Source organism: Flagellimonas ulvae, assembly GCF_049333175.1.
Taxonomy (GTDB): Bacteria; Bacteroidota; Bacteroidia; order Flavobacteriales; family Flavobacteriaceae; genus Flagellimonas.
On record NZ_CP186325.1, the window covers coordinates 1,391,620 to 1,622,305 of the forward strand.

General features: G+C 38.3%; 228 protein-coding genes, 3 tRNA genes, 1 other RNA gene and 1 pseudogene (1 of these 233 cut by a window edge). 95 read left to right on the forward strand and 138 right to left on the reverse strand.

The genetic code is table 11. From position 1 onward, the window contains the following. The 8 genes in view from ACOKFD_RS06380 to ACOKFD_RS06415 are tightly spaced (at most 46 nt apart) and all read left to right on the forward strand, a layout consistent with a single transcriptional unit that may run on beyond the window. A protein-coding gene (locus ACOKFD_RS06380; RefSeq protein ID WP_422860475.1) for a glycosyltransferase family 4 protein crosses the window boundary here: on the forward strand, positions 1–800 show its 3' portion. It extends 310 nt beyond the left edge of the window; only the last 800 of its 1,110 coding nucleotides appear in the window; its start codon lies off the left edge, out of view; the stop codon is at positions 798–800. Further along, entirely contained in the window at positions 801–1,877 is a 1,077-nt protein-coding gene (locus tag ACOKFD_RS06385) for a glycosyltransferase (protein WP_422860476.1), read from the forward strand. It begins immediately after the preceding gene. Further along, positions 1,870–2,640 carry a glycosyltransferase family 2 protein gene (locus ACOKFD_RS06390; protein ID WP_422860477.1) on the forward strand — a complete coding sequence of 257 codons (771 nt, stop codon included), beginning with the start codon at positions 1,870–1,872 and terminating at the stop codon, positions 2,638–2,640. The genes ACOKFD_RS06385 and ACOKFD_RS06390 overlap by 8 nt, the downstream gene beginning before the upstream one ends. Then, complete coding sequence (locus ACOKFD_RS06395) at positions 2,641–3,210, forward strand: L-threonylcarbamoyladenylate synthase (RefSeq protein ID WP_422860478.1); 570 nt, start codon at positions 2,641–2,643, stop codon at positions 3,208–3,210. Beyond that, positions 3,211–4,641 carry a CCA tRNA nucleotidyltransferase gene (locus ACOKFD_RS06400; protein WP_422860479.1) on the forward strand — a complete coding sequence of 477 codons (1,431 nt, stop codon included), beginning with the start codon at positions 3,211–3,213 and terminating at the stop codon, positions 4,639–4,641. It begins immediately after the preceding gene. Then, positions 4,638–5,669, forward strand: coding sequence for a COX15/CtaA family protein (locus ACOKFD_RS06405; RefSeq protein WP_422860480.1), 1,032 nt, complete (start codon positions 4,638–4,640; stop codon positions 5,667–5,669). The genes ACOKFD_RS06400 and ACOKFD_RS06405 overlap by 4 nt, the downstream gene beginning before the upstream one ends. A gap of 26 nt (positions 5,670–5,695) precedes the next feature. Continuing rightward, positions 5,696–6,196: an IS1096 element passenger TnpR family protein gene (locus tag ACOKFD_RS06410; protein ID WP_422860481.1), complete on the forward strand. Its 501-nt coding sequence runs from the start codon at positions 5,696–5,698 to the stop codon at positions 6,194–6,196. Between the two features lie 46 nt (positions 6,197–6,242). Beyond that, on the forward strand, positions 6,243–7,301 hold the full coding sequence (locus ACOKFD_RS06415; RefSeq protein ID WP_298999533.1) for a nucleoid-associated protein: 1,059 nt from the start codon (positions 6,243–6,245) through the stop codon (positions 7,299–7,301). A 2-nt stretch (positions 7,302–7,303) separates the two neighbouring features. Here ACOKFD_RS06415 and ACOKFD_RS06420 read toward each other — a convergent pair whose 3' ends face one another. Then, entirely contained in the window at positions 7,304–8,371 is a 1,068-nt protein-coding gene (locus ACOKFD_RS06420; protein ID WP_422860482.1) for a hypothetical protein, read from the reverse strand. 74 nt (positions 8,372–8,445) lie between these two features. Here ACOKFD_RS06420 and ACOKFD_RS06425 point away from each other — a divergent pair, with 74 nt between their 5' ends. The 4 genes from ACOKFD_RS06425 to uvrB are packed head-to-tail and all read left to right on the forward strand — an operon-like array spanning position 8,446 to position 13,996. After that, positions 8,446–9,342 carry an ABC transporter ATP-binding protein gene (locus ACOKFD_RS06425; RefSeq protein WP_298999537.1) on the forward strand — a complete coding sequence of 299 codons (897 nt, stop codon included), beginning with the start codon at positions 8,446–8,448 and terminating at the stop codon, positions 9,340–9,342. Between the two features lie 11 nt (positions 9,343–9,353). Then, on the forward strand, positions 9,354–10,187 hold the full coding sequence (locus tag ACOKFD_RS06430; RefSeq protein ID WP_298999538.1) for an ABC transporter permease: 834 nt from the start codon (positions 9,354–9,356) through the stop codon (positions 10,185–10,187). Between the two features lie 27 nt (positions 10,188–10,214). Next, positions 10,215–11,960, forward strand: a complete 1,746-nt coding sequence (locus tag ACOKFD_RS06435) for a T9SS type B sorting domain-containing protein (RefSeq protein ID WP_422860483.1) — start codon at positions 10,215–10,217, stop codon at positions 11,958–11,960. Between the two features lie 47 nt (positions 11,961–12,007). After that, on the forward strand, positions 12,008–13,996 hold the full coding sequence (gene uvrB / locus ACOKFD_RS06440; protein ID WP_422860484.1) for an excinuclease ABC subunit UvrB: 1,989 nt from the start codon (positions 12,008–12,010) through the stop codon (positions 13,994–13,996). Positions 13,997–14,087: 91 nt separating this feature from the next. On the opposite strand, the gene ACOKFD_RS06445 is transcribed toward uvrB, so the two are convergent. From ACOKFD_RS06445 to ACOKFD_RS06465, 5 genes are all read right to left on the reverse strand, one after another. Next, a complete protein-coding gene (locus ACOKFD_RS06445; protein ID WP_422860485.1) occupies positions 14,088–14,513 on the reverse strand; it encodes an Hsp20/alpha crystallin family protein in 426 nt (141 codons plus the stop codon). A gap of 114 nt (positions 14,514–14,627) precedes the next feature. Continuing rightward, the gene (locus ACOKFD_RS06450; RefSeq protein WP_422860486.1) at positions 14,628–15,029 is read right to left on the reverse strand and encodes a TerB family tellurite resistance protein; all 402 of its coding nucleotides are present in this window, start codon (positions 15,027–15,029) and stop codon (positions 14,628–14,630) included. 138 nt (positions 15,030–15,167) lie between these two features. Further along, the gene (locus ACOKFD_RS06455) at positions 15,168–15,503 is read right to left on the reverse strand and encodes a hypothetical protein (protein WP_422860487.1); all 336 of its coding nucleotides are present in this window, start codon (positions 15,501–15,503) and stop codon (positions 15,168–15,170) included. A gap of 195 nt (positions 15,504–15,698) precedes the next feature. Then, the gene (gene sucC, locus ACOKFD_RS06460) at positions 15,699–16,892 is read right to left on the reverse strand and encodes an ADP-forming succinate--CoA ligase subunit beta (RefSeq protein ID WP_298999550.1); all 1,194 of its coding nucleotides are present in this window, start codon (positions 16,890–16,892) and stop codon (positions 15,699–15,701) included. 61 nt (positions 16,893–16,953) lie between these two features. Then, on the reverse strand, positions 16,954–17,592 hold the full coding sequence (locus ACOKFD_RS06465) for an LON peptidase substrate-binding domain-containing protein (RefSeq protein ID WP_422860488.1): 639 nt from the start codon (positions 17,590–17,592) through the stop codon (positions 16,954–16,956). A gap of 164 nt (positions 17,593–17,756) precedes the next feature. On the opposite strand from ACOKFD_RS06465, the gene lysA reads away from it, so the two are divergent. The 3 genes from lysA to ACOKFD_RS06480 all read left to right on the forward strand — a co-directional run bounded on the left by lysA (position 17,757) and on the right by ACOKFD_RS06480 (position 20,014). Then, positions 17,757–18,998, forward strand: a complete 1,242-nt coding sequence (lysA, locus tag ACOKFD_RS06470) for a diaminopimelate decarboxylase (protein ID WP_422860489.1) — start codon at positions 17,757–17,759, stop codon at positions 18,996–18,998. 3 nt (positions 18,999–19,001) lie between these two features. Next, entirely contained in the window at positions 19,002–19,415 is a 414-nt protein-coding gene (locus ACOKFD_RS06475; RefSeq protein ID WP_422860490.1) for a DUF3995 domain-containing protein, read from the forward strand. 68 nt (positions 19,416–19,483) lie between these two features. Next, a complete protein-coding gene (locus tag ACOKFD_RS06480; protein WP_422860491.1) occupies positions 19,484–20,014 on the forward strand; it encodes a thioredoxin family protein in 531 nt (176 codons plus the stop codon). A gap of 6 nt (positions 20,015–20,020) precedes the next feature. Here ACOKFD_RS06480 and guaB read toward each other — a convergent pair whose 3' ends face one another. After that, positions 20,021–21,493, reverse strand: a complete 1,473-nt coding sequence (gene guaB, locus ACOKFD_RS06485) for an IMP dehydrogenase (RefSeq protein ID WP_422860492.1) — start codon at positions 21,491–21,493, stop codon at positions 20,021–20,023. A gap of 148 nt (positions 21,494–21,641) precedes the next feature. Here guaB and ACOKFD_RS06490 point away from each other — a divergent pair, with 148 nt between their 5' ends. Then, the gene (locus ACOKFD_RS06490) at positions 21,642–21,992 is read left to right on the forward strand and encodes a DUF6686 family protein (protein ID WP_422860493.1); all 351 of its coding nucleotides are present in this window, start codon (positions 21,642–21,644) and stop codon (positions 21,990–21,992) included. 417 nt (positions 21,993–22,409) lie between these two features. Here ACOKFD_RS06490 and ACOKFD_RS06495 read toward each other — a convergent pair whose 3' ends face one another. The 8 genes from ACOKFD_RS06495 to ACOKFD_RS06530 all read right to left on the reverse strand — a co-directional run bounded on the left by ACOKFD_RS06495 (position 22,410) and on the right by ACOKFD_RS06530 (position 32,041). Continuing rightward, positions 22,410–24,881: a TonB-dependent receptor domain-containing protein gene (locus ACOKFD_RS06495; RefSeq protein ID WP_422860494.1), complete on the reverse strand. Its 2,472-nt coding sequence runs from the start codon at positions 24,879–24,881 to the stop codon at positions 22,410–22,412. Further along, the gene (locus ACOKFD_RS06500) at positions 24,862–26,229 is read right to left on the reverse strand and encodes an HTTM domain-containing protein (protein ID WP_422860495.1); all 1,368 of its coding nucleotides are present in this window, start codon (positions 26,227–26,229) and stop codon (positions 24,862–24,864) included. The genes ACOKFD_RS06495 and ACOKFD_RS06500 overlap by 20 nt, the downstream gene beginning before the upstream one ends. Further along, positions 26,229–27,395, reverse strand: coding sequence for an imelysin family protein (locus tag ACOKFD_RS06505; RefSeq protein WP_422860496.1), 1,167 nt, complete (start codon positions 27,393–27,395; stop codon positions 26,229–26,231). The genes ACOKFD_RS06500 and ACOKFD_RS06505 overlap by 1 nt, the downstream gene beginning before the upstream one ends. A gap of 122 nt (positions 27,396–27,517) precedes the next feature. Further along, positions 27,518–28,846, reverse strand: coding sequence for a DUF4856 domain-containing protein (locus ACOKFD_RS06510; RefSeq protein ID WP_422860497.1), 1,329 nt, complete (start codon positions 28,844–28,846; stop codon positions 27,518–27,520). A gap of 133 nt (positions 28,847–28,979) precedes the next feature. Further along, positions 28,980–29,843 carry a hydroxymethylglutaryl-CoA lyase gene (locus ACOKFD_RS06515; protein ID WP_422860498.1) on the reverse strand — a complete coding sequence of 288 codons (864 nt, stop codon included), beginning with the start codon at positions 29,841–29,843 and terminating at the stop codon, positions 28,980–28,982. A 24-nt stretch (positions 29,844–29,867) separates the two neighbouring features. Beyond that, positions 29,868–30,518, reverse strand: coding sequence for a LysE family translocator (locus tag ACOKFD_RS06520; RefSeq protein ID WP_422860499.1), 651 nt, complete (start codon positions 30,516–30,518; stop codon positions 29,868–29,870). Beyond that, on the reverse strand, positions 30,511–31,566 hold the full coding sequence (locus tag ACOKFD_RS06525; protein ID WP_422860500.1) for a quinone-dependent dihydroorotate dehydrogenase: 1,056 nt from the start codon (positions 31,564–31,566) through the stop codon (positions 30,511–30,513). Before ACOKFD_RS06525 ends, ACOKFD_RS06520 begins: the two co-directional genes overlap by 8 nt. Positions 31,567–31,621: 55 nt before the next feature. Further along, entirely contained in the window at positions 31,622–32,041 is a 420-nt protein-coding gene (locus ACOKFD_RS06530) for a hypothetical protein (protein ID WP_422860501.1), read from the reverse strand. Between the two features lie 96 nt (positions 32,042–32,137). Here ACOKFD_RS06530 and pepT point away from each other — a divergent pair, with 96 nt between their 5' ends. Beyond that, on the forward strand, positions 32,138–33,367 hold the full coding sequence (gene pepT, locus ACOKFD_RS06535) for a peptidase T (protein ID WP_422860502.1): 1,230 nt from the start codon (positions 32,138–32,140) through the stop codon (positions 33,365–33,367). Between the two features lies 1 nt (position 33,368). After that, a complete protein-coding gene (locus ACOKFD_RS06540) occupies positions 33,369–33,962 on the forward strand; it encodes a YdeI/OmpD-associated family protein (RefSeq protein ID WP_422860503.1) in 594 nt (197 codons plus the stop codon). Between the two features lie 22 nt (positions 33,963–33,984). On the opposite strand, the gene ACOKFD_RS06545 is transcribed toward ACOKFD_RS06540, so the two are convergent. The 4 genes from ACOKFD_RS06545 to nusB form a co-directional block, all read right to left on the reverse strand. Beyond that, positions 33,985–35,310, reverse strand: coding sequence for a Gfo/Idh/MocA family protein (locus tag ACOKFD_RS06545; RefSeq protein ID WP_422860504.1), 1,326 nt, complete (start codon positions 35,308–35,310; stop codon positions 33,985–33,987). Between the two features lie 117 nt (positions 35,311–35,427). Continuing rightward, positions 35,428–35,718: a preprotein translocase subunit YajC gene (yajC, locus tag ACOKFD_RS06550; protein ID WP_422860505.1), complete on the reverse strand. Its 291-nt coding sequence runs from the start codon at positions 35,716–35,718 to the stop codon at positions 35,428–35,430. Between the two features lie 14 nt (positions 35,719–35,732). Further along, positions 35,733–36,218, reverse strand: coding sequence for a DUF1573 domain-containing protein (locus tag ACOKFD_RS06555; RefSeq protein ID WP_422860506.1), 486 nt, complete (start codon positions 36,216–36,218; stop codon positions 35,733–35,735). 40 nt (positions 36,219–36,258) lie between these two features. Further along, on the reverse strand, positions 36,259–37,206 hold the full coding sequence (gene nusB, locus ACOKFD_RS06560; protein WP_422860507.1) for a transcription antitermination factor NusB: 948 nt from the start codon (positions 37,204–37,206) through the stop codon (positions 36,259–36,261). 169 nt (positions 37,207–37,375) lie between these two features. Here nusB and ACOKFD_RS06565 point away from each other — a divergent pair, with 169 nt between their 5' ends. The 5 genes from ACOKFD_RS06565 (at position 37,376) to ACOKFD_RS06585 (ending at position 41,125) form a co-directional block, all read left to right on the forward strand. After that, positions 37,376–39,127 carry an ABC transporter ATP-binding protein gene (locus tag ACOKFD_RS06565; protein WP_422860508.1) on the forward strand — a complete coding sequence of 584 codons (1,752 nt, stop codon included), beginning with the start codon at positions 37,376–37,378 and terminating at the stop codon, positions 39,125–39,127. 80 nt (positions 39,128–39,207) lie between these two features. Then, a complete protein-coding gene (locus ACOKFD_RS06570; protein WP_298999593.1) occupies positions 39,208–39,579 on the forward strand; it encodes a PUR family DNA/RNA-binding protein in 372 nt (123 codons plus the stop codon). Between the two features lie 129 nt (positions 39,580–39,708). After that, positions 39,709–40,266 (forward strand): thioredoxin family protein, encoded by a 558-nt coding sequence (locus ACOKFD_RS06575; protein WP_422860509.1) that lies wholly within the window; start codon positions 39,709–39,711, stop codon positions 40,264–40,266. A 16-nt stretch (positions 40,267–40,282) separates the two neighbouring features. Next, positions 40,283–40,603 carry a cupin domain-containing protein gene (locus ACOKFD_RS06580; RefSeq protein WP_422860510.1) on the forward strand — a complete coding sequence of 107 codons (321 nt, stop codon included), beginning with the start codon at positions 40,283–40,285 and terminating at the stop codon, positions 40,601–40,603. A 3-nt stretch (positions 40,604–40,606) separates the two neighbouring features. After that, positions 40,607–41,125 carry a GNAT family N-acetyltransferase gene (locus tag ACOKFD_RS06585; protein WP_422860511.1) on the forward strand — a complete coding sequence of 173 codons (519 nt, stop codon included), beginning with the start codon at positions 40,607–40,609 and terminating at the stop codon, positions 41,123–41,125. Position 41,126: 1 nt separating this feature from the next. Here ACOKFD_RS06585 and ACOKFD_RS06590 read toward each other — a convergent pair whose 3' ends face one another. Continuing rightward, positions 41,127–41,669 (reverse strand): YfiT family bacillithiol transferase, encoded by a 543-nt coding sequence (locus ACOKFD_RS06590; protein ID WP_422860512.1) that lies wholly within the window; start codon positions 41,667–41,669, stop codon positions 41,127–41,129. A 166-nt stretch (positions 41,670–41,835) separates the two neighbouring features. Between ACOKFD_RS06590 and ACOKFD_RS06595 the strand changes: the two genes are divergently transcribed. Then, on the forward strand, positions 41,836–42,474 hold the full coding sequence (locus ACOKFD_RS06595; protein ID WP_298999603.1) for a peroxiredoxin: 639 nt from the start codon (positions 41,836–41,838) through the stop codon (positions 42,472–42,474). Between the two features lie 530 nt (positions 42,475–43,004). Here ACOKFD_RS06595 and ACOKFD_RS06600 read toward each other — a convergent pair. Further along, positions 43,005–43,937, reverse strand: a complete 933-nt coding sequence (locus tag ACOKFD_RS06600) for a peptidylprolyl isomerase (protein ID WP_422860513.1) — start codon at positions 43,935–43,937, stop codon at positions 43,005–43,007. Between the two features lie 198 nt (positions 43,938–44,135). Between ACOKFD_RS06600 and ACOKFD_RS06605 the strand changes: the two genes are divergently transcribed. Next, on the forward strand, positions 44,136–44,558 hold the full coding sequence (locus tag ACOKFD_RS06605) for a VOC family protein (RefSeq protein ID WP_422860514.1): 423 nt from the start codon (positions 44,136–44,138) through the stop codon (positions 44,556–44,558). 62 nt (positions 44,559–44,620) lie between these two features. Here ACOKFD_RS06605 and ACOKFD_RS06610 read toward each other — a convergent pair whose 3' ends face one another. Both ACOKFD_RS06610 and ACOKFD_RS06615 read right to left on the reverse strand, forming a co-directional pair. Then, positions 44,621–46,015 carry a M20/M25/M40 family metallo-hydrolase gene (locus ACOKFD_RS06610; protein ID WP_422860515.1) on the reverse strand — a complete coding sequence of 465 codons (1,395 nt, stop codon included), beginning with the start codon at positions 46,013–46,015 and terminating at the stop codon, positions 44,621–44,623. Further along, positions 46,012–46,896: a PPK2 family polyphosphate kinase gene (locus tag ACOKFD_RS06615; protein WP_298999610.1), complete on the reverse strand. Its 885-nt coding sequence runs from the start codon at positions 46,894–46,896 to the stop codon at positions 46,012–46,014. The genes ACOKFD_RS06610 and ACOKFD_RS06615 overlap by 4 nt, the downstream gene beginning before the upstream one ends. 173 nt (positions 46,897–47,069) lie before the next feature. Here ACOKFD_RS06615 and ACOKFD_RS06620 point away from each other — a divergent pair, with 173 nt between their 5' ends. Continuing rightward, a complete protein-coding gene (locus tag ACOKFD_RS06620; protein ID WP_422860516.1) occupies positions 47,070–47,777 on the forward strand; it encodes a hypothetical protein in 708 nt (235 codons plus the stop codon). 5 nt (positions 47,778–47,782) lie between these two features. On the opposite strand, the gene ACOKFD_RS06625 is transcribed toward ACOKFD_RS06620, so the two are convergent. The 10 genes from ACOKFD_RS06625 to ACOKFD_RS06670 form a co-directional block, all read right to left on the reverse strand. Further along, positions 47,783–48,946 (reverse strand): sigma-54-dependent transcriptional regulator, encoded by a 1,164-nt coding sequence (locus ACOKFD_RS06625; RefSeq protein ID WP_298999613.1) that lies wholly within the window; start codon positions 48,944–48,946, stop codon positions 47,783–47,785. Between the two features lie 10 nt (positions 48,947–48,956). Then, the gene (locus ACOKFD_RS06630; RefSeq protein ID WP_422860517.1) at positions 48,957–49,847 is read right to left on the reverse strand and encodes a DUF6268 family outer membrane beta-barrel protein; all 891 of its coding nucleotides are present in this window, start codon (positions 49,845–49,847) and stop codon (positions 48,957–48,959) included. Then, the gene (locus ACOKFD_RS06635) at positions 49,831–50,748 is read right to left on the reverse strand and encodes a mechanosensitive ion channel family protein (RefSeq protein WP_422860518.1); all 918 of its coding nucleotides are present in this window, start codon (positions 50,746–50,748) and stop codon (positions 49,831–49,833) included. Before ACOKFD_RS06635 ends, ACOKFD_RS06630 begins: the two co-directional genes overlap by 17 nt. A gap of 7 nt (positions 50,749–50,755) precedes the next feature. Then, on the reverse strand, positions 50,756–52,099 hold the full coding sequence (locus ACOKFD_RS06640) for an ABC transporter permease (RefSeq protein ID WP_422861007.1): 1,344 nt from the start codon (positions 52,097–52,099) through the stop codon (positions 50,756–50,758). Continuing rightward, positions 52,092–53,030, reverse strand: coding sequence for an ABC transporter ATP-binding protein (locus ACOKFD_RS06645; RefSeq protein ID WP_422860519.1), 939 nt, complete (start codon positions 53,028–53,030; stop codon positions 52,092–52,094). Before ACOKFD_RS06645 ends, ACOKFD_RS06640 begins: the two co-directional genes overlap by 8 nt. A gap of 183 nt (positions 53,031–53,213) precedes the next feature. After that, complete coding sequence (gene dnaJ / locus ACOKFD_RS06650; RefSeq protein ID WP_422860520.1) at positions 53,214–54,329, reverse strand: molecular chaperone DnaJ; 1,116 nt, start codon at positions 54,327–54,329, stop codon at positions 53,214–53,216. Positions 54,330–54,338: 9 nt separating this feature from the next. Next, positions 54,339–54,896 carry a nucleotide exchange factor GrpE gene (locus ACOKFD_RS06655; protein WP_298999624.1) on the reverse strand — a complete coding sequence of 186 codons (558 nt, stop codon included), beginning with the start codon at positions 54,894–54,896 and terminating at the stop codon, positions 54,339–54,341. 130 nt (positions 54,897–55,026) lie between these two features. Further along, complete coding sequence (locus tag ACOKFD_RS06660; RefSeq protein ID WP_422860521.1) at positions 55,027–55,989, reverse strand: TIGR01777 family oxidoreductase; 963 nt, start codon at positions 55,987–55,989, stop codon at positions 55,027–55,029. A 121-nt stretch (positions 55,990–56,110) separates the two neighbouring features. Next, on the reverse strand, positions 56,111–56,788 hold the full coding sequence (gene mnmD / locus ACOKFD_RS06665; RefSeq protein WP_422860522.1) for a tRNA (5-methylaminomethyl-2-thiouridine)(34)-methyltransferase MnmD: 678 nt from the start codon (positions 56,786–56,788) through the stop codon (positions 56,111–56,113). A 3-nt stretch (positions 56,789–56,791) separates the two neighbouring features. Further along, positions 56,792–57,262: a DUF4920 domain-containing protein gene (locus ACOKFD_RS06670; protein ID WP_422860523.1), complete on the reverse strand. Its 471-nt coding sequence runs from the start codon at positions 57,260–57,262 to the stop codon at positions 56,792–56,794. A gap of 105 nt (positions 57,263–57,367) precedes the next feature. On the opposite strand from ACOKFD_RS06670, the gene ACOKFD_RS06675 reads away from it, so the two are divergent. Further along, on the forward strand, positions 57,368–58,432 hold the full coding sequence (locus tag ACOKFD_RS06675; RefSeq protein WP_422860524.1) for a branched-chain amino acid aminotransferase: 1,065 nt from the start codon (positions 57,368–57,370) through the stop codon (positions 58,430–58,432). A gap of 27 nt (positions 58,433–58,459) precedes the next feature. On the opposite strand, the gene ACOKFD_RS06680 is transcribed toward ACOKFD_RS06675, so the two are convergent. Continuing rightward, on the reverse strand, positions 58,460–58,846 hold the full coding sequence (locus ACOKFD_RS06680; RefSeq protein WP_298999633.1) for a nucleoside triphosphate pyrophosphohydrolase family protein: 387 nt from the start codon (positions 58,844–58,846) through the stop codon (positions 58,460–58,462). Between the two features lie 339 nt (positions 58,847–59,185). On the opposite strand from ACOKFD_RS06680, the gene ACOKFD_RS06685 reads away from it, so the two are divergent. The 5 genes from ACOKFD_RS06685 (at position 59,186) to ACOKFD_RS06705 (ending at position 62,937) form a co-directional block, all read left to right on the forward strand. After that, on the forward strand, positions 59,186–59,365 hold the full coding sequence (locus ACOKFD_RS06685) for a hypothetical protein (protein ID WP_298999637.1): 180 nt from the start codon (positions 59,186–59,188) through the stop codon (positions 59,363–59,365). 16 nt (positions 59,366–59,381) lie between these two features. Continuing rightward, positions 59,382–59,756, forward strand: a complete 375-nt coding sequence (crcB, locus tag ACOKFD_RS06690) for a fluoride efflux transporter CrcB (RefSeq protein WP_422860525.1) — start codon at positions 59,382–59,384, stop codon at positions 59,754–59,756. Positions 59,757–60,025: 269 nt separating this feature from the next. Beyond that, a complete protein-coding gene (locus ACOKFD_RS06695) occupies positions 60,026–60,364 on the forward strand; it encodes a P-II family nitrogen regulator (protein WP_422860526.1) in 339 nt (112 codons plus the stop codon). Between the two features lie 31 nt (positions 60,365–60,395). Further along, complete coding sequence (locus tag ACOKFD_RS06700) at positions 60,396–61,679, forward strand: ammonium transporter (protein WP_298999643.1); 1,284 nt, start codon at positions 60,396–60,398, stop codon at positions 61,677–61,679. Positions 61,680–61,797: 118 nt separating this feature from the next. Further along, positions 61,798–62,937: an outer membrane beta-barrel protein gene (locus ACOKFD_RS06705; RefSeq protein WP_298999645.1), complete on the forward strand. Its 1,140-nt coding sequence runs from the start codon at positions 61,798–61,800 to the stop codon at positions 62,935–62,937. 56 nt (positions 62,938–62,993) lie between these two features. Here ACOKFD_RS06705 and ACOKFD_RS06710 read toward each other — a convergent pair whose 3' ends face one another. Next, entirely contained in the window at positions 62,994–63,632 is a 639-nt protein-coding gene (locus ACOKFD_RS06710; protein ID WP_422860527.1) for a DUF1684 domain-containing protein, read from the reverse strand. Between the two features lie 72 nt (positions 63,633–63,704). Here ACOKFD_RS06710 and ACOKFD_RS06715 point away from each other — a divergent pair, with 72 nt between their 5' ends. Further along, positions 63,705–64,448 carry a DJ-1/PfpI family protein gene (locus ACOKFD_RS06715; RefSeq protein ID WP_422860528.1) on the forward strand — a complete coding sequence of 248 codons (744 nt, stop codon included), beginning with the start codon at positions 63,705–63,707 and terminating at the stop codon, positions 64,446–64,448. On the opposite strand, the gene ACOKFD_RS06720 is transcribed toward ACOKFD_RS06715, so the two are convergent. Continuing rightward, positions 64,435–65,847 carry an alpha/beta hydrolase gene (locus ACOKFD_RS06720; protein WP_422860529.1) on the reverse strand — a complete coding sequence of 471 codons (1,413 nt, stop codon included), beginning with the start codon at positions 65,845–65,847 and terminating at the stop codon, positions 64,435–64,437. The genes ACOKFD_RS06715 and ACOKFD_RS06720 overlap by 14 nt on opposite strands. An 81-nt stretch (positions 65,848–65,928) precedes the next feature. Further along, positions 65,929–66,369, reverse strand: a complete 441-nt coding sequence (locus ACOKFD_RS06725) for an Lrp/AsnC family transcriptional regulator (RefSeq protein ID WP_422860530.1) — start codon at positions 66,367–66,369, stop codon at positions 65,929–65,931. 123 nt (positions 66,370–66,492) lie between these two features. Here ACOKFD_RS06725 and ACOKFD_RS06730 point away from each other — a divergent pair, with 123 nt between their 5' ends. Next, entirely contained in the window at positions 66,493–66,894 is a 402-nt protein-coding gene (locus tag ACOKFD_RS06730) for a hypothetical protein (RefSeq protein WP_422860531.1), read from the forward strand. Between the two features lie 10 nt (positions 66,895–66,904). On the opposite strand, the gene ACOKFD_RS06735 is transcribed toward ACOKFD_RS06730, so the two are convergent. Beyond that, entirely contained in the window at positions 66,905–70,363 is a 3,459-nt protein-coding gene (locus ACOKFD_RS06735; protein WP_422860532.1) for a methylmalonyl-CoA mutase family protein, read from the reverse strand. A 142-nt stretch (positions 70,364–70,505) separates the two neighbouring features. Between ACOKFD_RS06735 and purU the strand changes: the two genes are divergently transcribed. From purU to ACOKFD_RS06750, 3 genes are all read left to right on the forward strand, one after another. Next, entirely contained in the window at positions 70,506–71,354 is an 849-nt protein-coding gene (purU, locus tag ACOKFD_RS06740) for a formyltetrahydrofolate deformylase (RefSeq protein WP_422860533.1), read from the forward strand. A gap of 70 nt (positions 71,355–71,424) precedes the next feature. Then, a complete protein-coding gene (locus ACOKFD_RS06745) occupies positions 71,425–72,138 on the forward strand; it encodes a DUF4197 domain-containing protein (RefSeq protein WP_422860534.1) in 714 nt (237 codons plus the stop codon). Positions 72,139–72,494: 356 nt separating this feature from the next. Next, on the forward strand, positions 72,495–74,021 hold the full coding sequence (locus ACOKFD_RS06750; protein WP_422860535.1) for a helix-turn-helix domain-containing protein: 1,527 nt from the start codon (positions 72,495–72,497) through the stop codon (positions 74,019–74,021). A gap of 166 nt (positions 74,022–74,187) precedes the next feature. Here ACOKFD_RS06750 and ACOKFD_RS06755 read toward each other — a convergent pair whose 3' ends face one another. Further along, positions 74,188–74,691, reverse strand: coding sequence for a hypothetical protein (locus ACOKFD_RS06755; RefSeq protein ID WP_422860536.1), 504 nt, complete (start codon positions 74,689–74,691; stop codon positions 74,188–74,190). A 7-nt stretch (positions 74,692–74,698) separates the two neighbouring features. Then, a complete protein-coding gene (locus tag ACOKFD_RS06760; RefSeq protein ID WP_298999665.1) occupies positions 74,699–75,481 on the reverse strand; it encodes an alpha/beta fold hydrolase in 783 nt (260 codons plus the stop codon). A 176-nt stretch (positions 75,482–75,657) separates the two neighbouring features. Here ACOKFD_RS06760 and ACOKFD_RS06765 point away from each other — a divergent pair, with 176 nt between their 5' ends. Next, a complete protein-coding gene (locus tag ACOKFD_RS06765) occupies positions 75,658–75,855 on the forward strand; it encodes a hypothetical protein (protein WP_298999667.1) in 198 nt (65 codons plus the stop codon). Positions 75,856–75,865: 10 nt separating this feature from the next. On the opposite strand, the gene pyrF is transcribed toward ACOKFD_RS06765, so the two are convergent. The 9 genes and pseudogenes from pyrF to ACOKFD_RS06810 form a co-directional block, all read right to left on the reverse strand. Further along, positions 75,866–76,681, reverse strand: coding sequence for an orotidine-5'-phosphate decarboxylase (gene pyrF, locus ACOKFD_RS06770; RefSeq protein WP_422860537.1), 816 nt, complete (start codon positions 76,679–76,681; stop codon positions 75,866–75,868). Continuing rightward, complete coding sequence (gene prfA / locus ACOKFD_RS06775) at positions 76,682–77,758, reverse strand: peptide chain release factor 1 (protein WP_422860538.1); 1,077 nt, start codon at positions 77,756–77,758, stop codon at positions 76,682–76,684. Between the two features lie 67 nt (positions 77,759–77,825). Then, on the reverse strand, positions 77,826–79,115 hold the full coding sequence (locus tag ACOKFD_RS06780) for a DUF3570 domain-containing protein (protein ID WP_422860539.1): 1,290 nt from the start codon (positions 79,113–79,115) through the stop codon (positions 77,826–77,828). A gap of 6 nt (positions 79,116–79,121) precedes the next feature. Further along, positions 79,122–79,332: pseudogene (locus ACOKFD_RS06785) on the reverse strand (DUF4266 domain-containing protein). 10 nt (positions 79,333–79,342) lie between these two features. After that, positions 79,343–80,344 carry an FAD:protein FMN transferase gene (locus tag ACOKFD_RS06790; protein WP_422860540.1) on the reverse strand — a complete coding sequence of 334 codons (1,002 nt, stop codon included), beginning with the start codon at positions 80,342–80,344 and terminating at the stop codon, positions 79,343–79,345. After that, entirely contained in the window at positions 80,341–80,778 is a 438-nt protein-coding gene (locus ACOKFD_RS06795) for a thioredoxin family protein (protein WP_422860541.1), read from the reverse strand. The genes ACOKFD_RS06790 and ACOKFD_RS06795 overlap by 4 nt, the downstream gene beginning before the upstream one ends. A gap of 1 nt (position 80,779) precedes the next feature. Continuing rightward, positions 80,780–81,247, reverse strand: coding sequence for a ubiquinol-cytochrome c reductase iron-sulfur subunit (locus tag ACOKFD_RS06800; RefSeq protein ID WP_422860542.1), 468 nt, complete (start codon positions 81,245–81,247; stop codon positions 80,780–80,782). Between the two features lie 54 nt (positions 81,248–81,301). Next, entirely contained in the window at positions 81,302–82,480 is a 1,179-nt protein-coding gene (locus ACOKFD_RS06805) for an AIR synthase related protein (protein ID WP_422860543.1), read from the reverse strand. Between the two features lie 55 nt (positions 82,481–82,535). Further along, complete coding sequence (locus tag ACOKFD_RS06810) at positions 82,536–84,713, reverse strand: glutamine synthetase III (protein ID WP_422860544.1); 2,178 nt, start codon at positions 84,711–84,713, stop codon at positions 82,536–82,538. Between the two features lie 214 nt (positions 84,714–84,927). Between ACOKFD_RS06810 and ACOKFD_RS06815 the strand changes: the two genes are divergently transcribed. After that, entirely contained in the window at positions 84,928–85,938 is a 1,011-nt protein-coding gene (locus ACOKFD_RS06815; RefSeq protein ID WP_422860545.1) for a glutamine synthetase beta-grasp domain-containing protein, read from the forward strand. Positions 85,939–85,997: 59 nt separating this feature from the next. Here the strand turns inward: ACOKFD_RS06815 and ACOKFD_RS06820 are convergent, their stop codons facing one another. Continuing rightward, complete coding sequence (locus ACOKFD_RS06820) at positions 85,998–87,596, reverse strand: carboxypeptidase-like regulatory domain-containing protein (RefSeq protein ID WP_422860546.1); 1,599 nt, start codon at positions 87,594–87,596, stop codon at positions 85,998–86,000. A 12-nt stretch (positions 87,597–87,608) separates the two neighbouring features. Continuing rightward, the gene (locus tag ACOKFD_RS06825; RefSeq protein WP_422860547.1) at positions 87,609–88,547 is read right to left on the reverse strand and encodes a calcium/sodium antiporter; all 939 of its coding nucleotides are present in this window, start codon (positions 88,545–88,547) and stop codon (positions 87,609–87,611) included. Between the two features lie 150 nt (positions 88,548–88,697). Here ACOKFD_RS06825 and ACOKFD_RS06830 point away from each other — a divergent pair, with 150 nt between their 5' ends. Next, positions 88,698–89,057 (forward strand): BlaI/MecI/CopY family transcriptional regulator, encoded by a 360-nt coding sequence (locus tag ACOKFD_RS06830; protein ID WP_422860548.1) that lies wholly within the window; start codon positions 88,698–88,700, stop codon positions 89,055–89,057. Then, entirely contained in the window at positions 89,054–91,003 is a 1,950-nt protein-coding gene (locus tag ACOKFD_RS06835; protein ID WP_422860549.1) for a peptidoglycan DD-metalloendopeptidase family protein, read from the forward strand. The genes ACOKFD_RS06830 and ACOKFD_RS06835 overlap by 4 nt, the downstream gene beginning before the upstream one ends. A gap of 67 nt (positions 91,004–91,070) precedes the next feature. On the opposite strand, the gene ACOKFD_RS06840 is transcribed toward ACOKFD_RS06835, so the two are convergent. Further along, positions 91,071–92,378 carry a hypothetical protein gene (locus ACOKFD_RS06840; protein WP_422860550.1) on the reverse strand — a complete coding sequence of 436 codons (1,308 nt, stop codon included), beginning with the start codon at positions 92,376–92,378 and terminating at the stop codon, positions 91,071–91,073. Positions 92,379–92,936: 558 nt separating this feature from the next. Then, the gene (locus ACOKFD_RS06845; protein WP_422860551.1) at positions 92,937–93,062 is read right to left on the reverse strand and encodes a hypothetical protein; all 126 of its coding nucleotides are present in this window, start codon (positions 93,060–93,062) and stop codon (positions 92,937–92,939) included. 188 nt (positions 93,063–93,250) lie between these two features. Between ACOKFD_RS06845 and ACOKFD_RS06850 the strand changes: the two genes are divergently transcribed. Then, the gene (locus tag ACOKFD_RS06850; protein ID WP_298999695.1) at positions 93,251–93,397 is read left to right on the forward strand and encodes an SsrA-binding protein; all 147 of its coding nucleotides are present in this window, start codon (positions 93,251–93,253) and stop codon (positions 93,395–93,397) included. Here the strand turns inward: ACOKFD_RS06850 and ACOKFD_RS06855 are convergent. Then, the gene (locus ACOKFD_RS06855; protein WP_298999696.1) at positions 93,394–93,906 is read right to left on the reverse strand and encodes an adenine phosphoribosyltransferase; all 513 of its coding nucleotides are present in this window, start codon (positions 93,904–93,906) and stop codon (positions 93,394–93,396) included. The two genes, ACOKFD_RS06850 and ACOKFD_RS06855, sit on opposite strands and share 4 nt — an antisense overlap. A 63-nt stretch (positions 93,907–93,969) precedes the next feature. On the opposite strand from ACOKFD_RS06855, the gene ACOKFD_RS06860 reads away from it, so the two are divergent. The 4 genes from ACOKFD_RS06860 (at position 93,970) to ACOKFD_RS06875 (ending at position 99,196) form a co-directional block, all read left to right on the forward strand. Next, a tRNA-Arg gene (locus ACOKFD_RS06860) sits at positions 93,970–94,043 on the forward strand. Between the two features lie 228 nt (positions 94,044–94,271). After that, positions 94,272–95,084, forward strand: a complete 813-nt coding sequence (locus ACOKFD_RS06865; RefSeq protein ID WP_422860552.1) for a phage integrase SAM-like domain and Arm DNA-binding domain-containing protein — start codon at positions 94,272–94,274, stop codon at positions 95,082–95,084. A gap of 8 nt (positions 95,085–95,092) precedes the next feature. Then, positions 95,093–95,479, forward strand: a complete 387-nt coding sequence (locus ACOKFD_RS06870) for a site-specific integrase (RefSeq protein ID WP_422860553.1) — start codon at positions 95,093–95,095, stop codon at positions 95,477–95,479. A 912-nt stretch (positions 95,480–96,391) separates the two neighbouring features. Further along, positions 96,392–99,196 (forward strand): CHAT domain-containing protein, encoded by a 2,805-nt coding sequence (locus tag ACOKFD_RS06875; RefSeq protein WP_422860554.1) that lies wholly within the window; start codon positions 96,392–96,394, stop codon positions 99,194–99,196. On the opposite strand, the gene ACOKFD_RS06880 is transcribed toward ACOKFD_RS06875, so the two are convergent. Then, positions 99,179–99,901, reverse strand: a complete 723-nt coding sequence (locus tag ACOKFD_RS06880; RefSeq protein ID WP_422860555.1) for a hypothetical protein — start codon at positions 99,899–99,901, stop codon at positions 99,179–99,181. The two genes, ACOKFD_RS06875 and ACOKFD_RS06880, sit on opposite strands and share 18 nt — an antisense overlap. A 3-nt stretch (positions 99,902–99,904) precedes the next feature. Next, positions 99,905–100,444, reverse strand: coding sequence for an RNA polymerase sigma factor (locus ACOKFD_RS06885; protein WP_422860556.1), 540 nt, complete (start codon positions 100,442–100,444; stop codon positions 99,905–99,907). Between the two features lie 77 nt (positions 100,445–100,521). Here ACOKFD_RS06885 and ACOKFD_RS06890 point away from each other — a divergent pair, with 77 nt between their 5' ends. The 5 genes from ACOKFD_RS06890 (at position 100,522) to ACOKFD_RS06910 (ending at position 105,779) form a co-directional block, all read left to right on the forward strand. Next, positions 100,522–101,877 (forward strand): OmpA family protein, encoded by a 1,356-nt coding sequence (locus tag ACOKFD_RS06890; protein WP_422860557.1) that lies wholly within the window; start codon positions 100,522–100,524, stop codon positions 101,875–101,877. A gap of 38 nt (positions 101,878–101,915) precedes the next feature. Further along, entirely contained in the window at positions 101,916–103,376 is a 1,461-nt protein-coding gene (locus ACOKFD_RS06895; protein ID WP_422860558.1) for a hypothetical protein, read from the forward strand. A 51-nt stretch (positions 103,377–103,427) separates the two neighbouring features. Further along, positions 103,428–104,441 (forward strand): hypothetical protein, encoded by a 1,014-nt coding sequence (locus tag ACOKFD_RS06900; RefSeq protein ID WP_422860559.1) that lies wholly within the window; start codon positions 103,428–103,430, stop codon positions 104,439–104,441. Positions 104,442–104,522: 81 nt separating this feature from the next. Further along, positions 104,523–105,053 (forward strand): hypothetical protein, encoded by a 531-nt coding sequence (locus ACOKFD_RS06905; RefSeq protein WP_422860560.1) that lies wholly within the window; start codon positions 104,523–104,525, stop codon positions 105,051–105,053. A 15-nt stretch (positions 105,054–105,068) separates the two neighbouring features. Further along, positions 105,069–105,779, forward strand: coding sequence for a hypothetical protein (locus ACOKFD_RS06910; RefSeq protein WP_422860561.1), 711 nt, complete (start codon positions 105,069–105,071; stop codon positions 105,777–105,779). 241 nt (positions 105,780–106,020) lie between these two features. Here the strand turns inward: ACOKFD_RS06910 and ACOKFD_RS06915 are convergent, their stop codons facing one another. The 11 genes from ACOKFD_RS06915 to ACOKFD_RS06965 form a co-directional block, all read right to left on the reverse strand. Continuing rightward, on the reverse strand, positions 106,021–107,526 hold the full coding sequence (locus ACOKFD_RS06915) for a leucine-rich repeat domain-containing protein (RefSeq protein ID WP_422860562.1): 1,506 nt from the start codon (positions 107,524–107,526) through the stop codon (positions 106,021–106,023). Positions 107,527–107,615: 89 nt separating this feature from the next. Continuing rightward, positions 107,616–109,085: a serine hydrolase gene (locus ACOKFD_RS06920; RefSeq protein WP_422860563.1), complete on the reverse strand. Its 1,470-nt coding sequence runs from the start codon at positions 109,083–109,085 to the stop codon at positions 107,616–107,618. A gap of 85 nt (positions 109,086–109,170) precedes the next feature. Further along, positions 109,171–110,271: a serine hydrolase domain-containing protein gene (locus ACOKFD_RS06925; protein ID WP_422860564.1), complete on the reverse strand. Its 1,101-nt coding sequence runs from the start codon at positions 110,269–110,271 to the stop codon at positions 109,171–109,173. 147 nt (positions 110,272–110,418) lie between these two features. Further along, positions 110,419–111,345, reverse strand: coding sequence for a helix-turn-helix transcriptional regulator (locus ACOKFD_RS06930; protein ID WP_422860565.1), 927 nt, complete (start codon positions 111,343–111,345; stop codon positions 110,419–110,421). 137 nt (positions 111,346–111,482) lie between these two features. Next, entirely contained in the window at positions 111,483–111,878 is a 396-nt protein-coding gene (locus ACOKFD_RS06935; protein ID WP_422860566.1) for a DoxX family protein, read from the reverse strand. A 175-nt stretch (positions 111,879–112,053) separates the two neighbouring features. Further along, positions 112,054–112,251, reverse strand: coding sequence for a hypothetical protein (locus ACOKFD_RS06940; RefSeq protein ID WP_422860567.1), 198 nt, complete (start codon positions 112,249–112,251; stop codon positions 112,054–112,056). Positions 112,252–112,404: 153 nt separating this feature from the next. Then, on the reverse strand, positions 112,405–112,638 hold the full coding sequence (locus tag ACOKFD_RS06945) for a hypothetical protein (protein WP_422860568.1): 234 nt from the start codon (positions 112,636–112,638) through the stop codon (positions 112,405–112,407). A gap of 194 nt (positions 112,639–112,832) precedes the next feature. Then, positions 112,833–113,468, reverse strand: a complete 636-nt coding sequence (locus ACOKFD_RS06950) for a hypothetical protein (RefSeq protein WP_422860569.1) — start codon at positions 113,466–113,468, stop codon at positions 112,833–112,835. A 120-nt stretch (positions 113,469–113,588) separates the two neighbouring features. Further along, positions 113,589–114,287 (reverse strand): SGNH/GDSL hydrolase family protein, encoded by a 699-nt coding sequence (locus tag ACOKFD_RS06955; protein WP_422860570.1) that lies wholly within the window; start codon positions 114,285–114,287, stop codon positions 113,589–113,591. Then, positions 114,284–115,090, reverse strand: a complete 807-nt coding sequence (locus ACOKFD_RS06960) for a DUF5694 domain-containing protein (RefSeq protein ID WP_422860571.1) — start codon at positions 115,088–115,090, stop codon at positions 114,284–114,286. The genes ACOKFD_RS06955 and ACOKFD_RS06960 overlap by 4 nt, the downstream gene beginning before the upstream one ends. 45 nt (positions 115,091–115,135) lie before the next feature. Then, positions 115,136–116,389, reverse strand: a complete 1,254-nt coding sequence (locus ACOKFD_RS06965; protein ID WP_422860572.1) for a YncE family protein — start codon at positions 116,387–116,389, stop codon at positions 115,136–115,138. A 235-nt stretch (positions 116,390–116,624) separates the two neighbouring features. Here ACOKFD_RS06965 and ACOKFD_RS06970 point away from each other — a divergent pair, with 235 nt between their 5' ends. Both ACOKFD_RS06970 and ACOKFD_RS06975 read left to right on the forward strand, forming a co-directional pair. Continuing rightward, positions 116,625–117,413 (forward strand): LytR/AlgR family response regulator transcription factor, encoded by a 789-nt coding sequence (locus tag ACOKFD_RS06970; protein WP_422860573.1) that lies wholly within the window; start codon positions 116,625–116,627, stop codon positions 117,411–117,413. Position 117,414: 1 nt separating this feature from the next. Further along, positions 117,415–118,530 (forward strand): sensor histidine kinase, encoded by a 1,116-nt coding sequence (locus ACOKFD_RS06975; protein WP_422860574.1) that lies wholly within the window; start codon positions 117,415–117,417, stop codon positions 118,528–118,530. Positions 118,531–118,611: 81 nt separating this feature from the next. Here the strand turns inward: ACOKFD_RS06975 and ACOKFD_RS06980 are convergent, their stop codons facing one another. From ACOKFD_RS06980 to ACOKFD_RS06990, 3 genes are read right to left on the reverse strand one after another with little or no spacing between them, the layout of a single operon-like run. Continuing rightward, on the reverse strand, positions 118,612–118,833 hold the full coding sequence (locus ACOKFD_RS06980) for an SUMF1/EgtB/PvdO family nonheme iron enzyme (protein ID WP_422860575.1): 222 nt from the start codon (positions 118,831–118,833) through the stop codon (positions 118,612–118,614). After that, positions 118,809–119,138, reverse strand: coding sequence for a formylglycine-generating enzyme family protein (locus ACOKFD_RS06985; protein WP_422860576.1), 330 nt, complete (start codon positions 119,136–119,138; stop codon positions 118,809–118,811). Before ACOKFD_RS06985 ends, ACOKFD_RS06980 begins: the two co-directional genes overlap by 25 nt. Further along, on the reverse strand, positions 119,092–119,292 hold the full coding sequence (locus ACOKFD_RS06990; RefSeq protein ID WP_422861008.1) for an SUMF1/EgtB/PvdO family nonheme iron enzyme: 201 nt from the start codon (positions 119,290–119,292) through the stop codon (positions 119,092–119,094). The genes ACOKFD_RS06985 and ACOKFD_RS06990 overlap by 47 nt, the downstream gene beginning before the upstream one ends. A gap of 118 nt (positions 119,293–119,410) precedes the next feature. On the opposite strand from ACOKFD_RS06990, the gene ACOKFD_RS06995 reads away from it, so the two are divergent. Beyond that, complete coding sequence (locus tag ACOKFD_RS06995; RefSeq protein ID WP_422860577.1) at positions 119,411–121,225, forward strand: sodium:solute symporter family protein; 1,815 nt, start codon at positions 119,411–119,413, stop codon at positions 121,223–121,225. Between the two features lie 9 nt (positions 121,226–121,234). Here the strand turns inward: ACOKFD_RS06995 and ACOKFD_RS07000 are convergent, their stop codons facing one another. Continuing rightward, the gene (locus ACOKFD_RS07000) at positions 121,235–121,876 is read right to left on the reverse strand and encodes a transglutaminase-like domain-containing protein (protein ID WP_422860578.1); all 642 of its coding nucleotides are present in this window, start codon (positions 121,874–121,876) and stop codon (positions 121,235–121,237) included. 82 nt (positions 121,877–121,958) lie between these two features. Between ACOKFD_RS07000 and ACOKFD_RS07005 the strand changes: the two genes are divergently transcribed. Further along, positions 121,959–122,825 carry an AraC family transcriptional regulator gene (locus tag ACOKFD_RS07005; RefSeq protein ID WP_422860579.1) on the forward strand — a complete coding sequence of 289 codons (867 nt, stop codon included), beginning with the start codon at positions 121,959–121,961 and terminating at the stop codon, positions 122,823–122,825. 33 nt (positions 122,826–122,858) lie between these two features. On the opposite strand, the gene ACOKFD_RS07010 is transcribed toward ACOKFD_RS07005, so the two are convergent. From ACOKFD_RS07010 to ACOKFD_RS07055, 10 genes are all read right to left on the reverse strand, one after another. Continuing rightward, complete coding sequence (locus tag ACOKFD_RS07010; RefSeq protein ID WP_422860580.1) at positions 122,859–124,118, reverse strand: NAD(P)/FAD-dependent oxidoreductase; 1,260 nt, start codon at positions 124,116–124,118, stop codon at positions 122,859–122,861. A 35-nt stretch (positions 124,119–124,153) separates the two neighbouring features. After that, positions 124,154–125,719 carry an aldehyde dehydrogenase (NADP(+)) gene (locus ACOKFD_RS07015; protein WP_422860581.1) on the reverse strand — a complete coding sequence of 522 codons (1,566 nt, stop codon included), beginning with the start codon at positions 125,717–125,719 and terminating at the stop codon, positions 124,154–124,156. A gap of 13 nt (positions 125,720–125,732) precedes the next feature. Then, the gene (locus tag ACOKFD_RS07020; RefSeq protein WP_422860582.1) at positions 125,733–126,650 is read right to left on the reverse strand and encodes a dihydrodipicolinate synthase family protein; all 918 of its coding nucleotides are present in this window, start codon (positions 126,648–126,650) and stop codon (positions 125,733–125,735) included. 120 nt (positions 126,651–126,770) lie between these two features. Beyond that, on the reverse strand, positions 126,771–127,283 hold the full coding sequence (locus ACOKFD_RS07025) for a hypothetical protein (RefSeq protein WP_422860583.1): 513 nt from the start codon (positions 127,281–127,283) through the stop codon (positions 126,771–126,773). 79 nt (positions 127,284–127,362) lie between these two features. Beyond that, a complete protein-coding gene (locus ACOKFD_RS07030) occupies positions 127,363–127,965 on the reverse strand; it encodes a hypothetical protein (RefSeq protein WP_422860584.1) in 603 nt (200 codons plus the stop codon). Between the two features lie 135 nt (positions 127,966–128,100). Then, a complete protein-coding gene (locus ACOKFD_RS07035; protein WP_298999721.1) occupies positions 128,101–128,376 on the reverse strand; it encodes an ATP-dependent Clp protease adaptor ClpS in 276 nt (91 codons plus the stop codon). Positions 128,377–128,413: 37 nt separating this feature from the next. Further along, positions 128,414–129,250, reverse strand: coding sequence for a 50S ribosomal protein L11 methyltransferase (gene prmA, locus ACOKFD_RS07040; protein WP_422861009.1), 837 nt, complete (start codon positions 129,248–129,250; stop codon positions 128,414–128,416). Between the two features lie 6 nt (positions 129,251–129,256). After that, a complete protein-coding gene (gene tpiA / locus ACOKFD_RS07045; RefSeq protein WP_422860585.1) occupies positions 129,257–130,006 on the reverse strand; it encodes a triose-phosphate isomerase in 750 nt (249 codons plus the stop codon). Between the two features lie 24 nt (positions 130,007–130,030). After that, entirely contained in the window at positions 130,031–131,125 is a 1,095-nt protein-coding gene (locus ACOKFD_RS07050; RefSeq protein ID WP_422860586.1) for a BT_3928 family protein, read from the reverse strand. Then, entirely contained in the window at positions 131,122–131,664 is a 543-nt protein-coding gene (locus ACOKFD_RS07055; protein ID WP_422860587.1) for a DUF1599 domain-containing protein, read from the reverse strand. The genes ACOKFD_RS07050 and ACOKFD_RS07055 overlap by 4 nt, the downstream gene beginning before the upstream one ends. A gap of 93 nt (positions 131,665–131,757) precedes the next feature. Between ACOKFD_RS07055 and folP the strand changes: the two genes are divergently transcribed. From folP to ACOKFD_RS07070, 3 genes are read left to right on the forward strand one after another with little or no spacing between them, the layout of a single operon-like run. Then, a complete protein-coding gene (gene folP / locus ACOKFD_RS07060) occupies positions 131,758–132,588 on the forward strand; it encodes a dihydropteroate synthase (protein WP_422860588.1) in 831 nt (276 codons plus the stop codon). 47 nt (positions 132,589–132,635) lie between these two features. Then, positions 132,636–133,421 carry a diadenylate cyclase gene (locus ACOKFD_RS07065; RefSeq protein ID WP_422860589.1) on the forward strand — a complete coding sequence of 262 codons (786 nt, stop codon included), beginning with the start codon at positions 132,636–132,638 and terminating at the stop codon, positions 133,419–133,421. Between the two features lie 3 nt (positions 133,422–133,424). Beyond that, a complete protein-coding gene (locus tag ACOKFD_RS07070; RefSeq protein ID WP_422860590.1) occupies positions 133,425–134,192 on the forward strand; it encodes a DUF3667 domain-containing protein in 768 nt (255 codons plus the stop codon). Between the two features lies 1 nt (position 134,193). On the opposite strand, the gene ACOKFD_RS07075 is transcribed toward ACOKFD_RS07070, so the two are convergent. Both ACOKFD_RS07075 and truA read right to left on the reverse strand, forming a co-directional pair. Continuing rightward, positions 134,194–135,966, reverse strand: a complete 1,773-nt coding sequence (locus tag ACOKFD_RS07075) for an ABC transporter ATP-binding protein (protein ID WP_422860591.1) — start codon at positions 135,964–135,966, stop codon at positions 134,194–134,196. Further along, the gene (gene truA / locus ACOKFD_RS07080; protein ID WP_422860592.1) at positions 135,963–136,706 is read right to left on the reverse strand and encodes a tRNA pseudouridine(38-40) synthase TruA; all 744 of its coding nucleotides are present in this window, start codon (positions 136,704–136,706) and stop codon (positions 135,963–135,965) included. The genes ACOKFD_RS07075 and truA overlap by 4 nt, the downstream gene beginning before the upstream one ends. A gap of 87 nt (positions 136,707–136,793) precedes the next feature. On the opposite strand from truA, the gene ACOKFD_RS07085 reads away from it, so the two are divergent. The 3 genes from ACOKFD_RS07085 (at position 136,794) to ACOKFD_RS07095 (ending at position 139,187) form a co-directional block, all read left to right on the forward strand. Continuing rightward, positions 136,794–137,288 (forward strand): metallophosphoesterase family protein, encoded by a 495-nt coding sequence (locus ACOKFD_RS07085; protein WP_422860593.1) that lies wholly within the window; start codon positions 136,794–136,796, stop codon positions 137,286–137,288. A gap of 4 nt (positions 137,289–137,292) precedes the next feature. Beyond that, positions 137,293–138,258 (forward strand): MBL fold metallo-hydrolase, encoded by a 966-nt coding sequence (locus ACOKFD_RS07090; protein WP_422860594.1) that lies wholly within the window; start codon positions 137,293–137,295, stop codon positions 138,256–138,258. Positions 138,259–138,326: 68 nt separating this feature from the next. Then, complete coding sequence (locus tag ACOKFD_RS07095) at positions 138,327–139,187, forward strand: DUF6503 family protein (protein ID WP_422860595.1); 861 nt, start codon at positions 138,327–138,329, stop codon at positions 139,185–139,187. 76 nt (positions 139,188–139,263) lie between these two features. Here the strand turns inward: ACOKFD_RS07095 and ACOKFD_RS07100 are convergent, their stop codons facing one another. Beyond that, the gene (locus ACOKFD_RS07100) at positions 139,264–139,674 is read right to left on the reverse strand and encodes a DUF4293 domain-containing protein (protein ID WP_298999741.1); all 411 of its coding nucleotides are present in this window, start codon (positions 139,672–139,674) and stop codon (positions 139,264–139,266) included. Between the two features lie 193 nt (positions 139,675–139,867). Between ACOKFD_RS07100 and rho the strand changes: the two genes are divergently transcribed. From rho to ACOKFD_RS07120, 4 genes are all read left to right on the forward strand, one after another. Beyond that, positions 139,868–141,445, forward strand: a complete 1,578-nt coding sequence (gene rho, locus ACOKFD_RS07105; protein ID WP_422860596.1) for a transcription termination factor Rho — start codon at positions 139,868–139,870, stop codon at positions 141,443–141,445. Positions 141,446–141,580: 135 nt separating this feature from the next. Continuing rightward, on the forward strand, positions 141,581–142,255 hold the full coding sequence (locus tag ACOKFD_RS07110) for a hypothetical protein (protein ID WP_422860597.1): 675 nt from the start codon (positions 141,581–141,583) through the stop codon (positions 142,253–142,255). A 13-nt stretch (positions 142,256–142,268) separates the two neighbouring features. Continuing rightward, positions 142,269–142,955 (forward strand): hypothetical protein, encoded by a 687-nt coding sequence (locus tag ACOKFD_RS07115; protein ID WP_422860598.1) that lies wholly within the window; start codon positions 142,269–142,271, stop codon positions 142,953–142,955. A gap of 241 nt (positions 142,956–143,196) precedes the next feature. After that, on the forward strand, positions 143,197–145,233 hold the full coding sequence (locus ACOKFD_RS07120) for an LruC domain-containing protein (RefSeq protein WP_422860599.1): 2,037 nt from the start codon (positions 143,197–143,199) through the stop codon (positions 145,231–145,233). 77 nt (positions 145,234–145,310) lie between these two features. Here ACOKFD_RS07120 and rpsT read toward each other — a convergent pair whose 3' ends face one another. From rpsT to proS, 4 genes are all read right to left on the reverse strand, one after another. After that, on the reverse strand, positions 145,311–145,562 hold the full coding sequence (gene rpsT, locus ACOKFD_RS07125; RefSeq protein ID WP_298999748.1) for a 30S ribosomal protein S20: 252 nt from the start codon (positions 145,560–145,562) through the stop codon (positions 145,311–145,313). An 18-nt stretch (positions 145,563–145,580) separates the two neighbouring features. Further along, positions 145,581–145,652: transfer RNA gene (locus ACOKFD_RS07130), tRNA-Glu, on the reverse strand. A gap of 58 nt (positions 145,653–145,710) precedes the next feature. Continuing rightward, positions 145,711–145,782: transfer RNA gene (locus ACOKFD_RS07135), tRNA-Glu, on the reverse strand. Between the two features lie 80 nt (positions 145,783–145,862). Next, positions 145,863–147,338 (reverse strand): proline--tRNA ligase, encoded by a 1,476-nt coding sequence (gene proS / locus ACOKFD_RS07140; RefSeq protein WP_422860600.1) that lies wholly within the window; start codon positions 147,336–147,338, stop codon positions 145,863–145,865. A gap of 96 nt (positions 147,339–147,434) precedes the next feature. Between proS and ACOKFD_RS07145 the strand changes: the two genes are divergently transcribed. Both ACOKFD_RS07145 and ACOKFD_RS07150 read left to right on the forward strand, forming a co-directional pair. Continuing rightward, positions 147,435–148,760, forward strand: coding sequence for a hypothetical protein (locus ACOKFD_RS07145; RefSeq protein WP_422860601.1), 1,326 nt, complete (start codon positions 147,435–147,437; stop codon positions 148,758–148,760). Between the two features lie 38 nt (positions 148,761–148,798). Beyond that, positions 148,799–150,298, forward strand: coding sequence for an OmpP1/FadL family transporter (locus ACOKFD_RS07150; RefSeq protein ID WP_422860602.1), 1,500 nt, complete (start codon positions 148,799–148,801; stop codon positions 150,296–150,298). 60 nt (positions 150,299–150,358) lie between these two features. Here ACOKFD_RS07150 and ACOKFD_RS07155 read toward each other — a convergent pair whose 3' ends face one another. After that, complete coding sequence (locus ACOKFD_RS07155; RefSeq protein WP_422860603.1) at positions 150,359–151,807, reverse strand: T9SS type B sorting domain-containing protein; 1,449 nt, start codon at positions 151,805–151,807, stop codon at positions 150,359–150,361. A gap of 301 nt (positions 151,808–152,108) precedes the next feature. Here ACOKFD_RS07155 and folE point away from each other — a divergent pair, with 301 nt between their 5' ends. The 10 genes from folE to ACOKFD_RS07205 all read left to right on the forward strand — a co-directional run bounded on the left by folE (position 152,109) and on the right by ACOKFD_RS07205 (position 161,338). After that, positions 152,109–152,789 (forward strand): GTP cyclohydrolase I FolE, encoded by a 681-nt coding sequence (folE, locus tag ACOKFD_RS07160; RefSeq protein ID WP_298999811.1) that lies wholly within the window; start codon positions 152,109–152,111, stop codon positions 152,787–152,789. A gap of 14 nt (positions 152,790–152,803) precedes the next feature. After that, positions 152,804–154,285, forward strand: a complete 1,482-nt coding sequence (gene cysS / locus ACOKFD_RS07165) for a cysteine--tRNA ligase (protein ID WP_422860604.1) — start codon at positions 152,804–152,806, stop codon at positions 154,283–154,285. Between the two features lie 41 nt (positions 154,286–154,326). Further along, positions 154,327–154,554 (forward strand): membrane protein insertion efficiency factor YidD, encoded by a 228-nt coding sequence (gene yidD, locus ACOKFD_RS07170; RefSeq protein ID WP_422860605.1) that lies wholly within the window; start codon positions 154,327–154,329, stop codon positions 154,552–154,554. Positions 154,555–154,656: 102 nt separating this feature from the next. Next, positions 154,657–155,619 carry a prolipoprotein diacylglyceryl transferase gene (lgt, locus tag ACOKFD_RS07175; RefSeq protein ID WP_422860606.1) on the forward strand — a complete coding sequence of 321 codons (963 nt, stop codon included), beginning with the start codon at positions 154,657–154,659 and terminating at the stop codon, positions 155,617–155,619. 10 nt (positions 155,620–155,629) lie between these two features. Beyond that, positions 155,630–156,112: a DUF192 domain-containing protein gene (locus ACOKFD_RS07180; RefSeq protein WP_422860607.1), complete on the forward strand. Its 483-nt coding sequence runs from the start codon at positions 155,630–155,632 to the stop codon at positions 156,110–156,112. Further along, entirely contained in the window at positions 156,113–156,637 is a 525-nt protein-coding gene (locus ACOKFD_RS07185) for a GNAT family N-acetyltransferase (protein WP_422860608.1), read from the forward strand. A gap of 38 nt (positions 156,638–156,675) precedes the next feature. Further along, complete coding sequence (locus ACOKFD_RS07190) at positions 156,676–157,923, forward strand: ATP-binding cassette domain-containing protein (protein ID WP_422860609.1); 1,248 nt, start codon at positions 156,676–156,678, stop codon at positions 157,921–157,923. Positions 157,924–157,997: 74 nt separating this feature from the next. Continuing rightward, positions 157,998–159,467, forward strand: a complete 1,470-nt coding sequence (locus ACOKFD_RS07195) for a glycosyltransferase (protein WP_422860610.1) — start codon at positions 157,998–158,000, stop codon at positions 159,465–159,467. Between the two features lie 72 nt (positions 159,468–159,539). Further along, positions 159,540–161,009 carry a pyridoxal phosphate-dependent decarboxylase family protein gene (locus ACOKFD_RS07200; RefSeq protein WP_422860611.1) on the forward strand — a complete coding sequence of 490 codons (1,470 nt, stop codon included), beginning with the start codon at positions 159,540–159,542 and terminating at the stop codon, positions 161,007–161,009. A 2-nt stretch (positions 161,010–161,011) separates the two neighbouring features. Continuing rightward, a complete protein-coding gene (locus ACOKFD_RS07205; protein WP_422860612.1) occupies positions 161,012–161,338 on the forward strand; it encodes a hypothetical protein in 327 nt (108 codons plus the stop codon). A 46-nt stretch (positions 161,339–161,384) separates the two neighbouring features. Here ACOKFD_RS07205 and secDF read toward each other — a convergent pair whose 3' ends face one another. Together secDF and mdh are read right to left on the reverse strand one after the other, a co-directional pair. Continuing rightward, positions 161,385–164,351, reverse strand: coding sequence for a protein translocase subunit SecDF (gene secDF / locus ACOKFD_RS07210; protein ID WP_422860613.1), 2,967 nt, complete (start codon positions 164,349–164,351; stop codon positions 161,385–161,387). Positions 164,352–164,565: 214 nt separating this feature from the next. Then, the gene (gene mdh / locus ACOKFD_RS07215) at positions 164,566–165,492 is read right to left on the reverse strand and encodes a malate dehydrogenase (RefSeq protein WP_422860614.1); all 927 of its coding nucleotides are present in this window, start codon (positions 165,490–165,492) and stop codon (positions 164,566–164,568) included. A gap of 248 nt (positions 165,493–165,740) precedes the next feature. Here mdh and ACOKFD_RS07220 point away from each other — a divergent pair, with 248 nt between their 5' ends. Next, positions 165,741–166,112, forward strand: coding sequence for a hypothetical protein (locus ACOKFD_RS07220; protein WP_422860615.1), 372 nt, complete (start codon positions 165,741–165,743; stop codon positions 166,110–166,112). 79 nt (positions 166,113–166,191) lie between these two features. Here ACOKFD_RS07220 and ACOKFD_RS07225 read toward each other — a convergent pair whose 3' ends face one another. Both ACOKFD_RS07225 and gyrB read right to left on the reverse strand, forming a co-directional pair. After that, positions 166,192–167,202, reverse strand: coding sequence for a DUF6588 family protein (locus tag ACOKFD_RS07225; RefSeq protein ID WP_422860616.1), 1,011 nt, complete (start codon positions 167,200–167,202; stop codon positions 166,192–166,194). A gap of 72 nt (positions 167,203–167,274) precedes the next feature. After that, positions 167,275–169,215 carry a DNA topoisomerase (ATP-hydrolyzing) subunit B gene (gene gyrB / locus ACOKFD_RS07230; RefSeq protein ID WP_422860617.1) on the reverse strand — a complete coding sequence of 647 codons (1,941 nt, stop codon included), beginning with the start codon at positions 169,213–169,215 and terminating at the stop codon, positions 167,275–167,277. A 314-nt stretch (positions 169,216–169,529) separates the two neighbouring features. On the opposite strand from gyrB, the gene ACOKFD_RS07235 reads away from it, so the two are divergent. Beyond that, the gene (locus ACOKFD_RS07235; RefSeq protein ID WP_422860618.1) at positions 169,530–170,060 is read left to right on the forward strand and encodes a hypothetical protein; all 531 of its coding nucleotides are present in this window, start codon (positions 169,530–169,532) and stop codon (positions 170,058–170,060) included. A 93-nt stretch (positions 170,061–170,153) separates the two neighbouring features. On the opposite strand, the gene asnB is transcribed toward ACOKFD_RS07235, so the two are convergent. Next, the gene (gene asnB, locus ACOKFD_RS07240) at positions 170,154–171,824 is read right to left on the reverse strand and encodes an asparagine synthase B (protein WP_422860619.1); all 1,671 of its coding nucleotides are present in this window, start codon (positions 171,822–171,824) and stop codon (positions 170,154–170,156) included. 241 nt (positions 171,825–172,065) lie between these two features. On the opposite strand from asnB, the gene ACOKFD_RS07245 reads away from it, so the two are divergent. After that, on the forward strand, positions 172,066–172,605 hold the full coding sequence (locus tag ACOKFD_RS07245) for a DUF2911 domain-containing protein (RefSeq protein WP_422860620.1): 540 nt from the start codon (positions 172,066–172,068) through the stop codon (positions 172,603–172,605). A 48-nt stretch (positions 172,606–172,653) separates the two neighbouring features. Here ACOKFD_RS07245 and ACOKFD_RS07250 read toward each other — a convergent pair whose 3' ends face one another. After that, positions 172,654–174,276, reverse strand: a complete 1,623-nt coding sequence (locus ACOKFD_RS07250) for an amidohydrolase (RefSeq protein WP_422860621.1) — start codon at positions 174,274–174,276, stop codon at positions 172,654–172,656. Between the two features lie 48 nt (positions 174,277–174,324). Beyond that, positions 174,325–175,407 (reverse strand): OmpA family protein, encoded by a 1,083-nt coding sequence (locus tag ACOKFD_RS07255; protein WP_422860622.1) that lies wholly within the window; start codon positions 175,405–175,407, stop codon positions 174,325–174,327. Between the two features lie 171 nt (positions 175,408–175,578). Here ACOKFD_RS07255 and ACOKFD_RS07260 point away from each other — a divergent pair, with 171 nt between their 5' ends. Next, positions 175,579–175,902 (forward strand): carboxypeptidase-like regulatory domain-containing protein, encoded by a 324-nt coding sequence (locus tag ACOKFD_RS07260; RefSeq protein WP_422860623.1) that lies wholly within the window; start codon positions 175,579–175,581, stop codon positions 175,900–175,902. Between the two features lie 2 nt (positions 175,903–175,904). Here ACOKFD_RS07260 and ACOKFD_RS07265 read toward each other — a convergent pair whose 3' ends face one another. The 3 genes from ACOKFD_RS07265 to ACOKFD_RS07275 form a co-directional block, all read right to left on the reverse strand. Further along, on the reverse strand, positions 175,905–176,993 hold the full coding sequence (locus tag ACOKFD_RS07265) for an OmpA family protein (protein WP_422860624.1): 1,089 nt from the start codon (positions 176,991–176,993) through the stop codon (positions 175,905–175,907). A gap of 92 nt (positions 176,994–177,085) precedes the next feature. Then, a complete protein-coding gene (locus tag ACOKFD_RS07270; RefSeq protein ID WP_422860625.1) occupies positions 177,086–178,837 on the reverse strand; it encodes a TonB-dependent receptor in 1,752 nt (583 codons plus the stop codon). Between the two features lie 10 nt (positions 178,838–178,847). Continuing rightward, complete coding sequence (locus tag ACOKFD_RS07275) at positions 178,848–181,868, reverse strand: tetratricopeptide repeat protein (protein WP_422860626.1); 3,021 nt, start codon at positions 181,866–181,868, stop codon at positions 178,848–178,850. A 147-nt stretch (positions 181,869–182,015) separates the two neighbouring features. Here ACOKFD_RS07275 and ACOKFD_RS07280 point away from each other — a divergent pair, with 147 nt between their 5' ends. From ACOKFD_RS07280 to ppgK, 3 genes are all read left to right on the forward strand, one after another. Continuing rightward, positions 182,016–182,699 carry a cell division ATP-binding protein FtsE gene (locus tag ACOKFD_RS07280; RefSeq protein ID WP_422860627.1) on the forward strand — a complete coding sequence of 228 codons (684 nt, stop codon included), beginning with the start codon at positions 182,016–182,018 and terminating at the stop codon, positions 182,697–182,699. A gap of 2 nt (positions 182,700–182,701) precedes the next feature. Next, positions 182,702–183,118 (forward strand): hypothetical protein, encoded by a 417-nt coding sequence (locus ACOKFD_RS07285; RefSeq protein WP_298999852.1) that lies wholly within the window; start codon positions 182,702–182,704, stop codon positions 183,116–183,118. 87 nt (positions 183,119–183,205) lie between these two features. Then, positions 183,206–183,964, forward strand: a complete 759-nt coding sequence (gene ppgK / locus ACOKFD_RS07290; RefSeq protein ID WP_298999853.1) for a polyphosphate--glucose phosphotransferase — start codon at positions 183,206–183,208, stop codon at positions 183,962–183,964. On the opposite strand, the gene typA is transcribed toward ppgK, so the two are convergent. The 3 genes from typA to ACOKFD_RS07305 all read right to left on the reverse strand — a co-directional run bounded on the left by typA (position 183,961) and on the right by ACOKFD_RS07305 (position 188,852). After that, positions 183,961–185,760, reverse strand: a complete 1,800-nt coding sequence (typA, locus tag ACOKFD_RS07295; RefSeq protein WP_422860628.1) for a translational GTPase TypA — start codon at positions 185,758–185,760, stop codon at positions 183,961–183,963. The genes ppgK and typA overlap by 4 nt on opposite strands. Before the next feature lie 101 nt (positions 185,761–185,861). Further along, positions 185,862–186,401: a hypothetical protein gene (locus ACOKFD_RS07300; protein WP_422860629.1), complete on the reverse strand. Its 540-nt coding sequence runs from the start codon at positions 186,399–186,401 to the stop codon at positions 185,862–185,864. A 51-nt stretch (positions 186,402–186,452) separates the two neighbouring features. Beyond that, a complete protein-coding gene (locus ACOKFD_RS07305; protein ID WP_422860630.1) occupies positions 186,453–188,852 on the reverse strand; it encodes a TonB-dependent receptor domain-containing protein in 2,400 nt (799 codons plus the stop codon). 186 nt (positions 188,853–189,038) lie between these two features. Between ACOKFD_RS07305 and ACOKFD_RS07310 the strand changes: the two genes are divergently transcribed. Both ACOKFD_RS07310 and ACOKFD_RS07315 read left to right on the forward strand, forming a co-directional pair. Further along, the gene (locus ACOKFD_RS07310) at positions 189,039–190,097 is read left to right on the forward strand and encodes a sensor histidine kinase (RefSeq protein ID WP_422860631.1); all 1,059 of its coding nucleotides are present in this window, start codon (positions 189,039–189,041) and stop codon (positions 190,095–190,097) included. Next, the gene (locus tag ACOKFD_RS07315) at positions 190,094–190,816 is read left to right on the forward strand and encodes a LytR/AlgR family response regulator transcription factor (protein ID WP_422860632.1); all 723 of its coding nucleotides are present in this window, start codon (positions 190,094–190,096) and stop codon (positions 190,814–190,816) included. Before ACOKFD_RS07310 ends, ACOKFD_RS07315 begins: the two co-directional genes overlap by 4 nt. Positions 190,817–190,819: 3 nt before the next feature. On the opposite strand, the gene ACOKFD_RS07320 is transcribed toward ACOKFD_RS07315, so the two are convergent. Further along, positions 190,820–191,377 (reverse strand): hypothetical protein, encoded by a 558-nt coding sequence (locus tag ACOKFD_RS07320; protein ID WP_422860633.1) that lies wholly within the window; start codon positions 191,375–191,377, stop codon positions 190,820–190,822. Positions 191,378–191,448: 71 nt separating this feature from the next. Here ACOKFD_RS07320 and kdsA point away from each other — a divergent pair, with 71 nt between their 5' ends. Then, positions 191,449–192,267, forward strand: a complete 819-nt coding sequence (gene kdsA / locus ACOKFD_RS07325; RefSeq protein ID WP_422860634.1) for a 3-deoxy-8-phosphooctulonate synthase — start codon at positions 191,449–191,451, stop codon at positions 192,265–192,267. Here the strand turns inward: kdsA and ACOKFD_RS07330 are convergent. After that, entirely contained in the window at positions 192,264–192,635 is a 372-nt protein-coding gene (locus ACOKFD_RS07330) for a DUF1801 domain-containing protein (protein WP_422860635.1), read from the reverse strand. The two genes, kdsA and ACOKFD_RS07330, sit on opposite strands and share 4 nt — an antisense overlap. A 93-nt stretch (positions 192,636–192,728) precedes the next feature. On the opposite strand from ACOKFD_RS07330, the gene ACOKFD_RS07335 reads away from it, so the two are divergent. The 4 genes from ACOKFD_RS07335 to ACOKFD_RS07350 all read left to right on the forward strand — a co-directional run bounded on the left by ACOKFD_RS07335 (position 192,729) and on the right by ACOKFD_RS07350 (position 195,735). Further along, complete coding sequence (locus tag ACOKFD_RS07335) at positions 192,729–193,334, forward strand: hypothetical protein (protein WP_422860636.1); 606 nt, start codon at positions 192,729–192,731, stop codon at positions 193,332–193,334. A 1-nt stretch (position 193,335) separates the two neighbouring features. Beyond that, positions 193,336–193,632: a winged helix-turn-helix domain-containing protein gene (locus ACOKFD_RS07340; protein ID WP_422860637.1), complete on the forward strand. Its 297-nt coding sequence runs from the start codon at positions 193,336–193,338 to the stop codon at positions 193,630–193,632. Between the two features lie 51 nt (positions 193,633–193,683). Then, entirely contained in the window at positions 193,684–195,045 is a 1,362-nt protein-coding gene (gene creD, locus ACOKFD_RS07345) for a cell envelope integrity protein CreD (protein ID WP_422860638.1), read from the forward strand. Between the two features lie 114 nt (positions 195,046–195,159). Further along, complete coding sequence (locus tag ACOKFD_RS07350) at positions 195,160–195,735, forward strand: DUF1361 domain-containing protein (protein WP_422860639.1); 576 nt, start codon at positions 195,160–195,162, stop codon at positions 195,733–195,735. Between the two features lie 8 nt (positions 195,736–195,743). Here ACOKFD_RS07350 and ACOKFD_RS07355 read toward each other — a convergent pair whose 3' ends face one another. Next, on the reverse strand, positions 195,744–196,019 hold the full coding sequence (locus ACOKFD_RS07355; RefSeq protein ID WP_422860640.1) for a hypothetical protein: 276 nt from the start codon (positions 196,017–196,019) through the stop codon (positions 195,744–195,746). Between the two features lie 86 nt (positions 196,020–196,105). Next, the gene (locus ACOKFD_RS07360; RefSeq protein WP_422860641.1) at positions 196,106–197,308 is read right to left on the reverse strand and encodes an NAD(P)-dependent oxidoreductase; all 1,203 of its coding nucleotides are present in this window, start codon (positions 197,306–197,308) and stop codon (positions 196,106–196,108) included. 345 nt (positions 197,309–197,653) lie between these two features. Between ACOKFD_RS07360 and ssrA the strand changes: the two genes are divergently transcribed. Then, positions 197,654–198,052: a transfer-messenger RNA gene (gene ssrA, locus ACOKFD_RS07365) on the forward strand. A gap of 236 nt (positions 198,053–198,288) precedes the next feature. Then, complete coding sequence (locus ACOKFD_RS07370; protein ID WP_422860642.1) at positions 198,289–199,512, forward strand: site-specific integrase; 1,224 nt, start codon at positions 198,289–198,291, stop codon at positions 199,510–199,512. On the opposite strand, the gene ACOKFD_RS07375 is transcribed toward ACOKFD_RS07370, so the two are convergent. From ACOKFD_RS07375 to ACOKFD_RS07410, 8 genes are read right to left on the reverse strand one after another with little or no spacing between them, the layout of a single operon-like run. After that, positions 199,507–200,295: a DUF4138 domain-containing protein gene (locus ACOKFD_RS07375; RefSeq protein WP_422860643.1), complete on the reverse strand. Its 789-nt coding sequence runs from the start codon at positions 200,293–200,295 to the stop codon at positions 199,507–199,509. The genes ACOKFD_RS07370 and ACOKFD_RS07375 overlap by 6 nt on opposite strands. Then, positions 200,292–201,221, reverse strand: a complete 930-nt coding sequence (gene traM, locus ACOKFD_RS07380) for a conjugative transposon protein TraM (RefSeq protein WP_422860644.1) — start codon at positions 201,219–201,221, stop codon at positions 200,292–200,294. Before traM ends, ACOKFD_RS07375 begins: the two co-directional genes overlap by 4 nt. Beyond that, positions 201,211–201,828, reverse strand: a complete 618-nt coding sequence (locus tag ACOKFD_RS07385; RefSeq protein ID WP_422860645.1) for a conjugal transfer protein TraK — start codon at positions 201,826–201,828, stop codon at positions 201,211–201,213. The genes traM and ACOKFD_RS07385 overlap by 11 nt, the downstream gene beginning before the upstream one ends. 4 nt (positions 201,829–201,832) lie before the next feature. After that, on the reverse strand, positions 201,833–202,672 hold the full coding sequence (locus ACOKFD_RS07390) for a hypothetical protein (RefSeq protein ID WP_422860646.1): 840 nt from the start codon (positions 202,670–202,672) through the stop codon (positions 201,833–201,835). Beyond that, positions 202,672–203,253, reverse strand: a complete 582-nt coding sequence (locus tag ACOKFD_RS07395) for a conjugal transfer protein (protein ID WP_422860647.1) — start codon at positions 203,251–203,253, stop codon at positions 202,672–202,674. Before ACOKFD_RS07395 ends, ACOKFD_RS07390 begins: the two co-directional genes overlap by 1 nt. A 10-nt stretch (positions 203,254–203,263) precedes the next feature. Then, complete coding sequence (locus tag ACOKFD_RS07400) at positions 203,264–205,663, reverse strand: TraG family conjugative transposon ATPase (protein WP_422860648.1); 2,400 nt, start codon at positions 205,661–205,663, stop codon at positions 203,264–203,266. After that, on the reverse strand, positions 205,650–205,934 hold the full coding sequence (locus ACOKFD_RS07405) for a hypothetical protein (RefSeq protein ID WP_422860649.1): 285 nt from the start codon (positions 205,932–205,934) through the stop codon (positions 205,650–205,652). Before ACOKFD_RS07405 ends, ACOKFD_RS07400 begins: the two co-directional genes overlap by 14 nt. Beyond that, on the reverse strand, positions 205,934–206,221 hold the full coding sequence (locus tag ACOKFD_RS07410) for a hypothetical protein (protein ID WP_097047315.1): 288 nt from the start codon (positions 206,219–206,221) through the stop codon (positions 205,934–205,936). Before ACOKFD_RS07410 ends, ACOKFD_RS07405 begins: the two co-directional genes overlap by 1 nt. Before the next feature lie 165 nt (positions 206,222–206,386). On the opposite strand from ACOKFD_RS07410, the gene ACOKFD_RS07415 reads away from it, so the two are divergent. Next, positions 206,387–207,031, forward strand: coding sequence for an N-acetylmuramoyl-L-alanine amidase family protein (locus ACOKFD_RS07415; RefSeq protein ID WP_422860650.1), 645 nt, complete (start codon positions 206,387–206,389; stop codon positions 207,029–207,031). Positions 207,032–207,094: 63 nt separating this feature from the next. On the opposite strand, the gene ACOKFD_RS07420 is transcribed toward ACOKFD_RS07415, so the two are convergent. The 18 genes from ACOKFD_RS07420 to ACOKFD_RS07505 form a co-directional block, all read right to left on the reverse strand. Then, positions 207,095–207,982, reverse strand: a complete 888-nt coding sequence (locus ACOKFD_RS07420) for a hypothetical protein (protein ID WP_422860651.1) — start codon at positions 207,980–207,982, stop codon at positions 207,095–207,097. A 5-nt stretch (positions 207,983–207,987) separates the two neighbouring features. Continuing rightward, a complete protein-coding gene (locus ACOKFD_RS07425; RefSeq protein WP_422860652.1) occupies positions 207,988–208,578 on the reverse strand; it encodes an HNH endonuclease in 591 nt (196 codons plus the stop codon). A 209-nt stretch (positions 208,579–208,787) separates the two neighbouring features. Continuing rightward, positions 208,788–209,744 carry a hypothetical protein gene (locus tag ACOKFD_RS07430; RefSeq protein ID WP_422860653.1) on the reverse strand — a complete coding sequence of 319 codons (957 nt, stop codon included), beginning with the start codon at positions 209,742–209,744 and terminating at the stop codon, positions 208,788–208,790. Further along, positions 209,737–211,869: an AAA family ATPase gene (locus tag ACOKFD_RS07435; protein WP_422860654.1), complete on the reverse strand. Its 2,133-nt coding sequence runs from the start codon at positions 211,867–211,869 to the stop codon at positions 209,737–209,739. The genes ACOKFD_RS07430 and ACOKFD_RS07435 overlap by 8 nt, the downstream gene beginning before the upstream one ends. After that, positions 211,866–213,212: a hypothetical protein gene (locus tag ACOKFD_RS07440; protein WP_422860655.1), complete on the reverse strand. Its 1,347-nt coding sequence runs from the start codon at positions 213,210–213,212 to the stop codon at positions 211,866–211,868. The genes ACOKFD_RS07435 and ACOKFD_RS07440 overlap by 4 nt, the downstream gene beginning before the upstream one ends. Before the next feature lie 4 nt (positions 213,213–213,216). After that, positions 213,217–215,238 (reverse strand): ATP-binding protein, encoded by a 2,022-nt coding sequence (locus ACOKFD_RS07445; RefSeq protein ID WP_422860656.1) that lies wholly within the window; start codon positions 215,236–215,238, stop codon positions 213,217–213,219. Next, positions 215,213–216,232 (reverse strand): DNA-methyltransferase, encoded by a 1,020-nt coding sequence (locus ACOKFD_RS07450; RefSeq protein WP_422860657.1) that lies wholly within the window; start codon positions 216,230–216,232, stop codon positions 215,213–215,215. Before ACOKFD_RS07450 ends, ACOKFD_RS07445 begins: the two co-directional genes overlap by 26 nt. A gap of 155 nt (positions 216,233–216,387) precedes the next feature. Further along, positions 216,388–217,062: an ATPase gene (locus ACOKFD_RS07455; protein WP_422860658.1), complete on the reverse strand. Its 675-nt coding sequence runs from the start codon at positions 217,060–217,062 to the stop codon at positions 216,388–216,390. Positions 217,063–217,092: 30 nt separating this feature from the next. Then, on the reverse strand, positions 217,093–217,623 hold the full coding sequence (locus ACOKFD_RS07460; protein ID WP_422860659.1) for a hypothetical protein: 531 nt from the start codon (positions 217,621–217,623) through the stop codon (positions 217,093–217,095). A gap of 8 nt (positions 217,624–217,631) precedes the next feature. Continuing rightward, on the reverse strand, positions 217,632–217,910 hold the full coding sequence (locus ACOKFD_RS07465; RefSeq protein WP_422860660.1) for a helix-turn-helix domain-containing protein: 279 nt from the start codon (positions 217,908–217,910) through the stop codon (positions 217,632–217,634). A 279-nt stretch (positions 217,911–218,189) separates the two neighbouring features. Next, positions 218,190–219,038 carry an RteC domain-containing protein gene (locus tag ACOKFD_RS07470; protein ID WP_422860661.1) on the reverse strand — a complete coding sequence of 283 codons (849 nt, stop codon included), beginning with the start codon at positions 219,036–219,038 and terminating at the stop codon, positions 218,190–218,192. Between the two features lie 12 nt (positions 219,039–219,050). Next, complete coding sequence (locus ACOKFD_RS07475; protein WP_422860662.1) at positions 219,051–219,986, reverse strand: ketopantoate reductase family protein; 936 nt, start codon at positions 219,984–219,986, stop codon at positions 219,051–219,053. Then, positions 219,973–220,494 (reverse strand): GNAT family N-acetyltransferase, encoded by a 522-nt coding sequence (locus ACOKFD_RS07480; protein WP_422860663.1) that lies wholly within the window; start codon positions 220,492–220,494, stop codon positions 219,973–219,975. Before ACOKFD_RS07480 ends, ACOKFD_RS07475 begins: the two co-directional genes overlap by 14 nt. Next, positions 220,487–221,152 carry a thiamine phosphate synthase gene (gene thiE / locus ACOKFD_RS07485; RefSeq protein WP_422860664.1) on the reverse strand — a complete coding sequence of 222 codons (666 nt, stop codon included), beginning with the start codon at positions 221,150–221,152 and terminating at the stop codon, positions 220,487–220,489. Before thiE ends, ACOKFD_RS07480 begins: the two co-directional genes overlap by 8 nt. Before the next feature lie 11 nt (positions 221,153–221,163). Next, on the reverse strand, positions 221,164–221,892 hold the full coding sequence (locus ACOKFD_RS07490; protein ID WP_422860665.1) for a hydroxymethylpyrimidine/phosphomethylpyrimidine kinase: 729 nt from the start codon (positions 221,890–221,892) through the stop codon (positions 221,164–221,166). Continuing rightward, positions 221,889–223,730: a phosphomethylpyrimidine synthase ThiC gene (gene thiC, locus ACOKFD_RS07495; protein WP_422860666.1), complete on the reverse strand. Its 1,842-nt coding sequence runs from the start codon at positions 223,728–223,730 to the stop codon at positions 221,889–221,891. The genes ACOKFD_RS07490 and thiC overlap by 4 nt, the downstream gene beginning before the upstream one ends. A 141-nt stretch (positions 223,731–223,871) precedes the next feature. Then, positions 223,872–224,297 carry a GNAT family N-acetyltransferase gene (locus ACOKFD_RS07500; protein ID WP_422860667.1) on the reverse strand — a complete coding sequence of 142 codons (426 nt, stop codon included), beginning with the start codon at positions 224,295–224,297 and terminating at the stop codon, positions 223,872–223,874. Positions 224,298–224,310: 13 nt separating this feature from the next. Continuing rightward, positions 224,311–225,000, reverse strand: a complete 690-nt coding sequence (locus ACOKFD_RS07505; RefSeq protein WP_422860668.1) for an aspartate/glutamate racemase family protein — start codon at positions 224,998–225,000, stop codon at positions 224,311–224,313. A gap of 272 nt (positions 225,001–225,272) precedes the next feature. Here ACOKFD_RS07505 and ACOKFD_RS07510 point away from each other — a divergent pair, with 272 nt between their 5' ends. After that, entirely contained in the window at positions 225,273–226,100 is an 828-nt protein-coding gene (locus ACOKFD_RS07510) for a DUF6597 domain-containing transcriptional factor (protein ID WP_422860669.1), read from the forward strand. On the opposite strand, the gene ACOKFD_RS07515 is transcribed toward ACOKFD_RS07510, so the two are convergent. The 6 genes from ACOKFD_RS07515 to ACOKFD_RS07540 all read right to left on the reverse strand — a co-directional run bounded on the left by ACOKFD_RS07515 (position 226,078) and on the right by ACOKFD_RS07540 (position 230,568). Further along, positions 226,078–227,520: a type IV secretory system conjugative DNA transfer family protein gene (locus ACOKFD_RS07515; RefSeq protein ID WP_422860670.1), complete on the reverse strand. Its 1,443-nt coding sequence runs from the start codon at positions 227,518–227,520 to the stop codon at positions 226,078–226,080. The two genes, ACOKFD_RS07510 and ACOKFD_RS07515, sit on opposite strands and share 23 nt — an antisense overlap. Positions 227,521–227,522: 2 nt before the next feature. Beyond that, positions 227,523–228,551 carry a MobB family relaxase gene (gene mobB / locus ACOKFD_RS07520; RefSeq protein WP_422860671.1) on the reverse strand — a complete coding sequence of 343 codons (1,029 nt, stop codon included), beginning with the start codon at positions 228,549–228,551 and terminating at the stop codon, positions 227,523–227,525. A gap of 1 nt (position 228,552) precedes the next feature. Further along, positions 228,553–229,149 (reverse strand): BfmA/BtgA family mobilization protein, encoded by a 597-nt coding sequence (locus ACOKFD_RS07525; RefSeq protein WP_422860672.1) that lies wholly within the window; start codon positions 229,147–229,149, stop codon positions 228,553–228,555. Positions 229,150–229,565: 416 nt separating this feature from the next. Then, positions 229,566–230,015 (reverse strand): JAB domain-containing protein, encoded by a 450-nt coding sequence (locus ACOKFD_RS07530; protein WP_422860673.1) that lies wholly within the window; start codon positions 230,013–230,015, stop codon positions 229,566–229,568. 74 nt (positions 230,016–230,089) lie between these two features. Beyond that, complete coding sequence (locus tag ACOKFD_RS07535; RefSeq protein ID WP_213831354.1) at positions 230,090–230,422, reverse strand: single-stranded DNA-binding protein; 333 nt, start codon at positions 230,420–230,422, stop codon at positions 230,090–230,092. A 17-nt stretch (positions 230,423–230,439) separates the two neighbouring features. After that, positions 230,440–230,568 carry a hypothetical protein gene (locus tag ACOKFD_RS07540; RefSeq protein WP_422860674.1) on the reverse strand — a complete coding sequence of 43 codons (129 nt, stop codon included), beginning with the start codon at positions 230,566–230,568 and terminating at the stop codon, positions 230,440–230,442. Positions 230,569–230,686 lie beyond the last annotated feature (118 nt).

The following is a 230,686-nucleotide window of genomic DNA, read 5'->3' on the forward strand; positions in this document are numbered from 1 at the left end:
GAATTGCTTCAGTTGTAAGCATTCATGATCTTATCTTTTTAAGTCATCCTCATTATTACAATCCTTTCGATAGGCTTATTTATAAGCTAAAATTTAAATATGCTGCCCATAGAGCTGATTTAGTAATTGCCATTAGCGAACAAACCAAAAAAGACATCATAAAATATCTGAAGGTAGGAGAAGAAAAAATAAAGGTAGCTTACCAAGGGTGTAATGGTGCATATAAAGTCCAATACACGGAGAAAGAAAAACAACAAATCGTAAAAAAGTATAGCCTTCCCTCAGAGTTCGTTCTAAATGTTGGCACCATTCAGGAACGCAAAAATGTATTGACCCTAGTAAAGGCCATACAACACACAAATTTACATTTGGTTATCATCGGGAGCGAAAAGAAATATGCAAAAAAGGTCCATAAATATGTGGATGATTATAATCTCGATGATAGAGTTCACTTTTTAAAAAACGTGCCCTTAGCAGATTTAGCCATAATCTATCAGATAGCCAGTGTTTTTTGTTACCCTTCAATTTGTGAAGGTTTTGGCATACCGATAATAGAAGCACTTTTTAGCAAGACCCCAGTGGTTACATCAAAAGGAGGGTGCTTTCCTGAGGCAGGAGGACCGCATACCGCATATATTGATCCTAATGATTGGGAACAATTAAGGGACAAGCTTCAAGAATTGATTGATGATGAATCACTTCGTAATTCTATGATTGAAAAAGGATATAACTATGCACAGCGATTTTCGGATGAAAATGTGGCAAATAATTTGATAGAACTTTACAAATCTGTTCTTTAAATGGAAAGGTTATGCTTTTTTAATACGGCAAAGGCATGGGGTGGTGGAGAAAAATGGCATTTTGAAGTAAGTGATTATTTACATAAAAACGGACATAATGTTCTGGTCATAGCGCATAGTCAAAGTGTACTTTATCAAAAATTGCTTAAAGCCGAAATTCCTTGTTTAGGAATAAAATTGACCAATCTCAGTTTCTTAAATCCTTTCAAACATCTCAAGATTAAGAACCTGCTTAAAAAAAATAATGTTAGGGCAATCATTATGAATCTTTCCCGAGATGTAAAGATTGCTGGTCCATCAGCTAAAAAAGCAAACATTGAACGTATAATTTATCGTCGGGGAAGTGCAATACCTATCCGGGATAGCTGGCTAAATCGCTTTTTGTTTAAAAATGTAATAACGGAAGTCCTAGCAAACTCAATAGCTACAAAAAAAACCGTTTTAGAGAACAATGGAAGTCTTTTCCCAGAGGATGATATTACAGTTCTTTACAATGGAATTGATGTTTTAGATACAGTAAGGAAAGAGAACAAAACCTCTAAAAAAGACTTCACTTTGGTCAACCTTGGCAGGTTGGAATATCAAAAAAATCAAAAATTTTTGATTCCCTTGGCCTTAGAGTTAAAAAAAAGAAGACTGGAGTTCAAGATAATAATCGGCGGCGAGGGTCGCTTAAGAAACGAGTTGGAAGCTATGATAGCAGAACACGGATTGGAGCAACAGGTCTTATTGGCCGGTTTCGTAGAAGACCCTATTTCCTTTCTCCTTCAAGCTGATGTTTTTGTTTTACCCTCATTATGGGAAGGGTTTGGATATGTTTTGGCAGAGGCCGCATTATGTAAAAAACCCATAATCGCATTTGACATTAGCAGCAATCCCGAACTGGTAGACCATGAGAAAACAGGATACCTTCTAAAATGTAATGATGTAGAAACTTTTGCTGATAAAGTTGTGGAACTACAAAAAAATGATGCATTACGAACCAAGATGGGCTTAAATGGTTTCTTAAAAATTCAAGAGAACTTTGACAGGAATAAACAACTAAAAAAAATTGAAGACTATTTGGTGAATGGATAAGGTAAAAAGTAGTATATCGGCTCTGTTAATCACCCTTAATGAGGAGAAAAATATCGATGCGGTACTTGAAAATCTGAGTTTCGCCGATGAAATCGTAGTAGTTGATTCCTACAGCTCGGACAATACCATTGAAAAAATTAAAAATCATAAAGGTGTCAAACTAATTCAAAGAGAATTCAAAAATTATACAGATCAGAAAGAGTTTGCTCTCTCTCAAGCTAAACATGATTGGATTTTATTTCTAGACGCCGATGAGCGAATTACTCCCGAATTGAGAGACGAAATTTTAGAAACCACCAATAGGGCGGATAATGATGTTTCAGCATATTATTTTCTAAGAAAATTCATGTTTGAAAATCAAGTATTGCGTTTTAGCGGATGGCAAACTGATAAAAACTATAGACTCTTCAAAAAGAGTCGGGTACATTTTGACAAAGAGAAGATTGTTCATGAAACACTAATAGTCAATGGAGATTCTGGAACCTTGAAGAACAAACTCATTCATTATTCCTATTCAAATTATGAAGATTATAAGGGGAAAATGATAAAATATGGCGAAATGAAGGCCCAGGAAGAATTCAAAAAAGGGAATAAAGCAAGGTTTTATCATTTCCTATTTCGGCCTTTTTATAAGTTTTTCAACAATTACATTCTGAGATTGGGTATTTTGGATGGCAAAAAGGGAATCATTATTTGTTATCTAAATGCTCTAGGTGTATATAGCAGATACAAAAAACTAAAACAACTGCACAACTCCAAATAGTTGGAAAATTATAAAGAATACATATCAAAGGCAACTGAGATTATTTCAAAGGGAGGCCTTATACTTTACCCGACAGATACTGTCTGGGGAATTGGTTGTGACGCTACCAATGAAAGTGCAGTACAGAGAGTATATGCCTTAAAAAATCGAGACGACAGCAAAGCTTTGGTATGTTTGGTAGCCCATCAAGCTATGTTGGAAAGATATGTAAAACAGATACCTGATGTCGCTTATGACATTATGGACTATGCCACAAAGCCTACTACCATTGTTTTTGATGAACCCATCGGCATTGCCAAAAACTTGATTGCCGAGGATAACACATTGGCCATTCGTGTAGCCTCTGATGTTTTCTGCCAACGCATGATTCAAAAATTTGGTAAACCCATCGTATCCACCTCTGCTAATATTTCCGGAGAACCTACCCCTATAAACTTCGAATCGATTAGTCCAAAAATTTTAAAAGGAGTGGACTATGTGGTAAATTTGCCTTTGGAGAACAAAAACGCACCTCCATCGTCCATCATTAAGCTAAGCAATGATGGTCAAGTAAAGGTAATCAGGGAGTAGATGACGAAGGAATTCCATAAAAAACCCATACAACATCCTATTTTTAAGCTTATCGGGAAAGCCTCGGAAGAATTGGATATGGATTCCTATGTAATCGGAGGTTTTGTTAGGGATTACCTCTTAAATCGAGGTACTCCCAAGGATATAGATATAGTTGCCATTGGCAGCGGAATCCAATTGGCGCAAAAGGTAGCCTCCAAATTAAAAGGAAATCCACAAGTATCCGTTTTCAAAAACTTTGGCACCGCTATGATCAAGCATGAAGACTTTGAAGTCGAGTTTGTAGGTGCCAGAAAAGAGAGTTATCAAAGGGACAGTCGTAAACCCATAGTTGAAAATGGCTCTTTGGAAGATGACCAAAACAGAAGGGATTTTACCATTAACGCTTTGGCCTTATCTCTTAATAAAGAAAATTATGGTCAACTCTTAGACCCTTTTGATGGTTTAGGCGATTTAAAAAGAAAACTAATCAAAACGCCACTTGAGCCTAGCATTACCTATTCGGATGATCCTCTTCGCATGATGCGCGCCATTCGATTTGCATCTCAATTGCACTTCAATATTCAATTGCAATCTTTACAAGCGATAACCGAAAATAAGGAGCGAATTAAAATCGTATCCAAAGAGCGGATAATAGACGAACTTCATAAAATATTGATGAGTCACAAACCTTCAATAGGTCTTAAGTTAATTCACGAAACGGGACTTATGCCTTACATCCTACCGGAGTTGATGGCTCTTCAAGGCATTGAAGAAGTGGAGGGACAAAAACATAAAGACAATTTTTGGCACACGTTAGAAGTTGTAGACAATATTGCAAAAACAACAGATAACCTATGGTTGCGGTGGGCCGCTCTTTTGCATGATATCGGAAAAGCACCTACAAAAAAGTTCAGCAAAAAAGTAGGCTGGACCTTTCATGGTCATGAGTTTGTAGGCTCCAAGATGGTTTATAAGTTGTTCAAAAGACTTCGCATGCCTTTGAATGATAAAATGAAGTTTGTTCAAAAAATGGTCTTGATGAGTTCCAGACCCATCATTCTTGCAGAAGAGAATGTAACGGATTCTGCTGTTCGTCGACTTGTTTTTGATGCGGGAGACCACGTTGATGATCTTATGACGCTTTGTGAGGCAGATATTACCACAAAGAATCCTAAAAAACAGCGAAAATACAAGAACAACTTTCAAATTGTACGAAAGAAAATAGTTGAAGTAGAAGAACGCGATCAAATTCGAAACTTTCAACCGCCGGTGACCGGGGAAGAAATCATGAAAACCTTCAATCTTAAACCTTCCAAAGAAATCGGAGTAATTAAGGAAGCTATAAAAGAAGCCATCCTCGAGGGGGAAATTCCCAATGAACATGAAGCAGCTTTCCAGTTCATGTTACAAAAGGGAGAATCACTTGGACTTAAACCTGTTTCATCATGATTATTTCGTTTCAAAAGCTGGCCAAAGTAAGTTTGGTGTTAGTATATCTGGTCATTGTTGCTGGTGCGGTAGTTCGAATGACCGGAAGTGGTATGGGTTGCCCAGACTGGCCCAAGTGTTTTGGATATTACATACCCCCTACGGAAGAAAAAACCCTTCAATGGGAACCAAACAAAACATTTAAAGAGGGTCAGGTAATTATAAAAGAAGAAAGCCTTCTCATTGCCAATGCGGATTTCAATACCAAAGACTCATTCAATGCTTCAAATTGGAGCACATACACCAAACACGATTATGCCATTTTCAATGTGTGGCATACGTGGATTGAATACATAAATAGATTACTTGGAGCCTTGGCTGGACTGGCTACTTTGTTACTTGCTTTATACTCATTTAAATTTTGGAGAACCCAAAAAGGAATAACTCTCTTTGCATGGATAGTGGTTTTTGGCATGGGTTTTCAAGCCTGGTTGGGCGCAACTGTAGTGTATTCTGTACTTGAACCGGTAAAAATCACATTGCATATGGTCATGGCTCTGGTCATTGTTGCCCTATTGATTTACCTCATTCATCTCACAAAATCAGTAAAGGACTCTTTGTATGTTCCCCAGCTTAGAATATTTTTAATTGGAGCACTCTTACTGACTTTGGTTCAAATTATATTGGGAACACAGGTACGTCAGTTTGTGGATGAACAAATTGATTTGGTCGGAGAAAATGCAAAAAATCTATGGCTACAAAACCCAACACTTCAGTTTTATGTGCATCGCTCGCTTTCCATTATCGTCCTACTCGTAAATGGATACATATGGTGGTTTATGAAGAAAAAACAAGCCAACCTTGTTCAAATCAATTGGGTTATGGTCATAATTGGATTGGAAGTGCTTACCGGAATTAGTATGTATTATATTGATTTCCCCTTTGGCAGTCAACCCGCCCACTTAGTTTTGGCCTCAGTACTCTTCGGATTTCAATTTAGTCTGGTTTTGAATGCACTCAGCTCAAAAACTACCGCTAAAACTTATTAACTTTGCATTCACTCAAAATTTTTGGGATGATATATAAAATCAGGATTATCCTTGATGCCGAGGAGGATATTTTTAGGGATATTGAAGTCGAGGATACCAATACTTTGGAGGATTTTCACAACGCTGTCACCCAAGCTTTTGGGTTTATGGGAAATGAAATGGCCTCTTTTTACACCTGTGATGAGGAATGGAATCAAGATGAGGAAATTGCGCTTTTTGATATGGGTGAAAATGGTTCCAATGTACGATTGATGTCTAATACCTTGCTCAGCGATGTGCTGACCGAGGAAAGCCCAAAGCTCATTTATGTCTATGATTTTCTAAGCATGTGGACCTTTTTTGTGGAATTGGCGGACGTTGTTGAAAAAGAGGATGGAAGTACGTATCCCAATCTGTTATTCAGCTTTGGGGAGTTACCTGACTCACCCCCTGAAAAGAGTTTTGAGTCCAATCCCAATCCCATGATGAATTTAGATGACGATATCGATAGCTATGAGGATTTGGATTTTGACGAAAACTGGAACTAGCTATATTTAGTAACTACACTTTAAAAACAATACCCAACAAACATTCATGCTTAACCTGTATTCTACTCAAATTGAAAGCATCTCCCTTCACCGGGTAGGGAACAAAAGTAAAAACGAACCTATTTTTTTGTCTAACTCTCCTTTCTCTCTTTCTGATGAAATGGCTGGGTTGCTCAAGGAGTATTTCTTTAAGCCTTTTCGAGAAAAGGAGGAAAACTACTTTCGGTTTTTCAATGAGGTTGACATAGAGTTCAATGAGGTTTTCAAGTTAGCATCGGAGCTTTTCTTGAACACTTCATCTTCTCACGAGATTTCAAAAAAAATAACACAACACCTGTATCAACAATCCAATCATCCCCATATAAAAAGTGGTGAGGTATACATTGCCCACTTTACCGACGTGGTTCTTGACAATCAAAAGACAGATGCAATAGGCATTTTTAAGAGTGAGTTAAAGCATGATTTTCTTGAGTTTGAAGAACGCACGGATAACCTTGAAATCTTAGTGCGACAAGGAATCAACATCAATAAGTTGGATAAAGGTTGTATTATCTTCAATACAGATAAAGAAGAGGGGTACAAAGTATTGTCCGTGGACAGCAATCGCTACGATGCCAAATATTGGCTGGAAAACTTCTTGGGACTTGTTCCACTAACGGATGAAAATTTCTACACCAAAAACTACTTGAAGTTCTGTCAAAACTTTGCCAAGGATGTAGTTCTACCAGCGGAGGACAAACAACAGGAAGTGCTTTTTATGAATCGTGCAGTGAACCACTTCGCAAAGAATGATGCCTTTGAGGAAAGCTCCTTCTTGAACGAGGTGATGGAAAACCCGGAATTAATTCCCGAGTTTAAGCACTACAAGGTCGAAAAAGGACCGAAGTATAGCATTGAAGACGTATCCAACTTCGACATTGCCAACAAGGCAGTTTCCGACGCACGAAAGAAAATGAAAAACGTGATTCAGCTGGATACGAATATTCAGATAAAAATGGATTTTATTAATCCAGAATCTGCAGAAAAATTCGTGGAAAAAGGTTGGGATGAAGAACGTCAGATGTATTATTACCTAGTCTATTTCAATAAAGAGCAGAAAAGCTAAATCTACCCTAAAATCTGGGTCATGTTTACATCCTGGTAGTTTCGTTTTACAAAATCAAGAGCAAGAGATAATACCTCTCCCATGGTATTGCATTTTTTGAAATTGAGGTCTTTGGTCAACTCATAAATCTCCATCTTCAGCCTTTCAATGTTTTCTTCAAGGGAAATATCATCTGTCTTGGAAATTCCTACCAGACGTTTAATCCGGTTTCCTGAACTGATAATTCGCTTGGCAACAATGGAACGTTCTTCAATTTTATATTGATCCACAGAATTTTTTTGGAGTTTGGAACGCACCAATTCCACCATTTGGAAGTTTTCCTTGAAGAATTGAGGGCGATATACCTTGAGTTTCCCTTCAAAGCACTGTTGGTCAAAATCAATGGCGCGTATTTTATAGACCACATGATCAAAATCATGTACGGGTACGATTACGTAATTATAGGACCTCATATCACCTAACAAGCGAATCATGCATCTTTCGTTAAATTTTACAAACTCTTTGGCCAATTGCGCTTTTTCTGCTTCCGTACATTTTGGCAACATATCCTGAATGAAAAGATCACCAGGAATTCCGGCAATGTGTTCTTCAATCAATGTATCCCCATAAACCAAAAAGTTCAGATTATATGGTGACAACATATGTTCAAGCTCCAATCCATAAACTCGTGAAGCATCCGTCTTTTTTACATAGAAATAGGTGTAGTTATCGTTCAGGATGTTTCTGATTTTTATCCGAAAAGGTTTGGAGTTGCCAAACGTACAGTAATCAACGGCATCAACGGTCAAGTAATCCAAAATGCGATCTGAGCCATCAGAATGTAATATGGAATAGACTTTCTTCAAACTGATATCTATTTCTTCCCGTTCAAAATCAGAATAGTATACCCTCACCCATAATGTGTCTTCTCCTTCCGAATCGTAAACAATAATAGATCCAGAAAAACGAAGTAGATCTTCATAAAAAATTGGAATCTCAATTTTACGACTGTACCGGCTCAGGTATCCATCCAATTTTTTGTTCACTGGATACGCCGGTTTTTTCTTAGACATCATTTTTTCTTCTGACATTCCTCCCCTATTTTGTAACAAAAACGAACATATCTCGTCAAGTTACTACAAACAAATCAAAAAACGACGTCATTTTGAGCACGATACTCACGGTTAACGACCTAACCAAAAAATTCGGATACCTCACAGCCGTAAAGAATCTTTCTTTTTCCATAGAGAAGGGTAATGTCTATGGTATTCTGGGACCTAACGGAAGTGGAAAATCCACCACTTTGGGAATAATCCTGAACGTAGTCAACCGAACTTCAGGGGATTTTAGCTGGTTTAATGGACAAACTTCTACTCACGAAGCATTAAAAAAAGTAGGAGCCATAATTGAGCGCCCCAACTTCTACCCATACATGACTGCCATTCAAAATCTAAAACTGGTCTGCAAAATAAAGGAAGTATCTGAAGACAAAATCCAAGAAAAACTGGAGTTGGTTGGACTTTGGGAACGCAGAAACAGCAAGTTCAAAACCTATTCTTTGGGTATGAAACAACGATTGGCTATTGCCTCAGCCCTATTGAACGACCCCGAAATCTTGATTTTGGATGAGCCAACCAATGGATTGGACCCACAAGGTATCCACCAGATTCGAGAAATCATCAAGAAAATTGCCAATCAGGGCACTACAATTCTTCTAGCATCACACCTATTGGATGAAGTGGAAAAAGTATGTTCCCATGTTGTCATCCTGCGAAAAGGTGAAAAACTATATTCAGGTCCAGTGGACGAAATGCTGGCCAGCCACGGTTTCTTTGAGCTTAGAACCAGTAATATGGAAAAACTTAAAGATATCCTTGACAAGCATGCCAGTTTTGGAAAAATCAACCAGGAAAATGGTACACTAACCGCATATTTAAAGGAAGAAATGAATGCCGAAGCCTTGAACAAGCTACTCTTCGAAGAGGGCATGGTACTTTCCCACTTGGTAAAACGTAAAGAGAGCTTGGAGGAACAATTCTTGGCCTTAACCAAAAACAACTAATCAAAAAACGAATGGTACGCTTATTACAAATAGAATTCATCAAGCTGTGGAACAATAGGGCCAGTAAAATCCTTATATCTTCCTATTTTGTGTTACTGACTTCCATTGCATTAATTGCAGCGATTAAATTTGATATTGGTCCCGTAAAATTTCATCTGGCGGACCAGGGAATCTTTAATTTCCCGTATATCTGGCATTTCAACACATTTATGACGGCCTTGTTCAAGCTTTTCCTTGCCATTGTCATTGTTTCTATGATGGCCAATGAATATAGCAACAAGACCATAAAACAGAATCTTATTGATGGTTTGTCTAAGAAAGAGTTTATACTATCCAAGTTTCTGACGGTCATTTCTTTCTCACTGATTTCTACAGTTTTCGTGTTTGTAGTGTCCTTGATTTTAGGATTGATTTACTCAGATTACAATGAAATCAGTATCATTTTTTCAGATTTGGAATTTCTACTGGCCTTTTTTGTGAAGCTGGTCGGATTCTTTTCTTTTTGCTTGTTCCTAGGTATTTTTGTAAAGCGCTCAGCTTTTGCACTTGGTTTTTTGATTCTATGGGCCATTTTGGAACAAATTGTTTTTGGTCTTCTAGGATGGAAGGTAATGAGTTGGGATGCAGCTAAAAGAATTAAAGACTTCTTTCCTTTGGAATCCATGACGAATCTAATCAAGGAACCTTTCACACGTTTATCCGCGGTACAGAACATCGGACAACAGATTGGAGAAAACATGAAGTTTGATTATCAGGTATATTGGTATGAATTTTTGGTCGTAATCTTTTGGACGGCCCTTTTCATCTATTTATCCTATGCATTATTAAAGAAACGGGATTTGTAGTATCTTGTAGTGTTTGATTTTGGTCAAATGCTAAAAAAATTGCTCCTCTTAGTTTGGGTTTTTTTACCCTTTTGGGCGTTTGCCCAAAGTTGTCCCCGGATTTTAAGTCCAGTTCCAGGTTCAACCGATGTTCCCGTTAATGCCACTATCAGATGGCAAGAGGTTATTAACGTTCCCAGTTATAATATTTCGATTGGAACTACGCCAGGTGGAAGAGATATTGTAAATGAAGCGGCAGTGGGCACCAGTACTTCGTATACCCCACCATTCGGTTTACCTGAAAACACAGAGATTTTTGTCACAATCACCCTGTTTTTTTTTAGTGATCCCAACCAGAACATTGTATGTCCAAGCATATCTTTTAGAACAGAGGATGTTACAACACCACCAAGCTGTACCCAGTTAAGTCTTCCTGAAAATGGGGATTTTGACGTTAATTTTAGAACAAATCTAAGATGGAATCTGGCACCCGGTGCAACATCTTATTTGCTGCGTATTGGCACCACCCTAAATGGAAGTGAGATTTTACCGGAAACCAATGTTGGCAACGTGTTGCGCTACAATCCACCAAACGACTTACCCATTAATTCAGATATATTTGTTCAAATCACACCGGTTAATGATAATGGGCAAGCCCAGAATTGTACTATTGAATCTTTTAGGACAGCGGTTGTAGCCCAGAGTCTGAATTGTACTCGACTGACATTCCCCATAGATGGAGCAACAAATGTACCTTTGACCCCTTTATTGCAATGGGAAGAAGTGCCTGGGGCGACTGGATATCGAGTTACTATTGGTACCACTCCTGGAGGAAATGAAATAGTACGGGAAAGGGTTTTTAGGACCAATTCAACATTTGTGATCAATTTTGACCCAAACACTCTTCTTTTCATGAAGATTGTACCTTTCAATGACTTTGTGGAAGCAACTGATTGTATTGAGGAGAGTTTTTCCACATCGGTTGGGTGTGGTCCCTTTTTTGATCCTTCCGTTGGAGACTTTGTATCTTTTTTTCCAGAACTGGATTTTCCTGAGAGTTTTACACTATGCGAAAATTCGGAGCCCTTAACGCTTTCCACAGACACATTGGCTGAAAGTTATCGCTGGGCAAGAGTTACCTCCCAAGGGTCGGAGATTGAATTGCTTTCTGAAACTACAGAAGTACAAATAAGTGAAGGTGGAATTTACAGATTGGATGTAACTGATTTTGTAGATGCCAATGGCAATAATATTCCCTGTACCTCTTCGCAAATCTTTACCGTGAATGTAGCACCGGGGCCTACAGTAAATTCTGTGGATGTAGAACGTATCGGTGATAATTTGACGCTAACGGTCAATGTTAGTGGTAATGGAGTATATGAGTATGCCATAAATGATATAAATGGTCCATATCAAAACAGCAATGTGTTTTCAAACATACCCCGGGGTAATAATATAGTCTACGTTCGGGATACCAGTCTAGATGGGTGTACATTGCCCGTAGATGTATCCCAAGATTTGGTGTCGGAAGGTTTTCCCAAATTTTTCACTCCGAACGGAGACGGAATAAATGATTTTTGGAGATTTGAACTTCCACCCAATGCGGAGGAAGTCCAATTTGCCTCCATATCTATTTTTGATAAATTTGGTCGACTTTTATTTCAAATGCTTCAAAATTCCGAAGGATGGAATGGCACTTTCAATGGGAGGCCACTACCATCTTCAGACTATTGGTTTAGGGCAATCGATACAGACAATCGAATCTTTCAAGGTCATTTTACCCTTAAAAGATAATGTTTCCCTTCCTTCATTTTAGTACAATGCTTTCGTAATTTTAGAGGATGAAATTTCAAGTAGTATCGGATTTTAAACCTACGGGAGATCAACCTCAGGCCATTAAGCAACTGGTAAGCGGAATCAATCAAGGAGAGCCCCATCAAACCCTTTTAGGAGTTACGGGTTCTGGAAAAACTTTTACGGTTGCCAACGTTGTTGAATCCGTTCAGAAACCCACATTGGTTTTGGCACACAACAAAACTTTGGCAGCTCAATTGTATTCTGAGTTTAAACAGTTTTTTCCAAATAACGCCATAGAGTATTTTGTTTCCTATTATGATTACTATCAACCCGAAGCCTACATCCCGACCAGTGGACTTTATATTGAAAAGGATTTATCAATAAACGAAGACATTGAAAAACTAAGATTGAGCACTACCTCTTCTCTGTTATCAGGTAGAAGGGATGTTCTCGTAGTAGCATCGGTTTCTTGTTTGTATGGCATTGGAAATCCAATCGAATTCCAAAAAAATGTGATTTCAATTCATAGAGATCAAGTTATTTCAAGAACTAAATTTTTAAAACAATTGGTTCAAAGTCTATATTCTAGGACAACTGCAGATTTCAGGAACGGTAATTTTAGGGTCAAAGGGGATGTGGTTGATGTCTTTCCTGGTTATGCGGACCATGCTTTCAGGATTCATTTTTTTGGGGGTGAGATTGAAGAAATTGAGGCATTAGACCCCTTTAACAACAATGTTATTGAAGTCTACGAAAACCTCAATATCTATCCAGCCAACATGTTTGTTACCTCTCCAGATATTCTTCAAAATGCAATCATCCAAATACAAGATGATTTGGTAAAACAAATCGATTACTTCAAGGAGATTGGAAGGCCATTGGAAGCCAAAAGGTTGGAAGAGCGTACCAATTTTGATTTGGAAATGATTCGGGAATTGGGATACTGCTCGGGAATAGAAAACTATTCAAGATATTTGGACGGTAGAGAACCTGGAACCCGTCCTTTCTGTCTTTTAGACTATTTTCCAGATGATTATCTAATGGTTATTGATGAGAGTCACGTTACCATTCCGCAAGTACATGCTATGTATGGAGGAGACCGCTCCAGAAAAGAAAATCTAGTGGAATACGGGTTTCGTCTTCCAGCAGCATTGGACAATCGCCCTCTTAAATTTGAAGAATTTGAAGCACTTCAGAACCAAGCCCTCTATGTGAGTGCTACTCCTGCAGATTATGAGCTTCAACTAAGTGAAGGGATTTACGTGGAACAGGTGATACGGCCCACAGGTTTACTAGATCCTGAAATTGAAGTAAGGTCAAGTAAAAACCAGATAGATGATTTGGTGGAAGAAATACAAAAGCGCGTTGAACTGGACGAACGTACTTTAGTGACCACTTTGACCAAGCGTATGGCAGAAGAATTGGCCAAATACCTTGCACGGATTGAAGTCCGTTGTCGCTACATTCACAGTGATGTGGATACCTTGGAACGTGTGGAGATAATGCAAGATTTGAGAAAAGGATTGTTTGATGTTTTGATTGGGGTCAATTTGCTACGTGAAGGATTGGATTTACCGGAAGTATCTTTGGTCGCTATTTTGGACGCGGATAAGGAAGGCTTTTTAAGGAGTAATAGATCATTGACTCAAACCGTGGGTAGGGCAGCAAGGAATCTCAATGGAAAAGCAATAATGTATGCGGACACCATAACGGACAGTATGCAAAAAACCATTGATGAGACCAATTACAGAAGGGATAAACAAATGGCCTACAACACCGAAAACAATATTGTTCCCAAGGCTCTAAACAAAAATTTAGACAATGCACTCGCCAAAAATTCGGTTTCCACATACCATTATCAGAAAGAGGAATTACGCGCAGCTGAACCAGAATTGGAGTATCTAACCCAAGACCAAAAAGAAAAATTGATTCGGGAAAAACGAAAGGCCATGGAAAAAGCCGCCAAAGAACTCAATTTTATGGAGGCGGCCAAATTGCGGGACGAAATCAAATTACTCCAAGAACAGGACTGAAAAGAAAGCGCGCCCATACATGGGCGCGCCTTCAAACTAACCAACTAAACCAATCATCATGAAACACCTACGTTGGTGTTTTTTATTTACCCTACCCTATTTCAATAAATCTTTTGGGTTTAGGCAAAGCTTCTTCTTTTTTGGGTAATGCCAGTTTCAGAATTCCATCTTCATAGGTTGCGTCAATTTTGGAACCATCAACGGTCTCTGGTAAAGTGAATGCTCTTTTAAATGCAGTATAAGCGAATTCCTTTCTTGTAAAGTTTTCTTTGGTCTCAACATTTTCAGTTTTTCCTTCGCTGGAAATGGTAAGTAATTCATTGTCCACTTCAACCTTAAAATCTTCTTTTTTAGCACCTGGAACGGCCAACTCCAATTCAAAGCCAGCTTCGTTTTCCCTAATATTTACGGCAGGAAGATTTGTATGTAACTTATCCACTCCTCCGAACCAATCCGGTCCAAAAACATCATTTACGATTGAAGGAAAAAACAGATTATTTCTTTTTACGATACTCATGGTAAATCAATTTTATTTAGAATTAAAATCGTAATACCATGTTCAAATGCCATACCAACACGTTTTTAATGTCATTTTGGCATTTTATTAATAAAACATAATGACACTATGTCATTAATTGTATTGTGCTTTAAAAATATCTATGAGGACTTCTGGGGGAACAATTTTGTTGGGGTACTTGTGCATCACCTTCAAAACCTGGGCGATTCCGGTTGGAGGCAATCCCATTTTAAGGCCCATGGTGTGCAGTGAATTGATTTCTTTTTCATGCTGCTCCTCATCAATGTTCATCAATAAGAGGAGTCTATGAAATTGAACGATACGTTCGGCTTGGGATTTTAGAACGGGCTTTGTCGTTTTCTTTTTCAACAATTCATCAAAGGTAGTTTTGTCAATACCAAGGTTGGATGCTACTTTTACCAAGAACTGGTATTCCGAATCCTTAATGGATTGGTCCACTCTTGCAAAAGCAATCATTTCGGATAAAATATTCAGTTTTTCTTGGTAAGAATCCATAATCTTCCTGAGTTGGAGGTCTACTATGGATAACTCAAGATATATGAATTTAGTGTGCTACACCTATTAAGTGAACATAAAAAGGGTAATGTTAACTCAACATTACCCTTCCTTGGATAAAACATCTAATACAACACACTATGAAGTCAATCTTACATCAACTACAAACTGTTCCCCAACTTCAAAATGAGCTATGTCCATTTTCTTTTTATCCAATCTTCTATTAAGAAACCCTTTTACATCCCAATAGTCCGTTTTGATAGCCAAAATGACAATGCGTTTGTCTTCGTTTAATGTGAACAGGACTCTTGCAGTCAAATCCTTGTTTTTCACATAAATGGAATTCTGGGCCAAAATTTGATGAATTTGTTCTGATAAGGTTTTTACCTCAACTTTTTCTTTCGGAGCGATAGACCAAACACTGCTTGACACTAACATAATAGCCGAAGCTATCGTTAAACTTAATTTTCCCATACTGTTTTTTGATTAATGATGAATATTAATTGATTTGAATTGTATCATCAATTTTCAAAATTGTTTCTAGAAAAAAGAGTGTTTAACACAAGTTTGGTATCGAATTGGGATTTCTTTTTGAGATTAAGAAAAAATTATCACAAAAAAAAGGGCTTGAAAAATCAAGCCCTTCTATACATGTTATGTTCTTCCTTTTTAGGCAAGCACTTCTTTTACCTTATCGGCAGCTTCTTGGAACTGCACCGCGGAGTGTACCGCTAAACCTGAATTATCAATAATTTCTTTGGCCAATTCTGCATTGGTACCTTGCAGTCTTACAATGATTGGCACTTTAATGGAGTCTCCCATATTTTTGTAAGCATCCACAACACCTTGGGCCACTCTGTCACAACGAACAATTCCTCCAAAGATGTTAATCAATATAGCCTTAACATTAGGGTCTTTTAAAATTATCCTGAAAGCCTCTTCCACTCGTTTGGCATCTGCAGTTCCGCCTACGTCCAAGAAATTGGCAGGTTCACCACCAGCCATTTTTATCAAGTCCATGGTTGCCATGGCCAAACCTGCACCATTTACCATACAACCCACATTACCATCAAGATCTACATAATTCAACCCAACCTCACGTGCTTCAACCTCAATCGGGTTCTCTTCACGCAAATCGCGCATTTCTGCGTACGTTTTTCTTCTGTACAACGCGTTATCATCGATAGAAACTTTGGCATCCACCGCCATAATCAAATCATCCGAGGTCTTCAAAACGGGGTTAATTTCAAACAAACTGGCATCACTTTGCTCGTATGCCTTGTATAAGGCCGAGACAAATTTGAGCATTTCTTTAAAGGACTGCCCAGAAAGCCCAAGATTAAAAGCTATTCTTCTCGCTTGAAAAGGAAGCAAACCTGTTGCCGGGTCAATTTCCTCCGTAAAAATCAAATGTGGTGTTTTCTCTGCAACCTCTTCAATGTCCATTCCTCCTTCGGTGGAGTACATAATCATATTTCTACCGGTACCTCTGTTCAAAAGAACAGACATATAAAACTCGTTGGTTTCGCTATCTCCAGGATAATAAACATCTTCTGCCACCAAAACTTGGTGCACTTTTTTCCCTTCTGCCGAAGTTTGGGGTGTAATCAAATTCATTCCAATGATACTTCCAGCCAGCTCTTCAACTTCTTTCAGGTTTTTGGCCAACTTAACTCCTCCTCCTTTACCACGGCCTCCAGCATGTACTTGGGCCTTGATAACGTGCCATCCTGTTCCGGTTTCTTGAGTCAATTGTTTGGCTGCATCCACAGCTTCTTTTGCATTTCTGGCTACAATGCCTCGTTGGATTCGCACACCAAAACTGGCCAAAATCTCTTTTCCTTGATATTCGTGAAGATTCATTTAGAAGTAACTTTTAATTGCTGACAAAAATAGAAAACGAAAGGTAATTACCCTAAAGAACTTATACTTTAAAATCTTTAAAATCGAGTGGGTCAAAATTCTTGAAGTGTCCATTCATTTCTATTGTGGATTTTGTACGGTTTATACTCTCCAGAACCGCTGAAGTTGTTTCCAAATGTCTTTGAATAAACAATAACCTATCCGTTTCTTTGGGTATTTGAAGTAACTGATATTCTTGTTGGAAAGACAAACCCATTTTATGGGCAAGTGAATAGCTGTTGAACTGCTTTGGTGAGGTCTTTGTAAAGGGCACTTCCATTAAGTCATATAGTTTTTCAATCTTGTCCAAAACGGTTTTCCGAAGGGTATCATTGGCATCATTTTCAACATCCAAAAACTCAACTTCCCCTCCAGCATATAGCTTTCCTTCCATTTGATTCTCAAAGGACAAAACCCGAAACACCTGACGTGCTATGCACACTACGTCCATTTCTCCTCCTTCATAAGTATTTACTACTTCAACCAACTGTACCTCTGTTCCGTACGCAATGGAGTTATTGATATAGACCGGGATTCCAAAAGTTATGGCCTCATTCCTGCAATCATTGATAAGTTGTTTATAGCGTTCTTCAAAAATATGGAGAGGTACCGTTTCTCCTGGAAAGAACACGGACTGCAACGGGAATAGGGGTAATGTCATGCTGAATATTTGTCCTAAATTTACAATGACCGCATAGAAGTGACAAGAATATATGTTGTATTGTTTTGTTATTTTTATAACAATTTGTTATATTAATATTAATTAAAAAATGCATTCTTGTAGAACTTCACTTCTTCTGTTAGATTTGTCAAAAGTTTATTTTTATGGATTCCAATACCCTGTTAGAAATCACCAAAGAATTTGATGCACCTTTATACGTATATGATGCGAATAAGATTGAATCACAGTTCAATCGCCTTAGCACCGCGTTCTCTGGAGTAGGCAAACTTCGCTTGAATTACGCCGCAAAGGCTCTTTCCAATATTGCCGTGCTCCGTTTGATGAACAAACTTGGCGCAGGTTTGGATACGGTTTCCATTCAAGAGGTTAAATTAGGCTTGATGGCCGGTTTTAAACCGGAATCCATAATTTATACTCCAAATGGTGTTTCCTTGGAAGAAATTGAGGAAGCAGCGGCTCTAGGAGTTCAAATCAATATCGATAATCTGTCCATTTTGGAACAATTTGGGAATAAGTTTCCAAATATTCCTGTATGTATCCGTATCAACCCACATGTAATGGCCGGTGGAAATTCCAATATTTCTGTGGGGCATATCGATTCCAAGTTCGGTATAAGTATTCATCAAATTCCACACTTGTTGCGTATTGTTGAGCTTACAAATATGAATATCAATGGAATTCATATGCACACAGGGAGCGATATTTTGGACATTGATGTTTTCCTCTATGCTTCTGAAATATTATTTGAAACCGCCAAAAATTTCAAAAACTTGGAATTCATAGATTTCGGGAGCGGATTCAAAGTGCCCTATAAAATGGGTGATATTGAAACCAATATTGAGGAATTGGGCAAGAAGCTTACCACCCGTTTCAACCAGTTTTGCGAAGAATACGGTAAAGAGCTAACCCTCGCTTTTGAACCTGGTAAATTCTTGGTCAGTGAAGCGGGATACTTTTTGGCCAAAGTAAATGTGGTAAAGCAAACCACATCCACAGTATTTGCCAGTATCGACTCTGGTTTCAACCATTTGATTCGTCCTATGTTATATGGTTCCAATCATGAAATCTCTAACATATCCAATCCTGAAGGAAGAGAGCGTTACTATTCCGTTGTAGGATATATTTGCGAAACGGATACTTTTGGCAGCAATAGAAGAATCAATGAGATTTCCGAAGGTGATATTCTATGTTTTAAGAATGCAGGGGCTTACTGCTTTACCATGGCCAGTAACTATAATTCAAGATATCGTCCTGCCGAAGTACTTTGGTATAATGGAAAAGCGCATTTGATTAGAAAAAGGGAGACTTTTGATGACATACTTCATAACCAAGTTGATATCCAAGAATTGTTTGAAAAGCCTACAGTTAAAGCTGTTATGAAGTAGGACATGGATGTATTGGCCATATTTATATCCATCACGTTTACTTTTTTGGCCGTGCTACATTTTTATTGGTCGCTATTTGGAATTAAAAACCCAGAAAAGGTGGTACCCGCTATTGGCTCTGAGCAAAAGGTAAAAACTCCGGGGAAATTTGCCGCGGCCCTGGTTGGTTTGGCGTTACTAGGTTTTGCACTTGTTTTTCTGAACAGGGTGGTAATGTACCTAGATTTCTATTGGCTTAAGTATGTTTCTATTGGCATAGGTGTCATTTTTCTTGTTAGAGCCCTTGGTGATTTCAAATACGTGGGTTTTTTCAAAACTTCCAAAGACAGTAAATTTTCCGCTCTGGATACTCGTTATTACTCACCACTATGTTTGCTAATGGGCACGCTTATCTTAATATTGGAACTATTTTCCTGAACACTATTTTGGCATAATTTTCGTTAGTTTTGATAGAGTCCAAGGACTAAACCCTCAAAATCATGCTTATGCGTTCTATTTTTACTCTTTTTTCCCAAACCAGCTTATTACTTTTATTGGTGTCTGGATTTCACGCTCAAGCCCAATCTGTTGAATGGATAAGTTGGGAAGAAGCTGTCCAGTTGACACAAAACGAAACAAATCCAAAGAAAATATTTGTAGATGTTTACACCGATTGGTGCGGATGGTGCAAAAAAATGGATAAAGATACTTTTCAAAACCCTGAGGTTGCGGCTTATATGCAAGACAACTTTTACATGGTAAAGTTTGATGCCGAAGGAAAAGACCCTATCGAATATCAAGGTAAAACTTTCAAATACGTGCCTTCTGGAAGAAGAGGATATCATGAATTGGCAGCAGCGCTGCTTCAAGGTAAGATGAGCTATCCAACGGTAGTATTTCTTGATGAAAAGCTAAATATGCTTTCTCCTGTTCCAGGATATCAAAAAGCCAAACCCTTCTTAAAAATCGCTCGATATTTTGGAGATAACATTTACAAAAACCAAGATTGGAAGGAGTACGATAAGGCGAGCAAATAACTCAAATTATCTACTGTAATTCGGACTCTCCTTAGTAATAGTCACATCATGCGGATGACTTTCATGGATACCGCTCGCTGTTATTTTAACAAATCGTCCGGTTTCCTTTAAAGTTTCAATATCTTTGGCGCCACAATAACCCATACCAGCACGAAGGCCACCAATAAATTGGTGGACACTTTCAAAAAGGTCTCCTTTATAAGGTACACGACCTACAATACCTTCCGGAACTAATTTCTTGATATCGTCTTCCACATCTTGGAAATAACGGTCTTTACTACCTTCTTTCATGGCTTCTACCGAACCCATTCCACGATAGGATTTAAACTTTCGTCCTTCATATATAATAGTCTCGCCTGGAGATTCTTTTGTCCCAGCCAGCAAAGAACCCAACATTACCGTATCGGCTCCAGCCGCAATGGCCTTTGGAATATCTCCAGTATATCGAATACCACCATCAGCAATTACGGGTACTCCAGTACCTTTAATAGCAGCAGCCACCTCCAACACTGCGGAAAATTGAGGGAATCCTACCCCTGCAACTACTCGAGTTGTACATATTGAACCAGGTCCAATACCCACCTTTACAGCATCGGCCCCTGCTTCTACCAAATATTTTGCTGCTTCACCAGTGGCTATGTTGCCCACAATAACATCGAGTTCAGGAAATTTCTGTTTTACCGCCTTTAAAGCTCTAACAACTCCTTTGGAGTGCCCATGTGCAGTATCTATTACAATGGCGTCTACACCTGCATTTACCAGTGCCTCTGCCCTATCTACTGAGTCTGGGGTTACCCCAATAGCGGCTGCTACTCTAAGTCTTCCATATTGGTCCTTATTGGCAATAGGTTTTTGAGTGAGCTTGGTAATATCCCTAAAGGTAATTAGCCCTACCAACTTATTGTCATCATTTACTACAGGAAGCTTTTCAATCTTATTTTCCTGTAGAATAACCTCGGCCTCAGTCAATGATGTACCTTCACTTACGGTAACCAGATTTTCGGAAGTCATTACTTCAGAAATAGACCTTTCTTCATTTTTCTCAAACCGTAAATCGCGATTGGTTACAATACCAATTAATTTTTGTTCATCATCAACTATTGGGATGCCACCAATACTATGTTCCTTCATACTGGCCTTGGCATCCTTAACATAAGAATCCAATGGTAAAGTAACGGGGTCCATAATCATACCACTTTCCGCCCTTTTTACCTTTCGCACTTTATTGGCCTGTTGTTCAATGGTCATGTTCTTGTGGAGCACACCGATACCTCCCTCTCTAGCCATAGCAATGGCCATTTGTGATTCGGTAACCGTGTCCATTGCCGCAGAGACAATAGGAACATTGATACTTATATTTTTTGTAAACTTGGTTTGAATGCTTACTTCTCTGGGAAGTATTTCTGAATAACCAGGCACTAAGAGGACATCGTCATAGGTCAATCCCTCGCCAACAATTTTTGAAAGATGGGCTTCCATTGCAATTACGGATTAATTGCGTGCAAATATACCATATTTTATATGAAGTCTCACCTACATCACAAATCGATGATTTGGTTTGAAATATCATTTATTTTTATTTAGACTTGTTTTAAATAATATTATATTTGAGTATCAATTCAAATCTATGTGCACTGCCCTTAAATTTTTGAACCAGACCAAAAATGGACACTTTACGTTTTGTGATAATTCTAAACTATTTCAAATTACATTTAACAACTTGTGTTTTGAGTTCTATGAGTGGGAATTGGAGAATTTTAAATCCTACATAGCAGCACTGATGAAAACTAAATGGGATTCTCCCCATAAAGATACATTTCGGTCCAAAAAGGTACCTATTTCGGTGGGCAATAAATATTTTGTTATACTTGTCTCGGAGGAAGAACTTTTTGAATTGGATGCATTATTGAATCTTGAGACAAAAAAGATACCTATACTACATGCCAAAGACATCAACTACAGGTTTATAGAAAACTAGCTTCCTAAGTGTTCTCAGGAGTTAGTAGGTTTGAAAGCGGCACTAGGATTCTGCCGCTTTCTTTTTTAATCAATCTAAATACAAATACCTGAAAAACAACTATTTAAATTGTTTCTAAGTCAAGGCAATTTTAATTTTATAGGGAATAAAAAAATTGATTGTTATGCCTATAAGATTAGCCACAAATTGTACGAATTGCACAAACTTTACAAACGGTAGTACTTGTGTTCAACACAATATTCCAGTATCTGAAAGACATACTTGTGATAGTTTTTCCATGAAGGATGCCCTAAAGGATGATATGAACTGCGGAACATGTTCCCGTTTTAGCACACCTACATGTCCTCACCCTGGAAAAGCATCAAAAGAAATGTTATGTTCCAAGTGGGCTCCACAGGCTGTTGCCTAAGTAAAAGTCTATAATTTCACTTGCAGGGTTGTATAAAAAGTTCTAGGCTCAGCGGGAATAATCCCTGGACCAGGATATCCGGTGGCCCTTCTGGTGAAATACGAATTATCCAAAACATTGTTGATTCCGGCTTCTAGCCGGAATTTTTTATAGGTATACGAAAAGGAGAGGTCCATGATATCATACGCTGGAATGGTTCCCTCAATGCCCCGTTGGTTGTCGTTGACATCTTGTGGTGCGTTGGTCGCGTCTGTAAATTGTTCAGATAAGTAAGTATACTGAAGGCTTCCCAAGAAATTTCCATAACCAAAACTAACACCTGTTTTCAGATTGATTTCCGGAATAAACTCTACTTGATTTCCTTCAACATTGTTTTGCTCAGACTGAGTGTATTCTGAATTTGTCCACGCTAAGTTGATGAAGTAGTTCAACTTGACCTTCTCCAAACCTGGAAACGCTATTTTTTTAATATTTAAGTCTGCAAATGATTCAAGACCATAAATAAATGCCGTACCTATATTTCCTCGAAAACGCACCACCCTTCCCGTTTCTACCTCTTCTCCAAGTGCATTCGTTCTTGTTTCATTGCGCAATACTTCTCCTAATCGCTCATCATACAATAGACCGTATCCACTTAAATCATAATTCAAAACTTCATTTAATCTTCCTCTTATTCCCAAATCAGCAGTGAATCCATCCTCGTCCGAAATATTAGGGTCTATTTGGAACGAAGGGTTTACCACGCGGATATCACTAAAGGTAACCGAGCGATAATTCTGCGAAAAATTACCATAAACTTCAACTGTATTTGACGGCTTAAAGGAAGCACCCAGACCTAACAACAAAAAGTTTCTCTCAAAAGTTCTGTTGTCTTGCACTTCTTCGTTCAAAAGTGGGTTGCCAGCTAAGTCCAAAACGATATTCTGAAAGCTGCCCTCACTCTCGGTCTTGATATATTCGAAACGAAACCCTGGGGTTAAGGAGAACTTTTTAGATAGATTGAAGATGTTTTCTCCAAATAGGGCGACATTCAAATTGGGAAATTCAAATTGAGATTGGCGTTCAAAGTTTGGAAATTCATCGTCTGCAAATTCAAAATTTGGATTGGCATCATTACTACCGGGGCCTTGTCTTTGATCATTTGAGGTTTGATAATACTTTGATTCCAAAAGCAAAACAGCATCGTTATTTTTCAACTTGTACCTTGTCAAAATACGGGCCTCCGCACCCCAATTATAAAAGTTATCAACCAGTAACTCCCTAGGTTCTTCCGGGTCATCAGGTTGTGAGACTCTATTAGTTCTGAATCCAAGTGCCTGTCTTGAAGCGTCTAAGGCAAAAAGATTAATACTAAAGTCGGTTTTTGGCGAAAATTGGTGTTCCAGTCTCAGGGAAAATAGCTTCCAATCAACATCGAACCAATTGCGGTCACGATTACTGAATTCAGGATTTTCCAAGAATTGTACATCTGTAAGTCCTCCAGGTTGCTTTGCCAGATAATTTAGGAGTGTAGTCTCCAAGGCCAGACTGGTTTTTCTTGACAATTGGTATTTAAAATGCCCAAAATAATTACGGCTACCAAATCTGGAATTAGGTCGAAATCCGTTACCTTCTTTATAGTTGAAATAGGTGTAATAACTGAAGTCCCCAATAGTTCCAGATAAACTATTAAAGCTAGTTTTTAAATCAAAAGAGCCTACGGTCTGTCTGGAAACCCATTCCAATTTTTTGTTGGGGTTTGGCTTGTTAAACTTAAAGTTTACCAAACCTCCAAACTGCGGACCATATTGGAGTGAAGCCGCTCCCCAAACTACTTGAATCTGATCCAAAGCTTCCGCAGGTGGGGTGTAATAGCTCTCTGGATATCCTAGTGCATCGGCACTTATGTCATAACCATTTTGACGTACATTGAAGTTGGCCGTACGATTCGGGTCCAATCCCCTACCCCCAATGTTTAACTGTAACCCTGCATCACCATAATCAAAAATATTGAGTCCTGCTACTTGACTATAAAGCTGCCTCGGGTTATTTGCTGCTAAATTACCTGGAATGTTTCCCACAAGGACTACCTCACTTTTCTTTCCAGCATAGATTGCGGTGCCTTCTACGGTTTTTAGTTTCTGAAGAGCAAAAACCTTTTCCCGTTCTTGGGTAAGAATAACTTCTGAAAGTTCTTGAACGGCCAATGCTTCAAGTTGAAACTGTAACTCTCTGGATGCCGTTAGCTCCAAGGTTTCCTCAATCACGCTGAATCCGTAAGCAAAAATGACAATGTCGTAAATACCAGGCTCAATGTTATCAATTGTAAATTGGCCATCTTCCTGGGTAATACTTAAGGTTTGGTTTTGTCTTAGGTAAGCTTCGGCACCCAGTATTGGAGCACCTTGTCCATCAGTTACTATACCGCTAACGGTAATTTGACTAAAAACCGAAGCGCTGAACAATAAAAAGCACGCAATATTAAATGCCTTTGATATCATCTTTAAAAGGGATTATCCATTTTTTGTGGTGAAACGATTCTTTTTCTTCCACTAAGTTTATTGTAGTGTCAATATAATCCGTACTCCGACGTCCATTGAGCGTGACATAGCTTTCCACATAAACTTCAATGTTCTTGTGACCTTGACTTTCGAAGTGATTTTTTAGGTAGTGGGCATATTCCAAAATGAAATCAGGTTGAAAAGACATTTGCTTCTCCTGAAAAGGGGTTAAGAAATCTGAATTATCTACATAAAACCACTTTCCCGACTTACCATCCACAATTTTGAATTGAGAATACCCAGCCTTTTCAACAAGCATAACCCGCCATGAAAACCGATAGCCTTCTTCAGTCCAAAACAATTCTCCCGGGTAAGCTAAATAACGCCATGGCAATAGTAATTGAATACTAAAAAATAGGGTCAACGTTCCGTATACTAGTCGTTTTCGCAGCTTTGGTTGCAAATTGAACTGAATTGCATTGTCGAATGTTGATTTATTGATTCTTAACAGTGTTGCAAAAAATTGTAGGATTCTATGGTGCGTACCACTACTGAAAAAAATAAGGGAAGAAACAATCATGATATAGGGAAACATTCCAATATTGAACAGAATCCGGGTCATTACATGAAAAACCACTACAAAGAAAAAAGCAACCCAACGTGTGGGTTTATAGAGCAAGAAAAAAGGAATGGTCAAATCGTAAAGAGCCCCAAACCAACTAAAACCATAGTGCACCCAACGGTATCCCATAAGTTCGCCAATCAGCGGTAAATCTGTTTTGGAGGGCAACCATATGCGCAATGGCGTAGCGTCCAACAACCAATCTGAATTTAATTTGGCCAAACCAGCATAAACATAAACTATCGCCAAAAGTAATTTGATGGCATCTACGTTCCACTTGGGGACAAACTGAAATCTTTTTTTAGGGTTCAACTTGGCATCTACCGAAAAGTAGGCATTTGCAGGAATAAAAATCAATAGAAACGATAAGATACTGATAAAGTAATAGTGGTTGAGATACGTGGTCTTATCCATCAGTTCGATGTAGGTAAAGCAGAGAAAAAAGGTAACTATGGCTACCCGATACTTATACCCAATAAGCACAAAAATTGAAGCAAGACCACATAAGATAAAAAGGAGATATGTCCAGTTTCCAAAAGGCTTTACCCATTCAAAGCCATAATAGGAAAAATGGAATTTGGGTTCCAGGTACAGGCTTTCAATCCAGCCATTGTACCAAAACCGAATGACACTCCAAACCATCATAATTCCAAAAAAAATGCGAAAGACCGCCAATGAGGCGGCCTCTGCATTTTTGGAAAGATATATCTCAATTCTTTTTTTCATTAGTCTCCATCGGCATCAACAAAATCGATGGCAATACTCATCGCAGATACCATATCTACCTTAAGGAGGGATACCGCACGTTGAACCTCATCGTAAGCGGCGAACATGTCTGTAGCCGGATTATTCGTTTCGATTTCGGTTCTGAACGGCTGTAAAGTCCCAACAGCAGTTCGTGCACTTTCAAACTGATTTAAAATATCATCACGAAGACTTTCTTCGCCGAGTGCCACTAAATAAGAAGCTAAGCTTTCACCAGTATTCTCCGTTCCAAATTCTACACCATTAAAAAAGTCTTGTACTGCATTCAGACCATCTTGGAATAATTGATTGGAAAGTTCTGGGTAAAAGAACGATTCAATCGTGTTTGGAGCTTGGTTCCCTGTAAATACTCCTAAAGGAATACCCATTTTACCGGCCCTTAAAAACTTTTCGTAGTAAAAAATAAAGTCATTTACGTATCTATCTACCGAGGCGGTGGCCGAAGAACCGTCGTTAGTTACAAAAGTATCTCTATAACCATCTTGCCAGGCATCACGAACGGCTGTAACACGTGTTTGGATGTCGTTTAGGACATCTTGCAAATAGGTCATATACGCATTACCCGTGTCTGCATCGGCAAAAATAGCTACGATTTCAGCATCTGTTGCGGCAACACCATTCAACAGATAATCAAGTGCCGGAAATCCTTTGGTATCTCGGTTTGATGGTAAATCTAAATTGTACGTTCCTGTTTCAATATGAGTTTCAATCAAATCAAAATCCGTAGGATACGTATTAATGTTAAGCCGAAGTCCATTATCCTCAGCTGGTCCAATTTCAAACATGGAGATAAACTGCCAGCTTCTGTAGGCATCAATCCAAGTGGCTCTTAAACGTCTTAGGTTATCTTCATTGATATCCCCTTGAAACCTTTCAAAATCTGATTCTAAAGCATCAAAGATGCCCAAAAAGGAGTTGTAAGACGGAAGAATAATATTATCCGCCCAATTGGTCAACATCTCACCACGGTCAAAAGTGACGGACGCACCATCATCATCTGAAACGCCATCATCATCAGTGACACCCATATCATCAGTTGGGTTCTCCGTATCATCTCCATCAGAAGAGCAGGCCCAAATAAGGAGGGCCATAAACACAGGCAGAATCCAATAAATACTTCTTTTCATAATTTTTTTTCAAAAATAAACATTAAAACACGATAGAAACAAAGGATGCAAAACGATAAATGTTTAGCATCCTTCATTATTTTAATTCATATAGCGTAACATGGTAATATGTTGCTTAAAGTTTAATCAACCTCTGCAGTAGTAAAACTAAATTTAGCTGCTATAGCGTCAGCAACTGTATTCAGATTTTCTTCTGTTACATTCCAAAAACCGTTGGTAGGGTCATTGTAAATTGTATCTAAATACCCGAGAACTTCGTCTCTAGTGAAATAGAAACTCAAATCCGTACCTGGAGATCTTAAAAATTGTAAACTATAAATAAAACCATACGCCTCAGATAAATCATGGAAAGTAGTTCCTGGTTGAGCACCACCTAAACCAGCAATACCTGCCTTCAGATAGTGCACAGCTCTAACTGCTACTACCGTGGCAATTTGTTCTCTTAGAATATCAGCTTGGGCATCACGCTCAGCATAGTCTTTGTTGATAATGGCTGTTCTACCTGCTTTGTATGCATCAAAAATAGCGGCGGCAGTACCATCAAAATTAGCCTCTACATTGTCAACGTATTTATATAAGAATTCATCAGAACCTGAACTGAAAGCACTTGGATCCGCTCCTTCAAGTAAAGCAGCTACCGGATTTTCACCATCTGCAGCCACACCAAAGAAGTACCCATAAGCTTCATCCCAGTCATGCTCCATATCGGTATAGTTTTTACCATCCACGATAACCTCATTGTCATTGTCATCTTCAAATTGGGCTAACTGACCAGGATCAGTATAATTATTAAGAATCTGGTCCGATACAAAAGCACCCGTAAGACCCTTGATAAAAGCTTGGTCTAGCTCTAATCCTCTTCCATTTACGTAGCGTGTTGAAGAGCCATCGGGCAATTGGCCCGCATTGCCTTCCGTGGCTACTTGGTTCCAAAAAGGAAATACATCCTCAACCTGCTCGGTGACGTATCCATCAAAATCAGCTTTAACGGTAGATGATGCTATAGATGGTAAAAGTTGGGTAAAGACAAAAGAACCCGCGGTTTTATTTCGTATCTGCTTATCCGAAGCATTTAAATCCGCATCGCTAAAATCGGCAGCTCCTTCCATATGAGCAAACGCCGCATCTATTTCATCTTCTGTTGAGGTATTGTCTCTTAATAATGCAAGGATTTCACTGGCCATCAACAGACGGGTAGTTTGTCCGCTAAAGCTAACCGTGGATTCCCCATCTCGTTCAAAAACATAGGTTGAAGGAATTTCAACAGCGGTGGTACAAGGAGTACATGCACTTCCTCCGCAGTCTACACCAGTTTCATCACCATTTTGGATACCATCATCACATGTGGCAACTACCATATCATCATCATCTATATCCATATCATCGTCATCCGAACATGAGGCAAAGAGTAGAGAAAATATGGCTATCAAAAGAAGATTTCTTGAATACATTCTTGTTTATTTAGATTAAATATTAATTGAGCAGCGAAAGTAGAGCACCTATTGCATTTAAACAAGAGTTATCTAGAATAAGTTTAAATAAATTTAAGATTTAACAATATGGAAATATTTATACGCCAGAAGCTCAATGATATACAGAAAACAGCTCCGTAGCTTTGTTGTAAGCTGCTTCAAAAACCATCCAGTTCACTCCGGTATCCACTTTTTGAGATGTGAAATAAGAAAGCATTTTCTCAGTAGGCATATTCCCTGTCAATTCATCTTTGGCCATAGGACATCCGCCGAAGCCTTGAACGGCTCCATCAAACCTTCTACAACCCGCCTGATAAGCAGCCTCCACTTTTTCGTGCCACCTTGTCGGTGTGGTATGTAAATGAGCGCCAAACTCGATTTCTGGGTATTTTGGAATCAAATTGGAGAACAAATAATCAATTACTTCTGGGGTAGAACTTCCTATGGTATCGGACAAGGATAAAATCCCAACACCCATAGCTGCTAGCTTTTCTGTCCATTCCCCTACAATTTCAACATTCCAAGGGTCTCCATACGGATTGCCAAAACCCATGGAAATATAGGTTACAACTTCTTTGTTTGTGTTAGTGGCAATTTCCAAAATGCCCTTCAGCGTTTCTACGGATTGCGCTATGGTCTTATGGGTATTCCGCATTTGGAAGTTTTCGGAAATGGAGAAAGGATACCCTAAATAATTTATTTCTTCATGTTTAGAAGCATCAGAGGCTCCTCTTACATTGGCCACAATAGCCAAAAGTTTACTTCGAGTCTTTGATAGGTCCAACGCATGTAAAACCTCAGCTGTGTCCACCATCTGCGGGATAGCCTTTGGAGAGACAAAGCTCCCAAAATCTATGGTGTCGAAACCACATCCTAGAAGAGATTGTATGTATTTGACTTTTTCCTTGGTAGGAATAAAAGTTTTGATGCCTTGCATGGCATCTCGGGGACATTCAATCAGTTTTACTTCAGACATAATGGGCTATAAAAATACCACTATTTATGATAGTAGCAGATAGACTGCGATACCCACAAAAACAAAAATCTGGGTCCATTTTAGTACTATTCCCGCTTTGACATTTTTTGTAACAAACTTGGAAATACTGCCTGAAAGCATGGCTATACTTCCAAAAATAATTAAGGTTACCACAATAAAAAGAAAACCTAGAACATAAAATTGAACCACATGGTTCATATCTGTACTAAATAAAAAACCAGGAAAAAAAGCCAAGAAGAATATGGTCACCTTCGGATTGAGCACATTCATGGTAAACCCTGTCCAAAACAATTTACGCGGAGCTTGTTTGGATGTTTTTGATGCCGATATCTCTATTTTTGCTTCACTACGAAAAACCTTGAAAGCCAAATACAACAAATATGCAACTCCAAACAGTTTTATCAACCAAAAGAGGGTATCACTTCTTTTTATAATCTCTGATACGCCAAATGCCAACAAGGTGGTATGCACCAAACATCCTGAGGCTAATCCCAAAACAACAGCAAGACCCGATTTGACCCCATTCGCTAAACTTTGAGTCAATACAAAAATATTATCAGGTCCCGGAGAAATTCCCAAAATGGCAGTAGATAGAACAAATCCTCCCAATACGGGATAACTAATAGTTAAGCCAATGAGCAATGTCTCAAGCATGGACTGCCTTTCTGGCCCGTTCCAAGATAGCCTGATTGATTCTTTTTACCAAACTTGGGCCTTCGTACACAAAACCAGTGTACAGTTGAATCAAATCTGCACCTGCATCCAACTTTTCAAGTGCATCCTCTGGGGAATGTATACCCCCTACTCCAATGATTGGAAAAGATTTATTACTGTTCTCTGCCAAAAAGCGAATAACCTCGGTGCTTCGTTTTGTAAGGGGTTTTCCACTTAACCCGCCTTTTTCTTCGGTTAAAATCAGGAGAGATTTTAAGTCTTTTCGAGCAATAGTGGTATTCGTTGCTATTACCCCATCAATTCCCGTAGTGGTAACTATTTCAATGATGTCCAACAATTGGTCGTCAGTCAAATCCGGTGCAATTTTAAGTAGAATAGGTTTTTGTTTAGCAGCCTGTTTCTTGGCCATTTTAGTATTTTGTTGCTTCAATTTGTTCAACATATAGGTCAAAGGCCCTCTATCCTGTAATTCACGCAATCCTGGAGTGTTTGGAGAGCTTACGTTCACTACAAAGTAGTCCACATGTTCAAATAAAGCTTCATGGCATATAAGATAGTCCCTTACCGCATCCTCGTTTGGTGTAGCTTTATTTTTTCCAATGTTTCCACCCACTAAAACACGATGCTTTTTCTTCAACTGATCCACCGCTTCAAACACACCCTTGTTATTGAATCCCATTCTATTGATAATGGCTTGGTCTTCTATCAATCTAAAAAGTCGTTTTTTAGGATTGCCAGATTGCGGTTTTGGGGTCAAAGTGCCTATCTCAACAAAACCAAAACCATAATCGGAGAACTCATTGTATAATTTGGCATCTTTATCAAATCCGGCGGCCAAACCTACGGGATTTTTAAACTTGAGTCCGAAAACTTCTCGTTCCAACAGGGAATCTTCAACCACAAACTTTTTGCGCATAAGCCCTCCCATTCCCAATTTGGAAAGTAGTTTAATCATGGTAAATGAAAAATGATGGGCGTTTTCTGCATCCAACAGAAAAAGCAAGGGGCGTATCAGAAGCTTGTACATTCAGAAAAACTTTATACAAAAATAGAAACTCTAAAAACCCAACGTAAGGAATCTGCTATTTTTCATTAACTGAATTGTCAACCTGCATTGGACTCATGGAAATCATACCACAAAGTTCAACATACAAATCATACTGTTTCTGGTTGAATGTACCCAACAAACGTCTATCAATACTTCTGGAATTACTTTTCATACTGTCCAAAAGCTGCCGATACTCATAAGACATTTCCATCAAAACTGAAGGTGGACTTTCTTGATGCTTATTGAGAAGGGATTTAGCCTTATCTTTTAAATAGGTGTTTCTTACTTCAAGTTCAGCACTCCAGTTTTTTAAGCTCTCTCTTTGTTCTTCGTTCAATTGGAAAACTTCAATGATAGTCTCGTTGTCCTTTCCTCCAACACCTAAGGTGCAATCCATCTGGGCGGAAGAAAAAAAGAAAGAGAATAAAAGTGCAAATAGTAGTAGTTTTTTCAAATAGCTGTTGTTTAATTATCAGAAAGATAGGAGCTACCTTCAAGGTTTAATCAAAATCACGATTGAATAAGCATTATTTTTGTTGAAAAGCACTTTATGGAGCAATTATTACCCCGTTTTTTGGAATATGTAGCTATAGATACCCAAAGCGATCCCTATTCCAAAACCACCCCTAGTACTCAAAAACAGCTTAATCTTGCCAAAAAATTAGTTACGGAACTACATTCCATAGGAATGGAAGAAGTTTCGATTGATGCTAATGGATATATTATGGCTACGCTTCCCAGTAACATTGAAAAAAATGTACCCGTAATTGGCTTTATAGCGCATATGGACACTACTCCAGATTTTACAGGTAAAAACGTTTCCCCCCAAATAGTGAAAGAGTATGACGGGGGGGATATTGTGCTCAACAAAGGAAAAAGAATTGTGCTTTCTCCAGATTATTTTCCTGAACTGTTGCAGTACACGGGTCAAACTTTAATTACTACAGACGGTACTACGCTTCTAGGGGCTGATGACAAAGCGGGGGTGGCCGAAATTGTAACGGCCATGGAGTATTTACGTGAACATCCAGAAATTAAGCACGGTAAGATTAGAGTAGCCTTTACTCCTGATGAAGAAATTGGAAGAGGCGCCCACAAGTTTGATGTCAAGAAGTTTGGTGCAGAATGGGCCTATACCATGGATGGTAGCCAAATAGGGGAATTGGAGTTTGAAAATTTCAATGCGGCTGGTGCAACTATAAAAATAAAGGGCAAAAGTGTACACCCAGGTTATGCCAAAGATAAAATGGTCAATGCCATACACATTGCCAATCAATTTTTAAGTCTGCTACCCCAGCATGAAGTTCCGGAAAAAACCGAAGGACGTGATGGCTTTTTTCATGTCCATAAAATTAAAGGAGGTGTTGAGGAAGCAGAGATAGAACTTATTGTACGCGATCATGATGCCCAACATTTTGAAGCCAGAAAACAGCTATTGAAAGATATTGTTGAAAAGCTATCCCTCAAATTTGGTGATTCTATTGATTTAAATATTGAAAATCAGTATTTTAATATGCGAGAAAAGGTAGAACCTGTTTTTCACATTGTTGAGATTGCAGAGGAGGCGATAAAATCCCTGAATATTGAACCTATCATAAAACCCATTAGAGGCGGGACCGACGGTTCACAATTAAGCTTTATGGGATTGCCTTGCCCCAACATATTTGCAGGAGGGCACAATTTTCATGGAAAATATGAATATGTTCCCTTGGAAAGCATGCAAAAAGCAGTAGAAGTCATTGTAAAAATCTGTGAGCTTACTGCAATTCAAATCAAATAATATGACCACATCTGAAAAAATAGAAGCATACTACGAAAAGGAACATCCTTTTAAGGAAGGGATTGCAATCCTAAGAGGTATAGCAAAGCAAACCGAAGCCAAAGAGGATTATAAATGGAATTTTCCGGTGTATACCATAGGAAACAAAAATGTTTTGGGTATTTGCAGGTTTAAGCATCATTTTGGAATTTGGTTCTTCAATGGTTCTTTTTTGAAAGACCCAAGAAAGGTGCTGGAGAATGCTCAAGAAGGGAAAACCAAGGCAATGCGTCATTGGAAATTTAGTGCAATTTCCGAGATTGATTCTGAGAATGTGTTAGCTTATATGATGGAGGCCATAGAAAACCAAAAAAATGGTCTTGAATTAAAAACTGAAAAGAATAGCAAGGATTTGGTGATTCCAGAAATGCTAAAAGAATATCTAGACGAACAAGAAGCTTTGAAAAAAGCATTTCAACATTTTTCCATGTACAAACAAAAGGAGTTCTGTGAATTTTTGATGGAGGCCAAACAAGAGACCACCAAAAAGAAAAGATTGGAAAAAATTGTCCCCCTGATCAAGCAAGGCGTAGGATTAAATGATAAGTATCGGTAATAGTGTTTTGCTCTGAAAACTGTTATTCAGGTAACTTCCATCCATTATGGTAGGTTGCCGTGAGAAATTGGTTTGCGTTTTCCTCCGTAAACTTGTTTTTTTCTTCATCCCAATAAATACGATTCCCTGTTTTATAGGCCACATTGCCCATGTGAGAAACAATTGTCGTGTCATAGCCCACCTGTATTGGTGCATTTAGTACAGATGAATCTCGGGTTTTTACCGCTTCAATAAAGTTTTGGGTATGCAAATCCAATCCGTTTGTGCCATCACTTATTTTTAAGGGTATCTTTTCCATTCTATCTATTCCCTCTTTTCCCCAGCCTTGAAATTCTTTTTCCGGAATGACCTCCCACCCATCTCTATCCAAAACCAAAGTTCCCATATTTCCTATAAAGGCTATTCCATGATTTCTACCATAGTTACCACCATCTATCCCGGTAGCATGTTCCCATAGAATAGAGAACTGGTCAAATTCAAAAACCGTTTGTAAGGTATCAGGAGTCTCAGAAGCATCGTTTGGATAGGCAAACTTACCTCCTAGGGCCATAACCGAATTTGGACGGGATGCTTTCATTCCATAAAGCGCATAATCCATTAAATGTACGCCCCAGTCAGTCATGAGTCCTCCTGCATAATCCCAAAACCATCGAAAGTTAAAATGAAATCTATTTTGGTTAAAGGCCCTTTTCGGAGCAGGCCCTAACCACATATCATAATCAACACCTGATGGCACCGTACTATCTGGAACGACAGTTACTGGCTTCATCCATCCCTGATACGCCCACGCTTTTGCCAATCGTATTTGACCCAATTTACCAGAATGGACAAAATCAATGGCATCCTTAAAATGGGGTTGACTCCGCTGCCATTGACCAATCTGCACCATGCGATCACTAGCCTTTACGTGCTTGAGCATTACATCACACTCTTGTACCGAATTGGCAATAGGCTTTTCGCAATACGCATCTTTGCCAGCCATAATAGTATCCGTCAATTGTAGGCAATGCCAATGATCGGGTGTACCAATAATGACTATATCAACATCTTTATCTTCAAGCATTTTTCGGTAATCTCCATATAATTTTGGCTTCTTAATATTTGCCTTTTTAAGTTCATCCACTCTGGACTCAAGTACATTTTTATCTACATCGCATAGCGCAACCACCTGTACATCGCTAATTTTTAACATGGAGAGCAAATTGGCAAAGCCCATTCCTTTACAACCAATAAGACCTACTTGTATTTGATCGTTTGGACTTACCCTTTTTCTGAGGGTAGCTAATAATTCAACAGGAAAAAAGAAAGATGCTCCTACGCCAGTAGCGAGCAAAGTACTTTTCTTCATGAAGTTTCTTCGGGTAACCATGGTTAACTTATTTGTTGTAACAAGTTACCATTTTACCAATGAACAAAAAAAACGCTGACAGTTGCCAGCGTTTTCAAGTTTTACGGATAAACCAAATCATTTCTTTGGTGGTGGAGCATTTAACTTTTTGCTCATTTCCATGGAAATGGCAGAGCGGTCAAACTTAAGTCGACCTGCCATGGTCTCAATCACGCAAGAAAAATCTTTGTCATTCAACTCTACTATTTTCCCGTGAAGTCCACTTTTAGTTATGATTTTATCTCCTTTTTTTAGTTCCGAAGCAAACTTTTTCTCATCCTTCTGACGTTTGACTTGCGGGCGAATCATAAAAAAATACGCCACTACAAAAATCAGTATCAGTGGTAAAAATTGTCCTATATTTTCCATGTATGGGAAGGGTCTTATTTAACCGGACCAGCTTGTACTGGGGCCGCATTTTTTGGGTTTACAAATGCTTTGATTCTAAGAATCTCAGAGCCTTTTTGTGTGTTTGCCGTAACGGTAATTGTCTTTGTCACTTGGTTTTGACCAGACCCATTGAACTTCACCAATAGCTCACCACTTTCTCCTGGTGCGATAGGTGTATTTTTAGGATACTCGGGCACTGTACACCCACAGCTACTCTTTGCATCTGTAATAATCAACGGCGCATTACCAGTGTTGGTAAATTTAAAAAGCGTTTCTTGAGGGGTACCTTGCGTAATGGTACCAAAATCATGTTCAGATACATCAAAAGTCATTACAGGTAAGTTTTTCTGGGCTGCATCCCTTGTTGAAGCATTGTCCACATTATCAGCCACAATTTTGCTGGAAGCCTTGTCCTTGCAAGAAAGACCAACAAATGCCACTACCATAACCAAGCTAAAGATTGTTGTTATTCTTTTCATTCTTAAGATTTTGTTTTTTCAAAAATAATCAATTAAAAAATTATTGAAGGCCCCTTCCCATTTTTTGCAATCGACCTTCTTTCTTATACTCTTTGGCCAACTTGTCCAATACACCATTAATGAAGATGCTGCTTTTGGGAGTGGAATACTCTTTGGCAATTTCAAGATATTCGTTCAGAGTTACTTTTTCTGGTATTGAAGAAAAATTAAGCAACTCACATATTGCCATTTTAAGGATAATGGAATCTATTTCAGCAATCCTATCATTATCCCAATTTGGGGTTTTCCCTTCTATCTCCTTTTCCCATTGAGCATCATTTAAAAGAGTTTTAGTGAGCAGCTTCTTCGCAAAATCCAAATCCTGCTCATCCTTTAACAACCGTGGTAGAAAATAATTGTCCCCTACCGTAGAATCTGCTTTTTTAAGACGTTTTAAAAGAAAGGTGTTCACAATGGGGAAATCATCAATCCAAGTCAGCTTATCATCCTCAAAATACTCATAGATTTTCTCATTGGGTGCTATCACATTCTTGAACAAATCCAATACCAACTGTTTGTCTTCGTCATAACTGCTCTTACCACTTGTCATGTAAGACTTGTAAAAAGAACTGGCTAAAACATCTTTGAGAATAATTTTCACATAATCCTCATTTAAGTACCAATTGTTAAGTTTTCGCTTGGAAGTATATTCTTTAAGAAGAGGATTCTGGGTAATTTGAACCAAAAGTTGATTTTTGACAAACTTTTCAGGAGTGGGATAGCTATCCTCCTCGGTAGCCAGATACTTTTTTGAAGACAGCTCTACATGTTTTTCAGCCAAGGTATGTAACTCCTTTATTAGACTGAGCATCAAAACATAGAGCACGTACATATTGTCTATGCTCATCTTCAGGAACTTTTGTTGTTTTTCCAAAGATTCGTCTTTGGATTGAATCAATGCGTAGATGCATTGCATCACTTTTACACGGATGTGCCTTCTTGTTAGCATTTAAAAGAACTTTAAAGTCGTTTTTTGGCTTTTACAGCGCAAAAGTAATCTTATATTTTAATCCCTCCCACTCAAGTTCCTTTCTTATCAGTTTTATAACATTTATTTCAATATTGATCATCTATATTTGCCCGGCTATTGTTTAAAACTCTGACCACCTTTTCTCCTGATGAAGGAACTAAAACACCTTACTAAGTATTTTAAAAAATATCGGCTCAAGTTGTTGCTGGGTATAGTAATTACGATTATTGCCAGATTATTTTCATTGGTAGTCCCAAATTATGTCAACCAATCCATAGGAGTTATTGAAAACTATTTGGGAGATACCATTTCTTTATCTCAGGCCAAATCCACATTGTTTCAATACATTTTAATCATTGTTGGGACTGCCTTGCTTTCAGCTCTGTTCACTTTCTTGATGAGACAAACTATTATAAACGTTTCACGTTACATTGAATATGACTTAAAGAATGAGGTTTTTGACCACTATCAGATACTTACGCTCGATTTTTATAAAAAGAACCGGATTGGGGATTTGATGAATCGTATAAGCGAGGATATCAATCAGGTTCGGTTATATGCGGGTCCGGTTATCATGTATGGCATGAATACGGTCACCATTTTCATCTGTGTGATAACTATAATGTTTATTAAGGCTCCTACCTTGGCAGCTTATACACTTATCCCTCTGCCGGTTCTTTCTGTTCTGATTTATCAAATCAGCAAAATAATCCACCTAAGAAGCACCAAAGTACAGGAGTTTCTATCATCACTATCCACATTTGCACAAGAGTCTTTTTCAGGGGTGGCAGTGATAAAGGCGTACGGTATAGAACCACAAGTAAATCAAGAACTGCAAGGTCTGGCCATTGAAGGAAAGGATACCAGTATGGATTTGGCCAAAGTAAACGCTTGGTTTTTTCCACTTATGATTTTGCTCATAGGTATCAGCAACATCATCGTTATCTACTTTGGTGGACAAATGTATATTGATGGAAAAATAGCATCATTTGGGCTAATTGCTGAATTCATTTTATACGTAAACATGCTTACATGGCCTGTAGCCGTAGTGGGTTGGCTCACATCCATTGTACAAAGGGCCGAAGCTTCTCAAAAACGCATCAATGAGTTTTTATTGGTAGAACCTGATATTATTAATGAAGTAAGTACAGATACACCCATTGAAGGGAATATCGAATTTAGAAATGTGACCTTTACTTATGAGGATACAGAAATAACTGCCCTTAAAAATGTTTCGTTTTTCATAAAGGCCGGACAGACCGTGGCCATTCTAGGTAAAATAGGTTCTGGAAAATCTACCATTTTAGATTTAATAGCCAGACTTTACGATACTTCGTCAGGCGATATTTTAATTGACGGCAAACCAATTAGAAAATTAAATCTGAATGATTTACGACTGGCAATCGGTGCAGTTCCGCAAGACGCTTTCCTTTTTTCAGATACCATAGAGAACAACATACGGTTTGGGAACGAACATGCAAGTTTTGATGAAATTGTTGAAGTGGCTAAAAAAGCAGTAGTCCATAATAATATTGAGGGGTTTGCCCAAAAGTATGATACCATTTTGGGCGAAAGGGGAATAACGCTGAGCGGAGGTCAAAAACAACGGGTTTCCATTGCCCGTGCTCTTTTAAAAGACCCAAAAATATATTTGTTTGATGATTGCCTATCTGCTGTTGACACAGAAACAGAAGAAGAAATCTTGAACAATTTAAAACAGGCTTCCAAGAACAAAACCACATTAATTGTAAGTCACCGGGTCTCTTCTGCCAAGAATGCAGACCACATAATTATTTTGGACCAAGGTGAGATTATTCAAGAGGGAACCCATGAGGAATTGAATAGCAAAGATGGCTACTACAAGGAACTTTACCAAACCCAACTCTCCGAGAAAGAATGACAAAAAAGTTGCTGAATTAGCATTTTTTTTACATTTTTGGTAGAAATATTCGCCAAAGCGTTAAAACATACCTATACTTTATGAGTGACAAAGAAATTATGGACCAGGAGGAAATATACTCCAAAGTCCTACGGGCAGGAAGGAGAACCTACTTTTTTGATGTTAGAAGTACAAAAGCTGGTGATTATTATTTGACCATAACCGAGAGCAAAAAATTTACCCATGATGATGGGTCTTTCCACTACAAAAAACATAAAATTTATCTCTACAAAGAAGATTTTACTGCTTTTAAAGAAATAATGGAAGAAATGATGGACTACATCATTGACGAAAAAGGTCTCGAGGTAATTTCCGAAAGACATAAGAAAGATTACAAGAAGGAGGATAATAACATTGAAAGCAATGGCACTGCATCAGGAAACTTTACCGACGTCAGCTTTGATGATATTTAATCGAACCTTAAAAAAGCTTTAAAAAACGGCCTGCTATGCAGGCCGTTTTTTATTTTTAGACAGGACTAATCGATATGAAATGTAAAGCGTTAGCTTTGCTATAGCCCAACGTAATAATCAATAGTAAAGATGGCAAGAACACCAAGCAATATGCTCCCTTTAGGAACCAAAGCCCCTGATTTTGAACTGATGGACACGATTACCGATACCCTGGTCTCTCTGGAAACTGCAAAGGGTGAAAAAGGAACTGTAGTTATGTTTATCTGCAATCATTGCCCTTTTGTAATTCACGTAAACCCTGAGATTTCACGTTTGGGACTGGAGTATCAAAAAAAGGGAATACGATTTGTGGCCATTTCCAGTAACGATGTTGAAAATTATCCCCAAGATGCTCCTGATTTAATGAAGATAAAAGCAAAAGAAGAACATTATTCTTTCCCATATTTGTATGATAAGACCCAAGAAATAGCCAAAGCCTACCACGCGGCCTGCACTCCAGATTTTTATCTTTTTGATAACACCTTGCAACTTGTTTACAGAGGACAATTGGATGATTCAAGACCCGGAAATGGACTTCCTGTCACGGGAAGGGACTTGCGAAAGGCAATGGATGATTTACTGAAAGGAAATCCCATTGATGAACTTCAAAAGCCAAGTATAGGTTGTAATATCAAATGGAAACCATAAGAAAAACAAAATTCCAATGAAAATCAGTACTTCAGAAGCCTTAAAAAAACTGGGGGAAAACAAATCTCTTTTTCTAAATATATTCGAGCACGGAACGCTTCAAGTTGAAGTGTACAAACCGAATCAAGTGGACCTCCAAGAACCCCATACTCGAGATGAGGTATATGTGGTCATTTCTGGAACTGGAGAATTCTTAAACGGTGATGAACGCCATACTTTTTCACCAGGAGATTTTTTGTTCGTACCCGCTGGTGTTGAACATCGATTTGAGAACTTTACGGAAGACTTTGCCACTTGGGTTCTTTTCTATGGCCCAGAAGGAGGAGAAAAATCGTAAACCATGGTCATTCTGCAATCGGTTACTCCAGATTTAATGGATGTATACATAGCTGTGGGTCTAGAATCCTATAAACAGCATTATCTGCATTTGTGGGAAGGACAAGACCCAACACCATATGTATCCAAAAGTTTTACCTCAGAAGTTTTAAAACTGGAATTGGATGATGATAATGTCGAGAACTTTTTGGTAAAAGTAAACAGGAACCTTATTGGCATTGTTAAACTAATTAAGGACAAAGAATTGGATAGTTATGATGCCCGTACTTCTTTACTCATCCAAAAAATCTATTTGTTGCGTCAGTTTTCAGGAAAAGGTTATGGGCAAGAATTGGTCTCACTACTTGAAGCCCATGCTAAAAAACTTGGAAAAAAAGTAATTTGGCTGGACACCATGCAGAAAGGGAACGCCCTAAATTTTTATTTAAAAAATGGTTTCAATATACATAAGGCGTCAAAACTGGAGTTACCCAATGCGGTGGAAGAAGAAAGGCCTATGTGGGTTTTGACCAAAACTCTATAGTTCACCAACCTTCTCTATCAATTAAATTTTGAATGTGGGCAAAATGGTGACTGCCATGCCATGCGTACCGACCAATATTTTCGGCCAAGGTACTTTGTACATTTCCTTCAGGGTGGACGAAGGTTCTTTCCAACTGCTCACTGGACAATCCCTTTAAAAGATAGACCAATTTGGCATGAACCGCCTTAAGATGATTCAAAGACAATTGAATTGGAGCGGAATTGGCATCAAACAACTTTGACCATTCTTTTTCAAGATATGGTTTAATAACAGGATTATCTTCAGTAAGTCCCCATTTAAATCGGATGTAACTGTGATGATGACTATCCGAAATATGATGAATTAATTGCCTTACCGTCCAACCTCCGGGGCGATAGGGCGTTTCCAATTGTTCTTCAGACAAGGTAGAAACCATATTTTCCAGACGTGTAGGGAGTTCCTCCAAAATATTTATCCACTTTTTCAAATGCTCATTGTTAATCCCTTCAGGAACTTCATATTTTCCTATGGGGTAGCGTAGTTTTTCCAATTGTTCGTTTTCCATGCTTTAAAAATACTAAAGAATTACCGATAAAGATTGATCTCAAACAAAGAACCAATATCGGTGAACCCCAAATTTTAATACACTTTTAACTGCACAAAAATGGGTAGGAAATCTCATCAACTAACTTTGTAATGCATGAATTATAAATCAATAAAAAACAAATACTATGGCAACAATTCGATTGGGAGATACCGCTCCCGACTTTACCGTGGAGACTTCTCAAGGAACACTGAATTTTTATGATTATTTAGGCGATGGATGGGGAATTTTGTTTTCACATCCAGCAGATTTTACTCCCGTTTGTACCACAGAATTGGGTACTGCAGCTAAATTCAAAGATGAGTTTGACAAACGTAATGTGAAGATGATAGCCCTTAGCGTAGACGGGGTTGAATCGCATGGTGAATGGATTAAGGATATTAACGAAACCCAGAACACCACGGTCAATTTTCCAATAATCGCTGATGTGGACCGAAAAGTATCCGATTTGTATGACATGATTCATCCCAAAGCGGATGATACACTTACGGTACGTTCAGTCTTTATCATAGCTCCTGATAAAACGGTAAAACTCATTTTGACCTACCCAGCTTCAACGGGTCGTAACTTCTATGAATTGTTACGTGTAATTGATTCGCTTCAATTGACTGCATATCACAAAGTGGCCACACCAGCAAATTGGGAGCACGGTGATAAGGTAGTAGTGAGTCCTTCAATACCTACGGAAGAAGCAAAGGAAATGTTTTCAGCAGGGGTTGATGAAGTAAAACCTTATCTACGTCTTACACCAGACCCTACGGCTTAGCGCATTTAATGTTTACAGTTTAAAAAACTCTCCAATAGGGGAGTTTTTTTTGTTTAGCAAAGAGATTAAATAGTAAAAAGACATTTTTTTCCTACACACGCAACCTATGCTACTTTTCATATCTAATCAATAAACAACCTCAGCAACAATAACCTTTAAATCGACAACACTAATGAATACTTTCTTTTTAGTACTCCTATTACTGTTACTTGTTAATATTGTTTTATTGATTCTAAGTGTAAATCGCGCCAAAAAGTGATTTTCTTACCTGGATTAGGTTTCCAGAAAACTAAAAATCAACAAACTACAAACAATAAGTAGGGTTTAATATCGTTCAGTTGTTATACTGAACAAAGCAACCCCATATCATTAACAAATAAGTACTCATGCAAACTTTTTTTACCGTATTACTGTTTCTGCTTATCATCAATGCTTGTCTGTTATTGGTAAGTGTAAACCGGTCCAAATAACAAAAAGCTCCCATATGGGAGCTTTTTTGTTTTATCTATACTATGGAATAGATTGTTCTACTATTTCACATCCATAAGCTCTACATCAAAAATAAGGGTCGCATCAGGTGGAATAACCCCGCCAGCACCAGCACTACCATAAGCCAAGTGTGATGGAATCACAAATCTTGCCTTATCTCCGACTTTCAAAAGTGCTATTCCTTCATCCCAACCTGGTATTACTTGACCAACTCCTAAAGAAAAGTCGATAGGTTGATTACGGCTGTACGAAGAATCAAATACTTGGCCATTGGTAAGACTTCCCTCATAATGAACAGATACGGTCTTTCCCTTTTGAGCTTGAACTCCACTACCTTTTTGAATGATTTGATAACGTAGTCCACTTTCCGTTTTTTCAAACCCGGCAGCCAATTTTTCCATTTCAGCTTCAGCTTGTGCCTTGGCTTCTGCAATTCTTTTTTCTCTAGCGCCCTCAAAAACGCGAAAAGCTTCAACGGCGTTCCAACCTTCGGCTTCGGCTCCAACACGCACAATTTCCAAAGAATCAATGGAATCTCCCTGTGCAATCGTGTCTACAACTTCCTGTCCGGCTTCAACATAACCAAAAACCGTGTGTTTGTTATCCAACCATGGGGTTGGCCCATGTGTAATGAAGAATTGGCTTCCATTCGTTCCCGGTCCTGCATTTGCCATGGAAAGTATTCCAGGGGCATCGTGCTTAAGTTCTGGATGGAACTCATCATCGAATTTATAACCGGGATCACCAGTGCCAGTTCCTTGTGGGCAACCTCCCTGAATCATAAAATCAGCGATTACTCTATGAAATTTGAGGCCGTCATAATATGGTTTTCCTTGAGGTTTGGCAGAGTTTTCCATATTTCCTTCTGCCAAGGCCACAAAATTTCCAACCGTACCGGGTGTTTTATCATGAGTCAATTTTACTAAAATCTCTCCTTTACCGGTATTGAACTTTGCATAAATTCCGTCTTGCATATCTATGTTTCTTAACTATTTTTTTCTATTTCTTCTTGTGTTAAAGGCTGCAAAGATACAAGTTTTTGAAGCTTTAAATACTCAAATAAAACTTTGAAAAAGTGGTAGGTAGGTTACTTTTTGGTTCAGAAACACTACCTTTTAATTCCGTATACAGATTCTCCTTCCTCAAAGATTAGGAGACAAACAGTTTTGAAAATGGAGCAACGCTTAACCATCATTACATTAGGTGTTTCGGATTTAAAAAAATCGACACACTTTTATGAAACCCAATTCGGTTGGGAAAAATCAGATTCAAGCAATGAAAATATTTCCTTTTTCACATTAAATGGGATTCTACTTTCCCTGTACGAGAACAACGCATTGGCCAAAGATGCCGAAGTGGATGCAAAGGGAAGTGGTTTCAAAGGATTCACTCTCGCTTACAATACCAAGTCTGAACATGAGGTAGACTCAATCATAAAGGATTTAAAAGAGAAAGAGGTGAAAATCGTCAAGGAACCTCAAAAAGCACATTGGGGTGGGTATAGTAGTTATGTTTCGGACTTGGATGGCAACCTCTGGGAAATTGCATTTAATCCATACCTCAAAATGGATGCCTATGGCAACGTATTAGGATAAAGCCAAAATCTGGGTTTCAGCTCAATTAAAAGCAACAAACAAATCCTTTAGAGACGGTGCAATTAACCCTTTACCTTTTTTGAAGGTAAAGGCCCATACTTATCCATCAAGTATACCAAACTGGCCATGGTGGCGGCACCTAATTCCAGTTCACGTTTGTTTACATGCTCAAAGGTGTCGTTTTCCGCATGGTGATGGTCAAAATATCGTTGGGAATCTGGTCGCAATCCAGCTAAAACAATACCTTCATCTTTTAAGGGACCAATGTCTGCGCCACTGCCACCTTTCACAAACAAATGGATTAAATAGGGTTCAAAGAGTTCCCTCCAGCCCAAAATCCTTTCAAAATCTTCTTCGGAACAATCAAATGAAAAACCTCTTGGAGTGAAGCCACCTGCATCGCTTTCTAAAGCAAAAACATGCTTTTCGTTCTTTCGCTTAGCTACCTCCGCATACTTTTTTCCACCCCTCAATCCGTTTTCCTCATTCATAAAAAGTACTACACGAAGAGTTCGTTTGGGCTTGTATCCTGTTTCCTTCAACAATCTGAGTACATCCATACTTTGCACACAGCCTGCCCCATCATCATGGGAGCCATCTCCCAAATCCCAAGAATCCAAATGCCCTCCAACAATCATCACCTCATTGGGATATTCAGAACCCCTGATTTCTCCAATTACATTGTACGACTCCACATCAGGTAGTTGTTTGCAATTTTGTTTGAAGTAGAATTTTATATCAGGGTTCAAGGCCAAGGTGGTACTTAATAATTCGGCTCCTTTGGTACTTATGGCAGCAGCGGGTATACGATCACTGACCGCGGTTTCCCCGTAACTCATGGAACCGGTATGGGGAAAATCGTCCAACCTAAGATTCACAGACCTAACAATTACCCCTAGAGCTCCGTATTTTCCAGCTTCGGCTGCTCCGGAATAGCGTTGGTCCACACAACTTGAATATGCACTGAATGTACTTATTTGGGTCGGGTCCATGGGCCGATTGTAAAACACAATCTTTCCTTCAATTTTATCCTTCCCCAGTTTTTCCAAATCTTCTATACCCTGTACCTCCACAACATTTGCTTTGATTCCTACATCTGGTGTTGCTACAGAACCTCCCAAAGCACAAATCCGAACATTGGTCGTTAACCCAGGTTTAGTTTCAAAGTAGGCAAATTCTGGTGTTCCTCTTACCCACTTTGGTACCATCACGGGCTGCAACCATACCCTATCCAAGCCTAAAGAATCCAATTGATTTTTGGTGTATTCAACGGCTTGCTGCGCCTCGACTGAACCTGATAAACGGCCTCCAATTTGATTGGAAAGATAATTCAGCCAATCGTAGGCTTTTCCATCGGTCAGAGCAGTGTCATAAATGGCCTTGAGTTGTTTTTCATCCTCGGATTGCGCAAAGGCAACAGTACTTATCAAAAGGCATAAGAGTATTGTTCTTTTCATTTGCTTTCCTTTTCCAATTCTTGCTTAAAAGACTCTAAGTTAGCCTTTATTTCATCCTCCAACTCAGGTTCTTCTATATCTTTAAACTTTTTTAACGCTTCTAACAAAATGGAGGTAACAATAACACGTGCCGCTTTTTTATTGTCGGCTGGAACAATATACCAAGGTGCATTTGGTTTTGAAGTTTTATTAATTGCTTCCTCATAACATTCTTGATAGGTATCCCAAAGTTTTCTTTCCTTTAGGTCCCCTGGTGAAAACTTCCAATTCTTCTCCTTCAGGCGCAATCGCCTCAACAATCTTTGGCGTTGTTCTTCTTTGGATAGATGTAAAAAGAATTTAAAGATAAGGGTTCCATTTTCCGCAACGTGTCTTTCAAAATCATTAATTTGACGATACCGTTTTTCCCAAAACTCTGAATCAATATCATTTACAGAATCCACACCCGGAATATTCTCAGAAAGAATATAACTAGGGTGCACTTTTGTCACCAGAACATTTTCGTAATGGGTCCTATTGAAAACACTAAACTTTCCACGTTCTGGAAGTGCAATGTAATGCCTCCACAAATAGTCATGTTTAAGTTCCAAATCCGTGGGTACCTTAAAACTGTGAACTTCCACGCCCCTAACATTGAAATCTTTAAAAACTTCTCGTATCAAACTATCCTTACCAGCCGTATCCATTCCCTGCAAACAGATTAACACACCATATTTGCCGTGGGCATAGAGGGTATCCTGAAATTTTCCCAGTTCTCTCCGAAGATCTCTTAAGTCTTTCTTTAATTCCTTATCCGATTTTCCAAAATCCTCAAACGTGGCTTCTTCAGAAAGGTTTTTTTTGCTCGTTACCTTGTAAATCTCTGATTTCATGTATTCCATAAAATGAATATACTGCTTTTTATATATTCCTTTTTAGAGCCTCTAAAATGTAATTCATCGATGGGAATTACATTTGATAGTTTTACTCCGTTTTTTATCGATTTTATTCAATCTCAGTTGAATTCTGCCGTAATTTAGTAAATAACTATACGTGTGGTCCCAAATCTGCCGTTATGAAATCTAGGAAAACAAACCTTTTTATCATCTTCCTTTTGGGTATTCAAAGCCTTTTCCCAATGTTTTTGGAGAAAACAGCCAATGCTTGCGAATATGCCAACTCCAATATGGAATACATTAAGGACCAAACCGAAACGGCTATTTCCTCAACAGAACTTCAAATAACAAAGTACTACGCCTATAAGGCCATAAATGGTATTGAAAAAACCCGTTCCAATTTTGATGCCTGTGGTTGTAAAGAAGCTATTACGACCTTAGACGATGTTTTAATACATCTTAAAGATGCAACTACAGCCGATACCCACTCTTCATCAAAGACAGCTTTACAAAAAGCATTGGAAAACACCTTAAAGGGTATAAAAGAACTCCAAAATTTTGGACTTAGCGCCAGTGAGGTTTATGGAGATAATATGCTTGTATTGAATACGAAAGAGGTTCTGGATGCGCAAGGTGGAATTCTTTTACCTGAAGGCAAATTATTACAGCAGCAAATTCACAATGGACTAAAGGACTTTGAAATTTCCATAGACAATATTGTAAAACAGCTTGATTGTGATGAAGCTAGAAAATTCATCAAAAAGACCTACGACAATGCCAGCATTGCGTTGTTGAATACCGATTTGACCAAACCAAAGAAAATTTACCATCAGCGGGTAAAGACGATTACCCAAAACGCGCTAGCCAAGATTCAGGGTTGTCAGTAAACTGGTTACTTACTCGCAAACAATTTTACGTCTTCTTCGGAAACTTCTTGACCTCCTAGAATGATAAGACGCTCCACTACATTTCTTAATTCCCGCACATTTCCAGTCCAATCGTAACCCTTAAGAAGTTCTGTAGCCTTTTTAGAAAATGATTTTACCGCTGTTCCTTGCTCTTCTGCTATTTTCTTGGCAAAGTGCTCAATGAGCATGGCAATGTCATCCCGTCTATCGTTCAAGGCCGGAACCTTAATCAAAATTACAGCCAAACGGTGATAGAGGTCTTCCCTAAAATTACCTTCCGCTATTTCTTTTTTAAGGTCCTTATTTGTTGCTGCCAAAACGCGAACATTCACCTTAATATCCTTATCTGTTCCAACTCTGGAAATCTTGTTTTCCTGGAGCGCCCTTAACACTTTGGCTTGTGCAGAAAGGCTCATGTCCCCAACCTCATCCAGAAAAATAGTCCCTTTGTTGGCAGCTTCAAATTTTCCGGCCCTGTCCTTAACCGCAGAAGTAAAAGCTCCTTTAACATGCCCAAACAGTTCACTTTCTATAAGTTCCGATGGTATGGCCGCACAGTTGACTTCTATAAAAGGTGCAGAGGAACGTGCGCTTTTTTGGTGTAACCAGTGCGCTACCAATTCCTTTCCAGTTCCATTCGGGCCGGTAATCAGGACTCTAGCATCCGTAGGAGCTACTTTTTCTATCATGTCTTTGATAGTGTCTATTTCCTTACTTTCCCCAACCATTTCGTAATTCTTGGAGACTTTCTTTTTCAGGATTTTGTTTTCAACAACCAATTCCTTTCTATCCAAGGCGTTGCGCACCGTGGTCAAAAGCCTGTTAAGGTCGGGGGGTTTGGAGATATAATCGAAGGCACCTAATCTCATGGTGTTCACAGCCGTATCCAAATCGCCGTGACCGGATATCATTATAAAAGGTATTTCTGGTTTTATTTGCCTCGCCGCCTCCAAAACTTCCACACCATCCATTTTGGGCATTTTTATATCGCACAAAACCAAATCGAAGTCTTCTTTTTTTATTATCTCCATCCCCTTTAATCCGTCTTCCGCTTCGAAAACTTGATAGGCATCATTCTCTTCACTCAATATTTTTATCAGCACCCGACGTATTGCGGATTCATCTTCTATTACCAATATTCTGGACATATTTTTCTATTTAAAAGATTCCGATTTTGAAACCTGTCCTAATATAAAGATTTGCTTCATCATTCAATAAAAAAACAGCGTTTCTATCATCATTTCGAAGTTCGCCTATCTGTTCAATGGAACGGCCCACCAAGGCAAATAGCGAGGTGCGCTTAGATATATGATACTGATACCCAAAAGCTCCAACCAAGGCGGATAGTGAAATCTTGGAACCTACCTGATTATCGGGTAGTTCAATGTCATTTTGCACATTGATGAAATAACCATCCAAAAGCATGGTGAACCCAAAAGTATGTTTTGGTGAAGGATGGTACTCAAATCTTGACCTCGGAATACCTAAGGTATAGGACCATTTGGGATGGAACCTACGATAATAACTTACCAACGGAAGTGGAAATGGCAAACCCGTGGTACTATTAAAGGATAACCCTAAAACCAATCGAAACGGCTTGCTAACATTCATTTTTTCCTTCCATAAGGTGGCTGTGGCATTAATGAAAAAATCGTCTGTTTGGGCACCGTTGGTAAAGTTAGATGCCAATCTAGGGGTAAGGATGCCCACAAAATTCCAATTTTCGTTCCACTTTGTGATAAATCCCAAGTTTAAGTCAACTACATGAAACCTGTTCAGTTCGGTTTGATTAAAAGGAAAATTTTGGGAATACCCTACATCAAATCGATTATACTCCAGTCCAGTGACCAAATAATCTTTCTTCTCATTAAGTTTCAAGGGAAGATTAAAAAGAAACTTGTAGCGCTGGGTTTTGATTCCCGTATCGTTCTCAGGTATGTTTAGGTATTCCAAACGAAGAATGTCCGTACTCTGCCCCAATGAGACATGCGAAAGAAAAAAACCAAAAAGGCTTAAAAATCCTAAAAGCCATTTATGGGTTATTTGCACCTGTATTGTTTTGAGGTTTTTGATTTTGAAAAATATGGATATCCCTCTGAGGGAAAGGGATGGTTACACTATTCTCTTTAAACTTCTGGTTTATGCTGTATCGGATATCACTTTTAATTCGAGGGTCTGCAAAACTATCGTTGATAAAGTAGTTAACTGAGAACATCAGTGCTGAGTCACCAAAATCATTGAAAAGCACAAAAGGAACCGGTTTTTTTAGCACTTTTTTGTGTTCCTGAACCGACTCCACCAACAATTGGGTCACCAGTTCCACATCACTCCCATAGGCTACTCCCACATGTACACTTTCTCTAGTTGTCCGATGATTTTGGGTATAGTTAAAAACAATATCACTTATGAATTTATGGTTGGGTATTACCACTACCTTATCATCTCGGGTAAGTGCTCGGGTGGTTCGTAATTTAATTTCAAATACCTTACCTACTTTACCATCAACTTCCACAATGTCCCCTACTTGAAGCGATTTATCTATAATAATGAAAATACCTCCCAAAATATCCTTGAAAAACTCTTGGAGGGCCAATCCCAATCCTACGAAAAGCGCTGCAGAGGCAGTAATGATAAGTGTAATATCTATACCTGCCCCACTCAATGTGAGCAGTACCACAATAAGATAAATAACGTAGTTTGCGAACTTAAAAACGCTTGAAAACTTTTGCTTGTCCTCTGGTTCCATTTTTCGGGTGACAAGATGGCGAGACCACTTTAATAAGAGCTTTGTGGCTACTATGGAGACTGTGAGCAGTAATAATAGGCCCAAAGTAAGATGAATGGATTTCTCACCTTCGCCAAAATGAATTCCCCAACTGAGGAATTCCTTTAGGGTACCCCAAATATCTTCTTGAATGATTTCCTTTATTTCTTCAGTACCGTCTTGCATAGTTCTTCTAGTACTTCAACCATTTAAACAGTTCTTTATATGTAGGGCGTTTGCCGTACATTAATATTCCCACCCTATAAATCTTGGATGCCAACCATACTATACCTAAAAATGCCCCTATCAGTAATGCTATGGAGAGCAATAACTGCCATAAGGGGACTCCGCCCTCCCCTATACCTCCAGGGAGTCGCATGAGCATTACTATAGGTGAAGTTAAGGGAAACAATGAAAAACCTACGGCAATAGGGCCATGCGGATTGCTAAAAACCGAGAAAAAGCCCACATAAATGGCCAACATTAAGGGTAAAATAATGGGGAATATAAATTGTTGGGTGTCCGTCTCATTGTCCACTGCGGCACCAATGGCCGCATAGATGGAGCTGTAGATAAGATATCCAAGGATGAAATATATCAAAAACGAGACTATGAGAAGTCCCCAAGGAATATTGACAATTTCCCTAGCGTACAGCAACATGTCTCCATCAAGACCTGACGTTTGCAATTCAGCAACCCCATTTATTCCCGAGGTCGGCAAAGTGCTTTCTGCGGTCAAAACAGATAAATCTATTCCTAAAATCAATACGGACAAAAAGAGCAAGACAGATGCCGATACTATCCATATAATGAACTGGGTAAGACCTGCAAATGAAGTTCCGATAATCTTGCCCAACATAAGCTGAAAGGGTTTTACCGATGAGATTATGACCTCGATGATTCGACTTGTCTTTTCTTCAATCACACTGCGCATTACAAATCCACCATAGATAATGATGAACATCATAATAGCATAGCCAAAAGCACCTCCTATAAATGCCTTGATTTCCGTAATACCTTTGATGCTTCTCTCACCATCGAAAGTGGAAAGGTTCATTACAAAGGGTTTCTCTATTCCGGTAAATTCATCGGATGATACTCCAAGTTCTTGCAGTCGTTTTAATCGTAATTTTTTTTGAAATAAACGTTCCAAACCCTCCGTCACGGTAGTGTTCGGATTTTCTTTGGTGAATAGATATGTAGCTTGGGCCACATCTTCCATATCATCTCCTCCAGGAATATGCAATAGACCAAAATAGCCTAAAGCTATGGTTGAGTCTTTTGCCTGATTCAATGAAATGTTTTTTAGATGAACATAGGAAACATTTTGGCCAGGTTTAAACTCATTGCTAAAAAAAGAACTTTCATTTAATACAGTTATAATTCTTTTCTCCCCATCATTCAATTTGGTGAGATAGGCTATTAAAAGAATCATTCCCACAATTAGAATTGGGCTCAAAATCGTCATAATGATGAACGATTTGTTTCTTACTTTGGCCAAATACTCCCGTTTTACAATCAATCCCAGCTTACCCATTTCGCTCCTTTCCATTGACGGTTTTGATAAAAATATCATTGGCAGAAGGAATTACCTCCTCAAACCTGCTTACATTTCCATATTTAGACAGTTCAGCTAAAACACCTTTTGTATCGGCTGAAGGAAGCTGAATGGATATGGCCCAATTACCTTCTTCCATATTGGTTTTTGAGGAAATTACATTGAACTTCTCTTTGATATCCTGCTGTAATCCGTTCACAGAGTCACCTATTTGAAGTAATACATTAAAAATGTTGTTCTTATAGGCATTTTTAATCTCGGATAGTTTGCCGTCCAAGATTTTTTCGGATTTATGAATCAGGGCAATATACTCACAAAGCTCTTCAACAGATTCCATTCGGTGTGTTGAAAAAATGATAGAGGTACCTTCTTCTTTTAATCTTAATATTTCATCTTTAATAATATTGGCGTTGATGGGGTCGAAACCACTAAAAGGTTCATCAAAAATCAAAAGCTTAGGTCTGTGCAATACCGTTACTATAAATTGGATTTTTTGGGCCATCCCCTTAGAAAGCTCCTGAATTTTCTTATCCCACCATTCACCAATTTCAAAACGTTCAAACCATTCTTTCAACCTTTTCTTGGCATCGGCCTTGGATAGTCCTTTGAGCTGGGCCAGATATAAGGCTTGCTCACCTACCTTCATACTTTTATAAAGCCCGCGTTCTTCCGGCAAGTACCCTATAGTTGCAATATGTTCTGGGGCCAGAGGTTTTCCATCAAAAACCAACTGCCCTCTATCTGGATAAATAATTTGGTTGATGATTCTAATAAAGGTTGTTTTCCCAGCTCCGTTAGGACCTAGAAGTCCATAAATTTTGTTTTCTGGAATTTCTAAGGATATGTTGCTCAACGCTTTAAAGTCTCCGTAGGATTTTGAGACATTTTGGGCAACTAAAATGTGATGCATCCAAACAATTTTTCCAAAGATATGTATTTGTCCATAAAGAAGAAATGCTCTTAAAAACAAAACCCACCCTTAAAAAAATCTAAGGATGGGAAAAAAATTGCTATGAAAAAGAAAATTAGATATTGGTTTCCCAACATCAGATTCAAATATACGTTTTTTATTTAAACGGAAAACTTTTAATCGCTACGAGAACATATCTTTAACCTTTTCAAAGAAAGATTTATCAGATTTTTGAGGTTTTGGAACAAAATTTTCATCGCTCTGCATACGTTCAAAAAATTCTCGCTGTTCTTTGTTCAGTTCTTTTGGAGTCCAAACATTTACATGCACCAATAAATCACCGCTTCCGTAACCGTTGATATTGGATATACCTTTTCCTCGCAATCTCAATATTTTACCCGATTGAATGCCAGGTTCCAATTTAATGCGCACTTTCCCCCCTACAGCATCAATTTCTTTGGAGCTTCCTAAAACGGCTTCAGAGAAACTAATATATAGGTCATAGTGAAGGTTGTCTCCTTCTCTTTTTAGTGTTCCATGCTCTTCCGTTTCAATGGCTACCAGTAAGTCTCCAGGGACTCCATTTCCTGGAGCGCCGTTTCCTTTTCCGGAGACTTTTAATTGCATACCCTCTTCAACACCTGGCGGTATTTTAATAGATACGGTCTCTTCAACGGTTTTCAGTCCTTGGGCATCCGCTCCACTAGGACGATTATCAATAATCTGTCCAGAGCCTCCGCATGTACTACATGTAGTTGCTGTCTGCATGCGTCCTAAGATGGTATTCGCAATTTTGGTTACCTGACCACTTCCATTACAAGTGGCGCAGGTTTTATAGGTGACCCCATCCGCTTGGACCTTTCTTCTAACTTTGACTTTTTTCTCAACGCCATTCGCCACTTCTTCCAAGGTCAACTTTACGCGAATGCGCAGGTTGCTGCCCTTTACACGACGCTGACCTCCTCCAAATCCACCAAAACCGCTAAAGCCACCACCGAAAGCACTACCAAAGATATCGCCAAACTGGCTGAAAATATCATCCATGTTCATGCCACCACCGCCAAATCCCGCTCCACCTTCAAAAGCTGCATGACCAAACTGGTCGTACTTGGCACGTTTGTCAGGGTCGCTCAATACCTCGTAGGCTTCCGCTGCTTTTTTAAACATTTCTTCAGCCTTTGTATCTCCAGGGTTTTTATCAGGATGATATTCTATGGCCTTTTTGCGATATGCTTTTTTTATCTCAGCAGCAGACGCTCCTTTGGAAACGCCCAATATTTCGTAAAAATCCTCCTTCATAGGTTTTGTTTAGTTTCCAACAACCACTTTTGGATGTCTTATAACGCGTTCACCCATTTTGAATCCCTTCTCAATTACATCAATGATTTTGCCTTTCATCTTTTTGTTAGGAGCGGGTATTTGGGTAATCGCTTCATGTACTTCGGCATCAAAAGCATCTCCTTCTTGAACTTTTATTTGCTCTAGCCCCTTGTTCTTTAAAGTTTCCTTGAACTTAGTGCTTATAAGCTCTACTCCCTTGTACATTTCCTTGTCTTCTGATTTCGAAAGTTCCTTCAAAGCCCTATCAAAATCATCCATAACAGGTAGTAAAGCAACCATTACTTCTTGCCCCGCTGTTTTAAAGAGTTCCATTCGCTCTTTGGAAGTGCGCTTTTTGAAATTTTCGAACTCGGCGAAAAGACGCAAAAACTTGTCTTTTTCTTTAGCAAGTTCTTCTTTGAGCTTTTCCTCTTCGGAAAGTTCCATGCCCTCGTCCTTAATATCATCGTTCAGTTCAGGGGTTTCAACAGATTGAGAATCCTTTGTTTCTCCTTCCATTTCCTCAACTTTACTTTTCTTATCCATATTTAGGGTTTCATTTATCGTTTTTGAAGTGGCAAAAGTACTGCCATTTGTCTGAAAATGTCAAAATGTCACAGGAAAACAAGAAAAAACCGCCAAAAGGCGGTCTTTATATAAAAGGAAATATTTTTTACTAGACGTATTCCTTATCCAAAGAGACTAAGGCATCTTCTTCTTTTGGACGACTTGACCCCAAAAGGTGTTCTAAAGCTGGACCAATATTAGAATATTGAAAGATAAAACCTTGTTTTTCGATACGTTTGCTACAAACGCGTTGACTTGCAAAAAGCAAATAAGACATTTCGCCTAACAGCAGTTTCATGGCCCACCTTGGCACATTGGGCAATATTAATGGTCTCTTAAGTACTTTTGCCAGCTCTTTTGTCATTTTTGCATTGGTTACCGGATTGGGCGCAACGGCATTAAAGACCCCACTGATATTGTTAGTAATGGTAAAAACAAACATTTCGGCCAAATCATCTATATGAATCCAAGACTGCCATTGTTCACCACTACCCATGGCAGCTCCCGCAAAGTTCTTTATAGGTTTCGCCATTTTGGGCAGAGCCCCGCCCTCATTGGACAGCACAATACCAATTCTCAAGGTCGTCACATTAAAAGGATACTTTTTGAATTCATTTATCTTATCCTCCCATTTTTCAACCACTCGTCCTAAGAAACTATCATCTACGCCCACATCTTTCTCATCGCATAAATCTATTTGGGAACTGGGATAAATTCCAATGGCTGAAGCGGAGACAAAATGCTCTATCTGGGAAGTATCTATTTTGTGCAGGCCAGTATTTAAAGTAGAGAGGCTATCCAGTCTACTGGAAAGCACCTTTTCTTTGTAAGACGTGGTCCATTTTTTTGCGATTGTAGCCCCAGCAAGATTAATGATTGAGGTGACCCCATCAAAACATGCCATATCAATTTTGCCATTGGAAGGATTCCAATAAAAGCCTTTGTAGTTTTCGGAAGAAACAATCTTTTTCTTACTTGTAGTGAGATAATGGACTGGAATATCATGTTGGTGCAAAACTTTGGTAATCGCTTTGCCAACCAATCCAGTTGCTCCAGTTATCAATACTTTCATAGCCTGCTTTTGAACAAAAGTAGATGTTTAATTCGCTGTTTTTGAGGGATTAATTCAGCTTTAACACAAATGTTTAAACTTTAAGTAAAATTATGATAAGCACTGTATTGCACTTTAACAATCATTTGGCAATACTTGATATTTTGTTAGCACGCAACATTTCTCTTTTTCCAGGTGGCCCTTCCAATCGCTCCACAGAAAAACCCACCTCTTGCATGGCCCGTCTTACACTACCTTTTGCTGAATATGTAACCAGAACCCCTCCCATTCTCAATGCATCGTACATGATTTGAAAAACATCCTTTGCCCAAAGTTCCGGTTGTACCCTAGGGCCAAATGCATCAAAATAAATAAGGTTGAACAAATCTAAGTTCTTAACCGCCCTAAAATCCTTTTTTTGCTTGGTCAATAAGAAATTATTCGTCAAAACAACCTCTTTCTCCCACTCACATTTGTGCATTTTGTCAAACTCATTTTCAAAAGCTTGAGCAGATAAACTTGTTATGTAGTCCAACTGATGAACTTCTTCCCATGTGACTGGATATTGCTCAACACCTGTATAATGCACTGCAATACTCTTTTTTTGAGCTTCAATTAAAGTGATTAAGGCATTGAGTCCCGTTCCAAAACCAATTTCAAGAATATTCAGTTCATTCAAGTTCAGTTGGTCCAATCCATATTTAATAAAAACATGATAGGCTTCTTGAACAGCCCCATGTTTTGAGTGATACTGTTCCTGCCATTCCTCAAGTTGAATGGTTTTGGAACCATCGGCTGTTTCGATAATGCTGCGTTTCACTGCTTAGTTTTGTATTAAAACGCCATTCGCTTCAAAACGCAGTTGCTTTTTTGGTGTGGTTATTTTGGCAATCTCGGCAGGTGAATCGCCTCTATCTTTCGCATAGTGTTTTTGGTCTTCCACAGACATTTCCGAAGCAAAAACAACTCCGTTCATAACAACATTTTTATCGGATGAATCAGTGGGAACGAAAAATCCATAATCCTTGAACCTTACAAAAACTTCTTCATCATTCTCAAGAACAACTTTCATCCAACACCCCTTAGCTTGGCATACTTCTTTTATTTTTCCGGACAATCGTGTTTGGACAGTATCGTTGGAAATCAGTTTTTTGGTTATAGCATCAAAAGATTCAACTTTTTTTTCTGAGCTGAACTCTGCTCCGTAAAAACGACCTCCTTTACTCTCTTGGCTATGGACCGAGCAAACAAAAAAGATTAAAAAAGTAACAGCAAAAATGTTAAAATACCTCATAATTGATAAGTTTTGATTATATCCTGAACAAGGATAACAATTAGAATTAGGGCTTACATCAAAACTAACAATAAATAGCTAATTTTATGGTCTAATTTATAAGTTATGGATGCAACGGTAAACAATATTTCAGTGCAAAAAGCGCCTACTTCCAAGATTCATAATGTGGATTTTGAGAACCTTTCATTCGGAAACACCTTCACTGACCATATGTTGTTCTGTGATTATGAAAATGGCTCTTGGAGCCCACCAAAAATTGTTCCGTACGGTCCTTTAGAATTGGAGCCATCGTCCAAAATCTTTCACTACGGTCAATCTATTTTTGAAGGAATGAAGGCTTACAAGGACGAAACTGACCAAGTTTGGCTTTTCAGACCCTTGGAAAACTGGAAAAGATTGAACAAGTCTGCCAAAAGACTTGCTATTCCAGAATTACCTGAAAGTCATTTTATGGATGGCCTTACTTCCTTATTACAACTGGAAAAGGATTGGATTCCAAAAACTCCAGGCAGCTCACTTTATGTTAGGCCTTTTATGTTTGCTTCTGGAACCGGGTTTCACGCCTCTCCAGCGGACAAGTACAAGTTTATCATTGCCTTGGCACCTTCTGGAGCTTATTTTTCTGGTAAGGTGAGGGTGAAAATTGAAGAAACATATTCTCGTGCGGCCAATGGAGGCGTTGGGTATGCCAAGGCAGGCGGCAACTATGCAGGACAGTTCTACCCTACTCAACTTGCCGTGGAAGAAGGGTATCATCAAGTTATCTGGACCGATGACAATAGTCATGAGTTTATTGAAGAGGCTGGCGCGATGAACGTTTTTATCCGTATTAATAACACCCTGATTACGGCTCCTACCAATGACCGAATTTTGGACGGTATTACCAGAAAGAGTATTCTGGATATAGCCGAGGCCGAAGGAATTTCAGCGGAAGTACGAAAAATATCAGTTAAAGAAGTTGTGGAAGCTGCCCAAAATGGTTCTCTAAAAGAAATGTTCGGAGCAGGCACTGCTGCAGTTGTTTCTCCCATTGCTGCGTTTGGCTATAAAGGAGTTGATTATGAACTTCCTGAAATACAGGACAGTTATGCTTCACTGCTAAAAAAACGCATAACCGACATACAGTACAACAGGGCCGAAGATAATTTTGGATGGCGTTTTAAGGTATAATAAAAAGGAGCACCTAGGTGCTCCTTTTTATTTATCCAACACCGCTTGAATATTAGGTTTAAAGTAGTTAGGGCCTTTAAGCACCTTTCCGTCCTCTCTATAAATAGGTTTTCCGTCGTGCCCAAGTTTACTCATATTGCTTTTCTGAATTTCCTCAAACACTTCTTCAATTTTATACTGCATGCCGTGCTCCAAAATAGTACCACAAAGAATGTATAGCATATCTCCCAAAGCATCCGCTACTTCAACTAAATCACCATCATTTGCCGCTTCTAAATATTCCTCATTTTCTTCACGCATCAGTTTGTAGCGCAACATATTTTTTTCCAGGCCCAAGTTGGCTTTTGGGTTATACAACACACCTAATCCAAATGCATTGTGAAATTCTTCAACAGCTTCTATCTTTCTTTTCATTGTTCTATAATTGACTTAATTTTGCTAAAAATAGGAAATATGTTCAGCTCAGGGCAACTGATTTTTGCTAGTTTATTTATTGTTGCTTTTATAGGAGTTATGGTATTCTCCTATAGGAAAGACAAAAAACTCCATACAAAAAACTACAAAGGTGTTGTCTGGGTTTTGATTTCCTTTATGATATTCGTGATTTTTCTTTTCCTGATTAAGCATTTCCTGAAAAATTAACAGATATATTGATTTCCCTACAAAAATTAACGTTTTTACAACTTATATAAGAAGTTGAAGCGCAGACATTAAGAAAACACGTACTTTTGTATTGGAACAACCTCTGGATAAATGATAGCTTTTTTTTCCATACTATCTGTTTTATTACTTGTTAACGCTGTATTGCTGATTTTCAGCGTAAATGGCGCTAAAGAAAGTTTTAAGAAGCCCGTTAAAAAGATTACGGAGACATCCATTCCCAAACTGTTTCCTAAGGAATCTTCCGAAGCCAAATACAAAAAGGCCGTTTAGTTTGTACCTTTAAGGTATGAAACAGGCTCTTCTTGTTTTTTTGGGTGGTGGCTTGGGCAGTATGTTACGCTATCTCATTTCAAAACCTCTTAACGATTTTCACAATAATTTTTACCTAGGCACTTTCACTGTAAACATTGTAGGATGCTTGCTTATAGGTATTATTATGGGCATGGCTTCTAAAAATCAAGCTTTATCCCAACAAAGTGTACTTTTCTTCGCGACCGGACTCTGCGGAGGTTTTACTACATTTTCTGCCTTTGCTTTTGAAAAACATTCTTTTATAAAAGAAGGTGCTTTTTTACCATTTCTCATATACCTCGCTTCGAGTGTTATTTTGGGAATTCTTGCCGTAGCTCTAGGAACCTGGTTGGTTCGTTCTCTTGATTAGTTATAAAATTACTTTTTTCTGTTAATTTTTGTTAATTACTACACATTTAATATCAAAAGCATGTTTTATCGATAAAAAACACATCGTTATGGAATGTCTTATTAAGAAAAAATCATCAAATCTTTAAAAAAAGTATTTTTAAAATCATTTACCCCTAAAAAAATAGGGGTATTTTTTTTATACAGATAAAAATACTCTCCATAACCTGTAATTTTTCATGGTCTAGACTCAATTCATATATATTTGAGCCATCAATTAACTACTTAAATATGAAAAAAGTCGAGGCAATTATCAGAAAATCCAAATTTGATGAGGTGAAAAAATCGCTTCATGAAATTGAGGTAAACTTCTTCAGTTACTGGGATGTAACTGGAGTGGGCAATGAGAAACAAGGCCACGTGTATCGTGGCATTTCTTACAGTACCACAGACATCCAAAGAAGGTATTTGGTCATCGTGGTTTCTGATGACTTTTTGGAACGTACCGTCAACACGCTGCTGGAAGCCGCAGGCACAGGAAACGTAGGTGATGGTAAAATCTTCGTTTCAGATGTCATGGAAGCTTATCGCATAAGAACCAAGGAAAGCGGTAGTGCAGGTATTAACTAAAGATAAAAACTAACTAACAATATTTTAGATTATGATTGTTGAACAACAAGAAGCAATAGATAAAGCCATTGAAGCAATCAATGGTGATATGGGAGCCTTGTGGATCACTTTGGCTGCCGTTTTGGTATTTTTCATGCAGGCGGGTTTCACCCTATTGGAAATTGGATTCACAAGAAGTAAGAATTCCGGTAACATAATAATGAAGAACGTAATGGACCTTGCCATAGGTTCCTTAATGTTTTGGGCAATAGGTTATGGCCTTATGTACGGAAGCGAGCTAATAGCTGGAGGATGGTTGGGAAGGACCAGTCCATCTGACCAAGGTTATTTCTTTTTTAGTGCCTCGGATTGGTACAACCTGTTTTTTCAAACGGTTTTCTGCGCTACTGCAGCTACCATCGTATCTGGTGCAATAGCTGGTAGAACTAAGTTTTCTACATATTTAATTTTTTCCGCAGTGCTTACCACAATAATCTATCCTATTTCTGGAAGCTGGTATTGGCCTTTTGACGATGATGCCTGGTTGAATACAGCTGGCTTTGTGGATTTTGCAGGTTCTTCCGTAGTGCATGCTGTGGGTGGTTCTGCTGCTTTGGTAGCAGCCATTTTGGTTGGCCCTAGAATTGGAAAATACGTAGATGGCAAAGCACAAGTAATTCCAGGTCATAACATGGCGTTTGGTGCCTTGGGTGTATTCATCCTCTGGTTAGGATGGTTCGGATTTAATGGAGGTTCTCAATTAGCATGGGGAGGAGATGACACTGTTGGTGCAACCAGTGTAATCATAAACACGAACCTAGCTGCTGCAATTGGAGCCATAGCTGCTTTATTCTTTACATGGGTTAAATACGGAAAAGCAGATATCTCAATGACCCTGAACGGTGCCTTGGCTGGTTTGGTAGGTATTACCGCGGGTTGCGGAGCCGTTAGCGCTTGGGGCGCTTTGGCAATTGGCCTAATTTGCGGGATTGTCGTAGTTCTTTCCATTGAGTTCATAGACAAAAAACTAAAGATAGACGATCCTGTAGGTGCTATTTCAGTTCATGGTGTATGCGGTTTCTTGGGTACTGTATTAATTGGGCTTTTCGCTCTTGACGGAGGCCTTCTTTATGGGGGTGGCGCCAAATTGCTTTGGGTACAGACCTACGGCTCACTTGCCTATATCATCTGGGCCGCAGTCTTTACGTTCATCATCCTTTTCATATTGAAAAAGACCATAGGTCTTCGAGTTTCGGAAAAAGAAGAATTGGAAGGCTTGGATATTCATGAACATGGAATGGAAGCCTATCCTGAACACATTACAACACAGAATTAATCTATGGAAAAGGAAACGGAGCGTTTGGCAGAACGCTCCGTAGTATAACCTTTTCACAAAGTAAACTCAAACAAAACAATTAAATGTTCCATAAAAGGAGCACCTAAAAGATGTAATTATGAAAACGATTATAAATACAAATTACGTAAAAAAAATAGCTTTTGCCGTTTTGGCTCTAGTATCCGTATTCGCTGTAGCACAAGAAGAAGAGGAAAAGAAAAAGTTTGAATTTAGCGGTACGGTAGATGCCTATTACCGAGCAAACTTTAATGGCCTGAACAAAGAAATTCCTGATGTTGACGCAGGAGAACAAGTAGGGACTTTTCTTCCTACTGCTCCTGGAACCTCATTTGCCAACGACCCAGGTTTTGCTTTGGGTATGGTTAACTTAATCGCTTCTTATGAAGGTGAAAAAGTTGGGTTTGTTGCAGATTTGGTTTTTGGACCTAGAGGTGAAGATGCGGTCTTTGGCTCTCCAAATGGTTCACCTAATATTGTTAACCAATTATATGTATACTGGAATGTAAGTGAAAGTACCACGCTTACCTTTGGTAATTTCAATACGTTTTTAGGTTACGAAGTGATTTCCCCAGCATCAAATTTCAATTATAGTACATCCTACATGTTCTCCTACGGACCATTCTCCCATGCTGGATTGAAGGCCGATTTTGATTTAGGGAATGATTGGAGCGCTATGCTAGCTATCTTGAACCCAACAGATTTTACAGATATCAACCCTTTTGGTGAATTGTCTTTTGGAGCTCAGTTAGGCTATTCAGGTCAATACTTAAACTTCTTGTATGGAAAACAGGGTTTCAATGAAGTTCTTGATGGGGAAAGTCTTGTCGATACCGATGTGGAGGCTCTATTTCAAGTGGATTTTACAGGAGGATTCAATTTGTCCGAAGATTTCTTTCTTGGCATCAATGCCACGTATCAAGATACGGATGGTGTAGGATTTTATGGAGCGGCTTTATACCCACAATTGACCACTTCAGAAAATTTTGCTATTGGATTGAGAGGTGAATACTTTGCTACTATGGATGGATTTGGAAATGTTGCTGGTATCGGTGCTGATGCAGATGGAGATGCCAACGTTTTTGCGGTTACCCTGACCGGTAATGCCAAAGTTGGAGATTTGACCATAATTCCCGAACTAAGATTAGACAGCGCTTCTGAAGAAGTATTTTTGAATGGTGATTTAGAATTCAATGAAAGCCTAGCTTCCTTCTTGCTAGCAGCTGTTTACTCATTCTAAGTTATATTGAATAAAATCTGAAAAAGGCCTTATTCCAAAAAAGGAGTAAGGCTTTTTTATTCCTTAATAAAGTCTTTCACTCCTGCTCTCACTTTAGTTCTCAAATAATTTTGCCTTGGCACTAGAGGGCAGGAGTACTTTTTATTATACACACAATACGGATTGTAAGCTTTGTTAAAATCAATTAGAATGGTATCTCCCTTCGGAATGGTCAAATCAATATAACGACCTCCACCATAAGTCTCATCTCCATTCGTATCATCCAAAAAGGGCAAAAACAGATAGTCTTCATATCCTTTTTGCGAAATAAGCTCAGGAGTCTGATAAATCTCCAATTGATGCTGCTTTCCATTGAGTTCAAAATGTGCAACTCCATATATCACTTCAATTGTTTTCTCATCGGTTGTTGAGGGCATTAAAAAAGGAACGGCATCGGGTGTTCTTTCAAATCGGGCCCTAATTCTGTATGAAGTATCCGCTTCAAAAAATGACAATGATTCAAAGTTCTTACGTAATCTATCTGGCAATGGAGAAGTTTCAGGATTCCGGAAAGATTCGTTCAAATCTTCTTGAAATTCAACAATATCCACGAGTTCCGCTGTTGCAACCTCTATCTTTTTTTGCTCATCATGATATTTTTTTCGTCCGTTACATGAAACAAGTACCATGAATATCAAAGACCAATATCTAACCATCTTATTTTTAAATAGAACTATTCAAAGGTAATGCTATCTTAGCAACAAGCATTCAAACACAAACTATAGACTATGTTCAAAAAATGGTTTTTCCCGGTTTTATTTTTTTCTATAATGGGTTTGGGTTGCACCCCAAATAAGCAAGCACCCAAAATCGAAGAGGAAACATTGAGAACGTTTCCAGATTTAAAACCAAATCGATATAACGTGGCCTTTTTAATTATGGATGGAGTATATAATACTGAGTTTACGGCCCCTTACGATATTTTTCAACATACCCAATATCGTGAGAATATAAAGGCCATGAATACCTTTACTGTGGCAAATACCTTGGAACCCATAACCTCTTTTGAAGGGGTTCGAATATTGCCAGATTATGATTACACAAAAGATTCTATTCCACAAATTGACATCTTGGTAGTGCCCAGCGCGGAACATCATTTGGACAGCGACTTGAAAGATTCTGTTATGTTGAATTTTGTAAAAAAGGTGGATAGAAATGCCATATACATGACCTCGCATTGCGATGGGGCTTTTGTGTTGGCGAAAGCTGGGCTTTTGGATAGCGTTCTGTCTACAACCTTTCCTAGTGATATTGATACCTATCGAAAGATATTTCCACAACTAAAGGTAAAAGACAGCGTACTCTTTGTTCACGATGGAAAATATATTACTTCAGCTGGTGGCGCAAAAAGTTTTGAGGCCGCCCTTTATTTATGTGAACATCTTTACGGAAAAGAAATTGCAGAATCTTTGGCAGGCGGGTTGGTTATCGATTGGGATTTAAAATCTGTGCCAAAGGTTATTCCTCAATAATTTTATAACGGGCATCTTTCAAATACTTGGATACCAATGTATTGAATTTTGGGTTTATCCTGAGTAAGGCTGTGTTTTCCAAAGCGTATAACTTTTCAGCATCCTTAAACCCTGCTTTCAAAGCCTCTTCCAAATAGAAAAGAGAAGTTCCAAAATCTTCATTTTTTGCACTTAAAGAGATAATCTTCATATAAAAATCAAAATTATCCGCGTCAGTGATGGTCTTCAACATGTATAAGAAGGCCAAGGCATCCTCATCTATTAGTTTGTCAGATTTAACCAATTCGATGTTGTCGTCTGCAAGGGCATTGACAAAACCTTTGAGTCGGTTTCCCATTTGTCTTTCATACACCGAATTTCCGTTAATGAATTTGTCCAACTCTTCCATCTGATACTTCCACCAGCCTAAATTGTTGAAGTTATGGGTCTGGACATCCTCATCCATGTCATAACCATATTCGTCTTTCAAAAGAGTCTCTTTAAAGAAAGTGGCATTTTCAGCTCTTCGCATTGCTTTGAACATCTTGTTTTTTCGCACTTCTTTCAAAATCAATCGAAGGGAATCCAAATTCTTATGGGCGCCATACATAGAAAGCATTTGACTCAAGTATTGCTCTGCCAACAGCATCTTCTGTTGGCTTCTTAACCCATTCACTTTTTGAATATCCTGCACATAAGCTTTCTCTACATACATTGAATCTTTAGGTATTAGCTTTCTGCCCATTGCCTTGAGGGTAAAAGCTTGAAGTGCTTTTTCCACTAACGCATTATCAGGTAATTTCTGATTTTCATTGTATACCAATAATTGACTTGGAAACTTTAGACGATTCAATACCTTTTCGGTTGCTAATAAATCAGTGTAAGCGTAGTCATTTTTCCCAACAATTCCGATGAAATGAAAAGGTCTTTTCAGGTTTAAAGCATCAGTATTGGAAACCGAACTACCAATTGAAATCACACCGTTTACTACATTCAAAAATAATGGGGTCAATGAAGCATATCTAGCTCCAGATTCGTTTCCTGCAACATAAATTCTACTTTTTTGTATTGGCAATATGCTGTTGACCCGCTTTAAAACCTGGCCGGTTTTTACCATGTTCTTCGTTAGGCTAAGGGAATCCTCAATTCCGACCGCAGCAACTACATAGCCTTCTTTTTCCGCAGCTTTTGCAAACCAGTTGGCTACTTGTTTTTCTCTCTTTTCCAAATCAATGACCAAAAGCAAGGGCCAGTTTTTACTGGTATCAAATTTTTGTGGTAGGTAAAGTGAGTACGTATCGGGAATGGAATCATTGATTTTTAGCGAATCGATAAGCTTGCCTTTTTTTAGCACAAGCTGTTGGCCAGCCACCAATTGAAAAAAAAGACAGGCCAAAAGGAACAGAAGATTTTTTTTCATAGCATTTTCATAACAAAAATCCGGCCAAAATCCCGAATCCTAGAAAACAATATAAAGTTACATTAAATATGTATAGCAAACCTAGCTGGCCTTAATTGGCGAATTGGAAATCACATTGGACAATACAATATGGGTGCGGCATTCCCCATAGATAATAAGCTCATCAATAAACTTTTCTAAATGACCTTGGTCTTTTAAGATAACTTCCATAATAATATTTTCATTTCCAGTTATCCGATAGCAATTTATTACTTCATCAAAAGACTTTACTTTTTCCAAAAATGGTTTTAGTTTGCCTAAAAATGCCTTCAGCATAATGATGGCCCTTAGCTGATGCCCTAAATGCACATGGGATGTTTTCGCAAAATATCCTTCAATAATTCCAGCATCTTCCATTTTCTTTACCCGTTCTGAAACGGCTGGTGGCGTGAGGCCCACTTTTCTGCCAATACTCGTGTGAGAAGCACGTGCATCTTCTTGTAAATAGTTAAGGATTTCCCAATTTAATTTATCAACTTTCATAATTAAGCAAAATCACATAATATATTTAGTATTAAAAGTAAACATACTATTTGGCTTTAAAAACAAAATTCATTTTTATCTATTCATTTTTAATTTTATAGTTACAAAATTGCTATTTTTTACATGGAATCTGCTTCCTTTAATTCTCAAAAGATTTATAGAAAGTCATTGGCGCTCCAAGACTTGAGTGAGGCCATTGCTGCTTACTTTTCCTCCAATAGGGATGCATTGTCTATAAAGCGCTATGGTAGTTTCCGTGATGATATTTCCAAATGCTTGGTTACCGATGCCAACTTAATAACAAAGCAAATACATCTTGCCTCTTCAAGTAGTTCGCATAACACAAGAATGAAAAGTTTGGCGTTCATCAACGTCATGACTCAAAACATATTGGCATACTGCAACGGTCTGGAAAAAGATGGTGTTAAAGAAAAGGAGTATTTGAACCTTTTGCGAAAGGAAATTAGAAGTTTTCGGGTTTCCTTTAAGAAATGGAGAAAGTCTTTCCAAAGCGGAACGGACTAAAATCTAAAAACTACATATTTCTTCTGTACTGACCCCCCACTTCAAAAAGTGCCTTGGTAATCTGGCCCAAGGAACAATACTTGGAAACCTCCATGAGCATATTGAACATGTTTCCGTTTTCTATTGCAACTTGTTGCAGCTCGTTAAGCAGTGTCTCGGATTCATCACTATTTCTTTGATGAAGATTTTCCAAGGTTTCAATTTGATTCATTTTCTCTTCCTCAGTAGCACGAATTACTTCATCTGGAAGGATGGTGGGTGAGCCTTTGGAACTTAAAAAGGTGTTCACTCCAATAATGGGATACTCTCCAGAATGTTTCAACGTTTCGTAATGTAGACTTTCCTCCTGGATTTTAGAACGCTGGTACATGGTCTCCATTGCGCCAAGTACCCCACCTCGTTCCGTTATTCTATCAAATTCCAATAACACAGCTTCCTCTACCAAATCGGTAAGTTCTTCAATAATGAAAGACCCCTGAATAGGATTCTCGTTTTTAGCAAGGCCCAATTCTTTATTGATTATCAATTGAATGGCCATAGCCCTACGTACCGACTCTTCCGTTGGTGTGGTTATTGCTTCATCATATGCATTGGTATGAAGTGAGTTACAATTATCATATATGGCATACAATGCTTGAAGCGTTGTTCTGATATCATTAAAATCAATTTCCTGGGCGTGCAGACTTCTTCCAGAGGTTTGAATATGGTATTTGAGCATCTGTGCCCTTGGGTCGGCGCCATATTTGTCTCGCAATGCCTTAGCCCAAATCCTTCTGGCCACACGACCAATTACTGCATACTCCGGATCTACTCCATTGGAAAAGAAAAAGGATAGGTTGGGACCAAATTTATTGATATCCATCCCTCTACTTAAATAGTATTCTACATAGGTAAAACCATTACTTAACGTGAAGGCCAATTGAGTAATAGGATTTGCTCCCGCTTCCGCTATATGGTATCCTGATATGGAAACCGAATAGAAGTTACGCACCTGGCTATCAATAAAATACTCTTGCACATCGCCCATTAAACGTAGTGCGAATTCGGTTGAAAAAATACAGGTATTCTGTGCTTGGTCCTCCTTTAAAATATCTGCTTGCACAGTTCCCCTTACTTGGGAGAGTGTGTTCTTTTTAATCTCTGCGTACACATTTTCCGGTAACACCATGTCTCCGGTAACCCCAAGTAACATTAGGCCCAGTCCATTGTTTCCTTCTGGCAATTCCCCATTGTACTTTGGGCGGGCCACTCCCTTTTTCTTATAAATAGAGGCAATCTTAGCTTCCACCTCTTTTTCCAGTCCATTTTCTGAAATGTACTTTTCACAGTTCTGGTCAATGGCGGCATTCAGGAAAAAAGCCAATAACATAGGTGCTGGACCATTAATGGTCATACTTACGGAAGTCATCGGATTACTCAAATCAAATCCAGAATACAGCTTTTTTGCATCATCCAAGCAACAAATGGATACTCCGGCATTTCCAATTTTTCCATAAATGTCTGGTCTATGATCAGGGTCGCTCCCATAAAGGGTTACCGAATCAAAAGCGGTAGAAAGTCTTTTTGCCGGCATGTCCAAACTAACATAGTGGAACCTTTTATTAGTTCGCTCCGGGCCTCCTTCTCCTGCAAACATTCTGGTAGGGTCCTCTCCTACTCTTTTAAAGGGATAAAGACCGGAGGTATACGGAAATTCCCCTGGAACATTTTCCTGTAACATCCAGCGAAGCAAATCGCCCCACGCTTTGTATTTGGGCAATGCCACTTTTGGAATCTGGCTATGCGACAACGATTCCGTATGTGTATCTACATGCACTTCTTTGCCCCTTACCTTAAAGGTATACACAGGAGATTTATATCTGGCAACCTGCTCCTCCCATCTCAGTATTAAATCCCAATTATAGGGGTCCAAGTCCATTCTTACCTTATCGAACTCTTTAAGAAGGATTGTCAATATTTCTTTACCATTGTCTTCCGCGCACAATTCAAGCAATGCATCATCCTGCAGGCCTGATTTTGAAAGAAACTCAGTTTGTCCTTTTGTCAAATCAAGTCCAACTACGGAAGCTATCGTCATAAAAATGCCGTACAATTTTTGCGCAGTCTGTACCTGCGAATCGGCTTTAACATCATAGGCCCTATTGCTCTCTGCTATTTCGGATAAATAACGGGTGCGTGCGGGAGGAATAACAAACACCTTCTCCATCATTTCGGTAGAGACTTCAAAATTGGAAACCAAGCTTGAGTTTGCCTTATTCACAAGTGTTTCCATAATGGCCTTGTACAGTTTATTCATTCCTGGGTCATTAAACTGAGAGGCAATTGTTCCGAAGATAGGAAGGTCGTCCATATTGGTATCCCACAGTCCATGATTTCGCATGTACTGTTTTTTTACATCTCGAATTGCATCCAATGCACCTCTTTTATCGAACTTGTTAATAGCAACCAAATCAGCAAAATCGAGCATGTCAATTTTTTCCAACTGGGTCGCAGCACCAAATTCGGGCGTCATTACATATAAGGAGATATCACTATGTTCCAGAATTTCAGTATCAGATTGTCCAATACCCGAAGTTTCCAAAATAATCAAATCATAATGGGCGGCCTTAAGTATTTCAACAGCTTCCGAAACATGTTTGGAAAGTGCCAAATTGGACTGCCTTGTAGCCAAAGAACGCATGTAAACCCTATCGCTATTAATAGCATTCATGCGAATTCGGTCTCCCAAAAGGGCTCCACCCGTTTTTCGCTTGGATGGGTCCACAGAGATGATTCCAATATGCTTATCTGGAAAATCCATCAGAAATCTTCGCACCAACTCATCGACCAAACTAGATTTTCCAGCCCCACCGGTGCCCGTGATTCCCAAAACAGGCACAGTTGCTTTTGATTCCTCTATCTGGGCTTGATAGGTTGCATATACTTCAGGCTTATTTTCTGCCAACGAGATTAATCTAGCTATGGCATTGGTCTGCTTCTCTTGAAGAAGTTGCGACAAACCTTTGTCTTCAGGAATGCAAATGCTCGGTACTCCCGAATCGCTTCTTTGCACTAAATCGTTAATCATTCCTTGAAGTCCCATCTCTCTCCCATCATCGGGTGAATAAATGCGTTCCACCCCATGTTCCATCAAATCTTCAATCTCTTTGGGAAGGATAACACCGCCACCGCCACCAAAAATCTTAATCTGACCAGCGTTTCGTTCTTGGAGCAAATCGTACATGTATTTAAAGTACTCATTATGCCCCCCTTGATAGGAAGTCATCGCAATGGCATTAGCATCTTCTTGTATTGCACAATCCACTACTTCAGCTACGCTCCTATCATGCCCCAAATGGATAACCTCAACCCCTGTGGATTGTATTATTCTTCGCATTATATTGATGGCGGCATCATGTCCATCAAAAAGTGAAGCTGCGGTTACAATTCGTATTTTGTTTTTAGGCTGATAGGGCTTCGATTGCTCCATTGTCAATTTAAGGTCAAAAATTCTCTTGCAATTTACGGAAAGTGCAACAAAATTTTGATTTTAATTCATATTTTATAAAAATATTAGATATAACCCATTACTTTTTTTTGATATCATAATTTTGGGATATAAAAATCAACCAATGAAGCTCACCATACTTATCCATTGTCCAGATCAATCTGGTATTATTCATTCCACTACTGGTTTTATTGCAAATATTGGAGGAAACGTAGTCTATTTGGATCAACATGTGGATAAGCAGGCGGGCGTATTCTTTATGCGTTTGGAATGTGAGTTTTTGAAAACATTGAATCTATTGGATGTTAAGAATGATTTTGAGCAGAAAGTAGCCAGTCGATACCAAATGCAATGGAATGTATTTACGGATACGGAAAAACCCAAAATGGGTCTTTTTGTATCAAAATACAATCATTGCCTTTATGATTTATTGAGTCGATATCAATCTGGTGAACTTATGGTTGACATTCCCTTTATTTTAAGCAATCACCAAGATCTGGAATATATCGGTAAGCAATTCAATATTCCCTACTATCATGTCCCAGTTACTAAAGAAACCAAGGAAGATGCGGAAAACAAGCAACTCTCTTTTTTACAGAAACACGAAGTTGATTTTATAGTTCTAGCCCGTTATATGCAAATTGTTTCACCAAAAATTATCGATAAGTTTCCTAACAGGATTATTAATATACACCATTCTTTTTTACCTGCATTTGCCGGTGCAAAACCGTATCATGCGGCATTTGAACGCGGTGTAAAAATCATTGGGGCCACAAGCCATTATGTAACCGAAGAGCTGGACGCGGGACCAATCATTGAACAGGATGTAGTAGCGGTATCCCACACCCATTCCATAAAAGATTTTGTTGCCAAAGGAAGGGATTTGGAAAAAATTGTTTTGGCGAGAGCAGTTAAGTTGCACCTAAGCCGCAAAACCATGGTATACAACAATAAAACCGTTATTTTTTCTTGATTTTCTTTTTGAAAAAGAAAGTTTCTTCCTTAGAAGATGTACTTTGAGGAAAATTTTAAAAATTGTCTCCATGAAACGTATAGTTCTATGTTTACTCTTAATTTTTGTAACATCTGCCTGCACAGAACTTCAACAGGTCGTAAATCAACTACCACAGGGAACAACGGGAATTGGCAATGCGGAAATTGCTCAGGGATTGCGAGCTGCTCTTGATCAGGGCATAGACAAACAGGTAAAAAAGCTGTCGTTAAAGGACGGTTTCTTCAAAAATGAATTGGTTAGAATCTTATTGCCAGATGAGTTGAAGAAAGTGGATAAAACTTTACGGGACGTAGGCTTAGGCAACTTAGCTGATGAAGGTTTACGTATTCTCAATAGAGCTGCTGAAGATGCTGTTGGTGAAGCAACACCGATATTTGTAGATGCTGTAAAAGGAATCACCTTTGGTGATGCCAAACAGATACTCCTGGGGTCCGATAATGCAGCAACCCAATATTTGGAACAATCTACGAGTTCCCAACTTTATAACAAATTCGAACCAAAGATTGAAGCATCCTTTAAAAAAGTTGGTGCGGATAAGATTTGGAATTCATTGATAACCAAATATAATGCCCTTCCCTTAACATCAGATGTAAATCCTAACCTTACAGAATACGTTACCCAAGAAGCCTTGGAAGGAGTATACACCATGATAGCGGTTGAAGAAAAAGAAATTCGCACTAAGCTGTCTTCCCGAACCACCGATTTATTGAAGAAAGTCTTTGCCTTGCAAGACAGTCAATAATTATTCTTATACACACAATATCAACGAAATACCTCCGTTATAGTTATATCAGAGCAAAGGAATTATAACAAAATCCTAAAGTTAAATTAACCTTTGCAAGCTGGTTAAAAAGGAATTTTGTAACCAATTATCTGAGTTAGCATTTTTTTGAGTTAGTTAGTTTTAACCGGTGTTCGCACCGGTTTTTTATTTCAAGTATTTGTTTTTCAACAGATTGCATTCAGTCTAAAAATTCTTTCCAAGCACTTTTTCAAGAAGTAAATTATTATCGGCAATTACGGTATTTAGGACATTTTTAACATTTTCAGCTTGTTAAATAAGTAACTTGAAGACAAGCTAATTCAATCAATCAAAAAATGGGGAGGCCAATAATCATATTTGTCCTGTCGTTGTCTGCAATTTTCGGATATGCCAATCATACTCCTTTAAAGGAGAAAACCTTGGCATCATCCATTCTCTCCTATCAAGATTCTATAAAATGGGCCGATTATTTTTACAATATACAACGGTATAAGAAAGCAATACATCTTTACAGGAAGAATTTAGAGAATCCAAACGTTCCGAAAACTCGAATTCTTAAACGTCTGGCATTGAGTCAAGCCGGAATGGGAAATTCTTCGAAATCCGTCGAGAACATCAATAAGTACTTGCAATTGGAGTTCCATCCAAATTTCTTATTGAACGAAGGGTTTGACCCAATTCGGGAATCAAATGAGTTTAAACGAATAGAACAGCGTGTTATTCCCAGAGTCACAACATGGTCTGTAATTTATCTTTTTGTAGCGATTATCGGATTTTACGTGGTACTTCTCATCACTCTGAATAAACAGATTCATTCTGTATCAAGAATACTCATTGGGAGCTTCATTTTCATCCACTCCTTTTTTATACTTCATATTAGTATTAATGCCGCTCATTATTTCTTTGAATATCCCCACACGTATTTAATGTCTACGTGGGGTACTTTTTTGTATGGCCCTTTGCTCTATTTCTACATTAAGAGAACCTCTCAAAAATATGTTTTCAAACTACAGGACATGCTGCATTTGGTTCCAACAATTATTCTTTTTGTTTACCTGATTACGGAGGTTTACTATATGCCCGCTCAGAGCAAAATTGTTTTGATGCTTTCCCGAATGCAAAATGGATTAGGGCCTCAAGATTCCAATCGACTTATCGTAATTGTAGTATTGAAAATCATATCATTGACCGTGTATGGTCTATTTATAGCAAAGGCCTATAATAAAGGTAAAAAAGAAAAGTTACTGAATTCAAAAAGTCTCAAATGGCAGAAAAACCTTTATGTAATCCATATTCTGTACGTATTGACCTATACCGCCTACGGTATTGTAATAATAAATGGGTATGCCAATGGTTGGTTATACGATGTTTCTACCGCCAGCATGGCCCTTATGGTGCTTTATGTGGGGTATTCCGCTAACATTCAACCTGACGTTTTCAACGGCGCCTATTCTTATAATACCAATAAACTCTTTCCCAAGTATGAAAAATCTGGATTGACTCCCAGTTTGTCTCTGGAATTAAAGGAGAGCCTTGTGCATCTTTTCGCAGTAGAAAAGGTTTATAAGGAAAATACCATTAATCTTGATATGGTAGCCGATAGACTGAACACAACACGACATAATGCCTCTCAGGTTATCAATGAGCACTTTCATGTTAGTTTTCATGAATTTGTTAATATCTACAGGATAAAGGAGGCAAAAGAACTTCTTACCTGTGATGACAACAAAAGATTGAACATTATAAACGTAGCTTATGAAGTTGGCTACAACAACAAAGTTACATTCAATAAAGCCTTTAAGAAAGATACCAACCTAACACCCTCGCAATATCAAAAAACAGTTGCTGAATCTACTTCGTAAAGGTAAGTATTGTACGGGTATGGTAATGGTTTATAAGGATTGGTGCAACGCTTGGAGCAATGGGTTATTTTTATTTCAAGAAAAACAGCCCACCATATTCTTCACAAACTGCTTTGTCTCAAGAATGGGGTTTTTGAATTAGTCAGCAAAATATCCTTGGGCTGTTTTATCTTCTTCGGTACAATCCATCAAAAAGAACAGATATTACTTTATCTCCTTCGAGTAATTCCCAAAGTTGCCGAACCGTACCATCTTCATTCTTGAACCATGTAACCTTATTTTTCAACATTTTCCCATCCCTTAAGAACTTTTCGGAAGACATAACCATTTTATCGCCTTCCCTATTTCCCCTTAGTTTTAAAAACACACCCGAGTTATCCACCCATGTTTGTTCCCATTGCTGACTGGTCTGGTTATAAAAATTGATACTTGTACCGGTGTATCCTTGTTTAGCGCTTGTCCAATTTTCACGAAGCACACAGCCATTTTCTTCTTTTACTATACTATTCTCACCAGCAGGAGAACCATTGGCATTGGTCACTGTCCATTCTCCTATCCAAAAATCAAAGGCAGAATGATTTTCGGAACAACAAGCACAGGAATCCGAATTTTGAGCAATTGCACACTGAAAAAGTAACAGGGCAAGAATAAAAAAGAAAGTTTTCATCATAAAAGGCTTATGATGCAGTATATAAATAATCAATTACTCTTTGGTTAAATATCAACGGCTGTTCCACGTTTACCACATGTCCGCAATTTTCAACCACGAACAAACTGGATTCTTTATGGGTTTTGACCACTTTTTCTATGGTGGGCAAAAAGAGATAATCTTCCCCTCCCATAATATAAAAAGTAGGTATCCGAATATCAGCTCCCCTAAAAAACCGAAGCAAGGGGTTAATCTCTGATGTCAACTTGAACCACCTTATAAATTCCTTTTGGTATAATTTTTTGGCCTCTCTTACAAAAAGCGAACGTGATTCCCTATGATTTTTGTTGGGCATAATAATAAAAGCAAAAAACTTATATAACCATAGGTAGGGTACCACTGATTTAAAAATGACACCCAGACGCATAAGTACTTGAGACCTAAAATTCAATTTCATTATTGCTCCGCCCATCACCATGCTTTTAACCCTGTCAGGGTAGTTTTCAGCTAGATTCCGAATCAATATTGTACCTAAGGAAATTCCTATGAAGTGGGACTTTTCTATTTTTTCATAATCAATGACCTCAACAATGTCCTCAGTAATCGAATCAAAAGTATATCGGTCATTGAAAGCATCCTTTAGATTGGGTTTTGAATTGCCATGGCCACGTAAATCCAATAGAAGCACATTGAAGTGTTTTTTAAAATCCCTTACCTGCTTATACCATATAGTAGAACTACCACCAGCGCCATGCACGAAGGTCACCCATTCTTTGGAAGTTTCATGAATATATTTAGTGTAGTGTAGCACAGCTGTTTTGCTTAAAAGTACGTTAATTTTTTTCGAAGAAAATGCAAATACTTCTCAATCTAGGGCATTTGTTGTTAAATATTAGATAAAGTACCTGATTTATAGGTGTATACACTATAGAGCACTCATCCAAAAAAGCAATTTCAACGTATCTTTGATATAACAAATCTTTAGTCATGCATAATCAGTATTGTAAAGTTGGTACGGTAACTCCAATAACAAGTGGAAACCACGCTGTCAATGTTTTAAGGTTCAGATATCAAAGCTTTTTAGAAAAGGCTTCAGATGCCTCTTACATTAACACCAACTTAGGTGAATTCTTTAATCGCAAAGCCCAAGAACTCAAAAAGGTACTTGAGAATCTGTCTTCTTAATCCAAGGGTATTATCCCTTTAAATATTTTTCCATCTCCTTTTGAAGCTTCAAGGCTTCTTTTCGCGCACTTTGGTCAAATACTTCATCTTTAGATGCGTAAAGTATACCTCTTGATGAATTAATCAACAATCCAATTTGGTCGTTCATTCCATATTTACAGACCTCTTCCAAACTTCCCCCCTGTGCACCAACACCTGGAACAAGAAAAAAGCTGTTGGGCACTATTTCTCTAATTTCCGCTAAATATGAAGATTTTGTAGCTCCAATAACGTACATGAGGTTTTGCGAATTCCTGTATTTGCTCGATGTCAAAATAACTTCTTTATAAAGCTCTTTGTTTTCAAATGTTCTAGTTTGAAAATCAAAAGCTCCTTCATTGGAAGTTAAAGCCAGAAGAATGGTGTGTTTATCTTCAAACATCAAAAAAGGCTCTACAGAATCCTTGCCCATATATGGAGCAACGGTAATGGAATCAAAGTTTAAGGTTTCAAAAAAAGCTTTGGCATATCGTGTAGAAGTATTCCCTATATCTCCTCTTTTGGCATCAGCAATGGTAAATATCTCTGGGTAGTTTTCATTGAGATAGGCCATTGTTTTTTCCAATGCTTGCCAACCTTGCAGTCCGTAAGCCTCATAAAAGGCAATATTGGGCTTATAGGCAACACATAAATCATGTGTAGCATCAATAATGGCTTTGTTGAATGAAAAAATAGGGTCTTCCTCTTCCAATAAATGCGGAGGAATCTTGTCCAAATCCGTATCCAGTCCGATACAGAGGAAAGATTTTTTCTGTTTGATTTGATCTACTAAAAATTCCGTGGTCATTTAGAATATCTCTGAGGCCTCTTTCAGTTTTTCAGTGTTTTCTACCAACATCAACTCATCTATTATCTTCTGTACATCACCGTTGATGATGTTTTGTAAATCGTAGAGTGTAAGCCCTATTCTATGGTCAGTAACCCTGCCTTGAGGGTAGTTGTATGTTCTAATCTTGGCAGAACGGTCTCCACTGCTTACCTGTGAATTACGCTTGGCAGCATCTTCTTCCTGTTTTTTGGCCAATTCCAAATCGTACAGCCTGGAACGCAACACTTTAAAAGCCTTCTCCTTGTTTTTATGTTGTGATTTTTGGTCCTGACATTGCGCCACCAATCCTGTGGGAACGTGAGTAAGTCGTACTGCGGAGTAGGTTGTATTCACGGATTGCCCTCCCGGCCCTGAAGAACAGAAATAATCAATCCGGACATCTTTGGGGTCTATTTGCACATCAAAGTCCTCTGCTTCTGGAATGACCATTACCGTAGCGGCACTGGTATGCACCCTACCTTGGGTTTCCGTTTGAGGTACACGCTGTACACGGTGCACTCCTGCTTCGAACTTTAAGGTACCGTACACATCTTCACCAGAAACTTCAAAGTGGATTTCTTTATATCCCCCGCTGGTTCCCTCATTCAAATCTATAATATTGGTTTTCCAACCTTTGGATTCACAATATTTTGAATACATGCGGTACAAATCTCCGGCAAAAATACTGGCTTCATCCCCTCCAGTCCCCGCTCGTATTTCCATCACCACGTCCTTTTCATCCTCTGGGTCTTTTGGAATTAAGAGAAACTTTATATCCTCTTCAAGTTTGGGTAAAGCCGACTTTGCTTCATCCATCTGCATTTTGGCCATTTCAACCATTTCTGCATCGCTACCATCGGCAATAATTTCTTCGGCCTCTGTTATATTGTTGGTCAACTCCACATACTGTTTGCGTTTATCCACCAATATTTTGAGGTCTTTGTATTCTTTGTTGAGCTTTACATATCTCTTTTGGTCAGATATGATATCTGGTTGAATAATCAAATCCGAAACCTCATCAAAACGTTGCTTAACAATATTCAGTTTATCGAGCATAAATCAATCTTCGTTGAAGGCACGAAGTTACAATTTTTGATGGGATTGTTTTCTGCTGAAGTAACGCTTAGTTCCCTACAAAAGTGGTCCCCAAGGTAATGATGGATGCGGTAAGACCATTACTTCTATCGTATTGGTTAAATCGTACATCTATACTTTTCAATCCAAAACTAAGAATCTGGGCGTTACCCAATATGTCCTTGTACTGAACTCCTATTCCATATTGATGTGCGTCGTAATCCGACAAATCAAAATCCGAAGTATAAAACTCAAAGGTGGACTGTGCCACTTCTTTGGGAAAGAAATAATCTGCTGAAGTTTGCGTGTAGTACCGATAGTTGGGATATATCGTAAACTTATCAGACAACTTAATCGGTGTTTCAACACTAGCTGTATGCGAAACTATGCCCCAATCATCCCAATAAAAGCGATAATACGAACGAAGCACGATAAAATCATTCAAATAATAATTGAGCCTCCCTCCCAAAGGTAATTTCAATCTGTTACCGGGAAGTTGTTCGACATCATCTGCCAGTTGGAAGTCATCAATGAAAAAATCTTCAATATCACCAAAATACACCCGTTGAAAAGGCGTACTCAAAAGACCGTTTTGAGAAACCACATCAGCAAAAAGAGCCCCTTGCAAACGTTTGCCCAATATTTGCGAAAAATTGAATGAAACTGAATACGAATTTCGGTTTTCACTATCAAATTCAGTAAATGATGGATTGTATGTTCCATTCCCTTCTATCCTATCATCAAAAAAGCCGCTGCGAAGTTCAATTGGGTAAATGGCTTGCCATTTATCCAGAAATACCCTGGCCGAAACTGTTAACTCAGTATTCTTTTGATTAAACAATCGGGTATAACTGCCTCCAAAACCAACCGAAACATAGTCGTATTCATTGGAAAAATATCCATTGATACTCCAAATTGAATTTCTATCGGCTGAGCTATGTTGATAGGTTGGATTGATATAAACGAGCTGGTCTCTTCTTGACTCTCCAGATGAAGCATCGAAAGGGGTTACATTCAAATTAGTGCCATCCAAGGGGTTCACATTGCTTGATGAAGCTGATGTGTACGCAGAAAGTCCAACATCTACAGTTAAAATATCATTTTCGTTCATGGGTAGGCGCAATACCACAGTTGATGTAGCATCGGTGAGCTCTTCCGTTCCTTCACCACCGGTTACCGCTGCGTTGTTTCCGTCTTGGGAATAATAACTGAAGAGAAAATCAATCTCACTGCTTTCCAGAACTCTTTTGGTATAGGTAGCGTCAGTCTGTTGAGCCGAAACCCATCCCGAACACAGGAATAGTAGAACCCAGATTACAGTTTTTGGAGTCAATTCCATGTTTGTTTAGTTACACCCGCAACCGCCGCCGGTTTTACCTCCATTGGCACCAGCCGATGCTTCCCGAATATATTTGAAAATTGGTTTCAAAACGCTCCATCGCTTTAGCGCCCAGTTGCATTTCTGCATCATTCACGTAAATCATGTCATACTCCCTTACAGCAACGCAAGAGCTTGAGAGAACAAAAGCCACCAATAATACAAATAGAAATCGCATATTCTTAAAGTTATTGATTTTGTTCGAAAACTACTCCAGAACTTTTGTGGATTTTATTTTCGGAATCGACCACAACTGCCTCCACGCCGTCCAGTTGATTAATCATATGCAGGCCCGTATCCCTCCCCATTACAAAAACCGCTGTAGCTAATGCATCACAGAGTTCGACCTTTTTTGCAAAAATGGAAACACTATTTACTCCAGAAGTAGGATATCCCGTTCTTGGGTCTATAATGTGCGAGTATTTTTTACCTTGAAAGACAACATATTTCTCATAATTGCCCGATGTAGCCACCGAAGATTCCACTACAGGTAACCAACTAAACACTTTTGATTTATCCAAAGGATTGGAAATGCCTACCATCCAATTTCCACCATCTGCTTTGGTCCCCCAAGTAGTTAAATCACCTGAAGCATTAATAATGCCCGCTTTTACTTGTTTGGAAACAAGAAGTTCCTTGGCTTTATCGGCAGCATATCCTTTACCTATTGCTCCAAAACCAATTTTCATACCCACTTGGGTAAGAAAAACCGTTTGGTTTTCGTTATCCAGCTTAATTCTATCATATCCAATCTTGGCAACAGACCGTGTAATTTCCTCATGGCTTGGCATCCTGTTCATGCTTCCATCAAACCGCCATACTTTATCCGCAGAAGCATAGGTAATGTCGAAGGCACCATCCGTTATTTCGGATACTCGAACAGCACGGTCTACTAAACTAAAAAGCTCTTTTGATACCTTAACCGGTTTAATTCCTGCGTTTCGATTGATAAGGGAAGTTTCTGAATTCTCATCCCAGGAGGAAATCAACTTCTCAACACGTTTGATTTCTGAGACGGCTTCATCAATATTAATGTAGCCAATATCCTCGTTTGGGGCCACCACGGTTATTTCAAAACGGGTACCCATCAATTCCAAGGTCTTTTTTACAGAAACATCAGTATTCTCTTGGGCCATACCCCCGAAAAGCGACAGAAAAAAACTGACTAGGAGTATGTTGGAAAGTTTCATTTTAGGTAACCATTAAAAAGGTCTAAGTATTTTTCCGGGGATTTTCTCTTATCAAATCCAGTCTTTCCCAAGATAGATTCATTTTTGTCCAATACCACTACCAGCGGAAAATAACCCTTTGGGTTATACTTTTCTGCAAGACCCTTATTGGCATTTAACTTCTCTTCGGTAAGCAGGTTTTTCTTTTTTCTTGGAAAATCTGCGTTGTACAACACGTAGTTATTAGCTGCAAAACCAGCAAAAGTTTCAGATTCCAAGATTTTCTTCTTGAAGCGAATACAAGGTCCACACCAATCCGAACCTGAAAAAACAAGAACTATGGGCTTATCTTCAGTATTGGCTTTGTTCAATGCATTCGTATAACTATCCTCCCATACCTGGGCTTTGGCAGCAAGTCCTAGAAGTAAGCATATCAAGAAAACTACTTTTTTCATTTTAGGCCATTAACGTTTCAAATACTCGTAACGTGTTGTCATCCACCTGTTCCGTATTGAACACTCTTAGTGGATTGGATGTAACGGAATTTAGAGGTGTCCCATCTTGGTCAAATCGAGAACCGTGGGTAGAACATCTGAAGATGCCCCCGTCTTCAGAGATAAAACGTACCTCCTCGGTCTGTTGATGACTACATATTTGACTAGCTGCAATCAATTCACCTTGAAGGTTGCGAGCCACCACAATATCGGTATAGCCCAAACTTGGGTTCGAACTGACTAAAATGAAACCTCCGTTAGTAGTCAAAGGGGTAGCTTCTGCTGAAGTTAAATCAACCGTAAAATCAACACCATCTGGTTCGGGAAATTGCTCTAAATCTTCTGAATTGGAACATCCATTTAAGCAGGGAAAAGTCAAGGCAAAGGCCGCACCCGCACCAAGACTTCGTAAAAAATCTTTTCTTTCCATAGCGTAATTAAAGGGGTTACTGTTAAAGAACGTGGAATTTGGGCAAATCGTATGCTAATATTCAAACCTACCAAAAGGACTTTCAATCGTCAACTTTTTACTATCCGATCCTTCTACCCTACCAATAATTTGTGCTTCCACGCTGAATTCTTTGGAAATTGTTATTATGTGCTCTGCAACTGCAGGTTCGACATATAATTCCATGCGGTGTCCACAATTAAAAACTTGGTACATTTCTTTCCAATCTGTGCCTGATTGCTCCTGAATTAGTTTGAACAAAGGAGGAATTGGAAACAGGTTGTCCTTAACCACATGTAAATCATCAATAAAATGAAGGATTTTGGTTTGTGCTCCCCCACTGCAGTGCACCATCCCGTGAATTTGGGTATTGGAGTACTGGTCCAGTATTTTTTTGATAATAGGCGCATAGGTTCGGGTTGGTGAAAGCACCAATTTACCTGCATCCAAAGGTGAATCAGGAACTGCATCCGTCAAACTTGTTTTTCCAGAGTACACGAGCTCTTCTGGGACTTTGGCATCAAAACTCTCAGGATATTCTTTAGCCAAATATTTTGAAAAAACATCGTGTCGTGCTGATGTGAGACCATTGCTCCCCATTCCACCATTATATTCAGTCTCGTAGCTTGCTTTTCCATAAGAGGCCAATCCAACTATAACATCCCCAGCTTGAATGTTGGCATTGTCAATGACATCTTCTCGTTTCATTCTAGCAACTACGGTAGAATCCACTATTATGGTCCTTACCAAATCACCTACATCCGCTGTTTCACCACCTGTGGAATGAATAGAAATTCCATGTTCGCCCAAATCGAATATTAATTCTTCTGTGCCATTTATAATTGCTGAAATGACTTCGCCTGGAATCAAATTCTTGTTTCTTCCAATGGTTGAGGAAAGCATAATATTGCCAGTAGCACCCACACATAGTAAATCATCAATATTCATGATTAGGGCATCCTGTGCAATTCCTTTCCAAACGGAAATATCCCCCGTCTCCTTCCAATACATATAGGCCAAAGAAGACTTCGTTCCCGCACCATCTGCATGCATGACCATACAATATTCTGAATCACCTGTTAGATAATCAGGAACTATTTTACAAAATGCCTTGGGAAACAATCCCTTGTCAATATTTTTTATGGCGTTGTGCACATCTTCTTTGGATGCAGAAACACCACGTAGATTGTATCGCTTGCTATTTTCTGAAGACATAAATCAGGTTTGGGCAAAAATAAATGAAACGGAAGTAAATGCTGACTTAATTCCGTTATTTGGTAAACAATAATTCTGAGTATTTCGCGAAGGGCCATAAATCATCGGCTATCAACTTTTCAAGCATATCCGATTGTTCTCTAATAGACTCGAAATACGGTTTAACGTTGATACAATAGGCTTGCGCTTTTCGACCAATTGTTGAAAGCGAATTAGCTCTTTTTCTGGCAGTGGTCATGTCTTCGGTTATTTTTCGAATATCGGCGATATGGTTACCCATTTGTTCTAATATATTCAATTGGGTCTCGGCCACTTTTTTATGAGCGGCTCCATAGACTTCCTTAAGCCCCTTAATATTTTCCAACAATTCATTTTGATATCGGATGGCCGCTGGTATTATATAATTGTACACCATTTCTCCCAAGACCCTACCTTCTATTTGCAGCTGAAGAACATAAGTCTCCAATTCCACTTCCTGATGGGCCTTGAGCTCAACTTCGCTCATCACATCCATGTCTTTGAACAAGGTAATACTGGTCTTGTCCGTAAGAATCTGTACCGCTTCGGGGGTGTTCTGATTGTTGCTCAATTTTCTTCGTTTGGCCTCTTCCTGCCACTCTCTTCCATAACCGTCACCATCAAAACGAATGCGCTTGGAAGTTTTGATATACTCTCGAAGCACATTGAAGACAGCTTCATCTTTTTTCAGGTTCTTCTTATTGATCAATGCATCAACTTCCTTCTTAAAATCAGTGAGCTGTTTGGCGACAATGGTATTCAAAATGGTCATGGGCTTGGCACAATTGGTCTTAGCCCCTACGCCACGCATCTCAAATTTATTACCCGTAAAGGCAAAAGGTGATGTACGGTTTCTATCTGTGTTGTCCAACAGGATTTCTGGAATCTTTCCTACCACATTCAGTTTAAGCTCCGTTTTTTCTTGGGGTGAGAGTTTTCCTTTGGAAACACCTTCCAGTTCATCCAGAACATCAGTTAATTGTTTTCCGACAAATATGGATAAAATGGATGGTGGCGCTTCGTTACCTCCCAATCGGTAGTCATTGCTTGCCGAAGCAATTGAGGAACACAACAGCTCTTCATAAGTATTTACAGCCTTGATGGTATTCACGAAAAAGGTTAAAAACTGAAGATTCTTCATTGGCGTGGTGCCCGGACTCAGTAGATTAACCCCCGTATCCGTGGCCAAAGACCAGTTATTGTGCTTTCCAGAACCATTGACTCCTGCAAAGGGTTTTTCATGAAAAAGAACCATGAAACCATGGCGGTCCGCCATTTCTTCCATAACATCCATCAAAAGTAGATTGTGGTCTACAGATAAATTGGCTTCTTCATGAACAGGTGCCAACTCAAATTGATTTGGCGCCACTTCGTTGTGTCTTGTTTTTACGGGTATGCCTAGTTTGGTACATTCCTTTTCCAAATCGCTCATAAAACCCAAAGCTCTGTTTGGAATCACCCCAAAATAGTGGTCATCCAATTGTTGGCCTTTAGGAGCTCTACTTCCCACCAATGTTCTCCCCGCCATTACAATGTCTAGTCGGGACTGCCCCAAAGCTTTGTCCAACAAAAAATACTCCTGCTCCCAACCCAGGGTAGCGTAGACCTTTCTCACGTTTTTATCAAAATATTGTGCAACTGCTGTAGCCGCTTCATCTACTGCATGCAATGCTCTTAACAAAGGCGCCTTATTGTCCAAAGCTTCACCTGTATATGCCACAAAAATGGTGGGTATACATAGAGTCGTTTTATAAATAAACGCGGGTGAAGTTGGATCCCAAGCAGTATACCCTCTAGCTTCAAAAGTATTTCGTATCCCGCCGCTAGGAAAGCTTGAGGCATCTGGTTCTTGTTGCACCAATTGTCTTCCTCCAAACTTTTCCATGGCTCGTCCATCATCCATAATATCGAAAAACGCATCGTGCTTTTCAGCAGTTGAACCTGTTAAGGGTTGAAACCAATGCGTATAATGTGTAGCGCCCATGGACATGGCCCAAGCCTTCATCCCTTCTGCGACTTGGTCGGCTATTTTACGATCTATTTTTGTTCCTTGAAAAATTGCAGACTCCACCTTTCCCATAGCTTCCGATGTCAAAAACTGACGCATTTTTTCCTCGTTGAACACATTCTTGCCAAAAAGTTCAGAACGTTTACCAGTTTCTTCTACTGATTTATAGTGTCGTTGACGGCTCTCTGCCAAAGCATCAAATCTCATTATGGTCTAAATTGTTTAAACAGCAAAGCTACAATTAACAATTTAATAATAAATGGCAAAAAAATTACTTTTTTCTCAATCAACCCTTTACAAAACAGGGGTAACATAAAATATTTGTCTCACTTTGTTAATTTACCCCTTTAAAAGAAATATTATTCAAGGAAAAATATATTTTTGTCAATCATAAATTTGAGAACAAATAACTACCGGAATTATGAGCAAATCTAAATTAGAGTACATCTGGTTGGACGGTTATACCCCCACAGCCAATATGAGAAGTAAAACAAAAATTGAAAAAGACTTCAGTGGAAAACTAGAAGACTGCCCGATGTGGTCTTTTGATGGGAGTTCAACACAACAAGCCGAAGGTGGTTCTTCTGACTGCCTGCTAAAACCCGTGGCGATTTATCCTGATCCAGCACGTATCAATGGCTATTTGGTCATGTCAGAGGTTTTAAATTCTGACGGTACTCCGCATGTCTCCAATTCCAGAGCAACTATCGACGATGAAAACGATGATTTCTGGTTTGGGTTTGAACAGGAGTATTTCATTATGGATACGGAAACGGATTTACCACTAGGATTCCCGAGAGGTGGCTTCCCTGGTCCACAAGGTATGTATTACTGTTCTGTTGGAGGAAGATTTACCCATGGAAGGGATTTGGTGGAACGTCATGCTGATATGTGCTTGGAAGCTGGTTTGAACTTTGAGGGAATTAATCAAGAAGTAGCTTCTGGACAGTGGGAATTTCAAATCTTTGCCAAAGGTGCGAAAAGTGCTGGAGATCAAATTTGGGCAGCACGTTATATGCTTGATAGATTGACCGAAGAGTATGGGTTTTATATTGATTATCATCCTAAACCTATCAAAGGGGATTGGAATGGTTCCGGCATGCACGCCAACTTCTCCAACTCCGTTTTGAGAACTGCCGGAAACAAAGAAACTTATGAGAAGATTTGTGAAGCATTTAGACCAGTAACCAAGGAACATATTGCTGTGTATGGTGAGTTCAACGATGAACGTTTGACCGGGGACCACGAAACCCAATCCATCAATGAATTCAGTTACGGAGTTTCTGATAGAGGAGCATCTATCCGTATTCCAATTGCAACAGTGGAGAGTGGATGGAAGGGATGGTTGGAAGATCGAAGGCCAGCCTCTAACGCTGATCCTTACAAGGTCGCTGCCAGAATCATCAAGACTGTAAAGTCGGCAGACATATAGAAATAGATAGATTAGTTGTTGATTATAATTAATTACCGCCTCAACCATTGAGGCGGTTTTTATTGTCTTGATTTTAAGGGGGTATTCATCCAATAGTTGTCAAAGTCGGTGGGCTTTGTAACGGGTTGGTCTTCAAAAATTGGTTTAGTCTTATTCATAAAGGTATTCTTGTCTTTTGGAGGCTCTTTGCTAGCATTTATCCGCTGAACAAAAAACTCTCTGAATTGCTGAAAGTCGCGATGCTTATTTTTCCCCAGTTCATACTTAAGACCTCTATCCCTTATATTTAAAACTTTAGTTTTCAAATGTTTATTAGACCCATCTGGATTTTTCTTCTTGCTGGAAAGCAAAACCGACATATTTTTAAGGGTTTCAGCATCAAAATCAGGAAAAAGACGAACCGCGTTATCAAACACGACCACTTCATTGAATTTGACTTTTTTCCCTTTAAAAGTCCAATCATAGTTATTTAAATCACCGGCAGAGGATGTATCTATATATTTATTGAATCTTACCTCAAAACATTGACAAGTACCTAACCATCTAATCGCATCCACTTCAAATTCCGGTGGTTCAATAAGCATAAAATCGTTGTGGAAAGAAATATAATTCAGATACATTTTTCCATCATCTGCTCTTTGATACTCTGTTATGATTTCAAAAAAAAGTTTCTGGTCCTTTTCTTTTTTATTTCTTCTTTTTGAGCGCAAACCAAAATTCTCATATACGGTATACTTCAATTTATGTATGGCAAAATCTTGCTTCGAAATGTATAAAAGCCCCGAAACCTTATACCCAAAGAACGTTTTGTTCATACGAATTGTATAAAGTTCTTCCTCATCTATGTAGGTATCCTCAAGCTTTCTAAAGAAGTGGTTTTTGATTAAATCGGTTTCGAGTTGGTTCACAAAATCATAAGAGTCTATTTTGTAGTTCCGAATAGCATCATGCACCCTTAGTATTACAAATTCGTTTCCTCCATAATCAAATAAGTAGGCATTGTTTATAATTTTCATGTAATTCTCGTCGTCACCATATTTGTTATCGGATATAGTATCCCTCTTAAAATCGAAATTTTGCTTCTTATCATAAATCTGAACCTTAGTATTGAGATTGTCCAATTTTTGAAAACCTAAATCGAAAACTTCAAGAATCGCTTCATTTAAATTGACATATTTTCGTTCGCTAAATTGGTAATCACGATAATACCCTATAACCGAAGAAGGGTGTCGAGGAAATTTTTTTGGTATTGCCTGAATAGCTTTTCTAACTATACTTTTAGCACTCAAAGGACCTCTTCTTTTCTGCTTTTTGCTAAGAACGACTTCTTTTAATTTAATTACGCCTGGCGTTAGCTTTATGATGTTAAGTTCATCTTGGGACAGGTCAAGCATTGCAATGCGTTTTCTTTCATATCCCATACTTGAGACAATCAAAGTATCACCTTCATCCTTGAACTTCAATGGTAATCTGAATCCGCCGTCTTGATTTGAAATAACCCCCAGTGCTTTTCCCTCAATCCGAATGGTTGCAAATACTACAGGTTTACTTGTATTTGAGTCCAGTAATTGACCTTGGATAAAATCATTTTGCCCCCAAATGGCATGTACACAAAAGAAGGTAAAACTTAGAAAAAAATGTTTGACAGAGATGGGCAATTGTCATGCGTTTTAACTTACTGTAAGATAAACAAATAACACGTAACAAAGCAAGAGTATAACGCCATCTCGCCAACCTAAACGAAGACCTTTTGGAAAAAAGACCAAGGGTAGGATTAAAAAGGAAATTCCCAACATCCAGAAAATATCATTGGTCACTAAACCTTGGTCCAAAACAGTAATAGGAGTGATTATGGAAGTAATTCCCAAAACTGCCAATAGATTAAAAATATTGGAACCCAATAAATTGCCCAACGAAATGGCCTTTTCTTTTTTGATTACCGCAATAACTGAAGCAGCTAATTCTGGAATGCTTGTCCCAATGGATACGACTGTAATTCCAATCACCCTATCACTTACCCCCAAAGTGGAAGCCATGCCCACTGCACCATCAATCAATAATTCCGAACCACCCCACAAGGCCGTACCACCCAAACCTAAGAACAATGCTATCTTGTATAAGGGCAAAGGAATGTCATCTTCAGGCATTTCATCCACGACGGCACTCTTTTGAAATCGGAGTAGATAAACCAAAAACAAGAATAGGAATACCACCATTATGATTCCTTCGTAACGTTGTAGTTGTCCATCGAAATAGATAAAACCTACAAAAAGTACCGATGCTACCATCATTACCGGCCAATCTGTGGTATAGAAGCTCTTCCGGACGTTAATACTTCCTAAAATTACCGTAATAGCAAGGACCAGTCCTAAATTGGCAATATTTGAACCTACAACATTTCCTAAAGCCAAATCTGGAAAACCATCAAGGGCCGCCTTAATACTCACTATCAACTCAGGAGCGGAAGTTGCGAAAGATACCACCGTCATCCCGATAACAATTTTTGGAATGGATAACCGCAGTGAAAGAGCCACTGCAGCTTTTAGCAACCAGTTGCCCCCCAAAATCAGTAAAAAAAGTCCCAGTAGTATAAAAAGTAGGTTTCCCAAATCCTGAATTTGATACAAAGATAGACCAAGTATTCATCAAAAAATACAGCCCAAAGGAAAAAGAAAAACTATCAGTATAGTTAAATAACTATAAAAATAGTTGTGCAACTAAAAAAATAGGAGTATGTTTGAATATCAATTTCAAAGGATATGCAAAAATTGACCAATAAGGAAGAGGAAATCATGAAAATCCTCTGGAAATTAAAGAAAGCTTTTGTCAAGGAGGTAATGGCAGATATGAAAGACAGCAAACCTCATTACAACACGCTTTCAACAATTATTAGAAACCTTGAGGAAAAAGGTTTTGTTGGCCATGAGGTTTTTGGTAACACACATAGGTACTATCCCATTATTAGTAAGGAAGATTACAGAAAGACTTTTGTAAACGCCACAATTGCCGATTATTATGGAAACTCGTACAAAAGCTTGGTCTCCTTTTTCGCTAAAGAAGAAAAAATATCGGTAGAAGAATTGAAAGAAATCATAAAATTTATTGAAAACGAAAAATGATGGAAAGCTTTTTTACACTCCTTCTTAAATCATCTTTGATTCTTCTGTTGTTTTTGATTTCCTACCGTTTCTTTTTGAGAAGAGAGACCTTTTTTACCAGTAACCGGATGTTCCTAATTATTGGATTGACCGCATCATTAATAGTACCTTTTATCACAATTACCAAAACCACTTATGTTCCAAGAGCGACCATGTCATATGGTAGCAATATTGCCCCATCCGAAATTGTTGCCCAACTTGATACTGAAACATCATTCAACTGGCTCTTTCCGGTATTGGTGATTTATCTTATGGGAGTGCTGTATTTTAGTTTGAAGTTGCTATTTCAAATTCGAACCATTCAAAAAATCAAAAAAAATGGAAATATCCACACAGAAGATAGTTGCTATCATGTAAAAACCTATTCCAACATATCTCCATTCTCATTTTTTAAACACATTTTTTACAATCCAAGACAATATGACCAGAAAGAATTGAATACTATTATCAATCATGAAAAGGTACATGTTCATCAATTACACTCCTTGGATATTCTTTTTACCGAAATTATTCTGATTCTTCAATGGTTTAATCCAGTGATATGGTTCTACAAAAATGCATTGAAACAAAACCTGGAGTACATAGCCGATTTGAAAGCTTGTAATTCTCTTCAAAACAAAAAGGAGTATCAATATTTAATGCTAAAGCAGGCAACTGGAAATCAAGATATAACTATCGCAAATCCCTTTTTTAATTCAATCATCAAAAAACGAATAGTCATGTTAAATCAAAGTAAATCGAAACGAATCAATCTTCTAAAACTACTTCTTGTTCTACCGCTACTTGGTCTCTTTTTAGTAGGTTTCAATACTAAAGAAACCGTTGAGTTCAGTGATACCACTACCAATGGCGTGTCCATCTACGAACCGCCTATCTCATTTATAAGTCCCATTAAAGCCAAGGATATCAAAAAGGTATCATCCAGTTTTGGCCCTGCCCGAAATCCGTTTACAAAAGATATGGATTTTCATAATGGAATCGATTTAGTCGCAGAAAGCGGAAAAAACGTTTTAGCAAGCGCTGATGGAAAGGTTGAACTAAGTGCCACAGGTTCAAAAAATGGAAATTATATTGTAATCAAACACAAAGATTCTTACAGCACCAAATACCTTCATTTAAAAGACAGGACGGTAGAAGCCGGTGACAAGGTCTCCAAAGGACAGATTATCGGTCATGTAGGCAGTACCGGAAAGTCCACAGGAACACATCTACATTTTGAAGTACTTCAGTTTAAAAAGCCGCTGAACCCGGAAAGTTTAATCCCTTTTAAAACAGCTGCAAGTCAAAGTAACATCAAAAAAACAGGTTCCAATCAGCTTTCTCAAATCGAAAAGGATTTTGAGTTTATTATTGATAAAAAAACTTCGAATGCAGAGTTTTCCGAAAAGAAAGCATATTTGGCTAAAAACGGTATTGATTTCTCTTACACCTTAGTTCGCAATGAATCCGAAGAAATTATTGACTTATCTTTTCATATTTCTGGAGAAGGAATACAGGGTAAAACCTTCAATAATCATTATAGCACGTCAGATGATAAGGGAATATCTCCCTTAACGGTCTTTATTAATAAAGAACGTAACAAAGTTTTTATTGGATCAAAGAATTATCAAAGTTCAAAAAATACATCCATCGGCTCTAATAGCAACCGAGTTTGGCTTAGTTCTGACGATAGCAATGATATTAAAGTAATTACTGAAGATGATGGTTTTTTCTTCATAGATACAGATGGAGATAAAGCTCCCCTATACATTATTGATGAAAAAGAATCAACTCAAAAAGCTGTAAGAAACCTTTCTCCTAATGAAATTGAATCCATTAACGTGCTAAAAGACGAAGCTGCGAGAAAAAAATATGGTAAAGCGGCTAAGAATGGCGTGGTAGAAATCACTACGAAAGATGAAAAATAGTTGAATTTAGATTTGTCTTAATGAAGTAACCCGGCCAATGACCGGGTTATTTTATGTGTTGAGCATTTTATTTTGACTCTTCCTCCCCTATTTTCTGTAAAAACTCAATATCTTCTTCCACAGTAAGTAAAAGTAAACTTGTAGCCGTACAAAAGACGGGGCTGGTAATACAATGATGTCCATTCCAGCTTCCATCTTCATTTTGGATTTTTAAAATTCGTCCGCTCATATTATCATACCAGTTTTTCCAGTCCTCATCCTTGCTCACCAGTAAAGATTCTCCAGTTTGTAAATAACTTAAGAACTCTTCTCCCCCATTGTTTCCAAAACCACTTAGCACCTCATCCTTTTGCGCTACTTCTTTAGCAGATTCGTATACTTTATAGGCAGTGCCATATTTTTGAGCTTCTCCTTCTGCATAACCTATTTCCGAAAGGGTCTCAGCATTTATTTCTGCATCCTCCGCTATTTTACCTTCCGCTTTTGCTTTGTTAACATCTGCTCTGACCTTACGTGCTTCCTTAGCACTTGCCCTAACGCTACCGCTCACGGAATACAGCATAATCCCTGCGCCGTCATCCGTCTTTACAGACCCATCTTCCTCATTGTAATTGTCTTTCTGGTATTTTTTGGATTTTTCCAAAACCTCCTTATCCACTTGTACACCGGCCGCTTGAGCAGATTCCAAAGCGCTATTGGCCATTCCACTTTGTAATACACCTGCCCAACCTGCACCTCTTTGTCTTCCATTTTCATCTGTTCCTTCCTCAATTCTGCCAATACAAACATCCAGACAACGTACAACTCTTTTACGGTCCATGCCTTCTAAATCTCTTTCCAGAAGATTGGAAAGGAATTGGGCAGCCAAAACAGCATCTATGTTTTGGCCTAGCTTGGTCTGTATCTGGGTATTTCTCACCTCAGTAATATATTTACCGTCTGCTTTGTTGCTTTCAATGGTTTCCAGTAAAAAATACATCGCCTTTTTTAAGTTATCTGCATGGATTCCCCTATTTAAAGTAGTACCACTGCGAAGTAAAGCCATTCCCACCATCGCAGTGGTTGCAGGGTCTGCTTTTACAGCATGGGGGTCCCTAACATGTTGTGCAGCGTGACTTCCTGCACCATAACCCCCATTGGGCAATTGCGCTTTTGAAAGCCAGTCTAAGCCGTCACGAACAGCCAGTTGTGTGTTCTCATCTGATTTATACCGATTAAATCCATTGGATGATTGTTCACCCATAACCGTCATAAATACACAACCTTTCTCAGGTTGTATAGTTCTTTTAGGCTTTGAAGCCGTCAATGTTGCGTAAAGTAAAATCCCAATCCCCGCAATAACAGGAAAGAATAGGAAATGCATTTTAGATTTCATCTTGAGTAGATTTTAAATTTTAGCTGAAAGTAAATCGCTAAACCCTCTTTTAAAACAGGCATTGAGTTAAGCCTGTTTATGGGTTAGTGAAAACATATTTTCATCAAGTAAAGGCTTAAAATCTGAACTGTTTTTTTTTAACTCCAGAAACAAAAACACCTAAAAACGCCTTTTTTTAAACGAATGTGCCCTTGGTTTTCAAAAACTGACTCAAAAACCCCCTACAATTATTACAATAATCATCATTTTAAAGCCCTTAATATTACATATGATAACTTTATACAAGGAAGTCACATAAATATTGTAAAATAATTCATTTTTTTTACTACAATCTCGTATTCAATTTCATAGATTTTACTATAATTCCTTGGAAACATGATGATTGTCATTATATATTCGAATCCGTAACCGGTTAACAACACTAGTATCAACCCTTAAAACCATCAAAAAGAATGATTGCCATTGCAAAATTTTTAGTCAATTTATTGGTAACCCTTATTCAAGTCATATTGTTTTAACTGCACTCATCATGCAGTAAAGAATTAGTCAAAAAATCGGTTATAAGCATATATCATCAATCAAGAAATCATCAATCAAAAAACCATCAATCAAGTTTGACCAGTCAAAAACGAAAACACCGTAATGGAATTCATAGAATTTTATGCGGTGTTTTTTTATTTCCATACTTACCGATTTGAAAACACCTTGAAAAGAATAATCATTGATTTATTTACCTGAAGAAATCCTAAAATCCAAAAGATAGCTTGGAAAACAACTAATTCACTTTTGGCTCTGCTTTCTTCTTAGGGTTTCTTTGAATGCCTATTATTTTTTTGATACCTATATTTGTAGAACCCAACCATATAGACACAATGATTTATAAGTTTTTGGCTAAATTGAATAAAGTTCTTTTGCCTTCTTTCACCAAAAAAGGACTAGACCCTGCAAAAGCTTCCAAATTTCAGCTTGCCATTATAGGTTGGCGATATTACGTTACTACCAGAGCACTGGGTGATTAGTACTTCAACAAGGACGCAATTTCAAGGCCTGGTAGCTTGTTGCGACCATTTAGAAAATCCAATGTGAGAAGAAAATTGCATTGAACTATCTCTCCACCTAGTTTTTCAATCAGTTTTCGAACCGCAGCAGCGGTTCCTCCAGTGGCTAGTACATCATCATGAATCAGTACTTTTTCACCTGGAGATATGGCATCAATATGAATTTCCAATTCATCTGTTCCGTATTCCAATCCGTAACGTTCACCTATGGTTTCATAAGGAAGCTTCCCTTTCTTACGGACCGGAACAAAACCGGCGTTTAACTCTGAAGCCAAAATTGGAGCAAAAATAAAGCCCCTGCTTTCCATGCCAACCACTTTATCAACTTGTTTGTTGTTGACCATCTGAACAAGTCCTTCTGAGGCTTTTTTTAAGGCTATTGGATCATTAAAGAGAGGTGTAATGTCTTTGAAAATAATTCCAGGCTTGGGAAAGTCGTTAATATCGCGAACAAAGGATTTTAGATTCATCTATTTTAAAGACTAGGTTTTGTAGTAAAGTTAAAAAGAAATATATTTGCACCCCATTAAAAAGGCCTCGTGGCGCAACTGAATAGCGCATCTGATTACGGCTCAGAAGGTTGCAGGTTTGAATCCTGCCGAGGTCACTTATACTTATCAAGTAAATTCAAAAAGTCTGTAAATCAATGATTTATGGACTTTTTAATTTTAAGAAATATCGTTTGATATCATATAAAATCACCCTGTTCGGTGAGTAATTCGGTGCGTACTTTTTAGTATTCACAAAAATGGTGTTGGTGGTATGTTAAAAAATTGAGGTTCAGTTTTTTAAGCAAAAAGTTGGTTGAAATTGTATAACTAAAAAGCTTACGAAAATGAACGATTCCTTCTCCATTTTGTTCTATATTAGGAAAAACCATCCCGATAAAATAGGTAAATGTACCATCTATCTAAGGATTACCGTAAACGGAAAACGCGCTGAGACAAGTGTTCACCGCAAGGTTAAAATCGAGGACTGGAACACGGGTTCAGGACGCGCCAAAAACTCAAAAGCATCCCATCGTGAACTGAACAGGTTCCTAGAAGATGTCCGTGCAAGGCTTTTCCAGATACAGGGAAAGTTTGTCGCCGATGGTCGACTATATGACGCACAAATGCTAAAGGACAATTTTCTTGGCAAAAATACACGACTCAAAACTCTCCTTAATATCTACGACGACCACAACAAAGAGATTTCTGAACTGGTGGGTAGGGAGTTCTCGTCTGGCGCGTATCAAAGACACCTCAGAACCGCAAGACATCTAAAATCATTTATTATAAAAGAGTTTGGTTATGAGGATATCAATGTTAAAGAAGTAGACCTGAATTTCATCAAACGTTTTGAGCACTTTCTAAAGACCTACCTGAAATCCTGCGGACAGAACACGGTCACCAAATATGTCACCAATCTTAAGAAAATCATGCGCATCTGCTACGCTAACGATTGGATAAGCAAAGACCCGTTTTATCATTGGAAGGCAAAATGGAAGAAAGTAGAAAGGGACATACTAAATGAAAGGGAACTCAAAACACTCATGGAGACCGAAATGCCAAACCAAAGGTTGGAACAAGTAAGGATGTTTTTATTTTCTGCTGCTTTGCCGGGTTGTCCTATATCGACGTGGAAAAGTTGTCTAACGACCATATAGTGCTGGATATGAAAGGGGATAAATGGATAAAGATCCTTCGTTCGAAAACTGATGTCAAAAGTAGTGTTCCCCTTCTTAGAGCTGCCGAAAGGATAATTGAGAAATATAGTATTAATAACAATAGAATATCAGATAGGTTATTGCCTGTTATAAGCAACCAAAAAATGAACCTGTATCTCAAGGAGGTTGCAACCATTGGTAATATCCATAAGAAACTTACCTTTCATCTTTCCCGACATACCCTTGCAACCACTGTCACTTTGGCCAATGGGGTACCCATAGAATCGGTGAGCAAGATGCTTGGGCATTCCTCTTTGAAGACAACTCAAATCTATGCCAAAGTGATTGACAGAAAGTTGAGCGAAGACATGAGATTTGTGATAGGGAAATATTGAAACGGAGTAGGCTTTATATCATATCGTATCCCAAGTCTTACCACAAAACTTTGCGCATGGATCCTGTCGGGTTTTTGTAGTGTTTCGAAAGATAAGCGTAAAGCAAAAACACGATAGGGCGCAATCTATTTTTTGCAAGGCCGATGGTATACCGAACAACAATTTTAAAGAGTTGGGTGGTATAGCGAGAGGGTAGCGCGCTAAAGCGATGCTACGAATCATAAAACACAGTAAAATCAGGGCATAAAAGAAGTTTTTCAAACCCCAAATTGTGACAAAACCTCTCGAAACCCTTATGAACGCCGAAAAATATTATGACAACTTTGTTATCCTTGGCCATTAATTCCCATAAACTCTTGAAAGATATGTTTGAGGACTTTTATAGGCCAATATACTGTAAACCGCTCCGTGACCCTTGAAAACATTGAAAAAGTTTACACTAAACTTGAATCGATTTATTGTGAAACTCTTCTTTTTATCCTATTGTGTTGGTTTGTGTCAAATTAGCTCTGCAGTATGATAAATGCAGAAATTATTTGTAAATATCTAACTAAACAGGAAATTTTGCCTCGCTCAGCAGTATTAGTTTGTGTAAGGCTTTGGGGACTCTTGCAGCATGAAACTTCGTTTCACTCGCCTCTTTATTTTATGTCAATAGGTACTTTCCCAAAATTTGGTTTTCTTTTGCGACCACGGGGAGCAAAACGAGATGTTTTTGTGCCCACAAAGACACACTTTGTTTTGACACCCAACTTCAAAGTATCTGTAAAGTCAAAAAAAAGTTGACAGGTTTATAACTAAAAGGAAATAGCTCTTTTGAAAAACTCATGAAATATGAGTAATTATGATGTTTATATCTAAATTGTAAAAGCATCTTAAAAAACATTCTTGTTTCATATTCAAAACCAATCTATGCCTTTAAAATACTTTCTTCTTTTTTTACTTCTTCTTTTTACAATCAACTGTTTTTCACAACAAACTGATAATCAAAATACCCATAAAAAAGACTCTTTGGCTTACGTGGAATATATGGGTAAGGCAGAAACACTATATCGTCAAAACAAAAAAAAAGAAGCTAAAAAATATATTAGGTTGGCTATAGAAGCCGCCAAACACTCTCAAATTCATCAATTAAGTGTTAGAGCAGCCACAACACTTGCCAGTTATGAGAGCTATGAGGGTAATTTTCTAAGGACTTTTGCAATTTTGGATTCTTTAGAATCTTTGATACCTGAGGGTAATTTTGATGCTTTTACACAAGCGATAATTTATGACATGAAATCAATCCAATTGGGGGAAAACGGTGCACTAGCGCAATCCTTGTCATATTCTCAGAAAACAGGGGAAGCTATGCGCCGGGCTAACAGACTTAAACCAGTGGTTGAGGCAATTTTGATGGGGAATGATGCAGACAACTATTACCAACTTGGATTATACCAGAAATCGCTTTTTCTAGTGCTGGAATCAGAAATAATACTAAAGAAGGAGGAGAACCTAGGCAATCTAAGAAATCCGGATTTTTCATTTTGTATCACATACAACAACATTTCGGAAGTTTACCTTGCGTTGGATAATGTTGATAAGGCTTTGGCCTATGCCTTAAAAGGTAAAGAACGCTATGATAAAATAGGATATGACATCTATGAATTAAAGCAAAGAAACCTTCAGGTTACCTATAAAGCCTTACTTGCAAAAGGGGATAAGACAGCAGCCTTGAAGCTTCTCAATGAACGATATGAGACCATATTAAAGGATGATAGAAAGAATATAAAAGAGCGGTTAAAGGCCATAATGGATTTGGCAGACTACTATGGCCAAAACGGAAATATTAGTAAAGCGGAGTCATATTATACAATGGCAGAAGCCACTGTAGATAGTATAAGCGTCAATAAGGAAAATCTTTTTTTTTCCTACGCCCCTATAACAAAATCATATTTGGACCGAGGTCAGTTAGAAAAAGTAGACACCTATCTGGGAATTGCACTAGGAAATTTTAGCCCCTCAGCCGTAACCGATCCTAAAATAGCACTTTCCAGAGACTATGATTTTTTTGTAAAGCTATTGAGCTATAAAGGGAAGTATTTTTTAGAAAAGTATAAGAAAGATAGAAAACAAGAAGACTTTAATGCTAGTATAGATTGGTACAAGGCGGTGTATTATTACATCAGCTTTGTTTCCCAAAGACTGGGTAGCCAACTAAATCCAAAAGTTTCTTATGAACTGGAAACCATAACATCGGATTTTCTTTCCCTACTTATAGAAAACGAGACAGGTTTTCAAAACAAGGAAGAACGGTTTTCCCTTGCGGGAAATGTTATGGATTTTATAAAATCCTTTAATCTGCAAAACAATTTAAACCGGCTTAGAAATGTGAATTTAGCGGGAATCCCTGAGAACTTGTATAAACATGAGGAAATTCTAAAAAACAGGATAAACGTATTGAGCAACAAAATAAAAAAAAGAGGTGCCGATAATGAAACCCTTACCCATCTCAATAAAAGTTTGGCCAGTTTGGATTCCCTCTCCAAGAAAATAGCTCAAGAATATCCTAGCTATTCTAGCTTGAATTATTTTGAACCCTTTAAGGAAAGTATAACGACAATTACTAATACGCTTGATGCAGAACAACATAAAGTTTCCTACTATTACGATGCCAGAAACCTTTATACGCTTGTTATCGGTAAGAAGCAAAAGAAATTTTTAAAGACTAAGGTTCCTGTAGATTTTGAAACGGCAATAACTAGGTATATTAACGCTTTAAAGGAACCTAAAAAAGTAAAAAGTGCTGATGGTCTAAGGAAAGAACTCAACGAGATATTGCTTAAACCGATTGAAGGAACAGATGCAGAAAAAATTGTGATCATTCCCTACAGAAGCTTATATCAACTATCCTTCGAAACACTGCTGGACATAGAATCACTAAGAAACAAGACCATTAGCTACGATTTTTCACTTTTTAAAAATGACAAAGGATTATCCAAACCCAACAACAATGAATTTTTGATTATCGCCCCCGTTTTCTCTGGAGATACGATAAAAAAAGGAAATGGGAACCGGAAATCTTACTCGGAACTGATGTACTCCTTGCGAGAAGCGCAGGAGATAGGCAACGTATTTGATGTAAAATCTTTGGTTCATAATCAGGCTACACGAGAATCGTTTAAAGCGTCTTTGGATTACAAGGTCATTCATCTTGCCACCCATGTTGATATGGATGCAGAAGAACCATTAAATACTAAGATTATTTTTTCAAAGAATGGCCTTCAAGACAGGGATGTCTCATTAGGGGAGATTTACAACTCCCAAATCTTATCTGAAATGGTGGTTCTGAGTGCATGTGAAACGGGTTTGGGAAAAAGAGAGAAAGGATTTGGCATCAAGAGTCTAGCTAACGGTTTTTTCCACGCCGGCGCAAAAAGTGTGGTGATGAGTTTGTGGCAAGTTGATGATTTTTCAACTAGTGTTTTAATGAAGTACTTTTATGAAAACCTAAAAAAGGGGGAACGCAAAGACGTTGCCTTACAGCATGCCAAACTGGATTACTTGGCTAGTATAGAGGACGATATATTAAAACACCCCTATTACTGGGCTGGGTTTGTAGTTTCTGGGGATACTTCCCCTATTGTGGCCCAAAACTATTGGCCATGGCTTTTGGGAGCGTTAGCAATTTTGCTATTGATTTTTCTATTCCGAAAAATACTAGTCAAGCGTTCGTAATAGGTTTTTAGCCTTTTTCACATTATACGTATTATCAAGTAACACCTTTTCCAGGTTTTTCTTGGCATTCACCACATCATCCAACTTTAGGTAAGCCATAGCCAAATACCAATGTGATTTTTGGGTAAGGGTATCCTTGGTTTTCAGATGGGCTTCCAAGGCCACAATAGCTTCTTTTGGCCGGTTTAATTGTAATAAGGCATTGGCCTGGTAAAACAGATAATGTGGGGTATTTGTTGTTTCGTATAGTTTTTGGAACAGTTCCAAAGCCTCTGAGTATTCGCCTTTTTCGTAGTGGGTGAAAGCACGGCTGGTGAGTTCTTCTTGTTGGGTAGCGCGGGTAATGGGGTGAACCACATTACGATAGGGTTCGAAATTTTCAGCAAATAGGGTTTGTGTATCCGGTGGGCCTTGTTGTGCGGCAAAATAGCCAATACTAAAAAGCAAGGCCAACGAAGCGGCCACCCACCAGATTTTTAATGGACTTCCCGCTTTTTTATTGCGGTGTTCCGCTTCAAAAGCACCCACCATTTCTTTGGCCATAGTATCATCTTCAGCTTCGGCCACCTTTTGGAGGTCTTGGAGCAAAGCCACTTCATCCCTAAAAGAAGGATCTTCAGATAATAAGGTATCAAAGTGAAGCTGTTCCTCTTTTGAGAGTGTCTTTGTCAAGAATTTAGCGATAAGTTGGTCGTTATCCAGCATTCTTTACGGCATCATTTGTTTTAAGGTTTTTAGGCAGCGCGACTTTTGGGCTTTTACCGTATTGGCGTTGCTGTAATCCGTCTTTGCCACAATCTCCTCAATAGTTAGTCCTCTATAATAATACAAGGTTAACACCTGTTGGCACTTTTTACCAAGTTTCACAAAAAAAGTGCGTAACAGTTGTTGTTCTTTGGTCAACTCATGGCTTGTGGCCACTGGAATTTCTTCTACAGCTTCGTCAACGAGCTGGAGTGGGCGCTCCATGCTGATGGTTTTCCCCTCTTTTTTTAAGGCATCAAAGAGCATGTACTTCCCGATACCAAAAAGATAGGTTTTCAAACTGCTTTTCACCTTGTCCAATTTGCCTTGAATCGCTTTTTTCCGAAGCGCTAAAAAAGCATCTTGGTAGACTTCCAAAACCAAAGCTTCCGAAGCGCCCAAGCTCTTTCCAAAATATAGAAAACCCGTTCTGTAATCGTTGTACAGGGCCTTCAATTTTAGGCGATCGTCAGATTTTAAATGTTCGATTTGAACAATGTCCACTCAAAAATTTTTCAACTAAATGTTAACCTCTTGTTTGGGGAATAGGACTAAAGGTAAATAGAACTAAATAAATAACAATGAAAACACCATGTAGTACAAAGATGATCTGTGTCTTGGGATTCTTCCTGTTGATAGGAAGTGTTGGCAACGCACAGTTCTTTAAAAAACTGAAGAAACGTGCAGAGGAGAGTGTCAATAGAACGGTAGAGCGGAAAGTTGAAGAAAAAGCAGAGCAGAAAACGGAACAGGCTATTGATAGTCTTTTTCAAATTGGAAAGGGAAAGAAAAGAAAAAAGAACAGAAAGAGCGGTCAAGGCGACGAGGCTGATGGAAACGAAATGTCCATGGAAGATGGGATGGATGATTCTGAAATGATGGGCGGTCCAGCCGAAGAAACATCTTTTGCCGCGTATTCCAAATTTGACTTTACGCCAGGAGAAACCATCCTAGGATTTGAAGACTTCTCTAAAGACGAAATAGGCGACTTACCTGCTAGATGGAATACCAATACTTCTGCTGAGGTGGTGAGCCTAAGTACCCTTGAGGGGAAATGGATGCGCATAGGGCAGGGAAAAAGTGCTTTTGTAGCAGATTTCATTTCTGAAATACCTGAAAATTTCACTTTAGAATTCGATGTAGTCTTTGATTATGAGCCTACGGCGTGGGCATATAGCAGGAGTCTTGGCTTTATCCTTTCAGATTTGGAAGACCCCAATTACAGCTTGGATAAGCCGCAAGCGGGGAAGAATTTCTTTCGAATGAATTTGAAGGGCGATGTAGGGGCGCGCTACTTTAAAGTGGCCCAAAACACCCAACTCAATTCGGACGCGAAAGCGGGCTTAGATCAGTTTTCCAAGAACTCCACGTATAGAGGTCTTCCTGTGCATGTTTCCATATGGCGCCAAAAAACCAGGGTTCGTGTTTATGTAGATGAAAAAAAGGTTTTCGATGTGCCTAGGGCGCTGGAAAAGGGCGTTTTGGCCAAAACACTTCGATTGCAAAGCCACGTCTCTGAAGAAAACGAGTATTTCTACGTCAGCAACATTCGCTACGCCGTGGGAAAACCGGACATGCGCAACAAATTACTAACGGAAGGTAAATTGGTCACCTATGGTATCACCTTTGATTCCGGATCAGCCATTCTTCGGCCGGAATCCCATGGCACGTTGAAAAAGGTGGCTGCCATTCTTAACGAAAACCCCGAATTACAGGTGGAAATCGTTGGCCATACCGATGCGGATGGGGATGCCGATTTTAATATGGACCTCTCCATGATGCGAGCTTCAGCGGTAGCCCAAGCCCTGGAAGAGCAATTTGGAGTTGCAGCAGAACAATTGTCTTCCAATGGTAAAGGGGAAACCGAACTTTTGGATGAAGGGAATTCCCTGGAAAGCAAGGCTAAAAACCGACGCGTGGAATTTATAAAACAATAATCGTCCAATTCTTGGACCAATCAGAAAATATAGATCAAATGAAAACACAGTACATCACCATATGGTGCCTGCTCATTAATTGTTTGATGCAAGCACAAAGTTTCAATAGGGCTCAGGGCCAAGCAAAAGAAATCTCCCTGGATAAAAAAGGCCGGGTATATATCATAGATACTCGTAACAACCCGCTCATTTTCAATACAGGGCAAAAGCGATTTTTTGCTTTTAACGGTACCCCAACGGAAGTTGTTAACGGTCAAGCAACAGTTTATAACCCAAATTACACCCGCTACACAACAAATAGAAACGGTGCCTCGGTTATCCAAAACCAGCACGACCTTGTTTTGGATTTGCTGCAAACCCAAAAACATGTTGATGTGTGCCTCACTTCAAAAGATGGCGTTTGGGCGGTAAAATCTGATGGTAAAATCTATTACTACCAGAACGGAAGTTTACGTGCATTAAACAAAGGAGGCACAAATAATTGGAGAATTGCAGGCATTGATAGCAATACATTCTATACAGTTAAAAGGGATAAGTCCATATGGTTGTACAAGTATGGCAAGGGCACAAAATTATCCGGTGCTGCACTGGATATCAGCTTTGATCATTTAAAAAACAAATTGTACGTCATAGGCACATCCAAACGGGTTTTCGTGAGAAATACAGCACAGAACAAATGGGAGTTGATCAGAAATACCCGAAACGATTTTATAAAGTTATCGGTCCACAATACCATGATATGGGCAATTACCACCAATGGGAGCATGTATAGCAATGATATCAATGGCGCAGTATACGATTACTTTAAGAATACGGGCAACAGGGATTACAAGCTCAAAGTTACACTGCTTAACATATCGTGCAGCAAAGCCTGGGACAACGATAAGAAAGATGATTATATGGTTTCCTTTAAAGCCAACGTAAAGGGTACCAAGAACTTCACTATGGAGCGCAGGGACCTTAAGCGTATTTCTGGTATTGTAAAGGGTTATGGTTCACCAAACTCACTATATATAAGGCGGAATAAAGGGATTAAGGACCATGCCGCGGTACAGCTACACGTACCTGAAAAAAGAGCTGTGACCATCGACAATTCAGGAGTTTTTGAAATACCGAAATTTTATATCAACAAAGGGAATGTTTGGCTGGAGACCGTTATGAGTACTGAAGAAGTCTCGGAAAGGGTAACCCCTATTTTCAATAGGACCCAAAAGCTTAATTTAAAGGAAATTGTTAAGTATTTGTCACATACTAAACCATTAGATGACTATAAAATAGCTAAAAGGGTACATACCTCTTCTTCCACTGGAAGTTCTTCCGTTAAGACAACTATGGTTTATTACGATATGGGTTCTGGTTTTGAAAGCGTGCACCTTGGCACGCTGGGCAACCGTAGAGTAGCCAATGTAACCGTATCAGGAAGTAAATCAAAATCCGTTTGGGGAAGCACAAAAACCACCAGCCCCAACATCACCTATCGCGTAGAGCTTGTTGATTGAAAACAAGGATTCCCAAAAAGCAAAAACGAATAAACTTTAAATAACCATAAAATGAAAACAAGTATAAAAACCATCTTATTGTTCTTTTTAACCGCAGCAATTGGTTTGCAGCTGACAGCACAATCAAAATGTAAAGACCGCGCCTACTCAGGACGTGAATGGACCGGCGAATGGGATACGAATTTTGGCAAATTGGTACTCGACCAGAAAGGGAGTAGAGTAACCGGCACCTATAGGAATTTGGGAACCATAAATGGATATTACAGTTCCTCAACAGGTAAATTAAAGGGCACTTTTACCAATAAAGGCAACAAAGGTAGTTTTGAATTTACACTTACTTCTTGTGAGGCATTCAATGGCAAATGGGGTTGGGGAACTGCCCTTAACAAAGGAAGGTGGAGCGGTAAATGTGTAAGACGTAGGAGTGCCACCAATGCTGACGATATCAACAAACTGAAGATTACATTGGTCTCTGTAAAGTCTAACAAAACTTGGGACAACGATGGCAAGGATGATTATATGCTCCATTTTGTGCCCACTTTAAAATTGGACCGTAAGGAACAACAGATGAAGTACAAAAAGTATGCACGGATCAAAAATCAAATAGAAGCGTTAGGTCCTAAGAATGCACTTCACATTCGCAGAACAAAAGGCCAATCTAGCCATGCAAGCGTACAGTTGCATTTACACAAAGGAGGTAGAATAAATATCCAAAACTCAGGAATTTTTGAAATACCAAAGAACTATCGAATCACGAATTCTGGTACCGATTTCAATCTAACTATTGTAGCCGATGAGGTCTCTTCTACTACCCAACGGATTATGACCAAAAACCTAAAATTGGACTTCAAAAGTATCATGGAATTTTTAACCGGGAAAAAATATCCTGGAAACCGCAGGGATTTTGTGGACGTGATACCGGCAAGTTCCTCTGGGCTAGCTGTTACACAGATACAAATGAAAAATGGCAAAAGGTATGTATACGATACGGCACGCGGTTACACAAAGCGAAATGGAAAGGAAACGGGTGTTGAAATAAGCTACGTCTTAGAACTTGTGGATTGATAGCCCTGAAATTTCAAAGAACAAAACCTGTTGAGAATTAGCACATCGAAGAAAAACACCCAACAATTCAATAAAATCAGTATGAAAACAATACAAAAAACAATTTTCCTTGCAGTATTTGTGCTTGGTGCGCATGGTAGTATACAAGCGCAATCCGTAGATGGTGCCCTAACACTAAATGGCAAAAGCAAGGTGCAACTTGAACTGGAAACCAATTCCGTAACGGCACTGTTTAAGGACTTTAAGGCCAAAAAATATGAAATGTATTTTCAATTTGAAGCTGACGAAATTCCAGAAAATAGCTATGGGGAGACCCTAGTATTCTTTGACTTTATAACTCAAGTAAAAAAAGATGGCAAAGTAATGAAAGAGGTAAAACGCGAAGCTCCATTCAACTATTTCGCTGGGGATATGTTTTTAGCACCAGAAACCTTTGATTTTATACCCATTCTTAGTGAATTAGCGGGCAACGATGTTAAAAACCCCAAGCACAGCGGAATTCTGCCCGAAGGTGAATATAGAATTGCGCTTCAGGCCGTCCCAAAAGGATGTAAAGGCGCTATTGACCCACTGGACATCTATTTTGTCCTGCGGAGAAGACCCACACGTTAATTTAAATGCAGCAAAATGAATAAGATAACAATAATATTGGCCCTATGTTTTGTAGGAATGCTTTCTTGCAAGGCTCAGACACCTGTAGCGGAAGATAAAGCTCAGGAAATTTGGTATACGTATACCATGAGCGGTGATTTGGGCAGTTGCACTATTTATGAAGACAAAATGGTGTTCAATTCCCCAGTCGGTTCCGATAGTAAAAAAGGCATTTCCTTGGTCATCTTGGAAAAACGCTTGGATAGCTTACATCTGGTCATACGAAACGACAAGAAAACACCGCCATATGCGGTAATGTCATTGCGAAAACAGCAGGATGTGCTAAAGATGGCACCGGTGCTCACAGGAACTTCTGTAGCCGATGTTGAAAAAAAGTTTTTGGAAGGTCAAATGCCCAATTGGATATCACTTACAGAACAATATTGGTATACCAAGGAGAAAATAGCCCAAATGGAAGAAGCTCCCGGATTGGATGAATTAAAACGGGAGGATTTATTGACCGCTATGATGTGGCGTAATGCCCTTTCCGAAAAATTACAGCAGTATTTAGAAGAAACTGGCGGGGAACGCTCCTTTATGATCTATCGATTTGTAGAGGCGTATCGCAATCAAAAACTAATAGAATTGGGGTACAATCCCTACAAACGGGTCGTGTACAACCTGCGCAAAACATTTGCCAATGATCAAGAGATTATGAAGTTGTTGAATGAAGAGATTAAGTTTTAAAAAATTGAACTTTTCATTCTTTCGATTTAGACAATAGAGCTGTCTTAAAATATCTATTAATTTTAATAAATTTGATACTATTCATAATTAAATTTGAATTGAGTGTATAATTCGGTTCTTATTTTAAGTTTAAATATTACAACTTTTTGAATATCAAGTGATTAAAATATAAGTTATGACCCTGCCGAGGTCACTTAAAAAGTTAACCCTGTATGAAAATGCAAGGTTTTAGCTTTTTAAATTATGGACAGACCGCACCTGAGTCTTTGTTCAATGAAATATCATTTATTACAATAAGATTACAAAGTTCCTGTGGTAAATCTGTAATTTGATTTTCTTGTATAAATAATACCAACAAGCTACTTAAATCACCCATTTCTGGAGGTAATTGAGTTAAACTGTTTTTTTGAAGTTGCAAGGTTTTAAGGTTAACCAGGTTTCCAATTTCTTTAGGCACTTCTTGTAGTCCATTTTCATCAATACGCAGGTCTACCAGTTTGGTCAAGTTTCCTAGTTCACTTGGTACGTTTGAAAGGTGGCACCAACCCAAATTCAGGTTTATCAACTCGGTCAGTCCTCCTATGGTACTGGGTATGGCTGTCAATTGTCTGCTCCCATATACGGACAGGTTTTGAAGTTGCGCAAGTTGCCCTACCTCATTGGGCAAACTGGTTAAATCGTTGAAGGTAAGGTCCAATTGAATCAGGCTTCCAAGGTTTCCTATCGCTGTGGGCAATGTACTGACACTGTTGTTATGTAGCACCAAGGACTGCAAGCTTGTGAGGGTTCCTATTTCGGATGGAAGTGTCGCCAAGTTATTTCCTGTCAAGTCCAATACTACCAACTTTTGCAATCCTTCTATTTGGGGCAATAGAGTTGCTACGTCATTGTTTATCAATCGCAAGGAGTTGAGTTCGGTAAGAAACTCGACCAAAGGCGTCATCATGGATAGTCCCTTGTCCCGTATATCCATTTGTACAACTCGGCCATCTACAACGGTAATCCCCTCCCATTCATCAATTTCTTTGGAAAAATCCCAGTCCAAAGTATTGTTGGGGTTTAGGTTGTACCATGCAATGAGTACATCTCTATCGGTCAACGCAGCATTGGTAACCGTAATAGTATACGTTTCCGTACTCTCATCCTCTGCTTGTATAGTGTAGCTCACACTAGTGCTAAAATCAGTAGCTGTTTTACTTTTTGGGCTCCCTTCAGCACCCTCTGAAATTTCTAAAGTAGGTACCAAGGCATCTAATGCAACCCCGAAAGGCACCTCAGCTGTGACCGTTTTATTCGTTTCATCAATGATGGCCTCAATATCCGTTGAAAGGGCCTCATTATCAGACGCCAAAAAAAAGTAGGACAATAGTTGCTTGTTACTCGACTTGGGCAACACAACCATTACCTCATAGTCTTGAATGGAACCGTCTTCAGCCTTAACCTCATAGATAACTGGATTTGAAAAGTCGGTTGCTACTTGATTGTTTGGACTTATTGAAGCATTCTCTGAAATAGTAATTTCAGGCGTCAGCCCATTAATGTCAATCCTTTCCGCCAGATTAACAAGCACGGTTTTGGTTTCTTGGTCAATGGTACCAGCAATGTCTTCAGCAATCTCATTGTTATCTTTTGGCAAAAAAGAGAAGGTCAGCATTCTATTTTCTTGGCTGAGTTCAACCTGATTATCATCATCACATGACACTAAACCAAAAAACACCACAATTGTAAGAAAGATTGTTTTTTTCATGATTTGGGTTTATAGATTTTATCTAAAGTGAGGCAAAACTATATAAGAATATAGGCTTGAAGTTTGTCAAAAAACTGATTTTTTATGTTCTAAGGAATTCCATCAAGGACCAATGTGATGTTATTGTGTCTTTTTGAATAGGTTCTGTTTGGAATGTTCTGAGGCACCGTGAGCCAGCTATTCTCATTAATAACAAATCTGAATTCATGTGTGTCTCCCTGTTGAAAGTGCGCCAACGGAACCGATAACTCATATGTACTATTTCCCAAAAAGTTCATTTGGTACATATCGTTATTGGGGTTCCAATCATTGAAGGTTCCGGCAACAGATATGCTGTTAATCAAGTCATGATTCAGTTTTTCAAGATGGATATATCGGAAAACAATGGTTTCATTTTCAATACGATAACCATAGGTTTCACCATGGTCTTGTTCTAGGTCACTCAAATCAGCAACAATCGAATTGATGGTATTCATAAGTTTTTCATGAGTATTGGGTGCACTTTGGTTAATTACCATGGTTATGCCCAAATTCTGCTCTGGGTAGACCACAAACATGTTTTGCACCCCATAACCACCACCATGTTTAAGGCAACGAAGACCGTTTCGCGTCACACTGATATCATCCCACAGATACCCCTTCCAATTTGATATTGAATTTTCAATATTCTTTTGGGATTCCATGACTACTTTGTTATCGGATTTTAGATGATATCTCAAGAATATGTTCAAATCACCAATAGTAGATTTTAACATTCCTCCTGCCCCCCAAATACGATATGCAAAATTCGGCATCAACTTTTCGTTTATGTTGTAGCCATTTAGAAGGCTTTTAGAATCTGGTGTTGTAAAAAAAGTTGAGTTCATTTCAAGTTCATCAAAGAGTTCATTCTTCATAATTTTCCGGAAGTCTTTTTGATACACTTTTTCGAGAATATATCCGGTTAGTTCAGGACAAAGCTCGTTGTAGTAGGAGGTTGTGCCTGGAAAAGTATCCAATTTCACTTTTTCCAAATCCTCAAAAAAGTGGGATTTGTTGTAACTAGCTCCAAATTCTTCAAGTCTAAAAGCGGTACTATCATCCTCAATTGCTCTTAGGTGACTCACATCTGGAAACTTCTGGTTTATCCCGGATTTGAATCCCAATAAATCCTTAACCTTAATCGGTTGCCCCTGAAACTCAAGATTGGGATAACTCCCCGGTAAAAACTTCCTAATGTCATCGTCCAAGTTTATTTTTCCGTCAACCACTGCTCTCGCCATTAAGGTACCCGTAAAAACCTTGGTCACTGAAGCAATTTCGAAAAGTGTGGTATCTGTAATCTTATTGGCTTTTCCTTTATCTATTTGGCCAAAGTGTGTGGTATATGTTTTTCCATTTTTGGTAATGGATATTGATGTGGCAAAAGCATTGGTGTCGTCTAAAAGGTTTTGAGCATGGGTGCCAATTATATCTTTGATGTTCATTTCTTTCACTTCTTCCCTTGGGCCGCATGAACCAAGCATGAGAACCAGATAAACTAAAGTCTGTAATAAATTGGCTTTCGTTAAATTCTTCATTTTAGTCATAGGTATTTTACTGCTGTTTCATAGAAACAACCTTGGTTAAACAATTAAGATTTCGTGGTTGGTGTTATTTTTTTGACTATAATTCTTCCATTATAGTGGGAACAAGCTCTTGAAAAAACACATTGTTATAGTATCTGCCGCTACAGTTTGTAATAATGTTTATACTTGTTTTCTCCTCTTCGTTCACAAATAGAAAAGATTGATATTTTAGCGTTCCCCCCGAATGCCCAACATATTCTTTACCATCATACATAAGCTTCATTAATCCGTTCCCATAAGCCAAGATTTTACCCTTTCTCCCAATTGGAATGATGTTTGGATGCATGGAGACCCATTCCTTCAATCGCTCCATTGACTTTGGATTTAGTATGGTGCCATCAATAAAAAGCGCTTTGGAAAACCTGTGGAGCCCTTTTGAAGTGGTGTATACTTCGCCGGCATAACCATAATATTCGCGCCAGTTAGAAACCTGTGATACTGCCTCTAATTTATCGGCAAAAAAACCTTGGATCTCCTTGTCCGGTCGACCAATTTGTATGTCAGATAGGTCATGTTCGGCATAAAAATCATTGAATGCCTTTTTGTATGTTTTACCCGTAAGGGATTCCACAACTTGCTCCAAAACCAGATAATTGGTGTTGCTGTACTCGAAAAGAGGATTTTGACTTAGCTTGTTGCCTACAAGTCTTATTTTTTCTGCGAATGTTTTAGGGGTATTATTGTTCATAACCTGTTGTATCCACACGGGATGCTTGGTAAAATCCTCTAGCCCACTGGTGTGTGACAAAACATTACCAATAGTTAGATTTTCAATACCCTCTATATTTTCTAAACCCTTAACATAATCAGTTAGTTTATCATTTAAAGAGACTTTGCCCTCTTCAATCAGTTTTTGGACAAGTACGGCCACAAGTAATTTGGTCGTACTGCCAATACCGTAGATTTCTTGTTGTTCAAGTTCTTCACTGGTATACTGAAAATCCAGAAGACTTTTTTGATGCAAAATGGTTAGGGTAAGCGACGGTAGTTTTTGCTTCTCAACTATTTTCAGAACCTTTCGTTCGATTTTGTTTCCATAGGACTGAGACATGGCTTCGCTTGAGGTACACGAAACAAATCCAGCTACAAGGAGCAAAAAAACTATTGACGCATTAGTATTCATGAGTGTTTTAACCATTGAGTTCCTTCATTTTAACTTTCACAGAGTATATCAACAGTCCTCTAATAGGCGCTATTGAATTCATCTATTTTCTGAATCAAATAAAGCACTTAATAATCAGCGGCAATTGTCAAAAACTTATAATTGGGAATGGTCTGGTAAGCCTTATTGCATAAAATGTGTTGGAGATTTTCCAAAAGTTTTTTTGAATAGCTTGCTAAAGGTAGGCACGTCTGGAAAATTCAGTAGAGTACTTACTTCTGATACGGATAACGAATCTTTTTGAAGCATCTCTCTCGCCTTGGTCATTTTCTGTGCATTCATATATTGGTGCGGGGTACTACCAAAAACATTCTTAAATGAATTGAATAAATGAAACTCTGAAAGGCTAGATGAAACTGCCAATTCCTTTATAGTAATTTTTTTTGTTACGTTATCGTGTATATACTCAAAAGCTACCAAGAGTCTTTTCATGATTTCTTGTTGGGTTGAATTCTTTACAGCAGTAATGCTTTTTGACTTCTCATAAAAGTGGACCTGATCATTTAGTATACTTTCCAAGACCTCCATACAAACCTCATCTGAATTAATTAATGAGGGGCTCTGTATATTGGAAAGATTATGTATTCTTGACAATAGCTTACCGGAATGGTAACAGTTAACACTAAAGTTTTGTTCAAAGAAAAAATTATCTGAATCCATTGATTCAAAAGGTGAGTTCAAGAGCTTATGGTGGCTTGCCTTTTTGAAATACCGTTGTTTGGATAGCATTTCTTGAGATAATGCAAAACTTAGGACGTCAATATCCTCATCCCTGGTATTGATGTATTCCCAATGACTGGTTGGGTTTAAAATGATAAACTTTTGGTTTGAAACTTTTAGCCTTTTTCCATCGACGATTAAACTACCTTGGCCTTTTTTAAAAAAAATGACTATCAAACTCTGGCCATTATACGCATAATAAGGCAGTTTGGTGTGGAATCTCATAATATAGTTTTCTTCCTCCTGGAATTGGGGAGGTAGAACACTCTGCTGCTTATTGTAAAGATTATAATACGTATTTGTATAATTCATTTGTTTATTTATCAGCATAAACTGAGAGGTTTCAATATATACCAAGAAAAATATAAAAGGTTACATTTATTAAATAGTAAAGAAAAAAGTTCCCTTTTATTGTCCAATCTTTCAAACCTGAAATTCTTTTTTCTTTATTACTGTCACATCTCCAATCAGCGTTTCTTTTTTCCAAGTAATTTTATCGTAAAATACCCATCACCATTTAGAAGTATAAAAATTGATGCGCTTAGCATCATGATAGCAGGAAACTTATTCTGGTATGGGTCTGTTAGATGCACCAATCCAATGGCAACGATAAAATTGATAATCATAGTGATTGATGCCCATTTGGTTTTCCATCCAATAATAAACAAAACTCCACATATAAACTGGGCATAGACAGATAGATGGGCAGCTGCCAAAGACATAGGGACACCAAAGCCTTTTAAAAAGGTTTCGAACTCAAGCATCCGTTCCCAAAAAAACATATTATCGGCCACTCCATAAATCAAGTGAAAACCAACAGGAAACCTAATGAACAAATCGCCGTATTTTCTTAAGGTTTTCATTTGACGAAACAACTGGACTTTATATGTTTAGGTTCTAATTTAATTCTGATTTTAACACTTGAAAGGTATCTGCGATTTCCTTAAACTTATCCGAACTCTTATGCAGATTATATTCTCCTCGGAAAGATTTAATACTCAAATCGCCCAAAATCCTTGCCTGTTGACACCAGTTGTTCTATGATTTTTTTTCTGACAACTCCCCTTCATAATAAGCATTAAACTCATCGATAATATAATGTTTACTCCTATCCATAAATTCTCCGCTTTCAGGATTTATCGCATAAGTACCTATTGGAAAAATCATATCTTTTGAATACGGACTAATAGTCTTTGCCCTATCAAAAGCCAATCGAGCCTCGATCCACTGTCGCATTCCAAAAATGTTCATAGTAGAGTCAACTGGTATCCACTTATCATAATCATATATTTAAATCCAAACATGATCATTATGCATATATCCAAATACAGAGGCCGTATTTCCTTTTTTGGCTATTCTTTCTTCCGCATCCTTTTGTCGTTTTTTACTCTAGGTGTGCAAGTTGATTTCTGTTACCTTTCTTCGCTTAATATTGGCTTTTTCAAAAAAATGCATGGTTACCATTGCAAGTTCATGACAAATGCCCCCTTGCCGTTCCAAAATTTCATGTATTGTACGCCGTTGATAATCTGTAGCCAACCAATCAAGAAGCATCTTAGCTTTTTGCCTGTTAGCAGTTTCAACACTTGTCACTTCAGAAATAAATATATCTTGATTAACCATTATCAGGTTCTTTAAGTAGTCATTATCAATCCAATTTGTATTGGTTTCTTTAGTTGCCCCGTTACCCACATGATTGCACTATAGTACCCCGCCTAAAATTGTAAGGATCAATATTCCTACTGCTCTAGCTATTCTATTTATTGTATAACAACATTAATATTGCAAACATTTGTGAAAGTATTGACTATGTCATTTCAATACTTCAAATACCATTGGTTGTTTTTGGTCACACTAAAAGTTTTTGGACTAATGGTGTCCTTAAGTTTAATATCATAATAGAATTCTTCCAGCCTTTTTTTCCCTTCATAATAGAAGGTAACCTTTTGTTCTACCCAACCTTTTCCAATAGGTTTGAAATCATCGTAGATAACATCCATTTTTTTACCTCTACTATCGGTTGAAATTCTTCGTACACAATAAAAATCTTCTTGATGCAGCCAAAACTGATTGGCCTCTTCCCCTATTACGTATACCAGTTCTTCCTTGAACTTATCTTTTCGAAAAACGGCTGTATCAAAACCATACTCATCTAGCTTTGTCATCGCTTCTTCTAAAGAGATGAAATACAATCCCCCTTTAAAGACTAAATGCACCGCAGGGCGATTTGTGGCCATTATCAAACTATTGTTTTTAAATTGGTACGTTGAATCATTTCTATAAATAGTGTAGTCCTTTTCCGCTAGATTTCTATCAATTCTAAATAGATAAGGATAGCTTACCGCTTCATACCATATCGCCGAATCAGTTTGCACACCTTTTTTATCAAAAAAGAAGGTTCTTTGTTTGAAAGTAAAATTTCGAAACCAATTGCTATCATTTTTAGTTTTCATAGCTTTCAAAAGCTCCTTGGTAGAGTTGTATTCTATTGGTTTACGACACGCGGTTGTCAACAAGAAACACGTCAAAATGAAAGAAAGGTTTCGTTTGCACATTAGGTCCAGCTTAACTTTTTAGTCGATATTGAATAGACTACTTAGAATTACTTCTGCAGCGATTTGACTTCCCTTTAATGACGGATGAAACCCATCTGGTCCGTAATACGAAAAATCACCTGTATCCTCAAAGTGGTTTTTCCAAACTAAACCGACTGGGCATAAAATTGCCTTATTAGCTCGGGCTCCTGCAGAATAGTTTCCAATAACCCCATCAAACGTATGGTAATAGTTCATGGATGGCCATACCATAAAGTAGGCCAATTCACTTCCGTTCGCTTCACAGATTTCTGCATATTTTTTTCCTTCATTGACCAACATATCATAACCATCTTCTTGCGATGAAGGTCCTTGCTGAATAATCACATAGTCATACTTACCCGTATTAATCAGCCCTTGTACTTCTCCTTCTGACCAATGGTCTACTATGGCATAGTTGGGTTTTGCAATGGAATGGACGCCCAAGGAGATCCCATTCTTTGCTCCCTCCATTCCGACCAGTTCGGGCAAGTTATTGGTATAGGTTAGACTATTTCCGATAAACAAAATATGATACTCCGAGGGTAAATCCTGTTGTTGCGTTTCTGATATTTCTTGATAGTTGTTCTCCATTTCAGACGGGAGAGGTAACTTATCTGCACCACAACCAATACATAAAATGTACATCCAACCTATTAGTTGGGGCCAACGTACTATTTTGAACTTATATTCATTCATTTCAGATAATTTGCTATTTCTATATAATTGACATCATTTCTATCTTGATAAAAATCCTTTAGCACAGCACGATGTGCTCCACCGATCAAAACCAATACTCTATCTGTATCACCAATATGTCTGTCAATATTTGACATGATATAGAAATTCCGCTCCCACCAGACAGAGACAAACTTGATTCCAATATAAGTAGAGTCAGAAACAAACTTTGCCGTTTCTTGAATATATTGCCTCTTGTTTTTTAGGTCCTCCTCGTTACTATTTTTGAAAGCATAGTATTCTTTAAGTGACTTGGCAGCTAAAATTTTTGAATCATCCTCATCATTCTTTTCAATACTGGCTAAAAAACGTAAGAACTCAGATTTCATATTCCTTTCTGCAAAATTTGAAAGAGAATCCAAAGGCACGGGCAGTTTGTAATCAATACAATGAATGGTACTATGATTTAGTTCTGATGCCAAACGAAACCCTATCTGTTCTCTTTCGTCCATTTTTAGTTGCGTTTCATTTTTCACATAATTGGCATAGGCTTTCTGAAAAAGGGCTTCATCTTTTAGGGTGCATTCCAAGAGTATTTTTGTCGGTTTAAATTCCTTTAAAGCTTGTACAAGTTCTTCTATCTCACTTTGTCTTTTCTCAGAGTTGAAGTTGTCCATATCCATGGAAGAATAATCTGTGGTCGCTCCAAAGTGAAAAGTTCCCAATAGAGCAATTGAAGGATTGGAAGTCTCCCTGGTTTCTTTTTTATTGGTTTTGCAAGAAATCAAGAAAATCAAGAAGAAGATAAGCGTCAAGCGTTTCATAGGTCTAATTAAAAATGATAAAAGGATGGGCTCTTTCATACTATACTATAGGCCAAGAAATGTATCCGGGTGTATCTGAAGTACTTTTTGTTCTTCCCACTTGTCAAGAATCGCATCACCGTTTTTATCATAGTGGGGCCATGAACTGTTTGCCAAATAAAGAAACCCAAGCTTTTCGTAGTATTTGCCATTGGTAGGCTCGCTAGTAGTATTAAGGCTGTTGTCTAGCAACCTTACTGTTTCAATAGCCAAACCATTCACTATTAATTGAATTACTCTTTTCGGGCTTGAATTGTTCTGTATTGCCAGTAATTGATTTTCTTTAACATGCGCCAATCCATCAATCCCTTTCAACAAAAAGTTATCCGATTGCAACCATGTAATTTGGTAATCCTTCGTAATATCAACCTTTGCTACCCCTTTTATATAATCTGCAACGTACAAGATATTCCTGTCCAAATCAATGGTTATTCCTTGTAGATTAAAACCATCATCCACAGGTAGCTTTTGCCTTATAGTATTCGTTTTGGTATCTATAATGATGATTTCGGGTTTAGTGGAGTTCGATATATATAAATTATCATCTTTATCAAATACCATACTGCCGCCCACAAAATCATCGTCCAGAGGAATTCTTGATTTTATTTTTCCCTTAAAAACATCGATTTCAATAATTTCCGGGACACTTGAAGGAAGTCCTTTTTTCTTGGATTGAAGTATTTTGACGGTGCTTACCCAAACCGAATTTGAATTGGGTTTGGAAGCTAGAGCCAAAACAGGTAAGTCAAACGCTTTTACAACGGCAACTTCGTTTTTCTTTGTGTTGTACCTGAGCAATTCGCCATGATAAACATCAGTAACGAACAAAAGGGAATCCAACAATACTAAATCTTCCAAATGCCTTTTGTCTTTGAAAAGGGCATAATCTTTTCCAACCTCCTTTACCCGTCCATAATAGTTGACCAAGGAGTCCAAAGACCTGGTATACCTGTTCGATATCAAGAAATTGTTGAAGTCAGCATCTTTTTGGTAGTCTATTTTGTTATTCCAGCTCAGTAGCCTTTTTAAGGTTTGATATACGTTTTCCAAACTGTCCACTAGGCTGTATCCAGCGGCTAGATTATAAAGAAAAGTAGGCTGTGATGGATGCAACTTAAGCGCTTCTTTGTTAAGGGCCACAAATTTGGTATAATCTTTATTTTTGTGGGCTTCCATGCTTTCCTTATAAATTGAATTTAAATCCTGCCCGTGGGAAAAAAAGGAAAGAATAGCTAAAGCTATCAAAAAACAATATCTCATTAATAAGTGATTTATCACAATGTATTGAATTCGCTACTTCTCCAGTTAAATATGATATGTATGGCCTATTTTTAGATAAATATGGCATGATTACTCTATGGATTATTGAATATCTTGCTTTGTAATAAGTGATGGAGAATAGCAATCATCTCTTGACTCCTTTTCGGAGTTTGCCTTTAAAGGATTAGCCTATCGATTTTTTTTAAGACAAGTTCAATCTAATGGAACATGATATATGAAAGTTTTAATTGTTGATGATGAAAATCTGGCGCGAAAAAGAATTCTGAAAATTCTTCAAAACCGCAATGGCATATCATTAATTGAGGCAAGTTCTGGATCTGAAGCGGTTTCTAAGATTAAGTCTGAACTGCCGGATATTGTGTTTTTGGATATTAAAATGACTGATTTTTCAGGATTTGAAGTGCTAAAAAAAATAGACCCACCCATATTACCGATAACCGTTTTTGTTACTGCTTTTGATGATTATGCAATTGAAGCTTTTGAAATCCAAGCTATTGACTATGTATTAAAACCTTACAAGGAAAGTAGAGTGTTGGATGCTTTGGAGAATGCGGTCCTAAAAGCAGAAACAAATCAAAAAAGCAACAATTATGATGAAATGCATTCAAGGTTTGACCAACTCTTGAATCATCTACAAGATGTAAAAAAGCCTTCAAAAGGGTTTTTAGAAAAAATTGTTCTCAAAGTGGGCAGAAAGTACTTGTTCGCCTACACTAAGGATATTAAATACATAACATCTTCAGCGTACTATGCAGAACTGTTCATGATAGATGGTAAAAAGCATGTCTATAGAACTTCTATGACCACTTTGATGGAAAAGCTCGATCCCAATTCATTTTTAAGGCTAAATCGTTCAACCATAATACAAATTCACCGAATCAAGGAAGTTGTCAGCGAAGGATACGGTGATTACTGCGTAGTAATGATGGATGATCAGAAATTCAATGTTTCCAAAGGGTATAAAACTGCTTTTGTAAATCAATTGAATCTTAGGAAATCATAAAATGAACACTAAGGCATATAGATTTCTCGACCGCAAATTGTTTCAAGTACTTCTTGTATACTATTTGGTGGCCTATGTAATTGATTTTTTGGCAACTGTGCTTATCTACAATCAAGATGAGACCTCAACCATTGTCTTGGGCCAGTTAGCCATTCAATATGTGATTTTTTTTGTTGCGAAGTTGTCCTACGTCCTTGTAGCACTACTGTTAACTAAGAAGTTTTTCGAAAAAAGGACACTGCATTGGAGGATAATTGTAATCCATTTGGCATTAGCTGCATTACTTTCATTTTATACTGCTTTTGTAGGACTTTGGGTAGAGATTAAATTGTTCTCAAAAGCAATCTCGCTGACGGCAGAGAGTATTTACATAAGGGGCTTGGGTGGGCTAAGCTTCAACTTCTTCTTGTATTTTTCAATGATAGCTATCGTCTACGCCTATAATTATTTCCAAAGAAAAAAGGCCGATGATTTAAGAACTTCAAAACTAAAAGCTGAACTTCTTGATTCAAAAATTCAGGCTTTGCAGGCACAATTGAATCCACATTTTCTTTTTAACTCTTTGAACGATATTTCTTCATTGATAGATGAAAATCAAATTAAAGCTCAAAATGCAATTGCTGACTTGAGCGACCTACTAAGAAAAACGTTGAGTCTAAAAGATTCCAAATTAATCTTACTAAAGGATGAGCTTCTGCTTTTGAAAACCTATGCAAAAATGGAAAAATTAAGATATGATGATAAGTGGGAGCTGATAAAAGTAATTCCAGAAGGCCTTGAAGGGTTCCTTATCCCTCCTCTTCTTTTTCAACCCCTTTTAGAGAACACCATTAAGCACAGCTTTTCAGAAAGACATCAAAAAATCAAAGTCCTGTTGCGAATACGAGAAACTAATGATTTTCTTGAAATAGATGTAATTAACAATGGGAAACCCTTGCAATCCGAAACACCCATCATAGGAAACGGTATTGGAAACGTTTTGGAAAGGCTGGACTCTTTGTTTCCAGGAAATTTTGAGTTTAACCTCTCCAATTACACTATTGATGATGAGTATTTTTGCGGTCCTATTGTTGGTGTTAAACTTAAATTACCAGCTTTAAAAGAGTATCCCAATTAGTTCATGTCTAAAGTTGTTTACATATCCTCACTAGTGAATCTATACCTATTTTACCTCATGCCCATATTTTCAAAAGGCCTCTCAATCAAACATATCCAATGAAAGGACCGTTCGAAACTCTAAATGTTCCAATGAAGAGTCTTCTGTAGAAGCCATTCTAGAGGATATACGATAGTTGGCGCAATAGGTAACGCTACACAAAAAAGACCCTCCTTTTATCACTCGCTCCTTAGCTCTTGGGTTTGATGGATTAAAAGCAGATTCAGCTCCCTTCGGATTTAAAACCTGTCCTTTTTCATGCAATGTTTGATAATACTTTGCATGATACCAATCGTTGGTCCATTCCCATACATTACCTGACCTGAAACGTCATAAAGTCCAAAGGAATTGGGTTTAAACGAACCCACCGGAGCTCTAAGTGCAAAACCATCTTGTTGCGTATTGGATATTGGAAACCTACCTTCCCAAGTGTTTGCATTCGAGTTTAGTTCATTTATATCATCTCCCCAATAGTAGATTGAAGCAGGCTTCTTTCCCCTAGCTGCATATTCCCATTCAGCCTCAGTAGGCAATCTCTTTTCCAGCCCATTGACAATAGGCCAATGCATCTTCAAAAGCTACATGCACTACGGGATGATTTTCCTTCCCATCAATATCGCTTCCGGGACCATTGGGATGTTTCCAATTTGCACTATTCTTCTGGGTTTGGTTCAGAAATAAATTACAACATTTGATTGTATTGAAGTGCTGTTCAGGTGTAATGCTTTTCTATTTTAAAGTACTTCAATTCAATCCAAGAAAAGAAAATAGACTTTGATGTTGAAATACTTGTATATTGACATTGCCAAAGTATGGTAAACCAATCTGTAAATAACTAACCATGGAGCTGAGCAATCTGGACTACGGAATTATTATTGTCTTTTTTCTGGCAACCTTAATAATTGGACTTGTAGTTGCCAAGAAATCAGGAAAAAACACTTCAGAATATTTTCTATCCGGACGTAATATGCCATGGTGGTTATTAGGTTTTTCTATGGTCGCCACCACATTCTCCACCGACACTCCAAATTTAGTAACCGACCTTGTCAGACAGAACGGTGTGGCAGGAAATTGGGTATGGTGGGCCTTTTTGCTCACTGGCTTACTGACTGTTTTTGTTTATGCGCGCTTATGGAGAAAATCCAATGTCAAAACCGACATGGAATTCTACGAAATTCGCTATTCAGGAAAACCAGCTCGATTTCTTAGGGTTTTCCGTTCCTTTTATTTGGGATTTCTATTCAATATTCTGGCAATGTCCGGAGTCACCTTGGCCGCAATTAAAATAGGCCAGGTTATGCTTGGGATTTCTGCTTGGGAAACGGTTGGCTATGCTGCATCTGTTACCCTGCTATTTAGTGCAGTTGGAGGATTTAAAGGTGTAGTGTATTCTGATTTCCTATTGTTTTTTGTGGCTATGGCAGGTGCTATTGGAGCCGCGTATTATTGTGTAAACCTCCCACAGATTGGAGGGCTTGAAAACCTAATTCAACATCCAAATGTCCAAGATAAATTGGCGTTGGTCCCAGAGAAGAACGATACAAATGCCATTATTACCTTATTGGCCATACCTCTTGCGGTACAATGGTGGAGTTCGTGGTATCCTGGCTCTGAACCTGGTGGTGGAGGTTACATTGCCCAGCGAATGTTGGCCGCTAAAAATGAGAACCATGCCATTGGTGCCACCTTCTTTTTTAATATTATGCACTATGCACTACGTCCTTGGCCTTGGATAATTGTAGCACTATGCTCGTTGATTATATTCCCAGAACTCTCAAATCTTTCGGATGCTTTCCCCAGTATAACTGACGATAAACTGGGACATGACTTGGCATATCCCGCAATGCTCACCTTTTTGCCCTCAGGTTTATTGGGTTTAGTAGTTGCATCTATGGTAGCTGCGTATATGTCCACCATATCCACACACCTTAATTGGGGTGCCTCGTATTTGGTAAATGACATTTACAAAGAAGTTATTGACAAGAACGCTTCTGAGAAAAAACTAGTGGCAGTTGGTAGAATCTGTACAGTTATTCTAATGGTGGCAAGTACCGCAATTGCCATGATATTGACCAACGCTGTTCAGCTTTTTAAATATATTTTGATGTTTGGCGCAGGTACCGGACTAATATTCATCCTAAGATGGTTTTGGTGGCGAATAAATGCATGGAGCGAGATTTCTGCCATGTTTGCTTCGGGACTCATTTCCATCATTATTAGTATCCCAGCAGTAAACTCAGCTATGTTTTCAGGAGAGGAAGGAATTTTTCCTAGTTGGTTTGAATTTCCTTTTGTGGTCTTGACATCTTCCATAGTTTGGTTGACGGTCACTTTCCTCACAAAACCGGATGATGAACAAAAGCTTTTTGATTTTTATAGGCACATCCAGCCCGGTGGGAGAGGTTGGAACAAAATTGTTAAACTTGCTAAACAGAAGAATGTTTCCATTGTCTCTGATTCAGGTAAGTGGATGGTTCCAAAAGGTCTCTTGGCCATGGTTCTAGGTTGGTTGCTTGTGTACTGCATTCTTTTTACCACCGGAATGTTTATTTATGGAAAAACAAGCACAGCTTTTGTTATGTTGGCAGTGGCGTTGATTCTTGGATTTCTCCTATTCAAAGTCTGGCGACAGATTGGAAATAAAATACTGATTTAAATTCTTCAATCAAGAAATCTTAATCTCTTCTTTTCCTTTATATGATTCGTATAAATTGGGGTAATTCTCTTTGAAAATCTCTTTTATAAAATCTAGGGGAACATCAGCAAAGCTGCCATAATCCTCAAGATATTCCATAAATTTTTCGCTTTTTTTGTTGTATTCCTGAAAAATAGAGTCCTTTTTACCATTAAATTCCAATGGTTCCACATTATACATTTCGCACAGTTCTTTATTAAAGGCGGGAGAACACTTTGCCCATTGACCGTTATGAAAGACCTCTGCTAAACCGTGAGGTGCTATTTCATTTGACCCTAACTTCGCTTCCAGTCTTTCCGTAGCAATATGGTTAGATACTTTCGCCAAACGTAACCGAGCGGGAATGCTTAAACCTCTAAGTGCTGAAATATATAAGATGGCTTTGTCCACACAATGCGCCTGCTCTTTTGAATAGATATGACTAGATCTATAATGTTTATCCGTAAAACCAATATGATACGGATTATATCGCCAAGAATCCCTTACCTTGATGTACAGACCCGAAATCTTTTCTTTTTCAGATGAAAGGGATTCAAGCTCTGAAATCAAATCCTGAATTTGAGGACTGTTAAAATCGAAGAAGTAAGTTTCTTTTAAATATTCTATTTGCATGGGTAAAAGATATCTTTTTAAATTGTTTCAAATTATTCTCATACACCTTTGATATTCTAAATTAAGATATGAATTCTTAAAAATGAAGAACCCCATTCCGTTTAAAATACCAAAGTCTGCCAACCATGCTCTCCTTGTTCAACTTGATTCTGGTCCGCATTTTTATGATCGTTTGCATTATCATGAAGATTATCAAATTATAGCGATCATCCGTGGAGAAGGTGTTCTTTATTTAGGAAACAGCACTTCACCATTCAATGCTGGAGACGTTTTTATGATAGGAAGCAATGTTCCACATTTGTTAAAAAGCGATAACAAATATTTTACCAAAAACTCTCCAAATATTCAAGGAATATCCCTTTTCTTTAATGAAGGCTCGTTTGGTCAGAGTTTTTTCGGCCTTAAAGAGATGAAGGGTGTAAAGGCGCTTCTTAAAGATTCCTTGAAGGGAATTCGCGTTATTGGCACATCCCAAAACCCTATTTTCAATCGTATTACCTCAATTACCAAACAACAAAACGAGAAAAGAATCATCACTTTTCTCAAAATACTTTCCCAATTAAATTCTTGTAAAAAAGAATATTTAAATAGTACTCCTTGTAACCAAATATCAAATTCTGAGCTTGGAGGAAGATTAAAAAAAGTATTAGACTACACGTTCGAAAACTATAAACAAGAAATAACCATTGAAAAAATTGCCAGCCTAGCTCACCTTAGTAGGGCTCAATTTAGCCACTTCTTCAAATTGCATACAGGGAAGACCTATATACAGTTTCTAAATGAGCTAAGAATTGAAAATGCCTGCGTTTTGCTTAAAAACGATACATACTCTATCGAGCATATTTGTTATGGTGTGGGATTTAAGAACATGTCCAATTTTTTGAGACATTTTAAAAAGCTTAAGAATACAACTCCTTCTCAATTCAAAAAACTTTGGACCCATGGCTGATGATAGGTTTGTTGTGCTTAAGATGTTCCGATTCTACGTGTCAAACCTATCCAATCGAAATGGGAACAAATTCATTGATGGTTTTTTTTTGGTCATCAACTCACTTAACAACTTTCCTGTTATAGCTCCTAGGCTCAATCCCATCATTCCGTGCCCTGTACCTACATACAAATTATTTAGTGTCCCCGATTTTCCAATATAAGGCATGCCATCTGGCGTGCAGGGTCGATATCCCTTCCATATATCTTTGCTTTCTGTATGGGGCAAATCCATATTCTTGTAATAGTTTGGAATACTCTCCTTGATGCCTTGAATTCGCTTAAGATTGATTTTTGGTGATATGCCACTTATTTCTAAAGTGCCCCCAATCCTCAAATCATCTCCCATTGGAGTGATGGCCACTTTAGCTTCGGAAAGAATTGTTGGTATCCGAGGTTTAACTTTGGGTTGGTCTAGTGTAATGCTATACCCTTTACCATCCTGAATATGAAGCTTAATGTTTGCCTTTTTCAATAGATTGGCTGTCCAGGTTCCCGAGGCCACAATCACATTTTTTACAGGGATCAAATTCCCCTTATCATCGATTAATGTATCAATTTTTGATCCTCTCAAACCAAAATCCGAAATGGAAGTGTTTGTTCTGAACTGAACCCCTTCCCGCTTAAGAACTTCAACAAGTTGAAACATTAATTTGTTGGAATAGAGATGTGCATCACCAGGAAAATAAAGACCGCCCAATATATCCAAATCCATATCAGGTTCCAACTTGCTCAATTCTTTCGCATCCAAAATCTCTGCCTCCACTCCCAATTTTCTGGCTTGCTCAGCCATTTTGACCTCTTTTTCTTCTTGTTTCCCAGATTTGTAAAGCATCAACAAGCCTTTCTCTTCAAAACAGAAATCAAAACTCTCTAGACTTGTGAATTCGCGATATAATCCTTTGCTGTGTTCATTCAGTTCATATAAGATGGGCATCGCTTGCTTAACATGCTGATGATTGGAAGAGCGGTAAAAATGCCATAGCCATTGTATTAAATCCTGATTTAGCCTAGGCTTTATATAAAATGGACTTTTACTATTGAGCATCCATTTTAAACCTTGGGCAACAACTCCCGGATTTGCCATGGGAACAAAATGGCTCGGAACAATCATTCCTGCATTGCCAAAGGAAGTTCCTTCTTTTAAATCACCTTTATCGATTACGGTAACGGTACATCCCGCCTTTTTTAAATACCATGCAGCACAAAGTCCAATAATACCCCCACCAATAATATGTACTGTATCATTTTCCATTTAAAAAACTGCTTCAACAGAAGAATACAAAACCATTATGATTTGGTTAATTCCCCATTTACCGTTCGCCATATCCCTAATGGATTTTCATTTTGCAACTCACTCGGCAATAGATTGTTGGGCATATTCTGAAAAGCCACGGGTCTTACAAATCTTTTTATGGCATCCGTGCCCACTGAAGTAAAAAGGGAATTTGAAGTTGAAGGAAAGGGCCCTCCGTGATGCATGGCAGAGCATACCTCAACGCCTGTAGGAACACCATTAAAAATTAATCTCCCAACTTTTTCCATCAACACTTCTGCTAGGTCCTTTGATTCTTCCAAATCATTGCTTGTCCCCATCAAACTGGCTGTTAGTTGTCCATTCAACATACTGGCCACTTTCAACATTTCTTTCTTATTGTTGCACACTACCGCTATAGTAAAAGGTCCAAAGACCTCATCTTGTAAATGCCCATTGTTCATAAAAGTTGAAGCGGATACCATGGCAACGGCAGGTCCGGCTTTCCAAGATTCTGAGGTACTGTCAAAAAGCACAGATACTCCGTTTGAGTTTAGGAACTCATTTTTAGTTTTAATGTATTTGGAATGTATTCCACCATTCAACATGGTATCTGACGGTAACTTTTCAAATGCCTTGGTTAAATCCCCCAAAAAGGTCTGGGCAATTTCGCTCTGTTCAAGTACCAGAATACCTGGATTGGTGCAAAACTGACCAGCTCCTAGATTCACTGAGTTGGCAATAGTTTCGGCCATTTGTTGACCGTGATTCTTCAGTTTTTCACTTAATACAAATACAGGATTGTTGCTGCCCATTTCGGCATAAACCGGAATTGGCTCTGGTCGATTATTAGCCAAATCGAACAGTGCCTTGCCTCCCGCATATGAACCCGTAAAACCAACAGCTTTTATCAAAGGATGCTGTACCAACTGCTGCCCAGTTTCTATCTCACCATTTAGGGATGAAAACACTCCATTGGGCATATCACATTTTTGAATAGCATTGGTAATTGCTTTGGCCACTAAGGCATTGGTGCCCAAATGCGATGGATGAGATTTTACAATGACGGGACAACCAGCAGCCAAAACAGAGGCGGTATCTCCTCCCGCGGTAGAAAAAGCTAAGGGAAAATTACTTGCTGTAAAAACTGCAATTGGCCCCAAAGGAACCAACATCTTTCGGATGTCTACTCTGGGCAAAGGTTTACGCTCCGGCAGTGCTTCATCAATAATGGCGCTGACCCAGCTTCCTTCTTCCACCAAATCTGCAAAAAGACGCAATTGATTGCACGTTCTGCCGCGTTCCCCAACAATCCTTCCTTGAGGCAATCCTGTTTCGGCCATTGCCCTATTCACCAAAACATCTCCAAGATGCTCTATTTCGTCAGCAATTGTTCTTAGAAAAACAGCCTTTTTCTTTCCTGACTTGTTTCTGTATATTTTATGAGCCTTACTGGCTTCCAAACATGCCTTGTTGATTTCTTCAGGAGTTGCTACAACAAATCTTTCAGGCAATATTTGTTGAGTAATAGGATTTGTAGATTGTAAGGTTGTCTTTCCTTCAGAACTTGGAATACCGGCTATTAGGTTTTCAGTTATCATAATTCAAGGCTAATCAAATGTTTAAATAGTCTGGTAATTGAGGTCTGGTAGCAAGTCCCTGCTCCAATATGGATTGAACCCTCAATCTTTCGTCTCCCTTCAGCACCTGCCGAGGCGCTCTTACATGTTCGGTCCCAATTCCGGTCATAACTTCTGCCAATTTTATGTTCTGCACCAATTGTGGACTTATATCCAATTCCAATATCGGTAAAAACCAACGATAGATTTTGAGCGCTTCATCGATTCGGCCTGCTTTTACCAATCGATAGATGGCTACAGTCTCGGCAGGAAATGCATCTACCAAACCAGCCACCCAGCCATCGGCGCCCATCAGCAGTTCTTCCATAGCCAAAGTATCTACACCACAAAGTATCTTGAATCTATCTCCGAAATGGTTCTTCATCCGGGTCACGTTGGAGATATCCCGTGTACTCTCTTTAATTGCATTGATGTTTTCAATTTTTTTGAGCTGCTCTAACATTTCAATAGATACCTCAATTTTATAATCTACCGGATTGTTGTAAATCATTATAGGTAGTTGGGTACTCTGGGCAATTGAGATAAAATAATCCAAAACCTCTTCATCGGTCGGCTTGTACATCATGGGAGGTAGTAACATGATACCATGAATTCCTAGTTCAGCGGCTTTTTGAACCAACTCAATTGCTTTATGGGTTGCTCCCTCAGCAACGTTCAAAATCACATCTATTTTATCTCCTACACTATCCAAAGCCGCTTTGGCCAATTCCAGTCTTTCCTTATGTGTAATGGTGCTGCTCTCACCCAAGGAGCCACCAATGACGACTCCATCAATTCCCGCATTTACCTGAAATTCTATGTTTTTCAAAAACGCAGGGATATCGAGTTCTCCGCTTTCCTTGAATTTCGTAGTGACCGCAGGATATACACCGTTCCATTTTACTTGTTTCATAATTCGATTTGTTGAAATGTAAAATTATTGCCTAAGACTATACCTTTTTTATAGAATTGTCTTGTTTTTTAATACTATTGAAGCCTATTTTGGAGGGAAATACGGTATTCTAAGCTTACATCACTTTTTCCATAAGGGTATAGCATTTTTGCTTTGCCCATTTCCTTTTTTAACAAACCATGAAACATTCATGTTTCTTTGATTTTGACTTAGAATCGTGTCTTTATTCAAACTCATGGTCAAGCGGTCTGAAAAGCCATTAGTACCCACTATGATATTCCATTGGGTGTCCCTAAAACGAACATTTGTGGTATCCTTTTCAATCAACGGGTTTTGTCCAATTATGGGTGCCATTTGGGCATATACTTCTGAATCATTCAAAATTGTAAAAAATTGAGCCTCAAAAACGTGTTCGATGGTAAGGGTGGTATCCCTTCGTAATTGGCCCCCATACCCTACTTTTACAAGATTTCCATTACGAATAGCATTCAACAAATCCTGTTTTTTGCCAAAAAGTGTTTTTCCGTTGGAGTCGTTTCTGTAAATCAATTGCCATTCGCTTTCATTTGTTGACGTGGAAGGCCCGCAAGACAAAAAAATAACCAAAACCAGTAGTAAACCATTGTGCTTCATGATAGTTCATTTGGAAACACCAAAAGGTAGTACTTTTTGAACATCCAAACTAAAGAAAAACATTTGCAATTAGTATGATTCAGTTCTTTAAGGAATCTATCGTGGCTTTGGCTTTTTCCAGTTCCTTAATCAGTTTTTCGTTTTCAAGTATATATTGGGATTGAACTTTCTCCAGCCTTCGCTCAAACTCATCCTTGGGGACATATTGAGGTTCTAAAAGGACGTTGTTCAAAATACTGTATAGCGTAAAAACAAAACTTATGACCACTGCGGCAATTAGAAAGGTGAGTAAGTTCTTTTCCCGTTTTATTGAAGGTGAATTTTTTTTGAGCAACTCCTTTTCATCCTTTGAAAGCTTTCTACTCCCTGAAACCTGATTTAGAAACACATCCCATTTTTCCTCTTCCTTTACATGCATGTCCAAAAACCCTCCCCCACTTAAAAATTCTTTTGTTTTTGGCGTAGAGGCCAACATAAATATCTCAGAACCATTACCACTCATAATGTCCAACAGGCTGGGATTGTAATCCCGAATCTCTTTAATCAGCTTTTTAGCAAAATCCAAATTATAATTGGGACGAAGAAACTCATCATAAAGCACTCTTACTTCAAAGTAGTCTCGCCGTTCAAGAGCATATTGAAGAAAGCGGTCTTTAAGCTCTGATTTGAAAAATTCGCCCATGTGAGTAGTTTGCTTCTTTGAAAAGACCTAAATTTAAAGTAAAACTTGGATTGAAGTCTATTCTTCCAATAATTTCACGAAGAAATAATGTTTGCCAAAGGACCTTATGTTCTTAACCTTCTGGCAAAGTAGTATTTACACAATTTCGGCACTTAACCCTGCTTGAAGTAGTTTGGAGCATCTGGGTTTTAAATCATCATAATCACCGGTCTTAACTGTGCATTTCCCATTATAATGGACAATTAAGGAGCATTGTTCTGCTTGTTCTGGAGTATGTTCGCAGACATCTATTAATGTAGAGATTACATGGTCAAAGGTATTTACATCATCATTAAAGAGAATGATTTCCGATTGTTTCAGAACCTCTTCTTCCAACAATAACTCTTCCGATATTTTTTCCTTATTGCCCAAATTCGATAATTTGTAAATCTAATATACTAATTTTCAGTTATGAAAGTTGAAAAAGAGCAGCCACCCAGTTGTTTTTTTCGAGATTGTCAATAAAATCCATTTTTATTGAGGCACAAGCATTTTTGATGCTTTTTAAATCCTCAATGTAAAATCCACTTAACAATAAAAAGCCTTTGGCTTTAAGTGATTTACTATACTCCGGAATGTCTTTGAGCAGGATGTTTCTATTGATATTGGCCAGAATTACATCATATTCTTTGCCTTCCAAAAGTCCAACATCGCCTTGAAAAGCCTGAATTCCATGACATTGGTTCCGTTCAATGTTTTCTTTGGTATTGATATAGCACCATTCATCAATGTCTATGGCGTCTATATTGTTTGCGCCTTTCATTTGAGCTAAAATGGCCAAAACACCTGTCCCGCATCCCATGTCCAGAACAGACTTTCCATCAAAATCCAAAGTGAGCATTCGTTTCAACATCATGTATGTGGTTTCATGATGACCGGTCCCAAAACTCATTTTAGGTTCAATTATGATATCATACTCAACATTTTCAGGAGAATGGAAGGGAGCTCGAACTGAACAAACCCCATCCACATGAATGGGATGAAAGTTTTTTTCCCATTCCACATTCCAGTTTTGCTGTGGAATTTCCTTTTGGGTCCATGAAATGGATACTTCTGGATTCTTAGTTACCAACAATTCGTCCAATACACCCTTTTTCCAATGCGATTCCAAAACGTAGGCTAGAACACCAGAATCGGTTTCCACAAAACTTTCAAAACCTAATTCACCCAATTCCGCAATTAGTATATCGGAAAAGGGCTCAAGAGGAGAAACACTAAAATTAAACTCAATATAAATCAATACGATTCAATGTTATATGGCTTTGATAATGGCAATGAAATCGTCAGCTTTTAGCGAAGCACCTCCAATAAGACCTCCATCTACATCTGGTTTAGAGAAGATATCCGCCGCGTTGTCTGGCTTAACACTGCCACCATATAAAATAGACACATTGTTAGCAATACCATCATTATAGGCTTCAGCAATGGTTTTTCTAATAAAGGCATGCATTTCTTGAGCCTGTTCTGGGCTAGCCGTTTCTCCTGTTCCAATGGCCCAAACAGGCTCATAGGCCAGTACTATTTTACTCCATACCTTTTCTTCTAAATGAAATAAGGCTTCTTTTAACTGGTTTTCCACAACTGAAAAGTGATTCCCTGATTTTCTATCATCCAATTCTTCTCCAAAACAAAAAATAGCGGTCATTCCTTTTGCCATTGCCGTATTCATTTTTTTAGCCAAAAGAGCATCATCTTCTCCAAAGAGTGACCTTCTTTCAGAATGTCCCAGAATTACGGTATCCAATCCAATATTCAACAACATATCTGCAGATATTTCACCAGTAAAAGCACCATTATCTGCAAAGTGCATATTTTGTGCGGCGACCTGGATTGTAGAAGACTCTAGACTGTTTTTTGCAGCAACCAAATTAACAAAGGTAGGTGCTACAATTACTTGTGCATGTGTATCTGGAACTTTTGCGGAAAGTTCAGAAAGCAAGGCTTCGGTCTCATTTAAAGTCTTGTTCATTTTCCAGTTTCCGGCAACTATTTGAGTTCTCATAGTAGTATCGTTTGAAATAGTGTTTTATAGTTTAAGCTTATCTATGTCGTTATAATGTACTTTTTGTTGAATGGTTCCTCGTTCCAAGACCAAAATAGCTGGATTGGAACGGACAATGGTTTTTAACGCGGTTTCATCCGTAAAGTAAAAATCGAAATCCAAACTATGCTCCTTCTTGACCAAATTAGCTCTATCGCTACCGGAAGCAGACATTCCTATCACCTTGTATCCGTTTGAAGCCGCTTTTTTGGTTATTGAAGCTACCCCTTGAAAAGCCTCTGTGTTACTCTTAGCTAAATCGTAAGCAATAACCATGACCAATTTTTCTTCTTCCAACAATTCTGCACTTAAGTCTTCACCATTTTGCTCTATAGTAAAGTCATGAATTGGGGGCTCATACCCTTTTTGAATCTCCGTGGTTTCAACCCCAACAAACTCCCCGTCAACTGAAGGGTATTCACCATTGGTCACCACTATTTTGTCTTCTCCATCGACCTTAAACTGCCATGCGTACTCATAAATCGGTTTTGGCGCATCTTCTGGAACAGACATGCTTTCTTGAATGTTAGCCCCTATTTTATAAGGTCTAAAATCAACAGAGGGTAAGTGATTCAACACATGATTTGCAAAAATTGCACATGCCAAGATGGTAATTCCAGCCAAAATCCAACTGGTTCTAGTTTGAAAGAGAGGCTTAATAAATCTTTGTCCATAGAAGAGAATCAAGACAAAAACCAACAGAATAATATCCTTGGTAAAAGATTCCCATGGAGTCAATTTTATAGCATCACCGAAACACCCGCAATCGGTGACTTTGTTGAAATAGGCAGAATAAAAGGTCAGGAATGTAAAAAAGATAATCATCAACAGAAGGCTCCACACTGTTACCTTAGGTTTGAATCCCAGTAAAAGAAAAACACCTAGGACTACTTCCAAAATCACCACAAAAATGGAAATCCCCAAAGCCAAAGGCATCAAAAAGGGCAAATCCAATACCCCTTGACTAAAGTATTCCTCTAATTTGAATGAAAACCCAACTGGGTCATTCAATTTTATCAATCCACTAATAATAAATAGGATACCAACAAATATTCTAGAAAACCATACCAGATATCTCATATCGCTGTGTTTAAATGAATCAAGGCAAATACTGCATAATTCACCATGTCTTGATAATTGGCATCAATACCTTCACTCACCAAGGTCTCGCCTTGGTTGTCCTCTATTTGTTTTACTCGCAGTAATTTTTGAAGAATTAAATCCGTTAAGGAACTTACCCGCATATCCCTCCATGCTTCACCATAGTCGTGGTTCTTGTTCTCCATTAAGTTTTTTGTAATGTTAACCTGCTCATCATACAGCGCTATGGCTTCTTCCGCACTCAAGTCGGGCTGTTCGGAAACACCTTTGTCCAATTGAATGAGTGCCATAATAGAATAGTTGATAATTCCTATGAACTCTGAATGCTCCCCTTCGTCCACTTTACGGGTATCATTTTCCTGTAGGCCTCGGATACGTTGGGCCTTTATAAAAATTTGGTCGGTCAAGGAAGGAAGACGTAAAATCCGCCATGCCGTTCCATAATCCTTGGTCTTCTTGATGAAAAGCTCCCGGCATTGTTGTATGACCTTGTCATACTGTTGGGAAGTCTGCTGCATCTATTCTTCTTAATTTATGTAAATTTCGTTCAAAGTCTGGCTGCAAAAGCAGTTTGCCAAAGATAATCAAACCCATAAAAGCACCTCTTTTTTATGACGATAAACTGTAAGGGAAAACTTGTAGACCTAAGCATCCCCAAAGTAATGGGAATCCTTAACCTTACTCCAGATTCATTTTATGACGGAGGAAAATACAAGGATGAAGATGTTATTTTAAATCAAGTGGAAAAAATGTTTAAAGATGGTGCTACATTTATTGATTTGGGTGCCTATAGTTCCCGTCCTGGGGCAAATCATGTTCCAGAAGATGAAGAAAAGAAGCGAATTTTGCCTGTATTGGAGTTATTGCTAAAGCATTTTCCTGAATCGTTTTTTTCAATTGACACTTTTAGAAGTAGTGTTGCCAGTCAATGCTTGGATATTGGAGCGGCTCTGATCAATGACATTTCTGCGGGAAACTTGGACCCAAAAATGTTTGATGTTGTTGCACGCTATCGAGTACCTTATATCCTCATGCATCTGAAAGGTACTCCTCAATCCATGCAGGAAAAGGCAATTTACAATAACGTAATCAAAGATTTGCTCTTATACTTTTCGGAAAAAATTGAGAAGTCGCATGAAAAGAAAATCAACGACATACTTATCGACCCTGGGTTTGGCTTTGCCAAAACTTTGGAACAAAACTATCATATGTTACACCACTTGGATTTATTTCAAAATCTGAATAAACCTATATTAATTGGGCTGAGCAGAAAATCTATGATCTACAGGGTTTTAAAATCCTCACCAAAAGAAGCGCTTAACGGCTCATCCATTTTGCATGGTATTGCCTTGTTGAAAGGTGCCAATATTTTAAGGGTACACGATGTGCAAGAAGCCGTGGAATGTGTTACTTTAATTGAAACCTTGAAGAGCAATGGCTAGCTTATTTCGATTCTTCTAATTTTGTTAATTTTACAAAAACGCCACTATTGGATTTCCTCAATTTTCTTGAATTCAAAATCACGGATTTTATTGACATTATCCTTGTAGCTGCCCTTCTCTATTACATCTATAAGCTTGTTAAAGGTACCGTAGCCATAAATATATTTATAGGCATAGTCATTATTTGGGCTCTCTGGAAGTTGACCGAACTACTTCAAATGAAAATGATTAGCAGTATGGTGGGTGGATTTATGAATATTGGGTTGATTGCCTTAATCATTGTATTTCAACAGGAAATACGAAAGTTTTTGTTGATGATCGGTTCTACAAACTTTGCCACCAAACGGAATTTTATAAGGCACTTTAAATTCCTAAAACAAGAAGCGCTTCCTTCGGCCACCAATGTAACGGGCATTATTGCCGCATGCGAAAAGATGGGAAGTTCCAAAACCGGAGCCTTAATTGTTATTGAAAGAAATAGTCCGTTGGATTTTGTTAAATCGACCGGAGACCAGATGAACATAAAAATAACACAGCCTATTTTGGAAAGTATTTTTTTTAAAAATAGCCCTTTGCATGATGGGGCAGCTATAATCCAAGATAATTATATAACAGCAACACGGGTAATTTTACCCGTATCGAATGACCGCAATATTCCTTTGAGATTTGGTTTAAGGCATAGAGCTGCTGTGGGCATTACTGAAAAAACGGATGCTGTTTGCCTAGTAGTAAGTGAAGAAACCGGGGCCATTTCATACATAAAAAATGGTGAGTTTGTTCCTTTTAAAGGTTCAGCAGAACTGGCATCGCTAATTGAAAAAGATTTGGAGTAACCTATGGTTTGTAAAAATTGTGATTCGAGTTTACGTTCAGATTTCAGTTTTTGTCCTTCATGTGGCGCTAAGATCATAAGAAACCGACTGACCTTAAAGAACATTTGGCAAGACCTCAGTTTCCAAGTTTTCAATTTAGACAATACCTTATTCAAAACCTTTAAACACCTTTTTACCCAACCGGAAGTTGTTGTGGAAAGTTATATCTCGGGTATCAGAAAAAAGTACATGAATCCCATAAGTTATTTTGCCATTGCAATTACCCTATCAGGAGTTTTGTTCTTTGTTCTAAGAAATGTGTATGAAATTACACTGACTCAAAACAATGCTATTAATCCCGATGCTCCCAACTTGGATTTCATTTTTGACTATCAAGGGTTGATGTCTTATCTTTTTATGCCCCTATACGCATTAATAACATGGGTTTTGTTTTTGGATAAGGGAAAAATGAACTACACGGAACACTTGGTTGCAAATGCCTATGTTACCGCTCAAATGTCGTTTGTCCAAGTAATGGTATGCCTACCTCTTTTTGGTATTTTTGATATCCGCTATGAAGTTTTCAATTGGATTTACCTGCTTTTTATAACCGCCTATTTGTTTTTCGTGTTTGGCAGAATGCACAAAATTGGATTTTTAAGCACTTTTATAAGGTCTCTTGGATATTTGGTACTTTTCGTAATCATTATGCTTATAGCTGGTATAGCAATAGCTGCAATACTTTTTATAACGGGGCAACTGAATATTGAAGATTTTGCCCCAAAAAAATAGTTTAGGCTACTTCTTCGGCCATGAATTGGGCTTCATACAAATCGCTGTAGTATCCACCTTTTTGAAGCAATTCTTTGTGGGTACCCATCTCAACAATCTTTCCGGCCTCCATAACAATGATTTTGTCCGCCTTTTTGATCGTAGCCAAACGGTGTGCTATGATGATTGAAGTTCTCCCCTCGGTTATCTTCTCCGTTGCCCTTTGAATAAGCTGCTCAGAATATGTATCTACTGAAGAAGTGGCCTCATCCAAAATAAGAATACTAGGATTGCTGACAAAGGCTCTCAAAAACGCAATCAGTTGACGCTGTCCACTGGACAACATGCTTCCCCTCTCTTTCACATTATATTGATAGCCCCCTGGCAAGCTTTGAATAAACTCATCCACCCCAATTTCTTTTGCAGCTTCGTCTATCGTGTCTTGAGAAATGGTCTCATCCTTCAGCGAAATGTTGTTCGCAATGGTATCTGCAAACAAAAAGACATCTTGAAGCACAATGGCTATATGCGAACGAAGTGATTTAAGGGTATAGTCCTGAATATCTTGACCATCAATATAAATGTGGCCTGCATCAATTTCATAGAATCGATTCAACAAATTGATGATTGTTGATTTTCCAGCGCCAGTTGCGCCCACTATTGCTACGGTTTCTCCGGCATCTACCTTGAATGATATCCCATGAAGCACTTCCTCATTTTCAACATAGGAGAAACGTACATCGGAAAACTCAATATCTCCCTTGACATCCAATTTTTCTAAAGTACCGGTATCCGGAATATGGCTTTCGGTATCCAAAATTCGAAATACCCGATTGGCCGCTACCATACCCATTTGAAGGGTATTGAACTTATCCGCAATTTGACGGAGAGGTCGGAACAACAAATCCATTAGGAAGAAAAACGCGAATATGGAACCTGTATCATTCAACCCCGTATTTTCAATGTTTTGGACGACCCCAAAATATACCACTAAACCGATACCCACAGAATAGGAAATCTCAGCAATAGGAAAAAAGATGGAATTATACCAAACTGTTTTCAACCAGGCGTTTTGATGTTTCTCGTTAATGGCTCTGAATTTTTCCTTTTCAATTTCCTCCCGGTTAAAAAGCTGTACAATTTTCATCCCGGCAATACGCTCCTGTACAAAAGAATTCAAATTTGAAACTTGGGCCCTTACTTCAATAAAAGCTATTTTCATAGCTTGCTGAAAAAGTCTGGTGGCCACAAGGATAATTGGTAATATGGCAAAAACAATAAGAGCTAACTTCCAGTTGGTAATGGTCATAATGGCTGCCGCAGATATCATTTTCAACAAATCTGCCACAATCACAAAAAATCCTTGACTAAAGATTTCTCCAATCCGCTGCATATCGGCAACCGCTCTAGTAACCAAAACTCCAATGGAGGAATTATCGAAATAGGTCATCTTAAAGCCCATCATCCGCTTAAATAGCTTAATGCGAATATCCTTGATGACGGATTCACCTAAAAGATTGGCAAAATAGTTGAAAAGCAGTTGGGTAATTACTTGCCCGAATAAAACCCCAAGCATGGCCAGCACCAGAAAAAGCAGTAAATCACTATCCTTCAATGACAACGCTTTGTTGATAATATCTCGGACAAGAACGGGCGTGAGTATGGCAAAACCTGCAGATAAGATAGCCGCCAAAGCCACGACCCAAAAAATTGCTTGATAAGGTTTAGTGAATGCAAAAACACGTCTAAAAAGACTAAAATCAAACGCTTTGCCTATCTCTTCTTTCTGGCTCATGAAAAAATATTTTCTGGATACACAACTCGGGTCAAATATAGGCCTTTTGCGGGCACCGAAACCCCAGCTTTGGACCGACTTTTACTTTTGAGAATTTCCTTCATTTCAGCTGGTTTGCGCTTTCCCATACCTACTTCCAACAAGGTACCAACAATTGCGCGTACCATATTACGTAAAAAGCGGTCTGCCGTAATCGTAAAAACAAGCTTGTCCGCCTCAATTGACCATTGGGCCTTACGAACATCACAAATGAAAGTCTTTACATCTGTATTGGATTTGGAAAAGCATTCAAAATCCGAATGCTCCAATAAAATCGAAGCTGCCTCGTTCATTGCCACTATATCTAACTTTTGTTTTACAAAATGGGCAAAATCGCTATAAAAAGGGACTTTTTCTTGAACCACCCAATATTCATAAGTGCGTTCCTCAGCATCGAATCTAGCATGGGCATCCAGCACTACCTGGGAGATATCTTGAATCGCAATGTCTTCAGGTAAGAACGCATTCATTCTATGGGTCAGTTCATCCAAATCCTGAATGGATTCAACATCAAAGTGTGCAAACATTTCTTTGGCATGTACTCCGGTATCCGTTCTTCCTGCACCTACTACTTCAATAGGTCTCCGTAGAAGGGTGGACATACAATCTTCCAATACCTCCTGCGCGGTAATCGCATTGGGTTGACGCTGCCAACCATGATAGTTTTTTCCAAAATAAGAGAACATGATAAAATATCTCAAGGGAATCCAGTACTTTTAAGAGGTTAAATATAGTTGAATCCTGCGCAGTGGTAGTTGTTGGTAAACTTTTTAGCAAATTTTTAGCGTATGACCAAAATTCTTTTGCTTTCCGATACCCATGGCCATATGGATGAAGCCATTTTAAAGTACGCTAAACAAGCTGACGAAATATGGCATGCAGGAGATATAGGAAGTCTTGAAGTAACGGATGCTCTAGAGAAAATTACTCCTTTACGTGCTGTTTTTGGTAATATTGACGACCATCAAATCCAAAGGGAATTTCCCGAACATAATCGTTTTTATTGTGAAGAAGTAGATGTTTGGATAACCCATATTGGCGGTTATCCCACGAAATATAATGTAAGGGTAAGGGAAGACATCAAAAAGAACCCCCCAAAACTTTTTATCTGTGGGCATTCGCATATTTTGAAAGTAATGAATGATAAGAAGCTGGGATTGTTACATATGAACCCTGGGGCTTGCGGAAAACATGGTTTTCATGCTACTCGAACCATGCTTCGGTTTAGTATTGATAAGGATAAAATATTCAACCTTGAGGTGATTGAATTAGGAAAAAGATAATAGTATGAATCGGGTTACTTTTCTTTTCATCTTCTTCATTCTATCGGGATGTCATAACGCTCATAAAACCAAGGAAGTTTTATCTAGCACACCCATCTATACTTCAAAAGGCATAACACTTCATGTTCTTGGCACTGTTCAAGATGGAGGCAGCCCCCATATAGGGTGCAAAAGAGCTTGCTGCCAATTGCTTTTTGAAAATCCAGATAAAACTCGAAAAGTTGTCAGTTTAGGGTTGATTGACCATGATAATAACAAAACATATCTTTTTGAAGCTACACCTGATATTTCCAGTCAATTAAGGCTACTCAGCGAAGCAGGTGACAAAACCAACGATGCTCCTGATGGCATTTTTCTGACCCATGCCCATATGGGTCATTATACAGGTTTGATGTATTTAGGAAGGGAAGCCTTGGGCGCTCAGGGCATTCCTATATTCACCATGCCTAAAATGGCTTCGTTTTTAAAGAACAATGGACCTTGGGACCAATTAATTGAACTGAAAAATATTGTTTTGGAACCCCTTCAAGATAAAAATACGGTTAAGCTTTCGGAAGAACTGACCGTAGTTCCTTTTTTAGTTCCACATCGTGATGAATATTCTGAAACCGTTGGTTTTAAAATAATGGGGCCTGATAAATCAGTATTGTTTATTCCTGATATCAATAAATGGAGTGTTTGGAATACAAGTATTGTTGAAGAAATAAGAAAAGTGGATTTTGCTTTTTTAGACGCTACCTTTTATAGTGGTAAAGAGTTGAACCATAGGGATATTTCTGAGATTCCGCATCCATTTGCAATAGAAAGCATAGGGTTATTTAAAGATTTGCCGGCGAGTGAAAAAAAGAAAATTCATTTCATCCATTTTAACCATACCAATCCTTTATTGGACAACACTAGTGAAGCCCATCAGACTGTTATCGAAAACGGTTTTCATATAGCTTCCTTTATGGATTCTTTCACCCTTTAGTTTTAGATAGCTAAACGTAAGCACCATATAATTTTTTCGTCTAATTGCGCAAACAACAGCATAAAAACATGAAAACACAAAGTTTAGGATTACTACTTTTTGCATCCATAGTTTTATTGACCGCATGTGTGCAAAAAACAAAGGAAACACAGAGCAAAGCTGAACAACCTGAAAAAATAGTTGAAAAAGCTCCTGTTTATGACACTAATAAACCTGAAACCATATTAAAAGCAGTGGCTTATGCCCATGGAGGTTGGGGAAATCTCTGGAAGAAGCAGGATGTACAATATACCTATGATTATCGCACAGCTGACGGAAAGGCTGATGTCTCCGTAGAACGATATGTTTTTAATAATGAAGCTTCTCTTGGAAAATACGTTCAACACGATATTAATGTAATGCCAGGTGAAGACGGGGAAGTCATACAATACTTCAATGGCGAAGAAACCATAGTGATGGTGGATGGCAAAAAAGCAGAAAATCCGCAATTATTAGGAGTCAGTGATTTCTTAAGGAGAGCCAACTACTTTTGGTTTACTATGCCGTACAAATTAACTGACAAGGGAACCATAATCACCTATCAAGGTCAAGAAGAGTATAATGGGCAAACGTATGACAAAGTACATGTTACATACGACCCGGAGATAACAGGTAAAGAACAAAATGATATCTACGTACTCTATGTTAATCCAGACACCAAGTTGATTGACCGTTTCTATTTTTCGTTGCCATTTTTAGGAGTCAATGAACCTGTAATAATTGCAAACTATGAATATGAGAATGTAGATGGTCAATTGATTGCTACAAAACGAACGTACTTTTTACCTAGTGAGCAAGGATATTCTGAAGAACCAAACATTGTACAGACCCTTAAAAACATAAAGTTCAACAATGGGTTTACTACCGAAAGTATAATGGAGAATTTATAGTCTTTAGAGATTATAAAAAAACAAAACCCCGGCCAAGGCCGGGGTTTTTCGCACTAATACTACTAAGATGTTAGGTTCAACGTAAGCGATCCACAGATTTTACAAGATCTTCATCCTTTTTGATAGCCCTGTTGGCCAGGACCAGAAAAACGATAGAAAATACAGGAATCAGCATCCCAATACCCTTCTCAGAAACCTCAGTTTCTCCGGATAAGTTTAGCGATCGGTAAACGAAAAATCCTAGTAAAAAAAGATTTAATATCATATTCAACCTGTTCAACACAAATTGATTTTGTCGTTTTTTGTACATAAAAATGGTAATCAGAGCTAGACCAGCCGATGCCATAAAACCGGAAATCACGGCAATGCTCTGTAAAGCAAAAACTTCACCTCCGTTAGCATCCTTCCAGAGACTTAAGAAATACGGCAAAGTCCCCGCGAGCAATGCGACTACCACTAAGAAGAACGTTTGAATCCGTTGAATCATTGTGCAATTTGGATTTCGGACTGCAAAAATAAAGGTCTTTTTTACAAATAACCCAGAATGTTGAAAAATTATTTGTATACTTGTTGCGTTATTTGAGTAAAGCTCACCCAGGGATTCTTTTCCCCCACGCAGTACCCCAATAATTTTTCACTTCGATAAAGTATACAACTACGTTTAACTTATTTATACCTTAATGTTTGAGATTTCAGACCTAAAAGCTAAAAAGCTTCCAGAGCTTCAAGAAATTGCCAAAGATCTAAAAGTTCCCAAGTTCAAATCCCTAAAAAAACTGGATTTGGTTTACCAAATTTTAGACCTTCAAGCTTCCAACCCTAAAGTGGTTACAGAAAGTGCGCCCAAATCTGAAGAAAAAGCCGAAGCCAAACCCAGAAGAGCTCGGGTTTCTCGAGAGAAAAAAGAAGAGAAACCAACCCCAGCACCAGATTCCTCGGCAGCACCAGAAAACAAAGAGAAAAAGGATGAAAAAGCGCCCGTTCATCAAAATCAAAATAAGCGTGATCACAAACAAGGTGGTCAACAAAAAAATCAGAATAGCCGAAGGAACAACCAACACAATCGGGGCAGTCAACAAGAGAAAAAGAGTAGCAACTTTGATAAGGATTTAAAAAACCGGTACAAAGAGCCTGAATTCGAATTTGACAGCATCATTGAAAGTGAGGGCGTATTGGATATCATGCAAGACGGTTATGGTTTCCTTCGTTCTTCAGATTACAATTATTTGTCGTCACCTGACGATATCTATGTTTCCCAATCCCAAATTAGACTATTTGGACTCAAAACTGGTGACACTGTTTTAGGAAACGTTAGACCTCCAAAAGAAGGTGAAAAGTATTTTCCTTTAATCAAAGTGACGAAAATTAATGGTCTAGACCCTCAGGTAGTTCGTGATCGTGTTTCTTTTGAGCATTTAACTCCACTTTTCCCTAAGGAAAAATTTAGATTGGCCGAAAAACAGAGTACGCTATCAACTCGAATCATCGATTTGTTCTCTCCTATTGGAAAAGGTCAAAGAGGTATGATCGTATCACAGCCCAAAACGGGTAAAACCATGCTTCTTAAAGATGTGGCCAATGCAATTGCCGCCAACCATCCAGAGGTATACCAAATTATTTTGCTTATCGATGAACGTCCAGAGGAGGTTACTGATATGCAACGAAACGTTCGCGGTGAAGTAGTAGCTTCAACTTTTGATAAAGAAGCAACAGAACACGTAAGAGTTGCAAATATTGTAATTGAAAAAGCCAAAAGGTTGGTCGAATGTGGCCATGATGTGGTTATTCTTTTGGATTCCATTACACGTTTGGCCAGGGCATATAATACGGTACAGCCTGCATCTGGAAAAGTATTGAGTGGTGGTGTGGATGCCAACGCGCTGCACAAGCCAAAACGTTTCTTTGGAGCGGCACGGAACATTGAGAACGGTGGTTCATTGTCTATTATAGCCACTGCCCTTACTGAAACAGGTTCCAAAATGGATGAGGTTATTTTTGAGGAGTTTAAAGGAACCGGTAATATGGAGCTTCAGTTGGATAGAAGAATCTCCAACCGAAGAATTTTCCCAGCCATCGATCTTATTTCTTCCTCTACAAGAAGGGACGACCTTCTTTTGGATGAAAACACCATTCAACGGATGTGGATTATGCGCAAGTATTTAGCAGATATGAACCCGGTTGAGGCTATGGAGTTTATGGAACAAAGAATAAAACAGACTCGAAACAACGAAGAATTCTTGCTTACCATGAACGAGTAGGCATTTACTATTGTTTTGACTAAAAGATTTGAAAACCCTCCAACGTATTTGGAGGGTTTTTACATATTGGTATTAAAGAAAAGACATATCTTTAGTACAGTTTTCCCACACACTAAACTCTAAATTTATACCACTATGAAAAACACCAAGAAAAATGGTCTCTTGCTAGTTTTGGGAGGCATGCTGCTTATCGGAACATCTTGTCAAGAAAAGCCTAAACCTCCACAAGAACCAGAGCAGGAAGAAAAAGAAACAGTAAAACCACCTTCTGATATTATCTCTATTAGAGAGTCCAAATCCCTTTACGATAACTACACAAAAAATCGTATTACCCCAATAATGGCCTATGAAAAAGAAATGAATGATGATGAGGATTTTGAAGCAGCCCGTTTTGTGGATTTTGACTACAAAACCATGAAACAGTACATTGCCTATGTAGAACAAGAAGCTAAAAAAGCAAAAGTGGATGTTTCTACATTTCGTTTATATTTTGCTAATTATCCCAACAAAGAAAAATTCCGTGATGGAAAAAAAGTGGTACATCCCAGACAGAATTCAATCTTTGTACTGCCTACTCTAATGAAGGATGGGCAAAATATGGGATTCTACATTGGAGCCGATGGGCAAGCCAAGCTAATACGCAATACAATTAAAGGTAAAGAACAAGGTTATGGAAGCTTAGAGAACAAAACACAAAAATCCCAGGCTAGTTTTGTTCCTAATTTTTCAAGTCCAACTTTGTTACAAGGGGACCAAAGTCTAATAATGAACCATGGAAACTCTGGACCTCCCCCAGAAACGGATTTCTAATCTCTTTTATTAAATGACCACCCAAGAGCTTTTAATATTATTAAAGGACTTTTTCTTTATTCCGGTTTACTTGGTCACACTAATTGTGAGCATGTTCAACTACAGGAAGTTCTTTGATACTGCGTTAAGGCACTTTCCTTTATTGATTGCCTACACCTTTTTCAATGAACTCTTGGGCGGTTTCATACGATATAATGAAAGCTTTGCCTTTTTTCCTAAATTGACTAGCACCAACCAGATTATCTATAACATTTATATCCTCATTTTCTTCCTTTATTTTTATTCCGTATTTCGAAAGGTTATCAAAAACGAGAAAATCAAACAGCTCATTAAATGGGGAAGCATTTTAGTAGTAATTTGTTATTTGGGGAACAGTTTTTTCCAGAATCCTTTTAATGTAGATTTAATTTATGCCAATGCAATAGGATCATGGCTTTTAGTGGCTTGCGGTATTTATTATCTGAAAAATCTAAATCCTCCATTTGCATGGAAACTAGATAAGCGAAACCTTATGTTTTGGACTACAATAAGTCTGGTTATTTTTTATTTATTCTTCCCAATCCTTTTCCTAATAGGTTATCTGCACTTTGAGACCTGGGTTATGTATGAGTTGAAAATGGTACTTAAAATCTTGATTACGCTTATGTATTTACTTTTCTGTATAGGATTCATTGTATCCCGTAGAAATGCATTCCGCTAACAAGAACCCTATTGGGTAAACCACTTCTCAACTCTCTTTCACAACAAACTATACGTATTTCATCGATAAAATATATGTTTTTGTAGGTTTTTTCGTTCAATTATTTGTTTAAATACTTTCATCGATGAATAAATGCGGTTTGTCGACAGTAAATAGTTCATAAACCTTAAACAAAGAAGATTGTAAAATGCTAAACCTAGTTTTATACCAATTCTGAATAGAACTCACAAAATCTACAAAAATGAAAACGTCCCAAATTGCTCAATACATTGCTGTAGTTCTTCTTACATTAATGTTTACCTCCTGCGTAAAGGATGAGTTGGACAACCCTGTTGAGCCCAACTCCCAAGAAGAACCCGAAACGCCCACTCCGGTTGAAGAATTAGGCATAACCGAACTTCAAATTCCCTCCGGTTTTGAGTTTAAAACAGAAAAATCAGTGGAATTGATAATCAGTGACAATTCGAATAACGTTAAGTACGACGTTTATGCCTATCAAGAGACCTCAACTAGTGGACAAGTATCCTATATTAATGAAGACGATGAAGAAGTTACCGGTTCAGAATATGTAGTAGACAACTTGAACCACTTAATTTTCAGTGGAGCCCCTTCAGGAGGAAGAATTGAACACAAATTTGTAGTTCCTGACTATTTTGAGCAATTATACATTCGAAGAAAAGAAGGTTTTGCATATTCTTCAGAAATAGTAGACATCTCTTCAGAGCAGGTAAATTATACCTATTCGCCATCTAGTGCTAAAGGAGCTTCTTCAGCAAAAACGATGGTCGAAGATTTTCTTTACTGCGTAAATGGTAGTGCAGAATTGTTTCAGGTAGATCCTATTACAGGTGAATATACTTTTATTTCGACCATGCCCATGGGAAGTTATACCGCGGCAATAGACCAGCAAAACAAGGTTTTATACTCTATTGGAAGGTCCAATCCCAATCCATTAATGAAATACGATATAGTCAACGATTCCTGGACTACCGTAGCCAATTTGGGCATTGGTGGACCCAGACTTGACTTTAACAGCCAAGACGGATTACTATATTTTTCAACTAGGGACAAGCTTTATTCCATTGATCCAACAAACGGGTCCATTCTTTCGCAATGGGATATCAACGGTCTAGATAGAATACAGGGAGGCGATTTGGCATTTGCCGAAGATGGAATATTGTTCTTATGTACTTTTTCAGGATTGTACAGACTTGAATTGAACAATGAGGGTGATTATGATTCAACAAGAATTAGTGGTGAAGACTTGCCATTTAACCCAACATCCATGACATTCGATTCCAATAACGAATTATGGCTGGCCAATAATGGCAGCAATAGCAATCTGATAGTGATGGACACCCAAACCGGTGGTTGGGAATACAGATATGGCCCAAATTCCAATTCAGGTATCTCTTTTGACAGAACCATAAATGATTTAACCACCTTCCGTGTTTTAGATGAAGAAGCAGTAGACCCAGACACTGATGGAGATGGAATTACCGATAGTAATGATGATTTTCCAGAAGATGCCGACAAAGCCTTTGAGCAGTTTACACCCAGTAAGTATGGTTGGGGAACCGTAGCTTTTGAAGATCTATGGCCTTTCTTGGGAGATTATGATTTTAACGATACCACAATCAACTATAGGTTTGTGGCCGTTCTTAACTCGGATAACATGGCTGTGCAATTGGACATTTACTTTGAGGTAAGTTCCGATGGGGCAGGTTTTGTAAATGCTTTTGGAATAGAATTGGAAAGCATTGCCCCAAGTTTAATAGAATCCGTAACCGGTACGGTCTTGACCGAAGGTTACATCAACGTGGCTTCCAATGGTGTTGAACAAAACCAGAATAGAGCGGTAATAATCTTATTTGATAACCATGAGACCATGTTGGGCATACCCTCTAAAATAGAGGTCAAATTCACAACGCCCATTACCACCAATCAATTGGGACTTGCTCCTTTCAATCCATTTTTGATTGTTGATAGAGATAGAGGAAACGAAATCCATTTGCCTAATAGATTTAGAACCAGCTTAGGGGCCAATAACCCCACAACCGAAGGTGTTAACCGAGATGAAGATGGTAACTATCAAACTGAATCAGGATTGCCATGGGCCATAAACATTGTACATAACTTTAAACCCCCTAAAGAAAATGTACCAGTAAACCAAGCCTATAACTTTTTTAATGAGTGGGCCACATCAGGAGGTACTGCCTTTCCTGACTGGTACAAAGATTCCAATGGCTATAGGAATGAATCTGTTTTGCAAGATTGAAATAGTACAACGCAAAATAGAAAGCGCCCCATTTTTCAATGGGGCGCTTTTCTTTAAATATCTCTATCAGGCAAAAATTACATAGTAGCAACTTTGCTTGCCAATTTACTCTTTAAGTTAGCGGCCTTATTCTTATGAATAATGTTTCGCTTAGCTAATTTATCTATCATCCCAACTACGTTGGGCAAAAGCTCCTCAGCAGCCTTTTTATCCTCTTCGTTACGCAATTTTTTAATTGCATTACGAACAGTTTTATGCTGATACTTGTTACGAAGACGTACGGCTTCGTTTCTTCTGATTCTTTTTAATGCTGACTTATGATTCGCCATTGTATCTAATTGTTTTCGTAGCCCGTAGGGGAATCGAACCCCTGTTACCAGGATGAAAACCTGGCGTCCTAACCCCTAGACGAACGGGCCATTATTTAACTAATTCGCCTAAAACCCAACATTTCTGTTGACATTTAAAGCATTTTAGTAGCCCGTAGGGGAATCGAACCCCTGTTACCAGGATGAAAACCTGGCGTCCTAACCCCTAGACGAACGGGCCATTAAGGTCGCATAATTGCGGATGCAAAAATACAACTATTTTTAAGTATTGCAACAGTTACGGTTATTTTTTAGACCGTTTTAGTATGCCTTGGCAAATAGCACTCTTTGTACCGATGGATTCCCTGTTACCATACAACTTCCTTCCTCCTTTTCAGCAGGGAAAGGAATACAGCGAATAGTAGCTTTTGTTTCGTTCTTTATTCGTTCTTCGGTTTCACCAGTTCCATCCCAATGGGCAGAGATGAATCCACCTTTCCCCTCCAAAACTTTTTTGAATTCTTCATAGGTATCCACCTTGGTAATATGTTCACTTCTAAAGTCCAACGCTTTTTGGTAGATATTCTTTTGAATATCCTCTAGAAGCACAGTAATTCTATCAACAATTTCTCCAGCATTTACCGATTCTTTTTCTAAAGTATCCCTTCTTGCCACCTCGAAGGTACCGTTTTCCAAATCGCGTTGCCCTACTGCCAATCGCACGGGAACCCCTTTCAATTCATACTCATTAAACTTGAATCCTGGCTTATGTGTATCACGTTTATCAAACTTCACTGAAATTCCTTTGTCTCGCAACGATTTAATTAGAGGGTCCACACGTTCGGCAATTGCATCCAATTGCTCCATACCCTTATATATAGGTATTATGACAACCTGAATAGGTGCCAATTTTGGCGGCAAAACCAGGCCATTGTCGTCACTATGGGTCATAATAAGGGCCCCCATCAATCGAGTTGAAACCCCCCATGAGGTAGCCCACACAAAATCTTGCTTCCCTTCTTTGGTAGCAAACTTGACATCAAAAGCCTTGGCAAAGTTTTGACCCAAAAAGTGTGAAGTTCCAGCCTGAAGCGCCTTACCATCCTGCATAAGAGCCTCAATACAAAATGTCTCTTCTGCCCCGGCAAAACGTTCGCTTTCCGTTTTAGTTCCCTTTATTACGGGCACACCCATGTAGTTCTCGGCAAACTCAGCATATACATGCATCATCTGTTCCGCTTCATCCATTGCTTCTTTTTCTGTAGCATGAGCAGTGTGTCCTTCTTGCCATAAGAATTCAGCAGTACGTAAAAACAAGCGTGTACGCATTTCCCAACGCACTACGTTTGCCCATTGGTTCACCATAATGGGTAAATCTCTGTAGGACTGTATCCATCTCCGATAAGTATCCCAGATAATGGTTTCTGATGTTGGCCTCACAATCAGTTCTTCTTCCAGCTTAGCTTCTTCATCCACAACAATTCCACTTCCATCCTCGGCATTTTTCAAACGATAATGGGTAACTACAGCACATTCTTTGGCAAAACCCTCTACATGACTGGCTTCCTTGCTCAAATAGGACTTAGGGATAAAAAGCGGAAAATACGCATTCTCATGTCCAGTTTCTTTAAACATTTTATCCAATTGCGCTTGCATCTTTTCCCATATGGCAAAGCCATAGGGCTTAATCACCATACAACCTCGTACACCAGAGTTTTCAGCCAAATCCGCCTTAACCACTAATTCATTATACCAGCGAGAATAATCCTCACCGCGACTTGTTAGATTTTTACCCATTTATCATAGTTTGGCACAAAACTTGTGTTTTAATACATGAAAATAATTCGGTAAAACTAATTATTTTTTAGTATGTTCAACAATAAAAATTGCGACATGATAAAGTCTTTACAACTCCACAACTTCCACCTCTTTTTTGCACTTTCCATGGTCTTAATTCTTTCCTCCTGTGGGTCGTACCAGCAAGCCTCTTATTATGAGGATGATGGTATTTATTCCAGCAGGAATGAAGTGGTGAGAGTAGAAAAAAAATCTCCTCAAGCTGTCCGCGTTGAGAACAAGGAAAGTAACATTTATGGAGATTATTTTGGCCAAAAGGCTGATGAGTTTGGAGAAATATTAGACGATGAAATTTTTACCGACGTAGATAGTTATTCAAGCAATAGCCCTATTGATAGTACTGCAGTTGGGGCTCAAACCGATTATTTTGATACTGGGAATACCTATAACGGCAATGCTGGCTGGGGAGACAATCCCAATAACGTTACCATAAATGTTTATGACAACTGGGGTTGGGGCGGCGGCCTTGGCTGGGGTTGGAACAATCCATGGTTATGGAACGGAGGATGGGGCTGGAACAACTGGGGCTGGGGCGGTGGCTTTGGCTGGGGTTGGAACGACCCATGGTTATGGAACGGCTGGGGCTGGGGCGGTGGCTTCGGTTGGGGCGGCGGTTTCGGTTGGGGTTGGAATAGGTTTGGAATTGGTTATGCCGGTTTTTATGGTGGTGGTTTTGGACCCTATTATGGCAGAGGTTTCTATGGACGTGGTTTTAATAGAGGTGTTGCCTTCAACAGAACCCGACGAGGATATGCTTCAAGAACTATTCCAGGCACCTCATTGCGAACCGGAAGGTCTAACTTAGCATATAGCTCCGTTAGAAGCTCCGCTTCAAGAAGTAGGGCCGGGGTGTCTCGAACTGGAACAAGCCGGAGTTCTGTAGCATCCCGAAGTAGCAGAACATATAGAAGTAACAGTAGCGCAAGAAGGAGTATAAGTGCAGATGCAGCGGCACGCAATAGAAGCTACCGTTCAAGCAGAAGCACACGTACCACACCAAGGTATGGCACAAACTCGAGAAGCAATCGCTCCTATGGGTCATCACCAAACGGAAATAGTAGAACCTATAGAAGTGGTAACGCTTCAAGAAGTTCATCACGCTATAATTCCGGGAACCGAAGCACACGGAGTTATCAGAGCAGGACTGCACCAAGCAGCAGAACATATAGCCGTTCTAGCGGTGGAACCAGAAGTAGTGGGAGCTATAGAAGTTCTGGAAGCAGAAGTTCTAGGAGTTCGGGTAGCTATAGAAGCTCAGGTAGCAGAAGTTCAAGAAGCTCAGGTAGCTATAGAAGTTCAGGAGGAAGTCGTTCCTCTGCCGGAAGGTCTTCCGGAGGAAGAAGCAGAGGAGGAAGAAGATAAATTCCCAAAAACCTTATCGACTAAAAAAATTATTCAAAATGAAGAGATTATCAATTTTCATAGTAGTATTGTCATGCACTTTTGTAAGTGCCCAGAACATTAATGATGTACTACGTTACAGTCTGGAAGAAACCCAGGGAACAGCAAGGTTTCAGGCTCTTGGTGGAGCTTTTGGAGCTGTAGGCGGGGACTTATCCGCCTTAAACGTCAATCCTGCAGGGTCCGCCATATTTAACTTTAGTGAATTTACCCTTACCGGCTCTAATTATAATAGAGACAATGAGGCATTGTTTGGGAATTCTCAAAGAAATACAAATATCAATTCTGTTAAATTAAATCAGGTTGGTGGTGTTTTTGTATTTAAGTCTAATGAAAGTCCATGGAAAAAATTAACGTTGGCTTTTAATTATGATCAAGTCAGAAACTTTGATAATGAGTTTAGGGCTTCGGGAACTACTACCCAAGGAATAGACAATTACTTTCTCAATTTTGCACAAGGGGTAGAATTAGGTCCTCTACGTGTACAACAAGGTGAGTTTATTGAAGACGCCTATCTGGATATCGGCTCTTCCTTGGGATTTGGTGCCCAACAAGCTTTTCTAGGATTCCAAGCTGGCTTAATTGAACCCACTGCGGATGAAGACACCAATACTTCTTATGTATCCAATGCGGAATACAGTGCCGTAAATCAAGATTATTTACAAAGCACATCTGGATTCAACAGCAAGTTTACAGCAAATTTTGCCGGACAGTATCAAGAAAACCTATTTGTAGGAGCTGCTCTAAATTTTCATTCTGTGCTCTTTGAGCAATTGACCTTATTGGATGAGAACGGCTATGACCCTACCTCACCTGTTCAATTCACAACCTTTGATAATTTCCTACGTACGGAAGGTTATGGTTTTTCTTTTAGTGTGGGTGCCATTGCAAAATTAAATGATAATATAAGGGTTGGAGGTAGTTACCAATCCCCTACATGGTATAGACTTACGGACGACACATCTCAAAGAATAAGTTCTACTTTGGCAGAACCGGATATTGATTTTATAGATTTTAATATTGTAAACTTATTTGAAGAATACAATATTAAAACACCAGGAAAAATAACGGGAAGCGCTGCTGTGATTTTTGGCAAAGATGGGTTTTTAAGTTTTGATTACGGATACCAAGACTTCTCCCAAGCTGAACTTACGCCAAATGCAGACCCCAACTTTGCAGCTGAAAATGATTTCATTGCCAATACGCTTGGAATTGTCAATTCCTACAGAATTGGAGGAGAATTTAGAATTGACAACGTTAGTCTTAGAGGTGGTTATCGTTATGAGGACAGTCCATATGAAAATGGTGAAATTATTGGCGACCTAGTAGGATACTCTGGTGGTATTGGTGTCAATTTTGGACCGAGCAGATTAGATCTCGCATTTGTAAGAACCGAGCGTGATGTGAACGAATTACTTTTCGCTTCAGGTCTTGATAGCTCAGTGGACATCAATCAGATAAATACAAATATAACTTTGGGTTACAGCTTTAAGTTTTAGGAAACTCAAAGAAATGCTACGATGAAGAAAGCCAGGAAAATCCCTGGCTTTTATTTTTTGTTATCTAATTAAAGAGAAATGCCTTCTTACTGATCGGGCCACTAAAACACCTTCATCGTCTCTTTCATAATCCAGACGGAACCAATAGTCCGAAGAAGGTAAGGGCCTACCATTAAAAGTACCGTCCCATCCCAAAGAATTGATATCCAACTGTTTTAAGAGTTTTCCGTATCTATCGAAAATAAAAATACTCGGATTGGTTAAGGTTTCAACCCCAAGAACATTCCAGTTATCATGGATTCCATCACCATTTGGGGTAAAAAACTTAGGATACCCAACTACCAAGAATTCAATAGGTTCTGTGGTTCCACATCCGTTTACATCATTGATGACGACCGTATTTACACCTGGGGGTACATCCAAAAAGACAGGATCTTCTTGAAATTCACCTCCATTGATGGCATATTCATAATTGCCATTTCCCAAAACCGAAATCTCAATATTATAAGGATCGGTCTGGTCACTGTTCACCAAATCATCCACTACCCGTACTTCATCAAGCACTGGCACTCCAAAGAAAGTAATTAGTATATCATCAGTAATCGTAGTGGCAAAAGTAGTTTCAATAGTTACTCGATATCTTCCAGAATTGGGACTAGTTACCGTAAGTTCTGTTGCTCCTGCACCCGTAGCCAAAACCTGGTCATACACCCCATCATCTTCTAAATCAACTTCCCATGTAATGTTAGAGATACTTGGCCCTGCTGGTGAATTAAGCGCACTTAAAACGATATCTGGGTCGCCCTCGCAGGCAATAATGTCCAACCCTAGGAACTCATCCCGCAAGGTGCAGTCCAAAGCTGAATTTTGGTCAGCGTCCACTGAACTACCTGTAAAGGTTAATGAATACGGTTCAGCATCACCATTAAAGTTTGTATTAAAGTTGTTGATGAACAGGTAATAAATCTCACCTTGTTGAACATCCAACCATTCATCATACGTGTTTTGACTCGCACGAACAAATGGGGCCCCCACCTGTCCATTTATTGGGTTTATCCCTACCCCTGTAAATCCAGTATCATTAATTTCATAGTTACATCTAATTGGGATTTCCGAACCGTTGCCAATTGTAGTGCAAAAATTTGAACCCAAGGTTTGGTCAAATGGCCCATAGAGTGCAAAATCGATTTCTGAAGTAACAATACCTCCAGGGTTAACAGGTAGAGCCTCAATATCAAAACCAATCTGACCATCCGTACCCGCTCTAAAAACATACCAGGAAGTGTTGTTCTCTATATTGGCAGAAGCTACACTTCCTTTTTCCAAACATCCAGTTTGAGTAATTACATCCGGGTCAAAATCATCAATATCGCCACTCCCATCGGTAGCGGATAGAATGGGCATATCGGCACAGACCGGAATTGCTGTTCTGCAATCACCAGAATTCTGAGCGTTTATTTCCATAAAAAACAGGGAAAAACAACAGATAGCGCAAAATAGAGCTCTCATACGGTTTGGGGCTAAAGGTTATGCTGCATTTTATCTAACCATAACTACTTTTTCACCCTTTTTAGTATCCTTCAACCGAAAAAATATGCAGTTAATCGACAAAATGCACTCCCGAACTCTATTCCATGACTAAAAATCAGTTCCAACTATTCAAATGTTTCACTTAAGCACAGGGCTTTGATTTTGACAAACAGCTTACTAGCTTGCTTTAGCTTAACAATAATTTATAGATGCTAGGGCCCGTTGCCAGATGTTAAATAGGTGTTTATTGCATATCTTTGCACCCTTGAAGAAAAAACAAATGAAAGTAGAACAGGCCTTGGAAGAGCAATATGAAGAACGTGGAGATGGACACGTAGGTTCCGCCTCGGAAACTCCAATACGCGAGGATGCTTTTGCATTGAGTGACCAAGAGAAGATAGACAAGATACAGGAAAATGTTAAGGATATCATGCAGACTCTTGGCCTAGATTTGACTGATGATAGCCTTAAGGGAACCCCAAAGAGGGTGGCAAAAATGTTCGTGAACGAGATTTTTGGAGGGTTGCATCCAGACAGAAAACCTAAGTCTTCCACTTTTGAGAACAAATACAAGTACGGAGAAATGTTGGTGGAAAAGAACATTGTGGTCTACTCCACCTGCGAACACCACCTTCTTCCTATAGTAGGACGCGCGCACGTAGCTTACATTTCAAATGGAAGGGTTGTGGGTCTCTCCAAAATGAACCGTATTGTGGATTATTATGCCAAACGTCCACAGGTCCAAGAACGTATGAACATTCAGATTGTTAAAGAACTGCAACGCGTGTTGGGCACTGAAGATGTAGCTTGTGTAATAGACGCTAAACATCTATGTGTGAATTCAAGAGGGATTCGAGATATTGAAAGCAGTACAGTTACTGCCGAGTATGGCGGTAAATTCAAAGAAGAGTCCGTACGTCGCGAGTTTTTGGATTACATCAACTTGGATACCGAGTTTTAACTTCTACCACATCCATGCACCTTTATAAAAATCAACAACTAAGAGTTTACAACTCTCTTACCGGAAAAAAGGAAGATTTTGAGCCCATAAACGAAGGCCACATTGGTATGTACGTTTGTGGTCCTACAGTTTATAGCAATGTGCACTTGGGCAACTGCCGTACATTCATGTCTTTCGATATGATGTTCCGTTATTTCAAACATCTGGGATATAAGGTCAGGTATGTCAGAAATATCACGGATGCCGGGCATTTGGAAAACGATGCGGATGAAGGTGAAGATAAAATTGCCAAAAAAGCAAAACTGGAGCAGATTGAACCTATGGAGGTGGTTCAACGCTACACGGTTGATTTCCATAACACCTTGCGACAGTTCAATTTTTTACCTCCAAGTATTGAACCAACCGCAACAGGACACATTATAGAGCAAATTGAAATTATAAAAGGAATTCTGGCAAAAGGCTTTGCCTATGAGGTTAATGGTTCTGTATATTTTGATGTTCAAGAATTCAACAAAGAACATGATTACGGGAAACTGAGTGGTAGAAAGTTGGAGGATATGATTGCCAATACGCGTGAACTTACTGCCCAAAGTGAGAAAAAAAATCCACAGGACTTCGCGCTTTGGAAAAAAGCAGATGAACATCATATCATGAGATGGCCTTCACCTTGGGGCGACGGATTCCCAGGATGGCATTTGGAATGTACGGCCATGAGCACAAAATATTTGGGTGAAACTTTTGATATTCACGGAGGTGGTATGGATTTGAAATTTCCCCATCACGAATGTGAAATAGCCCAAGCTGAAGCATGCTGTGGCAAATCTCCTGTTAAGTATTGGCTACATGCCAATATGCTAACACTTAATGGGAAGAAAATGTCCAAATCCATTGGTAACAATGTCTATCCCCACGAGATATTTAGTGGAGACAATGACCTATTGAGTAAGGCCTATGCACCAGCTGTGGTTCGTTTTTTCATGATGCAGGCCCACTACTCCAGTATTTTGGATTTAAGTGATGATGCCCTTCAAGCTTCTGAAAAAGGGTACCACCGACTCATGGATGCCATTTCCGTTTTAGGAAAATTGGACACGGGCACAACATCTGATTTTGATGTTCAGGCGTGGCAACAAAAATGCTACAATGCCATGAATGATGATTTCAATACGCCCATCCTAATCGCTCAACTTTTTGACGCAGTAAAACACATCAATCAAGTAAAAGAAGGTAAAGAATCCATCACACAGCAGGATTTGGATTTGCTTTCCGATACTTTTCAAATCTTCGTGCACGATGTTTTGGGCATTGAGCACGTTGCCCAATCCAATGAGGATTCCAATACATTGAGCGGAGTAATGGATTTATTGATTGATCTAAGAAATCAGGCCAGAGCCAATAAAGATTTCGAAACGTCGGACAAGATTCGGGATGAACTTACCAATCTGGGCATCCAGCTAAAAGATGGTAAGGATGGAACCACTTTCAGTCTAAAATAATTTGAGGGTGTTATTTGTAATTTGCTCTTAATTCAAAAAAGATGACCTTAAAAAAGGTTCTTATTGCTCCTTTTGTTTTTCTGGTAAGAGCCTATCAGTTGCTTATTTCACCTTATACCCCAGCTACATGTAGGTATTCGCCCACCTGTTCGGCCTATACTTTGGAAGCCCTAAAAAAGCACGGCCTTTTCAGAGGTGGCTGGCTCTCTTTAAAGAGAATATTCAGTTGTCACCCTTGGGGAGGTAAAGGATATGACCCAGTTCCTTAGTTTTAGAACCAAATGTTTTAGCGGAATTGGAAAATAGTAAAAATCCTTAAATCCCATTTGCCAACCACCCAAAGTGGTTATCTTAGTCCAAAATTCTAACCTATGTTTTTTCTAGGCTTCAATTGGAATCCTGACGATACGCTGCTCAAGCTTGGTTTCATTCAAATTAAATATTATAACCTGCTTTGGATTGCAGCTTTTGTCGTAGGCTGGTACCTCATGAAGAAAATATTTACAAGGGAGAACAAGTCCATGGAAAAATTGGATTCACTGTTCATTTATGCCGTGGTTTCCATTATGTTGGGCGCAAGATTGGGCCATGTCTTTTTTTATGATTGGGATTACTATAAAAATCATCTTCTTGAAATTTTGTTGCCCATTCGCGAAAGTGCTAATGAGTCCCTTTTCGGAATCATCAACGGCTACGAATTCACAGGATTTACGGGTCTTGCCAGTCATGGAGCCACCATTGCCGCCATAATAGGTATTTGGCTGTACTGCCGAAAGTGGAAAGACATAAAAATGCTTTGGTTATTGGATAGAATGGTTGTGGTATCTGCCATTGGTGCCTGTTTTGTTCGCTTGGGCAATTTCTTCAATTCAGAAATAAATGGAAAAGTCGTGGATGGTTCTTTTGCCTTGGCAACTCGCTTTATTCGAGATTCTGACGACATGCCGGCATACAAGGCCATGTCTTTGACCAGTGAAAAAACGCCAAGCGCTGCCTATAAGGCCATTGAAACAAATTCTGATTTTGCTAGCGTTTTGGAAACTATCCCCTATCGTCACCCAGCACAACTATATGAGGCTGCTGGATATCTGATTCTTTTTATCATTTTGTATCAGTTGTATTGGAAAACGGACAAAGGAAACAAAGTTGGATTCCTATTTGGACTTTTTATGGTAGGCTTATGGACCATTAGATTCTTTGTTGAATTTGTCAAAAAGAGTCAAGGTGGTTTTGAGGATTCTCTTGGAGATTTGCTCTCCACGGGCCAGTGGCTAAGCATTCCCATGATTCTTCTTGGGCTGTACTTCATGTTTAGACCCACCAAAGCAACCTAAGCCGATTTTTATGCGAAGTGTTTTAAACTTTATTTTGATTGTTCTTCTGATTTTCGCTTCCTGTAAGACTGAAAACAAACGGGAAATTCAAACAGAGACTATAACATTCACTAAAGAAGGACAACTAACCATAGCCCAAAACGAATCAGGAAAAGTACTTGCCCAATTGGATATTGAAATTGCGGACACGGAATATGAAACACAAACTGGATTGATGTACCGGAAAAGCATGGAAGATTCCCAGGGAATGCTTTTTGTTTTCGAAGATGTGGCCGAACATTCCTTTTATATGAAGAACACCCAATTTTCTTTGGACATCATTTACATTGATGAGAACCTTAAAATTGCTAGCTTTCAAAAAAACACAACCCCTTTTGATGAAAGTGGCCTGCCATCCGGTGTTCCGGTAAAATACGTATTAGAGGTAAAGGGTGGATTGTCAGATATCTGGGGGCTTCAAGTTGGAGATAGTATTGCATTCAACAAGATTTAAATGCACAATTATCTTCTAGAAGGACAGTCTACGGATAGGTTACTATTTAGAAAAGTGGTCCCTTCTGATTTTGAAACCTGGCTTCCCTTTCACGCGGAGCCTCTATCATCCCAATATTGGGAAGGTTTACCCTCCAATCCCAAAGTAGCTTGCCAACAACAATTTGACCGCATTTTTGAACGCTACGAGCATAATTTGGGAGGAATGAACGCACTTGTCCTAAAGGAAAACTCCAAAATGGTTGGTCTTTGCGGCCTTTTGGTTCAAACTATTGACAACAAAGAAGAATTGGAAATCGGGTACTCCATTTTACCGAATTATTGGCGTAAGGGACTTGTGTTCGAAGCCGCACAAAAATGTAAAAACCATGCTTTTGGTAATAACCTGGCTAAATCGCTTATTTCCATTATCCACATTGATAACGTGCCTTCCCAAAAAGTAGCCATAAAAAATGGGATGAAATTGGATAAAACCACAACCTATCGCGATAATCCAGTTCATATTTTTAGGGTGAGTCAGCCATAATTGCTACTTTCATTATCCAAGATTTTCTTTAGAAGAGTATGCCTGGACACTATACCATTTTTGTGGATAACGAATCGCAAATAGAACAGCTGGCATTTCAAATTCAAAAGGGCATTCCTGAAGAATATTTTGGAGATTTATCATCGAAAAAAGGTGCAATTTTTTCAAATACTGAAATTGAGCGCTTCATTTGGGAAGAAGAACAACACGATTTAAGGGAACTTGCAACCAAAAGACCTCAACCGCTCCGGTCGCTGAGTAGTGGTGAGCGAAAAAAGGCTTTGTTGGAACATGTTCTGGGTCAGAACCCAGATTTTTTAGTTTTGGTCAATCCTTTCGATAATCTGGATGTTGCGTTCCAAAAAGAGTTACGGAAAAGTCTACATACCATTTCAGAATCTGTGAAACTTATCCAATTATTGAATAGAACCGAAGATATACTTTCCGATACAGATGTACTTTTGACCTTTTCTAAAGGTGAGTTTTTACCACTTGAGAATACTGAAGCATTAAAGCCTTTGACCAAAAAAGCTCATTCCAATGCATTGGGAGATATTCCTCCACCTTTACATGAAAATGATTCCATTTTGGAAGAGAAATTGGTTGAGTTCAAAAATGTAACAGTGAGTTATGACCAACGATGTATTCTAAACAAAATCAATTGGACTATCCGGAAAAATGAATTCTGGCAACTCATCGGGCCCAATGGTAGCGGAAAAACCACCCTGTTGACTCTTATAACCGGGGACAATCATAAAGGATATGGCCAAGACTTGAGCTTGTTTGGACGAAAAAAAGGCAGTGGGGAAAGCGTTTGGGACATTAAAGAACATATCGGATACTTCACTCCATCAATGATCGATCAATTCAGAGGATACCATAAGGTAATACATATGATTGTGTCCGGCTTACATGATTCGGTAGGGCTTTACCAAGAACCCACGGATGCGGAATTGAGATTGGCCATGTCTTGGCTTTATGTTATTCAATTGGAGCATAAAACAAATGTGCAATTCAGGGAGTTGAGCAATGGAGAAAAACGACTGGTGATGTTATCACGCGCAATGATAAAACATCCACCACTTTTAATCTTGGATGAACCCACCGCTGGACTGGATGATAAAAATGCAAGTTTCTTCGTGGACTTGGTAAACAGAATTGCAAAGCAAAGCACCTCTACCCTTGTTTTTGTTTCGCATCGGGTTGAAAAGAATCTCAATCCCATGTCCGTTCTAGAACTTGTCCCTTCAGTAAATGGTTCATCTGGAATAGTAAAGAAACCATAAACTATGACTTCTGCTCTGTTTAGTCTCCGGGTTTTTCCTATCTTAAAGGAAAACCAATAGACAAACGTTACAGTATGCAAAAGATTCAGGTAAAACCCGGCGCCAAACTCAACGATTACAAGGCCTATGGCTCCCTTTACTCCTTGGTCCTAAACTTTCTTGAGCAGACCAAAGATGCCATTGCCTCAATTGAAGGGAAAACCATTTGGATGATCAATTCCACAGCTATCGGCGGAGGGGTTGCTGAAATGCTTCCCAGTCAAATGCGTATCCTTCGCGAACTTGGAGTTTCCATAGAATGGTTGGTTATAGAAGCCAAGGAAGATGCGTTTTTTGACCTCACTAAACGAATTCACAATACCATACATGGAAGTGGTGATGGGAAATTTACCGAGGCAGATAGGGAAGTCTACGAGGGGGTGAACAAGCAGAACCTTACAAAAGCATTGGAACTTATTAATGATGGTGATATTGTGGTAGTGCATGACCCTCAGCCCATGCCCTTGGCCGCAATGATTAAAAAAGTAAAAAAGGTACCCATTATTTGGCGTTGTCATATTGGATTGGAAGAAGATACTGAGGTCACTGATGCCGTTTGGAAGTTTTTGTCTCTCTACACGGATGATTACGACCATTTTATTTTTAGTTTACCAGCTTATGTGCCAAAGTCATTAAAAAGCAAGACCAGTATTATCCCGCCAGCTATCGACCCTTTAAGTCATAAAAACAGGGCGCTCCAATTGCATAAATCCATTGGTATTCTGTATCAATCAGGCATCACCGATGATCATGAGGCAATTTTATACCATCGCTATAGTCATCTAGTTAGAAGAATATTACCCGATGGTTCCTTTGGACCACCAAATCAGACCAGTAAACTTAATCTCATATATCGCCCCTTCGTAACAGAGATTTCGAGATGGGATCGATTAAAAGGCTTTAAGGAATTGATGGATGCTTTTATCAAAATGAAAAAAGACAATCTAAAGCATGGAGACCCTGAAAGTCTTGAACACAAAAGAATCAAAATGACTTTATTGGTCTTGGGTGGTCCAGACCCCGCTTTTGTTTCCGATGATCCAGAAGGTCAAGAGGTTCTGAGGGAGCTTACAGAAGCCTACCAAGAATTGGATAGGGATTTGCAAAATGACATTGCCATTTTATTGCTTCCCTTAGACAATCCCAAGGAAAATGCACTGATAGTCAATGCGCTCCAACGTGCATCCAGTATTATTGTTCAAAATTCCATTCAAGAAGGTTTTGGATTAACCGCTACCGAAGGTATGTGGAAAAGAAAACCCCTACTGGTTTCTGCGGCCGCTGGACTAAAGTTCCAAGTAGAACATCAAAAAACAGGACTGATAAACGAAGATCCCACGGACATTGAAAGTCTTTCCAAAGCCCTTGCTTATATGCTCAATCATCCTAAAGAAAGAGATAAATGGGGGTTTAATGGGCAGTCCAGAGTTATTCAGAATTTTACACTTTTCAGCCAGTTGATTTCTTGGTTAGAGGTTTTTGCCAAAGTCAAAGAACATGCTTAAAAAGACCCATTATCTTTAATGGCTTGAAAATCCTATTACCCGTATCTTTAAATCTCATTTGATAACAAAACTATGAGCGAAGAGACCCTTGATTTTTCGAATGGTAAATTCAAACAGCTTTTGAATCAAAGTAGTGAACTGGTCCTAAGGCAATTTGAAAATATTCATAACCAAAAAGGATACAACGACCATCCACAGAAAGAAGTAGAACAGTGGTTCGATGAAGAACTTCCTGAAGAAGGTCTAGACCCTTCAGAACTTCTGGATGAGGTAGAAACCAAAGTGCTTAATACGGCAACAGGCAACTTAGGACCTCACATGTACGCATACGTAATGTCAGGAGGAAATCAGATGGCCATTATTGCCGAAAAGTTAGCTAATACCATCAACCAAAATCAGACGAAGTGGCATTTGGCCCCTGCCATGAATGAGATTGAAAAACGGGTAATTCGTTGGACCGCTCAGATGTTGGGATTCCCAATGGATTCTGGTGGAGTTCTGGTGAGTGGTGGCTCCGCAGCAAACCTGACCGGATTAACGGTGGGAAGAAATGTCTTCTTCGAAAAAGAAGGAATTCGGAAGACTGGACTTTTTGGAATGAAACCTTTTGTGGTTTACGCCTCTGAAGAAGTGCATAGTTGTGTGGACAAAAGCGTAGAACTTTTAGGCATAGGTTCAAATCACTTACAAAAAATAAAAACCAACGCTTCGTTTCAAATAGACTTGGAAAAATTGGAAAATCAAATTAAGGATGATTTAGCCCACGGTCTGCACCCTTTCTGCATTATCGGGAACGCAGGAACAGTAAATACCGGTGCTATTGATGATTTGGATAGCTTAGCCCGTTTGGCCAAACAATACGATATGTGGTTTCATGTGGATGGAGCTTATGGGGCACTAGCAGCTTTATTGGACGATTTGAAACCGGAATATAAGGGTATGGAGCTTGCAGATTCCGTTGCCATTGATTTTCATAAGTGGCTCTACCAACCCTTTGAAGGAGGATGTACCTTGGTTCGGAACTGGGATAACCTTCGCAGGACTTACTATAAAAAAGCAGCATATTTGGACACGGAACTGGCCAATGATGGAAATCGCCTGGAATTCAATGAACACTATTTCCAATTATCTCGAAATGCCAAGGCCTTTAAGGTTTGGGTGAGTATCAAAGCCTATGGCATGAGAAGGTTAAGGGCCATGATACAAAAGGATATTGACCTAACGGATTACCTGAATGAACAAGTACAAAAATCAAAAGACTTTGAACTGGTTGCTGATTCCAAATTGGCGGTTTCCTGTTTTAGATATATTGGAAACATGGAATCAAAGGAAGAGATTGTCCAGTTTAATCGTTTATTGATGCCCGAACTCGAAAAAGATGGTCGCGTGTTTATCATGGGAACCCAACTTAAGGGGGATTATGCCATCCGTGCGTGTTTTATCAATCATCGAAAAAATGAAGAGACTACGGACTACCTTTTACAGGTTATCCGAGAGGTTGCGGAAAAAATGATAGTTCAAAAAAAACAATTGGCCATATAGCCATGACAAGGGAAGAAGTAATACAACTATTGGATGAGGTGGTAGCAAAAAATCCCAATTTTGAACGAAAGGGAAAGACCATGCCTTACACCTCTGCAAATGGGCACATGTTTTCCCAAGTTAATAAAGCCGGAGAGTTGGGGATTCGGTTGTCCAAAGCGGATACTGAGGACTTTGATGCCCGCTACGGGGCAAATCCGTTTTTATCCTATGAAGCGACAATGCGGGAATATATCCTGATTCCTCAGAATCTTCTTCAGGACAAGGACTTGATTGGCACCTTGTTACAAAAAGGATATGAACATGTAATGTCCCTTCCTCCAAAATAAAAAAGGCCGCTTAAAGCGACCTTTTTAAATCTATTTTATTCAAATCTTAAGCCGTAGCCAAAGAGCCTATTTTCTTTTTTAAGGCATCGAACATGATTGGAGTTGCAATAAATACCGAGGAATAGGTACCTACCAATACCCCAACAATCATAGCAAACATAAACCCTCTTAAGCTTTCCCCACCAAAAACAAAGATGGCCAAAAGTACAATCAATGTTGTAAGGGAGGTGTTCAATGTTCTACTCAAGGTGCTGTTCAACGCTTGGTTGATGTTTTCACCATTATTCCAACCCTTCAAAGTCACGATTTCACGTATACGGTCAAATACAACCACGGTATCATTTAAGGAATATCCAATTACCGTCAGAATAGCTGCAATAAATGCTTGGTCAATCTCCATATTAAAGGGCATGATTTTTCCGGTCAATGAAAAGATTCCCAAAACAATCATCACATCATGGAACACCGCAACAACCGCTCCCAAAGAGAATTGCCACTTTCTGAAGCGAAGCAAAATATATAAGAAAACTACCGCTAACGAGCCAATAATGGCCAAGAAGGCATTGTTTTTAATATCATCCGCAATTGTGGGTCCCACTTTTACCGATTGTAAGATACCAATTGATTTTTCTGAAGCACCCACTGTAAAATCTTCAAATGAGGTTCCATCAGGAAGGTATTTTTGAAGAGAGTTGTACAATTTATTCTGAATCTCTGTATCTACTTCAATTCCATCTACATCTACTTTGTATGGCGTGGTCACTTTTACCTGATTGGCTTCTCCAAAGGTCTTTACGTTGGTTCCACTACCAAAAACTGTATTCAATTCAGAAGTTATCTCAGATGGATTTACCGCCTTTTCAAAACGAATTTGATACGAACGACCTCCAATAAAATCGACCCCTTGTTGCAATCCAGTTGTAAATAAAGAAAAGGCCCCTACTCCTACCAAGATGGCAGAAATGACATAGGCAAATTTTCTTTTTCCCAAGAAGTTAATGCTCATGTTTTTGAACAGGTTCTTAGTCACTGGTGTTGAGAATTCCAACTTTCTTCCTTTTTTGGCGAGATAAGAATCTACCATCAAACGAGTGATGAAAATTGCTGTAAACAATGAGGTCACAATACCTATCAAAAGCGTAGTTGCAAATCCTTTAATAGGTCCTGAACCAAAAATAAATAGAATAATAGCCGTAAGACCCGTAGTGATGTTGGCATCCAAAATGGAAGATAAAGCATTGCTAAATCCGTCCGCTACGGCCTGTGCTTTACCCTTTCCACGGACCAACTCCTCTTTGATTCTTTCAAAAATAAGTACGTTGGCATCAACCGACATACCAATGGTCAGTACAATACCTGCAATGCCAGGTAAAGTAAGAACCGCACCAAGGCTTGTCAAAACTCCAAAAATTAATACGATATTGAACGTTAAAGCAATATCTGCGAAGATACCGGCCTTGCCATAGTAGAAAATCATCCATACCAGTACGAAGGCCATAGCTATCATAAAAGACATGAAACCACTGTCAATGGCTTCTTGACCCAATGAAGGCCCAACTACTTCAGATTGAATAATTTCTGCGGAAGCAGGAAGTTTACCTGCTCTTAATACATTAGCAATATCTTTCGTTTCGTTTACCGTAAACGTACCTGTAATCTCTGAACGACCTCCGGAAATAGGTCCCGTGGAAACTCCAGGGGCCGTATAAACCTTGTTATCTAGAACAATTGCAATTCCTGTTTGGTTATTGAAAGCGTCTCCAGTAAGCTTTTCCCATTCTTTGGCACCACGCGTGTTCATGGTCATGCTTACCGCAGGTTTATTGAACTGGTCAAAAGTATCTTGTGCATCGGATACCACATCTCCACTAATACGTGGCACGGCATCTCTATTAGATTTCAAGGCATACAACTCTGCTACCTCTATATCTTTAGCAGGTCTTTCCCAAAGGAATTTTGCAAACTGAACATCGTTAGGCAGTAACCTTTTTATCTGAGGCATTCTTAAATATGCACCTATTTCAGCAGTATCGCTGACCAATGCTCTGGCAATGGCATGACTTCCCGGGTTGGCAGGAATCAACTTACTCAAAAGAGGATTTACCTCGGGAGCAAGGTCCAACGAGTCTTGGGCCACATCAGAAAGTAATGAATCAATCTCGGATTCAGGTTTTGCAACCTCTTCATCTTCATCTTCTGGCTCTAAGATTTCCTTTAAGCGCTCATTGGCATTCACAAAAAACGCACCTAAGCTTTGATTGCTCTGAGGATAGGTTTCCCAAAATTCCAATTGTGCTGTACTTGAAAGAAGCTCCTGAGCTCTCGCAATGTCTCTAGCACCTGGTAATTCAACCAAAATACGCCCAGAATTTCCTTCTCTCTGAATGTTTGGTTGGGTAACTCCAAAACCATCAATACGTTCACGCAATACCTCAAATGCTGAAACGATGGACTCATCAATCTTTCTTCGGATGACTGGCTTTACCTGGTCATCGGTCATCTGAAAATTGATATCATCGCTCAATCCTTTGTTGGCGAAAATGTCGGGAGATGCCAATTTAGTCTCTCCTTTGATATTGTCAAAGGCCTCAAAGAAGAGTTCCAAATAAGTATTGTCACTGTTTTTTGATGCATTGTCTGCATCGACAAGAGCCTTATTAAAAACAGGATTTTTGGTATTATTGGCCAATCCTTTCAAGATGTCTTTTACCGAAATCTGAAGCGTTACATTGATACCTCCTTTAAGGTCAAGACCCTTGTTCAATTCTTTAGTCTTGGCATCTTCATAGCTCGTGAACCCAAAAACAGATGCAGGTCCAATCGAATCCAAATACGATGCTTCTAAAGCCTCACGCTTAGCTACATAGTCCTCCTCTGCTTCCGAAATTTGGCTTATGGCATAGGTTTCAGCATCTCCTTCCAGTTTACTTGTGATAAACGTAAAGGAAAGCTGATAAATACTCACCACACCAAAAAGGATTGCGAAAAGCCTTATAAGTCCTTTATTTTGCATTGATTACTAAAATTTTAGAAGTTTTCTTAAACAGCGTGCAAATATATCATTTCCCATAAGATTTGCCAATACATTTTATGGGAATTGCAATGCTCACCATTCGTAAAGGATGTTAAAACAAAAAAGTCATTTCGAGCGAAGCGAGAAATCTCTAGGTACAAAGATTTCTCATCCTTCGGATTCGAAATGACTATTTTATATCTTTTTTAAAAATTTAAAGCTGAAGCAATCCGTTGGTTTTGCCTACACCTTCAGCACTTTCTTGCATTTTAGCTTTTTCGGCATCGCTTAACTCAATCTCCACCACTTTTTCAATACCGTTCTTCCCTAAAAGTACAGGAACTCCGATACATATGTCATTCAATCCGTATTCCCCTTCCAAATACGTAGAACACGGGAACATTTTCTTTTGGTCGCAAGCAATAGCCTGCACCAAACCAGAAACCGCAGCTCCTGGAGCATACCAAGCACTTGTTCCTAAAAGTTTGGTTAAGGTAGCACCACCTACTTTGGTCTCTTGCACAACGTAATCCAACTTATCGCTGCTTAAAAATTCTGAAACCTTAACACTATTACGAGTAGCATGGCCAATAAGTGGGACCATACCTTTATCACTATGTCCACCGATTACCATACCATCTACATCTGAAATTGGGGCTTCCAAAGCCTCAGCCAATCGGTATTTAAAACGGGCACTGTCCAAAGCGCCACCCATCCCAATGATTCTGTTCTTTGGAATATCTGTGGTTTTATGTACCAGATAGGTCATGGTATCCATGGGGTTGCTCACAACAATAATAATAGTATTCGGAGAGTGCTCCAATAAACTCGTGGCCACTGTTTTTACGATACCCGCATTGATTCCTATCAATTCTTCACGTGTCATGCCTGGTTTTCTTGGAATACCGGAGGTTATCACTGCTATATCGCTACCTGCTGTTTTAGAATAGTCGTTGGTGCTTCCTGTAATTTTGGTATCGAAGCCATTTAATGACGCGGTTTGCATCAAATCCATGGCCTTTCCTTCGGCATAGCCTTCTTTGATGTCCAACAATACAACTTCTGATGCGAAATCCTTCATCGCAATATATTCAGCACAGCTTGCCCCAACGGCTCCTGCCCCAACAACAGTAACTTTCATGATTTTCAGTTTAAATTTTAACAGCTTCAAAAATACGGTATTTGAAGGAGAAAAAACCTGACTTTTTCCCATTTTCCGATATCGCAACATGGCCATTAAAACCATAAGCAAATTCTTCTCAATGTTAAAAATACGCACCGTTCAACGAGAAAACAGGAGGCGGATATACCATACATCGATTTTACCACAATAGATCATCTCTTTTTGACGTTCTCTTAGTCCCAAATTTTACCTAATGTGATTGACCTATGAAGAAGCTCTTTTCTTTGCTGTTAATCGTACTAATTATTGCCGTGAGCAATTGTACAGATATTCCAGAGAACAATGACCCTATTTTGGGCATCTGGGCACGAACAGCTACCTTATCCGAGGATTCTAAATCCCAAAACTCCTTAAAAGAAGAATGGATCTTTAATGATGTCTACCTAGGCAGATATCAAAGATATTCCAATAATACACTCACTTTTTATACTGACTTTAAATGGTCTAATGAAAATGGTATTTATACCATTACCTATTCTGGAACTGACATTGAAGAAGTTACGGTAAATCTTGAAGAAAGTAATCAGCCCGAAATATTGGCGCTTGAAGACGGAGCTGTTTTCGCTACTAGAGAGTAGACGGAGACCTGCACTCTATGAAAACAGAGCGCCCCGGCAATTGCCGGGGCGTTCATGTTTATATAATTTTCTTTTTCTTTTATCTGAAACCGAAGTTGAGTCCAAAGGTAAAGGTGCTAAACTCGGAAAGATTATATTCTGCATTGAATCTAAAGAATCCTAGTTTTATTTTGGTTCCTAAATTGGCAGACACTCCACTAGCATTTTGGGACACGGAGAACGGGTCCGTTATTGTTACAGGCAAGAAAGGGCCATTGGCTTCATAGGTTCCCAATAAATCTATATCGGAACTACCTGTAATATATCCTATACCTCCATAAAAATTGATGACCGGTATTTTTCTTGTAGAAACCACTGCGCTGAAATTCCACGTTCTAAATGAGGCATCAAGCCGTTGGTCGCTTCCATCTATTACCCCAGTATCGGTAAAATCATATTCTCCGCTAAGATTGGTATATCCAATTACTGCAGATATTGCTACTGGTAATACCTTATCCGCAGGAAGTAATTTGGTAAATTCATATTGCAGACCGGCTCCAAACAGTCCTAAATTGGCATCATCATCAAACTTAATCTTAGGAAGAAAACGAGCTTTAACCTCTAATCCTTTAATCAATCCAACACTGGCCTGAATATATCCCGAAGGAATAAAATTTAAATCTTCTCCGGCCAATCCTGAAGGTAGCTCAAATTCTTCCCTGAAAAGACTCGTTTCGTCTTCAACTACCACAACAACACCTTCAATATCCCCTAGTCCTGTTGAAACAGGTCTGGCCTGACCAGGATTGTTTACAAAATCAAGGTTTTCGTAGTCATTCGGATCGAGAATAAACGATTTTTTATCATCCTTATTTTTGAAACCTGTTAAGTTACCTACAATGGATATTTCAAAACCACCTAATGGTTTGGCGTCCGCTGTATTGTACCATCCGTTAGAAACACTGTAAATAGCAGCTTCAGAAACCGGAGCCAAATAGGCATTGGCAAAACGCTCTGCATCATTTACTCCGGCAACGAATAAATCATTTAAATCTTGGGCCACACCCATTGTACTCATGGATAAAACCCAAATGAAAAAAAGTCTTTTCATCTTGTAAAGTTTTTCCTAAAACTAAAAAACTCGCCTTGTAGGGGCGAGTTTTTGTTGTGAAACAAAGGTTATTTATACATCTATGTTCGCATAGACGGCATTTTTTTCAATGAATTCTCGCCTTGGCGGCACCTCATCACCCATCAACATGGAGAAGATTCTGTCCGTCTCGGTAGCATTTTCTATGCTGACTTGACGTAGGGTTCTAAACTCTGGGTTCATCGTGGTATCCCAAAGTTGCTCTGCATTCATTTCCCCCAAACCTTTATAACGCTGAATGCTTGCTCCACCTTTCATGGACTCAATAATTTCATCTCGCTCTTGGTCGTTCCATGCATATCTTCTTTTAGCACCTTTTTTGACCAAATACAGTGGTGGAGTGGCAATATAGACGTGACCTCCTTCAATCAGCTCTCTCATATATCTAAAGAAGAATGTAAGAATCAAGGTTTCAATGTGGCTACCATCTACATCCGCATCACACATAATGACCACTTTGTGATAACGGAGCTTCTCCAAATTCAACGCTTTGCTATCTTCTTCCGTACCAATGGTCACCCCAAGTGCCGTGTAAATGTTTTTGATTTCTTCATTTTCAAAAACCTTGTGCTGCATAGCCTTTTCCACATTCAGAATTTTACCCCGAAGCGGTAAAATGGCCTGGAAGTTTCTGTCCCTTCCCTGCTTTGCGGTACCTCCTGCAGAATCCCCCTCTACCAAAAATACTTCGCATTTTGTTGGGTCTTGTTCTGAGCAATCTGATAGTTTTCCGGGCAAACCTCCAACGCTCATTGGATTCTTACGCTGAACCATTTCGCGTGCTTTGGCTGCTGCATGTCTTGCCTGTGCTGCTAAAATCACTTTTTGCACAACGGATTTGGCATCATCTGGATGTTCTTCCAAATAATTGGTCAACATCTCGGAAACTGCTTGGCTAACAGCACTGGTAACTTCCCTATTTCCCAGTTTTGTTTTGGTCTGACCTTCGAACTGTGGTTCCGCTACTTTGACAGAAACAATTGCAGTAAGTCCTTCTCTAAAGTCATCACCAGAAACTTCGAATTTCAATTTATCCAACATTCCTGAAGAATCCGCATATTTTTTCAAAGTAGAAGTCAAACCTCTTCTAAAGCCAGAAAGATGAGTTCCACCTTCGTGTGTGTTGATATTATTCACATAGGAATGAAGGTTTTCGGAAAAACCTGTGTTGTAAATCATCGCTACCTCTACTGGAATCCCATTCTTCTCCCCTTCCATGGAGATAACACTTTGGATAAGGGGTTCACGGGTCTCATCCAAGAATTTTATGAATTCTTTTAATCCTTCATTAGAGAAGAAAGTCTCTCCAACATGCTCTCCCTTATCATCTTTATTTCGCTTATCGGTAAGCGTTATAGTAACTCCCTTGTTCAAATACGCCAACTCACGCATACGATTTGCCAAAGTATCGTAATTGTACTCTATGGTTTGGGTGAAAATGGATTTATCCGGTACAAAAGTGACAATAGTTCCTGTTATATCAGTATTCCCAACACTTTTTACAGGATACATGCTTTTTCCACGCTCATACTCCTGCTCCCAAACTTTTCCATCTCTATGTACGGTGGCCTTTAGATGGTCGGATAACGCATTCACACAGGAAACACCAACCCCGTGAAGTCCTCCGGAGACTTTATAAGAATCTTTATCAAATTTACCCCCAGCTCCAATTTTCGTCATTACAACTTCCAGAGCGGAAACTCCCTCTTTCTTGTGCAATCCTACTGGAATCCCTCTACCGTTATCCTGAACTGTAATGGAGTTGTCCTCATTGATGATAACACTTATGGTATCACAGTGGCCTCCCATGGCCTCATCAATTGAGTTATCCACTACTTCGTAGACCAAGTGGTGCAATCCCCTCGGACCTACATCCCCAATATACATGGAGGGACGCATTCTTACGTGTTCCATCCCTTCAAGGGCCTGGATGCTATCCGCCGAATACTGGTTTTTCTTAGCTTCTTCGCTCATATATATTTGCTATGTTGTTTTTGAAAATTTCAAATCTTACAAATATAAGCAAAACCCAGTAAAATTAGGGTGTTGAACTACTTTTAAGGTTGAAGTTATCAACAGATTTCTGTGGAAAAGTAGCTTTCTGAAAATCGCGAAAATTATTCACTATAAACCACCCTGAAACGCATCACCAAAGACCCAAAACTATGCTATAACAAATTTAGAGTTCAAGGCACAATAGATGTATGAAATTACATAGGTTTTAGACAGAAAATAATGATTCTAATGAATTCTTGAGTTATTTTTAGATAAACAATAAAATCTATACCATGAAAAAATTCACATTTTCATTTTTAGCAATTATTGGCTTCTTATTCTCTGTTCAGGCACAGGATGGGAGTCAAACCAGCCAAGGAAGTTGGTTGATTGAAGCAAATACTGGTTTTGGGGGAGATGGCCTAGCTGCCCATTCTGCCAATACCGGTTTCGGACTTGTTTCTTCTGGAGACGCCACCATATGGAGCATTGGTGCGGAAGGAGGCTATTTTATAGCTGACGATTTAGCCCTAAAAGCAGGACTTGGTTATTCCGATTTTGATGGCACTACTATTTTTTCCTACAAGCTGGGAGCGAAGTATTATGTTATAAGTACTATTCCCATACAAGTGGACATTACAGGCGCTAGTATTCAGGATGCAACGGAAAATCCTCTTTGGGTAGGTCTGCAAGGAGGTTATGCCATCTTTTTGACCGACCATATCAGTATTGAACCTGGTTTGCGTTACAACTTAAGTCTAAACGAAGATTTTTCAGATGATGGAATCTTTGAATTTAGAATTGGGTTTGCCCTCTTTTTCTAAAAACACAAAAAGCCCCTTTAAAAAGGGGCTTTTCCGACTAATTGAAAATGAACAAAACCTCATTCATCTACCGCACGAAACTTTCTTAAGAATCTACTTCACATAGGCATCCTCGTGAACATGCGCCACGGCCCTACCTGAAGGATCATTCATATTTTTAAACGCTTCATCCCATTCCAATGCAATTTGTGTGCTACAAGCCACAGAAGGTTCTTGAGGAACACTTAGGGCGGCAGCATCCGAAGGAAAATGTCCTTCAAAAATGGAACGATAATAATACTCTTCTTTAGTGGTTGGAGTCTGAATTGGAAACTTAAAATGGGCATTTTTCAATTGCTCATCAGAGATTTCTTCCTCAACCAATTGTTTCAAGGTATCTATCCAGCTATACCCTACACCATCAGAAAACTGTTCTTTTTGTCTCCAAGCCACGCTCTCAGGCAAATAGGATTCAAATGCCTTTCGAATTACCCATTTCTCCATACGCTCTCCATTGATCATTTTATCTTTTGGATTGATTCGCATAGCCACATCCATAAATTCTTTATCCAAGAAGGGCACGCGACCCTCAATTCCCCATGCTGCCAAAGACTTATTGGCACGAAGGCAATCGTACATATGGAGTTTATCCAGTTTTCTTACTGTTTCTTCATGAAAATCCTTTGGACTTGGTGCCTTATGAAAATAAAGGTATCCACCAAAAAGTTCATCAGCTCCTTCACCAGACAATACCATTTTTATTCCCATAGATTTTATGACTCTGGCCATAAGATACATTGGTGTTGAAGCTCGTATAGTGGTGATATCATATGTTTCCAGATTGTAAATCACGTCTTTAATGGCATCCAATCCTTCTTGGATGGTAAACTTAATTTCGTGGTGGATAGTTCCAATATGGTCTGCTACTTTTTGGGCTGCGGCCAAGTCGGGAGACCCCTCCAGACCAACAGAAAACGAATGTAATTGAGGCCACCATGCCTCTTTGGTATCGCCTGATTCTATACGCATCTGGGAGTACTTTTTTGCGATTGCCGAGGTAACGGAAGAATCAAGGCCTCCGGACAATAATACACCATAAGGCACATCTGACATCAATTGGCGATGAACAGCAGCCTCCAGAGCATCCTTTAGTTCTTGAATACTGGTTTCGTTCTCTTTTACCGCTTCGTACTCCATCCAATCACGCCGGTACCATCTTTTAAACTCCCCATCCGAACTATGCAAATAATGTCCAGGAGGAAACAACTCAATCTTGGTGCATACCCCTTCCAAAGCCTTAAGTTCCGAAGCGACATAAAACGTACCGTTTCTGTCCCAACCTATATAAAGCGGGATAATCCCCATATGATCACGAGCAATGAAATATTCATCTTTTTCGCTATCGTAAATGGCGAAGCCAAAAATTCCGTTCATCTCATCCATGAATTCAACACCCTTTTCTTGATAAAGCGCTAAAATCACTTCACAATCCGATTGTGTCTTGAATTCATACTTCCCTTCAAACTGTTTTCTTAACTCCTGATGATTATAAATTTCACCATTAGCTGCAAGTATCAGTTTGCCATCTGCACTTAACAATGGTTGCTTTCCTGATGCTGGGTCAACAATGGCCAATCTTTCATGGGCCAAAATGGCTTTATCATCTGCATATATTCCGCTCCAGTCTGGACCGCGATGACGCACTTTTTTGGACATCTCCAATAACTGGGGTCTTAGTTTATCTACACTTTCCTTTACATCAAAGGCACATACAATTCCACACATAATCCTTTTCTTTTATTCTATGATGAAACAAAAATGAACCCTAAATATCAAAAATGAAACTTACATGAGGATTTTGAATTCAAAATTTAAGAAAAAGTGTTTATTTAATATAAATTAGTAATCATTTGCAAGTAGAAAGGTTTTTTTATGAACATTTTGAAAGGTTGTTAAAATTTAACGTCTCTTTATAAGTATCCCGGAGATTTACCTCCTAGTTTTGAACGCATAAATTTTAAAAAACATGAAAAAACTAATTCTATTTTCTTTTTTAGCCCTTGGTTTAGTCTTTACTACTGAAGCTACTGCACAAAAATTCAGTGGTCTTGACAAAAGCCCAGCAGATATTGCATCTTATCCTACAAGTTATAGGGAGGCGGACAAATCTGTACGTGTAGTATACAGCAGACCTCAACTTAAAGGAAGAAGCCTATCTGACCTTGCTCCTGCTGGAAAAGTATGGAGAACCGGTGCCAATGAAGCTCCTGAAATCACCTTTTACAAGGATGCTACTTTCGGTGGCAAGTCTGTAAAGGCTGGAACTTATTCTTTGTTCACCATCCCAGGTGAAAGTGAGTGGACTGTTATTTTGAACAGCAACTTGAATCAATGGGGCGCTTATTCCTATGACAGCGCGGCAGATGTTATGCGTGTTACTGGTGCAGTTTCAACAGATTCTGAGTCTTTGGAAGCTTTTTCCATCGCTTATAAAGATGTTGACGGCGGAGCCCATATGGTTATGGGATGGGGAACTACTCGTGTAGCCGTACCCGTTTCTTTCTAAGGAGAATCTCTACAAAAAATCAAAAAGCGAGCATATAGCTCGCTTTTTTTATTTCACTTTCGCTCCCCCAACAAAGACCTGTTCGGCTTTTAGATTTGGAATATCTTGTTCAGGAATTGTCATTATATCTTTACTCAAGATTACAAAGTCAGCCTTTTTACCGACCTCAATACTCCCCTTTTCATCTTCTTCAAAGTTGGAATGGGCTGCCCAAATTGTCATCCCTTTCAGGGTTTCTTCCCTAGAGAGTGCATCTTTCATTTGAAATCCACCATCAGGATAATTATCCAAATCTTTTCTAGCAACTGAGGCATAGAATGTCAGGAATGGGCTTACTTGCTCCACTGGAAAGTCTGTACCCAAAGCAACAGTTCCAGCTTTCTCCAATAATTTTTTAAAGGCATAAGCACCTTTTATACGTTCGGGACCTAATCTGTCCTCTGCCCAGTACATATCACTAGTGGCGTGGGTGGGCTGTACCGATGGTATGATACCACTTTTGAAATAATCAAAATCCTTTTCGGAAACCACCTGGGCATGTTCCACTTTCCAACGTCTATCCGTTTTACCTTCCAATGCTTTTTGATAGGTTTTTAGAATCACCACGTTGGCAGAATCACCAATGGCATGTGTATTCATTTGGTACTCTGTTGCCGCAATACGCTCTGCAATATTCTCAATGTCGTCAATTGGGGTAATCATCGCACCAAAATGCCCTTTCTTATCTGAATATGGGGCTTTCAAAGCCGCACCACGTGAACCCAAAGCACCATCACCGTAGACTTTTATGGAGCGTACATTAAGCTTGTCCGTTTTAATAATTCCCTTGTTCAGATAATACTCTAAATTCTCAGGAGTATTGCTTACCATAGCGTAAATCCTAATGGATAAATCTCCTGCTTGTTGAAGACTATCTATGAGTTCTATGGTAGAACGGTCCAAACCAGCATCGTTCACCGTTGTCAGCCCATATTCAAAACAGAGTTTTTCTGCCTGTTGTAAAGCTTGGATTTGGGTTTCACGATTGGGTTGGGGCATAACAGCATCAACCATAGCCATTGGAGCATCCACAAGAACACCTATAATCTGACCATTTTCCTTTACAATTTCACCTCCTTCTACTTGAGTGGAATTGTCTATGCCAGCCATTTTAAGGGCTTTATGGTTTACCAGATATGCATGTCCATCCACTCGCTGCAAAACCACTGGAATATCCGGAAACATCTTATTGAGCGGTTCGTTGAAGGGAAATTCCTTGATTTCCCAGTCATTTTGGTCCCAACCCCTCCCCAAAACCACGTTTGACGGATTTTTTTTATGAAAATCTGTAACCCGCTGGAGTACCTCATCGTAACTTTTGGTTCCGACCAAATCCACAACTTGTTGGTTAAGGCCTAATCCATAAAAATGACAATGTGCATCGATTAAGCCAGGAACCATGGTCTTGCCTTGCACATCAATTTGCCGATTGGCAGTATAGCTTGCACTGATATTCGCTTGTTCAGAAACAGCTACAAATTTTCCATCTTTTATAGCTACTGAAGAAGCTTTTGAAAAATCACTATCAACAGTGTAAATGTTGGCATTGTAGACAATGAGGTCTACTTCCTCTTTGGAGGTACATGCAAAAATTAAAAGGGCAGTAAAAAGAAGGCTTATAGACTGTTTCATATATAATGGGTTTCCCCAAAAATAGGAAAAGTCTAGAGAGGAATGTTTCTATTTGTCGTCGAACTTGGTCATCACGAACTCCACTCTCCCATCTTCAAAATCTTTGGTCTTTAGCTTACCATTTCGAAGTGGTTTGGAATCTCCAACACCTTCCCAAACGATGCGGTCTTCGGCTATACCTAGCTTTTTTAAGTGGAGTGCTACAGCTCTTGCCCTCAATGAAGAAACAAATTTATTGTATTCGGTGGTTCCAATGTTTTCAGCATGTCCAGTAATCTTCATTTGCACTTCTGCATTTTCCTTGAGATACTTAAAAATCTTTTGAATACTGGCCATTGCTTTTGCATCCAATTCGTAACCTTTTGGCTCGAAAGGATTTTGCTCCATTACATATATTTTGTCTTGCTCGTAGTTTATCCTTGGTAGTTTTTCTAGCTTAAAATTGTCTACATAGTAATATGAAAAATCACTGGATGAGGCTATTTTATTAGACTCCAAAAGTTGTGTACTCCCGTTATCTTGAAAATTTCCTATCAGTATATGATTTTCAAATCCTTTGGCATCGAATTCGGCAGATAAGGTAACCCATCCGCTTGTATCGGCCATTGAATTATCAGCTTTTAAATGGACTTCATGGAATTCCAAGTTTGGCTCCAAATCCAATCTTGACTTTGTAAGAACAGAAGAGTTTGGCACTTTCACTTTTTGATTCACCAGTAAGATGGACATGTTTTTCAATGCCAAAGTGGAATTTTCAGCCAGACTTACCTGAAATGATATTTTATAGGGATGTTTTTCACGAAGTGTCCTGGTGGTGTTCAGTTGAGCATACTCCCGATAATCATTCAGTGCATAAAAATATAACCCAATATACGCTGAACCCTCTGCAGCAACCTGACTTCCCTTAAAGTTAGAGGGTACTCCAAATTCATCATTTGCACATTTGTTGAAATAATCTCCTGAACTAGAGGTTGGCAAAGACACATCCTCAATCAATACATCCATTGGAGACATATAGATGGGACAATCAGAGAAATTCTCGAATCCTGAATTAACAATTAAATTTTGAGCAGAAACTCCTGTACAAATGAATATACTGATGCTAAAGAGAGAGAGTAGACGGGTAACCATGTTATATGTTTTATTTTTAAGGTTCCCGTAAGGCTATTAACGCACATCTTATTTCCATATTGCGGTTTTGTTGCTTTAAGAGCAATTTATGTTGTAAACAAAGTATCCTCGTATGTGAGTCTATACTAAAATCGGTTTTAGGCCGTTACTATTAGTCCAAATCTTACTGTTATGCGCAAAGGAACCTTTACGCTAATATTTTTTGCCATTCCCCTTTTTGGCTTTAGCCAAAACAGTGTAACCGGGAAAATAATTGATGAATTGGGACTTCCTATTTATCTGGCTTCGGTAGAAATCAATTCTACGGACGACAAAGTCTACACGAATTTTGATGGTGTTTTTACTATTGAAAGCGAGAAAAACTTTCACTGGAAACTGAATATCAGCTCCAAAGGATACAAAACAGAATCTTTCTTTGTTTTAAGTGGAGGCAGTGCAGGAGAGATTGTGCTGGAATACAATGAGGAAATGAGAAAACTTTTAGAGGGAAAATAATATCAGTTATCCTCAAATTTCGTCATAACAAACTCGACTCTTCTATTTTTCCGTCTTGCTTGGTCAGTTAATGTGCTATCCAAAGGTTTTTTGTTCCCGTAGCCTTTGTATGAGATTCTATCCTTATCCAACCCTAGCCGAATCAAATATTTAGCCACCATATTAGCGCGTTGTTTGGAAAGCTTGCTATTATACTCTTCGGAACCCATGTGGTCGGTATGACCGCTTATATCTACTTTCAGGTTAGGATGTTTCGTCAAATAAGAATAAACCGCTCTCAGGTTATATTTTGCCTTTGGTAAAAGTTCAAACTTATCAAAGTCAAAATTCACATGCTCCAAAACATAGCTTTTATTGGGTTTGTATTCTGGCCCTAAATATTCCAAAACCACATTATCTACATAGTAATAGGCATACCCTTCTGGTTTTGTTGAGTCTTTTTTGAAGTCCAGATACTTAGTTCCACCATTGCTCTTAAAATTCCCAAGAATTAAATTCTTCTCAAATCCCTTGGCCACAATGTCCAAGCTTATTTTCATCCAGTCCTGCTTATCTTCATAAAAACCCGAATTGGAAAATGATTTGGAATGGGTGGTTTTTACACTTTGCGAAGAAAGCATTGCATTGGACAATTGTCGTTTGGTATGCACCGAAAGTGGTTTTTCTGAGAAAACGGCGCCCATATCCATTACGGCTCCATCAGATTTTTCAGCAAGACTTAAAGAGAGACTTAATCGATAACGATGTCCTTTTTGTAAACTTTCCTTAAGTGGAACTTGAATGTATTCGCGATAGTCTTTCGGCGCAAATAAATAAAGTCCTATGTAGCCATCACCTTCAAAAGTTTCCTGTTTCCCTTTGAAATTCATGGGGATACCCAACTTGGTCTTGCTACAAACATTAAAGTAATCGGTAGTACCCAAGGTAGGGGCATTCCAATATTCGGTGTCCTTGTTGAGGTTGCTCATTTTGACGGGACATTCCACAAAATCCTCAAACCCACCGTTGTGAACAAGATTCTCTGCCTTCTGGGCAAAAAGCATTGTAGAAAGCAGACCAAAGCACATTATTTGAATGAACTGTAATCGCATGATTTCATGTTCAGATTTGGGTCTCTAGACTGGAAAAAGGTTCATCTAGAGCTAATCATAACGATTTTCTTAACTTTTTATTGTCCTTTTTCCTACAAATCAAACTTATAGGAAACGCCAGCTAGAGCCTGAAAAGTCTGAACTCTAAAGTTCGCCCAACGCTGATAATCGTTGTTGGCAATATTGGAAGCTTTTACAAAAATGGAAAGTTGTTCATTGAATCGATATCCAGCATGTGCGTTTACATCAAAGAAACCATCTAAAGTCAGAATTACATCCGAAGGTATGGGAGGCAGCGGACCAGCAACGACTTGCCTATCCAAATCTTCACGTTCTCCAACATAAAATAGATTAGCGCCAAAAAACCATTGTTCTGAAATTTGATAATCCATGAATAAGGATCCTTTAATAGAAGGTAGATTCCATGCCGGATTATCGGTTTCGGTATCATAATCATAGAATTCAGCATTGACACCCAAAGAAAAATTACGATTTACATCTACATTAAGCTCTCCAAATACACCCAAGGTTTTTATGTCATCATAAAAAACTTGGAACGAATTGCCCAAAAAATAACCTTCTTCTTCGTTTCTGACCAGATTCTCAGGGTTCAATAAAAAGAGTGGTCGCCTGTTTTCAGCTGTGTAGGAACCTTTTATATTATACCCCACACTGGGTAATAGTTGACCTTTTAGACCCAGATACCCTTCGTATTGTTGGTCGGTGGGTTGAATATCCAATGTGGGTGAAACATATGGATTCTCCTGAACAAAATCATAATAGGAATTCTGTCTAAGTTCGCCTTCTACTCCTCCATAGGCAATTACGGTTTCATCAACCAAGCGATACGAAGCAGTTACTGCTGGATAAATAAAAAAGTTACTATCCGAGTTTTCCGTATCTAACCCGTATACAATATTTGCCCCTAAATTTAGTGTCAAATTATCTCTAAGAATCAACAAACTCGGATTTACTCCTACCTGAAAATGACTGTAATCAATCCCAGTTTCATTGGTCGCACTATTTAGAGATGCATTTTCAAAACTACCGCTCACATAGTCAAACTTGGTCTTTATGGTAACCAATTCTTCAGTGATGGGCAATTCAATCGTCGGATTTAGCACTACCCTATTTTCTCCCGAATCCGTTGCATCCCAAAACCTGCGCAACAAAACAGTTCCATTCTTAAAAAAAGAATCCTCCAGGCTTAAATTACCCGTAACCTGGGCATTGAAGTAATTCTGGGTTTCATCCAAGGGAATAAGTATGGTTTCATCAAACTCTTCAAGCTCTACACCATACCAATTATATAGTTGATGTTGAAGACCAAGTCCTATGTCCCAATCCATATCCCTATCCTTTTTGGCATAGGAAACATCCACTTTTGTATTGTAAAAGTCGGCATCCAACGGTGTAGACTCAATGTCACCCCGGGAAGAATGATGGCTTAGACCTACATCCAACAAATTCTCACCTCTATTGAACTCGCGACTGGTATATAAATCGACCATGGCATTGTTGAAATTTCCCAAACCTATTGAAGCATAGGAATTATACAAGGTAGGTGGGGGCGTTTTCTTAACTCGCGATGCCCTGCCCTTGGCGGGTGTGAAGGTAGAAGCCACAGGGACGGAAAAAATGCTGTAATTGATTTTCTTCTTTTGAAGTACAATGGAATCATCCAAAGTTGGGTTTGATTTTAGTTTAAAGGCATCTGAAACAGTTGGGGAGTAGGGCTTAACAACCGTTACTGTTTCAGTGCCTATATCCTTGGTTTCTTGGGCCAAAACAGGACCCAAAAGGCTCAAAAAAATTATGGAAAATATAGTGGTTCTCTTTCGCATCGTATTCTGATTAATTGCCATTAGGGTCCACGGAAGAATTTCGTTGTGACTCTCTGGACTTGATTATGGACAATTCTCCTTGGGCTTCCGCTACCAAATCCTCGTATTCCGAAAAATTGGAAATGACACTTTCCAAAATGTAGGTGGCTTGAAAGGCATCGTTCAAAGCATAAAAATTCTTGGCCATAACAACCAATCCTTTGCCTGCCCATTCTTTATACGCAGCATAATCCTTGGCCAATTTTTGTACAGAAGCATTGGAAGCTTCAAAATCTTGTGCATTATTTTTAAAATACGCATCGTAATACCAAGCCTCGGCAGCCAATTCCCCAGTAGCAATTTTTTTGACCTTGGCAAAAGCAGTTTCTGCTAAGTTTTCATCTCCAGTTTCAATGGCTGACCTGGCTATCATTATTTGGGCATCACTCTTAATACGATTATCAATCTTTGATGCGGCCAATACCTTTTCGGCATAGGCAATCGTTAAATCATAATTCTTCTTTCCATAAAAACCCTTCATTAAATTGGACTGGGCGAAAGTTCTATTTTGAGATATTTCGGCCGTTTCTTCCAATTGTTCCAAATACGGAATTGCACTATTGTAGTCTTCCCTTGCCACATAAATCTCACAAACACGAGTCAGTGCCTGTTCCTGATATTCGCCCCCACTGTCTGCAACTGTTTTAAAGAAGGGAAGCGCTCTTTCTTTTTCACCTTTTCTGAAATAGATTTGAGCAATGTTAAAATTGACCTGGAGCGCATGCACTCCGTTGGGGAATTCTTTAATGTAATCTTCAAAACCTTTTAGGGCCGTTTCAGTCTTTCCTTCGGCATATTTTCTATCTGCTGCTTCAAAACTGGCATTTTCCAACTCAGAATCTGTAACCTCAACAAAATCCAGATTTCTGGCCCAAGTTGCATACTCGCTTACCCTTCCCTCATCAATATAGACCAGTTTGGCTGTAGCTACCGCTTGTTTTGCTTCTGAAGTTTTTGGATATTTTTCCACAACACGCTTTAATTTGGTAAGTGCCTCGCTGTTTCGATTTGCATTATAATGCACTAAGCCCTGTCTTAAAAGTGCTCTTGGCGCAAACTTGCTTCTAGCATATTCTTCCACCAATCTATCATAAATTTGAAGTCCCTCTCTTTCTTGACCTGATTTTATATACGAATTTCCCAATTCAAAGAGTGCGTCGTCCCTTAAGGATGATTTTGGGTTTAATCGAAGAAAGTCATTTAACCCTTTAATTTTGGACGAAGCATTTCCCAAGAAACCATCGCACAAGGCTTTTTGAAAAGCGGCGTAGTCCCTCTCTGGTCCATTTAACTTAGAACCTGAATCATACGCTTTTTTAGCCAAACTATATCGGCTTGTCACAAAATAACTGTCCCCCAATCTAAGATAACTGTCTGCAAGTTTGACATCTTCAACGCTTCCAGAACTTGCCATCCTTTTAAATAAAGTGACGGCATTGTTGTAATCTTTTAGCTTAAAATGACAGTATCCTAAATTATAAGCCAATTCTTCATACTCGCTCATGGTTTTGGCCGCTGGCAACTTTTGAAATCTTGTAAAGCCGGACAACGCATCTTCAAACCTATCAAGACGATACGCGGATTCAGCTTTCCAAAACTCTGCTCTAGCTTCAAAAGATTTGTTTTCAGGGTTCTTTAGGGATTTTGAAAACCGTTCAATTGCATTTTCATATTCACCATCCAAAAAAAGTTCAACCCCCCTATAAAAAGCAACTTTTTGATAGGTTTCCTTGCTGGCATAATTCTGGTTTTCCTCCAACAGGGTCATAGCGCCTTCAAAATTTTTAGAAGTGATATAGGAATCCACCAATAATTCCTGAATTTCTTGCTGATACTCATCCTTAGGATAAGCGTCTAAATAGGATTTTAATACCTGCGGAACAGGTTCGTAGGGGTTTCCTATTTCGTAACTCAATCGGGCATAGTTCAATAGCGCATCCTTTTGTATTTCAGGACTAAACTCCATTTCCGAAGCATTTTTGAATGCATTGAGAGCCTCGGTTTTTTGGTCTAGGTTCAAATAACATTCAGCCAAATGATAGTACGCATTTTGGGATACATTGTTGGTCCCTCCTATAATCTTATTGAACTGTTTGATGGCATTTTCATAATCCCCTTGTTTGTAAAAACTATATCCAATCAAGTAATAATCGGTATTACTGAAACGGCCTCGTTTGCCCCTATACTTTTGTAGATACGGAATGGCCTCGTTATACTGTTTTAAGTTGAAATAGCTTTCCCCTATAATTTTGTTAAGCTCAGATACTTCCTTTCTATCTGATTTTGCAAGCTGTTTTTTGGCCATAGCAATGGCCTCTTCAAAATTTCCCAACTTGAAATTAAGGTCGGCCTGATAATAGGATAGTTTTTCATTGAGTAGCTCAGGGTCCGTGATTTGGTCGAAACGTGCACTTGCTTCATTGTAATCATCCTGTTCATAAGCAATGTATCCTAAATAATATTTGGCTTGGGAGCCATACTTTTGGGAAGTACTTACCTTACTAAAATATCTCTCCGCCTCTTTTGGCCTTTTGGATGCATATAAAGAATAACCATTATTAAAATTGTACCGCTCTTTGTCTTTGGATGACATGGTTGAAACATCCACTTTCTTGTACCACTTTAACGCATAGGGATATTTCCCAGTTTCAAAATAATAATCGGCCACATCCAAAAATGCAGAATTACGTTTTGTGGAAGTTGGATAGCGTTCTACAAATTCCTCCATCATTTTATCCGCCCCTCGCTGGTTTAAGCGAATTGCGGCATTCGCGGAATAATATGCACTATTCGCTTCAGTTTCCTCATCCTTGGTGGTTGATTTAACCTGTTCAAAAATAGATTGGGCAGCCTGATACTGTTGATTGTTATAGAGGTTCAGGGCATCTTGAAAAGCCTTGTCCTCATGATAAAAAACTTTGGTTTCCTGAGCAGAGGCAGCAAAAAATATACCCAGAAGAACGGGTATTAAAAAGAGGTTTTTTCGATACATAGTGTTCTACGCTGTTTCTCGATTGACTTTTACCATAACGTCAAAATCTACGCCAAAGTATGTAATTACATTTTTGAAAATGAATTTGGTTATTCCGAACAGGATAAAATTTTAGAACTTAGTACCTTTATTTTTTAAAGCTCCATTATGTCCGAAACCATTGTTCAATTAGAAGACGTTGCCGTTTTTCAACGAGAAAACCTAATTCTGAATCAAATCAATCTTGAGGTTAAAAAAGGGGAGTTTGTGTATGTAATAGGAAAAACCGGAAGCGGCAAAAGTAGTTTCATGAAGACGCTTTATGCCGATTTACCTTTAAAACAGGGCCAGGGTAAGATCGTAGATTTCGACCTAAAGACCATGCAAGAAAAAGAAATCCCTTTTCTCCGAAGAAAATTGGGCATTGTTTTTCAGGATTTTAAGTTATTACCAGATAGAAACATCAACAACAACCTAAAATTTGTGCTTAAGGCTACTGGATGGACGGACACTGGTAAGATGGAAAACAAAATTGAGGAAGTTTTAGAAAAGGTGGGCATGAAAACCAAAGGTTTTAAATTTCCACATGAGCTATCGGGGGGCGAACAACAGCGTGTAGCTATTGCCAGAGCCTTGCTAAACGACCCTGAGTTGATTCTGGCCGATGAACCAACTGGGAACCTAGACCCGCAAACCAGCGTGGAAGTCATGAAGGTGCTACAGGAAATCAATGAAAACGGGAGAACCATTATTATGGCCACCCATGATTATGCACTTATTCTCAAGTATCCACACAAAACTTTAAAATGTGATGGAAGTAAGATTTTTGAAGTGATACAAAAAGCAATGTAATCATGATTTTAAAGCAGCAGGATTGTAACAGGGATAAAAGTGTAAATCCATTTATTGGCATTCTTCTTTTCTTTATTTCCATTGTTCTTATGGCCCTTACCGGACCTTTAGGATTGATTTATGGCTTTTTAAGACAATTGTTTACCCAAGGTTTTAAGGGAGTTGGTGAATTTGCCTTGGAATTGGCGATTTCCATTGACCAATTGGGCAATGTGCTCATGCAGCATTTGTTCAATACCCTTTGGATAACTAAAGTAGGTTACAAGTTTGGCAACCGTGACGAAACCATTTCAAGCGCATTGGGGAAAAACAAACAACTTGGCACACTAACCGGTTTTGGAAGAGCAATCGATAAAATACTTGATTTAATAGACCCCAACCATTCATTGAATTCAATTGATTACCATATTGAGCCTTAAGTCTCACTCAAAAAACACCTTGTCGGATATTCTTTTAACTTTTAAAGATTTTTGTTTCTTTGCCGTATTCAAAAACAAAACCATTCCATGGAAATTTTAGGCATCGATATTGGCGGCACCGGAATAAAGGGGGCCTTAGTCAATGTGGAGACAGGTGAAATGATCACAGAAAGACATCGAATTCCCACCCCATCATCCAGAAAACCAGAAGAAATGGCCGAGGTGGTGGCTCAAATCGTTGAACATTTCAATTACAAAGGTCCTGTCGGTTGTGGTTTTCCAAGTATTGTGAAAGAGGGGGTCTGCAAATCAGAAGGAAATCTTCACAAAAGCTGGGTTGGCGTTAATATTGATGAGCTTTTTACCAAAGCCTCAGGACAACCTTTCACAGTTTTGAACGATGCCGATGCAGCCGGCTATGCCTCCATGAATTACGGTGTTGGGAAGGGCCGGCAAGGTTTGGTAATTATGATTACCATTGGTACGGGTCTTGGAAGCGGTGTTTTCCATAATGGGGTGTTGCTTCCAAACTTTGAACTTGGCCAAATTCCCTATAAAAAGTTTAAGAAAATAGAAGATTGGGCTGCTGCTTCAGCGAAAGAACGTGAAGGTCTCTCCTATGAAAAATGGGGTAGGCGTTTTAATAAGTTTCTAAGGTTAGTAGAACTTATTACATCTCCAGACTTGATTATCCTTGGCGGAGGAACTTCAAAAAAGTGGAATGAATTCAAGCATCTCATTGATGTGGATTCCGAGGTGGTAAAGGCAGAATTGATGAACAATGCCGGGATTATTGGAGCTGCGGTTTCCTGCCTACGCGAACACCACCATGGCCATGTAGTCTAATCTATCTTGTTCCTTTTTCTATCCACTTCTTTCAAGAATATCTTACGGATACGAAGGTGACTTGGAGTTACTTCTACGTACTCATCCTTTTGAATGTATTCCAAAGCTTCTTCCAATGAAAATTTGATTGCCGGTACAATTTTTGCCTTATCATCAGCACCAGCCGACCGTACATTGGACAGTTTTTTGGTTTTTGTGACATTAATAGTCATATCATCACCTCGTGAATTCTCACCAATCACCTGTCCTTCATAAATATCCTCTCCCGGGTCAATAAAGAATTTTCCTCTTTCTTGTAGTTTATCAATTGAATAAGGTATAGCCGTTCCGTTTTCCATAGAAACCAATGAACCGTTTATACGTTGTGCAATATCTCCTTTCAAAGGCTGATATTCCAAGAAACGGTGGGCCATAATGGCTTCACCTGCTGTGGCTGTCAACAACTGGTTACGCAAACCGATTATTCCTCTTGAAGGAATTATAAATTCACAAAGCATTCGAGAACCTTTGGCTTCCATACTGGTCATTTCTCCTTTTCTGATGGAAACCATCTCAACTGCCTTACCAGAAACTTCTTCTGGCAAATCAATGGTCAAGTGTTCGACCGGCTCACATTTTACACCATCAATTTCTTTGATAATCACTTGAGGTTGGCCTATTTGAAGTTCGTACCCCTCTCTTCGCATGGTTTCAATCAAAACCGATAAGTGCAACACTCCTCTTCCAAAAACCATGAATTTATCGGCACTATCCGTTTCTTCAACTCTAAGTGCCAAATTCTTTTCCAGCTCCTTTTCCAAACGTTCCTTGATATGCCTTGAAGTCACAAACTTACCATCCTTTCCAAAAAACGGGCTGTCGTTAATAGTAAAAAGCATGCTCATGGTAGGTTCATCTATGGCAATGGTCTTTAGTTTTTCTGGATTCTCAAAGTCCGCCACGGTATCCCCTATTTCAAAGCCTTCCATACCTACTATCGCACATATATCCCCAGCAACAACCTCCTGTACTTTTTGACGACCCAAGCCTTCAAAAGTAAAAAGCTCCTTCACTCTGGTCTTTACAACAGAACCATCTCTCTTGACCAAAGAAATTTGTTGCCCTTCTTTTAGGGTTCCTCGCTGCAAACGACCAATAGCGATTCGTCCTGTAAAAGATGAAAAATCCAATGAAGTGATAAGCATCTGTGTAGAGCCTTCTTCTGGCTTAAACTCTGGAATATGATCAATTACCATATCCAAAAGTGGTTCAATATTATCTGTAGGTTTTTGCCAATCTTCGCTCATCCAATTCTGCTTGGCAGAGCCGTAAACCGTAGGGAAATCCAATTGCCATTCTTCCGCACCCAATTCAAACATTAAATCAAACACTTTCTCGTGTACTTCTTCTGGTGTGCAATTCTCTTTATCCACTTTATTGATGACCACACAGGGTTTCAAGCCTAAATCAATGGCTTTTTGAAGCACAAATCGAGTTTGGGGCATTGGGCCTTCAAAAGCGTCTACCAAAAGTAGAACCCCATCGGCCATATTCAATACGCGTTCTACTTCACCTCCAAAATCGGCGTGACCAGGAGTATCAATAATATTGATTTTGGTATCCTTGTAAATTACTGAAACATTCTTGGAAACAATGGTAATTCCGCGTTCCCGTTCCAAGTCATTATTATCCAAAATCAGGTCTCCCTTATTCTCATTGTCCCTAAAAAGACGACAATGGTACATAATCTTATCAACCAAGGTAGTTTTTCCATGGTCGACGTGGGCAATGATGGCAATATTCTTTATTTTGGACATGTCTTCCCGTTTTAAGGCCGCAAAGGTACTGCGATTTCTCTACATGGGCACAACTGGAAATGTTTTTTTTATGTTATTGATTCTTAGGTGTTTCAGATACACTATTTCTGCTTCTTACCTTGGCCAAGAACCCATCCTATGCTAAAACTTACCGTAGGACCAAAACCATCATCATCCAGAAAATTATCAAAATAATATCCCACACCAAATTCTAGATTAAAGTTGAAACCCTTGGGATATGTTCTTTGAATACCATATACAGGTCCAGCAAAGCCAAAATAACCATCTCCGGAACTTAGGTTTCCAATAATTACCTCCTCTAAAAACAAGGTCCCTGAAGCGGCAACATAATTTGCTGAATTTCCTTGGGTACGTTTGTCCTGATCCAATCGCCTTTTGAAATTGTAGTAGTATCTGTACTGCCCATTGAGTGCTGGAAAAAAAGCATAGCCATTTGAATTGGCCCCAAATTGCAAACCAGCTCCAAAGGCCAAAGTTTGGTCCTTCGCTATTCCAACTTCATACTCCAAACCTGGATTCAGAAAATTGATTTTAAACTGGCTGTCCTCCACATTTTTTTGGGTTTGTGCATTTAAAATCAAGCTAAAGGCAAATAATGGTAGAATGAATAGATGTTTCATTGGTGTAAAGGTTTTAGTTACAGCGCAGAGTTACAAACACCATACCAATATTTAACTACCTATCCTACCCCTCTCGTCTTCTAAACCGGTTTTTCGTTTCCGGGATTTTTTGATTTCGTTCCTTCCAAAGTCATACGTGAGTCCAAAGGCAACTCGTCTAGAATCACTTCCCCCACTACCATCTATAAACAATTCACCAAATTGTGTGATGCCGCTCCAGGGAGAGGTAAACAAAATATCATTTACCGATAATCTTGCTGTAAAGCGACCATCCATAAATTTTTTCTGAACAGCTGCATTCAAGGAACCCAATGCATCCGTTTGATAGGTTCCTCCCCAAATTGATGGAGAATTATACCAACCCGAAACTTCAATACGCCAATCGTTGGGCAAAGAAAAAGTATTCTGTCCATAGAAGTTGAGGGTTTCCTGCCTAACCGGCAAAAATTCTGGACTGGTTGCTTGATAGTCACTGATGAAAGCGTTTAAACTTACGTACACATCCCACCAAGAAAATAATTTTTTGGGGTAAGAAATCCCTAGATTAAATACTTCTTGATTTGCTACATTCAGCGTAGTCAGGTTGCTTACACTTTCACTTTCTTCTAAGGTGACCCTTGCGAAAAAATCAGTGATTCGGCTATAACTAATGGACGTGGTCAATCTATAATTAAAGGTATGGGACAGTTTTAGGTTGTCCGTATATTGAGGCTGCAAAAATGGATTCCCCTCACTGAAAGAAAGCTCATTCAATCGAAATTGGAATGGATTCAGGGATTGATAATTGGGTCTTTGGATTCTTCGACTATAATTTAATGCAAACTGATTCTTTCGATTAAGTTGATAGGTAAGTCCACCAGAAGGAAAGAAATCCGTAAAGTTTCTTTCCACTCTATTGTTTTCATTTTCTTGTGTACTCTCCAAGTTTCCGTCAGATATTGTATTTTCCACACGGACACCAACCTGAAGATTCCATTTGCCCCATTTGCGATTGTAGTTGAAATACCCAGCATTGATGTTTTCAGTATACCGGAATTGATTGCTTTGGGTATCGTCCAATATATTTTGCCCATTGATTTCATTGAAAAAATTAAATGTATTGTCCGTATCCACATAAGAAAGCTTAAATCCCAATCCCAACTTTCCTTTTAGGAAATTCTGTTCATAGTCCACTTTTGCCGTGGCAATCTCAATATCTATGGGTGTTTCTTGGAAGGTAATCGTTTCCCGAAAAATAACCGACTCCGAAGGGTCAAAAAAGGTATTGGGCTGAAACGCATTTCGGTCACTATTGTACCCTCCATAATCTAGGTCCACATTAAGGCTATGACCCAAGGTGTCTGCATACTTGTAGTTGACGTTGGCATTGATGTTATAAGATGTATTGTCCACTTGATTTAATGCCACCAGGATACTATCTACTTGAACCACATCAAAGGGACGAATTGGGGTTCTTGTGTTATTTGTACTGAATCTATTATTAAAATTTCCGTTGACGACAGCACCAATGGTATGCTTGGAATCCAGATAATAATCGTAACCCAATTTTATGTTATTACTGTTTCTGTCGTAAATACTTGTGGTCCTCGCATCAAATTGGGTATTGGATTGGGTTCTTAGTAGATTTAAGAATCCTGTAGTTTTTCCGAATCGGTTACTGTACGTTCCATATAGATTTCCCTTTTTTCCTCTATTGTTAAAATTGATGCTAGAATTGTATTGCACAAAATCTCCACTGGTAGCTCCGGTATTATACGTCCCATTGGTCCCAAGACTTTTATCTTTTTTGAGTTTGATATTGATAATTCCAGCATTTCCTGCTGCGTCATATTTTGAAGAGGGCTGCGTAATAATTTCCACGGCCTCTATATCTGTAGCTTGAAGACTTTCCAAGAAGTTAGTCAAATCTTCACCTTGAAGAACGGATAATTTTCCATCTATGAATATTTGAACACCAGATTTCCCCTCCACTATGAAGCCTCCATTATTGTCAACTGTTACTCCAGGTGCCTTCCTTAGCAATTCAAAAGCACTGGTCCCAGTGGCATTGATGGTGTTCTCAACATTGAAAACCGTTTTGTCCGCCAGAACTTGAACCATAGGCTTTTCTGCCACTACGGTTACTTCTTCCAAGTTTTGTGTAGCCTCGGTCATTACTATAGGGTTCAATGCAAAATCGCCTCCGGTGTAGTTTATTTTTTTCTTATAATCTGAATACCCTAGAGCCGTTACTTTAAACAAGTATTCGCTAGGAAGCATTCCAATCAATACAAAAGTTCCATCTTCGTTGCTTATGGTGGCTTTCACCAAGGAAGAATCTAATGGAGAATTAATGGTTACCGCAGCATACGGAATAGGTTCATTCAATGCAGATTTAAGTGTTCCCGATATTTTTTGCCCAAAAGAAACTACGGCAAAAAACGATAAAAATAAAGTCAAAATGGTTTTCATGATTGTCGTTATTTAATATTGAATACCCAAAAATTTGAATTTGGTTACGACATTGAAAGAGCAACCCGACGAGTTGACCCATACGCCTATAAATGGTCCTGGGCAATTCATCGACCTATAGGTCCATTCAACTTTTATGTATTTTTAAAAAGCTAGGTTTGTAGGTATCTTTCCAAAAAACCAAACATGAATAGAAAAATCATTTGGGGAATTACGGTGAAAGAACTTTTGATGGTTCTAGCCTTTTACATTGTTTCTGCTTTTTTTTACCACCTTACCGTTTGGTTAAGTGTTGCCGATGTAAAAAAAGAATTAAGTCCCTTATTTGGTCTGTATGCTTTCATTGATGGGGGTGCTTTGCAGTACTTTATTTTCCTCCTTTTTACCATTCCTATTTGGTGGTTTCTGTTTGTTCGCCTAAAAAACTCAAAGCTTTGGGAACGATTGGTTCTGCATATTGTTTTTCTTCCCTTTTTCATTTTTGGTTCGCAAAAAATCTATTATGAAATTAGCGAAGCCCTAGAATGGTTCCATTTAGAGGGTTCTAGCTCTGTATGGGATTTATACATCCCTGGACTCTTCTATTTGATTCAATTCGGCATTTTTCATGCGTATGAGCATTATCTTGAAAATCAGAAAAAGCTTAAGCTTGAAGGGGAACTTAAACAAGTGGCATTGAAAAGTGAACTTGCCGCCATCAAAGCTCAACTTAATCCGCACTTTCTATATAATGTTTTTAATACCATTAATGCTTCGGTGCCGCCCAAACAGGAGAAGACTCGAACATTAATCGCAACATTATCTGATTTGTTCCGATATCAGTTAAAAGCCACCAAAGAAGAATGGGTGCCTCTAGAAGAAGAACTTGAGTTTATCAAAAAGTATCTGGAGCTGGAAAAAGCACGATTTGAAGAACGCTTGAAAATTGAAATCAACGTATCCCAAGATTTATATACCGAAAAAATCCCACCTATGTTACTCCAACCTTTGGTTGAGAATTCAGTAAAACATGGTATCGCCAATGAACTTAACGGGGGAAAAATCTCTATTTCCATCTTTAAGGACAATGAAAAGCTGAAGTTTGAAATTGCAGATACGGGTTCCGGTGTTAAAGACAAGGAAAGCATTTTTGGAAAAGGGGTTGGATTAACCAACACGCGTTTCCGCCTTCAAAAAATGTATCAATCCCAAATGGAAATACTAGATAACGAACCACAGGGGCTTAAAATCCGTTTTGCATTGTGAAAAAAGTATTGATTGCCGATGATGAAAAGGCAGGAAGAATCCTTATAAAAGAGTTCCTTGCAGATTACCCAGACTTGGTTTTGATAGCAGAAGTCAATAATGGCGTGGATGCCATAAATGAAATCAATCGATTTAAGCCCGACTTGGTCTTTTTGGATATTCAAATGCCAGGAAAAACCGGTCTTGAGGTCTTAAATCATCTAGAGGAAATTCCTCAGATAATTTTTTCTACGGCCTACGATCAATATGCCTTAAAAGCTTTTGAGGTACATGCGGTGGATTACTTATTAAAACCCTATACAAAAGAACGTTTTAAAACAGCCATAGAACGTTTAAGTGCAAATACTTCCAAAATAGGAAAATTGGCGCAGAGCGTATTTATGGAAGATACGGCCTACCCAAGTCGAGTATTGGTCCAATACAATAAGAAGCTTATAACCATAAAATGTGAAGATATTGTCTGGGTAGAGGCCTACGGGGACTATTCTAAGGTGCATTCACAGGACAATACATATCTAAGTAATTTTGGCATCACCGACTTAGAACAAAAGTTGAATCCCCAACTTTTTTTGCGGGTGCATAGATCATCGATTATAAATCTAGACCGCGTAAAAGAACTCAATAAATATGGTAAAAGCTACGATGTTACCATGGACAATGACGAAGTTGTTCGGGTAAGTCGAGGATACATGGATGTGATAAAAAAAATAATGCTGTAGAATTTATCTTCCCACGCACCATCTTTTTTCGCTAACAATCCAGCCAACACTCAGATTAAAAACGGGATATATGCCACCATTGAATTCCCCCAAGTAATAGGCTGCACCAACGTCTACTGAAAAACTCAATCCAGAATTATAACTTCGTTGAATTCCAGTAACTAGTCCGGCGGTTGCAAAAGTACTTCTGGGAATATCGTCTCCCGTAAAATCATCACCTGCAAAAAAAACCGAAGCTGAAGGTGCTATATAATTGGCAGAATTTCCGTAAATCTGACGCCCGCTCGTAGCCCGTCTATCAAAATTGTAATAATATCTGTTTTGAACTGTGATTGCTGGAAACAACTTATAATTCTCAATGGGTTCTGCTACGAACGGGTCCAACGAAAACTGATAAGCTACGCGTGCGTCTAAGGTTGAATTCACACCTAAACTCATTTCATATTCCAGACCGGGGTGGAACATATTGATTTTAATTTGCCGTATCTCACAGTTTTTCCCAAACTGGGCCATGGCCCACTGGGATGAGAAAACCCCAAAAAGAAGTAAAAAGATTCGCATAGTAGGTACATTTGGGTGCTTAGAGATAACAGATACTTTTTCAAAATAGTATTTTTGCCAAAACTAAACGTATGCAATTAAGTCGTATCCCCCAGATAAAACATACAACAGAAGATAATTTCTTTTTATTGGCAGGACCCTGTGCCATTGAAGGAGAGGATATGGCCCTTCGCATAGCCGAAAAAGTTGTCGAGATCACGAACAAACTGAAAATACCCTATGTTTTTAAGGGTAGTTTTAAAAAAGCAAACCGTAGCCGTATTGATTCTTTCACTGGAATTGGGGATGAAAAAGCACTAAAAATTCTGAAAAAGGTATCAGAAACCTTTGAAGTACCTACCGTTACGGACATTCATGAAATCAATGATGCCGAAAAGGCTGCCGAATACGTAGATGTCCTTCAAATTCCTGCTTTTCTGGTACGACAAACGGATTTGGTGGTAGCTGCAGCACAAACTGGAAAAGTAGTCAACTTGAAAAAGGGCCAATTTATGAGTCCCGAAAGTATGAAGCATGCTGTGAAAAAAGTAACCGATTCCGGGAACGACCAAGCATGGATTACCGATAGGGGTACCATGTTCGGATATCAAGATATGGTCGTAGACTTCAGGGGCATTCCCACTATGAAGCAATATGCACCTGTAGTTTTGGATGTGACTCACTCGTTGCAACAACCCAATCAATCATCCGGAGTTACTGGAGGACGCCCAGCACTTATTGGTACAATGGCACGAGCTGGTGTGGCTGCCGGGGTAGATGGCCTCTTCATGGAAACCCATTTTGACCCCGCGAATGCCAAAAGTGATGGTGCCAATATGCTCGACCTAAGTCTGCTGGAAAAATTATTGAGTGATTTGGTAGCGATACGACAAGTTATAACCCAGCTTTAATCTCTTTTGTAAAAACCCTTTTCCTTTAGTGAGTTTACTTCTTGAAGTACCTCAATCAATACTTCATCATTGATGTCTTCTAAAGAATGGTAACGAAGCGATTTCACCACCTTTCTTTTTTCTGAAATCATGAGTTCCACATGTTTGGTCAAGTGGACAGAGTTCCAGAAAGCAATGTCCACATAGCCCTTCTTGGAAGATGTATTTAAATAACATAGTGGATGCTTGCCATTGTAAAAACAAGGAATACCCCACTTGTATTTCATATCCACTGCTGGAACCACAGCTTCTATAATTGATTTCAAGTGCAATAATATACCGCGCTTGGGCTCAGGCTGTGATAAAATGTATTCTTCGGCTGGATTCATTTCACATGGTCTTGTTGTTGTTCAACGATTTTAATCAAAAAAAGTGAATTATATTCAAATAAATATTAACTTTGAATTTCAAAGTACTTTTAAATGGAAGAAAATAAATATTTAGAAGACATTTCTGAAATTAAAAATCTGATGAATCGTTCATCCCGATTCATTTCCTTAAGCGGGCTTTCAGGAATACTGGCTGGAGTATATGCAATTCTAGGTGCGATTATAGCATATCTGTTCTTACTTCCGAAAGGAGACTATGTGGTATTGCATAGTTGGAATTTCAAAATGCTGGTTACCACTTTGGTCAGCGTTGCCTTATTGAGTATTACCTCGGCATATCTGCTTACCACAAGAAAGGCAAAGAAGAACAATGAAAAAGTCTGGGACGATACTACGAAAAGGCTTTTACTCAATTTTTTAATCCCCATGGTAACGGGAGGCATTTATATTTTAATCAAACTCAACAGTCAACATTATGGTCTCACCGCATCTTTGATGCTCATTTTTTATGGACTTGCATTGGTCAATGCCTCCAAATACACCGTTGGCAATGTCAAATATCTGGGATATATTCAAATCGTCCTTGGTCTTACCTGTGCCGCACTTCCTGGATATGGATTGTGGTTCTGGATTTTAGGATTTGGCGTACTTCATGTTATTTACGGGAGTTTGATTTATTTCAAAGAAGAAAAGGCATAACATGGGTCTTATAGACAACATCAACAAATTATTTGACCATCGTATTCGATTGGGTATTATGTCCATTTTGATGGTTAATGAAGAAGTTGATTTCAATAGACTCAAGGAATTGCTCAATGCTACGGATGGTAACTTGGCCAGTCACACAAAAACCTTGGAAAAAGCGGAGTATATAAGAATTGAAAAGTCCTTTATAGGCAAAAAGCCCAATACAAGATACGCTGCAACAAAACTCGGAAAGCTAGCCTTCAAAAAACATATTGAAGCTTTGGAGCAAATCATCAAAAATCAAAACTAAATTTTTTTATTAATTCACTTTGAAATACAAAGTACTTTTAAATATCAAATCATGAATTCTACAAAAAACAAAATCAAAAATTGGTTCAGGAATTCGATTTCCATTAAAATGGTAGTCGTTGGGTTTTTAATACTCATTTTAATGATTCCGCTGGGATTCGTTAAAGACCTCATTAGGGAAAGAAAATATAGGCAGACCGAAGTAATTGATGAAATCAACACCAAATGGGGAACCCAGGTCACATTGAACGGACCAATTCTTAAAGTGCCCTATCGTACCTACATTGAAGAAAAAATCTACGATGAAAAGACAAAAACTTTTCTGACCTCCCAAAAACCAGAAAGACACGTCGCTTACTTTTTTCCGCAAGATCTTAATATCAAATCCGAAGTAAAAACCAAGCCGTTGGAGCGTGGCATTTATGAATCCGTTGTATACTCTTCTGAGAACAGGATACAAGGCAAGTTTTCCACGCCTGATTTCTCTAATAAGGAAATCAATGAAGAGGACATTTTATGGAACAAGGCTACCTTGCTATTCAAAACGAGCAATTTAAAAGGAATCCGAAACACCATAAAGGTAAAACTGGTAGATAATGAATATGAATTGAAACCAGAATTCAACAACGCACAGATGAACACGCTGGAATCTTCTTACTTGGTGAATTTGGAAGAAATTGCTGAAACTCCGATGGATTTTTCGTCTACGATCAACATAAACGGAAGTAGTGTCCTGCAATTTATCCCTATCGGTAAAAAAACTCAGGTTTTTATGAAATCCAATTGGCATTCGCCAAGTTTCAACGGTAATTTTCTACCCGAAACCGATGGTAAGAAAATAACCGAAAAAGGATTTGAAGCACAATGGAAGGTTTTGGAAACCAATAGAAAGTTTGGACAATCTTTTTTTGACCATCTGCCTGACTTGACCGGATTTTCTTTTGGCACCCAATTTTTGGTCCCTATAGGTGATTATCAGAAAACTGAACGTACCAGCAAATATGGTTTGATGATCATAGGCTTGACCCTTCTGGTTTTCTTACTCATTCAGATAAGCAGTAAAATCCCTATCCACCCTTTTCAATATTTAATGATAGGTTTGGCCTTGGTGATGTTCTACACTCTTCTGATTTCCATCTCTGAGCATCAAAACTATTTAAAGGCATATTTGATTTCCGGAACTGCAGTAGTTTCTTTGATCACGGTGTATTCCCGTTCCATTCTCAAATACATTAAGTTCACATTCCTGGTTTTGGGTTCCATGTTTAGTTTATACGCTTTCATTTTTGTTATCATCCAATTGGAAGATTATGCGCTACTTGTTGGAAGTATAGGCCTGTTTATCATTTTGGCCATAATCATGTTCGCCTCGCGAAAAATTGATTGGAATGGTAACCAACAGCTCACCGAATAACAGATAGTATAACTTTTCTGCCCCTATCTTTTTTTGGGGGGCGGATTTCTTTTTTTGCCTATGCACCTTATACGATTTTTCTTCTGGCACTATGGTCGGTTAATTGCTTCTGTTGTGTTTGCAGTAGTACTGATTATTATCCGAGTGGTTACCATGGAAACCTATTTTTACAGTTTTTTACTATGGAATCTCTTCTTGGCAGTTCTGCCTTATATGTTGAGTCAAGCCATACTATTGTATTTTGATGGAAAAACCTCTAAAGCAATCTCATACGCCCTATGGGGAACTTGGTTGTTGCTACTTCCCAATGCCCCATACTTAATTACCGACCTGATACACCTTCATAATCCGCATTCCAATTGGTTGTGGTTTGATCTTTTCATGGTGTTCGTATTTGCCTGTAATGGCGTTATTCTGTTTGTGTTGTCTTTGAATGATTTTTTCACCTATCAGAAAATCCAAAAAAATAGACATCTGGTGACAATTATCGTCTGTTTCCTGAGTGGTTATGGCATCTACGCAGGAAGGTTTTTACGTTTCAATTCATGGGATTTGTTTCTAAAACCAACAACACTTTTCTCGCAGATGGGTATTAGCCTCGGACATGCCTATACATGGTTGATGAGTATGGCATTTGGTCTGTTCTTATGGATTAGCTTTAACCTGTTCCGATGGATGAGAACTTCGTAGGGATAAAATTAAGCTACCGAGAATAAATGGGAGCCATTTATCTCGATATCAAAATCTTCTTTGATACGTTCAATATAATCTCGTGGGGTTTTTTCTGAAATCCAAATCCATTGATTCTTGAAATCTACATCGAAATGAAATTTGGAAAAATCAATCAAATAGTCGCTATCATATTGCGACAATAGGAACTTTGTAATTCTAGGTCTTAGACGGTATTCCAAATCTATACAGATTTTCTTGGTAAGGGAATCGTCATTATCGGTTATCAACCAGTTGAACTTCACTGCTTTGGTTATAAAGGCAGTTCAATATAAGAAAAAAACATATTTAACAGGGGTTCAAGTTATTCACATCGATAAAGAGGGCAGGTCTATCTACCATCTACATAATCCTGCAAATAGTTAAACCTCGGTGTCAACTTTCCACCAGAAGTCATTCGGGCTCTTTCCAGAATTCCATCCTTATCTCCATTGAAAAAAGCGGGTATCACATATTTTGAAAATGCTTCTCCAAAACCAGTACTGGCATCCCTAGGCAGTTCACAGGGTAGATTGTCCACCGCCATAACGGCAATGGCATTTGACTTTTTGAAATCTACCTCTGATTCCGAAACTGGATCGTAGCCATAAATAGGGTCTGCAATGGTGCTGGGCTTTATGGTAGTGGCTACTGGGCCATCGATATCGCAACTGACATCTGCCACTACTTTAATCTTGAAATCCGGGTGTTTGGCATCCTCACGAGTATAGAGATAAGGAGCCCCATCACCGTAAAAATGACCCGCGATGTAAAAATCGGTCACCTCGGCAAAACGAAAGAAATTAGATTTATACTCTTCCGGATTAGCAAAAAAATCAGCTTTATTGCCACGAACCCCATCTTTTCGTTTGTTGTATTCCGAAGCATCGATTTGACAGTACACCGGTTCTGAAAAAGTATCAGAAAGGTATTCGGCTACGTTTACTTTTTTGAGGTTCATAGCATCCAACATTTCTTTGGCGCCATTGCCTACCCTACCCTTTCCTGTCAACAGGATTTTGATATTGGGCAATTGTATTTTTTGGAGCTCATCTATCAAGGCTTGTTGGTCGTGAAGAGCTACTGCTTTGGGTAGATTGAAGGTTCCATATTTTAAACCATAGGTTCGCACACCGTTATAAGCCCCCACTATGCCTGCATAGCGTCCAAAGGCTACCAAACGTTGTCCTTTCGTATTTGTGATCACCTCATGGTCATACAATTCTATATTCTTTTCTAGCACAGCACGTAACAAGTCCCGATTATAAGGTTGTTTTTTAATGGTATGAGAAAAGAAAAAATACTTTTTGTTGGGAGTTAGTGCCGAAATCGGAACTTCCTTTACTCCGAGCATAACATCACAGTCCTCTATAGTCTGATGGACCGCAACCCCCGCGGCTTCATACTCGGCATCACCAAACACCCGAATTGGGGAGGTTTCCACTTTTATTTCTGCTTTGGGAAATTGTTCTAGGACATTTTGGCATTCAGTTGGGGAAAGGACCACCCGACGATCAGGTGGGTTTTTGCGTTCTTTTATGATTCCAAATTTCATGTTTGATTTGGTATAATTATTGACCTAAAATAAGGGGTTTGGGTAGGGGAAACAAACTTTTCCGCCTAAAGCGAGATAAATGGTTAACTTTGCCCTCCTTCGCCCAAAATGAGTTTGAGCTACGGAGGACAAATCCATATTCACCGAAACCTTGGCAAAGGTGATAGCGTTAGGGATAGAGGTAAGTGCCATGCACAACCGATAGCCCGGTGCTCCGAAGCTTTAGCGAAAGAGCAAACGCCCACTTCTTGAAACATCATGCAAGCATGATACTTGAAGTGACACTGGTTCTTTGATAAAAAAATGAGAGATTCCCGCCTTCGCGGGAATGACAATACTCATTACGGGGCCGACTGGTTTTGACAGCGAGACCAATGGCAATGTAAGCATGTCGAGCGCTGGAATACAGCTCGTTAATCTCATGTTTCACACTTTTAATTGGCGATAATAATTACGCTCTTGCCGCATAATCTGAATTATAGTAGGATTTGCCTCGTCCTTACTAGGTAGGGAAGCGAGATGTTCCTGGGCAGCCCTTGTTGATGGCGACCCGTTTAGGAGCACCAGAAAAGTCAACATAAGGTTAGTGTTCGCTTTGGCACTAACACTAAAACTTTAAGAAGCTAAGTGTGCGATAGGCGGTCTTTGGTCGGTCGTGCATCGAAAATTGAACAAGGACTAAACATGTAGAAAGCCTTGCAATTGCTTGTTTGGACGAGGGTTCGAATCCCTCCGGCTCCACTGAAAACCTGATGAATTTCATCAAAAACCCTGTAATCATATGATTTACAGGGTATTTTTGTTTTGTTTACTCTCAATTGAATTCAAATAAAACTATCCTGTAAGGGCGTTATTAGGTGTCTATTATATACACTTTTTTAGTGACACCGAATACATTACAAATTATATTATATCAATAAGTTACAAAAAAATATTGATTTATTTTTTATATATTTATTACACTAAAATGTATTCATTTAATGCAGAATTCATTCCACACCCTGTTTTACATCAAAAAAAGTAAGGCTGATAAAAAAGGTTATGCCAATGTGTATTTAAGAATTACAGTAGATGGGCAGCGAACTGAAATAAGTATAAACAGGAAAGTTCCCGTAGAGAAATGGAATAGCAGAGCAGGACGGGTAAAAGGCGTCAGTCAAGTTGCTCAGGAAATCAACTCGTATATAAATTCGTTGACTGCAAAGCTCAACAGAATTCACCAGAATCTTATTGAGGACAATACACCTATATCCTCACTCATCTTAAAGAATATCTTTCTGAACAATGGAAAAAAAACAAAGATGTTAATGGAAATCTTCGATGAGCACAATTCCCAAATGGAAAGGTTAATTGGAAAAGAGTTTGCTCTCGGGACCTATAAAAGATATCACACCACACGCAGCCATGTCGCCAAATATCTGAATGAGGAGTACCATGTATCCGATATTCCCATCAGCAATGTGAATTTGAAGTTTATTAAGGGCTTTGAGTATTTTTTAAAAACAACTAAAGCCTGTAACCACAACTCAGCTTTAAAATATGTAAATAATTTCAAGAAAATTGTCCGGATTGCGGTGGCGAACGACTGGATTGCAAAGGATCCCTTTTATAACTACAAGGCAAAATTCAAAACTGTAGAACGTGAGTTTCTCACGAAGGACGAGTTGCAAAGGCTTATTGAAAAAGAAATTGACGGAGATCGGTTAAATGTGGTCAGGGATATGTTCCTTTTGTGTTGTTTTACTGGTCTTGCATACGTAGATGTCCAAACATTAGCACCAGAGGAGATACATAATGATGAAAAGGGAGGTTTCTATATCAAATCAAAAAGAATCAAAACAGATACTGGTTTTACCATTCCTTTATTGCCTACCGCTATAGCGATTATTGAGAAATATAAAAACCATCCTAAGGTGGTCAATAAAAACTGTGTGATTCCTGTTTTGAGCAACCAAAAATCCAATGCTTACCTTAAGGAAATTGCAGATCGCTGCAATATTAAAAAGAATCTTACCACCCACTTGGCTCGTCATACCTTTGCGACGACTGTCACCTTGTCCAATGGGGTTCCCATAGAAACAGTGGGAAAAATGTTAGGTCATAAAAATCTTAGGACCACCCAGCATTATGCCAAAATAATCGACCGAAAGGTAATGGATGATATGGAAATATTGAAAGAAAAGTTAGCCAACAATCCTTTATAGACTTGTAATCAAACGCACATCCCTACTCCCCTTCTTCTCCCTAAGCTCAAGCATCAACTTTTCACTATCCCCCAAAACAAATTTGGACAACACATAAACAAACCTCTGCGACTGTCCTGCTTTAATAGTATTGGGCATTCCATACGTGTAGTTAGACTGCATTAAAAGTCTTTGATAAGAGGCTTTGCGTTTATTGTTTCCGTTTACTCTGTATATGTTTAAATAGTCTACTTCAAAATCAATTTCAGATTTGTTCTTGATTTCTAATACTAGGTAAACTTCAGAAGCATTATAAACCATCTTTTGCAACTGTAATTTGATGTCATTTTTACGTTTGGTGGCAATAGGTTTATATTTTGATTTCAATAGATGAGCACTGAATTTCTTGAAATAGCCTATCCTATCTGGGGACAGAGCAATGGGCTTCTTTTTTAAAATCAAGGGCTGCTCATTCCCAATGCTTTCTTTAGTAGTAATAAAGTAATTTAACTTTGGCAACTGTTCCTTATACCTCAAAATATAGGAGTAAACCTGACCATTTTTAGTAACGGTCAATAGGTTGCTTTCCGTCCCTGAAGTGGCTTGCAACAAACCAAAATATTGTTCCTTTTCTCTATTGTATGTAAATACAAAATTGGATGCTCCTGTAATACCCTGGCGAATAGGTTCCGGAAAGAACAGTGTTACGTTCTTTTTATTATTGGCATAAATAGTATCCAATGATTGTTGAGCAATAATGTAGTTTGAACATAAAATGATTACGATTGAGATGTATGTTTTCATAGTATGGGTTTTAAAATGAGTTGGTAATTATCTGTTACCATAACTTTTACGCTGCGGTTGTTACGTTGGAATATTCTTTTAACTCCGCTTACTTGTGGCACTCCAACGATATTGATGTCATCTACAATATCTCCGACTACCTCCTGTCTCGCTTCAGCCCTAAAACCATTCTCAATGTAAATACCCTCACTTCCGTCCTGAAGGTCAAAGGCATTCAGTTTAACAGGTTTGTGATTGATATTTTCAATTTCTATGATGGTACGATTGGGTTTAAAACTTACGAAACCATAAATAGGTGTATTTCTTCGGACGGGATTGCCATTGATGAGTGCATCTTTCGTCAAACGCATTTGCAAACGATAATTATTCCGAACGGTTTGTGTACCATCTACTCGCACATATATAAAAGCATCAGTATTCTGAGTTATAAGATTTTCATTTTCCAATGGATTTGAAGCAAAAAACAGTTGATGTTCCAATCCTAATTCTTTAGGGACCATACGCTCTTCTTTCATATCACTCTTAGAAATAGAATCTTTCTGAAATGACCTTGGTTCAATTTTCGCCTTGGGCTTTCTAAAACTTCTATCGGAATAACTGATACGTCCTTCATTATAGATACTATCTACAATTCGCATCTTTTCTTTATCCAATAAGTCGGGGTCATACACTCCTGTGGAATCCAATAGACGTTCATCATAGATGCTAGGTGCATTGGTTTGTCTTACTTCTTTTAAATCATCCAGAGCTTCTAATTTGGAATCATATTCTTTCTGCTCATCTTCTAATTCCGGAACTGGAATCTGATTGCTTTCAATCGTTGGTTCTTCTTCGTCTCCTAATGCAATGACGGCGTAAGAGCCAATAAACAGCACTACACATAAAATGATGGCAGCGAACACGATTTTATTCCTTTCAATTTTCATAATCTTCTAGCTTTTTAAGTTTGTTTTCAAAAAAGTTGGTTATCAATAACCCATGCGTATTGTTGGGAAAGTTCCTTTCCACATGGATTAGGTTTCCTGATGTGCTCAATTCATAGGTGTCGATTATCGACCCCCGATTGATTTCAAAAATGACAGTGGTCTCAAATCGATAGGGTTCTTGTTGGATATCGATTTTCGATTCAATTTTCAATACCTTTTGCACTAAGGAGTATTGTAACAATCGGTTGTAAACGCCATCTGCTTTTTTCTGTCTGTACAGTGCATCCACAGAGCTATTCCCCAACCATAGAGCTTTCTCCAAATTCTTTTCATAATTACTCGCATCGATGTGGTAGAAATAGGTATGGAACTGTTCTAAATGTGATAATACTTCTACTTCTAAATTTTCATTTTGCTGTACCATTTTAAGGGGAATAACACTTCCGTCCGAATTAACCACAAAGGCATTATTGACGGATTCTTTGTGAAGTTTTATGACCATAATTACTGAAACAATACAGGTCAAAACTGCTCCAATAACGACTGCCAAAACAATGAATCGGTTCAAGCGGAGTACGTTGTAAATATTTTGATAAGGTGTTTTCATTTGATTAGGCACTAAATAATTTGAACACAAAAGAGGTCGCTCTTCGGTAAAGTTTGAACTTCAGCAATACGATAAACCCAATGGAACCAAATTGAAGCAATAGCGCAAAAAATGTACTTCCCCAATCCGTTCCAAAAAGCGTGTTCCAAAAGTTGGTGTTGATTTCTGTATATAGGTTGTTTACAAATACATTGACCAGAAAAAATGCAGGCACCAACATATATACTCCTGCATAGAGCTTAAAGAAGTTATAAGCCAATGAACGGAACTTTTCAAATACAGCGAGACTAATCACCAAAGGGAAGAAAGCTTGCATGATACCCAACAAAAAGAAGCGTTCTGCAAGGAATAAAGGGTAGATGAACAAATCCAACAACCAAAGGAATATCCCGATGATAAAAGCCAGCATTTTTAAGCCGTAAAGCGGTGTAACCAGAGCTTCGTACAGCATTGCCATTGCTTTTTTGGCGGCTTCCAATGCGCCCACATCCTGTTCCAAATCGATGTCTTGCATTTGTAACGGGAGGAGCGCAGGAGCCGTGTCTCGGTATTGGGTTTCGATGGCCACAAGAATGGTATCAAAAACATCCAACACCTGTGTTGAGAAAATGACCAGGATAACCACCGCAAAATTCTTTGCGAGATCTGCAGGGGTCAGTCCCCAGGTATAGCCCTCGTTGTTGGCAACGCCCTCATTGTACTTTTTGAGTATATTGATAAGAAAGAACAGAATAGCCAGTGTCTTCATCCCAGTAATGGTGTACTGTGAAAAGTCACTGTTCTTGATGGTGGTAAACACGGCATCAACATATTCCAACCCTATACCTAAAAAGATACCCGCCATTAGTAATTGGTTTCCCTGTTGTTGATTTTATCCTGCATTTCACGAAAGGCAATAATCTCACGATAGCGTTTGGTCTTGGCTTCAATCTCAGCTACCATTTCTTTGGATTTTAATTCCATGTCCTTCAGGACTTCTGCTCGTTCCGCATCTGTCATTTTAAGGGTGTTACTGGACAATATCTGGTCTATGTATTCCAATCCATATAAAGAGTTTTCAATAATGGAATTGAAGGATTCTGAAACCCGATTCACTTCATCGGGTTTTATATAAGGTGAGTTGAGAATCTCTCGTAGATCGTCCTGTACAATGTTGAATAGGCGTTGGTTGTTCCTTGCCATTTCACGAACTGCCTTTAGCTGTCTAATGACATTGTTGACCTTTTCTATGTTCTCTTTTTGGGTTTTTAAAAACTCTACAGTTTTTAGCAATTGAGAGGTCTGTTTTGCCGATTCTATAAGGGATTTGGTAAAGCTGATAAAATTGGTGTTATCATATACAGGCATTCCCTGGGCTACAACGTGGCCACATGATAAAATGGCTATGGTAAATATTAAGACTAATGTTTTTATTTTGTGCTTCATGATTTTTGTTTTAGGAATTAATAAATATGTTGATGGCTTTTTCCATCGATTGATGTTGTTCGTAGAGTTTCATTATGGCTTCACTTTCCTTACCATCTGTGAGGTAAGCAGCATAAACTTCTTTGGGTACTTCAAGACGAAAAATGTTGCTCTCTTTTCCAATTTTGATGAACATCTCCGTGTACTTTCTATCTCCAGTAAGGTTGTTGCGAATGGACTTTAACTGATTCAAATCATGGCTCGACAGGTTCAATCGCTTTTGAAGTTCTTCGTACCCTTTTTCATTCCGAAGGCTATAAATGACTTGTGTATTCTCTAGAATACTGGCTGATGTGGAATTGTTTGGCAATTGATTGATGGATTGCAGAATGATTCCAATAGCCCCATTTTGTTTTCGGATAGCTTGATAGTAGAATTCCACACTTTCCAGAACATTATCGAATTTGAGCTGTTTGGCAAACTCGTCAAACAGTATAATACCTCTTTCGGAACGGTTACGCCAGATAGTACGCTGGATGGCAGACTTAATGAGCTTCAGCATTACAGAAAGGATTTCCTTGTTGTCCTTTACTTCATCCAGTTCAAAGACAATCATACGTTTGTCCTCAATCTTATAGGTCTGGTCTTCACTCACATTGAAGAGGAAACTATACAACCCATCATCCACATATTCCGAAAGGATATGCAGAAAGTTGTATACACTGAAATGCTCTTCCCTTATACTAAGAGCCTCTATGAGGCTGTCTTTTTTATCATCTATAAATTGATACAAAGAAGCCAGTGAGTGATTTAATCGGATATGCTTGTAGTAATACAGTAGTACCTTTTTAATGGCCACTTCCTTGGCTTTTGAAACCTGGTTACCTTCAGCCAATAGTTCCAATAGGAAAATGGCCAGGTCCTCCAATCGCTCAGGGGTCAAATCTGCTTCATTGGAAATGTAAAAAGGATTGATTCCTAGATTCTTTCCCTGCTCATATCGTAAGATGATATTGTCATTGGGATAAAGCTTGGCAAATTTGGAATAAGACCCTCCCAAATCGATAATGACCAATCGAACTTGCTGCTCGAAATACTGACGAAGTATATTATTGGCTAAAAAGGATTTACCTTCACCCGTTGGTGCGAAAATGGCAAAGTTTCTGGCCTTGATGCGTTTCTTACGCTCATCCCATACATCTTTTAAAACTGGAATATTGTATTGCCTGTCATTGAAAATGATACCCTGCTCATCTGATTTGTAATTGCTGTTGTTGATGTATAGGCACAATGCGTGTTTTAAATCAGTGACATACAAATCTTCATTTGAAAAATTGGAACTGAAACAACAATAGGAATTAAGAAAGTAGTGTTTTCGTTCTTCCCCTTTTGGGTAATATGGTACAATATCCAGTTCCTTGAATTCGGTCTTAATCTTTGAAGCTATATTGTTTAGCCGTCCGGCTTCCAGACACCAGAAAACAATGTTGAGATGCCCACGTATAATTCGTGAACTGTCGTCTTCATTAATTTTAGCAACAATGGCCTCAATTTTCTTCTGAATGACTTTGTTCTGTGTTCCGAAGTTGGAACTCTTACTGAGTTCTTCAATTTTTTTATCAAGTAATTTTCTCCATTTGTGTTTGTCATCTAGGTAAATGATTTGGTTGATGATATGGTTTTCATTCAAGTTCAATCCCAATCCATCAATAAAGCCCTGATGGAACACAAAATCATCCGAAGTAAACTTGTCATTGGTTTTACTGCTTTGTGCTACATCACCGAAACAGAGTTCACTATTTACTGCCAACACATCAAAATGGTTCTCCCCAATTTCAATCGCAGATTTTTTCAATTGAATATCGGTATCAAAACCCTCATTAAACCCATTGAAGTACGCATTGGTCAATTCAAGAATTTCATCTTGATTCAATGGTTTTAGTGATACTTTACGGCTGTTATTGATAAAGGAAACAGCATCATTTACCGAAGCAATAAACTCTTGGACATTATGGTCCAGTTGTTTGTGAATGCCCTTTTCCACCTTACGGAACGGATTAATAAACTTGGAAGCATTCAATGCTTTATCCAAAGGCAGCGTGAAGTACAAATAGGATTGATGGGTTAGGCATTCCCTTCCTTTAAAATATTGATAGGTTGCCTTTTCCAAAAAGCTTTCATTTGCTAGATTATCTGCCTCATAGCCACTTTTTTTGTAGATGTCCTGTTTATGGATAACAGTACTTGTTGGTAGGGATTTAAATGCCTGAAACCAAGAGCCGTGTATGTCCTCAAAATCGGTTGAGGATAAGGAATAGATTTCTGGCAAGTTTGCTTTATAACACAATATTACATTGCCATTACTGGCAAAAACGATATGCTTTTCTATGCTTAAAATGGGATGGTATGCGGATAGATTAATCTTCTTCATAATATAAATGACTTCCTTTTTTGTTACTGATTGTGGTTGGGAATACTCTTCTGAAATGAAGTAAGCTGGGATGTTTAGTTAGTTGCGTCAATACAACAAACAAGCTGACATTGAGAATGGACATCGAAATGATGACCAAAAAACTGAAGGAAAAGATGATGAACAGCAGCGACCCAATAACCGAGGTCATCATCAAAGCGAACAATGAGATGGGCAAACCCACAATCACTGCTCGCTTTCGAATATCCTTGTACACCCCAAATCGCTTCACTAGACTACAATGCCTATGAGGTAAGTAAATATGCCCACAACTGCACCTGCAATAAGTACAAACACCAACACACGGGTTATCCCTTTTTTAAGGTCGGCGTTCTCGCCAAAGAAGTGTCCCGCATTGAACAGGAAGCCTATCAAGAAGATGACTCCTAGAATAATGGGAAAGATAGCTCGTATGGTATCGGAAACATCGTTAACGGAATCTTCGATGCCCCCAATCTGTGCAAAAATAGTATTGGAAATGAGCAGTAAAAAAGCGGTAAGGAATAATGATTTTTTCATGTCGAAATTGATTTAAAATTTGTTGGATTTTGTTGTTTGAAAAATACACTATATTGAATATCAAAATGCTGACAATCAGGGTTTTGTGAATAAAATATTATTTGTATTTGATTGATTTTCAATGCTATGAATTGGCATCAAATCGTATGAAAAATTGAAGCTCCTATGTTGATAACCTCAAAACTTTTGAATCGCTTAACGCTCAAAAACGTCAGTTTTCTGATTTTACTATTGAAAATGTGTTTCGTTTTTGGTCAGAAAAAAGTCGTGGTCATCGACCCTGGTCATGGTGGAATTGATTCCGGTGCAATCGGTGTAAATGGCATTTATGAAAAGGATGTGGTTTTGAAGGTTGCCAATGAGGTTTTGAAGCTGAATAAATTCCTTTTAGATAACAAACTGGATATTTATTTGACCCGATACACCGACTCCTTGATTTCATTATCTGATAGAAGTCGATTGGCCAGGAGTCTAAATGCGGATGTATTTATATCGTTACATTGTAATGCTTCTCAAAACACCTCTAAAGGTATGGAGGTTTATATACATAATTCAGAAAGCCCAAATAGTAAAACTTCAATAGCTCTTGGTGTTTCTATTCTGAATGAAAGCACCAAAAAGCTAGGTTTGAAAAGACGGAGTGTAAAGATTGCCAACTTTCAGGTTTTACGAGAAACTGTCCCATATTGTCCCTCTATAATTGTGGAATTGGGGTTTATGACAAATATAGATGAAGCTGATTATTTCTTGGAAGCAAAAAATATTAAGGCCATGGCGCTAGCTGTTTTGATGGGGATTATAAACTATTAAAATGCTGGGTTGTAAGGGACTTTTTAAGTAATCTCCATGAGTATAGGCTCATTTCAGTCATTTTTAAAATTTCCCACTTCTAACAGAAAGACTCATACCCTCAATAAAATTTCTTACTCCTGCAGGGTATGAATTTAGTTTTAGTGCTGCATTTCTATTGATTTGGCTTATATCATATACCATCAAACAGGTTAAAGTAATAGCCAATCGAGTCAACGAATCTGTTTTTTCCTTTGTTAAAAGCTTACCTCTCATTTTTTCAAAATCTTCAATAGCAGGAAAATTAGAATGTGTGTGTATCGAAGAGTATTTGTACATATTTATAAAGGCTCTAGTCCTACAAGTATATTTTATGAGGTCAATGATTTGAAGTATTTTGATGTTTCCATTTCTTATTACGAAACGCCATTTTGATATTCTTTTTTCAGAATCAAAAATTTTGTGTAGCTGTTCTTTTTTTAATTCAGAGATGAACTGAGAATCTTCCACTTCTTTAACTATTAAATCTATCTCCTTTTCGTTTTCGCTTAGTACTTTTTCTACCCCATCAAAATCATCAAGCTCAATTTTATACTTTCTCTTTTGGTACAATCCATCCAATTTCCAAAGTAAAAATCTGAACTTTTTTTCTTCCCTACTTTGAGGCGAAACAAAAAGATGATTAAATGTGGCGTAAGTCTCCATAATAGCTCTAAAAGTGGTATTCACGGTGAATAAATCGTATCCGTTCATTTTAATTTGTTCTCCAGACTTTTTGTGTTCTAAAATCCCTTTTGATAAATGAAAAAAAGAACTAGAATGGATGGCAAATTTATCAATGAGCAGTCTTGAATATTTTGTAAAATCAGATAACTCAGAACTTTTTGAAGCAGTGTAGATTTCCGTCAATGGACTTAGTAATAGAAACTCGTAAAGAATTAAAGGATGATTTTTAAAAAGTTCTTCATTCATTCAGCCTAATATTTTTCGAAAATATTTTCCCGGTGAAATTCTAGTGCTTCGGCGCTAATACCATAAAAAGCCGGTGTGTTCATTTTTAAATTTGAAACCCTAAGAAGCTGTAACTTAGTTTCATCGCTCAAATTTTCTACTTTTTTAGTTATTACAACAATATGTTTTTCGTCAAATGTGAAGTAGCCACTATCAAATAGTTTATCATAAAGAATTGATAAACACAATCCGTTTCTAGGATCCAAACGAGTTTCAATATTGATAGCCCAAGGTATTATGTGGCTAGCAACCAATAAAGCAGTTTCAGATGTTTTGGTTAGGCAACACATACTATTAAAATTTTTGAGTACCTCCATGCGGAATTTGGATTGATTAATTCTAACCGAGATTTCCTTCCTTGCATTCTCGATGGAATAGTCAACTTCATCAGCCGCTAGGTTTATTTCATGATCATTTATATTGAGGAAACCTGTATTGCCATAAAAGCTGGAAATATCTTTAACGATTTTCGAATTTCGGAACCTTAAAATATGATTTTTAACATCCCCAACCCATCTTTTTCTTGTATGAAAAACATATAGATTCTTTTCAGTCAATAGGTCTTTAAGTTGTGTATAGGGTATAATATAAAAGTCCGTTTCATTGATATCACTTCCAATAAGAATAATATTGAAGTTGTTACCGAACCTTTTTTTTAAGAGGTCAACTTTGTTCTTCGAAATACCGAACCAATAGTTTGAGCTTGAATCTGCCTTTAAAACATAATTCGTATTCTTTAATTTTTCCCTGTTTGTTTGAACCCAATTCATAGAAAATTAGCTTCATCAAAGTATTTATTGATTATATATCTTGCTAATCCTGCGTATTCTCGATTGGAATTTTTGAATTCTTTGAGGATTTCCAATTCGTAGCGCATAATGTTTTCATATCTGATTTTCCTATCTTTCTCGGAATCCAGATTGTCATTATAATTTTCTATTGCAATTTCAACCCTTCTTATTTGAGCTCTTATTTCTATTATTCTTTCTTCTCTGGCAATAGTTAAAGGCAACCTATGTAGGGCATATGTTATAATTGAAGTATGCGCTTTTTCCATTTCTATTTGGGTTAAACCATCATTACTAATTATAGCCCCACCATCATCATATTTAAAAAACTTCTCAATATTTTCATCCTTACATGGATTGAGCAACAACCTTTCCGATTCCTCCAAATCAAAAGATTGCAGATAAGTATCATTATTTGTAAAATAGATTAATCCATGGGAATGATTTAACCTGTATGTCTCTGTGAGCAAGGGAAATTGGTCTAACTTTCCGAACACTGCTTCTTCAATCCCACCACCATTCCTAAACTTATGTGTATTAGTTTGATTACAAAATGGGCACGCAAATAGTAAATTCTCCCAATCGGATGCTAACCAAAAGTATCCTGGTTTCGAAGGATTTACATTTTGAATTTCCCCTTTAGGTCTAAAATGCTCTATATCTCCATTATAAATCGCTGTAATTTTGCTTTCGCAGTAAGCACATTTACCATGAAACATCTCTACCAGGGAATCTCTTACATCTTTATGTTTATAAGCAGAATAGCCTTGTTTTGTTCTTGCACCCCTTCTACCTGTTCGTTTGTATTTCTTTTGATGGTTGGCGGTATCTTTATAGTATTCCAAAGCATCTTTAGTTTCCCATTCACCTTCACTTTCCGGGTCTAACCCAATCTTTAATACATCAGGACAGTCTAATCTTTCAACATTAATCATCGCTTTCGATACTTAAGTTTTCCCAGATTTCTTTTACTTTTTCTATCACTTCTTCCTTAAGACTATCTCGAGCTATTGATTTTTTATTGTAAATGACTTTTTCAGCTAACAATTTATCTATGACAGTATACATTAACTCTTCTCTAATCGAACTTCCCAACTGTTTTTTATCTTTCAGAAAGGACTTCAATTCGTAGATTTCAACATTTTCTTCGTCATTAATATTATTGTTCCTTGCTAACAATTCATAATACCTATTAAAAGCTGCTTCTATTCTAGGATCAATGTGACTACTTAAGCCAAAAAACTCAGAAGCTAAAATCTGGTCTACTCTTAAAGATGCTGGGTCAGGTAATCCTGAATCAGCAACAATTTCATTTCGTATGTTTTTCAATAACAATATTTCATCTTTTTTTGCCCCACGTAAGCAGAGGGGATGATGTGTTGATACGATGAAATTTATATTTGGAAATACTTTTCTTAATTGTTTTACAATTCGCATCTGCCATCTAGGATGTAATTGATTTCCTAGTTCATCAATTAAAACAATTCCCGACATTTTATCCATATCAGAATGTGCATCAGAAAGTTTCATCATTATATCGATAGCCAGGATAATTGTGCTTTTATACCCATCACTTAATTCTCCGAAAAGTGAATCAGAGTTTCCAAGAACAATATCATTCCCTTTGATTGAGATAGTGGTATCTGAGTTATCGTGTGGTAAAAGTTGTTTTATAGAATATGCAATACGGTCAAAAAAGTCTCTATCGTTTCTGTGGATGAGTCTAAGCCATTTTGTAACATCATTTAGTGCTCTGGTTGGCTTAAACAGGTTTTCATAACTAACTTTTGATGTCACTTTTTTTGTGCTAATTTCCGCTTCATCCACCGATAAACGTAGAGAGCCATAACCTATTAAGTAAGAATTAAATTTACCTGATTGAGTAATTCCATTATTCTTCCTGATTAGGGTCGTTTTGATAATATTTTCACTATTTCTTTCTTTAAGTATTATTTCTGCCGTACGCCTTCTTTTTTTAATTAGTGAAGGGATTAAAGAATTAACCGTTTTTCTATCTAAGCTCAAACCAACTGCAATTGCCTGAAGAATTGAACTTTTCCCAACTCCATTTTCACCCAACAGAAATAACCAAGATTTTTCACTTAATTCGTCATCTTTAAAGTCTATTCTTAAATCATCAATTGATTTAAAGTTCTTAATGTGAATGTATTCAATTGGAAAATAATCGCTGGTTATGACATCGGTTTCAAAAGAAGTTTCTTTTGATGGCAAGTCAATTTTTTCAACTAAAGGTTCCTCTATCCGATATTTTCTCAGACCCAAAATATTCCCCAAAACAGAATTTGAGTCCAGCTCATTTAATAAAATCCATTTTTTATATGATAAAAACTCCTCATCAAAGTTTTCTAATTCATAAATCCTAGAAAGATTTTCTCTTATTTGATTATTTAATTCTGAGTCGTTGGTTAGCTGTTCGATTGAATTTAAGATCTCTCTTTCTGCTTTTTTTCTACCTTCAATTAAATTCGTTCTGTTTAACCGTAACAATTCGATTGTCTGATTTCCTTTCTCAGTTAAAGGATATAGAAGATAAGGCTCGCGTTTTGACTGCGCTCCGTGTATATTATATCCAAAGTGTTCATTTGGTTCATCTAGATATGGATTCAAAAGAAGTGTATTTTCAATACTAAGATTATCTTCTCTATTATGAACTCTTTCTGTTTTGACAGGAAAATAATTCCCTTTGTATTGATTACAATCCTTACATGAATAGACTAAATTGTTCCATTCAAAAGCTAACCACCAATACAAATCCTGGTGATATTCTTTTTTATCTCTTACACCATTGTTGGGTCTATATCTATCAACTGTACCCAACTTAGGAGATATAATTCTAATTTCACAATAGCCACATTTTCCATAAAATATATTATGGAGATAAGTTTTTAATTCATGGTCTATTTCTTTATTAAAAGGCCAACTATATCGTTTTTGACTTCGATTTTTAGAAGTAAAAAATTCGAGCATCTTCTCCTTGGCCAACTCCACAGTTTGTGAGGATAGAAAGTCTGGTTCTTTCTGTATTTGAATCTTTATCATCTTCCCATGGACTTTTTTGCAAATCGCTCCAATATCTGAGAGCTAGGATGATTTGTAAGTGAAATAAGTTTATTAGCAATAGCTACAGGAATAATGGCATTTTCATAAATATCACACCTTAATTTATCAACATTCATGAGAATTTCTTCAATATTGTTTAAGTCCTCTAATTCTGGCTGATCATAATATGTATTGTGATTTTCAACAGGTAAGGTTAAAACATATATTCTTTCATCAAATGATTTATAAATGAATTTACCACTATAGTATGATGTACTCCCATAACGCTGTGTTTTAGGGTCTCCAAACTTTATATAGTCATATATATGCTCATTATTTAGAAGAAATACTTGACCTGGATTTAATCTATCTTTTATTTGCCTCGCATGATCAACAAATGGTCCTGAATTTTCGACACCAACTAAACTAATTTTATTGCTCTTACAAAGATGAGTTATTAAATTTTGCATCAGACTATTCATGTTCGCTGTCTCTCCTCCAAAACTTAAAGGTCCATCCTTAACAAATAAAAAACGATTTACTAACCCGTCTTCAATTTCTAGTAGGCTTTTGATTGTGTGAACTATGAAAAAACTTTCAATTACATTTTCCAAATACGTAATTATAGAAACAGCATCGGCATTTTCATGTTTATCAATTTTTTCGAATAGCCTAAATACATCTGTAATTAATATTTCTTTTCTACACTTGTCCACGGTACAATTCCAAGAATAATTGGAAAAATTCATTTCATCCTTATCTAAGTAGATGTCTTTGGTTTCACAATGTGGGCATTTTGAAAGCTTATATGGCTTTTTTTTAGAACTAGTATCATACATTTCAAATATGAACCAGTATAATGTGTTAAGAAGAGGTGTACTTCCTGAATGCTCTTTTTTAAAAAAATCATGTATAGCTTCTCTAACTATAGTTCTAAAATCTATTCCTTTTTTTAGTGCAACATTCTTAGTCGGTAATACAAATTTTTCTCTCTCAATTTTTTTTAATTGATTAATATCAGATGGAGAAACAAAAGGTTTTTGTTCCATTTCGTCTAAATGAGATCTTTGAATAAGAAGTGATCCGAATTGAAAAAAAGTAATTAATGAGGAGGGAAAACTTTTCTTTACAGGAATTGTAGTGCTCTCTCCATCAACTGTGACAATAAATTCTATAGAGTTTTTTTGCAGATATCGAATATTGTGTTTCAAACTTTCATTTAATACAACATTTTCTGACTCAACAGGAATTTCACAATTATTCAAATATTCTTTTACCTCTTCATCATTTATAATGTAACTATGAGAAATTCTACTACCACGCTCAAAACTATTATTAGACATAATGTTATACAAATTTTTTGATTTGCGTTGGTACTATAAAAGGATTCGAATATGTTTTCATACGTACATACCCTTTATCATTCTTTGCACTGAATCTTATAAGTGAATCCGCAAAATCACTAAAATCATAGAATTTCCTTAGCTCTTTAATCTCGTCTTCATTATTTAAATGTGCTATAAACCAGTTTTGAGTGTTCTTTAATATATTGGAACTTATAGAACTTACTTCTTGTGTAGCATACATCATCCCTAAATTAAGTTTAGCTCCTTCTTTAGCAATTCTATTATAAATTTGACTTAGGTCTTTATCTTCTTTCTTAGGAAATAAGTTATGAGCTTCTTCGAAATAAAACTGAATAAAATTATTCGGCTTTGCTTTAATGAATCTATCCATAGAACTGTTAAATATGCTTAAACAAATTTTTTCGGAAAAAATCTGTTGCACTTCACGACTTCCTTGGGATAAATCCACAATCACAATTCCTCCTTTCCTTAAGTGTTTTACGATATCTCTCTGAAAGGACGAATTAATTGAACTTGTATGCAGCTTTAAAGCAACTTTAAACTTTTGATAACCGCCAACCATTTGACCACTTTCTTTTTTTTGAAAAAGCATAACCAATAAAGCTCTAATTTCTTCAGTTAACCAGTCATTTCCCTTGTTGGCTTTTTTCAGCTCTGAAAAACATTTATGGTCTCTATTTTTCCAAACAATTTCCCAGAAATAATAAGCTTCATCTAAAGTTAGTTCTTCAGGATGCACGTAATCCTGATCAAATTCTCTAATCATAGAGTTTATCTTATCATTTGATTTGATTTTCACCCTTATGGAACTTGGTGCCGTAAAACCGGCCTTTTTTAAACAACAGAGATAAATGGATTTATGCTTATTATAAATGTTCCAACCATTATAGTCTTTATCTTCAGGTCTTGTGAAATCAATCACTTTAAAGCCCGTTAAAAAAGTACTATTATCGTCGCGAAGAAACTCGAGAACATATTCAAACCCTGTTTGAATGTCTTTATAAAAATTAACTTTCATAATTGAAAATCCGTCTTGCTCTTTATCGAGAATACTATATCTTTTAGTATTAGATGAATATTTTTCAAATATGGCTGTACCATCTTGTAGATTCTTATTAGCATATTCTCCATTAACATCGAAGATGATTTGCCCTACAGGATATTTAGGAACTTCATCCTTAGTATAAGGTTTAGCGCTTTCTTCAAACTTTTCTTCATCCTTATTTATTTCTAATGTAGATTTTCCAGAAAGTTCTACGGTTGCCTCAATTAAGGACTTTATAGTATTAGATTTACCTGTTCTTGTCATACCAAAGAGAGCTGTTCTTTTGCCCAAAATATCTTTTGTATGAACATATACGCTTTCCTTATTATTCTCTTCTTTTGAGTCTTCTTCTTCAGAATAATTTTTACGTGTAGAACTATACCTTACTTTTCCTATTTTAAAATTAGAATCAGGTTTTAAAGGGTCATCTGAGTCTCTTAAGTTCACAATAAACCTCAGATATTCATCTGTTGGCTTATAAACTTTGTATAAATGAGGTGAGTAAAAATTTTCAATATCTGCTCCAAATTCAACTTGACCTATTTTGTTTTTATAGAATGTTCCTAAAATTGAGCATTCTAAACCAGAGCAACTAAATTCAAATCTTGTAAAAGTGTCAATTTCTCTATTCTTACCAGCTGTCTTCAATTCCTCTTTGAAATATTCTATTCTAGAATTAATAACACTGCTATCGCTAGGAATTGAACATGGTTTTAAAGCCCGCAATAGGATGGCTTCTTGAACTTCTTCACCGTCGAAATCATTTTCATAAAAAGCTAGTAAAAAGCACCCCTGAGCAATACCACCAACATTATGTTTCCAATCGTCACACGTTAAAATGCTGGTCTTGTTATAGTCTATTTTAAAAGGGTTACCAATAAAATTGTTTTGGTCTTTCGCAACTTCGAAAATATCTGTCTTAGCAATATTTTCAAGTTCTTGTCTCAGGTTGCTCATTTTTTTTATTTTTTTCTTTTAAAATTGGATCTTTCATTCTTAAGATAGCCTGTTTAATATATCCATCATCTAATTCGAAAGACAGCCATTTTCTTTTTAGTTTTTCTGCACAGTAACCAGTTGTGTTGCTTCCTCCAAATGGATCTAAAACAATATCTCCTTCATCGGTTAAAAACTCTATAAAGAAATTAACTAGTCCACCTGACATTCTAGCTGGGTGCGGTGTTATGTTTTTCTCTCTACACTTAGATAAAAAGTAATCATTTGAACTGGTGTTAGAAAAACTTAAAACACTATGCGGAAGCCTTACATCTCTATTTTCATCTAATGGCTCCATTTCGAAGAAATTATGAGAAATACTTCCTCCATGGTCTTTTAAAAAACCACTTTTACTGATGTTATGCTCAGAAGGTCTCTTACCTGAATTATAATCCTGTTTTTTTAAAAGGGTTTTCATACTCTTGCTGTATGGTCTCAAGACTTTGCTATTATCAGCTTTAGGAAAATCGGATTTAGCAATCCACCATATATGGGTATAACTGTCAACAGTCCGCAAACGATTTACGGTAACCCATTGAGCAGGGGAAGGAAGCTTAGAAGGGTTATAACAGATGAATTCTTGTATAAGACGAAGGTTAGCCTTAGGGTGCTTAACCATTCCCATAAGACACTCAAGGTGCAAAAGGGATTGAACCGGTCTTTCGGGCTCCCATGAATTACCAATTTCTATTATTATGGAACCGTCATCGGTAAGAAGTTCTGAAAAAATGGGTGCCATCTCAACAAACCATTTTAAATATTCTTCTCCCTTTTCATTCCCATACTTTTTTTTATTGTTTAACGGAAATGGAGGAGATGTAACTATTAAATTTATCTTTCCTCGTAGGTCTTCTTTAAGTTTGTTTTTCAAAAGCTTGACGGAATCCCCTTTAACCAATAGTCCTAAATCAGTCTGGAATTTTCTAGAATAACTTGTGCTGCGTTTAATTTCCATTCAAATAAATCTCTTTTCTGGTCTCCAATGTTATATCGGCTCCATAGCATTTACCATGAAATTTATATACTATTTAACCGAAGATTAAAGGGGAATGAGATTAAAAAATCTCATAACTGCTAATATACCAAAATGGTAGGATTAAACCTGTTAATTCACACCCTTTTATCCTTACTATCATTATCAAAAGCAACCAAATTAAAAAGTTGTCGCATGCGGCTACGAACACGGTTGCCGTAACGCTCTTCTAGTTCTGCGGCATTAAGATTGGTAGTAGCATGGGTTTTTACCCTTCGACTGCGCTCAGAGTGACAAAAAAGTTCATATCGAGATAATAAGATTTCTCCCATCACATTGCAATCTTTACCATAATGTCTCCCTATAGGTTCAACACCTAAATCGTCAAAACAGAAAAACTGAGTATTGCCATAGTCCTCAATGGTTCTATAACCAAGATGGTTAAACCCAAAAACGATGTTTCGTGTAGGTACAACCTCATACGGTTTTCGGTGTGGTACAAGATGTTTCAGTAAGTGAATTAAAGAGGTTTTACCACAACCTACTGGACCAGAAAGTAAAATACCTTTATCGATATCAATTCCTAATGTTGCACAGGCAATTCTATCTTGGATAAAGTACAAGCATAGTTTGTATAGGATGTCTCGGTCTTCCTTATAGATTTTAAATTTATTACCAAACAACAATTTCCCCTTGGCATCCAGATAGACCAGCATTTTATCAAAATCGTAGAGAATTTGATTGCCCCGCATTGTACCCAGAGAGTACTGCACTGCTCCTTCAATAATGATATGTGGTTTTGGTTTATTCATAGTTTTACCTCCGAGTTATGAATCCGACGCTCAAAGAGGGTCATCATAATTTTTATCAGTACTAGTCTTTAGGTTGTCCTGATATGGGACACTCGCCAAATGGTTTTCTTCATTTTCAGAATTTGAATTTTCTAAAATTTGCCGTTTGTTTATGTTTTTACTGTTTTCTATAGTTTGTATATGTTTGTTTATAGGTACCAATGCTTGTCCAGTACTTGTTTCGATATTGGCACTGCTTGGGTACAGCACTTGTTCGGTACTTGTCCCGAAATTGAACATCTTGATTCGACTTCCCTTAAATGGGTTATGTGATGGCGTGTAGAGCAAATAGTTCCAATGACTCAATTCCTTGATACAGCGGTGATAGGTAGATTTAGAACCTATTTTGGAAAAGTCCATCACTTCTTCTCGGTTGATGTAGAATTCATCTTTGAAGTAATTGTTATTCCAGATTTGAAATAAGGACACATATAAACTGATGTGGGTCGGGTTTAATCGGCTATCTTTAGAAAATTGCTCAAATACTCCACTGAGGTGCTTGATATAGTTGATGTCTTGCAAACCAAATGCTAAAATTTGTTGTGAATCTTGTTTTTCTCTAACACTTGAATGATTTCCTGATAGTCGTAGTACAGCACGCCTCCAATTTTTGTATACGGCAACGTGCCATTGATGCGTAAGTTTTGCAATGTACCTGGTGAGATTCCCAAGAGCTCTCTGACCTCTAGAGATTTAAGCCATTTTTTAGCTGGCTGACCGTTTTGGTTTTGAAGTAATTGCTTGATATCTTCCAGTAATTCCAATTTGAATTCCATCAAGTCTTCTGAGGTAATGATAGTTGCTCCCATAAATAAGACGTTTTTAGAAAACAAAACCGTCTGCAATCAAATAAGCGATATTAGACGGCTTTGTACTGATTTGACTTTCGTCCTACAAATTTGGTAAGCTTTATTCTACTTTGCTCAATAGACAAACCCATCATGGGATGTTTTTAACATTTCATTTTCAATGCATTAGATTAAATCAATTTGAAAAAATGAAATGATTACCTCCATACTAAATCTGTATAAAATTTATGTCGCGTTGCATTTCCAGTAAATCCCCCAATATGGGTTCATAGTGGGAAATCAGGCATCCGAATCCCACATCCGATTTGTCAAGGCCTCTTTTAGGTTATCCAAAAATTTAGTGCTATTGGATTTCCTTGATTTTATTTCAATATATGTATGATAGAAATTACCTAAATCTATGTTGAATATATGCTCGCAAACTGTTGCCACTTCTTTAATATCGGCGGTTCCATTATTGATGGCACCGCTGCTATCTAGGGCGTAAATCAATTCTATTAAATCGGTTTTACTGTTGGTCCAAAATAGTTTGGATTGGTTTTGAAATGAGAGTGTTTCGGTTTCCATGCCATTGTTATTTTCAAGTTTATTGGTTTCTTTTTTGAGATGTATGATGAGCATATCATAAGCCAGTATTGTAGCTACCGTACTATCATGGCTCGTGGAGAACTGTTTATCCGTAAAGAAATGAAAGGTGTCTGGATGCAAACGAATATCACCTTTGCCCCTTAAAAAATATTGTTCATCCAAACATGAAGCACCTCTGCGGTAATAATGATAAAACTCCAGATTATCGTGAAAATAAATCTGGAGTTTATCGATATGCTTATTCAAATATTTTATTTGTGTCTTCCTGCTACTTCTAGGGCGTTTTGTTTCTATGTTAAAAAGTAGCACATAGTAGATAAGCTTGCTGAATATTTGAGGCTTGATGTTTTTAAAAAAATGGATTTCAGTAGCCTTATCCTTAAATTGCTTGCCGTTTACCTGTTCTCGTAGCATTTCTAATGAATGCCTTGTTATTTTAATTCCTTTTTCTGCTTTTTGAATTACATCTTCCGTTTCAGACTCTAAAACCTCTAACTCGTCATCAAGTTTTTTCAGAATATTTGTGAAAGCTTTTGGCATGTAAAGTATGGGTCATCGATTTGAGTTTTCCAATAAACTTAGCTTCGATTTTTCTAGTACGGTCAAGCCTAATGCTTTTGTAAAGGGAACAATTTCTGGTTCCCCTATCGATTCAGCCAATCGAGCCATTTCCAGGTTAAGACTTTCTATTTCGGTACGTCTCTTTTTTCGAATGTCATCGTAGGTAGAAATCAACTGCCCGTCAGCTCGCTCACTAATCAACAATAAACTTTTTTCAATTTCTACTTCGTTCAGTTGCAGACCTATTTTATGGGATAGGTTGACACATTCCATAATGACCTTTCTGGCTATAGAAGTTACTTCAGCATTTCGGTGAAAAATACCATTATCAACCTCCAATAATGGACAGATGGAATTGAATGCACAATTGATAATTGCCTTGTTCCATACAAAATGATCAATATTCGGCTCTGCCCTAAATGTGAAATGTTCCGTATTGATACGATTTACTATTTCCCGTAGGTTCTCATTCTCATTGTTGATGCTTCCCACAGGAGATGCTGTTACTGTTTTGAAGCGAACCTCTCCATTGTCAATTATTTGACTGGTCGTAAAAAGTACACAGCGAAATACGTCCTTAAAAGTTTCAAAGGGCTTTTCTATGTTAAGGCCATTTTGCAATAGTACAATCGAAAATTCTCCTTTAAAACTGGCTAGTTTTTCAGCTATTTTAGCATTGGCAAATGTTTTGGTCGTAATCAAAACAATTCCATTTACCTCTTTTAGATTACTGAAGGTTGTCGTTGTGATACTTTCCTCGAAAGTTTGATTTTTATTATCTCTGACCGAGATAACACCATCTGATTCCTTTAGGTTGTCAACGCTTCCCCTTACCAATACAACTTCCTTTCCTTCCAGTTTCAAAAAAACGGCTAGTGTCTTACCTATGGCACCTGAACCGACAATATAGATTTTAGTGTTCCCCATTTAATATGATTTTGTATACAAATAATTCCGACCCCTTCAATTGTGTAGTCTTGAAAAATTCGAATCCCAGTTTTTTCAATAGTTTTTGAGATGCACTATTATCCTGTGCCGTTATGGCACTTAAGGAATCTAACTTGAATCTCTTAGTTGCCATTTCAACTATAGTTTGGCTGGCCTCAAACGCATAGCCTTTCTTTTCATATTCTGGAAGAAATGCAAAGCCAAGGTCTATACCTTCCAAACCCTCCCTATCGTACAGGCCACAAGTCCCGATTTTTGTATTGTCAGTTTTTCTAATGACCGTGTAATTGGAATACCCCAACCTTTCTAGTTGCGGGGTCATATTGTTCTTAATATAGTTTTCAGCATCCTTATCTGTTCTTATTTGCCTGTCTCCAATATATTGAATCCACTTAGGCGTGTTCATAAGTGCACAAATGAATTCCGCATCTTCCATTATAGTAGGTCTAATCAGCAATCTTTCCGTTCTGAAGTTTTGATTATCCATTGATTACATATTTGCGATTTAGATTTTTTCTGATTTCATTCATGATGTGGAATTTATCATTACTGTGATTGATTAACGAAGCAATGGCAATTCCATAAACGCCTTTGGACAATAAAGGTCTTATATCTTCCAACCCAACACCTCCGATTACCAAAATTGGAACGGAAGAACCGTTCAATTCACCCATGGACTCAATCAATTGACCAATCTGGTCAAGCGATAAAAAATCCGTTATTTCTGGCTTGGTTTCCGTTTTTCGGAATGTTCCCAAACCTATATAATCAACAATTCCCGCTGATTTGAGCAGCAGCGCTTCCTCTTCATTATAAGCGGTGCCTCCAATAATCTTATCATCCCCTAAAAGTTTTCGAGCTGTAATATGATCTTCATCACTTTTCCCCAAATGCACCCCATCCGCATTAATTTCCTTGGCTATTTCAAGATGGTCGTTGACTATAAAAGTAGCATCATATTCCTTACAGATTTTCTGGGTTTCCAAAGCAATATCCAAAACTTCAGAATGACTTTTGTTTTTAAGTCGAAGCTGCACTAAATCCACGCCTGCAATACAGGCTTCCAATGCCAACTGTTGGTGCGATTTATTGGGGTCGTCCTGGGTAATATAATGCACCCTCGAAATGTGTTTATGGTATTTCATTCTCTAACTTGTTATTCGTATGTTCCCAGTAATGATTTACTGCCCAACATATATTCGTTAAGTGTGTTTTTTGCATTGTGATACGCTTGCACCAGTTCCATTCCCTTTGCCAGACCTGCGGTAATCCCAGATGATAGTATACACCCCGTGCCGTGCTTGTCATGCCCTTTGTACTTCTTTGTTTTTAGCGTATATAGTTTGTCTTCATAGAAGAGTTTGTCCAAAATGGTCATATCGTCCTCATCCGCCGTTTTCACTAATACGGCTGCTCTACAGCTATTGTGGCTATTGGATTTGTCCCATATTTTACCATATTCCTCTAAATTGGGTGTAATAAGGTTTATCTGATCTATGATTACATCTAATACACTCCTATCAACCCCGTGCCAGAAAGCAAATCCACTTGAACTTTCAAAAACAGGATCCCAGACAATTGGTATTTCTTGACATTGCCCCCTCAAATATTCTACCACCCATTGAAGCATCTCCGCATCTTTGGTGACCCCAATCTTTACAGCATTGATAGCATGTCTTTTGAACAAAACATCAAGTTGGCTAATAAGCTCATATTTGGATGACCATCGAACATCTGTGATTTGTGATTCGTTTTGAAATGTCAATCCCGTAATTACTCCAAACCCATATACTTGATGCATTTGAAACGTTTTAATATCCGCAAGCATTCCCGCTCCTGCCGAGGGGTCAAATCCAGAAATTGAAAGTGTTTTTGGCAACTTCATAAATAGATGGATGAGCCTTTATCCGAAAATTCACTGGCTTTATCTTTCATTCCAATTTCCAATACTTCATCATTGGATATGGATTTGTTTTTAGCCATCTCTCTGATTTCCTCGGTTATTTTCATGGAGCAAAATTTAGGCCCGCACATACTGCAGAAATGAGCAACTTTAGCTCCTTCAGCAGGTAAGGTTTCATCATGGTATTCCCGTGCTCGAGATGGGTCTATGCCAAGATTAAATTGGTCTTCCCAACGAAATTCAAAACGAGCTTTACTTATAGCGTCATCCCGATATTGTGCTGCCGGGAAGCCTTTGGCCAAATCTGCCGCATGTGCAGCTATCTTGTAGGCCATCAATCCCTCTTTGACATCTTCTTTATTGGGCAGCCCCAAATGTTCTTTCGGCGTGACATAACAGAGCATGGAAGTACCGAACCAACCAATCATTGCAGCTCCAATAGCGCTCGTGATATGGTCATACCCTGGTGCAATATCCGTAGTAAGCGGCCCCAAGGTGTAAAACGGAGCTTCATGGGTCAGTTCCAATTGTTTGTCAACGTTTTCCTTTATCAATTGCATGGGTATATGTCCAGGACCTTCAATAATAACCTGTACATTGTGTTCCCATGCTATTTTGGTAAGCTCTCCGAGTGTTTCCAACTCCGCAAACTGTGCTTTATCATTGGCATCTGCAATACTGCCGGGTCTCAGGCCATCACCCAAAGAAATGGTTACATCATATTTGTTTAGAATTTTGCACATCTCTGCAAAATGGGTGTAAATAAAGTTCTCCTTGTGATGTGCCAAACACCACTTGGCCATGATGCTCCCACCACGGGAAACAATCCCTGTCAATCTAGAAGCGGTAAGGGGAATGTACCGCAATAAAACCCCTGCATGCATGGTAAAATAATCGACTCCTTGTTCAGCCTGTTCTATCAATGTATCTCGGAACAAATTCCAGGTTAGGTCTTCCGGTTTTCCTCCAACTTTCTCCAACGCTTGATAAATTGGCACTGTTCCAATCGGCACGGGACTATTTCTGATAATCCATTCCCTAGTTTCATGGATGTTTGCGCCAGTAGATAAGTCCATTATGGTATCGGCTCCCCAACGGCATGCCCAAACCGATTTTTCCACTTCTTCTTCAATGGAAGATGTCACTACGGAATTGCCGATATTGGCATTGACCTTGGTTCTAAAGTTTCTACCGATTATCATCGGTTCCAATTCTGGATGGTTTATGTTGGCGGGTATTACAGCTCGTCCCTTGGCGACTTCATCCCGAACGAATTCAGGTGTTATCTTTTTAGGGATGGACGCTCCCCATGAGTTTCCGTTATGTTGTGGATAATCACTGATAAGACCATTTTCCCTTATGGCGATATATTCCATCTCAGGCGTTATAATTCCTTTTTTCGCATAATACATTTGGGTATGGCAACCATTAGCCGTTTTTAAAGGCAATCGAAGATTGGGAAAACGGATGCTCTCCAAGTTTTCTTCTTGTAACCTCATGTTGCCATATTCCGAGGTCAACTGTTCTAAGCGGTTAAGGTTATTATATTCCTGAATCCAACTTCTTATTTCCGGGATGCCTTGGGATAAATTGATTTCAATATCAGGGTCGGTAAATGGACCACTGGCATCATACATTAGAATATCGGGGTTCGCTATTGTTTCGGAACTATTGGCAATTTTTGTGTGCTGTTGTCGTACTTTTCTAAATGGGATTTTCCATCCCTTCTCAGTTATAGCATAATGCTTTGTCGAACCAGGAAAAGGGGTTCCAATGATTTCATCAATATCATTACGCTGTGTCGTTTTTTTGTTGACCATGTTTTTTTGGACAAATGTTGCCAAAGGAGATGAAATAGGATAGTACAAGATGGACGTGGGACACTATCTAAACGTAGATTCCACCAAAATAGATTGATTAAAGGATATTTTCCCTTTATGATATAGTTATAAACAAAGCCTTTATAAGTTAATCCACTTGATGTAGCTCATTCCTTTTCCAAAGTACTTGTTTGGGCATGCCTCAAAGCCATATTTGCTGTAAAAGGACTCCTTATTTGGGGCAGCTAAAAGTGAGATAGTGGACATAGGTGTGGTAGCTTCTTTGAGATAAGATACAAGTGCCGCTATAATCATTCTGCCTACTCCTTGTCCAGCCATCTTTGGGCTGACCAGAACATCTGATATGTAAAAACACAGAACGCCATCACCAACAATTCGCCCAAAACCGACAAGCTCCTTTGAATCATAAACACAAGCGAAGAATAGGGAATTGTCCAAACAGGTTTCCGACTGTTTTAGGGATACTTCCCCAAAACCACATTCTTTACGGATTCTGATATATGCTGATGGTTCAGGGCATTCTTTTTTTAGGAGAAAATCTTTCATCTATTGTTTACGATTAATCTATCGATTCCAAAGCGAAGTCTATCATGTAGTCAACATGAATTTTAGTTGTATCGAATACTGGAAAACCAAAGTCCTTTTGCCCAATTAGCATTGGTATTTCTGTACATCCCAATACGATACCCTCGGCTCCATTATCGTACAATTCATTGGCATAATCAATGAATCTATTTCTTGAACTTTCATGAATGATTCCCTTTCCTAGTTCGTTTTTAACAATGTCCTGTATTGTTTCAATATCCTTCTGCTTTTTCGGGATACTGGTTTCAATACCAAATGCTTTAAGTTTGTCCCTATAAAAATCCATTTCCATTGTAAACTTGGTGCCTAGCAATCCAACTTTCTTCAAACCTTTTGTTTTTATTTCTTTTGCTGTAGCGGATGCAATGTGAATAACTGGAATGTCGATTTTGGATTGGATTTGGTCGGCAAATAAATGTGCTGTGTTTGCACATAAAACTATGGCATCGACATTGCTGGAAATTAAGTTTTTACAAGCATCAAAAATAAGGTCGAAAGAATTTGTCCAACCTTTATCTTGGACATCATGGAAGTTTAATGATTGTATGATGCATTCGGCAGAATTTAACCCCCCTAACTTTTTATTGATACCTTGATTGAAAAATTTATAATAATCCAAAGTTGAAACCCAACTAATACCGCCGACAAGACCAATTTTTTTCATTTCATTCACCTGTTTTAATATCAATTATTTTCAAGTACAAGTAAATGTCTTCCGAAAAAATGATAAAAGATAGTATAACATGGACGTTAAAATTTGATTCCAAGGCTTTCATGAAGTGCTTGGTTCATGTCCACCTTTTACTATGAAAAATAGTGCGAAATCAGTATTTTTACCTCTTGCAAATCAATGGAACTAATTCGTATCGAGAAATAGAAAAGCTAGAATTGTGCTGAGTTGAAACGAGGGAATTTCCATAATTACCGTTTTAAAAGATGTATCAATTATATAGTCCTCCTGCTCACCTAAATAAAACCATAAGACATTTTTGGTTACTGGATGTTGATTCGGAAGAAAAGGCATTAACGGAATATATGTTCTCCTACCCTTATGTAAATTGGGTTTTTACTCTTGGGACACCCTATACGGTAAAGGATAATCAAATTGGTGCCATATCGATTAAGGACACCTGTATTTTGGGACCTCGTACTAATTTCGCCGAATATGTGCATCCTAAAGGGAATTTAACTTTTGGAGTCACTTTCCAATTTGGAAGTACATTCCCAATTTTTAAAGAAGAAACTCAGCTTCTGACCAATAAAACCTTCCTACAGGAAGAAATAATTCCAACTGCAAATTGGCTCACACCTTTATTTCAAGAAACCAACTTGAATTCATTTATCAATAAACTTTGCAAACAGATTGGGGAATTCAACTTTGATGTTGACCAAAGTGGTCGTTCCCTATGGAACAGGTTTATTGAGGCAATAGTAATTGGAAGGCATTTTTCCACTTCTGCTCTTCAACTATCCAAATTGCTTCGTGTAAGCCAAAGACATCTTCAACGTATTACAATGCGATATTCTGGACTTAGCCCTAAACAAGTCCAGTCGATGCTCCGCTGTAGACTTGCCTTAAAACAAATCCTAAAAACTGGAATAACCTCCGACTTTTTCTTTTTTGGTTTCTATGACCAAAACCATTTTGTCAAGGAAGTCAAAAAGTGGTCTGGTTTTACCCCTCGCAAACTGTTGTCCCTTATTGAGCATACAAAACACCCTAACCAGCGCCCTTATGGCACTATGCCGGAGTCTTATGTATAGTTTTAGCCTCCCGATGTATTCGTTCAAATTCCATCTGTAATTCCGTTTCAGAGAACGAGACTTTATTTTTCGGCCTACTCCTTTTTATCGGCAATAATTTGAATTTCAGTTTTTTATCCTTTCCGTCCGCAAAAGCAATAAACTCGCCCTGCTTTAATCGGAAGAAAATATCCGCTCTACGTTTGGGAACTTCCTTTTCACCTTTGGTAATTCTGGCATCCCATGAAAGTCCTGTTCCTTTGCTTATACTTTTGGTTGGATTCTTGACCAGTTCAAAAAAACGTTCATAATATTTGGCGGTATCAGGATCATTGACCTTCCCGAAAAATTGGTAGGACAGATTGCTCAAAATAGCTTTACTGGCTTTTTCCCCATAAAGCATATCATTTTGAATTTTGTCCTGCATGACATAAACCGTAGCGATATCATAGCTTCGCAAAGTTGCAGGAATACGATGCATATTGAGTAATTTGATTGTTGGGGCCTCTTCCATCAAGATAAAAGCAGCTTCCCGATTTCTAACGCTCATTTGTTTAACGACGGTGTGTACGACCATTGCTATGATAGGTGAATATACCGATTCATATTGTGGGTTGTTCACAATGGAAATGACCGCTTTGTTTTGAGGATTATTGATATCCAATGGCACTTCATCCGCAGACAATATCATGAATAGTTTTTGGGAACTGATTTTTTTAAAGGCATTTGCCAAGGTACTTTTAACCCCTGCGGTTTGCTTTTCAGATGCTATACCATTGAGAAATGCGCTTGCCATAGCCTTAGAGGTTAGATCTGAACTTAAAAAAGCAACCAACTTCTTTGTGTTCATTAATTGAAATAAAGCAATAAGATGGGGAAGTGTGCAATACTGTTGATGTGCTGTTTTCAATTTCCAAATCAAACCACTTAACAGACCTTCTACAGCGTCCGTAAAGAACTTATTGCTTCCAGTGGTTTCAGAAAGGTTTTGTTCCAACAAATTTTCAATCAACACCTTGGATACTTCATTGACACTTTCTTCATTCGGTAAATACCTTGGAGCAATGGGATTTACCCGGTAATGGATTTCATCAAACGCAATAGTATAGAATTTAACGTCTCCGTCCCGAAAAAGAGGGTATGCAATTTCAGTCAACTCAAAATCTTTATAATCATGTATAATACCACAAAAGTTATACTGACTAAAATGGTGAAGAAAATTACAAATAACACTTTCTGTCTTTCCGCTTCCCGCAGCTCCAATAATGGAAGCCCCTCTTTTAATGTTGTCTATTCGAAAGCTACCATTTTTTAATTTGAAATGAACCCTGTATTTTTTTTCTGCTTTTGTTGAACGCTCTTGGTAAAAGAACACATACAAAACAATGCCCATCAGTAATATTGGAATGATAATGTACAGAATGATATGTGCTATAGACATATTCATATACCAATAGAACTGGATTGTATGGCTCTATTCAAACCTCGCTTTATTTTCTTAATAGCTTTCAGCGTCAACTGTACTTTGTTTGTAGGGATGCTCATAATAGGGACACCAGATTTAGCAAGCATTTTATAGGCCATTGCCTTTTCATTCGTAGGAAGACCTGAAAGCATGGTAAAATATAATTGTGGATTTTTGAGCAACGTCTTTCTGGCTTTATAGGTTTCTACATAATTTCGTTTGTATTGAAATATCCTGTCAAACGTCTTTTCCGAAGCCGCAAAGAAACCGTCCCGATTAAAGCCTCTTTTTACGGACTTATTATGCATTGTTACTTCTGAAGCTTTGTGCTTGCTCCCTGGGGAAAGGCTTACAGAATTGCTGGCATCTTTGCGACTGACAATAATATGAATGTGGCTTTGCGCACCTTCTTTTGGCATACCTCTCACAATTCGTTTCCCATTTTGTTGATATGGTGCTTCCTTTTCCAATCTGTCAATTTTGCTTTGGATTTCTTTTATACTTCCAACTAATTTGCCTTCCTGAATCGCACGGATATCATGTTTCAGCTGGAGTATTTTGGTGGCATAAGGTTGGTTTTCCTCTATTTGTTTATCCGTTCCTTTATAGGTGCGCTCATATTCTATTTTTGCGTAATATTTAATATCGTTAACGGTTACTTTTTGTCCGTTGATTTCACGATTGAAAGCTTCCGCATAGTCCTTCATCAGTTCCCTTGTATATGCTTTTAAATCTATGCTATGGTTTTGCAATTGTTGAAGTTCCCGTTTACTTGGATTGATGGTAATGGAATAAAATTTAGGTTCTGTTTTTTTGAGTTTTGCAGTATTGCCGTCAATCTCCTTTATAACTTCGTTGCTTGTGATTTCTTCTCCATATTGATTGAAAAAATGCTCATGTTCATCCAAGGGCTTTCCTTCGTTTTCCTTTTCCAGATACGCCACGAAATCGGAAGCGCTCTGCGCATACTTGCCCTCTATTTTATGTGGTGTTATGGTAATGTACATGCTATACTTTTCCTTTAAGTTCTTCTAATGTTGCCCTATCCATTTCCACTTTAAAATATCCGTTTCCAAAATTGCCCCGTACATATCTTATTTTACTTAGGATTTGTCCCATCTCATGTTTTAGGGCATTGTAGTTCTCCTTGATGGTGAAGTATTCCGTTCGATAATAATCGAGTTCTTCATTTTCCGATATAAGGTCTGGGGTGTCAAAATCATAGATTTCCTCTTCTTTTTCGAGGTTGGTCGTTTCTTCAAATAAGGTTTGCAGCATGGTGGCCGTAGGCTTGGTCTGATACTTTTCAATGTTCTTTAGAATTGCAATAACAGCATTGATGCGTTTATTGGTCCGTTCATTCTTGACCCCCAAATTATCGCTTGGAGAAAGGTCGTTCCAGTCAAAAAAATTGAGCATGGCTTCCAATGCCTCCGTATTCGATTTGGAAATTTCTTTGGAAAATTTCCTGAACCTGATAGCCACTTTTTTCTTGACATTAATTGCCGAAAATTGATATTTTGAAAACCCTCCCATTCTTTTTGCTGTAAAAAAATGCCTGTTTATAGGAGTTTTGAGCCTATTTGCTGCAAACTCTAAAATCATCACATTTTCAAAAAATTACAATCAATTGATTTTCAATTATTTGAAAATTAAAAATACTTGTGACACCGCTTTGCGTGTTACCCTCTTGCTTCTCGATTTTGTCACGCTTGAGCGTGACAAAAATTTCGAACAACCTGACCAAAAAGCCTGTCTTGAGATTGTTAAAAAGTCGGTTGCTTTACTTAACGACTAGCCTTATAAATGTATCTAAATGAGATGTGAAATTGAAACGTAGATTGTTGTCAAATGACCTGTTTTAATGACGTTCCGTATGATTTTGAGAAATGGGGCAAAGTAGAAAGTCGGATTTTAAAAATCCCCATAAAAAAAGACCTCTGAAAATTCAAAGGTCTTGTATGATTTGTTTAAATATTCTTGTGTCTCTTCATCGAGATTTTTTTAATTCAAATACACCATTATAGTATTGAATTATCGGCAAAACTGTAATACTCTCCATTTGGCACAATAATCAAATGGTCTAGAACTTTGACATCAAAAAGAGCAGCTGCATTTTTAATTTTATTAGTGAGCTGAATATCCGCTTTGCTCGCTTCTAATTTTCCCGATGGATGATTGTGCGTTAAAATAATGGCAACCGATAAGGTTTTTAAAACTACGGCAAATAGTATTCTTAAATCAATCATGGTCGCCGTGATGCCCCCTCTTGAAAGTTCATATATCCCCTTTACTTTATTGCTATTGTTCAACAACAAAATCTTAAAGGATTCTTGTACACCTATGGTGTTTTTGTTCCAATGTTCAAAGAGTATTTCACTGGCATCTTGCGATGAATTTATTTTTTGCCAAAAAAGTGCTGGAACGCGCTCTTTGTAACTGATCTGTATTTCGTTAACTTTGTTCTTCATTGTTATTTCTTTTAAGATTGATAATGAAAAAGAGGGTGAGGCTTTTCACGGTATCACCCTCTTTCTTTTTTGACTTATCTACTTAATAGTAGAATTTCACTGGCTTCCACTTCAGTAACATAGCGTTGGTTTCCATCATCGGTGGTATATGTTCTTGTTTTCAACTTTCCCACAATCCCAATTTCTTTGCCTTTGCCAACATACTTTTCGATAATATCGGCTGTTTTGCCCCAAGCTACTACCGTATGCCAATTGGTATCGGTCTGCTTTTCGCCCAATGTATCTTTGTAATACTCATTGGTGGCTATAGAAAAACGGGCCACTTTTTTACCGCTTTCAAGGTTCGTAATAGTTGGTTCTTGCCCAACATTTCCAATTAACTGTACATGATTTTTAATAGTACTCATAAGAATAGATTTAAAGATTAATATTCATTTGTTCCCGCCTGAACGGACGGGCAGGTTAAAAGTGATTTACTTATTATATCCAGAGTGTTTTCCTTTTTTGATTTTTTAGTTCCACTTCCTTTTTGGAAATTTTGAGATGATTTCATAGTTCGATATTTTGATTTACTTCCCATAGAGCCTTCGTTGTTACCTTTTTTTGATGCCCCATGTGATTCAATGTTCAGGTTTGATAAGACGTATAAAAAAGAGCGAAGCATGAGCCTG

Excerpts from the sequence above, each read along its gene's own strand:
- ACOKFD_RS06920 (WP_422860563.1), bottom strand. The coding sequence starts at position 109,085 with ATGAAGAATTTAACGAAAGCCAATTTATTACAGACTTTAGTTTATCTG.
- ACOKFD_RS06490 (WP_422860493.1), top strand. The coding sequence starts at position 21,642 with ATGTGCACTGCCCTTAAATTTTTGAACCAGACCAAAAATGGACACTTT.
- ACOKFD_RS07000 (WP_422860578.1), bottom strand. The coding sequence starts at position 121,876 with ATGCAAATAGAATATTTAAAAGAAACTTACTTCTTCGATTTTAACAGT.
- tpiA (WP_422860585.1), bottom strand. The coding sequence starts at position 130,006 with ATGAGAACTCAAATAGTTGCCGGAAACTGGAAAATGAACAAGACTTTA.
- ACOKFD_RS06765 (WP_298999667.1), top strand. The coding sequence starts at position 75,658 with ATGCATAATCAGTATTGTAAAGTTGGTACGGTAACTCCAATAACAAGT.
- ACOKFD_RS06520 (WP_422860499.1), bottom strand. The coding sequence starts at position 30,518 with ATGCTTGAGACATTGCTCATTGGCTTAACTATTAGTTATCCCGTATTG.
- ACOKFD_RS07320 (WP_422860633.1), bottom strand. The coding sequence starts at position 191,377 with ATGCGAATCTTTTTACTTCTTTTTGGGGTTTTCTCATCCCAGTGGGCC.
- creD (WP_422860638.1), top strand. The coding sequence starts at position 193,684 with ATGAATTCTACAAAAAACAAAATCAAAAATTGGTTCAGGAATTCGATT.
- ACOKFD_RS06495 (WP_422860494.1), bottom strand. The coding sequence starts at position 24,881 with ATGATATCAAAGGCATTTAATATTGCGTGCTTTTTATTGTTCAGCGCT.
- ACOKFD_RS06895 (WP_422860558.1), top strand. The coding sequence starts at position 101,916 with ATGAAAACACAGTACATCACCATATGGTGCCTGCTCATTAATTGTTTG.
- ACOKFD_RS06645 (WP_422860519.1), bottom strand. The coding sequence starts at position 53,030 with ATGCATCACATTTTAGTTGCCCAAAATGTCTCAAAATCCTACGGAGAC.
- ACOKFD_RS06430 (WP_298999538.1), top strand. The coding sequence starts at position 9,354 with ATGGTACGCTTATTACAAATAGAATTCATCAAGCTGTGGAACAATAGG.
- ACOKFD_RS06625 (WP_298999613.1), bottom strand. The coding sequence starts at position 48,946 with ATGTCCAGAATATTGGTAATAGAAGATGAATCCGCAATACGTCGGGTG.
- ACOKFD_RS07310 (WP_422860631.1), top strand. The coding sequence starts at position 189,039 with ATGAATAGAAAAATCATTTGGGGAATTACGGTGAAAGAACTTTTGATG.
- ACOKFD_RS07400 (WP_422860648.1), bottom strand. The coding sequence starts at position 205,663 with ATGAAGAAGATTAATCTATCCGCATACCATCCCATTTTAAGCATAGAA.
- ACOKFD_RS07055 (WP_422860587.1), bottom strand. The coding sequence starts at position 131,664 with ATGCAGCAGACTTCCCAACAGTATGACAAGGTCATACAACAATGCCGG.
- ACOKFD_RS07155 (WP_422860603.1), bottom strand. The coding sequence starts at position 151,807 with ATGAGAGCTCTATTTTGCGCTATCTGTTGTTTTTCCCTGTTTTTTATG.
- ACOKFD_RS07375 (WP_422860643.1), bottom strand. The coding sequence starts at position 200,295 with ATGAAAACATACATCTCAATCGTAATCATTTTATGTTCAAACTACATT.
- ACOKFD_RS06500 (WP_422860495.1), bottom strand. The coding sequence starts at position 26,229 with ATGAAAAAAAGAATTGAGATATATCTTTCCAAAAATGCAGAGGCCGCC.
- ACOKFD_RS06910 (WP_422860561.1), top strand. The coding sequence starts at position 105,069 with ATGAATAAGATAACAATAATATTGGCCCTATGTTTTGTAGGAATGCTT.
- ACOKFD_RS07205 (WP_422860612.1), top strand. The coding sequence starts at position 161,012 with ATGACAAGGGAAGAAGTAATACAACTATTGGATGAGGTGGTAGCAAAA.
- ACOKFD_RS07020 (WP_422860582.1), bottom strand. The coding sequence starts at position 126,650 with ATGAAACAAGTAAAATGGAACGGTGTATATCCTGCGGTCACTACGAAA.
- ACOKFD_RS07255 (WP_422860622.1), bottom strand. The coding sequence starts at position 175,407 with ATGGTTACCCGTCTACTCTCTCTCTTTAGCATCAGTATATTCATTTGT.
- yajC (WP_422860505.1), bottom strand. The coding sequence starts at position 35,718 with ATGGAAAATATAGGACAATTTTTACCACTGATACTGATTTTTGTAGTG.
- ACOKFD_RS07050 (WP_422860586.1), bottom strand. The coding sequence starts at position 131,125 with ATGAGATATCTGGTATGGTTTTCTAGAATATTTGTTGGTATCCTATTT.
- ACOKFD_RS07070 (WP_422860590.1), top strand. The coding sequence starts at position 133,425 with ATGGTTTGTAAAAATTGTGATTCGAGTTTACGTTCAGATTTCAGTTTT.
- sucC (WP_298999550.1), bottom strand. The coding sequence starts at position 16,892 with ATGAATCTTCACGAATATCAAGGAAAAGAGATTTTGGCCAGTTTTGGT.
- ACOKFD_RS07540 (WP_422860674.1), bottom strand. The coding sequence starts at position 230,568 with ATGAAATCATCTCAAAATTTCCAAAAAGGAAGTGGAACTAAAAAATCA.
- ACOKFD_RS07305 (WP_422860630.1), bottom strand. The coding sequence starts at position 188,852 with ATGAAAACCATTTTGACTTTATTTTTATCGTTTTTTGCCGTAGTTTCT.
- purU (WP_422860533.1), top strand. The coding sequence starts at position 70,506 with ATGAAGCTCACCATACTTATCCATTGTCCAGATCAATCTGGTATTATT.
- ACOKFD_RS07300 (WP_422860629.1), bottom strand. The coding sequence starts at position 186,401 with ATGAAACATCTATTCATTCTACCATTATTTGCCTTTAGCTTGATTTTA.
- ACOKFD_RS06565 (WP_422860508.1), top strand. The coding sequence starts at position 37,376 with ATGAAGGAACTAAAACACCTTACTAAGTATTTTAAAAAATATCGGCTC.
- ACOKFD_RS06585 (WP_422860511.1), top strand. The coding sequence starts at position 40,607 with ATGGTCATTCTGCAATCGGTTACTCCAGATTTAATGGATGTATACATA.
- ACOKFD_RS07450 (WP_422860657.1), bottom strand. The coding sequence starts at position 216,232 with ATGGAAATTAAACGCAGCACAAGTTATTCTAGAAAATTCCAGACTGAT.
- ACOKFD_RS06735 (WP_422860532.1), bottom strand. The coding sequence starts at position 70,363 with ATGGAGCAATCGAAGCCCTATCAGCCTAAAAACAAAATACGAATTGTA.
- ACOKFD_RS06840 (WP_422860550.1), bottom strand. The coding sequence starts at position 92,378 with ATGAAATCTAAAATGCATTTCCTATTCTTTCCTGTTATTGCGGGGATT.
- ACOKFD_RS07235 (WP_422860618.1), top strand. The coding sequence starts at position 169,530 with ATGAAAAAATTCACATTTTCATTTTTAGCAATTATTGGCTTCTTATTC.
- ACOKFD_RS06605 (WP_422860514.1), top strand. The coding sequence starts at position 44,136 with ATGGAGCAACGCTTAACCATCATTACATTAGGTGTTTCGGATTTAAAA.
- asnB (WP_422860619.1), bottom strand. The coding sequence starts at position 171,824 with ATGTGTGGAATTGTATGTGCCTTTGATGTAAAGGAAAGTGTAGATAAA.
- ACOKFD_RS07285 (WP_298999852.1), top strand. The coding sequence starts at position 182,702 with ATGATTTTAAAGCAGCAGGATTGTAACAGGGATAAAAGTGTAAATCCA.
- ACOKFD_RS07510 (WP_422860669.1), top strand. The coding sequence starts at position 225,273 with ATGTATCAATTATATAGTCCTCCTGCTCACCTAAATAAAACCATAAGA.
- cysS (WP_422860604.1), top strand. The coding sequence starts at position 152,804 with ATGCACCTTTATAAAAATCAACAACTAAGAGTTTACAACTCTCTTACC.
- ACOKFD_RS07180 (WP_422860607.1), top strand. The coding sequence starts at position 155,630 with ATGCGAAGTGTTTTAAACTTTATTTTGATTGTTCTTCTGATTTTCGCT.
- mobB (WP_422860671.1), bottom strand. The coding sequence starts at position 228,551 with ATGTACATTACCATAACACCACATAAAATAGAGGGCAAGTATGCGCAG.
- ACOKFD_RS07390 (WP_422860646.1), bottom strand. The coding sequence starts at position 202,672 with ATGGCGGGTATCTTTTTAGGTATAGGGTTGGAATATGTTGATGCCGTG.
- ACOKFD_RS06675 (WP_422860524.1), top strand. The coding sequence starts at position 57,368 with ATGGATGCAACGGTAAACAATATTTCAGTGCAAAAAGCGCCTACTTCC.
- secDF (WP_422860613.1), bottom strand. The coding sequence starts at position 164,351 with ATGCAAAATAAAGGACTTATAAGGCTTTTCGCAATCCTTTTTGGTGTG.
- ACOKFD_RS06405 (WP_422860480.1), top strand. The coding sequence starts at position 4,638 with ATGATTATTTCGTTTCAAAAGCTGGCCAAAGTAAGTTTGGTGTTAGTA.
- ACOKFD_RS07335 (WP_422860636.1), top strand. The coding sequence starts at position 192,729 with ATGGAAGAAAATAAATATTTAGAAGACATTTCTGAAATTAAAAATCTG.
- ACOKFD_RS07150 (WP_422860602.1), top strand. The coding sequence starts at position 148,799 with ATGAAGAGATTATCAATTTTCATAGTAGTATTGTCATGCACTTTTGTA.
- ACOKFD_RS07200 (WP_422860611.1), top strand. The coding sequence starts at position 159,540 with ATGAGCGAAGAGACCCTTGATTTTTCGAATGGTAAATTCAAACAGCTT.
- ACOKFD_RS06845 (WP_422860551.1), bottom strand. The coding sequence starts at position 93,062 with ATGGAAATAAAAAAACACCGCATAAAATTCTATGAATTCCATTACGGT.
- ACOKFD_RS07095 (WP_422860595.1), top strand. The coding sequence starts at position 138,327 with ATGAAAACACAAAGTTTAGGATTACTACTTTTTGCATCCATAGTTTTA.
- ACOKFD_RS07420 (WP_422860651.1), bottom strand. The coding sequence starts at position 207,982 with ATGAATGAAGAACTTTTTAAAAATCATCCTTTAATTCTTTACGAGTTT.
- ACOKFD_RS06960 (WP_422860571.1), bottom strand. The coding sequence starts at position 115,090 with ATGAAACGCTTGACGCTTATCTTCTTCTTGATTTTCTTGATTTCTTGC.
- ACOKFD_RS06730 (WP_422860531.1), top strand. The coding sequence starts at position 66,493 with ATGGAATCTGCTTCCTTTAATTCTCAAAAGATTTATAGAAAGTCATTG.
- ACOKFD_RS06510 (WP_422860497.1), bottom strand. The coding sequence starts at position 28,846 with ATGTATTCAAGAAATCTTCTTTTGATAGCCATATTTTCTCTACTCTTT.
- ACOKFD_RS06695 (WP_422860526.1), top strand. The coding sequence starts at position 60,026 with ATGAAAAAAGTCGAGGCAATTATCAGAAAATCCAAATTTGATGAGGTG.
- lysA (WP_422860489.1), top strand. The coding sequence starts at position 17,757 with ATGGATTCCAATACCCTGTTAGAAATCACCAAAGAATTTGATGCACCT.
- ACOKFD_RS07110 (WP_422860597.1), top strand. The coding sequence starts at position 141,581 with ATGAAAAACACCAAGAAAAATGGTCTCTTGCTAGTTTTGGGAGGCATG.
- ACOKFD_RS07430 (WP_422860653.1), bottom strand. The coding sequence starts at position 209,744 with ATGATTAATGTTGAAAGATTAGACTGTCCTGATGTATTAAAGATTGGG.
- ACOKFD_RS06505 (WP_422860496.1), bottom strand. The coding sequence starts at position 27,395 with ATGAAAAGAAGTATTTATTGGATTCTGCCTGTGTTTATGGCCCTCCTT.
- ACOKFD_RS06385 (WP_422860476.1), top strand. The coding sequence starts at position 801 with ATGGAAAGGTTATGCTTTTTTAATACGGCAAAGGCATGGGGTGGTGGA.
- ACOKFD_RS06545 (WP_422860504.1), bottom strand. The coding sequence starts at position 35,310 with ATGAAGAAAAGTACTTTGCTCGCTACTGGCGTAGGAGCATCTTTCTTT.
- proS (WP_422860600.1), bottom strand. The coding sequence starts at position 147,338 with ATGGGTAAAAATCTAACAAGTCGCGGTGAGGATTATTCTCGCTGGTAT.
- ACOKFD_RS06970 (WP_422860573.1), top strand. The coding sequence starts at position 116,625 with ATGAAAGTTTTAATTGTTGATGATGAAAATCTGGCGCGAAAAAGAATT.
- gyrB (WP_422860617.1), bottom strand. The coding sequence starts at position 169,215 with ATGAGCGAAGAAGCTAAGAAAAACCAGTATTCGGCGGATAGCATCCAG.
- ACOKFD_RS07530 (WP_422860673.1), bottom strand. The coding sequence starts at position 230,015 with ATGAAGAACAAAGTTAACGAAATACAGATCAGTTACAAAGAGCGCGTT.
- ACOKFD_RS06905 (WP_422860560.1), top strand. The coding sequence starts at position 104,523 with ATGAAAACAATACAAAAAACAATTTTCCTTGCAGTATTTGTGCTTGGT.
- ACOKFD_RS06710 (WP_422860527.1), bottom strand. The coding sequence starts at position 63,632 with ATGGTTAGATATTGGTCTTTGATATTCATGGTACTTGTTTCATGTAAC.
- ACOKFD_RS06805 (WP_422860543.1), bottom strand. The coding sequence starts at position 82,480 with ATGTCTTCAGAAAATAGCAAGCGATACAATCTACGTGGTGTTTCTGCA.
- ACOKFD_RS06995 (WP_422860577.1), top strand. The coding sequence starts at position 119,411 with ATGGAGCTGAGCAATCTGGACTACGGAATTATTATTGTCTTTTTTCTG.
- ACOKFD_RS06475 (WP_422860490.1), top strand. The coding sequence starts at position 19,002 with ATGGATGTATTGGCCATATTTATATCCATCACGTTTACTTTTTTGGCC.
- ACOKFD_RS06540 (WP_422860503.1), top strand. The coding sequence starts at position 33,369 with ATGACCACATCTGAAAAAATAGAAGCATACTACGAAAAGGAACATCCT.
- ACOKFD_RS06700 (WP_298999643.1), top strand. The coding sequence starts at position 60,396 with ATGATTGTTGAACAACAAGAAGCAATAGATAAAGCCATTGAAGCAATC.
- ACOKFD_RS06755 (WP_422860536.1), bottom strand. The coding sequence starts at position 74,691 with ATGATGAAAACTTTCTTTTTTATTCTTGCCCTGTTACTTTTTCAGTGT.
- yidD (WP_422860605.1), top strand. The coding sequence starts at position 154,327 with ATGACCTTAAAAAAGGTTCTTATTGCTCCTTTTGTTTTTCTGGTAAGA.
- ACOKFD_RS06780 (WP_422860539.1), bottom strand. The coding sequence starts at position 79,115 with ATGGAATTGACTCCAAAAACTGTAATCTGGGTTCTACTATTCCTGTGT.
- ACOKFD_RS07120 (WP_422860599.1), top strand. The coding sequence starts at position 143,197 with ATGAAAACGTCCCAAATTGCTCAATACATTGCTGTAGTTCTTCTTACA.
- crcB (WP_422860525.1), top strand. The coding sequence starts at position 59,382 with ATGAAACAGGCTCTTCTTGTTTTTTTGGGTGGTGGCTTGGGCAGTATG.
- ACOKFD_RS07025 (WP_422860583.1), bottom strand. The coding sequence starts at position 127,283 with ATGAAGCACAATGGTTTACTACTGGTTTTGGTTATTTTTTTGTCTTGC.
- ACOKFD_RS07030 (WP_422860584.1), bottom strand. The coding sequence starts at position 127,965 with ATGGGCGAATTTTTCAAATCAGAGCTTAAAGACCGCTTTCTTCAATAT.
- ACOKFD_RS07280 (WP_422860627.1), top strand. The coding sequence starts at position 182,016 with ATGTCCGAAACCATTGTTCAATTAGAAGACGTTGCCGTTTTTCAACGA.
- ACOKFD_RS07415 (WP_422860650.1), top strand. The coding sequence starts at position 206,387 with ATGTTGATAACCTCAAAACTTTTGAATCGCTTAACGCTCAAAAACGTC.
- ACOKFD_RS07015 (WP_422860581.1), bottom strand. The coding sequence starts at position 125,719 with ATGATAACTGAAAACCTAATAGCCGGTATTCCAAGTTCTGAAGGAAAG.
- ACOKFD_RS07505 (WP_422860668.1), bottom strand. The coding sequence starts at position 225,000 with ATGAAAAAAATTGGTCTTGTCGGCGGTATTAGTTGGGTTTCAACTTTG.
- ACOKFD_RS06915 (WP_422860562.1), bottom strand. The coding sequence starts at position 107,526 with ATGAAAAAAACAATCTTTCTTACAATTGTGGTGTTTTTTGGTTTAGTG.
- ACOKFD_RS06655 (WP_298999624.1), bottom strand. The coding sequence starts at position 54,896 with ATGGATAAGAAAAGTAAAGTTGAGGAAATGGAAGGAGAAACAAAGGAT.
- ACOKFD_RS06615 (WP_298999610.1), bottom strand. The coding sequence starts at position 46,896 with ATGGAATACATGAAATCAGAGATTTACAAGGTAACGAGCAAAAAAAAC.
- ACOKFD_RS07010 (WP_422860580.1), bottom strand. The coding sequence starts at position 124,118 with ATGGAAAATGATACAGTACATATTATTGGTGGGGGTATTATTGGACTT.
- ACOKFD_RS07275 (WP_422860626.1), bottom strand. The coding sequence starts at position 181,868 with ATGTATCGAAAAAACCTCTTTTTAATACCCGTTCTTCTGGGTATATTT.
- ACOKFD_RS07225 (WP_422860616.1), bottom strand. The coding sequence starts at position 167,202 with ATGAAAAGACTTTTTTTCATTTGGGTTTTATCCATGAGTACAATGGGT.
- ACOKFD_RS06390 (WP_422860477.1), top strand. The coding sequence starts at position 1,870 with ATGGATAAGGTAAAAAGTAGTATATCGGCTCTGTTAATCACCCTTAAT.
- ACOKFD_RS06940 (WP_422860567.1), bottom strand. The coding sequence starts at position 112,251 with ATGCGACAGTGGATCGAGGCTCGATTGGCTTTTGATAGGGCAAAGACT.
- ACOKFD_RS06810 (WP_422860544.1), bottom strand. The coding sequence starts at position 84,713 with ATGAGATTTGATGCTTTGGCAGAGAGCCGTCAACGACACTATAAATCA.
- ACOKFD_RS06835 (WP_422860549.1), top strand. The coding sequence starts at position 89,054 with ATGATGGAAAGCTTTTTTACACTCCTTCTTAAATCATCTTTGATTCTT.
- ACOKFD_RS07360 (WP_422860641.1), bottom strand. The coding sequence starts at position 197,308 with ATGAAATTTGGAATCATAAAAGAACGCAAAAACCCACCTGATCGTCGG.
- ACOKFD_RS06725 (WP_422860530.1), bottom strand. The coding sequence starts at position 66,369 with ATGAAAGTTGATAAATTAAATTGGGAAATCCTTAACTATTTACAAGAA.
- ACOKFD_RS07470 (WP_422860661.1), bottom strand. The coding sequence starts at position 219,038 with ATGCCAAAAGCTTTCACAAATATTCTGAAAAAACTTGATGACGAGTTA.
- ACOKFD_RS06975 (WP_422860574.1), top strand. The coding sequence starts at position 117,415 with ATGAACACTAAGGCATATAGATTTCTCGACCGCAAATTGTTTCAAGTA.
- typA (WP_422860628.1), bottom strand. The coding sequence starts at position 185,760 with ATGTCCAAAATAAAGAATATTGCCATCATTGCCCACGTCGACCATGGA.
- mdh (WP_422860614.1), bottom strand. The coding sequence starts at position 165,492 with ATGAAAGTTACTGTTGTTGGGGCAGGAGCCGTTGGGGCAAGCTGTGCT.
- ACOKFD_RS07440 (WP_422860655.1), bottom strand. The coding sequence starts at position 213,212 with ATGTCTAATAATAGTTTTGAGCGTGGTAGTAGAATTTCTCATAGTTAC.
- ACOKFD_RS07385 (WP_422860645.1), bottom strand. The coding sequence starts at position 201,828 with ATGAAAACACCTTATCAAAATATTTACAACGTACTCCGCTTGAACCGA.
- ACOKFD_RS06900 (WP_422860559.1), top strand. The coding sequence starts at position 103,428 with ATGAAAACAAGTATAAAAACCATCTTATTGTTCTTTTTAACCGCAGCA.
- folE (WP_298999811.1), top strand. The coding sequence starts at position 152,109 with ATGAAAGTAGAACAGGCCTTGGAAGAGCAATATGAAGAACGTGGAGAT.
- thiE (WP_422860664.1), bottom strand. The coding sequence starts at position 221,152 with ATGAAATACCATAAACACATTTCGAGGGTGCATTATATTACCCAGGAC.
- ACOKFD_RS07005 (WP_422860579.1), top strand. The coding sequence starts at position 121,959 with ATGAAGAACCCCATTCCGTTTAAAATACCAAAGTCTGCCAACCATGCT.
- ACOKFD_RS06435 (WP_422860483.1), top strand. The coding sequence starts at position 10,215 with ATGCTAAAAAAATTGCTCCTCTTAGTTTGGGTTTTTTTACCCTTTTGG.
- ACOKFD_RS07270 (WP_422860625.1), bottom strand. The coding sequence starts at position 178,837 with ATGCGAAAGAGAACCACTATATTTTCCATAATTTTTTTGAGCCTTTTG.
- ACOKFD_RS06890 (WP_422860557.1), top strand. The coding sequence starts at position 100,522 with ATGAAAACACCATGTAGTACAAAGATGATCTGTGTCTTGGGATTCTTC.
- ACOKFD_RS07515 (WP_422860670.1), bottom strand. The coding sequence starts at position 227,520 with ATGTCTATAGCACATATCATTCTGTACATTATCATTCCAATATTACTG.
- ACOKFD_RS06855 (WP_298999696.1), bottom strand. The coding sequence starts at position 93,906 with ATGAATCTAAAATCCTTTGTTCGCGATATTAACGACTTTCCCAAGCCT.
- ACOKFD_RS06705 (WP_298999645.1), top strand. The coding sequence starts at position 61,798 with ATGAAAACGATTATAAATACAAATTACGTAAAAAAAATAGCTTTTGCC.
- ACOKFD_RS07090 (WP_422860594.1), top strand. The coding sequence starts at position 137,293 with ATGAATCGGGTTACTTTTCTTTTCATCTTCTTCATTCTATCGGGATGT.
- ACOKFD_RS07245 (WP_422860620.1), top strand. The coding sequence starts at position 172,066 with ATGAAAAAACTAATTCTATTTTCTTTTTTAGCCCTTGGTTTAGTCTTT.
- ACOKFD_RS07475 (WP_422860662.1), bottom strand. The coding sequence starts at position 219,986 with ATGGGGAACACTAAAATCTATATTGTCGGTTCAGGTGCCATAGGTAAG.
- ACOKFD_RS06660 (WP_422860521.1), bottom strand. The coding sequence starts at position 55,989 with ATGAAAGTATTGATAACTGGAGCAACTGGATTGGTTGGCAAAGCGATT.
- ACOKFD_RS07340 (WP_422860637.1), top strand. The coding sequence starts at position 193,336 with ATGGGTCTTATAGACAACATCAACAAATTATTTGACCATCGTATTCGA.
- folP (WP_422860588.1), top strand. The coding sequence starts at position 131,758 with ATGACGATAAACTGTAAGGGAAAACTTGTAGACCTAAGCATCCCCAAA.
- ACOKFD_RS06640 (WP_422861007.1), bottom strand. The coding sequence starts at position 52,099 with ATGGGTAAGCTGGGATTGATTGTAAAACGGGAGTATTTGGCCAAAGTA.
- lgt (WP_422860606.1), top strand. The coding sequence starts at position 154,657 with ATGTTTTTTCTAGGCTTCAATTGGAATCCTGACGATACGCTGCTCAAG.
- ACOKFD_RS06850 (WP_298999695.1), top strand. The coding sequence starts at position 93,251 with ATGATTTATAAGTTTTTGGCTAAATTGAATAAAGTTCTTTTGCCTTCT.
- prfA (WP_422860538.1), bottom strand. The coding sequence starts at position 77,758 with ATGCTCGATAAACTGAATATTGTTAAGCAACGTTTTGATGAGGTTTCG.
- ACOKFD_RS06830 (WP_422860548.1), top strand. The coding sequence starts at position 88,698 with ATGCAAAAATTGACCAATAAGGAAGAGGAAATCATGAAAATCCTCTGG.
- ACOKFD_RS06715 (WP_422860528.1), top strand. The coding sequence starts at position 63,705 with ATGTTCAAAAAATGGTTTTTCCCGGTTTTATTTTTTTCTATAATGGGT.
- ACOKFD_RS06610 (WP_422860515.1), bottom strand. The coding sequence starts at position 46,015 with ATGAAAAGAACAATACTCTTATGCCTTTTGATAAGTACTGTTGCCTTT.
- ACOKFD_RS06410 (WP_422860481.1), top strand. The coding sequence starts at position 5,696 with ATGATATATAAAATCAGGATTATCCTTGATGCCGAGGAGGATATTTTT.
- ACOKFD_RS07145 (WP_422860601.1), top strand. The coding sequence starts at position 147,435 with ATGATAAAGTCTTTACAACTCCACAACTTCCACCTCTTTTTTGCACTT.
- ACOKFD_RS06720 (WP_422860529.1), bottom strand. The coding sequence starts at position 65,847 with ATGAAAAAAAATCTTCTGTTCCTTTTGGCCTGTCTTTTTTTTCAATTG.
- ACOKFD_RS06600 (WP_422860513.1), bottom strand. The coding sequence starts at position 43,937 with ATGCAAGACGGAATTTATGCAAAGTTCAATACCGGTAAAGGAGAGATT.
- ACOKFD_RS07195 (WP_422860610.1), top strand. The coding sequence starts at position 157,998 with ATGCAAAAGATTCAGGTAAAACCCGGCGCCAAACTCAACGATTACAAG.
- ACOKFD_RS06945 (WP_422860568.1), bottom strand. The coding sequence starts at position 112,638 with ATGGTTAATCAAGATATATTTATTTCTGAAGTGACAAGTGTTGAAACT.
- ACOKFD_RS06870 (WP_422860553.1), top strand. The coding sequence starts at position 95,093 with ATGAAAGGGGATAAATGGATAAAGATCCTTCGTTCGAAAACTGATGTC.
- ACOKFD_RS06420 (WP_422860482.1), bottom strand. The coding sequence starts at position 8,371 with ATGTCAGAAGAAAAAATGATGTCTAAGAAAAAACCGGCGTATCCAGTG.
- ACOKFD_RS07435 (WP_422860654.1), bottom strand. The coding sequence starts at position 211,869 with ATGATAAAGATTCAAATACAGAAAGAACCAGACTTTCTATCCTCACAA.
- ACOKFD_RS06400 (WP_422860479.1), top strand. The coding sequence starts at position 3,211 with ATGACGAAGGAATTCCATAAAAAACCCATACAACATCCTATTTTTAAG.
- ACOKFD_RS06580 (WP_422860510.1), top strand. The coding sequence starts at position 40,283 with ATGAAAATCAGTACTTCAGAAGCCTTAAAAAAACTGGGGGAAAACAAA.
- ACOKFD_RS06865 (WP_422860552.1), top strand. The coding sequence starts at position 94,272 with ATGAACGATTCCTTCTCCATTTTGTTCTATATTAGGAAAAACCATCCC.
- nusB (WP_422860507.1), bottom strand. The coding sequence starts at position 37,206 with ATGCTAACAAGAAGGCACATCCGTGTAAAAGTGATGCAATGCATCTAC.
- ACOKFD_RS07250 (WP_422860621.1), bottom strand. The coding sequence starts at position 174,276 with ATGAAACAGTCTATAAGCCTTCTTTTTACTGCCCTTTTAATTTTTGCA.
- ACOKFD_RS06555 (WP_422860506.1), bottom strand. The coding sequence starts at position 36,218 with ATGAAAAGAATAACAACAATCTTTAGCTTGGTTATGGTAGTGGCATTT.
- ACOKFD_RS06790 (WP_422860540.1), bottom strand. The coding sequence starts at position 80,344 with ATGAAACTTTCCAACATACTCCTAGTCAGTTTTTTTCTGTCGCTTTTC.
- ACOKFD_RS06465 (WP_422860488.1), bottom strand. The coding sequence starts at position 17,592 with ATGACATTACCCCTATTCCCGTTGCAGTCCGTGTTCTTTCCAGGAGAA.
- ppgK (WP_298999853.1), top strand. The coding sequence starts at position 183,206 with ATGGAAATTTTAGGCATCGATATTGGCGGCACCGGAATAAAGGGGGCC.
- ACOKFD_RS07525 (WP_422860672.1), bottom strand. The coding sequence starts at position 229,149 with ATGATTTTAGAGTTTGCAGCAAATAGGCTCAAAACTCCTATAAACAGG.
- ACOKFD_RS06445 (WP_422860485.1), bottom strand. The coding sequence starts at position 14,513 with ATGAGTATCGTAAAAAGAAATAATCTGTTTTTTCCTTCAATCGTAAAT.
- ACOKFD_RS07265 (WP_422860624.1), bottom strand. The coding sequence starts at position 176,993 with ATGCGATTACAGTTCATTCAAATAATGTGCTTTGGTCTGCTTTCTACA.
- ACOKFD_RS06685 (WP_298999637.1), top strand. The coding sequence starts at position 59,186 with ATGATAGCTTTTTTTTCCATACTATCTGTTTTATTACTTGTTAACGCT.
- rho (WP_422860596.1), top strand. The coding sequence starts at position 139,868 with ATGTTTGAGATTTCAGACCTAAAAGCTAAAAAGCTTCCAGAGCTTCAA.
- ACOKFD_RS06515 (WP_422860498.1), bottom strand. The coding sequence starts at position 29,843 with ATGTCTGAAGTAAAACTGATTGAATGTCCCCGAGATGCCATGCAAGGC.
- ACOKFD_RS06985 (WP_422860576.1), bottom strand. The coding sequence starts at position 119,138 with ATGCATTGGCCTATTGTCAATGGGCTGGAAAAGAGATTGCCTACTGAG.
- ACOKFD_RS07100 (WP_298999741.1), bottom strand. The coding sequence starts at position 139,674 with ATGATTCAACGGATTCAAACGTTCTTCTTAGTGGTAGTCGCATTGCTC.
- ACOKFD_RS06455 (WP_422860487.1), bottom strand. The coding sequence starts at position 15,503 with ATGGGAAAATTAAGTTTAACGATAGCTTCGGCTATTATGTTAGTGTCA.
- ACOKFD_RS07465 (WP_422860660.1), bottom strand. The coding sequence starts at position 217,910 with ATGGGAGCAACTATCATTACCTCAGAAGACTTGATGGAATTCAAATTG.
- ACOKFD_RS07490 (WP_422860665.1), bottom strand. The coding sequence starts at position 221,892 with ATGAAGTTGCCAAAAACACTTTCAATTTCTGGATTTGACCCCTCGGCA.
- ACOKFD_RS06930 (WP_422860565.1), bottom strand. The coding sequence starts at position 111,345 with ATGCTGATAAATAAACAAATGAATTATACAAATACGTATTATAATCTT.
- ACOKFD_RS07075 (WP_422860591.1), bottom strand. The coding sequence starts at position 135,966 with ATGAGCCAGAAAGAAGAGATAGGCAAAGCGTTTGATTTTAGTCTTTTT.
- ACOKFD_RS07480 (WP_422860663.1), bottom strand. The coding sequence starts at position 220,494 with ATGGATAATCAAAACTTCAGAACGGAAAGATTGCTGATTAGACCTACT.
- ACOKFD_RS06670 (WP_422860523.1), bottom strand. The coding sequence starts at position 57,262 with ATGAGGTATTTTAACATTTTTGCTGTTACTTTTTTAATCTTTTTTGTT.
- ACOKFD_RS07115 (WP_422860598.1), top strand. The coding sequence starts at position 142,269 with ATGACCACCCAAGAGCTTTTAATATTATTAAAGGACTTTTTCTTTATT.
- ACOKFD_RS06620 (WP_422860516.1), top strand. The coding sequence starts at position 47,070 with ATGAAATCTAGGAAAACAAACCTTTTTATCATCTTCCTTTTGGGTATT.
- ACOKFD_RS06570 (WP_298999593.1), top strand. The coding sequence starts at position 39,208 with ATGAGTGACAAAGAAATTATGGACCAGGAGGAAATATACTCCAAAGTC.
- ACOKFD_RS07260 (WP_422860623.1), top strand. The coding sequence starts at position 175,579 with ATGCGCAAAGGAACCTTTACGCTAATATTTTTTGCCATTCCCCTTTTT.
- ACOKFD_RS06965 (WP_422860572.1), bottom strand. The coding sequence starts at position 116,389 with ATGAGATATTGTTTTTTGATAGCTTTAGCTATTCTTTCCTTTTTTTCC.
- ACOKFD_RS07500 (WP_422860667.1), bottom strand. The coding sequence starts at position 224,297 with ATGAAAGATTTTCTCCTAAAAAAAGAATGCCCTGAACCATCAGCATAT.
- ACOKFD_RS06480 (WP_422860491.1), top strand. The coding sequence starts at position 19,484 with ATGCGTTCTATTTTTACTCTTTTTTCCCAAACCAGCTTATTACTTTTA.
- ACOKFD_RS07330 (WP_422860635.1), bottom strand. The coding sequence starts at position 192,635 with ATGAATCCAGCCGAAGAATACATTTTATCACAGCCTGAGCCCAAGCGC.
- ACOKFD_RS07185 (WP_422860608.1), top strand. The coding sequence starts at position 156,113 with ATGCACAATTATCTTCTAGAAGGACAGTCTACGGATAGGTTACTATTT.
- uvrB (WP_422860484.1), top strand. The coding sequence starts at position 12,008 with ATGAAATTTCAAGTAGTATCGGATTTTAAACCTACGGGAGATCAACCT.
- ACOKFD_RS06450 (WP_422860486.1), bottom strand. The coding sequence starts at position 15,029 with ATGGATTCTTACCAAGAAAAACTGAATATTTTATCCGAAATGATTGCT.
- pepT (WP_422860502.1), top strand. The coding sequence starts at position 32,138 with ATGGAGCAATTATTACCCCGTTTTTTGGAATATGTAGCTATAGATACC.
- ACOKFD_RS06750 (WP_422860535.1), top strand. The coding sequence starts at position 72,495 with ATGGGGAGGCCAATAATCATATTTGTCCTGTCGTTGTCTGCAATTTTC.
- ACOKFD_RS06575 (WP_422860509.1), top strand. The coding sequence starts at position 39,709 with ATGGCAAGAACACCAAGCAATATGCTCCCTTTAGGAACCAAAGCCCCT.
- ACOKFD_RS07190 (WP_422860609.1), top strand. The coding sequence starts at position 156,676 with ATGCCTGGACACTATACCATTTTTGTGGATAACGAATCGCAAATAGAA.
- ACOKFD_RS07455 (WP_422860658.1), bottom strand. The coding sequence starts at position 217,062 with ATGAATAAACCAAAACCACATATCATTATTGAAGGAGCAGTGCAGTAC.
- pyrF (WP_422860537.1), bottom strand. The coding sequence starts at position 76,681 with ATGACCACGGAATTTTTAGTAGATCAAATCAAACAGAAAAAATCTTTC.
- ACOKFD_RS06815 (WP_422860545.1), top strand. The coding sequence starts at position 84,928 with ATGAGCAAATCTAAATTAGAGTACATCTGGTTGGACGGTTATACCCCC.
- ACOKFD_RS07445 (WP_422860656.1), bottom strand. The coding sequence starts at position 215,238 with ATGAGCAACCTGAGACAAGAACTTGAAAATATTGCTAAGACAGATATT.
- rpsT (WP_298999748.1), bottom strand. The coding sequence starts at position 145,562 with ATGGCGAATCATAAGTCAGCATTAAAAAGAATCAGAAGAAACGAAGCC.
- ACOKFD_RS06525 (WP_422860500.1), bottom strand. The coding sequence starts at position 31,566 with ATGTACAAGCTTCTGATACGCCCCTTGCTTTTTCTGTTGGATGCAGAA.
- ACOKFD_RS07085 (WP_422860593.1), top strand. The coding sequence starts at position 136,794 with ATGACCAAAATTCTTTTGCTTTCCGATACCCATGGCCATATGGATGAA.
- ACOKFD_RS07535 (WP_213831354.1), bottom strand. The coding sequence starts at position 230,422 with ATGAGTACTATTAAAAATCATGTACAGTTAATTGGAAATGTTGGGCAA.
- ACOKFD_RS07220 (WP_422860615.1), top strand. The coding sequence starts at position 165,741 with ATGAAGAAGCTCTTTTCTTTGCTGTTAATCGTACTAATTATTGCCGTG.
- traM (WP_422860644.1), bottom strand. The coding sequence starts at position 201,221 with ATGAAAATTGAAAGGAATAAAATCGTGTTCGCTGCCATCATTTTATGT.
- ACOKFD_RS06795 (WP_422860541.1), bottom strand. The coding sequence starts at position 80,778 with ATGAAAAAAGTAGTTTTCTTGATATGCTTACTTCTAGGACTTGCTGCC.
- ACOKFD_RS07370 (WP_422860642.1), top strand. The coding sequence starts at position 198,289 with ATGCAGAATTCATTCCACACCCTGTTTTACATCAAAAAAAGTAAGGCT.
- ACOKFD_RS06950 (WP_422860569.1), bottom strand. The coding sequence starts at position 113,468 with ATGAAAACTAAAAATGATAGCAATTGGTTTCGAAATTTTACTTTCAAA.
- guaB (WP_422860492.1), bottom strand. The coding sequence starts at position 21,493 with ATGGAAGCCCATCTTTCAAAAATTGTTGGCGAGGGATTGACCTATGAC.
- ACOKFD_RS06925 (WP_422860564.1), bottom strand. The coding sequence starts at position 110,271 with ATGGTTAAAACACTCATGAATACTAATGCGTCAATAGTTTTTTTGCTC.
- ACOKFD_RS06635 (WP_422860518.1), bottom strand. The coding sequence starts at position 50,748 with ATGCAAGACGGTACTGAAGAAATAAAGGAAATCATTCAAGAAGATATT.
- ACOKFD_RS06800 (WP_422860542.1), bottom strand. The coding sequence starts at position 81,247 with ATGGAAAGAAAAGATTTTTTACGAAGTCTTGGTGCGGGTGCGGCCTTT.
- ACOKFD_RS06595 (WP_298999603.1), top strand. The coding sequence starts at position 41,836 with ATGGCAACAATTCGATTGGGAGATACCGCTCCCGACTTTACCGTGGAG.
- ACOKFD_RS06745 (WP_422860534.1), top strand. The coding sequence starts at position 71,425 with ATGAAACGTATAGTTCTATGTTTACTCTTAATTTTTGTAACATCTGCC.
- ACOKFD_RS06955 (WP_422860570.1), bottom strand. The coding sequence starts at position 114,287 with ATGAATGAATATAAGTTCAAAATAGTACGTTGGCCCCAACTAATAGGT.
- ACOKFD_RS06590 (WP_422860512.1), bottom strand. The coding sequence starts at position 41,669 with ATGGAAAACGAACAATTGGAAAAACTACGCTACCCCATAGGAAAATAT.
- kdsA (WP_422860634.1), top strand. The coding sequence starts at position 191,449 with ATGCAATTAAGTCGTATCCCCCAGATAAAACATACAACAGAAGATAAT.
- ACOKFD_RS07410 (WP_097047315.1), bottom strand. The coding sequence starts at position 206,221 with ATGAAAAAATCATTATTCCTTACCGCTTTTTTACTGCTCATTTCCAAT.
- ACOKFD_RS07395 (WP_422860647.1), bottom strand. The coding sequence starts at position 203,253 with ATGAAGCACAAAATAAAAACATTAGTCTTAATATTTACCATAGCCATT.
- ACOKFD_RS06880 (WP_422860555.1), bottom strand. The coding sequence starts at position 99,901 with ATGCTGGATAACGACCAACTTATCGCTAAATTCTTGACAAAGACACTC.
- thiC (WP_422860666.1), bottom strand. The coding sequence starts at position 223,730 with ATGGTCAACAAAAAAACGACACAGCGTAATGATATTGATGAAATCATT.
- ACOKFD_RS06680 (WP_298999633.1), bottom strand. The coding sequence starts at position 58,846 with ATGAAAAGAAAGATAGAAGCTGTTGAAGAATTTCACAATGCATTTGGA.
- dnaJ (WP_422860520.1), bottom strand. The coding sequence starts at position 54,329 with ATGAAGGAGGATTTTTACGAAATATTGGGCGTTTCCAAAGGAGCGTCT.
- ACOKFD_RS06875 (WP_422860554.1), top strand. The coding sequence starts at position 96,392 with ATGCCTTTAAAATACTTTCTTCTTTTTTTACTTCTTCTTTTTACAATC.
- ACOKFD_RS06415 (WP_298999533.1), top strand. The coding sequence starts at position 6,243 with ATGCTTAACCTGTATTCTACTCAAATTGAAAGCATCTCCCTTCACCGG.
- ACOKFD_RS06935 (WP_422860566.1), bottom strand. The coding sequence starts at position 111,878 with ATGAAAACCTTAAGAAAATACGGCGATTTGTTCATTAGGTTTCCTGTT.